Source organism: Bradyrhizobium sp. BR13661 (genome assembly GCF_029892425.1).
In the GTDB taxonomy this organism is placed as follows: Bacteria; Pseudomonadota; Alphaproteobacteria; order Rhizobiales; family Xanthobacteraceae; genus Bradyrhizobium.
Window position 1 is genome coordinate 1 of the sequence record NZ_JARXWB010000014.1, and the last position, 225,029, is coordinate 225,029.

Here is a 225,029-nt window from a genome sequence, read left to right on the forward strand (position 1 = left end):
GTCTTCATGACGCCTTCCTGCAGCTCGGCGGTGACGTTGGAGAGGCGCTGCAGCGGCACCTTGAACTCGGTGTCCTCGTTGCGGCGGGAGATCTCCAGCAGCTGGTTGCGGGTCAGCACCAGCTCGGAGACCATGGTCATCAGATGCTCCAGCGTATCCACGTTGACGCGGATCGACTGGTTGGCGATGCGGTCGCCCTCGCCGGCGGTCTCATCGGCTGCCAACTTCTTGGCCGCAGCCTTTTCCCGGGCGGACTTGGCTTCCTTCGCGGCCGGCGCAGGCGCTTCGGCAACAGGCGCGGGCTCGGCCACCGGCGCGGGCGCCGGGGCTTCGATCGCGGTCTCGCGGAAGGCGCGTTCGAGATCATCGAGCGAGACCTCGCCCGGACGCAAGGGACGTTCCAGGGTCTGGTCGATCAGTGTGCCCGTGGTCATCTCTTTTGCAGCGGCGGGAGCCGGCGCAGGCGCAGCGGCGACAGGCGCTTCCGGCACCAATGGCGGCGCTTCGGCAACGGGAGCAGCAGCACCGGCCGCCATGGCCGCCATGCCTTGCTCGACCATTGCCTCTAACTTGTCGATGAGATCGCGGTCCTCGCCTTCGGGCTCGGCTTCGGTGGCCTCCAGACCTGCGAGGATCTCCTTGATGCGGTCGATCGAGGACAGGATCAGCGTCACCGCCGGTCCCGTCACCGGCATGCCGTCGCGGAATTTGCCCATCAGCGTCTCGCCGGCATGCGCCAGCGCTTCGAGCCGCGGCAGGCCGAGGAAGCCGCACGTACCCTTGATGGTATGAACAAGGCGGAAGATGTTATCCAGGATCTTGGCGTTGTTCGGCTCCTGCTCGAACTTCACCAACTGATTGTCGACGGTGTCCAGGCTCTCGCTGGTCTCCGTCAGAAACTCCCGCAACAGATCATCCATGAAAACAGGCCTTCATACAGAGAGGGCGCGCACGAATTGTGATGCGCCAGATCGGAATGGGGCCAGCTTCACCGCAAAGCGTTTAATAATGGTTGAGTATGTGCAAAAGAACGGAACCAACAAAGACATAAGGCGCTCCGGACAAGCCGAAGCGCCTTGTAAAGGATCAATTAACCGCTGAGCGCTGTGCGCGCGTTTACGAAGCGGTAACGATGATGGCCTCGCCCTCGTGCTTGAGCGACACGGTGAGACCGCAGGCCTGCGCCAATAGGCGCGTATAATAAGGCTGGATCGCATGTGCATCTGCAGCCGGCCCGCGCTCGCCGCTGAGAAGCTCGGAGATGTTCTGCGGCAGACGCGCGTTGTGTCCGGTCGCGGTGATGCGGAAGCTCATCGTCTCGCCCTCGCCGATCGGATCGATCGTCAGCATGCCGCCGCGCGGGATCGTGTGCTGGGCAACGACCAGCATGTTGAGCAGCAGCTTGACGCGGTTCTTCGGCAGCAGCAGCCGCGGCAGATTCCACGTGATCGAGCACTTGCCGTCCTCGATGTGGCCCTTCGCCATGGTCTGGGCATCGCCGAGATCGATCTGCGCGCCGGAGGAACCGGCCGCGCCGAAGGCGAGGCGGCAGAACTGCAGGCGGGCGGAGGCGGTCTTGGCACTCTTGCGAATGAGGTCGAGCGCGAATTCGCGATCCTCGGGCTTGGGATTGTCATCGAGCACTTCGAGCCCATTGACGATGGCGCCGACCGGGCTGATGAGATCATGACAGACCCGCGAGCACAGCAGCGCCGCGAGTTCGAGCATATCGGGAGCGGAAGCGGTACCTGAAGACGGAGCGTCAGACATAAAGGGTTCCTGCAATTGCACGGCGTGGACGCGGCGAATCACGCATGGCTTAAACTGTCGCTGCGGGTTCTATCATTCGCCAGCCCGTGGCAGGAAGCTTGCGATAGGTTCGAAGCGGCCATAAAGCACCACAGGCGAATCAAGTGAGAGACACGAAACTTGCCAATGAATGAGGCATGCAGGTGAGGATCATCGACGGCGAGGCCGCCGGCCGGCTGATGGAGCCCCTGACCGCGCTGGTGCTGCAGGCCGGCGAGGCGATCCTGCGCGTCGACCGCGGGGCGATGCGGGTCGACGGCAAGCAGGACGGCTCGCCGGTGACCGAGGCCGACCTTGCCGCCGACCGCATCATTGCCGACGGTCTGGCTCAGCTTGCAGACGACGTGCCGACACTTTCGGAAGAGCGCACCCACCTCGCCTCGCCGCCGTTTCGCGGCAGCTTCTTCCTGATCGATCCGCTCGACGGCACCAAGGAGTTCGTCGCTGGGCGCGACGAATTCACCGTCAACCTGGCCATCGTGACGCAGGGCGTGCCGCTGCTCGGCATCGTCAGCGCGCCCGCGCTGGGGCTGCTCTGGCGCGGCATCGTCGGCCGCGGCGCCGAGCGGGTGCGATTTGACCGCGCAACCATCGGCGCTGCCGAGCCTATTCATAGCCGCAAGCTGCCCAGGCCTGGCGAGCCCTGGATCGCCGCGGTGAGCCGTTCGCATGGCGATGAGAAGAGTGAGGCGTTCATCGACCGCCGCCCCAACGCTGTCAGAAAGACCTGCGGGTCGGCCGTCAAATTCGGCCGGATCGCGGAGGGCAGCGCCGACATCTATCCCCGCTTCGGGCCGACCTGCGAATGGGACGTCGGGGCCGGCTGCGCGGTCGTGACGGCGGCTGGCGGCAAGGTGACCGACGGCAAGGGCGGCGAGCTCCGGTTCGGCGAGCGCGGCGATACCGGCTTCATCATCCCTGATTTCATCGCCTGGGGCGACGCCGGGGCGGTAACGAACTACTGACTGAGCTTGTCCTGAAGCGCCGGCCAGCGCTTGCCGACTTCATAGAGGAAGCGTTCGGGGTTGGCCGCGAAGGCGTCGCGATTGTCTTCCCGGCTGAACAGATAGAGCCGCTGCGCCGAGATCACGAAGAAGCGCGGATTGCCGGCGATGATCACGCCGCGGGCGATATCGGCGGGGTCATAGCCGCCGAACTGCGGTCCGTAGACTTCGGGATGGGCCAGGAATTCGGCCCGGTTGCCGTCGTTGCGGAAGCGCCAGACCGCGCCCCAGAGGTTGGCCTCGAACTGCGCCGTCCCCTGCACGGCCATGCCGTCGACGAAATAGGCCACAGGGTCGAAGCCCTCGATGGCGACGCCGGAGAAGCGATTGACGACGATCCGCTCGGTGGTGGCCGCGCGCGCCGGCAGCCCGGACAAGCCGAGCCATATGCCCGCCAGAAGGCCGATCAAGGCAATTCCTAGGCGTAAAGGGCTATCTTCCTGCCGTTGTGCCGTCATAGTTGCTGCGGATAACATCCGAGTCGAGGGGACATCCGGCGCAACCTAGGGCCGTGCCTGTTGGCATCAGGTTAAGGGAAGCGGACCGGGATCGATACCAGGGGTTCTTTTATGACTTTCGCATCACGCCTTGCCGCAGCGGCGCTCATCGCGCTGGCTGGCTGGACCGTGCCGGCCTCCGCCCAGACGGCCGCGCCGCCGCCGGACCTGCCGCCGCCGCAGCGCACCCCGACCCCGAACACCTACGGCCCGGACGAACTCGTCACCGCCGGCCACCGCTTCTTCGGCAATGTCTCGCGCGGCCTCGCCTCGATCATCGAGAAGGCGGTCAGCCAGTGGGGCCTGCCGAACGGCTATATCCTCGGCGAGGAAGGCTCCGGCGCCTTCGTCGCAGGCCTGCGCTACGGCGAAGGCACGCTCTACACCAAGAACGCCGGCGACCTGCGCGTCTACTGGCAGGGTCCCTCGCTCGGCTTCGACTGGGGCGGCGACGGCGCGCGCACCATGACGCTGGTCTATAACCTGCCCGCCACCAACGCGATCTACCAGCGCTTCGCCGGCATCGACGGCTCGGCCTATATCATCGGCGGCTTCGGCATGACGGCGCTGACCGCCAACAACATCGTGCTGGTGCCGATCCGCTCCGGCCTGGGCTTACGCCTCGGCGCCAATATCGGCTACTTGAAGTACACGCCGCGAGCGACCTGGAACCCGTTCTAGCGCTCCCCTCCCCGGTCAAGTCCCGGATTCACGTTAACAACAGGGCGGGGCTGGCTTTTTGCCGGCCCGCCATGCATTGTCCTTGGTAAATTCTTCCTTGTTTCTCGGAGTTTGACCCATGGTCGAACCGATCATGTACCTGGCGATCGGTTTCCTGCTGTCGATGCTGTGCGGGCTCGCCATCGTGCCGCTGGTGCATAACCGCGCGGTGCGCCTGACCACGCGCCGGCTCGAGGCGGCAACGCCGCTGTCGATGGCGGAGATCCAGGCCGACAAGGACCAGCTCCGCGCCGAGTTCGCCATGTCGGCGCGCCGGCTCGAGATGAGCGTCGACCAGCTCAAGAACAAGACCACGAGCCAGCTCGCCGAGCTCGGCAAGAAGAGCGACGCCATCAACCGCATGAAGATCGAGCTCGGCGAGAAGAACGCCACGATCTTCGCGCTCGAGGCGCGCGAGAAGGCGGTGAAGGAGCAGCTGCGCGCTACCGAGGAAGAGTTCAACGCCAAGACCGAATTGTTGCGCGAGGCCGAGATCGCGCTCAGCAACAAGCAGGCCGAGCTCGCCAAGATCAACTCCGAACTGTCCGACCGTTCGATGATGGCGGAGACCCGCCAGGTCGAGCTGGTCGCGGTTCGCGCGCAGATCGAGGAATTGAAGAACCGCGTCGGCGATGCCGAGAAGGAATTCACCGCGACCCAAGCGCGGCTGGCGCAGGAGCGTACGGAATCGGAAGCCGCCACGCGCGAGCTCGGCGATGCCCGCGGCCGCGTCGAGAATCTGAGCCAGCGCGTCACCGAGCTCGATCGCCAGCTGATCGTGCAGGTGAAGGAAGCCGAGATGCTGTCGAGCCGCGTCGCCGACCTCGAAGGCCGCCTCGCCACGCAAGGCAAGCTGCTGGCCGAGCGCGAGTACGAGAACAACCAGCTGCGCCAGACCAACGATGCATCCGAGCGCACCATCAAGGACCTGCGCGTCGAGATCGCCGCCTTGAGCGGCGGCAAATCGTCCGCCGCGATGGAGACGCTGCGCACCGAGAAGGCCGCGCTGGAAGAGCAGCTGCGCGCCGCGCGTGACGAGCGCGCGAAACTCCAGCGCGACATCAATGCGATCCAGCAGCAGGCGGAGAGTTCCTGGGCGACCGAGCGCATGGAGAACGCGCTGCTGCGCGAGCGCATCAACGACATCGCCGCCGAGGTGGCAAAGCTCGCGATGCAGCTCGAGGGCCCGAACTCGCCGATCGAGGCGCTGCTGGCGGCCGAGGCCGGCCAGCCGCCGAAGCCGGCCGCCCGCCCCGCCAATGGCACCGCGGCCACTCTCCCCGAGAGTGGCGGAACGCTCGCCGAGCGCATCCGCGCGCTGCAGGCCCACGCCTCCCGCGCCCGCCAGCAGGGCGCCTGAGCGGAAAAACTTGACACCTTGGGCCCGCACTTCTAAATCGCGGGCTCCGATGCGCCGGCCGGCCGACAAGGTCCGGCCGCCCGCATGATGGTCCCGGGCGCATAGCTCAGCGGGAGAGCGTTCCCTTCACACGGGAGAGGTCCAAGGTTCGATCCCTTGTGCGCCCACCACGCTTCGCCAAAAGGCTTCGCGTGGCGCAGCCAGGCCCAATGATCCAGCCCCAATGATGGCGAAGCGTGTCCGGCGCAGCTCGAAGAGCGTCAACGGACTGGGGCGTCTTGCTTCCGCTCCGTCAAACCCTCGAAAACAACCCCATGCACAGTAGCCGAATTCAGTCGGATCAACGGGTTACGAATTTTCCGAAAAATTCTTGCTCCGTCGGGCAAAACAGGAGCATGATGGCATGGTCGGACAAGCGGCTGACTGCGGCGGATGGGCGATCTCTCGTCGTCATTGCGAGCGCAGCGAAGCATCCAGAAATCCCTCCGCGGACACACTCTGGATTGCTTCGCTGCGCTCGCAATGACTGAGCAAACTTCAAGCGACCCGACTTGGCCTCCATGCCGCATACAGCCCGACGAGGGTCCCGATGACAACCAGCGCGGCGGCCAGCAGCACCTGCAACTCGCCGTCATCCGTGGCGCCGACGGACGACACCAGCCGGGTCACGATGACGAACAGGATGCCGACGGCGGCCGCTGCACCCACGCAGAGATAGGCGAGCTCTCGCGCCAGGTTGCGGCCGAGAAGTCCGAGCGCGGTGAAATACATCGCGCAAGCGTTGGGATGAACGAACAAGGCGATGCGTGCGTAGGGACCGTAGGCGTCGAAGAGCCACTCACAGCGGCCCAGCGCCGCTGACGACGCGACCCGCTGCAGGAACGGTCTGAAGAAGCGAGCCTGCCCGTAGCTCAGAACGGCGCCCACGATGATGGCGAGCCACGCCAGGACGAAAACGGAGGCATCTGCGGGCTTCGGATTGAGCGCCACGGACATCAGGATGAGCGCGGTGCCGGGAAAATAACCAAAATACGGAAAGACCGACTCGAGAAGCACGCAGACGAACATGAAGACCGGAAACCATGCGGAGCCGGTCGCATCCCGGACGATGCTGTTCAAGTCAAAGATGTCAGTCCTGTACAGGACGAGGTACATGCATATCGCCAGTCCCGCCAACGCGTAGAACGGCAACGCTCCCGACAAAAACCGTCTCATCCAACCATCGCGCTTTGTTTCGCGGACATAGCAGGGACCGTCTATATCAGCCCTGCGCGATCGGCAAATCTCGATCTGTTGCGCAGCCGAGCCCGCGACAAAAGCGTCACTCGGTCAAACCTCGCGCCGGACCCCTCAGGCTTTTCTGAGGAACGCATCAGGGGATCGGCGGTTGACCTTGCGACCGGTGCCAGGCGCCCGGTCAAGTCCTATCCTGCAAATTGCCGGGCGCGATGAAAAAACCGAAAACGCCGGCCGTCCTGCCGGCGCTGTCTGCTTCCGCCCGTCGCCATCGCTGTCGAGAGCCATCGTGGCGTGGATGGGTCGTCAGAACGGATTGAGTTGACGATCAGCTAGTCCCCGATACCGGAGGACCTGGGATCAAGAGGATCTGCTAATGAGACAGCAATTTCGATCGCCTGCCGCCAAGGCGGCAAACAATTACTTCAAGCAGGTCCCGGAGAAAGTCGTGACCGATTACGAGAAAGCGCAACAGGCTTTCCACGCGAACAGGGAACGGCTGAAGGCCGAACGCCTGGCGCGGGATGCCGGACGAGAAACCCCATCCAACAGGACACGGTAGGTGTCGCGATTCTACTTCGACATACGCGATCGTGAGCTGCTCGTCAGGACGAAGAAGGCCTGGATCAGTCAGCGTGCCGCGGAGATCGAAGCGGCGCTCTCTCTTGCCGATGTTGCCAGCCAGCTCACACCGTTCGCCAGCAGCGAAGATCTGGCCATCGAAGTTCGCGACGCGGCCGGGCCCGTTCTGAAAGCGACGTTCGTTCGCTTAAGAGGTCACCCGATCAATTGAAAATCCAATTGAACTTGGCAGACTCGTCGATCTCCCGATCAAAGCATCGACAGCACGACGATGGCGTCTTCGACCTCTCCCGAAGCAAGGCGCGTGCGCGCCATACGCTCGAACTGCGTCCGATGCTTCTGAAGATAGCTGAACGCCTGCTTCTGCGTGTTGAAGGTCGTCGCGAGCCGGCACATCTGCCTGCTGGCGCCGAAGGCGAGAAAGAAAGTGATGGCTCCGTCGTCCGGTTTGACTCTGCGCGCGTCCTGCACTCTCCGGAATCGATCCGGAAGGATTGCTGCCGGCGCCGCCGAAAAAGAAGCCCTTCGAGCGCAAGCCGCCTTTGCCGGAGATCAAGGGCTCCGGCTTGCTTGCGAATTTGACTAGGCTGGCCTGTCGGTTCGAGCCCGCCCCTCATCGGAAGATGCGCGCTCTTGCAATTACAATGCTCGACTTGGCCGCGTCCTAATCCTTCCGGCCCTCATCGAAAAAAGCCTGAACGGCCTCGAACAATTTGAGGCGGTTCTTTTCCATGATGATGGTGTGCGTTCCCTCGGCAAGCTCGACGTAACGCTTGCCGGGCGAGTTCACCAGCAGCGGAAACAGCGTTTGCGCCATGTAGGGCGGCGTGTCCTTGTCCCATTCGGCATGGACCAGCAAGGTCGGCACGGTGATCTTCGCTGGATCATAATAAGGCTTGCCCGCGCCGGAATATTGCTGGCCATCCTGAACGACGCCGTTCGGCGCACGCAGGACCGGAGGTGTCATCGCGGCGCCGACCGAATCGGTGGCGAACGTAGCGTCCGCCCATGCGTCGAACCACCCTGCTGGAATGAGGTCTGCCTTCTTGTCTTCGGCAACGCCCGTGTACCACCTCTCCTTAGCCTGATCTCTTGTCACGGTACGGTAGGCGCCGAGCTTGCCTGGGCCCGCCTGCACCAGGGATGCCGTCTGTCTTATCCACGCTGGCGCGTAGAGCACCAGGCGCTCGACCTTCGATGCGTTTTGAGTCGTGTAGGTCGCCATCAGCGTCGTGCCCCACGACCAACCGAGCAGATTGACACGCGAAATATTGCGACGCTGCAGGACATAATCCACCACCGATCCGATGTCCTTGACTGCGGTCTCTCCGGTCACGATCGGCGAATTGGCCTCGGGCTTGTCCGCCATCTCTGCAGGCCGCGTCGACCTGCCGTAGCCGCGGAGGTCCAGCAGCCAGACGTCATAGCCGCGCGATGCGATGTACTCCATCCAGGACAGACCATCGAGCTTGAGATCGAAGGCCGTCTCGGAAGGATAGGTGGCCCCATGGACATAGATGATCGTCTGCTCGGACCTGAAGGTCGTCATGTCGGCGGGCCGCTTGTTGCGGACGTAGATCTCGATGCCGGGATCGCTCGCCTTGACCATCGCCTCTTCGGTCACGAGCACATTCGATTGAGCGAGCGCAGAGCTGCCGAAGACAACGGCAGCGAGAATACCAAACAGCGGCGATGCCTGCATGTCCTGCCTCCCCTTCTTGTACCCGACCGGTACAGCGCGATCGTTGGCCGAAGCTTAACGTCGAACGGTCATGATTCAAGCGGGAATGGCCCCTACCCGATCGCCAACACCTCGATCTCCTGTGCGCCGGAGCCGACAACATCACCCACCGCCTTCCCCATCAGCGACCTCGCCACCGGGGACACGAACGAGATCGAGCCTTGCTTCGGATCGGCTTCGTCCTCGCCGACGATGCGGTAGGTCTGCACGCGGCCGTCAGCGCGGCTGAAGGTCACGGTGCTGCCGAAGGCGATCGTCTCCGATGACGCCGGGTTGGGAACAAGCTGCGCCGTGCGCAGGCGTTCGGTCAGATAGCGCACGTCGCGCAACGGCACCGCCGACTGCCGGCGCTTTTCGTTGACGTCCTCGATGGCTTGCGCGGCTTCATAGGCTTTGCGCGCGTCGTTGAGCTGCGCCTGCAACGCCTGCAGGCCAGTTTCCGTCACGAGGTTCGGGTGCGGCGAGATCGGACGATCCGGCAACAACGTCTCGGAGGCCGTCTCGGCGCTCTCTTCTTTGGTAAAGGCGACGCTCAATTCGAAAATCCTGTCGAACAGTTTCAGGCGACTGTAGCAGACCTGGAGCACGGAGTTAGGTTCGATCGGCTGCCAAGCGGGGCACCTCTCCCCAGCGGGGAGAGGTCGGATTGCTTTGGTGCGCAATTGCGCGCCAGAGCAGTCCGGGTGAGGGGCGGCGGCACACAGAGGGACCTTAAGCCCTCACCCGTATCGCATCTTCGATGCGATACGACCTCTCCCTCCGGGAGAGGTGTAAGAGTTCCCGGCTCGCATCGTCCACTATATCTCAAGTTCGACGAAACGTCGCAGCTTGAAGACGAGGTCGGGCAGCGCCTGGCGGAACCGGGTCGCGCTCTGGAAATTGGTCGAGAACGGCGCGAAGGTGAGCATCGCGTTCCAGTGCCTGTAACCGTACACGGTGACCGAGACGCCGGAGGCGGGAAAACCCTCGATCTTGCGCAGTTCGCCGAGCACGAGATCGGCAATCGCCGCCGCCGGCAACAACCTCTTGCCGTCAGGCGTCATGGCTTGACTGACAGGCTCGGCCGGCTTCGGCGTCGTCACCACGGTGTCGGATGTGTCTTCGGATCCGCCTTCGAATGCACCCTGGAGCTTCGGAGAAGCGGCCTCCGGAATCTCGACGACCGCTGATGGCGTCGGTGCTGCTGGAGCGGATGGAAGGAAGTCGGCAAGCGGCGGCGGGCCGGCGGCTTCCGCACGCTTGTTGCCTCCCAGGATGCTGCTGATCATGGCAACAAGGCCAGCATCCTTTGCATCGTCACTCATTACGGCTCCCCCGGCTTGGCGTAGTCTAACACCTGTAACGGTGACCACGACAAGGGCCGCAAGTCAGATCAAACCACCACTCCTGCATGGCTCGAGCTCAACCGCGGCGCAACGCGACCAGCGCGCCGCGCCGGTGAGACGATCGGTCACTGCTTCTCGAACGGAACGTATTGCTGATACTCCTTGGGCACGGACTTGCGATAGCGCTCGGGCACGGTCCCGGTATCCATCGAATGTTGCATCTCCTGCTGGTTCATCGCCTTCGGCATCGTCTTCTTCGCCGGCTTCTTCTCGGCGCTCTTCTTCGAAGCGGTCGACGGGCTCGTTGTGTCCGAGGCTGTGCCAGGCGGCGTCGTGGTCGTCGGCGTCGTGGCCGTCGGCGCGGCGGTTGCAGCCGGTGGAGTGGTCGTGGCAGGCGGCGTGGTCTGCGCCAGTGCGAGCGGTGTTTGCGCGATGAGCGCCAGCGTCGCAGCCGCAGCCAGCAAATATGATCTTTGCATCAGAACCTCCAAAATGACTGATCCCCAATCAGGGGAGCATCCTCCCATGGGATCGTCCGTGCAAGTCCGTCGAAGATAGGCGGGGCCACCGCTCCAAACTGTGGCCGGGATCACATTGCCGCGCCGGCTTGCGACGACGCGACGCCCGATGAGGCGGCATTCGTCGACAAATACAATTTTCACGCGAGCACGATGCTCGCTACGCCAATCGCTTCGCCGGATAGGTCGGCGAAGCTGACGTTGCTTCAACGTCGGCTGATGTCGATGACGAGAATGTTATTCGCCGTCGATGCAGGAAGAATTTGCAAAGCGCATCCGCAGGTTGCTCTCAGCGCTCGCCGCGGGAACCGCAACGACGCCGCGCAATGTGTGAAACAGCGCATTGCGAGGCAAAAATTCGCGATCTAGCCTCACCTGCATATTTCATGACGAACAACCTTAGCTTTAGTTGCTTTCCGTCGTAACTTTTCAAGGAGGTTATTTATGAGCAGTCGTCACGCCACTTCGCCCCGCGGTCTCAACGCCACCCGCTCGCCGCTGTCACAAGGCCGCTTTGGCCGCATGTTCCGCACGCTGACACCGGCAAATTTCGGCCCGAACGAGGCCGACAACATCGCCAACCTCTCGGTGCTCGCCGACAACATGGTCAGCAGTTTCGATGTGCCCAAGGACGGCCCCGATGCCGAGGAGAGCGGAATTCCCGCGCTTTATACCTATTTCGGCCAGTTCATCGATCACGACATCACCTTCGACCCGGTGAGTTCGCTGACCAAGCAGCAGGATCCGGACGGGCTGATCGACTTCCGCACGCCGTCGTTCGACCTGGACAATCTCTACGGCCGCGGTCCGAACGACCAGCCCTACATGTACGACAGCAACGGCAGATTCCTCCTCGGCGATCCCCTCACCGGCATCGGCGTGCCCAGCTCCTTCGACCTGCCGCGCTTCAGGGGCCGCGCACTGATCGGCGATCCCCGCAACGACGAGAACAGCATCGTCTCGCAGTTCCAGGGACTGATGCTGCGCTTCCACAACCGCATGGTCGACGACAATGACACGCTCTCCTTCCAGGACGTGCAACAGCGTGTCCGCTTCCACTACCAATATGTCGTGCTCAACGATTTCCTGCCGCGGATCGTCAATGCGACCGTGCTGAACGATCTCAAGACCGGCGGCCGCTACGACCACAGCAAGCTCGCCTATTATCACTGGAAGAGCTTCCCCTACATGCCGGTCGAGTTTTCCGTTGCGGCCTACCGGCTCGGGCATTCCATGATCCGGCCCGGCTATCGGCTGAACGACGCCGACAATATGCTGCTGCAGATCTTCCCCGACCCCAACAACCCCGACAACAACGCGCTGACCGGCTTCCGCTCCATGGGTCCGGGACGCGCCATCGACTGGGGACGCTTCATCGACATCGACAAGCGCGCCTATGGTGTCGAGGACGACAGCACCAATCCCGATAACAAGCGGCGTCTCCAGCTCGCCTATCGCATCGACACATCGCTGGTCGATCCGCTGCGCAAGCTGCCGCCGGAGATCGCCTCCAATCCGGCCTCGCTGGCGCTTCGCAACCTCGAACGCAGCTGGCGGCTTGGTCTGCCGTCGGGCCAGGCGGTCGCCAGGGCGATGCACCAGACGCCGCTGGCCGACGAGAAGATCATCGTCGGCCGGGCCGTAGACAATCCCGATCCCTCAGGTGATCCGCAGGTTCCGATCACATCGATCGCCAACGGCGCGTTCAAGGGCAATTGCCCGCTCTGGACTTACATCCTCGCGGAAGCGCGCCAGTTCGCGACAAAGGTCCCGGTCCCCGCCACCGGCGCGCCGGCGGCTGGAATCACGACGCCGCAGCTCGGCCCGGTCGGCGGCCGCATCGTCGCCGAAGTCTTCCTCGGCATGATGTTCGGCGACGCCTCCTCCGTGCTGTCACTCGATCCGAACTGGGCGCCGGTGACCGGTCCCGATTTCAAGCTGAAGGATCTCGTGACCTACGCGCTGGGTAACGGCGCTCCGCTGCATTGAGATTGTAACGGTTGACGAAGGGAGGCCGTCCGCGTCACGCGGGCGGCCTTTCCGCAGTGACTTCTTGGGTGTCTTAGGCTTGATCGCTCGGCCCGATTTGATCCAGGAGCGCCGCCGAGAGCTCTATCTGATGATGAGGAATGCCGCGATTTCGGGCGGCAGTTTCCAGTGCGGCCGTCGCTTCCATATAAATGCGGAAATGCGCGGCGCTTTGCGTGACGCCGCCACCGTCAGTATTCGGGCCGAATACGACTTCATGGCAGCGGGATACTGATCCGGACGTGAATGCCCGGCAGGACGGCGGACGGACCGGGTAAACGGAGCACCGATCGTCCTGCCCAAGCAACGGACATCGCTGCCGAAGCGCGGTGGCATCAGCGGCGTGTCGCGACGCGGCGGCCGCGTTTTCCAAGCGCACCCGCAGCGCCGCACGATCCTCGACCGAAAAGTTGGCGGTGATGTAATCCGATATGAGCGCGGCGACGCCGGGTGGTACCTTGACATGGAGATGGCAGCACGCTGCACAACTCGCGCTGCATGCAATGACCGGCTGATTTGGCATGTGCTCACGAAAACTCGTTGCCGCTGCATCAGCGATGGCTACGCCGGCGTGAGCTGCCGCCACCATACTATCCGCACGTCCGAGCTCAACCGCAAACGATGCGCGCAGATTTTCGAAGATGCGTTCGTATCTGCTCGACAGCGAACGCACGAGGGCACCAACTTCCGCGATATCATTTTTAACAAAGTCGATGGTGTCTTGAGCGCACATGCGGTAGCCAACCTCGAATCGATTGCTCATGTTGGCAGAAATGACCGACGTTACCAGTCGTATCGCGACACGCTACACTTGGCGCGCAGGCCCTAACGCGCGGCCCCAAGACCACTCTCGGCAATCCGCTCGGCGAACCAGCGCGACTGCGGCTGATCGAGCACGCCGCCTACTGCGACGACGCGAATGACCGGCCTGCAAGATGGTGGCGGCTCATTCGTCCTCTGCCACAGTGCGATCGATGTCGGCACCCGGCGAGCCACTCGCCGCATTCTCGTCGCGCCTGTCGATGTGCATTCCAGTCATACCCGTAAGCAGCGGCTTGGCCGGTTCAGGGCGGTCCTCGTCCTGCGGCAAACCTGCTTGTTCAGCCGGCGTCTTCTCATTGCTTGCTGCGGGTTTTTCTCCGCGATTCTCGTCCGGCATGTGCTCTCTCTCGGCTAAAGACCTGGCAACGGAACCGGGTCAACATAACAATCTTTCCTGCAACCGGTTTGACCGGAATCAATGCGGTCGATGAGCCATCGCAGGCCGCTCGATGCGCCCGCAAAATCGCGATGACACGGCAGCTCCGATCGCCCTCAGCCTCTGGTTCGTTCGTTGAGCCTGATCAACGCGCTCCGGACCGATCGGGTCTATTCAGAAAACATTGGTCGATAAACCGAGCCTGCTCATGGGAAGCTTAAGCGAAGCAACGATCGAGAGAATTCGTGCCGAAGGGACGGCAAGGTCCGCGGCGGCGATTGATCAATTGGCCAAAGTGATCCGCTCGATGCCCGACCAGCAGCCCCCCACGGAAAAGATCAGCGTCCGGCATCTCAATTTCTACTATCAGGACGGCAACCAAGCCCTCAAAGACATATCCATGCCGATCTATGCCAATCGCGTCACAGCGCTCGTTGGCCCCTCTGGATGCGGCAAGTCGACATTGTTGCGCGTGTTCAATCGGATGTACAGCCTGTACCCCGGCCAGCGGGTCGAGGGAGCGGTCCTGCTCGACGGGGAAGATATTCTCTCGAGAAACCTCGACGCCGTGGTCCTGAGAACGCGAATTGGCATGGTCTTCCAGAGGCCGACGCCATTTCCCATGTCAATTTATGATAATGTTGCTTTTGGAATTTCCCTCAATCGGCAACTCACCAAGGCAGAAACGGATACGGCGGTCGAAGCCGCATTGCGGCGCGCAGCGCTCTGGGACGAAGTGAAAGATGATCTTTTCAAGAGCGGATTGGCGTTGTCCGGGGGCCAACAACAGCGACTCAGCATTGCCCGCACCATTGCAATTCAGCCCGAGGTCATTCTCCTTGACGAACCCTGTTCGGCCATCGACCCGATCTCGTCGGCAAAAATCGAACAGACAATCGACGAATTGAAACAGGCCCACACGGTGATCATCGTCACCCACAATCTGCAGCAGGCCGCGCGGGTGTCGGACTATGCCGGCTTCATGTATCTCGGCGAGATGGCCGAGTTCGGCACCGTCCGCGACATCTTCGTGTCGCCCCGGGATTTGCGCACGCAACGGTTCATCACCGGCCGCTTCGGATAGAAGGGCAGCGCGACATCGTCGTTGATCCCAGTCAGCACCCGCGCGTTGCCGCGAAACCGCTCGCCGCAAGCCGGTCCGAGAACCACGGCGATTGCGCCTGATCGAGCGCGCCACCGACATAGACCTCCGACATCGTCACGCCGTTCTTGTCCAGCACCAGCAGCACCCCGATCCAGTAGGCGAACCAGATGTGCGGATCGGTCAGCGCCATCAGCTTGTGCTGGTCGTGCTCCAGCGGCGTGTGATTGCTCGCCTTGCGGATCTCGACGGTGAGCAGATTGTTCGGGATCTCGCGCTGGTGCACGACGACGTCGGGGTAGATCGACTTGCCGAGATGATCGTCGGTCGAGATGATGGTGCCGTGCGGCAGATGCAGCGTACGCTCGCCGAGGCGGTCGTAATTGCAGTCGACCGTCCAGCCCGAAAATTGCCGCTCGAGATGGACGGCGAAGCGATGCGTGATCGCGCGTTCGCCGAGATCCTTCTCGAACAGGAATTTTTCGTGGGCATAGAAGTCCCTGACGGCGGCGATCACCTTGTTCAGCTCGGTCTGCATCGTGCCTCCGGGCTTTTGGCGCTCCGTGTCGTGTGCGCCCTTACATCTGCACTTCGATCAGCCGCGGGCCCGGCTCGGCGACGGCTTCAGTCAGCGCCTTGTTGAATTCGTCGGCATTGGTGACGGCGCGGCCGGGGACGCCCATGCCCTTGGCCAGCGCGACGAAATCGAGCGTCGGGCGGTCGAGGCGGAGCATGTCGTTGGCGCGCTGGCCGGGCTCGCCGGCGCCGACATTGTCGAACTCGCCGCGCAGGATCTGGTAGATGCGGTTGGCGAACACGATGGTGACGATGTTCAGATTCTCGCGGGCCTGCGTCCACAGCGACTGGATCGTGTACATCGCGCTGCCGTCGCCGACCATGGTGATGACCTTGCGGTCCGGGCAGGCGATCGCGGCGCCGATCGACAGCGGCGTCGAGAAGCCGATCGAGCCGCCCATGTTCTGCAGCCAGTCGTGCGGCGCGGCGGCCGCCGTCGGCGGGAAGAAGCCACGGCCGGTCGTCAGGGACTCATCGACCATGATCGCGTTCTCGGGGATCGCACAGGCGATCGCCTGCGCGATCGAGGCGAAGGTGAGCGCGCCGGTCGGCTTGACCAGCTCGGCCAAGCCGTGCTGCTTGACGTCCCTGGCGCTGGCCTTCACGGCGCCTGCGAGCGCTTCGAGCGCAGCGACCGAATTCTCGCCCCAGGAGGTCATGCGATGGACCTCGCAGCCCTCTGGCTTGAGCATGCTCGGCTTGTTCGGATAGGCGAAGAACGCCACGGGATCGTCGGACTCGACCAGCACGATGTGACGGAATTTGGCCAGCATCGGCAGCGCGTTCTCGATCACATAGTGGATGCGGTCGATCGAGTAACGGCCGCGGCCGCGCGCCATCTTCGGGCGGAAGGTCGGGCCCATCACGGTGCAGCCGGTCTTGCCGGCGATGCGCTCGGCCAGCGCCAGCCCGTGCTCGCTCAGCGCGCTGCCGGTCATCAGCAGCAGGGTACCCTCGCCGTCGCCATGCAGGATTTTTGCGGCCTGCTCGACCGCCTGCGGCGAATAGCTGGCGCGTTGTTGTTCGGCCGGCACCTCGGCGACGCCGTCGGCCTCGTTCCAGGCGGTGTCGGCGGGCAGGATCAGGGTCGCGATCTGCGGCGGGGCGCTTTTGGCGGCGGCGATCGCCGCGGCGCCGTCAGCGGCGACCGATTTGGAATTCGGCGAGGTGCGGACCCAGGACGACATCGGCCGGGCCAGGCCCTCGATGTCGGAGGTCAGCGGCGCGTTGTAGTCGATGTGGTAGACGGCATGCTGGCCGACGATGTTGACGATGCCGGAATTGGCCTTCTTGGCGTTGTGCAGATTGGCCAAGCCGTTGGCGAGACCGGGGCCGAGATGCAGCAGGGTCGAGGCGGGTGTGCCCTTCATGCGGAAATAGCCGTCGGCCGCGCCCGTCACCACGCCTTCGAACAGGCCGAGCACGCAGCGCATGCCGGGCACGCGGTCGAGCGCCGCGACGAAATGCATCTCCGAGGTGCCGGGGTTGGTGAAGCAGACGTCCACCCCGCCCTTGACCATCGTCCGCACCAGGCTTTCCGCACCGTTCATTCTGTCCGCTCCCGCAACCGGCCGTTTCCAATGATCCACTTCAGTGGTCCTTGCGATCAATCATTGTTCGCGAGCCCGGTCAAAGCAATAGCTGGCATCGCGGCCCTGCCCCGCAGGGCAATCCGCCAGTTTGGCTAATGCTTTTTTTCGACAAATTGGCGCGGTTGCCGATTCGGTAACCCATCCGCCGGGGATGGGCAGCCTCACGTGCCCGTGGCTTGCGGAATGCGCGCAAATATGGCCTGTGGCTTTCGTTGAATCGATTTTTTCTTGGGGGGAATAATGACCCGGTTTTTTGCCGCGCAGATCACCGCAATCGCAGTTTTGCTGGCCGGCGCGGCCGACGCGTCCGCGGCGGGAATGATAGACTTCACAGGCACCAGCTCCACCTCCTTTCTCGGCAGCGGCGCGAGCCCGATCCCCCGCACCACCGTCATGTACAACGGCAATTATGCCCCCGGCACGGTCGTGGTGAACACCGCCGAGCGCCGGCTCTATCTGGTGCTCCAGAACGGCCAGGCGCTGCGCTACGGGATCGGCGTCGGCCGCGACGGCTTCCGCTGGGGCGGGGTGCACAAGATCACCGCCAAGAAGGAATGGCCGGATTGGACCCCGCCGGCGCAGATGCTGGCACGGCGGCACGATTTGCCGCGCCACATGAGGGGCGGTATCGAGAACCCGCTCGGCGCGCGCGCGATGTATCTGGGCTCGACGCTCTATCGCATCCACGGCTCCAACGAGCCGGAGACGATCGGCCAGGCGGTGTCCTCCGGCTGCTTCCGCATGACCAATGACGACGTCACCGACCTCTACGGCCGCGTCGGGGTCGGCACGACCGTGGTGGTGCTGAACAACTAGAGCCGCGGACGCGGTCGGAACCCTCCGGCCGCGTGCATCTGCGGACTTGTGCGTTGCCGGCGAATACGGCAGCGTTGCGTGACGATGAGCGCATTGGTCCCGCCTGCCCTCCGCTTCGCTCTGCTGACGCTCGCAGCACTCACATGTGTGCCTGACACCGCCCCCATCGCCACCGCCGGCGAATTGCCCGCGATCGTCTCACGCCAGCGTGTCGAGAAGAAGAGTTTTACCGACGCCGAGATCGTCGACGGCTTCTTCAAGACCGCGTTCGGCGCCGAATACCACCTCGCCGGCCGCGTCGATCGCATCCGCAAGTTCGGCACCCCGGTGCGCGTGTTCGCCGAGACCGACCGCGCCGACCGCAAGGCACAGCTGGCGAAGGTCATCGCCGACATCGACAAGCGCGTGCAGCATCTCGACATCGCCATGACCGATACCAGCGAGGCCGCAAATGTGCGGGTGAAGCTGGTGCGCGACCGCGACCTCTACCGCACCATCGCGAGCTTCTACGGCGCGGAGAAGGCGCGCGAGATCCGCACTTCGCTCGATCCGCAATGCCTGTCCGGCTTCCGCAAGAACGATCAATTCGAGATCGAGCATTCCGACGTCATCCTCACCGTCGACACCGGCGATTTCACCTTCCTCGACTGCGCCTATGAGGAGGTGTTACAGTCGCTCGGGCCCATCAACGACACATCGAGCGTGCCGTGGACGATGTTCAACGACAATGTGTCGATGGGCTATTTCGACGTCTACGACCAGTACATCCTCAATCTGCTCTACGACCCCCGCGTCAAGGCCGGCATGACGGTGCTGGAGGTGAGAGCGGTGCTGCCGGAGGTGCTCGCGGATGTGCGGGCTTGGGTGAAGCAGGTGAATGATCTGAAGGATTGAGCGACGCTTCTTACCCTCCCCTGGAGGGGGAGGGTCGGCTCACATGGAGCGAAGCGAATGTGAGACGGGGTGGGGTGAAGGTCCTTCAGCGACGAACAGTGCCCGTGTTGAGAGATCACCCCACCCCGCTGTCGCTGCGCGCGATCGACCCTCCCCCTCCAGGGGAGGGTAAGAACCACGCCCCGTCCTACCCCACCAAATCCGCCACCGTCGTCGCCGCCTTCAGCCCGGTGCCGGTAAGCACTACCACCGTGGTCTCGCTCGCCTTGATGGCGCCGGAGGCAGCGAGCTTCTCGAGCGCGGCGGCCGCGCTGGCGCTGGTGGGTTCAGTGAACAGGCCCTGCCGCGCCAGGCGACGCAGCGCGGCGACGATCTCGTCCTCTGTGAGCGCGACCGTGGCGCCGCCGCTTTCGCGCAACGCGCCGATGATCTCGCGCAGCCGCAGCGGGTGCTTGATCGCAGTGCCCTCGGCGATGGTCTTGTTGACCTCGCGCGCGACAGGCGTGTCGACGCCGGCCTTGAAGCTGGCGTCGATCGGCGAGCAGTTGAGCGGCTGCGCCGCGAACAGGCGCGGCAATTTTGCGATCTGACCTGCCTTCAGGAGCTCGCGGAAGCCGAAGGCGCACCCCAAGAGGCTGCTGCCGGCGCCGACGGGGACGATGACGTTGTCGGGCGCGCGAAAGCCGAGATCTTCCCAGATTTCATAGGCAAGCGATTTGGTGCCTTCGAGAAAGAACGGCTGCCAATTGTGGCTGGCATAGAAGGTCTGGCTGGACTGCCTGATGGCTTCCGCCTCCGACTCCTCGCGCGGCCCCTCGACCAGCTGCACCTCGGCACCGTAAGCACGCACCTGCGCGATTTTTGCGGGCGAGGTCGAGGCCGGCGCCAAAATCTTCACGCGCATGCCGCCGGCCGCACCGAGCCCTGCCATCGACGAACCGCCATTGCCGGAGGAATCCTCGAGGATGGCGTTGACGCCGATCTGCCGCAGGAAGGACAGCATGACCGCAGAGCCACGGTCCTTGAAGCTGCCGGTCGGGTTGAACCATTCGAGCTTGAAGAACGGCCGCAGTTCGCCCCAGCCCTGCTGGACCAGCGGCGTGCAGCCGGTGCCGAGCGAGATCGGATCCTTGATCTCCACCGGCAGCGCCGCCCGGTAGCGCCACAGCGAGCGCGTGCCGCTGTCGATGTCGGCGCGCGAAATCCCCGGCCCCGGCGTCACCAGCAGCGGCGTGCGCTCGTCCGAGCACCAGCGCGGCTCGTGAAGGGAATAGAGCTTTCCATTGCGGGGATCGATGTAGCTGGCGGTGGACATGGCGCACTCCGGGGCAATCCGCTCGATATGTCCGAATATGCGGGCTTTATCCAGCCGCCTGACGCGCCCCTTCAAAAAATTGAATAAATACATAGGTATAGGATGTGTTTTGGCACCCCTCGCCGATCCGGACCGGCGGCATGGCTGCCCGCATCGCACGATTAACTTGTCTGTCGTGGCTCGCCGCTACAATATGTTGGATTGCGTCGCCGGGCTCTGGTCCGGCGTCGCTGATAAGCCAGGCCCGTCCGAGCGGCGGGCCGTTGGCTTTTTGGGAGTTTGGCTATGAGCCGCGCGAACCGTACTGACCATATCCGCCTCACCTCGCACCCCGAGCCGGGCCGCAAGGCGGCGTTTCCGATTCACTGGGGCGCAGCCGATGCGCGCGCCCGCGGGCCCATCATCGGCACGGTATCGCGCGCCGGGGACCGTAATGTCATCGGCAGCCATGGCGGCTCCTACGCGATGTACCGCGCGCTCGCCGTCTCCGCCGGCGCGCTGGATCCGATTCGCAGACCCGACCTCACCAACACGTTTCCGGCCGCGACGATCGGGCCGTTCGAGCAATGGCGCGATCCCGCAAAAATCGTCGCGCTCGATCCCTGGGGCCATCTCGTCGCCGAGCATTTTGGCAAGGACCTCGCCGAGGGCGTCGACATCCGCCCGAGCATCGCGATCACGCGCGCACGGCTGGACCTGCCTGAGATCCGCGAGGCGCTGGCCGCCAAGCGACTGCGCGCCGACGGCGAGGTGGTGCACGCCAATGGCAGCGTCTCGGTGGTGAAGATCGCGATCGATCCGGTCTGGTACCTGCCGGGCCTTGCCGAGCGCTTCAAGACCAACGAGACCGAGCTGCGCCGCACGCTGTTCGAGCAGACCGCCGGCATGTTCCCCGAGCTCGTGACCCGGCCTGACCTGAAGGTGTTCCTGCCGCCGATCGGCGGCACGACGGTCTACCTGTTCGGCGATGTGACCAAGCTGCCGGACCATCGCACCAAGATCACCTGCCGCGTGCATGACGAGTGCAACGGCTCCGACGTGTTCGGCTCCGACATCTGCACCTGCCGGCCCTATCTGATCCACGGTATCGAGGAATCCGCGCGCGGCGCGCAGGAGGGCGGGCTCGGGCTCGTCATCTACAACCGCAAGGAAGGCCGCGCGCTTGGCGAGGTCACCAAATTCCTGGTCTACAACGCGCGCAAGCGTCAGGAGGACGGCGACGCGGCTGCCGCCTATTTCGAGCGCACCGAATGTGTCGCCGGCGTCCAGGACGCGCGCTTCCAGCAGCTGATGCCCGACACCATTCACTGGCTCGGCCTGAAGCGCATCGACCGCTTCCTGTCGATGAGCGACATGAAATACGACGCGCTGACCTCGCAGGGCATCGACATCGTCGAGCGCGTGCCGATTCCGCTGGAGCTGATTCCGGCGGACGCCCATGTCGAGATCGCCGCGAAGAAGGCCGCCGGCTACTACACGACCGACATCGCGCCGGAGAAGGACGTCAACGGCGTGGTCGGACGTTCGCTGGAAAAATACTGATCTGGCGATGGCGGACGTTTTGGAACAAGAGGCCCGCGCGCTGCTCACCGCAAAGGCGGTTCGCGCCCGTGCCGGGCAAATGCTCGACATTGGCCTGAACGACGGGCTGACGCATTTCACGATCGATCTCGATCGCATGGATGGCGTTGCGGAGGCGGTGCTGGCGGTGACGCGCGCGGCCTATCCGACGCTCGACATTCCCTTTCACGCGCGCTGGCGGCATTTCGTGTTCGGCGGTGTCGACCGCTGGGCGCAATTGGCCAATGCAACATCGTGGTCCGATCGCGCGGCAAGAGCGCGCGCGGAGTTCGACCTCGCCATCGTCAGCGTGCTGCTCGACGCCGGCGCGGGCGCGACCTGGCGCTATCGCGATGCGGTGACGGGACAAGGCATCGGCCGATCCGAGGGGCTCGCGCTTGCAAGCCTCGACATGTTTGCCGGCGGCGTCTTCTCGCACGATATCCGCACGCCATTCAGGGCCGATGCGCACGTGCTCGAGAACCTGCTTCTCTCCGTCCTCCCTTCCGCATTTCAGGCGAGCGATGACAATCCGTTGCTCGGGCTTGAGGGCCGCACCGATTTGTTGCGGCGCTTGGGTAAACTGGTGGGGGAACGTGGGGAGATCTTCTGCCTGCGAGACGACGTGCCACGGCCCGGCGGCCTGTTCGACTATATTGTCGCGCAGGCAAAGGGTGGCGCCATCCCCGCCCCCGCCATCCTGTCCGCGGTGCTGAACCAGCTCGGGCCGATCTGGCCATCGCGGCTCGAACTCGGCGGCGTCCCGCTCGGCGATTGCTGGCGCCATCCGGCCATCAAGGCCGATGATGCCACCACCGGTCTCGTGCCGCTGCACAAGCTGTCACAATGGCTGAGCTATTCGCTGATCGAGCCGCTGCAGCGCGCAGGCTTCGACGTCACCGACATCGACGGCCTGACCGGGCTTGCCGAATATCGCAATGGCGGCCTGTTCGTCGATCACGAGGTGTTGCGCCTGCGCGATGCTGCCGACGCCGATCGCGCGCATGCGGTGGACTCACCTCTCGTCGTGGAGTGGCGCGCACTGACGGTCGCGCTGCTGGACCGCGTTGCGGATCTCGTTCGCGCCAAGCTCGGCCGCACGCCACAGTCGCTGCCGCTTGCCAGCATCCTGGAAGGCGGCACCTGGGCCGCGGGCCGGGCCATCGCCTTTGCGCGCCGTCCCGACGGCTCACCGCCACTCAAGGTGATCAGCGACGGTACTGTTTTCTGACCCCCTCATCCGGCGCTTTGCGCCACCTTCTCCCGCAAGGGGAGAAGGGAAACAGCAAGAGCATCCGATCATGGAAGGCGTCACGATCGTCGATCATCCGCTGGTGCAGCACAAGCTGACCTTGGTGCGGGACAAATCGATCTCGACAAAATCGTTCCGCGAGCTGATCAAGGAGATCGGCATGCTGCTCTGCTACGAGGTGACGCGCGATTTGCCGCTCACTGACACGGTGATCGAGACGCCGCTGGCGACGATGCATTCGGCCAAGATCGCCGGCAAGAAGCTGGTATTCGTGCCGATGCTGCGCGCCGGCACCACCTTCGTCGACGGCATGATGGACCTGGTGCCGACCGCGCGTGTCGCCCATATCGGACTCTATCGTGAGCCACAAAGCTTTGCTGCGGTCGAGTATTTCTTCAAATCGCCGTCCGATCTCAGCGAACGCCTCGCGATCGTGGTGACGCCTGTCGTCGCGACCGCCAACACGGCTGTCGCTGCCGTCGACCGGCTGAAGGAGCGCGGCGCGAAAGACATTCGCCTTGCCTGCCTGATCGCAGCGCCGGAAGGACTCGAGCGGCTGCGGGGCCTGCATCCGGACGTGCACATCTGGACCGCCGCGGTGGACGAAGGCCTTGACGACAACGGTTTCATCCTGCCGGGCCTTGGCGATGCCGGCGATCGCGCGTACGGGACCCGGTAGGTCGTCATGCCCGGGCTTGTCCCGGGCATCCACGTTCTTGCACACCGCGGCCAAAGACGTGGATGGCCGGGTCAAGCCCGGCCATGACGCCGTTGGGTACTGTCGACGCCCCTTACCGCCTCAAATCTTCCCGCTGCCGCAGATGCCCTTCAGCGCCTGCCATTCCTTGTCCGTCAGCAGTGGCGGGCCACTGGCGGGACGGTCTTCCCGGGTCATGCGCGCGAGGCGATCCTCGGTCAGCGGATGGCTCGCCAGGATCGTGAAGCCTGATCCACCCTCCTTGCCGGTGATGCGGAACATCAACTCGGCCGCGGGCTTCGGCGAGCGGCCGAGCTTGTGCATGATCTCGATGGCGAAAGTGTCGGCATCGGTCTCGGCCTCGCGCGAATAGGAGGCTTCGACCAGGCTGCGCGAGGCGAAGATCACGGCCGACGAGCCGGTGACGTCGCCGAACAACAGGCCGATCAGGAACGAGGTGCCGCCGTTGTAGATCAGGCCGCGCATGTTGTCGTGATGCTTGAGATGGCCGAGCTCGTGGGCGAGGATGCCGGCGACCTCGTCGGGGCTTTCGGCCTTCTCCAGCAGCGCGTTGAGCATGAAGACTTTGCCGCCCGGCAGCGCGAACGCATTCGGCACCGAGCTCGGCAGCACGCCTGATGTCATGGAATCGTCGTCAAGCCCGGCGGCGTCGCGCAGGCGGTTGACCAGCTTGGAAAAAGCCGCCTGACCTGCCGGGTCGCTGCAGGATTCGCGGCCGAACAAGGTCCGCATCTGAACTTCGGACGCATCGCCGATCCGTCGCTCGATCGGTTTCGGCACCAGCGGCGCCAGACGGTCCGCAGCGAGCGGTACACCGAACAGCACGACGCAAACGATGGAGACGGCGGCCGCGACCGACCAGCCGACGATTTTTGCGACCCCGCGGCCCGTGGTCCGGTGTTCGTCCAGACGTGGACAGCGTGCCGCGATATCGGCCGCGAACGCAGCATCGCGGATCTCGAGCCGCGCCAGCGGTGGCGCGGCTGTCGAGGTCAGGCGCAAGATGCCGGGCGGACTGTCAGCACGGCGGATCTCGTCATAGGCCCAGCGTGTGACGAGTGAGCCCGCCTCGACCTCGCTGAGTTCGGCGATCTCGAGCGCGTCTGCGAGCGTCAGCATGACCTGCCGCCGGCGGCTCGATAGTCCGTCGAAGAAGATCGCCCTTTGTCCGGGCTTCGGCTCGGCGCCGGTCTCGGCCGTCACATCACTCACAGCCTAGAATCCTGCGACATCAAGGCCATCGGCAAAACCTTCGCCGAGGGCGCTGGCGAGTTCGCCGCTGGCGCGAACATCGGCCGCAACTCCGATATCGTGCACAACAAGCGTCTCCGAAGCTTTCAGCCACATATCGTGCTGGAGATACATGCGCATGACGACGTTCAAGGCGAGCGCCAGAGCAAGATAACCGATCACCAACATGGTCAAAAGTGGGATGTTCCGCGCGATCGCGTCGGGTCCAACGGGCGCCCCGCCGGCCGCCGCGACAATCCCCGCGGCGCCTGCGGCGTAGAACCCGAATAGAACGCTCAAGAGCATCCACCAGCCAATCACTTTCCAGTAAAGGCCGTAGAAGGCATTGTGCGGCAGATCCGAGGAGAGGCTGACGCCGCCGATGCGGATGCCGTTCAGCCACCAGCGCCATTCGCGCGCCTTGAACTCGGCATAGAGGAACGGCGCAGCCGGGAAAAACAGCAACGCGAGCGGCGTAAGCAGCCACAGCCACCAGCCGCGCTTGAAGAACTCCCAGCCGTCGCCTTCGAAGTCACCTTGCAGGTCACCGAAATAAGTGTGCTGCATCTTGTAGCGCTCCAGCGACGCCTCGCGCCATGGCAGCGCCAGGCCGAACGTCAGGAACACCAGAAGACCCCACAGCATCGCGCGAAACGAATAGGCCCAGCCGGATCCGTCCATCCAGAAGCGCACGCCGCGCCAGACCGTGCGTGTGAGCCGGTAACGTCGCGCGCGAAAAATCGCGAATTGACCAAACGCGTAAAAGGCGATGAACAGCGGCGTCGAGGCAAAACCCTTCCAGCGCTCGAACTCGATGCCGACAAGGAAATAACCGAGATAAATCGGCACCAGGATCGCGAGCGCGATCAGGAAGCCGATCAAGAGCTCCTTGGCCCGGCCGGTGTATTCGGCAGCGTCGCCGTCGATCGACGTATTCGACCACAGATGCCGGCGGATGTCGGTGACGAGCCAGAACCGGTAGAAGCCGAAGGTCACGAGCTCGAGCATGGCCCCCTTGGTGACCATCTTGCGGAACTCGGGGCGGTTGCCGGTGAAATCGACCCGCGTCGGCGGTAGCGGCGGCGGGACCGGTTCGGCGGGACCCAGGGGGGCCCATTGCATGTCATTCACGGCAGCAACCTCGGGATGCGGATCTGATCCGCTCAAACTATAGATCAGAGATTAGTCGATCCCCAAGACGGGCGGGTTCGATTTAGCTCGGTTTCAAGCGAATTATCTGCCGTTTCGCCAGAGTACTGCGTGCTGGAGGTCACGTTGCCACATCTGCGTGACGGTCCGTCAAACCTCTCGCAAAGGGTGGACGTAGCAAAAACTCTCCCTTGCTCCGAAGCACGTAACGCGTTGTAATTGTGCTTCAAATACCGCAGCGCAGAATTCACAAAAATCGCGCGGTCCAAGCGCGGTCGACGTCAGGGAGAACGGTCATGCATGGGACCATGGAAAGCACGGCAAAGCTCGACGCCTTGCGCGAGCGCGCGTCGTCACTGCCGCTGGAGCAGTTCGATCCAGGCGACCCTGAATTGTTCAGGACCGATACGTTCTGGCCGTATTTCGACCGGCTGCGCCGCGAAGATCCCGTGCACTATTGCAAGGACTCGATGTTCGGGCCGTATTGGTCGGTGACGCGCTACAACGACATCATGGAGATCGAGACCAACCATGCGGTGTTCTCCTCGGCCTCCGCGCTCGGCGGCATCACCATCCGCGACATCGATCCCGATCTTCGCCGCGAGAGTTTCATCTCGATGGATCCGCCGCGGCATGCCGCACAGCGCAAGACCGTGGCGCCGATGTTCACGCCGACGCATCTGGACAACCTCGCGCTCAACATCCGCAAGCGCTCGGCCGAGTGCCTTGACAATCTGCCTGTGGGCGAGGTGTTCGACTGGGTCGACCAGGTCTCGATCGAGCTGACCACGCAGATGCTCGCGGTGCTGTTCGACTTCCCCTGGGAAGACCGCCGCAAGCTGACGCGCTGGTCGGATATTGCCACCACGATCCCGGGTCCCGACGGGCTGGTCGCGACCGAGGACGAGCGACAGGTCGAGCTGACGGAATGTGCGCAATATTTCGCGCGGCTGTGGAAGGAGCGCATCGAGCAGCCGCCGAAGAGCGATCTGCTTTCAATGATGGCGCATGGCGCCGCGACGCGCGACATGGATGCGCGGAACTTCCTCGGCAATCTCATTCTTTTGATCGTCGGCGGCAACGACACCACGCGCAACACCATGTCGGGCTCGCTGCTCGCGCTGAGCCAGCATCCGGAGCAATATCGCAAGCTGCGCGAAAACCCTGAAATGCTCGACAGCTTCGTGCCCGAGGTGATCCGCTGGCAGACGCCGCTGGCGCATATGCGCCGCACCGCGCTCGCCGACTTCGAGTTCCGCGGCAAGCAGATCAAGAAAGGTGACAAGGTCGTGATGTGGTACGTCTCGGGCAACCGCGACGAAGAGGCGATCGAAAAGCCCTACGACTTCATCATCGACCGCGCCCGCCCGCGCACGCATCTGTCCTTCGGCTTCGGCATCCACCGCTGCGTTGGACTACGACTTGCCGAACTCCAGCTCAAGATTATTTGGGAGGAGATCTTGAAGCGGTTCGACCATATCGACGTGGTCGGCGCGCCGAAGCGGGTGTATTCGAGCTTCGTGAAAGGTTTGGAAACGCTGCCGGTCAAGATTGCAGCGTGAGTTCCGAATTATAGTGTATAACATTGGCACTTGCGACGACGTCCCTCACCACGACGGCGTGAACGAACACACTGGAGCGACTGCCCATGAACATTCAGACCCCGGTCAAGGCCGACAAGGCCGAACGCATGCGGCGCGCACGCGAGGAAGCCTATGCGACGCCGCTGAAGAACTTTCATCCGGGTGCGCCCAGGCTGTTCCAGGACGACACGCTGTGGCCGTGGTTCGAGCGGCTGCGCAAGGAAGAGCCGGTGCATTATTGTACCAACGCACCGATCGAGCCTTATTGGTCGGTGGTGAAATACAACGACATCATGCATGTCGACACCAATCACGGCATCTTCTCGTCGGACTCGACGCTCGGCGGCATCGCGATCCGCGACGTGCCGGAGGGTTACGACTGGCCGAGCTTCATCGCGATGGACCAGCCGAAGCACTCGTTGCAGCGCAAGACCGTGTCGCCGATGTTCACGCCGACGCACCTGGACGAACTGGCAAAGCTGATCCGTCAGCGCTCGCAGACCGTGCTGGACAACCTGCCGCGCAACGAGACCTTCAACTTCGTCGAGCGCGTCTCGATCGAGCTGACGACGCAGATGCTGGCGACCCTGTTCGACTTCCCCTGGGAAGAGCGCCGCAAGCTGACGCGCTGGTCCGACGTCTCGACCGCGCTGCCCAAGAGCGGCATCGTCTCCTCGGCCGAAGAGCGGCGCCGCGAGATGGACGAATGCTACGCCTACATGTCGAAGCTGTGGAACGAGCGCGTCAACTCGGCACCGCGCAACGATCTGTTGTCGCTGATGGCCCATAACGATGCAACGCGCTTCATGGATCCCGACAATCTGATGGGTAACATCATCCTGCTCATCGTCGGCGGCAACGACACCACGCGCAACACCATGACGGGCTCGGTGCTGGCGCTGAACGAGAACCCCGAACAATACGACAAGCTGCGCGCCAACCCTGAATTGATCGACACCATGGTGCCCGAGGTGATCCGCTGGCAGACGCCGCTGGCACATATGCGCCGCACCGCGCTGCAGGATACCGAGATCAACGGCAAGCACATCAAGAAGGGCGACCGCGTCGTGATGTGGTACGTCTCGGGCAACCGCGACGAAGAGATGATCGAGCGCCCCGAAGAGTTCATCATCGATCGCGCCCGTCCGCGCACCCATCTCTCCTTCGGCTTCGGCATCCACCGCTGCGTCGGCATGCGGCTTGCAGAATTGCAGCTGCGGATCGTCTGGGAGGAAATGCTGAAGCGCTTCGACCGGATCGAGGTGGTCGGCGAGCCGAAGCGGATCTATTCGAGCTTCATCAAGGGATACGAGACGCTGCCGGTGCGGATTCCGGGGTAAGCTCATCCTCATTGCGAGCGTAGCCCTTAGGGCAAGCCGCATCCCCAATCTCCGTTGTCATGCTCCGCGAAAGCGGGGCATCCAGTACGCCGCAGCTTCTCGGCTCTATCACTGCTGTCTCTGGAATACTGGATCGCCCGCTTTCGCGGGCGATGACAGCGGAGTACTGAGCGGCCAGCTATAAAATTTCGGCATGACAGGTCGCGCCAGATGCGAAGGCAAGATGGCGCCTTCCTGTTCTACGACACGACCGCATCTAACTCAATTTGATGTCCCACACGCCGTCCTTGCGGCAGGCGGCGACCTCGTCGCGCAGGAGCGCGGTGACGGCGAGTGACGCGGTCGAGGCCGGGCGGTCGATCGGAGAAGCGAAAATGAGCTCGCGTGTCATCGGCTTCGACACCATTGCCGTTTCTAGCCTGTTGTCCGCGACCTCGGCGTGGACCGACGAGGGCGGCAGCAACGCGAAGCCGAGGCCTTCCTCGACCAGGCTGGTCAGCACGCGGAACGAATCTGCTTCCAGCTGGACGTTGAGCTTGATCTTGCGTTGCGCGGCCGCATGCTCGATCAGCGCGCGGAGGCCGTGCGAATGACTGGGCAGCACCAGCCGCTGCCGCAGCAGCCAGCCGATGTCGACGCTCTTCTTGCGCGCGAGGCCGCAGCCGCGCGGGCCCACCGCGACGATGTTGTCGCGGCCGAGGCTCTGCACATTGAGATGCAGATCGGCGGAACGGCCGTAGAGGATGGCGAGGTCCATCTCGCCGCGATGCAGCCATTCGACGATATGGCCGCTATAGCTCTCGACGATGCGCAGCGAAATACCGGGATATTTTTCGACGCAGCGCCGCGCAAACCGCGCCGACAGCACGCAGCTCACGGTCGGGACAAGGCCGAGCACGACCTGACCGGACGGCGGCCCCTTGGCCGACTGGATATCGTCGCGGATCTGGTCGATCTGCCGCACGATGCCGGAGGTGCGCGCCAGCAGCAGGCGCCCGGCTTCGGTCAGCACCATGCCGCGGCCGTTGCGGGTGAACAATTCGGTGCGCAGCTCGTGCTCCAGCAGCTTGATCTGCCTGGAGAGCGCCGGCTGCGCCACGCGCAACGTGTCGGAGGCTTTGGAGAGGCTGCCGAGCTCCGCCACGTAACTGAAGGTCCTGAGCTGCCGGAAATCCATGCTTGCCAATCCTGGAAGGCTACTCCATACGCTATAGCAAATGAGCATAGGGGGCTGGCGATGTTTTCACAACGCCAGAGGGTTGGCCGGCGTTATCTTGACTGCCGCCAGATACGGAAACGCCATGACTGAAGAACACCACAGCGAAGATCACGCAGACATCCGCGAAGCCGTCGCAAAGCTCTGCGCGCAGTTTCCCGGCGAATACTGGCGCAAGCTCGATCGCGAGATGGCCTACCCCAAGGCCTTCGTCGATGCGCTGACGGAGGCCGGTTACCTCTCGGTGCTGATCCCCGAGGAATATGGCGGCGCCGGCTTGAAGCTGTCGGCGGCCGCCGCGATCCTCGAAGAGATCCAGCGCGCCGGCTGCAACGGCGGCGGCTGCCACGCCCAGATGTACACGATGGGCACCGTGCTGCGGCACGGCAATGCCGAGCAGAAGGCAAAATACCTGCCGAAGATCGCGAGCGGCGAGTTGCGGCTGCAGGCCTTCGGCGTCACCGAGCCGACCAGCGGCACCGACACGTCGTCGCTGAAGACCTTTGCGCGCAAGGAAGGCAACGACAGCTACATCGTCAACGGCCAGAAGATCTGGACCAGCCGCGCCGAACATTCCGACCTGATGGTGCTGCTGGCGCGCACCACGCCGAAGGAGCAGGCGAAGAAGCGCACCGATGGCCTCTCGGTGTTCATCGTCGACATGCGCGAGGCCAAGAACAATGGCCTCGAGATCCGCCCGATCCGCACCATGATGAACCACGCCACCACCGAAGTGTTCTTTACCGACATGAAGGTGCCGGCGGAGAATCTGATCGGCGAAGAGGGCAAGGGTTTTCGTTACATCCTCTCCGGCATGAATGCCGAGCGGATTTTGATCGCCGCCGAGTGCGTCGGCGATGCAAAGTGGTTCATTGCGAAAGCCACCAACTACGCCAAGGAGCGCAGCGTTTTCGGCCGTCCGATCGGCCAAAATCAAGGCATTCAGTTCCCGATCGCCAAGGCCTATGCCTCGATGCGCGCGGCCGAGCTGATGGTGAAGGAAGCGACGCGCAAATACGAGGCCGGGCTCGATTGCGGCGCGGAGGCCAACATGGCCAAGATGCTCGCGGCGGATGCGTCCTGGGAAGCGGCAAACGCCTGCATCCAGACCCATGGCGGCTTTGGCTTTGCCGAGGAATACGACGTCGAGCGCAAATTCCGCGAGACGCGGCTGTATCAGGTGGCGCCGATCTCGACCAACCTCGTGCTGTCCTTTGTCGCCGAGCATGTGCTCGGCATGCCGCGCTCGTACTGAGGTCGCACCATGGGAGCACTTGACGGGATCAGGGTGATTGCGGTCGAGCAGGCGGTGGCGGCGCCGTTCTGCTCATCGCGGCTGGCGGATGCCGGCGCCGAGGTGATCAAGATCGAGCGGCCCGAGGGCGATTTCGCCCGCGGCTACGACGCGGCGGCCAAGGGCCAGAGCAGCTATTTCGTCTGGCTCAACCGCGGCAAACAATCTGCCGTGGTCGACCTCGCCACCAAGGAAGGCCGCACTGAACTGGAGAAGCTGATCGCGAGCGCCGACGTACTGGTGCAGAATCTCAAGCCCGGCTCGATGGACAAGCTCGGCTTCTCGCGCGAGCGGCTGCTCAAGGACTATCCGAAGCTGATCTCGTGCACCATCACCGGCTATGGCGACGAGGGCCCCTACGCGCATCGCAAGGCCTATGATCTCCTGATCCAGGCCGAGAGCGGGCTTGCTTCCATCACCGGCAACCCCGACGGCGCCTCGCGCGTCGGCATGTCCATCGTCGACGTCGCGACCGGCGCCACCGCGCATGCCGCGATCCTGGAGGCGCTGATCGCGCGCGGGCGCACCGGCAAGGGCGCAGATATCCGCATCTCCATGTTCGACGTGATGGCGGACTGGTGCACCGTGCCGCTGCTCAACGCCGAGGCCGGCAATCCGCCGAAGCGCATGGGGCTGCGACATCCCTCGATCGCGCCCTATGGCGTGTTCACCTCGAAGGACGGCAAGGATATCCTGATCTCGATCCAGAGCGAACGCGAGTGGAAGACGCTCTGCGCCGAGGTGCTTGATAGGCCCGACCTGCCTGCCGATCCCCGTGTCGCCAACATGGTGGAGCGCGTGCGCAACCGCGATTTCACCGACACGACGGTCGCTGACATCTTCGCCAAGATGACGCGCGACGAGCTGCTGAAGCGGCTGTCCGACGCCGACATCGCGTTCGCCGAGGTCAACACCATGGCCGACCTCACCAACCATCCGCATCTGCGCCGCATCGAGGTGGATACACCGAATGGCCGCGTCAGCTATCCCGCGCCGGCGCCGATCATCGTCGGCGAGACCCGCACTTACGGCGCCGTGCCGGCGATCGGCGAAAATCCCAAGAAGTAAGAAGAGCGAGGCGTCATGACCGAGCAGCTCGACATCGATCACTTGCGGCAATGGATCGGCCGCAGCACCGAGGCCACCGACATCGTCACCGCGCAGCTCGTTAGGGGTCTGCGTGCGACGCTGTTCCAGGATGTCGGCGAGCCCAGGGCGGGTGACGCCGCGCCGTTCACGGTGCATTGGTGCCTGGCGCAGCCGGTGTTTCCGATGTCGATGCTCGGGCCCGACGGCCATCCCACCCGCGGCGGCTTCCTGCCGCCGGTGCCGCTGCCGCGCCGGATGTGGGCCGGCGGCGAGATCGAATTCCTGCAGCCCTTGCGCGTCGGCGATGAATCGACGCAGACCTCGCGCATTGCCGACGTGCAGGTGAAGACGGGATCGACCGGCACGCTGTGCTTCGTCTCGGTCGAGCACAGCATCTCTTCGCCGCGCGGTGTCGCCATCCGCGAGCGGCAGGACATCGTCTATCGCGAGATGACGAGTCATGCGCCTGCAAGCACGAAGGCCCCGCCTCCGCCGCCGAAAGCGCAGCATCGCGAAACCCATGTCAGCGATCCCGTGCTGCTGTTTCGCTACTCGGCCCTGACTTTCAACGGCCACCGCATCCATTACGATCGCGACTACGTCACCAAGGTCGAGGGATACCCGGGTCTGATCTTTCACGGCCCGCTGCAGGCTGCGCTCATCATCGAGATGGCGGCACGCTTGCGCAGCGGCAAGCCGCCGAAGAAGTTCACCTATCGCGGCGTGCAGCCGCTGTTCGAGGGGACCGAGTTCTCCATCAACGCCAATGAGACCGAGGCCGGCATCGAGCTGTGGACCGCGAATGCGGAGGGGCAGCCGACGATGAAGGGGACGGCGGTGTGGTAGCTTCGTCATTCCGGGGCGATGCGAAGCATCGAACCCGGAATCTCGAGATTCCGGGTTCGCTTCGCGCCCCGGAATGACGAACCTAAGCACGTAGGGGACGGAAACGATGACAAAAAACGGCAAGACCGGCAGCAAGTCCGTCACCGTCAAGCAGGCGACGCTCGACCTGCTGCGTTCCTTCGGCATCAACAAGGTCTTCGGCAATCCCGGTTCGACCGAGCTGCCATTCCTGAGCGACTGGCCCGATGACATCGATTATGTGCTGGCGCTGCAGGAAGCCTCCGCCGTCGGCATGGCCGACGGCTACGCGCAGGCGACGCGCAATGCCGGTTTCGTCAATCTGCATTCGGCGGCCGGCGTCGGCAATGCGCTCGGTAACATCTACACCGCGCATCGCAACCAGACGCCGCTGGTGATCACCGCGGGCCAGCAGGCGCGCTCGATCCTGCCGCTGCAGGCGTTTCTCTATGCCGAGCGCGCGTCGGAATTTCCGCGGCCCTATGTGAAATACAGCGTCGAGCCGGCGCGGCCCGAGGACGTGCCGGCCGCGATCGCGCGGGCCTATTACACCGCGATGCAGCCGCCTTGCGGGCCGACCTTCGTGTCGATCCCGATCGACGACTGGGCGCATGCCTGCGCGCCGGTCGAGGCGCGCACGGTCAGCCGCGAGATCGGACCCGAGCCTGACGCGATGAAGGCGCTGGTTGCCGCGCTCAGCTCCGCAAAGAACCCTGCCCTCGTCGTCGGTCCCGGCGTCGATCGCGCCGGCGCGGTGGACCTGATGGTGAAGGTGGCGGAGAAGGCAAAGGCTTCCGTTTGGGTCAGCCCTTTCTCGGCGCGCTGCTCGTTTCCGGAGCGGCATCCGCAATTCGCGGGCTTCCTGCATGCCTCGCCGGCGCAACTCTCCGACGCCTTGCGCGAGAACGACCTCGTCGTCGTCATCGGCGCGCCTGTTTTCACCTTCCATGTCGAGGGCCATGCCGCGATCTTCGATGGCGGCGCGACGATCTTCCAGATCACTGACGATGCGGACGCGGCCGCGGTGACGCCATCGGGCACCAGCATCATCGCGACCATGAAGCCGGCGCTGAGCCTGCTGCTCGACCTGCTGCCGGAGAGCAAACGCGCCACGCCAAAAGTCCGTACGCTGCCACCGGCACCGAAAGCCGCCGATCCGCTGCCGGTCGAATTCCTGCTGCATTCGCTATCGCAGGCAATGCCTGACGGAGCCTCGCTGGTCGAGGAAGTGCCTTCGCACCGGCCGGCGATGCAAAAGTTCCTGCCGATGCGCGGCCAGGATTCGTTCTACACCATGGCCAGCGGCGGCCTCGGCTATTCGCTCCCCGCCGCAGTCGGCATGGCGCTGGGCAAGCCGAACAGCCGCACGGTGTGCTTGATCGGCGACGGCTCGGCGATGTATTCGATCCAGGCGCTGTGGACCGCCGCGCAACGCAAGCTGCCGTTGACGATCGTCGTGATCAACAATTCCGGCTACGGCGCGATGCGCTCGTTCAGCCAGGTGATGCAGGTGCGCAACGTGCCCGGACTTGAGTTGCCGGGGATCGATTTCGTGCGGCTCGCCGAAGGCATGGGCTGCCACGCGGTGCGCGTGAGCAAGGCGGCGGAGGTTGGCGAGGCACTGAAGCGCGGGATGGTGCATGAGGGCGCCAGCCTCGTCGAGGTCGTCGTGGATTCGGCGGTGCCGGTGCTGTACGGGCAGAAGCATTAACGCGGCTAAGCCGCCAAGAATCCCCCATCCGCCGCCAGCACGTGGCCAACGACATAGGACGACGCATCCGACAATAGCCACACCACGGCTTCCGCCACCTCCTCCGGCGTGCCCATCCGCCGCAACGGCAGGCCGGCGCCAACGGTTGCGACATCGCCGACGCCGGCGCTCAGCATCATGTCGGTGATGACACGTCCGGGCGCGACGGCGTTGATGCGGATGCCGCGCGGGGCGTTCTCCATCGCGGCCGAGCGCGTCAGCGAGATCGCAGCGGCCTTCGAGGCTGAATAGAGCGAGAAGCCGGGATTGGGATTGCGTACGCCGCTGACGGAGGCGTTGACGACGATGCTGCCGCGGCCCTGCGCCAGCATGACAGGCAATTGATGCCGCAAGCACAGGAACAGCGCGCGGACGTTGGTGTCGAACACGCTGTCGTAGATATCGGTGCCCTGCTGCTCGAGTGGCGCGCGACGCTCCTGGAAGCCGGCATTGTTGAAGGCGACGTCGAGACGGCCAAAGCTTTCAAGGGTCGTGCGGATCATCCGTTCGACCTCGTCCTCTCGCGTGATGTCGGACCTGATCGCAATCGCCTCCGCACCGAGCTCGCGGCAGGCAGCCGCGGTAGCTTCGATTTCGGCCTCGCGCCGGCCTGCAGCAACCACCGCTTCGGCACCCTCGGCTGCCATCCGCAGCGCCGTGGCGCGGCCGATGCCGCTGCCGCCGCCCGTGACGAGGCAGACCTTGCCGCTCATCCGCTGACCGGTTGGCGAATTTCCGCTCATGGCTCACTCCGAAACGCTTGCGCGCGCCGTTGCGCGCATATAGTTGTATGATACAACTATATGCGCGGAGTCAAGACGTGGCTGAACTCACGCTGATCGACGATATCCGCGCCGCCTCGCGGTTGATGGTGCGCGAGCTCGGCTTCATGGATGCGACGGTGGCGGCCTCGGACTATCCGCCATCGGCGGTGCACACGATTCTGGAGATCGGCATTCGCGGGCCGCTGACCTCGGGCGAGCTCGGCGATTTCCTGCGATTGGAAAAGTCCAGCGTCAGCCGCCTGGTGCGCAAGCTGATCGACTGCGGCGAGCTCAGAGAGACGCCAGATGAGCTTGATGCCCGCAGCAAGATGTTATCGCTGACGGCGAAGGGACGGCGCACGCTGGAGGCGCTGCATGCGTTCGGCCGGCAGCAGGTGCGCGGCGCGTTGGCGACGCTGACGGACGCCGAGCAGCGCACGGTGCGCGAGGGCATGATGCTCTATGCGCGGGCGCTGCGGGCGAGCCGGGTGGAAGAGGTGTCGTAGCGCAGGTGATTCGCCCCATTGTCGTCCTGGCGAAAGCCAGGACCCATTACCCCAAGCGAGTGTTTGGCGAAGGCCAGTCGTCCGGTATGACGACCTTTCACAGCACAGAGATCACGCGGTATGGGTCCTGGCCTTCGCCAGGACAACACCGAGTTTGTGGCATCAACCCTGCCTACTTCCCGAACTCCTCCCGCATCTTCGCCTGGATCTTGGCCATGCCGCCGATCCAGCGGTCGTAATTCTCGGTCTTCTTGCGCATGTAGCCGAGCACCTGCGGGTGCGGCAGGATCAGGAAGGTTTCCTGCTCGAGGCCGGCGAGCACGTCTTTCGCCACCTGCTCCGGGGTGAGGTCGCCGTCGCCGGATTGCGGGCCCTTGGGGATCGAGCGCAGCATGTTGGTGTCGACGCCCTGCGGGCAGAGGATCGAGACCTTGATGTTGTCAGCCTTGTGCGAGATCGCGAGGTTTTCGGCAAAGCCGACCGCGGCGTGCTTCGTCGTCGAGTAAGCCGGGCTGCCGACCTGCGACAGCAGACCCGCGGCCGAGATGGTGTTGAGGAAATAGCCGCCGCCGCGCGCCTTCATGCGGGGGATGAGATGCCGCGCCGCATAAACATGCGCCATGACGTGGATCGCCCAGCTGCGCTGCCAGGGCTCGTCGGAGGCGCCGCCGGCATTGACGGACATCGGATCGAAGCCACCGCCGATGCCGGCGTTGGAGCAGAACAGCGCGATCGGGCCGAACTGTCGCTCGGTCTCCTCGATGACGTGCGAAATATCCTTTTCCTGCGCGACGTCGCATTTGAACGCCGCGCCGTCCACCTTGGCGGCAACGGCCCGCGCGTTGGCTGAGTCCATATCGGCAACCACGACCTTGGCAGCACCCGCCTTGTAAAAGGCCTCGCATAGCGCCTTGCCGATGCCGTTGGCGCCGCCCGTGACGACCACGACCTTGCCGGTCACCTGCATGCGACGTCTCCTCTTGTCTCTTATACCGCCCGCTCAGCTTATGCCGCTTTGCGAAACCTGCTCAGCTCAACACGAGGTCGAGCACCGCGGTATAATGGCATGCCGCGCCGGCCAAGACAAAACCGTGCCAGATCGCGTTCTGGAAGCGCAGTCGCCGCCAGGCGTGGAAGATCACGCCAAAGCTGTAGAGCAGACCGCCCGCCAGAATGAAGCCGAGCGCCAGGGCGGGCAGCGCCTTCACCACGGGCCCGTAGAGCATCACACCGCTCCAGCCCATCACGAGATAGATGCCGACCGAAACACGATCGAACCGGCCGGGCCAGAAAAGTTTCAGCACGATGCCTGATATCGCGACACACCAGACACCGGCGAGCAGCACCAGCGCGAACACATTGTCCCTCACCTCCAGGATGAACGGCGTGTAGGTCGCCGCGATCAACAGATAGATCGCGGAATGGTCGAAGCGGCGCAGCAGCCATTTGGCGGGCGAGATCGGCCAGAGATTGTAGGTCGCCGACAGCACCAGCATCGACATCAGTCCGGCAACGTAGACCGAGACGCCGACGACGTCGGTCGCATCGGCATAGACCGCCGCCAGCACCACCAGCACGGTCGCGGCGATGATGCCGGCGAGCACGCCGATCCCATGGATGATACCGTCGGCGATCAGCTCGGCGCGATCGTAGTTCCAGCGGATCGCGTCGGCCGCGGCATGCATGGAGGTGGAGGCGAGCTGTTTCAATCTGAAGACGGTCATGGCAATCCACGAAGCAAATACAAGGCCACTCTTTTATGGGTCTTTCGGGACCGGCGCGTCGTTCAAACGGCTGATCGCCGACAAAGGCGGTGGAAGTATGAAGCTTGATTTTCCTCACGCAATTGCCACTTTTGTGAACGGCATCACTGTTCCGCCCGCCCGAGATCACTCACGTTCATATGGCATTCAGTTTCCAGGATATGGTCGAAGAAGCCAGGCTTTCGGCCCGGGCGCTGATCGACTATGGCGAGCATTTCTTCAACCCGACGGTGCGGCTTGGTGTCACCGGCCTGTCGCGCGCCGGTAAGACCGTATTCATCACCGCGCTGATCCACGGGCTGACGCGGGGCGGCCGTTTTCCGGTGTTCGAGGCTTATTCATCGGGCCGGATCGCGCGGGCGAATCTGGCGCCCCAGCCCGACGATGCCGTGCCGCGCTTCTCCTACGAGAGCCATCTGCGCGCGCTGATCGAGGAGCGGCGCTGGCCGAGCTCGACGGTGGACATCAGCGAACTGCGTCTCGTCATCGACTATCAGCGCCCAAACGGCGCCGACCGCACCCTGACGCTCGACATCGTCGATTACCCCGGTGAGTGGCTGCTCGACCTGCCGCTGCTTCAGAAAAGCTACGAGCAATGGTCCGCCGAAAGCCTGGCGTTGTCGCGCGAAGCGCCGCGTGCGCATCTGGCCGCGGACTGGCACGCGCATCTCGCAACGCTCAAGCCCGAGGCGCGCGAGGACGAGCAGGCAACGCTCACGGCCGCAAAGCTCTTCACCCAATATTTGCGGGCCTGCCGCGACGAGCGGTTTGCGATGAGCCTGTTGCCGCCCGGCCGCTTCCTGATGCCCGGCGGTCTCGCCGATACGCCGGCGCTGACCTTCGCCCCGCTCGACGTACCCGTCGGCAGACAGGCGGCCGAGGGATCGCTGTGGGCGATGATGGTGCGCCGCTTTGAAGCCTACAAGGACGTCGTGGTCCGCCCGTTCTTCAGGGATCATTTTGCCCGGCTCGATCGCCAGATCGTGCTGGCCGATGCGCTCGCCGCATTCAATTCGGGACCTGAGGCGCTGCACGATCTCGAAGCCGCGCTATCAGGCATTCTCGATTGCTTCAATATCGGCCGCAGCACGTTTCTCTCCAGCATGTTCAGGCCGCGCATCGACCGCATCCTGTTCGCGGCAACGAAGGCGGATCATCTGCATCATTCCAGCCATGACCGGCTGGAGGCCGTGCTGCGCCGCGCGGTGACCCGCGCCGCGGCGCGCGCGGAAGATACCGGTGCCGAGATCGACGTGGTGGCGCTCGCCGCCGTGCGCGCCACCCGCGAGGCACAGGTTGCGCACGGCCGCGACAAATTGCCTTCGATCCTGGGCACGCCGGCCGCTGGCGAAAGCGCCAACGGCGAATTCTTCGACGGCAACACGGAGGTCGCGACCTTTCCGGGCGATCTGCCTGATGATCCCGAGCCGCTGTTCAACGGCAGCGGTGCGTTCCGCGGATTGTCGACGGAGGCCGCAGAGAAGAGCGATTTCCGTTTCCTGCGCTTTCGCCCGCCTGATCTCGAACGCGAGGGATCGGAAGAGCCCGCGCTGCCGCACATCCGCCTCGACCGTGCCTTGCAGTTCCTGATCGGAGACAAGCTCGCATGAACGACCGATCCCATCAGCGGCGGCCGGCGACGTTCCGGCTCGACGATCCCGATGTCGTCGTCACCGAGACCGACGAGACGAGCAGGCTCGGCCGCGCCACCATCCAGATCACGCCGGAGCATGATCCTCAGGCGCTGCCCGTGCCGATTGAAACAGCGCCTCCCGCCCGGCGCGGCTTTCCCTGGGGCGCGCTGTTCTGGTCCGGTCTCGCTGGTCTCACGCTGCTCGGCACGGGACTTGGCGTGACACGATTGATCGAGGATCTGTTCGCACGCAGCGAGAGCCTCGGCTTCGTCGGGCTTGCGCTCGCCTTCATCACCACGCTGGCGCTTGCGGTGGTGATCGGACGTGAGGCGTTTGGCCTCGCACGGCTTGTGACGATCGAGAAGCTGCATCGGCGCGCCGCAGAGGTGCTCGCCAGCGACGATCGCAGGGAGAGCCGCGCCATCGTGCAGGATCTGATCGCGATCGCGCATCAGAACCCGCAGCTCGCACGCGCCCGCGCCGCGCTCGAGAGCCACACCGGCGAGATCATCGACGGCGCCGACATGATCCGGCTCGCCGAGCGCGAGTTGATGTCGCCGCTGGATGCGGAGGCGCGACGGCTGGTGTCATCGGCGGCACAGCGGGTGTCGATCGTCACCGCAGTGTCGCCGCGCGCGCTGTTCGACGTGCTGTTCGTGTTCGTGGCCTCGCTGCGCCTGATCCGCCAGCTTGCCCGGCTCTATGGCGGCCGGCCCGGCGCACTCGGCATGATCCGCCTGCTCCGCCACGTCATCGCCCATCTCGCCATCACCGGCGGCCTCGCTGCAAGCGACAGCCTGGTGCAGCAGATGCTGGGGCACGGGATTGCAGCAAAGCTGTCGCAGCGGCTGGGTGAAGGGATGCTCAACGGCCTGCTGACGGCGCGGCTAGGTCTTGCCGCGATCGACGTCACCAGGCCGCTGCCGTTTGCGGCGTTGCCGCCGCCAAAACTAGCCGATCTCGCGACGGATTTGTTGCGGAGGAAAGAGGACGAGGAGGAGCGCTAGCCGAGCCGCACGCTCGCTGCACCCTCTCCCCTTGCGGGAGAGGGTGGCTCGTCGCGAAGCGGCGAGACGGGTGAGGGGTATCTATCCTCACGAACAGTGATGCGAATGGAGAGATACCCCTCATCCGGCGCTTCGCGCCACCTTCTCCCGCAAGGGGAGAAGGGAAGAAGAAGACCGCACTACGCAAGCGAGCGCTTCTCAAATTCCCCCGCCAGCACCCGCCACTGGAACAGCGGCGAGTCCTTCGGTGGCGAGAGCTCCGGGGTCCACCCGGTGAGCTTGTCGATCGTGTAGGTGTCGATCAGGACACCACGCCAGCGGCGTTCGGCTTGAGCGAGCTGCTCGCGTTTGGCGGGGATGCTCGCCCACGGCGGCAAATGATCATCGGGCTGACGACCGATATAGATTCCGGCATGCCCCTTGATCCTGTCCATGCCGGGATCGCGGAAATCCTGGAAGCGGCCGCGCTCGGTGATTTCGATCACGGGCACGCGGCCGCGGAACATCCAGCGCATCATGGCGTAGGTGCGGTAGTCCGTGGTCGCGATCCAGGTCGCGCCGGTCTCATCGAGCGCGGCCTGTGCGCGCGCGGCAACCTGCTCGTAGCCGGCCTCGGCGCCGATCGGATCCATCCTGCCGAGGAAATTCCAGGGCGCGGCGACATAATAGAGGAACACGATCACGACGAAGGCGATGCCCGACACCAGCGCCGTGTTCATCCAGAAGATGCCCGAGCGGATCGTCCGCGCCGACCAGCCTTCTTTCGGCAGCATCGCCAGGTTCACCGCGGTAGCCGCAAAGCCTGTCGGCCACATGAACATCGGCCAGGTATCGCCGACCCTGAGCGTCAGCGACTTGAAGAAGAAATAAGCGAACGGCACCAGCACGGCCGTCGACAGCAGGATCGCAACCGGCTCGCGCGTGCGATAGCCGCGCCACGCCGTCATGACGAGTCCTGACAGCACCACCGGCAACATGACAAAACCGACGAGGCCGAATTGCAGCCCGAGATAATCGCCGATGGTGCGCAGCGAGATGCCGTAATTGGCGGTGGCGCGCACGCCCTGAAAACGGAACGAGGCCCAGTCGTACTGCGCATTCCAGATCAGCACCGGCGAGAACATTGCGATCGCGATCAGCACCGCGAGATAAGGATAGGGGCTGCGCAGCCAGCGCAACCGCCAATCCGGCACCAGCAGAAATGCTGCGACTGCCGGCGCGAACATGATGGCGGTGAATTTTGAGAGGAGCGACACGCCGGCGAACAGGCCGGCCGCGAGCCACCAGCGGCCGTCGCCGCTTTGCGTCAGCCGCACCAGCGACCACATCATCGCCACCGCGAACGGGATCATGGCAACGTCGGGCGCGACCTTGGCCATCAGCAGGCCGTAATAGAGCGCGGCCTCCGGCATCAGCACCGCAACCACGATCGCGCGCACATCATGGGTGAGGCGGCGGACGATGTCGGCGAGCAACAGCTGCGTCACCAGCATCGCGACAATGCCACCGAAGCGGACGCCGAGCGCGGTGTCGCCGAAGATGAGGGTGCCGAGCCAGATGAGCCAGGCAATGCCGGGCGGATGATCGAGGAAGCTCAGCGCCGCCTCCTTCGACCAGGTCCAGTAATAGGCCTCGTCGGTGCGCAGCTCGATTCGCGAGGCATAGACGATGCGCAGCACCGTCATCGCGGCGATCACCAGCGCGGCCACGACGAGCGGCCGGCGCGAGGTGCCGTCGGGCTTCACGGCGATGTCGGGAACGATCGTCACGGCCGAGCTTTTCCCCGACTTGGGAGGGGGAGTCAATGTGGCCGCCGTCGTCCCGGGCAAGCGAACCGCGACCCGGGACCCGTAGGGCGCGCTTGTCCGGGACGACGACGGAGAGCCTACGAGACTTACCGTTACGTAACCTTGCCGCGCATGTGATCGGAGGGGCCGTTCACCGGCGGAATTTAACTCTCTACTGGCTGTTCTCCTCCGTGAACTGGTACAACCGAATCATGGCCACGACCGCCCTTTCACGATTGCCCGAACTCGTTCGCTCGACCAGCGCGCGACAGGTGCGGCTGGTCTGCGGCGTCATCCTGTTCGCTTACGTGGTCAGCCATTTCCTCAACCATGCGCTCGGCAACATCTCGGTCGATGCCATGCAGGTCGGGGTCACCTACCACATGGCGTTCTGGCAGTTCCTCCCTGTTGCGATCGTGTTCTATGGCGCGGCCTTCACCCATATGGGGCTCGGCGTCTATGCGCTGTACCAGCGCCGCCAGTTCCGCTGGCGGACGATCGAGCCGCTGCAGCTCGTGCTGGGCCTGAGCATCCCCGCGCTGATCATGGCGCATGTGATCGGCATCCGGCTGGGCCAAATCCTGTACGGCCACGAGAAGCTCTATCCGCAGGAGCTCTATCTGTTCTTCGTCGCGGCGCCTGGCCGGCTCTGGACGATGACGATCCTGCTGATCGTCGCCTGGGTGCACGGCTGCATCGGCATCTATTTCTGGCTGCGGCTGAAGCCATTCTTCACGCGCGCGGCCCCCTATTTGCTTGCGGCCGCCGTGCTGATCCCGACGCTGGCGCTGCTCGGCATCTACCAGGGTGGCCGCAGTGTCGCCGCCGACAGTGAGGACGGCGAGTGGCGCCGGCAAAATTACACGCAGCGCGAGGTCGGCTCGTTCGCACAGGCCGACACGCTCGACCGCATCACCGGCGGACTGACCATCAGCTACATCGGCCTGCTCGGACTGGTGATGCTCACACGCGGGGTACGCAGCTGGCGCGAGCGGCGCGGTGGCATGATCGCGCTGTCCTATGGCAACGGCAAGACCGTGCGCGTGCCCAAGGGTCTCTCCGTGCTGGAAGCAAGCCTGCGCCACAACGTGCCGCATGCCAGCGTCTGCGGCGGCCGCGCCCGCTGCTCGACCTGCCGTATCCGCATCATCGGCGATCATGCCGCCCTGCCCGAACCGTCGCAGCGCGAGGCCTTCGTGCTGGCCCGCGTCGGCACCGCCGACCCCTCGATCCGGCTGGCCTGCCAGCTGCGGCCGAACTCCGATCTCTCCTTCTTCCAGCTGTTCATGCCGCACATGCTCTCGGCCAATGCGCAGGCGACGTCGCCGGCGCGGATCGGCCAGGAACGCTATCTCGTCAGCCTGTTCGTCGACATGCGCGGCTCGACCCAGCTCGCCGAGAAACGCCTGCCGTTCGATACCGTTTTCATCGTCAACCGCTTCCTCGGCGCGGTGTCGCAGGCCGTGATCGAGAATGGCGGCCAGCCGAACCAGTTCGTCGGCGACGGCATGCTGGCGCTGTTCGGCCTCACCAGCGATCCGCACACCGCCTGCCGGCAGGCGCTGAAGGCGGTGGCTGCCATCGCGACCCATGTGGACGAGCTCAACGAGCTCCTGAGCCACGATCTGCGCCAGCCGATCCGCTTCGGCATCGGCGTCCATGGCGGCGAGGTCATCATCGGCGACATCGGCTATCGCGACCACATCGTCTTCACTGCGCTCGGCGATGCGGTGAATGTTGCGGCCCGGCTCCAGGACATGACCAAGACGCTTCAATGCGAGGCGATCGTCTCCGAAGAAGTGCGCCGCACCGCCGGCCTTCACGAGGACGCGCTGCCAAAGCAGGAGGTCGCGATCCGCGGCCGCGACGAACCGATGGTCGTGCGTGTCGTCACCGACACCAGGACATTGTCGGCCGTCATCGCCGGTGGCGAGCGGGTCGCGGCGTAACCCCACCCTGTTGCAGCGCAGCGGCATGGGCTTGCTGCGAAAGCACGAATTGACTTCGCCCGAGTCGTTGCGACAGATGGGCGCAGAATCGCGGTGATGACCGCTGATTCAACGAAAAGCTCCGGGAGGAGACGAGATGTTTGACCGACGCGACCTGCTCAAAGGAGCGGGCCTTGCCGCACTTGCGGCGACACTGAATTCCACCAAAGCACTGGCACTCGACACCATCACGCTCCCGTTCGCCAATGGCGAGCGGCCGCTGGTGAAATATCCGCAGAAGCGGCCGATGATCGGCGTGACCAGCCGGCCGCCGCAGCTCGAGACGCCATTCGCGGTGTTCAACGACGGCCCGATCACGCCGAACAATGCGTTCTTCGTACGCTATCACCTCGCCGGCCTGCCCTATGATCTCGACCCCGACAAGTTCACGCTCGAGATCAAGGGCAAGGTCGACAAGCCCCTGAAGCTGTCGCTGAAGGACATCCGCAAGATGAAGGCGACCGAGATCGTCGCCGTCAACCAATGCTCCGGCAACAGCCGCGGCTTCTCCGAGCCGCGCGTCGCCGGCGGCCAGCTCGCCAATGGCGCGATGGGCAATGCGCGCTGGCGCGGCGTGCCGCTGAAGACCGTGCTGGAGATGGCCGGCGTGCAGGCCGGCGCCAAGCAAGTGGTGTTTGCCGGCATGGACGGGCCTGTCAGCGATAAGACGCCTGATTTCGCCAAGGCGCTCGACCTCGATCACGCCACCGATGGCGAGGTGATGCTGGCCTATGGCATGAACGGCGACGATCTGCCGTTCCTCAACGGCTTCCCGCTGCGCCTGGTGGTGCCGGGCTATTACGGCACCTACTGGGTCAAGCACCTCAACGAGATCACCGTCATCGACGGCGTCTATGACGGGTTCTGGATGAAGGGCGCGTACCGGATTCCTGATACGCCCAACAATTCGGTCGAACCCGGCACGACGCCGAAGGCGACGATCCCGATCAACCGCTTCACCATCCGCTCCTTCATCACCAGCGTGACCGACGGCGCCAGGCTGAAGGCGGGAAGCACGACGCTGCGCGGCATCGCTTTCGACAGCGGCAAGGGCATCAAGGACGTCCAGGTCTCCACCGACGGCGGTAAGACCTGGACCTCAGCCAAGCTCGGCAAGGATCTCGGCAATTACTCGTTCCGCGAATGGAAGCTGCCGGTGAAACTTGCGGCGGGCGAGGTCGAGCTAAAGGTGCGCGCCACCAGCAATTCCGGTGAGACGCAGCCGGAGACGCCGCGCTGGAATCCGGCGGGTTATTTGCGCAACGTCGTCGAAACCGTCCGCGTCAGCGTCGCCTGAGGAGAATTATCATGCAGCGCACCGTTCTCCTCGCCATTACGCTTGCCGTTGTCGCCGTCATCGGTTCGGCCTTCGCAGCGTCAGTCGATTACAAGACGCCGGATGAGATTGCCGCCTTCAAACCCGGGCCCAATCTCGAGGTCGTGCAAGGCAATTGCGCCGCCTGCCACTCGTCCGATTACATCGCCACGCAACCGCCGATGAAGGACAAGAAGGCGTTCTGGCAGGCCGAGGTGACCAAGATGATCAAGGTCTATGGCGCGCCGATCGACGATGCCGATGTCGGCAAGATCGTGGATTACCTGGCCGCGACTTATTGACGGCCCAGGTTGACAGCCCAGGCTCAATTGACCGCGAAACGGGCAAATCAGGCAAAAACGCCGCGAAGTTGAGCGAATTTCCGCGAAATGCGGATGTGGTTTGATCTACCAAGCCCGCCACATTCCGCGTATCCTGTAGGACCGAACCGGCCGGTTGGCGGGGACTGGCGGTTCGTGATCTCGGAGGAAGACCCGCGGAGAAGTCGTGATGGCTAAAGGTACGGTCAAGTGGTTCAACCCGACCAAGGGTTATGGATTTATCCAGCCTGCGTCGGGCGGCAAAGATGTGTTCGTGCATATCTCGGCAGTGCAGAAAGCCGGTCTGTCGTCCCTGAACGAAGGACAGACGGTGGAATACGAAGAGATCGCAAACCGGGGCAAAACCTCCGCAGAGAACCTCAAAGTATAAGCCGCCAGCTTTTGCTGCCTCCCGGATTTGTCCGGGAGTGAGGCCAAGAAAATTTCAGAAGACGATCCGTGCATTCGACGACAGGCGTTGCGACTGCACACGAAAGGCTATTTGCCTGTCGAAATCGCCAATCAACGCCGCAGCAATGACAATCGCGACCGCATGTGGTCAGCCCACCGGCAACGGTGCGTCGCGCTTGATCTCCTCCATCACCGCATAGGTGCGCGTCTCGCGCACGCCCGGCATCAACAGCAAGGTCTCGCCGAGGAAGCGCCGATACGCGGTCATGTCCGCAAGCCGCGCCTTCACTAGATAGTCGAATCCGCCTGCAACCATGTGACACTCCAGCACTTCGGGCGCGAGTTTTACCGCACGCGCAAAGCGCTCGAAATTGTCAGGCGTGGTCTTGTCGAGCAGGACCTCGACGAACACCAGAAGACCCAGCCCAAGCCGGTGCGGATTGAGCCGCGCGCCATAGCCCTCGACAAAGCCTTCTCGCTGTAATCGCTTCAGCCGCTCGCCGATCGAGGTCGGGGACAGGCCGATGCGCTCGGCGAGCTCGACATTGGCTATGCGCCCATCTTCCTGCAAAATTGAGAGGATTTTCCGGTCGATTCGATCGAGTTCCATATTATATACGGCCATTTCGCCTCTAGACTTCATTTTCTAAGGTAATTTGGCTATCTTGTCTATCGAACTGCGGTCACGCGGGCTTTATCCTGAATTTGAGCCACAGGACATGCCATGCCGAACACCCCCCCGCCCTTCTCCGCTCCCTACGCGCCCGACGACGCCGACATCGCTGCGCGTCTGTTTCCGTCGACCCATCTCGCCCCGCCGCAGGAGGCGCGGATCGACCGTACCGCGACGCGGCTGATCGAGGCGATCCGCAAGCGCGACGACCGGTTCGGCGGCGTCGAGGACATGCTGCGCGAGTTCGCACTCTCGACCAAGGAAGGCCTCGCGCTGATGGTGCTGGCCGAGGCGCTGCTGCGCGTGCCAGATGCCCGCACCGCCGACCAGTTCATCGAGGACAAGCTCGGCGAGGGCGATTTCATCCATCACGAGACCAAGTCCACGGCGTTCCTGGTCAACGCCTCGGCCTGGGCGCTCGGCCTGTCGGCGCGGGTGATCCAGCCCGGCGAGACGCCCGACGGCACCATCGGCCGCCTCGTCAAGCGGCTCGGCGCACCGGCCGTGCGCACCGCGACGCGTCAGGCGATGCGGCTGATGGGCAATCATTTCGTGCTGGGCGAGACCATCGAGCAGGCGCTGGAACGCGGCAAGCCGCGCTCGGGCGAGAGGCCGCGCTACTCCTTCGACATGCTCGGCGAAGGCGCACGCACGGCAGCCGATGCCAAGCGCTATTTCGACGCCTATGCGAGTGCGATCGAAACCATCGGCAAGGCCGCAGGCAACCATCCGCTGCCCGACCGGCCCGGCATCTCGGTCAAGCTCTCGGCGCTACATCCGCGCTTCGAGGCAATCAGCCGCGATCGCGTGATGGGCGAGCTCGTGCCGCAATTGCTGGACCTCGCCCGGCGCGCCAAGGCCCACGACCTCAACTTCACCGTCGATGCCGAGGAGGCCGACCGGCTGGAGCTGTCGCTCGACGTGATCGCGGCAACGCTCGCCAATCCCTCGCTTGCTGGCTGGGACGGATTCGGGCTTGCAATCCAGGCCTATCAGAAGCGCGCCAGCGCAGTGATCGACTACATCCACGAACTGGCGCGGGCGCATGACCGCAAGCTGATGGTGCGGCTGGTCAAGGGCGCCTATTGGGACACCGAGATCAAGCGCGCGCAGGAGCGCGGGCTCGACGGCTACCCGGTGTTCACGCGCAAGGCGATGACGGATCTGAACTACATCGCCTGCGCCACGAAGCTCTTGAATCTGCGACCGCGCATCTTCCCGCAATTTGCGACCCACAACGCCCTCACCGTCGCGACCGTGCTGGAACTCGCCGGCGCCAGCTCCGGCTTCGAATTCCAGCGGCTGCATGGTATGGGCGAAGCGCTCTACGAGCAGCTCGCCAGAGATCATCCCGAGATTGCCTACCGCACCTACGCGCCGGTCGGCAGCCATCGCGATTTGCTTGCCTATCTCGTCCGGCGTCTCCTGGAGAATGGCGCCAACTCGTCCTTCGTGGCGCAGGCGGCCGACTATCGCGTCCCGGTGCCGGCGCTGTTGAAGCGTCCGGTCGGTCTCATCGTTCGTCCGGATCATGCGCATCATGCCAAGATTCCGCTGCCGGGTGATCTCTTTGCACCGGAGCGGCACAATTCAGCCGGCATCGAGTTCGGCGAGCGTGCAGCACTCGAGCGGTTGCTGGCCGAGGTCAAGGCCGCAACGCCCGACCTCAGGCCGGTCGCAGATGCGACGCCCGAGCAGGCGAACGCAGCGATCGCCGCGGCGCGCGCGGGCTTTGCTGGATGGAGCCGGACGCCGGCGGGGACGCGCGCGGCGGCGCTGGAACAGGCCGCGCATCTGCTGGAAAGCAGCAGTGCGCATTTCCTTGCGCTGCTGCAAGCCGAGGGCGGCAAGACGCTCGACGACGCGCTCTCCGAGTTGCGCGAAGCCGCCGATTTCTGCCGCTATTATGCCGCGCAGGGCCGAAAGCAATTTGGTCACGAGACCGCGATGCCGGGCCCGACCGGCGAGAGCAACGCGCTCGCCATGCGCGGCCGCGGCGTTTTCGTCGCGATCTCGCCGTGGAATTTTCCGCTGGCGATTTTCCTCGGCCAGGTCACCGCGGCCCTGATGGCCGGCAACAGCGTGGTCGCAAAGCCCGCCGAGCAGACGCCGCGCATCGCGCGCGACGCCGTCGCGCTGCTGCACGAGGCCGGGATTCCCGCAAGCGCGCTGCATCTCGTCACCGGCGACGGCCGCATCGGCGCGGCGCTGACCGCACACCCCGACATCGCCGGCGTCGTCTTCACCGGCTCAACCGAGGTCGCGCGTCACATCAACCGGACGCTCGCCGCCAAGGACGGGCCGATCGTGCCCCTGATCGCGGAGACCGGCGGCATCAACGCGATGATCGCGGACGCCACGGCGCTGCCCGAACAGGTCGCTGACGACGTCGTCATCTCCGCCTTCCGCTCCGCAGGCCAGCGCTGCTCGGCGCTGCGGCTGCTGTTCGTGCAGGAGGACGTCGCCGACCGCATGATCGAGATGATCGCAGGCGCAGCGCGCGAATTGAAGATCGGAGATCCCTCCGGAGTCGCGACGCATGTCGGCCCTGTCATCGACACCGATGCCAAGCAGCGCCTCGACGCGCACATTGCGCGGATGAAGAGAGAGGCGAAGCTGCACTTTGCGGGCATCGCGCCGGAGGGCTGCTTCATCGCGCCGCATATCTTCGAGCTGAGGGATGCCGGCCAGCTCACCGAGGAGATATTCGGCCCGATCCTGCACGTGGTGCGCTACCGGGCTGAAACGCTCGAACGCGTGCTGCAGGCGGTCGATCGCACCGGCTATGGCCTCACGCTCGGCGTGCACTCCCGCATCGACGACACGGTCGAGGCCATCATCGACCGCGTCCAGGTCGGCAACATCTACGTCAACCGCAACATGATCGGCGCGGTGGTCGGCGTGCAGCCGTTCGGCGGCAACGGCCTGTCCGGAACCGGCCCCAAGGCCGGCGGCCCGCATTATCTCGCGCGCTTCGCCACCGAGCAGACCGTGACCATCAACACCGCCGCAGCCGGCGGCAACGCAGCCCTGCTTGCAGGCGAGGAGTGAGGCCCTGCGCCTGGCGCCGTTGCATCCCGGCGAAACATCGGTCTAATGCTGCCATGACTTGGCCCGCGCCAATTCCAGCCGGCGGGAAACAACAAGAGCGAGGGAGCAACGCCAGCGATGGAAAAAGGCATTTTTGCAGGGCTCAAGGTTCTGGACTGCGCGAGCTTCATCGCGGCGCCCGCGGCCGCGACCGTGCTGTCCGATTTCGGCGCCGACGTCATCAAGATCGAGCCGCCCGGCGCCGGCGACCCCTACCGCAACCTGCCGAACCTGCCCGGCTATCCCACCGGCGAGCACAATTTCGCCTGGCTGCTCGAGGCCCGCAACAAGAAGAGCCTCGCGCTCGACCTCTCCAAATCAGAGGCGCAGGCCGTGCTCTACAGACTGGTCGAAGAGGCCGACGTCTTCATCACCAACATGCCGCCGCCGGTGCGCACCAAGCTCGGCATCACCTATGACCACCTCGCCCATCTCAACGACCGGCTGATCTACGCCTCCTTCACCGGCTATGGCGAGAAGGGCGAGGAAGCCAACAAGCCCGGCTTCGACAGCAACGCCTATTGGGCGCGCTCCGGCCTGATGGACCTCGTCCGCGCCGATATCGACACAACACCGGCGCGCTCGGTCGCCGGCATGGGCGACCATCCCTGCGCCATGGCGCTGTACAGCGCCATTGTCACCGCGCTCTACCAGCGCGAGAAGACCGGCAAGGGCTCGCATGTCGCCTCCAATCTGATGGCCAATGGCGTGTGGGCGGCGAGCGTGCTGGCACAGGCAAAGCTCTGCGGCGCCAAGTTCGGCGAGCGGCGCCCGCGCGAGCGCGCGCTCAATGCCGTTGCCAACCACTACCAGTGCAAGGACGGCCGCTGGCTGATCCTGTCGCTGCTCAGCGAGGAGAAGCAGTTTCCGACCTTGGCCAAGTGCCTCGGCCGCGAGGACCTGATCACCGATCCGCGCTTTGCCACAAAACCCGACCGTCACGCCCGCTCGATCGAGTTGATCAAGATCTTTGACGAGACCTTCGCCACCAAGGATCTCGCCGACTGGCGCAAGATCCTCGACGGCAACGGGCTGGTATTCGGTATCGTCGGAATCCTGGACGATATCCCGAACGACAAGCAGATGCTCGACAACGAAGTGCTGGTGCCGTTCGAGAACGACACCATGCTGACGATCAACTCGCCGATCTGGATCGACGGCACCAAGAAGGTGCAGCCGCGCAAGCCGCCCGGTGTCGGCGAGCACAGTGACGAGATTTTGCGTGGCGCGGGATACGACGAGCAAGCGATCAAGCAGCTGCGCGCAAAGGGGGCTGTGGGGTAAGGGGCCTTTGAGTTGCTTCCGGGACAACGGATGACGAACTACGCGAATTGAGGCCTATCTCAGCGCCAGCCAGCCGAGCGTGAACAGGATGCCGCCGAGGATGACGACGACAGCAACAGCGGAGGCGCTGATGCGGAAGCTGCCGGCGACTTGCTTGGCTTCCTCATTCTGCGCGATCTCGCGATTGCGCTGCTTGTCGGCTTCGCTGGTATCCGTCATGGGTCATCCAAATCGCTTGTTGGCTGACGCATGATCGTGGGGACCATGCGCTAACGCGTCTTGATGAAGCACATGCCAATGCGGCTTGAGGCGGCCGCAGCCTGACAGGTGAGACCTTTAGCACAGGTCCATGACGTAAAACTCTTGTCAGCCGTTCCCGATCCCTCATTTTGCAGGGAACAATGCGCGCCCCAGCCGTCCTGATATTCGGTGCCGGCGAGCTCCCGACTTCCGCGGGTCTGCGGCCGGCTGGCAAATCCGCGTGAAAAATCGGGGTGTTTGTCGGTAGCAAACGCGGTCAGGATGTCGCGGCGACGGAGCTGGTCGCCGACAAAATGCGGCGAGGCCGGAACGATGGTGGCGTTCGACGCGTTCTCCGTCAGCCAGTCCACACCCGGAAAATGGAAACCACCGATGCCCCGGGTCTGGTGACAACCCGAGCAGGTGACGTCATTCAGGCGGCGCTGGAAGCCTGCGACCGATCGGATGTTCTCCATGGCGATGCCGCGCGCGGCGGCTTGCTTGAGCGCGCCGACGACGTCGTCATCGGTGAAGACGGGATTACCCTTGCCCTCGCCCTTGCCTTCACCCTGCATCATCCCAAATTCCGGCTGCATCGTTGAAGCATCGAGGCCCGAAGGCGTCGGCGCCACCGCGGCCTTGGCGAGATATTGCTCCGGGATCAGCACTGTGCCGCGATCAAACTCGCGCAGATTCGCGGGCGCCAGCAGCCACGCCTTGAAGTCGCGTCGAAGCGTATCATCGGCAAGGATGCGGTCGCGGTCGATCTGGTTCTCGAGCGTCGATTCCACGAAAACCTTGCTGGCCGCGTCATATTTGAACACCTTGAGCAGATAGTCGGAGCGGAAATCATGCAGCGCCGATTTCGGCGAGATCGAGATCTGGATGTTGGTCTCGATACGGTCGATCATCGCATCGTAAGGCGCAGTGCGGCTGCCGATCAGCCCCTGCCAGTCGCCATTGCCCAGCCAGCGCCGCGCGACCTCGGCGCAGGTGATGGGCTTGCCGCCCGCATCCATCTGGCGTGCATCGCGCGCTTTCATCACGAGGTTGAAGGTCATCGGCAGGCGCGTCGCGGTGCTGCCGCCATCCGGTTTTCGCTCGAACCGCGCCAGGCGATAGATCAGCCTGACCTCGCCGCAGGATTCTTCCGACACATAGGCACGGTCCATGCGGTTGATGATGCCGGCCAGTACGAAACTCGTGTTGGCGGACTTCAGGTTGGCCCGATCGAACAGCTCGACATCGAACCCTTCACCAACGCCGGTGGTCTCGCTCGGTGAAGCCTGCTTGTGCTGCGCGATGTAGCGATCGAACTCCGCATCGATCGCCGGCGGAATCTCCTTGAGCTGCGGCAGCGATGCGAACAGCTGATCGCTCGTCAGCGGAACATTCGCGTTCCGCTCCGGCTGCAACAAGCGTGAAATCGACAGCGCATCGCTCTGGTCAAGCTTGCGCAGGAGATCGGGGTCGGTGATCGCGGTCCCGCGCGCGAGCGGCGCATTCTCTGCTGCCGAGAGCGACATGACGCTGCCGAACAATATGGCGGCAGCCAGGAAAATTCGCAGCGCGCGGCTCATGCCTCCACTAACACCGCACAGAGCCGCCTATTCAAGCAAAAAGGCGCTTCACGTGGTGGTGAAGCGCCTCTTCGAATGTCGGATATCGGACGCTAACGCGCGGTGATCAGGCCCTTGGCGGTGACGACCACCCAGTGGCCGTCCTGGCGACGGATCGCATCGACGCGGCCAACACCGGGGATAGGATCGCCGGCATAGACCTCGTACAGGCCATTCCGGCCCTCGATCAGCGCGCCACCATTGGCGACATCACGAAGCCTCCAGCCCTCGATCGTCGGCAAGCGGCCGACTTCGGTCTTGACTTCGGTCTTGGGCGTGGCCGGCACAGGAGCCGGCGCAGCGGCGGCCGTCGCAACTTGCGTCGGGGCCGGTGCTGCGATCGCGCCGGTGGTTTCCTTGGCAGGCGTAACGGCTGCGGCCTGCGCGGGAGCAGGGGCCGGCGGCGTGGCGCGGAGCCTGTCGACGGTCTCGGACAGCTTGGCGAGCTTGGCCATCGGCTCGGCCTGCGCCTTCTCGAGCTTGTCGAGGCGGTCGTTGGCCCGGTTGATCTGGCTGAGGCCATTCTTCGAAGTGTGCTCGACATTGGCCTTCAGCGCGACGATGTCGGAATCGATCCGGGCGACGGAGGCATCCAGCGCGCTGGTGTCGGCGACCTGGGCCGGCGCCGGGCTGGCCGCGAAATGCATCATGCCGGCGGTCGCGAGCGCGCCGCTGATGGCGCCGACGCAAGCCGCGATCGCAACGACCGCGGCCATCGCCGACAGGCGGCGCTTGCTGCCGGTGTCACGCACCTCGTCGGCCTTCACATGCGGCGCTTCGCGGTCCCAGGACCGCTGCGAGGGCGTCATGACGATGAGCTTGCCGGGTTTTGTCTCGGATTTCGGCTCCGGCTTGGTCTCGGCCTTGGCTTCAATCTTCGGAACCTCGATCCGGGGAGGTTCGACCTGCGGGGCGTCCGCCTTGATCGGCTCAGGCTTGGGCGGCGTCTCATGGTCAGGGGCGATCGAGGGGGCGTCGATGCCGGCGGCCGCCTCGACCTCCTGCGGCGCGGCACCTACGGCGGCATCGGCGGCGGTCCGGTCGTTAGTCTCTTGGCCGGCCAGGTCGGGCATGGGTTCGCTCACGGCTCAAATACTCCAGTCTGGGTTGACCTTTTGGTAACTTTCATTGCTTGCGAATTCCTTACCTCGGGACCCGCTTACCGAAATTTTAGGAACTCGTCCGAGGCCGAATTGGGTCGGGAAAGTGGAACCGGCGTGGCGGCGAGCAACAAATCGTCAGCCGATGACGCCCTGCAGCAGAGTGCCGGATTGAGCCGAAGGGCTGGACAGTCGGGCCGTCGCCCTTCGAGGGCCGCTGAAGAAGCGGCCATCTCAGGGTGACGGTGAGAGAGTCTCCGCCATCCTCACATCACCACCGGCGCATCCGGCAGTTCGTTCGGATACGCCCCGCCCGGCGGGAAGTGCTTGGCCAGCTCGCGTGACACCGCGGCGATGCCGTCGATCACACCGCGCTCGAACTGGCCGGACCTGAACTCGGCCTCCATCGCGCGGCAGATCGCTTCCCAGCCGGCAGCACCGACCTTCGCGTCGATGCCGCGGTCGGCAATGATCTCGACGTCGCGGTCGGCGAGCAGCAGATAAATCAGCACACCGTTGTTGTGCGCGGTATCCCAGATCCGCAAATGCGAGAACAGATCGAGCGCGCGCTCGCGGGCGTGCTGATGGCTGAACAACGGTCGGCCGTCGAGCGCGCCTTCGACGACGAAGCGGACCTGGCCGGAATGCGTCGTTTCGCTCTGCTTGATCGCCTGCTCGATGCGGTCGAGCACGCTTTGCGGAAACACCTGCCGCGCGCGCCAGTGGTGCTGGAGAAGATGCTTGGTGATACGCCCAATGCCCATGATTACCAGCTCCCCGAGGCGCCGCCGCCACCAAAGCTGCCGCCGCCCCCGCTGAAGCTGCCGCTGTCACTGGATGATGAACCGCTGCTCCAGCCGCCGGACGAGGAGCCGCTCGACCATGAGCCGCCGCGCGACGACCCGGTCGAAGCCGGAAACAGATCGGCGATGAAGGACAGCACAAAGCCGATGATCCCGGCGAGCAAGGCCAAGGCGCCCGATCCGATGATAAGCATCGCCAGGAGGCCGATCACGCTGCCGGTTGCGACCGAGCCCAGCAATCGTCCCAGCAGCGCGCGCAGGAAGCCGCCGACGACGAGCGATGCAAACAGCGCGACCGGGAGGAGCGGCCCGATGTCGTCCAGATTGGCAAAATTCACGCTGCGCGAAGGAGCCGGCAATGGCTCGCCATCGACGACGCGCATCATCCGCTCGGCGCCGGCCGAAATGCCGCCGGCGAAATCGCCCTCCCGGAATTTCGGCGTGATGACCTCGTCGATGATCCGCCGCGACGTGACGTCGGTAAGCACGCCTTCGAGGCCATAGCCGACCTCGATGCGCAGGTGCCGGTCGTTCTTGGCGACGACGAGGATCGCACCGTCGTCGACCTTGTTACGACCGATCTTCCAGGCCTCCGCGACGCGGATGGAGAATTGCTCGATCGTTTCCGGGTCCGTCGTCGGCACGATCAGGACGGCGATCTGGCTGCCCTTGCGCTTCTCGAAATCGCCAAGCTTCTGCGACAGCGCGACGATATCGCCGCTGGACAGCGTCCCGGTCCGGTCGACCACGCGGCCGGTGAGCTGCGGCACCGCAACATCGGCGAAGGCGGAGAACGTCCAGCCAAGCAGCAGTGCGAGGAAGATGGCCTTGATGGCGCGCATTGGAGCCGAACGCGCTTACTTTGACGGCGCGGGCGCTGTGTTGAAATCGACCCTCGGCGCGGTCGAGATCTCCTTCTCGTTCTCGACCGTGAAGTTCGCCTTCTCCTTGTAACCGAACATCATTGCGGTGAGGTTGCTCGGGAACGAGCGGATGGTGACATTGTATTCCTGGACCGACTTGATGTAGCGGTTGCGGGCGACAGTGATGCGGTTCTCGGTGCCCTCGAGCTGCGACATCAGATCCTTGAACAGCGCGTCGGACTTGAGCTGCGGATAATTCTCGGTCACGACAAGAAGCCGCGACAGCGCGCTGGAGAGTTCGCCCTGGGCGGCTTGGAATTTCTGGAGCGCAGCCGGATCATTCAGCACCTCGGGCGTCGCCTGGATGCTGCCGACCTTGGCGCGGGCATTGGTGACACCGAGCAGCACGTCTTTTTCCTGCTGCGCAAAGCCCTTCACCGAGTTGACCAGGTTGGGCACGAGATCGGCGCGGCGCTGATACTGGTTCACCACCTCAGACCAGTTGGCCTTGATCTGCTCATCCTGGCTCTGGATGGCATTGTATCCGCAATTGGTGAGGCTGAGCGAGGCCAGCGCCGCCAGCACGGTCAGGATCTTCCGCATCAAATTTCTCCCGGTGGAATCGGCGGCAAACTACCAGATTGAGCGCGTACGGCGCCAGATGTCCCGAGGGGGCGCGATAAGCAGCCGGCTGACGCAAGCCTCTTGCCTATCACGGGACGACATAGTCAACTCGCAGCAAACAAGACAAAAATTCAGGGGAGCGCGCCATGTCCTCGTTCGAGACCATCCTCGTGGAGCGGCCGGACCCGGCAATCGCCCGGGTCGTGATGAACCGGCCCGACGCGCGCAATGCGCAGAACCTGCAAATGACCTACGACCTCAACGCCGCCTTCGACGCGGCTGTGCAGGACGACGCGGTCAAGGTCATCATCCTCGCCGGCAACGGGCCGCATTTTTCCGCCGGCCATGATCTTCGTCCGGGGACCAAGAATGCCGTTGGCGTCGATTTTCCACCTGTTGGAAATTGGGGCGGCTTTGCCGAGGCGAATGCTCATGGCCGCTTCGCGCGCGAGCAGGAAATATATCTCCAGATCACGCGGCGCTGGCGCAACCTCGCCAAGCCCATGATTGCCGAGGTGCACGGCAAGTGCATCGCCGGTGGGTTGATGCTGGCCTGGGCCTGCGATCTCATCGTCGCCAGCGACGATGCGCAGTTTTGTGACCCCGTCGTGACGATGGGCGTCTGCGGTGTCGAGTGGTTCGTGCATCCCTGGGAGCTCGGCCCGCGCAAGGCCAAGGAATTCCTGTTTACGGCCGACAGCTGGAGCGCGCAAGAAGCGCATCAGCTCGGCATGGTAAACCAGGTGGTGCCGCGCGCGGAGCTGTCATCGCGCGTGCTGGAACTGGCGCGGCGGATCGCCGCAAAGCCGTCCTTTGCGCTGAAGCTGACCAAAGAGGCGGTGAATCGCTCGGTCGACGTGATGGGGCAGCCCGCCGCGATCGACCAGGCCTTTGCGCTGCACCAGCTTTGTCACGCCCACAATCTTCAGGAGTTCGGCATGGTGGTCGATCCATCCGGACTGCATCCCTCCGTGCGAAAGCCGGCGGCCGCGGAGTAGACGCCATGGATCTCAATCTCAGTGACGAGCAACGACTGCTGCGTGAAAGCGCGGAGCGCTTCGTAGCCGAGAGCTACGATGCCGACCACCGCCGCAAGACCGCCAACGATCCGCTCGGTTTCAGCCCTGATGTGTGGAAGCAATTCGCGGAGCTCGGCTGGCTGGCGCTGCCGATCCCGGAAGAGTTTGATGGGCTCGGTGGCGGGCCAGTCGAGATCGGCATCTTGATGGAAGCCTTCGGTCGCGGGCTGGTGTCGGAACCTTATGTCGCGACGGTTGTGTTGGGCGCCGCGTTGATCGAGCGCTGCGGCAGCACGGCGCAGAAGCAGGCGAGCCTGCCCAAGATCGCCGACGGCTCAATGAAGCTCGCTTTCGCGCATTCCGAGCGCGCGGCGCGGTTCGATCTGGCCAAGGTCGCGACATCAGCGACCAGGACGGCGCAGGGCTGGCGTCTTTCCGGCAGCAAGATCGCCGTGCTCGACGGCCATGCCGCCGACGAGATCATCGTCTCCGCGCATTTGCATGATCATCACGGGCCATCGGGACGGATCGGCCTGTTCCTGGTGCCGGCAACGGCATCCGAGCTTTCGATCTCCGACTATCCACGCCTCGGCGGCGGCCGCGCCTGTAATATCGAGCTTTCAGACGCGCAGCTGTCGGCAGATGCCCTGCTTGGCGACGGCAAGGACGCGCTGCCCGCGATCGAATGGGCCGTCGATCGCGCCATGGCCGCGCTCGGGGCCGAAGCGGTCGGCATCATGCAGACCCTGCTCGATACCACGCTCGAGTACACCAAGATCCGGAAACAATTCGGCCGGCCGCTCTCCGCCAACCAAGTGATCCGCCACCGCCTTGCCGATATGGCGATCCAGGTCGACGAAGCCCGCTCCGTGGCGCTGCGTGCCGCGCTGAAGGTCGACAATGCGCCGGTCGAGCGCGCCCGCGCGGCGTCGGGCGCCAAGGCGAAGATCGGCAAATGTGCGCGCTTCGTCGGCGAGCAGTCGATCCAGCTTCATGGCGGCATGGGCGTCACCGAGGAGCTCGAGGTCGGCGCCTATTTCAAGCGGCTGGTCGCCTTCGACACGCTGTTCGGCGGCAGCGCGCATCACTATGCCCGCCACGCCCAGCTTGGCCGCACCACCGTTTGAGCCTGAGAGGAGCGCATCATGGACCTGTCGTTCAATGCCGAAGAGCGCGCCTTCCAGAGCGAGGTGCGCAGCTTTATCGCCAAAAATCTCACCGAGGAGATGAAGCGCGCGACCGCACTGACGCCGTCGGTGTTTTCCGATCCTGACATCGGCATGGCCTGGCAGCGCGCGCTGCATCAACAGGGTTGGGGCGCGCCCGGCTGGCCGGTCGATCATGGCGGCCCGAACTGGACGCCCGCGCAGCGCTGGATCTTCGAGAGCGAATGCGCGCGCGCCGGCGTGCCCAATGTCAACGTGATGGGCGTGAAGATGGTCGGACCTGTCATCATCGGGTTCGGTAGCCCAGAGCAGAAGAATTTTTATCTGCCGCGGATTCTGTCCGGCGAGGACTATTGGTGCCAGGGCTATTCCGAGCCGGGCTCCGGGTCCGATCTCTCCTCGCTGAAAACACGCGCGGTGCGCGACGGCGACGACTACATCATCAACGGCACCAAGATCTGGACCACGCATGCGCACCACGCCAACCGCATGTTCGCGCTGGTGCGCACCAGCGACGGCCCGCGGCAGCAGGACGGCATCAGCTTCGTCCTGATCGACATGAAGACGCCAGGGATCACGACGCGGCCGATCCTCACGATCGGCGGCGACCACGAGGTCAACCAGGTGTTCTTCGACGACGTCCGCGTGCCCGTCGCCAACCGCGTCGGCGACGAAGGCAAGGGCTGGACCTATGGCAAATATCTGCTCGAGTTCGAACGTGGCTCCGGCATCGCGTCAGCAAAGCTGCGCGAAGGGCTGCGCGCCATCACCGAGCTTGCGGAGTCCGACCTGACCGGCCGGGCTATCGACAGCCCTGACATCGCAACGCGCATCTCGGAGGTCGAGGTCGACATCGACGCGCTTGAAATGACCGAGCTGCGCGTGCTCTCGGCGCTGCAGACCGGACAAAATCCCGGCGCGGTGTCGTCGATCCTGAAGCTGCGCAACAGCGAGATCCGGCAAGCCGTGACGCGACTAGGCGTCGACGTGATCGGCCATGACGCGCTCGCGGTCGAGCCGATGCGCCCGCTCTACAAGCTCAACCACGAGCCCGCGCTGCCGGAGGATATGCTGACGGTGGTGCCGGAATATCTCAACGGACGCGCGTACACGATCTTCGGCGGCACGTCGGAGATCCAGCGCGATATCATCGCGAAGATGATGCTGGGGATTTGAGGCCCGAGCGGGCGCGACACATTCCGCCGTCGTCCCGGACAAGCGTAAGCGCAGATCCGGGGCGACAGTTGAGTGCGTCGCGACAGCCAGCGTAGCAAACGGTCGGGGTTATCCCACCACCTTCGCACCCCTGATCGCCTTCCAGATCTTCTGCGGCGTCAGTGGCGTATTCAGCTGGGTGATGCCGAGCTCGGCGAGAGCATCCATCACGCCGTTGGTGACGCAGGGCGGACCGCCGATGGCGCCGGACTCGCCGCAGCCCTTGGCGCCGAGCGGATTGGTGCGGCAGGGCGCGGAATCGTCCAGCGTCACCACGATCGGCGGCACGTCATCGGCGCGCGGGATGCAATAGTCCTGATAGCTCGCGGTCAGCAGCTGGCCGTCGGCATCGTACGACACGCCCTCGTACAGCGCCTGGCCGATTCCTTGCGCAACGCCGCCATGGATCTGGCCGGTCACCAGCATCGGGTTCACGGCGACGCCGACGTCGTCAACGGTGGTGTAGCGCACGACCTTCGACACGCCTGTCTCCGGATCGATCTCGACCTCGCAGATATGCGTGCCGTTCGGCCAGCTCGGACCATCGACCTCACCCTCGGAATCAACGCTGAGCTTGGCGCCGGCTTCCTTCTCGGCGATATCGAACAGGCTGATGCGGCGGTCGGTGCCGACGACGGTGAGCATGCCGCCCTGATATTCGATGTCCTCGACCGAGGTCTCGAGCACATTCGCCGCCTTCTCGCGCGCCTTCTGGATCAGATCGTTGGAGGAGACCGCGACCGCGGTGCCGCCGACGAACAGCGAGCGGGAGCCGACGCTGCCAAAGCCCATGGCGAGATCGGTGTCGCCTTGCACGACGTCGATCTTGTCCATGGGAATGCCGAGGGTGTCGGAGATCATCTGGGTGTAGGTGGTCTGCAGCCCCTGCCCCATTGCCATGGTGCCTGAATGCAGCACGACGCGGCCCTGCGAGGTCGCGTGCAGGCTGACCTTCTCGGTGTGAGCGCGACCACCGGTCCATTCGATATAGGAGGTAAGGCCACGGCCGTAGAGCAGGCCCTTCTTCTTCGCAGCCTTCTTGCGCGCGGCAAAGCCGTCCCAGTCGGCGAGCTTCACCGCACGATCGAGCATGTGCGCGAAGGCGCCGGAGTCGTAAACCTGCCCGGCCGCATTGGTGTAGGGCAGCTGCGCCGGCTTGATGTAGTTGGCCTTGCGGATCGCGCGCGGATCCATGCCGATTTTTCGCGCGGCAGCGTCGAACAGGCGCTCGACGATAAACACCGCCTCGGGGCGACCCGCGCCACGATAGGCACCGACGGGCGCGGTGTGGGTCATCACCGACTTGATCTCGAAATGCACCAGCGGCAGGTCGTAGACGCCGGTCTGCACGAACGGTCCAAGCACCAGCGGAATGATATTGGCCGCGCCCGAGGAATAGGCGCCCGTGCAGCCGATCGAGGTGACGCGATAGGCCAGCACCTTGCCCTTCTCGTCCAGCGCGAAGGACGCGGTCGAGGTGAGATCGCGACCGTGGGTGCCACCGACGAACTCGTCGGTGCGGTCGCCGCGCCAGCGGATCTTCTTGTTCAGCTTGGTCGCGACATAGGCGACGATGCCGTCTTCCGGATAGAGGTTGGTCTTCTGGCCAAAGCCGCCGCCGATGTCGCCGACCAGCACCCGGACGCTATCCTTCGGACGCTTCAGCACGGCTTCCGCCAGCACGTCGCGGGTCGAGGCCGGGGTCTGCGACTGCACATGCAGGAGCAGTCGGCCGGTCTTCTTGTCGATCTCGGCGATGGTCGAACGCGGCTCCATGGCCGAGGGCACCAGACGCTGGCTGACGAGATCGAGCTCGACCGTATGCGCGGCCTTGGCGAAGGCTTCGTCCACCTTGGCGGCATCGCCATAGCTCATCGCACCGACGATGTTGTCGGGCGCCTCCGGCCACACCACGGGAGCACCGGGCTTCACGGCCTCCACCGGATCGACCACGGCGGGCTGCACGTCATACTCGACCACGATCGCTTCGGCTGCGCTCTGCGCCTCCGCGCGCGAGGACGCGACCACCGCCGCCACCGCCTCGCCGGTGTAGCGCACGACCTCATGAGCGAGCAGCCGGCGCGGCGGCACCGTCATCGGCTTGCCGTCGGGGCGCTTGAAGATGCTGAGCGTCGGGATGCTGCCGACGTCATCCTTGATCAGATCGGCGCCGGTGTAGATCGCGGTGACGCCGGGCATCGAGGCCGCAGTGCTGGTGTCGATCGAGACGATCTTCGCATGCGCATGCGGCGAGCGCAGCACGTGCAACCAGAGCGCGCCGTCCTCCGGCTTGTCGTCGATGAATTGCCCCTTCCCGGTGAGCAGCCGCTGGTCTTCCAAACGCTTGACGGGCTGGCCCGCTCCGAAACGCAAATTGCCGGGAAGAATGTTCATTCCGCTGGGTCCTCTAAGCCTCAAAGTGCGGGCGCCTTTTAGCGGATCGAGGCAAGCGAGACCAGCCGCGGTTTTGGGCTGGATATCCTCGATTTCGTCATGCCCGGGCTTGTCCCGGGCATCCACGTTCTTTGGACGGAGGGGTAAGGCGTGGATGGCCGGGTCAAGCCCGGCCATGACGACGGAGACAGCTACGCCAGCTCTTTGAGCGCCGCTTCCACGACCTTGCGTGCATCGGCTGTGAGCGGAGCCTGCGGGGGGATTGGATCGCCGACATCATAGCCCTGGATCGAAAGGCCAGCCTTGATGCAGGCGGCGAGATTGAAGCGGGCGAAGGCCTCGTTGATGCGCCACAGCCGGCGCTGGAGCGCCATGGCCTCGTCCCAGCGGCCTGCTTGGCAGAGGTCGTAGAGCTCAACGCTCTGGCGCGGGATGATGCAGGCTGGACCCGCCATCCAGCCGAGGCCGCCGATCAGCATCACCGCAGCCGGGATATGGGCTGAGGCCGAGAACACGCGCAAGGAATCGCCGCAGCGATTCATGATCGACAGCAACCGCCCGGTGTTGGTCGAGGCATCCTTGATGTAGCCGATGCGCGGATGCCCGGCGAGGCGCGCGATGATGTCGAGGGTCAGGTCCGAGCGCTGGAATTGCGGATTGGTGTAGAGTACGACCGGAATATCCACGGCATCCGCGATGCTGCGGAAATAGGATTCGATCTGGGCATCGGCGAGCGGGAAATACGCCTCGAGGATCGCCAGAATGCCGTCGGCGCCGAGCTTCTGATAGGCCTGAGCCTGCGCCACGGCATCGGCCGTCGAGGTCGACGCGACGCCGGCAACAACGGGCACGCGACCTTTCGCGGCTTCAATCGTGGTCTGCACGACCGCCATGCGTTGCGCGCCATTGAGATAGGCGAACTCGCCGGTCGAGCCGAGCGGTGTCAGCCCATGTACGCCCGCGCCGATCAGATCGTCGCAGAGCCTTGCGAGCACATCGGTTCGCACTGAGCCGTTTGCGCTGACCGGCGAGACGAGATAGGGGAAGACGCCACGAAATTCGGTCATGTCGGGAATAAATTCCGGGGGAAGCGAGTCCAGGCTGGCAGCTGCGCGATCCATCGCGTGCTAGCATGGGGTCTTATTGCCAGCAAGCGAACGAACTTCGAAGAGCGTATTTGTGGTTTTGCGAGACGTCCTGCAACGTTGGCGGGTTTTGTTGTGTTGCGTCGGCATGCTGGCCGCCGCGCTGTGCCCTGGCATGGCCAGGGCTGGTGAATGCCCGTCGCCGCAATCGGAGATCGCGACCGATCGACCTGATGTCACCAACTCCAGCTTGGTCGTGCCTGATGGCAGCATCCAGATCGAGAACGGCCTCAACACCTCAGGCCAAAGCACCGGCAAGGGATTTGACGGCAGCAACAGCCGTCTCCGCTTCGGCATCGCGCCCTGCCTCGAAGTGCTGGTCGACGTGCCGAGCTATGTCGGGCGGCTGACCGGCACGGTCGATACCGGTTTCACCAACGTCACCCCCGGCGTTAAATGGCAGGTCAGCGGGCTGCCTGAGCCCGCGAACCTTTCGGTGGTCGTAGGCATAGGCCTGCCGACCGGCACGCCCGCGATATCGGGCACGGGCCTTCAGCCTTATCTGCAATTCCCCTGGTCCTACGAGCTCGCCGGCGGCTGGGGCATCAGCGGCATGTTCACGAGCTTCTTCCGGCCATCGGACCTCGCCAACCACCAGACCACCGAAGCGACCTTCGTGATCGAACGGAAGCTCAGCGAGAAGCTAGCGCTGTTCGCCGAATATGTCAGCGACACTCCATCGCGCGGCGCGAGCACGGCGCTGCTCAATATCGGCGGCGGCTATCTGCTGAGTCGGACCGAACAGCTTGATTTCCACCTCGCCTTCGGCCTTAACCGGAACTCGCCCGATTACATTATAGGCGTCGGCTATTCCTACCGCTGGGACAACGTCCTCGGCACGGCAAAGCGGCCGATGCTTCGGCATTGACCAGTTCTTAAGGACGTTGCGCGCCGGCCATCATGCCGCGCCCCGCACCTACTCCTTGTTAGGGAGTGGCGGCGATGGTGCCGGCCATGCCGCACACTCTGTTGTCCAGGTTTCTGCATCCCGACCCGCGCATCCGGCGCGAGCTCGTCGACCTCCTGTACACGTCGCTGCCGCAGGTGTCCGCGATCGGCGGCACGTCGGTGACGGGCGCTGTGGCGCTGGCCATCATGAGCGGCGATATCGGCTACGCCGTGATCTCAGCCTTCATCTTCGTCACGGCCGCGGCCCGCATCTATTCCCTCTTCCTCTACAAGTCGCGTGCCGCCCACTTCTCCGACGCCGACGTGATCCGCTGGGAGCGGCTCTATGGCGCCGGCGCTTCGGCCTTCGGCCTTGCGCTCGGCATGCTGTCATATCGTGCGCTCCATATCGACGATGCGCCCGGCGCCTGGATCGCATTCGGGCTCGCGATGTCGTTCTGCGTCGGCATGGTCTCGCGCGCTGCGATCCGTCCCTGGATCATCCTGACGACTGCCGGGATCCTGCTCGCGCCCACCATCGCGGCCGGGCTGCTCCGGCCTGAACTGGCCTACAAGCTCGGCGCGGTGATGCTGGTGTTCTTCTGGCTGACCCTGCGCGAGGCTTCCAAGCACCTCAGCGCCGCCTTCGTCGAGCGCCTCGAGGCCAAGTACCGGCTGGCGCGGCAAGCCACCCACGATTTCCTCACGGGACTGCCGAACCGTGCCGCATTTCTCCAGGCGCTGGCGGAGGCAAGCGGCGACTTCATCATCATCGCCATCGATCTCGACGGCTTCAAGCCGGTCAACGACCGTCACGGCCATCACGCTGGCGACGATCTGCTCCGCCAGGTGGCGGCGCGGCTGTCATCCTGCACGGGTGATGCCGGCATCGCGGCGCGCTTCGGCGGCGACGAGTTCATGATGCTCAAGCCGGTTGCCCCCGGCGAAGACGGCCGCGAGGAAGCACTCGCGCTGGCGCGCCGTGCCATTATCGATCTCTCGATCCCATTCTTGCTGACCGACATTCCGGTCCGCATCGGCGCAAGCGCGGGAATTCTCGTCAGCGCCGGCGCTGCAACCGCCGGTACCACGGCGCAGCTTCTCGAGCGGGTCGATCGCGCGCTCTACGCCGCGAAGCGTGCTGGCGGCAGCCGCTGCGCATGGGCGGACGAGGACGTCGGACCCGAACGCGCAGCAGGCTGAAACTGCAGCGTTCGCTCACACCTTGAGCAGCCGCACGCGCGTGCCCCAGGGATCGACAGCCTCGAGGCCTCCAGGCAACTGCGCGACGCGGACGCCGCCCTTGCGCAGGCGTTCTTCCTGCGCGGCGAGGATGTCCTGCTTCTCCGTCACCAGCGAGAACCAGCCGAGCCCTGTCGTTGAATCGTCGCGCTGGCCCGCGCCCTGGCTCTGCCAGACGTTCATGCCGAGATGGTGGTGATAGCGCCCCGACGACAGGAACGCCGCGCCGTTACGGCTGCGGGTCGGGTCAAGGCCGACAGTGCCGTGGTAAAAATTCTGGGCCTGCGCAAGATCGCCGACGCGCAAATGCATGTGCCCGACGCGCAGACCATCCGGCGCCTTGGCGTAATCGCTGACGCGCGTGTTGGTCAGCGACAGCAGGTCGGGAATGTTGAGCTCGTCGGTTGCCATCTTCACGCTGCCCTCGCTCCATTGCCATTGCGAGGGATCGCGGTCCGCATAGACCTCGATGCCATTGCCTTCGGGGTCGTCGAGATAGACGGATTCGCTGACGAGGTGGTCGGCAAAACCCGACAGCGGCACGCGGTGCGAGGCGGCATAGACCAGCCAGCGCGCGAGATCCTTGCGCGTCGGCATCAGGAACGCGGTATGGTAGAGCCCGGCGGCACTACGCGGCTCGATTGCGGCGTCGGGACGGGCTTCCAGCACCAGCAGCGTGATACCGGCCGTGCCGAGCCTGGCAGCGGTTGCTGAGCGCTCCATCACGGTGAGCCCGATCACGTCGCGGTAGTAATCCGCCACCTTGTCGAGATTCTTCACCCGCAATGTCACCATGCCGACCCGCATCGGCGTGCGGCTCGCATAGGTCGGCCCGCCGCCTTGCGGACTCCCCTCGGCACGCGCGGCGGCCGCCGCGGCCATCGCGAGCGAACTGGCGCCGGCGAGTTGAAGCAGGGTACGTCGGGTGAGGTCGATGGTCATCGGTCAGGGCTCGCTGGAAATCGTTTGAGGCCATCAGGCGCAATGTGGGGATGACTACACGTTCCCGTGAGGGGCGCCCAATCACATGTTCGTCGGCCGTGGTCCACCGGACGACTGGCCACCCGGCCAGTTTCGCAATCGGCTGCAAGATCCCAGATTGGAGGCAGCTTACAGGAGCCTTCCATGACTGACCCCACTCCTCTCTCCTCATTATCGTCCGCGATCGCGGATGTCGTGGCGCGTATCGCGCCGTCCGTTGTATCCGTGCATTCGCATCGCTCCCGCTCGACCGGCTTCGTCTGGAAGCCCGGCCTGATCATCACGGCCGACGAGGCGCTGGCCGACGAGGGCGAGGTCCAGATCGGCCTTCCCGACGGCAGCTCTGTTGCAGCCACGATCGTCGGCCGCGACCACACCACCGACATCGCGCTGCTGCGCGCCGATACCACCATCGCCCCGATCAAGCTGGCAGCCACGGTCCCTGCCCTCGGCGCGCTGTCCGTCGTGGTCGCGACCAATCGCGATGCGCCGAGTGCGGCGCTCGGGATGGTGTCGGTCTCCGGCAAGGGCTGGCGCTCCTTGCGCGGCGGCGAGATCGACGCGCGGATCGAGCTCGATGTTCGCCTGCGTCCCAGCCAGGAGGGCGGCCTTGCCGTCGATGCTTCGGGCGAGGCCTTCGGCATGGCCGTGCTCGGACCGCGGCGGGTGCTGGTGATCCCGACGGCGACGATCGAGCGCGTCGCGGCGCAGCTCGAGACCCGCGGCCGCATCGCCCGCGGATATCTCGGGCTCGGGCTGCAGCCACTGCGGCTCGACGACGGCATCGGCGCGATGGTGATGAATGTCGACAAGGCCGGCCCGGCGGCCGCGGCGGGCATCCGCCAGGGCGACGTGATCGTCGCGGTCAATGACCAGAAGCTATCGGGCGTGCGCGCGCTTTTGCGAACGCTGGGACCTGCCAGCGTCGGCCGGGTGGTCGATGTCGCGGTCCGCCGTGGCGGCGAACCGGCGAGCTTCAGGGTCACGATCGGCGAGAGGCCCGAGGCGTGAGCGCGGACACCACGCCTGACATCGTGCTGTCGCTGGAGATCGACGATCCGGCGCTGGCCGACCGCCTCGCGACATTGCTCGGCAATGTCGCGGGGCTTCGTCTTGCCGCGCCCGGCGAGACCGCCAATGCAACGATCGTCGCCCGCGATCCGCGCGTCATCCCCGAGGACATTGCGCTGACGCAGCGCGAGCTCGACGTGCTGGCGCTGATGGCGGAGGGCGCCTCCAACAAGATGATCGCGCGGCAGCTCAATATCTCCGTGCACACCGTGAAATTCCACGTCGGCTCCCTGCTCGACAAGCTGGATGCGACCGGCCGCACCGATGCGGTGGCACACGCGGCACGCCGCGGCGTGATCGAGCTATAGCGCGACCGGGAAGCTGAGCTGAACGGTCAGGCCCGGCGCGTTGTCCTGTAGCGCGATCTCGGCGCCATGCAAGCGCGACACCGCCGCGACGAGGCTCAGACCCAGGCCGTTGCCCGGCGTGTAGCGGCTCTGCTCGAGCCGGTAGAAGCGCTTGAACACGTGATCATGCTGATCCGTGGCAATGCCCGGGCCATCATCAGCGATGGCGATCGTCGCGCCGCTGCCGGCGTTGCGGCAGGTTACGGCCACGTGCCCACCCGGGCGGCCGTGCTTGATCGCATTGTCGACGAGATTGGCGATGGCATCGAACAGCAGGTCGCGATCACCCGTGACGGCGACCTCGCGGTCGCCGTCGAGGCTCAGGCGCGTCGCGACCTGTTCGGCCGCGGCGTCGTAGAGCTCGACGACCTCGCCCGCGATCTCGGCAAGATTGAGCGGGCGAAACGCGCTGCGTCGGGCACGGGTCTCGATCTCCGAGATCCGCGTGATCGAGGCGAACATGCCGAGCACGGCATCGAGATCGGCGATGGTGTCGCCGATCAGGGCGGCATCGGCGTCGCTGTCGCGCTCGTGGTGATAGGCTTTTTCCAGCCGGCCCCGCATGCGCGTCAGCGGCGTGCGCAGATCATGGGCGACATTGTCGCTGACCTGCTTGACTTCGCCCATCAGCGTCTCGATCCGGTCGAGCATCTGGTTGAGGTTTTCGGCAACGCGGTCCCATTCGTCATGGCTACCGCGCAGGGGAATGCGGCGGTCGAGGCCCGACAGCATGATCGCACGGCTGGTAGCGTTGATCTCCTCGATCCGCCCGACCGTGCGCCGCGTCACCAGCACCGCGGCGACGCCCGACAGCACTACCAGCAGCACGGCAACCGCAATCATCGCGAGCTTAAGCATCGCGACGAAGCCACTGTGATCGCCGACATCTCCGACCCGGCTCCGCACATAGGCGAGCGTGCCGAAATAGACGTAGGCCATGATCGCCGCGACGATCAGGCCGAAGATCGCAATCGCGATCAGCGCCAGGCGGAAGGTCGAGGAGCGAAGCGTGTTAGCCAGGAGCACGGAGGCAATATCCGATGCCGCGGATGGTGTGGATCAATGGATAGGCCTGCGCATCGTCGACCTTGCGGCGGACGCGTCCGACATAGACGTCGATGATGTTGGTGGAGGGATCGAAATGCAAGTCCCAGACGTGCTGAAGCAGCATCGCGCGGGAGACGACGCGTCCCTCGTTGCGGACGAGATATTCGAGCAGCTGGAATTCGCGCGGCAACAGCGGAATCTTGCGACCGCGGCGGCTGGCGTTGCGGGCAATCAGGTCGACGGCGAGATCGCCGACGCGCAAGATGGTTTCCTTGGCGATGGTCTCGCTGCGGCGGCCGAGCGCCTCGAGGCGCGCGAGCAGCTCGACGAAGGAAAACGGCTTGACCAGGTAGTCGTCGCCGCCGGCGCGCAGGCCGCGCACGCGGTCGTCGACTTCGCCGAGCGCCGAGATGATCAGGAAGGGCGAGGCGACGCCGTCATCGCGCATCTGCCGCATCACGGTGATGCCGTCGATATCGGGCAGCATGCGGTCGATGGTGATCACGGCATAGTCGCGCGCGACGCCGTGGCTGAGGGCTTCGCGGCCGGTGGCGGCGAGATCGACCTCGTAGCCCGAAATCGTCAGCTCCTCGACGAGCTGGCCTGCGGTTTCCGGATCGTCCTCGACGACAAGGATGCGGCGATGGCCTCCGGTCATGACAAACTCCGCGCGACGATCGCCACCAGATTATCCCGTTCCGGGGCTGAGCGGAACCACCCGGTGGCGATCGCGACAATGGTGCGGTCCGGCGATGCTAGTACCAATTTTCCCCGCACACATTGACCCATTGCCAGCCATAGGCCGTCAAGCTCCTGCGCCAGCAGCCGTCGTCGTAATAGTTGGAATAATAGTAGGGCGCGCCGAAGACCGCGAAGCGGCGGAAGTGATGGTGATGGTGGAAGAAAAAGGCGTGACGGCCGATGAAGTGCCCGCCATGCCAGCCGGCGCCGGCGAAGCGCGGCCCGATCGCCGCATGCGCGAAGCGCGCGCCGCCGAAGCCAGGTCTGCCGAAACCAGGTCCGCCGAAGCCAGGTCCGCCGACATGGGCAAAATGTGCGCCGCCCATGCCGCCAACATGCATGCCGCCACCGAAGCCGCCGGCACGCATGCCGCCGCCGAAGTGACCACCGCCTCCCATGCCGCCACCGTGACCGCCGCCACCGCCACCACCTCGGGCGAGTACCGGTGAAGCAACCGCCATCACTGCGGCGATCGTCACCGCAGTGAGGCCTTTGAGAATCCTGTTGTCCATCGAAGCCATCCTCCGTGCTGCGCGGCGGTATTTCGGCCGCGCGAGGATGATCAGATGAGACGAACCGGCAGGCAGCTTCAACTTACAAGCGCGCCAGATTCTGACGCGGAAGTTAGATTGCCCAGCTCTCTTACTCCCTCGCCCCGTTCTTACGGGGAGAGGGTGGGGTGAGGGGCTGCTTCCACGAATGCGATTCCCGAGTTGGAGGACACAGCGCGCCGGAGTCGGATGGACAATTCATCCGGCTCACAGGTTGCCCGGCCCCTCACCCGGAATCCGCGCTGCGCGCGCATTCCGACCTCTCCCCGCAAAGAGCGGGGAGAGGTTAATATCTCACGCCCGCTTGCCGTTGTTCTTCTCTGCCGCCCGGCGCATCGCTTCAGCCAGCGCGCCGCCACCGCCGGAGGCTTCCGGCTTGCGCGGGGCCGACGAGGTCATGCGGGCGGGGTTGCGGGCGCTATTGTCGCGCTGCATGCCGGGGGCCTCCTTCTTGGTGCCGACTTCGTCGTCGAGGCGCAGCGTCAGCGAGATGCGCTTGCGGGCGACCTCGAAGTCCAGCACCTTCACCTTGACGATGTCGCCGGGCTTCACCACCTCGCGCGGATCCTTGATGAAGTTTTTCGACATCGCCGAGATGTGGACGAGGCCGTCCTGGTGAACACCGATGTCGACGAAGGCGCCGAAGGCTGCGACGTTGGTCACGGTGCCCTCGAGGATCATGCCCTTCTGGAGATGCTTGATCTCCTCGACGCCTTCCTTGAACACCGCCGCCTTGAACGCCGGACGCGGGTCGCGGCCGGGCTTTTCCAATTCCTTCAGGATATCGGTGACGGTCGGCAGACCGAAGGTCTCGTCGACGAAATCCTTCGGCTTCAGCGTACGCACGATCTCGCTCGCGCCGATCAGCGCCTTGATGTCGCTCTTGGTCGCCGCGAGGATGCGGCGCACGACCGGATAGGCTTCCGGATGCACGCCTGAGGCGTCGAGCGGATCCTCGCCGCCGAGGATGCGCAGGAAGCCGGCGCATTGCTCGAATGCCTTCGGACCGAGCCGCGGCACCTCCTTCAGCGCCTTGCGCGACTTGAACGGACCGTTGGCGTCACGGTGCGCGACGATGCTCTGCGCCAGGCCGGATCCGACGCCGGACACGCGCGCGAGCAGCGGTGCCGAGGCGGTGTTGACGTCGACGCCGACCGCGTTCACGCAGTCTTCGACCACGGCATCGAGTGATTTTGCCAGCTTGGCCTGGCCGAGATCGTGCTGGTACTGGCCGACGCCGATCGCCTTGGGCTCGATCTTGACGAGCTCGGCGAGCGGATCCTGCAGACGCCGCGCAATCGAGACCGCGCCGCGCAGGGTGACGTCGAGATCCGGCAACTCCTCCGACGCGAAGGCCGAGGCCGAATAGACCGACGCGCCGGCTTCCGACACCACGATCTTGCTCATCTTCAGCTCAGCCAGGCCCTTCACCAGATCGCCCGCGAGCTTATCGGTTTCGCGCGAGGCGGTGCCGTTGCCGATCGCGATCAGCTCGACGCGATGCTTGATGGCGAGTTTGCCGAGGATCGCGAGCGCCTCGTTCCACTGCCGCTGCGGCTCGTGCGGATAGATCACGGCGGTATCGACCACCTTGCCGGTCGCGTCGGTGACGGCGACCTTGACGCCGGTGCGGAAACCGGGGTCGAGACCCATGGTGGCGCGGGTGCCGGCGGGCGCGGCCAGCAGCAGGTCGCGCAAGTTCGAGGCGAAGACGCGTACCGCCTCGGTCTCGGCCGCGTTCCACAGCCGCATGCGCAAATCGATGTTGAGATGCACCTGGATCTTGGTGCGCCAGGCCCAGCGCACCGTGTCGATCAGCCAGCGGTCGCCGGCGCGCTTGAGGTCGGCGATGCCGAACCGCTTCATGATCTTCAGCTCATACGCCCCCGGCACGCCGGCGGGCGGCGCCTCCTCGGCCTGGATCTGGAGATCGAGGATCTCTTCCTTCTCGCCGCGGAACATCGCGAGAATTCTATGAGAGGGGAGTTTAGTTAGCGGCTCGGAGAAGTCGAAATAGTCGGCGAATTTTTCGCCCTCGGTCTTCTTGCCCTCGCGCACCTTGGACGCCATGCGCGCATTGGTCCACATGTCCTCGCGCAAGGCGCCGATCAGATCGGCGTCCTCGTCGAAGCGTTCGACCAGGATGGCGCGGGCGCCGTCGAGCGCAGCCGCGGCATCGGCAACGCCCTTCTCGGCGTTGATGAAGCCCTCGGCGACGACCTTCGGATCATTGCCCGGCTCAGCCATCAACTTGACGGCGAGCGGCTCGAGGCCGGCTTCCTTGGCGATCTCCGCCTTGGTGCGGCGCTTCGGCTTGAACGGCAGATAGATATCTTCGAGGCGCGCCTTGCTGTCGGCGGCAAGGATGGAGGCTTCAAGTGCGGCATCGAGCTTGCCCTGCTCGCGCACTGATTCGAGGATCGCCTTGCGGCGGTCTTCGAGCTCGCGCAGATAGACCAGGCGCTCCTCCAGGGTGCGCAATTGCGCGTCGTCGAGCGCACCGGTCGCTTCCTTGCGGTAGCGGGCGATGAAGGGAACCGTGGCGCCACCGTCCAGCAGCGTCACCGCCGCCTCGACCTGCTCCGCCCGTACCCCAAGCTCCTGCGCAATTTTCTGGTTGATATTTGCCACGCGAGAATCCCTTTATGTCCAAGCACGCGACGCAGACCGCAATCCGGCCGCGGGACGCCGCTTATGAACCAACCGAGGTTGATTCATCAAGATGCGGCGCGCAACCGTCGACAGAGGATTTTTTTTGCCAGACCGATGCGATCCCGCCACAATCGTGGGGATGGCGCGGGTATTGGCGCTCGTGTCCCGGACGCGCTGCAACGCTCTTGCGTTGCTGCGCAGAGCCGAAGGGGTGCGCCATAGCGCGTCAAAGACGCGCGTACACGCGCTGATGGCGTCCGGGGCACGAGGAGCGTTCAAATGATTCACGTGTTCGACCATCGTGAGTTGGGCACACCTTCGCGCTCTCGCGGCTGATTTCGCCCGAGTTTTGCTTTTCGCTTCACGCCCTTCAAACAAAGGGCGCAGGGAAGGCCGGGTGCTGACCTCGCACCCGCGGTCTGCTGCGCAAGATGTAGCGCAAAAAGACCGCACAGCAGCATACAGGTGTGGCCGAACACACGGCCTTCCCTGCGCGATGTTCGGACGGCTTATGCCGTGCTCTCCCGGGAGCCGAATTCCTTCTGGCCTCCCTCGCCTCACGAAATTCACCGGCACCGCGCCGGTTGGCGCCGATGCCGCATCCGCAAGACTTGGCCGTAGCGACGACGGCCGGGACCACACGGTTTTGCCGTACGCGAGCAGATCCTGCTTCGCCCCTAAGGGCTTCGCAGGGCTTTGGCGCCGTTCGTACAACGCGGCTTGCGAGGCGCTCACGGGGTTCGGCTCAATCCATCGCCCCACCCTGCGCTCACATCCGCGACGGCGCTGCCCGCGTCCACCGCGACCCGATCCGCGGCTCGTGACGACGTACGACCGCCCCTTTTCGCCGGATCAGGATGGGCGACATATACGACAAATCCGAATTTCGGTAAAGTGGAATATTTTCGACGAGAGGGATTGACAGGCCGCGACACAGGGGGGCGGGCGATCACTGACGCGCGCCACATTCTTAGTATCGTCCTGGCGAAAGCCAGGACCCATACCGCGTGATCTATCGGTCGGGCTTGGTAGAGGTACCGAACGACGAGTCTTCGCCAAACGCCTCGCTGGGGTATTGGGTCCTGGCCTTCGCCAGGACGACACCGGGGTTTGCAGCGGGGATTGACATCCACCCCGCTTCCGAGGCTGGGTGCCCGTGCCGGACCACCGGACTGCCCACGGGGACACTTCATGCGGACAACATCGGTCGGCGTCTTCAAGATCGCCACCAGGGGCCCCGGCGACGTTTCCGGCCTGATGCGGCTGATTGTTTCAGGCGCGATCGATCCGGCCTCCATCCTGGCGATCCTGGGCAAGACCGAGGGTAATGGCGGCGTCAACGACTTTACCCGGGAGTATGCCGTCGCCGCGCTGTGCGCGGCGCTGGCGCCAAAGCTCGATCTGACGCCCCATGAAGTCGAGCAGCGCATCGCCTTCGTGATGTCCGGCGGCACCGAAGGCGTGCTCAGCCCGCACATCACGGTGTTCACGCGCCAGCGGATCGCCACACCACCGGCAGGGATCTCCGGCAAGCGCCTGAGCATCGGCATGGCGCAGACGCGCGATTTCCTGCCCGAAGAACTTGGCCGCTCGGCGCAGATCGACGACACCGCCAAGGCGGTGAAGGCCGCGATGGAAGATGCCGGCATCACCGATCCGGCCGACGTCCATTTCGTCCAGATCAAATGCCCACTGCTGACCAGCGAGCGGGTCGAGGCGGCAGCCGCGCGCGGCCACAAGACGGCGACGATCAGCGCCTACAGCTCGATGGCCTATTCGCGCGGCGCCTCCGCGCTCGGGGTTGCGGTCGCGCTCGGTGAAATCACCGCCGACATCAGCGATAGCGACGTATTGCGGCGCTACGATCTGTTCTCGAAGGTCGCCTCGACCTCGTCAGGCATCGAGCTGATGCACAACGTCGTCATCGTGCTCGGTAATTCGGAAGGCTCGGCCAGCGACTTCGAGATCGCGCATGCCGTGATGAAAGACGCAATCGACGCTGCCGCGGTGACCGAGGCACTGACTGGCGTCGGACTTGGTGCGCAGGCGACGGCAGGCCGCGAGCTCGTCAACATCTTCGCCAAGGCCGAGGCCTCGCCTGACGGCACCGTGCGCGGCTTCCGCCACACTATGCTTGAAGATACCGACATCAGCTCGACACGCCACGCCCGTGCGGCGGTCGGCGGCCTGATCGCCGGTCTTGCCGCTACCGGCGCGATCTACGTCTCCGGCGGCGCTGAGCACCAGGGCCCCGCCGGCGGCGGTCCGGTTGCGGTGATCGCGCGCTTATACCAATGAGCGCAACTCTCCGCGCCCGGCGCAACCCTGCCCTTCGCGCCGGCTCAGTTGATTCACGCGGGCCCTTGCGAAGAAGGTGGCGCCGCATCTCAAGGGGATTTGGACTTCATGACTTTGCCGATGAGCTGGAACGAATGGGCGCAGCACGATGGCGTCGGCCTGGCGGCGCGCGTCCGCAAGGGTGAGCTGACGGCAAAGGAATTGGCACGACAGGCCGCCGCCGCCGTCGCCAAGGTCAATCCAACGCTGTCCGGCGTGGTCGAGCTGTTCGACGACGTGATCGCCGATCCCGCCAAGGACGGCGCCAATCTCGCGGGTCCGTTCGCCGGCCTGCCCTTCCTGATGAAGGATCTGGGTCCGACCATGAAGGGCCGGCCGCAGGAAATGGGCTCGCTGCTAATGCGCGGCAATCGCGCGGCGGCCGACACGTTCCTCACCGGTAAATTCCGCCAGGCAGGATTGAACCTGATCGGTCGTACGACCACGCCGGAATTCGGCGTGTGCTCTTCGGCCGACAACCCGGCCGTCTACGTCACCCGCAATCCCTGGAATACCGACTACACCACCTGCGGCTCGTCGGCGGGCAGCGCCGCGATGGTCGCGGCCGGCGTGGTGCCGATCGCACATGCCACCGACGGCGGCGGCTCGATTCGCATTCCCGCCGGCGTCAACGGCAATATCGGATTGAAAGTCTCGCGCGGCGTGTTCTCGCTGGCGCCGCACATGTCCGACCTCACCGGCCTCGTGTCAATCCAGGGCTGCCAATCGCGCACGGTGCGCGACACCGCGGCTTTCGTCGACCACACCCGTGGCCCTGCGCCCGGCGAGTTCATGCCGTTCTGGACCACCGCGCAGCCTTACAGCGAGATGATCAAGCGTGATCCCTCGAAGCTGCGCATCGCGCTGTCGCACAGCTGGGGCGACTATACCGCAACGCCCGAGATCGCCGCCGAGCTGGAGAAGACCGGCCGCTTCCTCGAGGGCCTCGGCCACCACGTCGACTACGCGCTGCCCGAGCTCGATTTCCGCGCGGCCTTTGCGGCGCAGACCACCTGCTACATCTCGAACTTCTCCGTGGTGATCTCCAACATGCTGGCCGCGCGCGGGCTGGAGCGCCCGCCGGAGGATCTGATCGAGCCGATGAACGTCCGGATCTGGGAAGCCGGACTTCACACCAGCTTCGCCGACCGGGCGAAGATGCAGGCCGTGTTCAACACGACCTCGCGCGGCTTCGGCAGCTTCTTCGAGCAGTGGGACGTGATCCTGACGCCGATCACGGCGCTGCCGACGCCGAAGGTCGGCACGAAGGAATATCTCACCATCTCCGACAATCCTGACGTGCTCGACTGGTTCGGCAATCTCTGGCGCTTCTTCGCCTTCACCCCGCTCGCCAATCTCTGCGGCATGCCGGCGATCTCCATGCCGATGGCCGGCCAGGACCACGGCCTGCCGCTCGGCATCCAGGCGATTGCGAAGCAGGCCAATGACGGCCTGCTGCTGCAACTCGCCGCCCAGATCGAGCGCGCGCTGGACGGCAAGTGGAACGGCGACAAGAGGCCGAAGGTGCATGTGAGCAACGCCTGAGCTGCCGCGTGTCCTCAGGCCTCCGATACGGAGCAGCCGGAGTGAAGCATATCAGGGATTGCCGACAATGAGCTTGCGCACAGGGCTGGGATTGATGAACGGACTTCCAAACTGGTAGAACTGCTCCCCGGGCGTCAAAAGCTGATAGAGCAGATAGACGTCGTTTCCCTGTTGCTTGCTGTTGGTGAGTGCGAAGATTGTCAGAGGGGACGAGGCGATCAGCCTCAACTGGTCGGCCGGATCGGCGATAACGTGGAAGCTCACCTTTTCGCCGAACTTCGCCACGTAACCGTCCGGCGGGTAGATCACCTTCGCCTGCCGCACGATACTCCGTACCTTCGGCAATTCTTGAGCAAGACTCTGCCTCTGGAACACGGATAGAAAAGCCGCGCTTTGGGGATCGGGGGCGGCCCACTGGTCCAGAAGGAGCAGAAATGCCGCCGATGCCCCTGAAGAGACGCTCCTGTTGCGAGATATGGTGCTGCATAATGCGAAATCCAACCATGGGTCCACCAATTGGACTCCCTGGGTTGAGAAATTCGTGCAGAGCGCCACCGAGGTGATGCCCCCGTTTCCGGGAAAGTCCACCTTCTCCTTAGCGCGCTCGCCGTCCCAAGTCCCCTCAATCGAGTAGGGCTGGTTTGAAACCCATGTCTTGCCGCCGAACTCGCATTGCCCCTTGAAGCGGTAGATGTGAGTGCCGCCCTTGAACTCGTGCCCCGTCAAGGATCCCGCGTGGCAAGTGACCCAGAGATTCCCGTGAGGATCGAAGGAAGCCGCTCGTGTTGACGTGCCGGCAAGTATCCACATCAGGGCCGCAGCAGCGATTGAGATACGCATGGGCGCTCTCCACGAAAGGATATCCTTTCAGATAGCGCTGGCCCGCCCCATCGTCTTTGATCTACCTCAACGTGCCGCTGCATCCTGACGTAAAGCAACCTCGCCGACGTCATCGACACCGGCCTCGACTGCGCCGCCTTAACGGCGCAGATAATCTGCTGCATGTGACGAACGCCTGAGCGGTCCCCCGCGAGTCTAGCCTTTATCCTTGCCAGCGCTTCGCGCGATGGCCTTGTCCACGCGGAAGCGTGATATGCCCTGGTCGGCAAGCAGGCGCGCCGCAGGGCTTCGCGTCTCCGGAAAGAGAGCGACAAGCGCATTGATGCCGGTCACTTCAGGGTTGCCGAACTCCTGAGCGATAAGTGCGGCTCGGCGATCGACGCGCCGGAATGCGGGGGTCGGAACCGCGGTGCCCGTCTCGATCACGGTGTGCGCGAGCTCCTTGTCGATATAGTCGGTGAGGTTCTGCCGGAGCAGGCCGAGATCGGCGTTGCTGGCCTGCAGGACGGGCGCGGCATCGCTGTCTTCGGTCAGAGCCAGCAGCAAGTGTTCGAGCGTCGCAAACTGATGGCGGCGCTGATCGGCCAGGAAGAGCGCCCGGCGGCGTGTGGCATCATAGGCCGGAGCCAACGGGCGAGCCTGCACGTCCAGTAGCCCGTCGATCTTTTCCAGCCGCTTCACGGGATCGAGGATTGCCAGCAATTCGTATTTGTCCTTGACCGGCAGCTTCATACGCATCGCCATGGTATCGGCAATACGGCCAATGTCGCCCGTCTGATCGAAGAACAACCAGATGTCGGGCATCAGCAAGCCATGTGCGGCTGCGTAATCGTCGAAACGCTGGATGGCCCGGCGCATCAGATCGGGCGCGTCAGCGGGCGGACTTTCCTGCAATTCGGAAGCCTCGGACCAATAGCCGTTCAGCAGCGCTGCGAAGCCGCGCATCGCGACGCGACGGAGTGCACGCGTAAGCACCCTGATCGAACCGTCCTGGAGCCGTTCGAGCTCGACCAATTGAACCAGCACGCCGACCTCGTAGACGTCGCCAAATCGCGGCTCGTCGACGCCGCTATCGCGCTGGATCGCGCAAACCATTTCACGTTCGTTCTCGAATGCATGGTTGAGGGCAAGAACGGTGTTCTCGCGCCCGACGAACAACGGAAAGGTCGCCCCCGGGAACGGCACGAAGTCGCGCAAGGGGACGGCGGGATAGACCGCTGTCGAACTCTTGAATTTTACGATCGGCGCGGCCGGTTCACGCCGCTCGGCGTGAAGCAGCGCGGACAGCGTGTTCCAGTCGGCAACGCCGAACATTTTCGACACCAGCTCCAGGCTCTCGCTGTGGCTGATGGTGACGGCCTTGGTGGTCAGGGAGTCGCGCAGGGTCTGCGCCATAGCCTTGGCATCGCGAAAATCGCGCATCGGTTCGTCCTCTGCATGAGCGATCCAGGTGTGTCAGGTGGTTGCGTTGCTGACCCGGTCGCTCGGGCAAAGGGGGGCCGATCAAGGCTCGATACATTCACCGTACCACGGAGGGTGCAACCGGCAGGTCGTATCAACCTGCACGAAAAGTGACGCAAAGCCTGATGGCTGTCAATCTCAGTTCTTGCTCACTCAGTTCTTCACCGTCGGGATCGCTTCGTCTGGCTGCTGCTGACCGAGTCTGAGCATCGCGAGCGCCTTGTCGAGCGCTTCGCGCAAGGCCATCGCTGCCGCCGGGCTGCAGCGCAGATGCGCGGTCTGGACCACGTCGACCCTGACGGCGGCACCGATCGGCATCAAGAGGTTGGCGGCGAGCTCGATCTGGATGGCGCCATTGTGATGGCCGAAGCAGGATGCGCCGTCGAAATAGATGATCGGTGCCCGCTCCGAGCTCGATACGGAAATGGTGACGGGCCCCTCTTTGGCGGCGGGTGTTTCGGGGTCAGCCATGGGATACTCCTCGCGGGCGATGGACGAACGCCCACCATCGTTGCTTCGGCCTGATCTGTCGAGGCCAAACGGCGCCGCGCGGGGTTGCATGCCGGGTTTTGCGCGGCGCTCGACACTGGTCTAGAACGTCGTCATGTCCAATTCACCGACCACAATTCCGTTCGAGGAACTTGCCGAGGCCATCAAGGGCCGCCGCTCCGATTACGGCCATATCAGCGGGCTTCAGCTCGACCGGTTCGCACCTGCTGAGGCCTGGTCGAGCCTACCTTATCGCCCCGTCTTCGTCGGCGACACCGAGACCGGCGTGCTGCATGGCGGTGTCGTCACCGCGATGCTGGACGAGAGCTGCGGCATGGCGGTGCAGCTTGCGCTCGACGGCACCAGCGCCATCGCAACGCTCGATCTGCGCATCGACTACCAGAAACCGGCGACGCCCGGCCTTGCCATCAAGGCGCATTCGGTGTGCTACCGCACCACCCGCTCGATCGCCTTCGTCCGCTCCACGGCCTATCAGGACTCCGAGGACGATCCGGTGGCGACCGCGACCGGCTGCTTCGTGATCGGCGCCAACCGCACCAACATGCTTGCGGACCGCCGGATGGATGTACGCAGTATCCCGACGCTGGAAGCGCCTGACGATCCGGACGGCCCGTTCGCCAACAGCCCGTTCGCACGCGCCCTCGGCATTCGCGTCAATGATGACGGCACGCTGACAATGCCGTTCTCGCCGCAGATCATCGGCAACCCGATCCTGCCGGCGATCCATGGCGGCATGACCGGCGCGTTCCTCGAGACCACGGCTATTCTCGGCGTGCGGCGTGAGCTCGGGATCGCCACGTTGCCGAAGCCGATCGGATTGACCGTCAATTACCTGCGCTCCGGCCGGGCGCTGGACACCATCGCCAATGTCTCGATCGTGAAACAGGGAAGGCGTATCGTCGCCTTCGAGGCGCGGGCCTGGCAGGACAATCCGGACAAGCCGATCGCCTCCGCTTTTGGCCATTTCATGTTGCGCCCGACGCCTGATAATGACGAGGAATAGGGGTATTTTACTTGACGGAATGGGCTTGACGTCAAAGGCTTGACGTCAAGGTTTTGGAACTCGACCATAGCGCATTTCCGCGAAAGGTATTCGGTTGCGGCATCCGATCGACATCGTCGCCATGTTTGCCGCCATCTGGCTGTTGGCCTCGATGGTGCTCGACGCGGTGACGCCGAAGGAACTGACGGCGGTCATGATCGCCATCGCGATCGGGCCCGCTGTGATCATCACCGCCGTGTTCTACTATCTGCGCTGCCCGCGGACGGATTTCGCGGTGATGTTCGCAGCGCTCTGGCTGATCTCGGACATCGCCATCGCCTTCATCTCGCCGAAGGAGCTGCCGCACTGGCTGTTCGTGCTCGGCTTCATGCCGGCGGTGCTGATCGGAATCGTGCTGCACTGGCAGCGCTTCCAGCGCCGCCATGAACGGTTGCCCTTGCCGTCGGCGAAACGCGGCTGATTAGCGCGACAGCAGATTCGTCTTCGCGAGATCGATCACCTCGTCGCCGCGGCCACTCATCACCGCGCGCAGCACCCACAGGCTGAAACCCCTGACCTGCTCGGCCGTGATGGTCGGCGGCATCGACAGCTCCTGCTTGGCGGTGACGACGTCGAGCAGCGCGGGTCCGTCGTGGGCCAGCATCTCCTTCATGGCGCCCGGGAGCTCACCGGGATCCTCGACGCGTTTGGCAAAGATGCCCATCGCGCGTGCCATCGCCGCGAAGTCAGGGTTTTCCAGATCGACATTGGTGTCGACGAAGCCCGCCGCCTTCATCTCCAGCGCGACGAAGCCGAGCACGCCGTTGTTGAAGACGACGACCTTCACCGGCAGCTTCATCTGCGTCAGCGTGATCAGATCGCCCATCAGCATGGTGAAGCCGCCATCGCCCGATAGCGAGATCACCTGGCGGCCGGGCTGCGCGGCCTGCGCACCGATCGCCTGCGGCATCGCATTGGCCATCGAGCCGTGCACGAACGAGCCGATCAGCCGGCGGCGGCCGTTCATGTTGAGATAGCGCGCGGCCCAAACCGTGGGGGTACCGACATCGGCGGTGAAGACGGCGTCGTCAGAGGCGTGGTCGCTGATGACCTTTGCCAGATATTGCGGATGAATCGGCCTGGCCCCCGGCGTGCCCTTGGCAAGCGAGTCGAGACCTTCGCGCGCCTTCCTGTAATGCGCGATCGCGTCGTCGAGATGCTTGCGCTGCGTGCTGGTCTTGAGCAGCGGCAGCAGCGCCTCGATGGTGAGCTTGACGTCGCCGACGAGGCCGAGATCGATCCTGCAGCGGCGGCCGAGATTTTCCGGTCGGATGTCGATCTGCGCGACCTTCGCATCATCGGGGAAGAACTGCTTGTAGGGGAAATCCGTCCCTAACATCACCAGCGCGTCGCAGGCGTGCATGGCCGCGTAACCCGACGAGAAGCCGATGAAGCCGGTCATGCCGACATCGTAGGGGTTGTCGTATTCGACATGCTCCTTGCCGCCGAGCGCGTGCACGATCGGGCTCTTGAGGCTTTCTGCCAGCTGCATCAGCGGCGCATGCGCGCCGGCGCAGCCGCGGCCGCAGAACAGCGTGATGCGCTCGGCGCCGTTGAGGAGATCTGCAAGTGCCTTCAGTTCGTCGATATCAGGCACGACCTTGGGCGCTGCGAGAGCAAGCCCGCGCGTCGTCGACAGCGCGCGCTTCGGCGGTGAGCGGAACGCGACATCGCCGGGCATGGCGACGACGGCGACGCCGCGCAGGCCCACCGCGGCGCGGATCGCGTTCTCCAGCACGAAAGGCAACTGGCTCGCGTCCGAGATCAGCTCGCAATAATGGCTGCATTCGCGAAACAGGTTCTGCGGATGGGTCTCCTGGAAATAGCCGCCGCCGATTTCGGCCGACGGGATTTGCGCCGCAATCGCCAGCACGGGCACGCGGCTGCGGTGCGCGTCGAACAGACCGTTGATCAGATGCAGATTGCCCGGACCGCAGGAGCCGGCGCATACCGCAAGGCTGCCGGTCATCTCGGCTTCGCCGGCGGCCGCGAACGCAGCGACCTCCTCGTGACGAACATGGATCCAATCGATGGTGCCGCGACGACGCAGCGCTTCGGTGAGACCGTTCAGGCTGTCGCCGACAATGCCATAAATGCGCCTGACGCCCGCCTGTTCGAGCGTTGCCACGAACAGATCGGCGATGTTGTTGATTGCCATGTCGGTCTCCTGGTCTTGCGAGTGGTGCAAGATAGGACAACGCGCGACCGCGACCGCATCACGGCTTGTTTATTGGCGTTTCAGTCTTTCGCAATCGCCCGATCATAGGCCTCGATCGTCGTCTTCGCGCGCGCGGCGACATCGGCGGCCGACATGCCAGGCTTGTACAGGCTGGAGCCGAGCCCGAACGCGGTGACGCCGCCCTTGATGTACTCGGCAAAATTCTGGTCGGAGACGCCGCCGACGGCGGCGATCATCACGCCGGCGGGGAGAATGGCGCGGATCGCGGCAATGCCGGAGGCGCCGAGCACGCTCGCCGGAAAGAACTTCAAGCCGGACGCACCGGAGCGGGCCGCGAGCAGCGCTTCGGTCGGCGAGAACACGCCGGGCAGCGTCGCCATGCCGTGCTGATGCGCCCGCGCCAGCACCTCGACATCGACATTCGGCGAGACCATCAGCTTGCCGCCGGCATCGTCGAGACGATCGACGTCCGCCGCTGACAGCACCGTACCGGCGCCGATCAGCACGCCTGCGGGCGCGAGCTTCGCGGCGATGCCGATGGAGCGGAACGGATCGGGCGAGTTCAAGGGAATTTCGATCGCGGTCATGCCGGCCTCGATCAGCACACTGAGGATGGCCTCGGTCTCCTCCGGCTTGACGCCGCGCAGGATCGCGACCAGGGGCCGCTTCATCGGCGGAAAGGGAACGCTCATCTCAAAGATCCTCTTACTTCGTCCAGATCGCGGCAGCCGCCATCGAGAGGCCGCGGCGCACCGCTTCATCGGCATCGATCGGGTTCACAGTCACCGACAATGCATCGAAAGCCTGCCGATACAGGGCCGCCAGCCGACCCGAGGCAATCAGCGTGATGCCGGCCTTTGGCACACTGCCCGAAAGGCCCGCCGCGAGCTCCGCGCCGATCAACGTACCCGACAGCGTCTCGCGCGCCGCAGCCGGCGTGCTGCCGAACAAGAGCTGCCGCGACCTTGCGGTGAACAGCAAATTGGCGGCGAAAGCCGGCGCCTCGAACGCGGCTTTCACGGCCGAATTGAAGCTCGCGACATCCTCGGCCTCATCAGCGCCGGCGACCGCGAGCGATAGGATCGTCTCGCGCGAGACGACGCTGAACAGCTCGCCGGTCATGAAGGTGGAGAAGCCTTCAACCGTGCCGTCCTTCACGCGCACCCATTTCGAGTGCGTGCCGGGCATGCAGACCAGCGCCTCACCAGCGGCATCAAGGCCGAGCGCGCCGAGCAGCTGCGTCTCCTCGCCACGCATCACGTCCGGCGCGGCTGCGTCGCGCTGCGCGATACCAGGCAGGATACGGATGTCGCGCGCCTCGCCCGGCACGCGCGCGGCCTGCCTCAGGATCGCGGACAGCGGCGCCGGCGTGTCGACATAACCGGCCTCGACCCAGCCAGTCTTGGCGCCGGCCATGCCGCAAACCAGGACCGGCAGATGATCGGGCGCTTGAACCGCGGCCAGATGCGCTTGCAGCACGCCGGGGAAGCCGGCCTTGGCCGCAGCCAGCATGCCCTCATCGCTGCGGCGCTCGGCCAGCACCCGCCCTGTGCGATCCACCAGCCAGAGCCGAAAGCTGCTGGTGCCCCAGTCCACTGCGACATAAGCGGGTTCGCGTGCATCCATTGATGGCCCTGAAAATTCTGTCGACGATCGCGCGCCTCATAGCACGTCGATCGGCGTCGGGGCCACCCTTTGGAGCGGAACTCGTCTATGTGGACCGCGGCCGTTCGCGCCGCAATCAGGTGTCGTGGTCGCGGATCAAGAGGATGGCGTGGGTGTCCTCGTTATCTGCGCTCGGAAAATCAGGTATATTCTTGGCCATGCTGTCGATTAGCGCAAGCACCCGTCGCCGGCTCTCGACATAGTCTATATTGTCCGTCGCCTTACTCAACGGGCCGCTCAAATTGAGGCAGCCCTCGCTCCACAGGAATCCCTGGGCCGGATGAATCAGGACGCCTTCCCGCACACCGGTATTCTCGACGCGTAGGCACGGGCGCCTGAGCGCACCGATTGCGGTCGATTGGGTAAAATTGTGCGTGCTGTATTTCTGACTGGCACCGGCATGCGTGAACAACGGATAGGGGCCGGCCTTGAGGCGCGCATGCTTGGCTTGGCCGATCGTCGTGTTGTCGCCGGGCCCCTGCCGCTCACACACCATGCCGGAGATCTCCGGAATTTTCTCGCCCTTGAAATAGGCCTGATAGATGCCGACGGTCCTGGGGTAGTTGATCCCCCTCCTCTCCTCGGTCCTGATCCGCTCGATGCAGAGGTAGTAGTGGTCCTTGTCGGGGGGCCCGTCGAAAGCGACACCGGGCAGCCCACCCTGTTGTGTTGGTTGTGTGGGCTGGGAAGGCTGCTCCGTGAGGTCCTTGGGGAAGCTGACGAAAACAGTGAAAAATCCGTCTGGCGTCTGTAGCTTCTTCGCCTGCGCTCCGGCGTCCTGGAAGTAGGCGATCTCCCCGTCCGCGTCCGCGCTCAACAGGCCCGTGATCTGGAAATTGTCTGGATCGCTTTCGTTGACGACATTTTGCGGATTGGACCTCGCCACTTGCGGATCGATCAATCCGCCGCTGCGCAGCTTTTTCAACAGGAAGCACGCATCTCCGAACCACACGGCGGACCGGTTGAGATGATCGCCGGCGGTGAACAGATTCCACGGGTTCGCACCACTCGCTTCGAGGTGGCCGTGGTTGTAGCAAGCTGCGACCAGGATCGGATCGAAGCCGGTATTGTGGCGCTTGTTGTTGAGCTTGATCTCACCGGTGCCGATGTCGATGTTGATCTCGCCATCGTACAATTTCAGATCGGTGGGAATCGGATTAGGCTTCACCGCAAATGCGGGCGCAACAGCATTCTTATTGTAATCGAGCTGGAGGGTCGCGATGACCTCTTCCGCCGTCGTCGCGAGGGTTTGCATAGGTCCGGCGCTATAGGTCTTGTGCGCGGCCTCCCAGCGAAAAGTCGGAACACCCGTAAAGTTGCTGTTGCGGCAGTCACCGGTCTCGGTCGCAATCGTCATCACAAGCAGTTCGGGCGGGATGCCATGCTTCACCGCGGCATCGAAGATCGCCTGTTCGTAAAAATCGAGAATCGCCGCGCAAGTCCTGGGCTCGCCGCCCGACCGGATCGGCTTGTCTGGATTGTTCTCGAGATAGACCCCGTCGTTGTCGAACCTCCACCTTTGTCCACCCTGGAAGGAATGAAAGCCCGCGGAGCCGACCTGAGGCGCCTTGCTCCAGTCAAGCTGGCCCACAACCGGCTGGTCGAACTTGATGAACTGGGCCTGGAGCCAACCGACACGGGTCTCGGCATCGAACTTGGTCGACACCAGCCACCACCGCACGTTGTTCTCGGTGTCGTCGACGATGGCGTCGAACACCGCCCCCTTTTGCAGGATCCCGAGCGAGACACCGTTCGGATCCGGCGTCTTGCGGAGCGTGAGGTTATCGGTCGTCACGATGCCGGTTGTCATGTCAGCTCGTCCATGCCTGATCGATGTAACCGCAGATGCCTGGCGTTGCTTGCTCGCGAGACCTTTTACTTCGCCGTGCCTTGGAGGATTGCATCCCTGGCGGCGGTAAACGCTGCAAGGCTCTGGTCGAACTTGCGGCCCGCTTCGGTGATGCCTGTACGCAACGCAATCAGTTGGTCGCGGGTCTGCGCGAGATCGGCCGCCGAAGAATCCGGCTTCACCGTCGCCGACAATTCCTTGGCGCGATCGGCCTTGTCGGTCAGATCCTTCTGGGCAAGCTTGAGGCTGTCGAAGCTCTGCTGGGCATCGACGAGGGTTGCGGACAACTTGGTCCGCACATCGGAGCCGGCGGCCTTCATGGCGGAGGCGAGCGGCGCCATCGGATCGGGACCCAGCCCGGTCATCTTCTTCCCGACATCGGTCGCGACGCCTGCGATCTCGCGTGCGATGCCCAACACCGCATCGGGCGTGGTCGGGCCGGCTCCGCCCTGGAGCCCGGCCAACGCGGATTTCAGGGCTTCCGACGACGAGTTGCTGCCGAAGTAGAAGCCGACCACCGTGACCAGCACCGTCGCCGAGATGGTCAGGATCTGCTTGGCCATGTCGAGCATGCCCTGATCCTGCTTCAGATAGACCTTCACGACGACCTCGGTCGGCGAGCCCGTCTGCACCGGAACGCTGGTTTCGCCGATGATATACTCCCTATCCGGGTAGTTCTTGCGGAAGGCCTCGACTTCGCTCTTCTGCATCTGCACCGAGCTGATCGCGCGGCCGGTGGGATCGAACAGTCCGCCGAGCACCCAAGAGGCAACCGAGACGAACACGATCGCGAGCCCGAGCGCCAACAGCGCCCTGATCGAACCCGGCGGTAGCCCGAGTGCCGAGGTCGGCTCGACGATGCCGACGGCGCGCGAGAGCACGATCAACGCGACGAGTCCGATCGCCAGAATGGCGGTGCCGGCAAGCGCCGCCGAGCCCAGCGAGTTCGTCGGCGTGTTCCAATTGACGAGCACGAAGCAGACCAAAGCGAGGCCGACCAGGCCCGCTCCGAACCAGCCGGCCGCACCGGGGCTGATGGCACTGAATTGAGTGTCCTTCTGGCGGCTGACGGTGGCCTTATCCTCATTCTGGGGCGGACTCGTCAGATTCTGTGCATCGCTCACGCTGCTTCTCCCGACTGCTCATCCAAGCACATGTTGCCGCATAGGCCGTGAAATCGTCGTGAAAGGACCGCTTAAGCGTCTCGGCCACTATTTTTTCTTCAACGTCGCAAGCTGGGCTTGTTGGTCTTTCAGCTTCTTCTCCAACACAGTGATCTTGGCTTCGAATATCGCTGTATTGGCCATCGCTTGGTCCTTCGCTGGCTGATCGGGAAGCAGATCGGCCGCTCTTTTGATATTCGCGATCTTCTGCTTGTTCTCACCGATCTCCTTCACCGTAGCCCTGATATCCTGCTGGGTCTGAGCGATCTGTTTCGCATTCGGGTCGACTGTCCCGTCGGGCTTGTCGCCTGTTTTCGTGCCCGCGCCACTGCTACCGCTGCCACTGCTACCGTCGCGCCGCGGCGGCGGCGGAGCCGGACCCAAGTCTGCAATCTGGGCGTCGGTGACCCCGGGGTTGACGATGCAACTGTCCAGGAAGGTTTTTGTGGTCGTGATCTGCTTGCAGGCGTAGGACATGAGCTGGAACAGCCGCGCCAGGTAGCGACGGTTTGGCGTCGGCTCCAATCCATTGGCGAGCAACTTCTCTATCTGCGCCTTCCACTCCGGGATATTGTCTCGCCCCGTGCCATAGATCGCCGCCAGCTCCGCGACGTCGCGCGAACTCACCATGCTGCCGGGCTCGTTGGGCGAGTTGATCCACACCTGGACTTCGAGCTCGAGCGAGTCGCGGTACAAGGCTGCAGAGACGGTGCCATAGCGAACCGCGTCGGCGCCGAGCTGGATCAAGGCGTGGAGGATATCGACTGCCCCGGCCGTCCCGACGACGCCGCCCGTGATATTGCTGATCAGCTTCTGAGCATCCTCAAGCGGCAAAGCCGAAACGGCAGCGGTATAGAGCGCGTTGACATAGTCGACCATGATGCTGTCGAAGTAGAAGCAGGGCTCTCCGACGGTGTCATAGGCGCACTTGACGAGCTGTTGGGCATAGGCGCCCGCGCTGCCAATCTGGTACGCGAGTTGATTTCGCTCGGGCGCACCCTTGGGGCTGATCATTGCGATGCGCGCGATCGCCGCGTGCAGCGCATAAGCGCGCAGCGCACGCATCTTCTTGGAATCAGCCTTCCACCAATACTTGTCGGCCAGATAATCGACGTACCCGCCGCGATTATCCAACTCCTGATGAACGACTGTACAACCGCCCACCCATAGAACGAGCGCGAGCGCAAACAATCTATACATGCGCCGCCCCCCAAGGCAGCATCTAACGACACAACAATTAACGCTACACAAGACCAGACGATTGCTACTTTGGCAAGACACGCCTTTTGAGTGCGCTGCGACAGTTCGCAACTGCGATCAATCTGCCACAACTCATCGCTGCAAATCCCGCTGCGATTTGGCTCGGCGATCCACCCGCTCGCCATTGCAGCAAGAGATTTGAGAAATCTCATCAGTGAGACCGAGTCTCGCGACACCGACACGCTCCTCTGGACGCAACCGCCCGTTCGCGGCGCGTAAACCGCACAATCTGGCAAATTTCCACCCGTTCGCCGCTGGCACACCGCTTGCTGAAGCTGTTCCTGTTCACGTCCCGGAACGCGCAACAAGACGCGTCAACATCAGATGAGGAAACCATGGAGATCGGCTATTTCACGATGCCTTCGCATCCGCCGGAGTGCGGGTTGAAGGAAGGACATGATTGGGACCTGCAGGTCCTGCGCTGGCTCGACGAGCTCGGCTACCAGGAAGCCTGGATCGGCGAGCACCACACCGCGCCCTGGGAACCCAATCCCACGCCGGACCTCCTGATCGCGCAGGCCTTGATGCAGACCAAGCGCTTGCGCATCGGACCCGGCGGCTTCCTGCTGCCCTATCACCATCCCGCGGAGCTCGCCAACCGCGTCGCGATGCTGGACCATCTCTCCGAGGGCCGGCTCAATTTCGGCGTCGCGGCATCAGGCCTGCCGAGCGACTGGGCGATGTTCAACGTCGACGGCATGAGCGGACAGAACCGCGACATGACCCGCGAGGCGCTGGAGATCATTTTGAAACTCTGGACGGAGCCGGCACCGTTCACCCACAAAGGAAAATTCTGGACGGTGACCAAGCCGGACACGATGTTCGACTTCCTGAAGCCGCACATCAAGCCGCTGCAGGCGCCGCATCCGCCGATCGGCGTTGCGGGTCTCTCCAAGAACTCGGACACGCTGAAGCTCGCGGGCGAGCGCGGCTTCATCCCGATGAGCCTCAACCTCAACCCGGCCTATGTCTCCAGCCATTGGGACTCGGTCGTAACAGGCGCCGCCAAGACCGGCCGCACACCGAACCGGCAGGACTGGCGGCTGGTGCGCGAGGTGTTCGTCGCCGACACCGACGAGGAGGCTTGGAAGCTCTCGACCGGCGACATGATGGGCCGGATGATGAGCGAGTACTTCCTGCCCCTGCTCGGCCATTTCGGCTTCAAGGACTATCTGAAGCACGCACCCGACGTGCCGGACAGCGACGTCACGGTCGAATATTGCGCCAAGCGGAACTGGATCATCGGCTCGCCTTCGACCGTCGCCGAAAAGATCGAGACCATCTACGACGAGGTCGGCGGTTTCGGCGTGCTCTGCGTGTTCGGCTTCGACTACAAGCACAAGCCGGAAGCCTGGCATCATTCGCTCGCGCTGCTGAAGAACGAGGTGATGCCGCGCCTGAAGCATCTCGGCTCCGCGCAGAAGGCGGCTTGACCGAATACGGGTGCGGCGCGAACGTGCCGCACCCGGTTTCATTTTGGAGATCTTTACGTGAGCGTCGATGCCAATCCTCTTGACGCGAAGCAGTTCAAGCAGGCGATGCGCCAATGCGCCGGCGCGGTTGCACTGGTCACGGTTGGTGCCGAGCACGGCAAGCGCACCGGGCTCACGGTGACCTCGGCCTGCTCGCTGTCGGACAATCCGCCCTCGCTGATCGTCTGTGTCAACCGCAACGCCAGCGCCCACGCGCGCATCCGCGAGGAAGGCGCTTTCGCGATCAACTTCCTGCACGAGGATCATGCGCTGCTGGCGCTGACCTTCAGCGGCCAGAAGGGCGTCAACGGCGACGATCGCTTTGCCTTCGGTCAGTGGACGCGCGGCGAGACCGGCGCGCCTGTGCTGACGGATGCGATGGCGGCATTCGATTGCGTGCTGGCGCAGGAGTTCGAGACCAGGACGCATTCGATCTTCGTCGGCGAAGTGCGTGGCGCGACGCATTCGGCCACGGCGGCGCCGCTTGTCTATCTGCGCAGCAGCTTCCACACACCGCACGAAATCCGCGAGACCGTTTCAGTCGGCGATCTCGATTCACGGCATTTGAGCTGGACGGATTTTTCGTAAGCGCGCGCTACAAGTTCGGTGCCTCTCCCTTCTCCCCTTGCGGGAGAAGGTGGCGCGAAGCGCCGGATGAGGGGTATCTCTCCGCGAATTCGATAAGCAAAGTGAAGGCGGAGAGATACCCCCTCACCCGTCTCGCCGCTACGCGGCGCGCCACCCTCTCCCGCAAGGGGAGAGGGAAAGAAAGGTCGTTACTGCGCCGTCTCGATCTTCAGCTGCTTGATCTTCCGATACAGTGTCGCGCGGCTGAGCTTCAGCGCGCGGGCCGCCTCCGTCACGCGGCCGCCGTGCTTGCGCAAGGCCTCGATGATCGTGGCGCGCTCGGCGGCTTCGAGATCCGTCTCCGCTGTCCTGCCACCAAACGGCGGCAGGTCGAGATCGGCATCCGTGATGACGCCGTCCTCCGCCGTGCAGCCGGCGAGCCGGAGCACGTGGCGGAGCTGGCGCATGTTGCCGGGATAGGGATAGGCCGCCAGCTGCGCCCAAGCCTCCGGCGAAAGGCGGCAGTTCGGCGCTTCCTCGCGCGCGATCTGGCGGATGATGTCATCCCGGTCCGCGCGCTCGCGCAAGGCCGGCAACCGCACCTCCATGCCGCGCAGACGGAAATAGAGGTCGGCACGGAAAGCGCCCTCCTCGGCCATGCGGCCGAGATCGCGATGGGTGGCGCTGATCAGACGTATATCCACCGGCACCGGCTTGAGCGCGCCGAGCGGCCAGACCTCGCGGTTTTCCAGCACGCGCAACAGCCGCGTCTGCAAGCCGATCGGCATGTCGCCGATCTCGTCCAGGAACAGCGTGCCGCCGTCGGCCTGCGCGATCAGGCCCTTCGAGCCATCGCGCCGCGCGCCGGTAAAAGCACCGGCCTCGTAGCCGAACAGCTCGGCATCGATCAGGCTCTCCGGCATCGCCGCGCAGTTCAGCGCGACGTAGTTGTTGCGGGCGCGGTTGCTCGCGGCGTGAATGGCCCGCGCGAACACGTCCTTGCCGACACCGGTTTCGCCATGCAGCAGCACCGGCAGATTGTGATCGCCGATGCTCCGAAGGCGCTGCACGCTCTTGACGAGACCGGGATCACGGCCGGCAAGCCGACGTAGCGCGTCGAAGCGATCGACAAGCGCACCTCGGTGTAACGTCGAGGACCTTGCACGCAGCGGCGGCACGATATGACTGTGGCCCAGCGGCTGGCCATCGGCGCGACGCAGCTCGACGAGTTCGTCGGCATGGCGAGCACGGTCGAGCTTGATGTAGCGCGACAGATCGATACCCGAGGCAATCAGGCCGTCGGTGAGGCCGAGGAGTGCGCGCGCCGAACGGCAGGCACCGACGATGCGGCGGTCATCATCATAGGCGAGCAGGCCGCTGCCGCCGTCGCCCGGCACCGTCGCGATCCAGGCGTTGCGGAAATGATCGCGGAAGATCGCACCCTCCATCCGCCGCGTCGCCTCCATCGTCACAGCCAGCGCGAGTTGATGTGCGGACCGATCGAGATCCTCGCGGCAGGAGGTGATGTTGACCGCACCGGCGAGACGCCCGGCCGGGTCAAACAACGGCGCCACCGCACAGGAGAACATGTGCCATTGCGCGCGAAAATGTTCGTCGCGATGCACCAGGATCGGCTTCTGCTCGGCGAGGCAGGTCCCGAGCCCGTTGGTGCCCTCGCACGTCTCGGCAAAGTTCGAGCCCGTGTAGATCTTCCAGTCCATGAACATCCGCGCGTCAGCCTCGCCAGGCAGACGGCTGAACAACATGGTCGCGTTCGTGTCAGCCAGATTGACGCAATAACCGGCGTCGCGCAGCACGCGGGCGAGATCGTCGAGCTCGGGCGTGAGCAGCCGGATGGTCTCTTCCATGGGCTCGGCGACGTGACGGACCTCGGCCTCGGTGAGCGTCTGCGGCGGACCCTGACGCGCGGGATCGAGCTTGTGGCTGATCAGGCAACGCCGCCAGGAGTTTTCGATCCGCGACGAGGCGTCGACGTCGGCCAAGCGGTCATTAACCTGATTGGCCACGGACAAGACACGGGCGACATGGTTCGAGGCCGAAAGGCTGGCCATCGCGGACGTCTCCACGCTGTATTATTGTGCAAAGTCTGGCAGCACGGACGGGGATGTCAATCGGGAAACGGTTTCGCTGTCATTCCGGGGCGCGCGTCAGCGCGAACCCGGAATCTCGAGATTCCGGGTTCGATGCTTCGCATCGCCCCGGGATGACGGCGCAGGACAATCAGATTTGCTGCACCGCCCTCACCACGTGTCGATGCACGGCCGCTTCTTCGTCGTCCTCGGCTCGGGCTTCGGCACCGAGCGCAGGCCGGCCGTGATCCAGCGCCGCGTCTCGGCGGGATCGATGACGTTGTCGATCTCGAACACCGAGGCGATCGAGACCGCCTTGCCGTTGGCGTAGAGCTCGGCGACCTTGTTGCGGTAATAAGTCTCGCGCTCTTCGGGATCGGCAATCGCCTCCATCTCCTTGCGGAAGCCGAGGCGGACGTAGCCTTCGAGACCCATGCCGCCGAACTCGCCGGTCGGCCAGGCAGCGGTGAAGAACGAGGCGTGGAAGCCGCCGCCGATCATCGACTGCGCGCCGAGGCCATAGCCCTTGCGCAGCACGATGCCGAACAGCGGCACCGTGAGGCTCGCTCCCGTGACGAACATGCGCGAGACGTGGCGCACGATTGCAGTCTTCTCGGCCTCGGGGCCAACCATGAAGCCGGGCGTGTCGCAAAGCGAGACGACAGGCAGATCGAAGGCGTCGCAGAGCTGAAGGAAGCGCGCGGCCTTGTCGCCGGCGTCGGCATCGATGGCGCCGCCGAGATGGCGCGGATTGTTGGCGATCAGACCGAACGGTTTTCCTTCGATGCGGATCAGCGCAGTGATCATGCCGACGCCGTACTCGCGGCGGAGCTCCAGCACAGAATCCTTGTCGGCGACGAGATCGATCACGCTGCGGATGTCGTAGACGCGCAGGCGGTTCTCGGGGATGGCGCGGCGGAGCAGGCGCTGGTCGGCCGCCTCCCAGTCCGTCACCGCACCCTGGAAATAGGACAGGTACTTTTGCGCGACTGATGTCGCCTCTTCCTCGTCCTCGACCAGGATGTCGATGACGCCGTTCGGCGACTGGAACGAGACCGGGCCGACTTCGGCCGGATGATAGACGCCGAGGCCGCCGCCTTCGATCATCGCGGGGCCGCCCATGCCGATCGAGGCATTCCTGGTGGCGATGATGACGTCGCAGCAACCGAGCATCGCAGCGTTGCCGGCGAAGCAATAGCCGGAGACGATTCCGATGACAGGCACGAGGCCGGAGAGCCTTGCGAACTGCACGAAGGACGGGCCGTCAAGGCCGGTCATCCCGAGCCGGTCGGTGTCGCCGGGCCGGCCGCCGCCGCCTTCGGCGTAAAACACCAGCGGCACGCGCCAATCTTCCGCGAGCGTCAGCATGCGGTCGATCTTCTTGTGGTTCATGTGGCCCTGCGTGCCCGCGAGCACGGTGTAGTCATAGGCCACGACGATGCAGCGCGCGGCGTCTCCGCCGAACTTTTCGGCGTTGACGGTGGCGACGCCCATGACGAGACCGTCGGCCGGCGTGTTCTTGATGAGATCGTCCAGCTTGCGACGGCGTCGCTGGGCAGCAATGGCGAGGCTGCCATATTCCATGAACGAGCCGGCGTCGACGAGCTGCGCGACGTTCTCGCGTGCGGTGCGCTGATTGGTGTTGCGGCGCCGCTCGACCGAGGCTGGGCGGTTCGCATCGAGCGTCTTGGCCTGGCGCGCAATCAGCTCGGCCAGATCCGGGCGGATATGATCGAGATCGATGTCGGCTTCCGCGGCCGTGCTGTCAGCCGCGACGTCCAACGGTTCGAGATAGAGGATCGGCTCACCGTGCAACAGCGTGACCCCGTCGCCGGCCGCGAGCTTCATGACGCGGCCGCCCTGCTCGGCCATGACGAGGTGCTCCATCTTCATGGACTCGATCACGGCGAGCTGCTGGCCCGGGCGCACGATCTCGCCTTCCTTGACCTGGATGGTGACGATGGTGCCTTGCAGGGGCGCTGCGACCATCACCGCGCCTTCGGGCACGGCTTGTGCGACGTGCGCCTCGGCGGCATGTGCGCCGCTGCGCTCGGCCGCGGCAAAATAGAGCGGCTTGGCCGCACCATCCGCCGCTTCAACGAGCTTTGCGATGTTGCGATCGATGAAGTCGGTCGCGATGCGGTTCGTTTTGAAATCGGGATGCGCCAGCACGGCCTGCAGGAAAGCGATGTTGGTGACGACGCCGTCGATCCGGAACTCGCGGAGAGCGCGCGAGGCCTTTGCCACGACGTCGTGCCAGGCCTCGCCCGGCGTGTGCACGATGACCTTGGCCAGCAGCGAGTCGAAGGCCGCGCTGGTCTTGTATCCTGAGTATCCAAAACTATCGACGCGGACGCCGGGGCCTGACGGCGGCTCGAACACGGCGAGCACACCGCCGGTCGGATGCGTTGCGCCGGTCTCGTCCAGCGTCTCCATGTTGACGCGGAGCTGCATGGCATAGCCGCGCGACTTGGGGATTGAATCTTGGGCCAAACCGAGCGAGGCCAATGAACTGCCTGCAGCAATCGCAAGCTGGGCGCGGACGAGATCGAGGCCAAGCACCTCCTCGGTTACTGTGTGCTCGACCTGGAGCCGCGGATTGGCCTCGATGAAGGCAAAGCTGTCTTCGGCGGTGCCATCGACCAGGAACTCGAACGTGCCGAGATTGTCGTAGGACGCCGACGTGGCGAGCTGCCTGGCCGCCTCGATGATGCGACCACGCAAGCTGTCGCTCAGCGACGGGCTCGGCGCCACCTCGATCAGCTTCTGGTGCCGGCGCTGGATGGTGCATTCGCGCTCCCCGAGATGCGAGATCGCACCGTGACGATCGCCGATGATCTGCACCTCGATGTGGCGCGCCTGCCGGATCAGCCGCTCGGCATAGACGCCATCAAAGCCAAATGCCGCCTTGGCCTCGGATTGGCAGCGGGCATAGGCTTCCGCCAGATCAGCAGCATTCTCAACGACGCGCATGCCACGCCCGCCGCCGCCCGCCATTGCCTTGATCACGATTGCCGCATTGCTGCCAAGCGAGGTGAAAAAGGCCGTGATCTCGTCCAGGCTCGACGGCCCGCTGGTGCCGGCAATGATGGGCACGCCACAGCGCTTTGCCAGTTGCCGTGCGGCGATCTTGTCGCCGAACAATTCGAGAGCGGCCGGCTTCGGCCCGACAAAGGCGATGCTTGCGGCGGCGCAGGCCTTGGCAAATGCCGCGTTCTCGCTGAGGAAGCCGTAGCCAGGATGCACGGCATCGCAGCCAGCGCTCTTGGCCGCCTTCACCATCGCTTCGATGTCGAGATAGGCGCGCGCACCACGGCCGGGGATTTCGACGGCCTCGTCGGCCACACGCACGTGCAGTGACAGCGCGTCATCAGCAGGATGGATCGCAACCGTCGCGATGCCGGCGTCGGCCGCGGCACGCGCGATGCGGATGGCGATCTCGCCGCGATTGGCGATCAGAAGCTTTTTGAACGACATGCAGCGATCTCCATGCCCGCAAACCAAACGCGCGGGTCGGCAGGTTCGATGATCCTGCTTCTTAACTTTAGCCGCAGCCGTCAAGGGCAAGGAAGCCCGTCGCGATGACCGGTCCCGCGGGCCGGAATATCAATTGCCGGCGCGGTCCGCGACCAGGCGAATAATCCGCCCGACGGCAGACGGGATCGGCGCGATGATCGGCACCGTAAACATCGGTTGCAACTCGCGCGCGGCTTCGCCCAGCGGCCCGCCGCCGATGATGACGGCCTCGGCGCCGTCCTGCGCGATGCAGACCTCGACCGCGGCGGCGAGCGCTTCGCGCAGCCGCGCCGGCTCGCGCATCAGCTCTTGCGGATCGCCTTCGGCGAAGCGGGACCCGGTGTAGCGGGACCGCAATCCCAACGCCTCCGGCAGCGCATCGATCTTCGTTTTGAGCAGCGGCGTCGTGGTCGCGACACCGAAGCGGCGGCCGGTCTCCGCAGCCGCCAGCATCGAGGCCTCGCCGAGGCCGACCGCGGGCAAGCTCATCGCCGCCTTGATCCCCGCAAGGCCAGGATTGCCGAATGCCGAGACGATGATGCCATCGCAGGAGTCTCGATGCGCGCGTGCGATCTGTTCGACCTCGGGCGCGGCGGCGCCGAGTGCGTCAGGTGTCACAATCATCGCAGGTGCGCGCGTTGCCGTCGCCCCGATGAAATCGAAACCATCACCGGCAGCGGACGCCGCGATAGCCACCATCATTGCGGTGGTGGCTTCAAGACTATTCGGATTGATCAGGAGGATGCGCGCGCGGCGATCGGATCTCGGGCCCATTCCCCTGCTATACTAGGCCACCCGCACGTCCGCAACGAAGGCTGAGATATCGTTCTCCAGCGATTGCAGCTTCCGGCTCGGCCGGCCGCTCGATTGCAGCACGAGGCCCGCGGCCTGGCCGGTCTCGTTGCCGACGCCTAGCGACCGCGCTTGCCGAGCACCAGATCGATGGTGTGGGCGGCGATCTTGCGCAATTGAGGCTCGTCATCGAAGGCCCGTTCGAGCACGGCAAGGCCGCGCGTCACCGTGATGATGTGCAGGGCTGCCGCCGCCGGGTTGCCGCTGAACTCTCCTCGCTCGGCGCCGGCCGACAATGCCTCCTGAACCAGCGTGGTGATGCGCGACACCAGGCTGGCAAAGGCCTTGCGCGCGTCCTCGTCGAGCCCCTCGCCCTCAGCTGCGCCGAGTTCCATCAGCCCCCGCGTGGTCGGACATCCGCGCGGCGGCGAGCCCGAACGGAAATTGCTGATGGTCAGGTCGAAGAATGCCGTGAGACGCTTGCGCAACGAGCCCGCGCCGAGTGCCTTTTGCAGGGCGAGCAAATAGTCGGCGGCGTAACGCTCATAAGCCTGGAGAAACAGCGCCTCCTTGCTGCCGAAGGCGTTGTAGAGGCTGCCGCGCTGGACGCCGGCATCGCGCGCGATGTCCGACAGCGAGGTGCCGCGCACGCCTTTACGCCAGAACTGGTCGAACGCGACCCGTAAGACGTCATCGTGATCGAATTCGCGCGGCCTCAATTGACACTCCCAGTATTTGACAGACCGTCAAGAACGTGATTTCTAGACATCGTGTCAAAAACTAAATGGGATTGATAGCCCGTTTCGTCAATGGGCCGAAAGGCGGGCGTGCGTCCGACCGGTCGATCTCGCATGCAGAGGAACCAGCTGATGCCTCTCCTTCACATCTCCATACGCGCCGGCAAGCCGGACGCCTACCGGCAAGCGATCCTCGACGGCCTCTACCGCGCCATGCGCGAGGCGCTGAACGTGCCTGAAGGCGACGAGTTCATGACCATCACCGAGCTGTCGCCCACAAACTTCCGCTGCGGCAACGCCTACGGCGTCAAGCGCAGCGACGACGCCGTGCTGATCCAGATCACCGTGTTCGCCTCACGCACGCCCGAGCAAAAGAAGGCGTTGTATCGGCGGATCGCGGAGGAACTCGGCGACAACCCCGGCATCCGCCCCGAAGACGTGTTCGTCAACGTGCTCGATGCCCCCGCGGAAAACTGGTCCGTCGGACACGGCGTCGCGCAATTCGCGTGAGCGCGCAGGACGTGCCGACACCCTCTTGAGAATTGCCGGCCCGAAGGGTCTGATAGGCTGCGGAGTGCCGATCCGCCGAGCCCATGTGGAAGAGGCGGCGGAGAAGCGAGCCGAGGAGCCGGACGGGGAATAACATGACGACATTCCGGGGAAGCTGCCTGTGCGGCGAGATCGCCTTCGAAGTCGAGGGTCCGTTCGATCGCTTCCTCAACTGCCATTGCTCGCGCTGCCGCAAGGCAACCGGCACCGCGCATTCGTGCGAGGTGATCGTCAAGGCCGGCGCGCTGCGCTGGCTACGCGGTGAGGCATCCGTCGCGCGGTTCGATCTGCCCAAGGCGCGCAGTTTTGCCACTGCCTTCTGCAAGACCTGCGGCAGCCCGATGCCGCACCTGACGCGCAGCGGGCGCGAGGCGATCATCCATGCCGGCGCGTTCGACGAACAGCTGGGTACGGCACCCGACCGGCATGTGCAGTGGGCCTCGCGCGCGGAATGGTATGCGCACGGGGATGGGTTGCCGGTGGAGGACTAAGCCTCAGCGGCCCGCATGTGCGCCATGGTGACGGTGATATGCGCTTCGCTCCGGCCAGGTCCAGTCCTTCAGTGTCGCCCGGTCGGGCTCGAAGATTTCGATCTTGAGCGGATGGCATGCTGCGGCATCGCTGGAGTGGGTTGCGCTGCAGTCGCCACCGGGACAGGCAGACAACGCTCCAATCAGGTCGATCTCCGCAAAAAGCTCGATGAAGTCGCCCGGGCGGACCGGACTTGCCTTCATGAAATACTGGTGCGTGTCCTGCGTGAAGCCGGTGCACATGAAGACGTTGAGCACGTCGTGGACGTGATGCTCCACCGCCGCGGGATCGAGCTTCAATTCGGCGGCAAGCGCGCGGGACAGATTGGAATGGCAGCAAAAATCGTAAGTCGTGCCGTTCAACAGGAGATTGGTGTAGGGATCGCAGCGGGTGCCGATGACATCGTGAATGCCGGCGCCGTCGTCGTCGAAACCGTACCAGCCAAGCGTATCGTGACTGATGGTCGCCATCGGTCGGAGATAAGGCATCGTGCTCCACAGCCGATCGCCGAGGCCGACATGCGTGCCATGGAGCGCCCGCGTCTTGCCGCTGAAGAAGCGCTCGGCAAGATCGTCCGCGTTCCAGAGATTGAGATCGCCGACCTGAGGGCCTTCGATGCTGACGACACGGACGAACTGGCCGCGCGCCACGCGAAAAGCCCGGGCGTCGCGAGGCGGCACGATGATTTCATGCGTTTTGACCATCGTCTGCCGCGCGGCTTCGAGCGCGGTCATGTCAGGTCCGGGCATGGTCCCGGCCGGATAGACGATGGCGGGCTTGGCAGCGCGGCGTAACGCTGCGTCGGCGGGGGCGGATAAGCTATTCAGGGGCATGTTTGGCCTCGGATCGACGCAGCAAGACGACAGACGGCTGACGATCGACACTATCGCCTCACGTCAAGCTGAAGCAACACAGCCGTCCATGAGCACGTCGAGCTCGGCCTTGGAGAGGACCCCGAGCTCGGCGATGAAGACGATCCGCGCACGAGGCACGCCAGGTGCGGGCGCATCGCCCGGTGCCAGCGTCGCACGACCGCCAGCGAACTGAAACACCATCTGACGGCCGGGCTGTTCGACCGTTTCGAACAGGCCCTTGGCGCGCGCCAGTTTCGGCGCCAGTTTGCCGATCGCCTGCTGCAGGCGTGGCAGCGAGAGCGGCTGATCCGAGGTCCAGCTGAGCGTCTCGAAGCGCTCTTCCGCTGGACGTTTCGGTCCCGGCTCGCGCGATACGGGCGCACGATCGCTGGCGGGAAACAGCAGCGCGGACGGAATCTCGCCGTGCCGGGCATCGACGACCACAGCAGGAACGCGCTGCGCGCGGATGGCCTCGCGCATCCGCATGCCCGCACCTTCCTCCGCCAGATCCAGCTTGCTCAACGCCACGATATCGGCGACGCGCAACTGCGCGCGCTGGAGCGCATCATCGAGGGCAGCCGGCGGTGTCGCGGCGTCCATCACGCAGAGCACCGTCTCCAGCGGCGCCTCGCGGAGGATGACCGGGTCCATGAGATTGCGGACGATATCCGAGGGATCGGCGACCCCGCTGGTCTCGATGACGATGTACTCCGGCTTCGGGTCGCGCCGCAGCAGCGTGGACAGCGTCCGCAACAAATCGCCTTCGAGCGAGCAGCAGATGCAGCCATTGGCGAGACTGACCACGCCATCGCTCGCACCCGCGATCAACTCCGCATCGATGTTGATCGCGCCGAAATCGTTGACGACGGCGGCGATCCGCCGCCCGCCCGCATTGGCCAGCAAATGATTGACGACCGTGGTCTTGCCCGCCCCCAGAAAGCCCGTGACCAGGAGAATGGGGACCGGCATGCGTCAGCTCGCGACGACGGGGCGACGCACGGGCTTTCCGGGCCGCGCCGCGACATCCAGCACGCCATCCGTGATGAGCGGCTGGCCGCTGACCACGAGATGCCGCACGCCTTCCGACGCGCGGTTCATCGCGGTGAAGGTCGCGCGATCCGACAGCTTCTCGTAGTCGAACACGACGATGTCGGCATCGGCGTCCTTCGCCAGGCGTCCCTTGGCACGCATCGCCGGCGTGCTCTGCGACAGGATCTCCGCGGGAATCAACGCGCATTTGCGCACACCCTCGAGCAGCGACACGGTCTTGCGTTCGCGCACCCACTCGCGGATGAATTTGGTGAAGCAGCCGGCCGAGCGCGGATGCGAAGTGGCGTCGTCCGGCAGCGGCCAGGCGTCGCCGGTGTACGTCTTGCCATCCGACGTCGTCCACGGCATCGCGTCGGAGGCGATCGCGCCACCGAGATAGAGCACCGACATGTCGAGCAGATCGCGATGATGCGCATTGTGCTCGGTGTCGAGGATGTGCCACAGCACCAGCGAGGAGGGCTCCTCGGCCTGCGCCTTCAACAGTTCCTCGCGGTCGTGGAAGCGATAGCCATCGGTCACGCGCTGCACGGAATCGTAGCCGGTGCCGTTGCGCTCGACGAACTCGGGATCGCTGAAGAAGGCGGCCGCCAGCACGGTCGAGCCTGTGCCGTAAGGGTAAGCTTCGACGGTGATCGGCAGGCCCTGCGCCTGCGCCTTCTCGATCAGCGCACGGCAGCGTTCGATGTCGGTCTTGCTCGACGAATTGAAATGGCAGATGTGCATATGCGCGCCGGTGGCGCCGGCATAGCCGATCAGGCGGATATAGGCTTCCGCCGCGCTTTCGGGGTCGATGCGCGACATGTAGGCGACGTGGGTGAAGGTCGGCACGTTCTGCTTCGCGGCGAGCTGGCACACCGCGGTCAGCTCCTGCACGCCGGCGCCCGGCGCGTAGGCGTTCAGGATACCGATGCCGATGCCGCCTTCGTTCAGGCCGCGGGTCAGGCGCTCGAGGATGCCGGCGACCTCGGCGTCGCTTGCAACATTGTCCATCCAGCGGCGGTCACGCATCGCATTGCCGAATGCTTCGAGCGAGCTTTCCGCATTGGAGCCCGTCATCGCACCGATGCGCGCAAAGGCCCAGTTGGTGGCGGCGCCGTAGTTCAGCACGCGTCCCTTGCGGGCCTGGCGCTCATACCAGGAGCCGACCGGCAGCACGCCGGCCTCGAGATCGAGCGTCGTCGTCACGCCGTCGAAGGCCTGCATGCGGTCCGCAGGGATCGACTGGCCATGGGCGTGCAGGTCGATGAAGCCCGGCGCGACCACGAGCCCGGTCGCATCGATGACCCGTTCGGCGCTGCCGAGCGAGGAGCCGACCGCGGCGATCTTGCCGTCAACCACGGCGACATCACCAACAGCGTCCATTCCGCTCGCCGGATCCACCACCCGGCCGCCAGAGATCACCAAACCGCTCATATCGTCACTCCGCCAAGCTATTTCCAAAGCCCCCAAAGGCCGGCAGCAGCTTCGGAGGCGAGTTCATGTCTATAGAGACAGATTTTCAAGGCAACGACCACCTCCACGGAAGCCGATGCATCATGTGCGGACGGAAGAGCCGGCGCAAATATCACTGCTCGAGCGCTTCCTGCCGGTAGCGTTCCAGCAGACCTTCCGCCTTCATCTCCTTCAGAACGGCAGCCAGGCGAGGCGCGAGGTCGGCATGGGTCTTGTACAGAAATGGATAGAGCACGACCCGATCGCCGATCGTCAGCAGCGGCCGAACCGAGGTGACGCCCCTGAATTCGGGCGAATAGAGCGCACTCTGGAGCGCGGCATCGATCTCGCAAAAATAGTCGACGCGGCCGCTCAGCAGCATGCGCACCCCGTCCTGCTCGGTCGCGATGCTGGACAGGCGCGTGGCCGGCACGACGGACGATAGCGAGCGCTGGCACAGCTCGACGCCGCGTCGATAAACACCGGTCCAGTTCGTCGCAGCCAGATCCTCCAGACGCGGCAAGGTCAGCGCCGGATTGCTGACCCAGAGCGCAAACCTCACCTCGTAGATCGACTCGTCGACCCGCACCTGGTCGGGGTGCGTCTCCGCGTAGGCGGGCACGCGCATGAACTGGCCGTCGACGGCGCCGGAATCGACCATCGCACTCACCCGCAGCGTCGGCATCAGCTCGACCTCGAGCGGAATACCGAGCCGCTTGAACGCCTCCTGGTAGGCAGCCCGCTGCCACTTACCTTCGTATGTGGTGTCCGGCTGGTCCGTTACCATCACGAAGGCGCGCATCGGCTCCGCGCGAAGATGATGAGGCAGCATCACCAGCAACAACAACGCACCGGCGAACAGGAAACACGATCCGCATTTTCGCAGGCGGCCGTCGGGGGCATGGGCGTGAGAGGATGACATGAAGCGCTCCCGCAGAAACAGCGGTTGGTCTCGCAGACACTCGCACATCCTGCACGCGAGATCTTGCGCATTATTTTGCCGCGAGGACCTCGCGGATCTTCTGCGCGAGATCGGCCCGTCGGTATGGCTTGCGCAGCAGGGCGACACTGGAATCGAGGCGTCCGTCGTGCACGAACTCGTCGGTGTAGCCCGACGTGAAGAGCACCTTCGTCCCCGGGCGACGCGCGAGCACCGCATCCGCCAGCTCGCGCCCGTTCATTCCGCCCGGCATGACCACATCCGTGAACAGAAGATCGAACTCGGCGCCCTGGTCGACCAACGCCAGCGCCGCTTCGGCGTCGCTGGCGATCAGGGTCCTGTATCCGAGACCGCCGAGCTGGGCGATCACATAGCCCTGCACCAGCGGATCGTCCTCGACCACCAGAATGGTTTCCTGTCCGCCGAGCGCGGCGACTGCCGGAGCGGTTGGCGACTTCGCCGAGGCCTGAATCTCCGAGCGTGGCAGATAAAGCCGGACCACGGTGCCCCGCCCCTGTTCGCTCTCGATCTTCACGGTACCACCGGTCTGCCTGGCAAACCCGTAGACCATCGCGAGCCCCAGCCCGGTGCCGCGTCCGACCCCCTTGGTCGTGAAGAAGGGCTCGAACACCCGACCGATGATATCGGCCGGAATACCCTGGCCGGTGTCGGCCACCGCGATCATCACGAATTCGCCGGCGCGCGCCTCGTCATCGAACGATGCGGCGTCATCGATGACCACATTGGCGGTTTCGATCGTCAGCTTGCCGCCACCGGGCATGGCATCCCTTGCATTGATCGCGAGATTGACGATCGCCGCCGAAAGCTGCGACGGATCGGTCAGCGCAGACCACGCATCGCTCGCGAGGTGCGTTTCGATCTCGACGTGCTCGCCGAGCATCGGCTTGAGCAGCTTGCAGACATCGAGCACCAGGTCGTTGATGTCGACCTCGCGCGGCTGCAGCGGCTGGCGCCGCGCAAAGGTCAGAAGCTGCGAGGTGATCTCGGCGCCCCGCATGGCCGCTTCGTCGATCAGATGGGCAATCGCCGCGAGCTCGGGCCGATCGGCGACGCCTTCCTGGATGATCTCGATCGTACCGGTGATCACCGTCAGCACGTTGTTGAAATCATGCGCGACACCGCCGGTGAGCTGCCCGATCGCGTCCATCTTCTGGGACTGGCGCAGCCTGTCCGCGGTCTCGTGCTGCTCGGTCAGGTCGGTGCCGGTGCCGCGATATCCGAGGAAACGGCCGTCGGCTGCGAAGACCGGCCGCCCGCTGACGCTGACATGGCGCAGCCGGCCGGCCCGATCGCGCCTTGTGTACTCGAAATTGCGGAACGGCTCGTGACGTTCGAGCACCGCCTCGTGCTCGCGCCATTTCTCCGGCTCGGCGCCGCTGTTGATCGCACTGTCGATGCGGCTCGTGCCGATCAACACGGTCCGGTCCATCCCGAAGGCTTCGAACCTTTCCGAAAGGTAGGTGAAATGATGATCCGGTCCGGTCTCCCAGAACCAGTCGGATGCGGTCTCGGCATAGTCGCGAAAGCGCTCCTCGCTCAACTGGGCATCCCGCTCGGCCTTCTGGCGCACAAGGAGGTCTTGCTGAAGCTGGGCGTTCACCTGCTGCAGATCGCCATAGGCGCGCTGCAGATTGGCGCACAGATCGTTGAAGGCATCCGCGACCTTGTCGAGCTCGTCGGGCTTGTGCCTGACACGCCGATTCAGCCGCAACGGCGGCGGTGGCCGCGCCAGATTGTAGCTCCCCGCAAAGGCGGCAATGGTGATGAGGTGGCGGGTGACGAGGACGTGAAAGATGTAGAGGATGAACAGCGAGACGAGAAACGTCTTGGCCGCCTGGCTCGCGAGGATGACGAGGGTCCGGTTCAGCAGATGGCGGTAGACCTCGGTGAGCGTCGCTTCGACATAAAGGACCCCGATCGGCCGCCTGGTGCCGCGAACCATGTAGTCGAGCGGATATTCGCGGGCGATGCTGGCGCGCGCGCTGCGGTTGCCGACGGAGATGTGAACTGGATCCTTGCGGTCGAGGACTTCGCGGATCTCGACCGCGTTGATTCCGGGCAGACGCAGAATGCCGTTGAGCTGGAGCTGAAGCTGGTTCTGGTCAAGCGCCCAGAGGCTCTCGCCCAGGCTCGCCAGATAGCTTTGGCCGATCTCGTCGAGACGCGTCTCGATGACACCGACCTCGTGATCGTAGTCGAGATAGAGTTGAAGCGCGGTCAGCGTCAGCGTGACGAGCGAGCTGAACAGCAGCACGGCCGCCAGCAGGCGGAAACCGATACCGCTGCGGAGCCTGTCGAAGATCTCTGCAGGGCGGAGGCCAGGCGAGGCAGATGCGATTGGCGATCCGATCGCATGCAAATCGCCCTCCGCGGCGACCGGCTCAATGACGTAGCGGCCATTGCGATCAGTCTCGCCCTTGTCCACCTACCATCCCCCCGAAACACGGACGGAAACCGCAAGCGCAATCTGCGCCTCGGGATTCGGCGTGGCAAGTCAACGACCGGAGGGATGTGAAATCAACCAGGTCTCATCGGAAACCGGCGCGCGCCCAGACGACATTTTGACTGTGCAATATGTTGCGAATGGCGCTCCCTAGGGGAATCGAACCCCTGTTTCAGCCTTGAGAGGGCCGCGTCCTAACCGCTAGACGAAGGGAGCGTGAGGGACACGACATAGCGGCGAATTCGGCCGGCGGCAAGGTGAGATTGACGGGTTTCTCCCAGTTGTCGTCCTGGCGAACGCCAGGACCCATTACCCCGAGTGGTCGTGGTTAAGGCACTTCGGAGTGCCGATCTCGTCCACGCAATCGGACTCGGTGGTTATGGGTCCTGGCGTTCGCCAGGACGACGGCTTACAGCTTCGGGGCAGGCCCTACGGCTCATTGGCAAATTTCAGCTTTCCGGCCGGCCTCAATGTATGGGCGTCGAAGGTGCGGATCTCGATGACGCCGCCGAGATCGAGGGTGACCACGACGCGGTCGCCGGCGACGCCGGTGGAGACGATTTTGGCGCCCTTCGGCAGAGTGGCGGTGATGTCGCCCACGGGTTCGGCCGCCCTTCCCTCCGACTTGAAAAGGCGGTAGCCCACCGCAATCAGGACGGCGCAGACGGCCAGCGCCGTGGTCAACCCCGCGATCAGCATCATCCGCCGCACCCGCGCGAACAGCGCGGCCTGCTCGGGGGTCGGTTCGGGAACAGCGGTATCAGACGTCGTCATGGAAAGCCTGGGGTCAGCGCAAAGGTTGGAAGTCGTGGTCGAAGGCGACGAGGGCTCGGCCCGGCTCGACCGCGTGCTGGCGGCGCGCCTGCCGGACCTGTCGCGGTCAAGGCTGAAAGCCCTGATTCTGGCGGGCGCCGTGAGCCTGAAGGCCACCGAGAGCCTGACGGCCACAGAGGTCCGCGACCCCGCTTATCACGTCACTTCGGGCGATACGATCATAATCGATGTCCCGGAGGCGGCGCCGCCGGAGCCGAAAGGTGAGGACATCGCCCTCGATATCGTGTTCGAGGACGACGATATCATCGTCATCAACAAGCCGAAGGGCCTGGTCGTACACCCCGCGGCCGGGCACGAGACCGGCACCCTGGTGAACGCGCTGATCGCCCATTGCGGCACCTCGCTGTCGGGCATCGGCGGGGTGCGCCGGCCCGGCATCGTGCACCGGCTGGACAAGGACACGACCGGGCTGATGGTGGTCGCCAAGAACGACCTCGCCCACGCCTCGCTCACTGCCCAATTCGCCGATCACGGCCGAACGGGTCCGATGCGGCGCGGCTATATGGCCTTCGCCTGGGGGCTGCCGGGCCGGCATCGCGGCACCATCGATGCGCCGATCGACCGCCACCCGCATGCTCGGGAGAAGATGGCGGTACGGCAGGGCGGCCGCGAGGCGGTGACGCATTGGGAGCTGCTGGAGAGTTTTACCGGCCGCGACGGCAAGCCGGTCGCGTCCCTGCTGGCCTGCGAGCTCGAGACCGGCCGCACCCACCAGATCCGTGTCCACCTCGCCCATATCGGCCATCCCCTGATGGGGGACGCGGTCTATGGTCCGCATTTCAAGACCAAGGCGAACCAGCTCGGCCCCGAGTCGCAGGCCGCTTTGACGGCCCTTGGACGGCAGGCCCTGCATGCTTATTTGCTGGTACTTGAGCACCCCAGGACCGGAGAACTTCTTCACTGGGAGGCGGCCTTGCCGGAGGATTTGCTTCTCCTTGAAAGTGCTCTGAAAGCGGCGCTATGACGCAGGGGCTTTGAGAAAACCCTTACCTTACAAAAAGTTATAGCTGCCACACGGGGACGTGACGTCAGCAATCCTTCCCTTTTTGCCCCCCGATGGGGTATATTGCGCCTGCGTTGGAAATGACCAACGGAACATCGCAGCCCGGCCGGCTTTGACAAAGCGGTCGTCTGCCTGGCCCGCCGCTATCGGGGGCCTGAACCTTTGGAGGGGCTTCACAATGGCCCGTACCGCTGCTCTGCCGGTCCTGAATGGAGAATCCGGCCTTTCTCGCTACCTCGCCGAGATTCGCAAGTTCCCGATGCTGGAACCCCAGCAGGAATACATGCTCGCCAAGCGTTGGCGCGAGCATGACGATCGCGACGCGGCACATCAACTCGTCACCAGCCATCTCCGGCTCGTTGCAAAGATCGCCATGGGCTATCGCGGCTACGGCTTGCCGATCTCCGAGGTCGTCTCGGAAGGCAACGTCGGCCTGATGCAGGCGGTGAAGCGTTTCGAACCCGAAAAGGGCTTCCGTCTCGCCACCTACGCAATGTGGTGGATCAAGGCGTCGATTCAAGAATACATCCTGCGTTCCTGGTCGCTCGTGAAGATGGGCACCACCGCGAACCAGAAGAAGCTGTTCTTCAACCTGCGCAAGGCGAAGAGCAAGATCAACGCACTGGACGAAGGCGATCTCCGCCCCGACCAGGTGAAGATCATTGCCAAGCGCCTCGGCGTCACCGATCAGGACGTGATCGACATGAACCGCCGCCTCGGTGGCGACGCGTCGCTCAACGCGCCGATCCGCGACGACGGCGAAGCCGGCGAATGGCAGGACTGGCTGGTCGACAATACGCCCAACCAGGAAGCCATGATGGCCGAGCACGAGGAGTATGATCATCGTCGTGACGCCCTGAACGGCGCCATGGGTGTGCTCAACCCGCGCGAACGCCGCATCTTCGAGGCCCGTCGCCTCGCCGATGAGCCGATGACGCTGGAAGACCTTGCCGCCGAGTTCGGCGTGTCGCGCGAGCGCGTCCGCCAGATCGAGGTCCGCGCCTTCGAGAAGGTGCAGTCCGCGGTCAAGGGCACGATCGCAAGGCAGGAACAAGCCGCGCTGGAAGCCGCGCACTAAGCGCAGGCTTCGGCGCCAGGATTTGGCGGATCGAGACAAGACGAAAAGCCGGCGGCAACGCCGGCTTTTTTGTTGTGTAAGCCGCAGTATGATTTGCGGCAGATGGCGGCCGTTCATCTTGAACGCCTGTGACCGGTCAACCGACCAAAGATGATCGAGCCATCAGAGAACGGACGCGCGCCGTGTCGATCATCCTGCAATCCACCGTCGGCGGCTTCTCGACCCAGTTCATGCGCAAGCTGCCGCTGGTCGAACAGGCCATGCGTGACCACGGCCTCGATCCCTCAGAGTTCGTGATCTCCAAGGACTATGCCTCGACCGCGACGATCCCGTTGATGCGCCCGTTCTTCTTCAACTACAGCGTCTATTTCGGCGAGGAGGAATTCACCGTCACCGAGCCGAACGATATGGTGTTCCTGGATTACTTCCTCAACCGCGTGCTGGCCGCCGGCGGGCCGCCAGAATTGCCGCAACGGCCAGGATTGATCCGGCGGCTGTTCGGCTGGATGGCGCAGCCGGTGTAGCGGTCATTTCCAGCGCGACGATCGCTCCAATCAATCACGCTTGTCGCAGGACATTTGCTGGTGTATGTGCTGCCGCCCCGGCGCGAGGTCGCGCCTTTCATTCAGCGCTTTTCGAGGGAGGCGACATGATTTTCAGATCGATACGTTATGACCGCCGCCCATCTCTGATCGGCCCCCGGTCATAGGCTGAACGCCGCGTCGCGGCGCTCCATTCATTCCATCTGGCTACGAGGGGCGTGACGCAACACGGCGTCGCGCCGTGTCGTCATGTATTTGCGGTTCGTTACACCGCTCATCCACCCGCACAGCCGCGTGGAGAGCGGCTTCTTTCGCGCGTCCTGGTACGTCCAGCGAAACGGCTGTCCGGATTGGATCCGGCACGAGCTCTCGGACCAGTTCAACTGGTTCGCGGAGCACTTGCCCCTGCCCGGTCGTATCGCGCGCCACTTCAAGCGGCGCGATTCGATCTGGGGCATTTGCTGGTTCGATCCGGGGGCAGGCGAGTGCATCAGTCGTGCACGCTACTGCGCCTGGCTGCTCGAAGAGGGTGGCTTGCCGGTACGCATGATCACGACCTCGCGCCAGCGCGAGGTGATCTGGCGCGATGCGCACCAGATCGTCACCAAGCCGTCCGCCGATCTTCCCAAGGCCTTTTCCTGAACAAGGCCTTTTGCGCGGCTACTCGCCCCAAATCCGCGCCAGCGTTGCGAGCCAGCAGCCTTCGCAATAGCGGGCGTCCTTGAAGTCGATCCAGTTGTGGGCATAGACGTGATCGAGCGGGATGCCGTAGCGCGCGCGCAGGACCTGGACCAGGATCTTCCAGGCCGCGACCTGCGCTTCGGTCGGACCGATCGTGACATCGGGATAGTTGCCGGCGAACTCGACGCCGATCGAATTGTCGCGCACGACCTGATGATAGGTCGTGCTGTTGTCGACGTATTTGTTGTCGTTGCGGTTGGCGCCATCGGTATGGGTCGGCACCAGATTGTCCGTGACCGACCAGTAGACCGTGCCGTCGGTCTCGACCCAGACCATCACGCCGCGGCGGGTGGGATTCTTCGATTGCTCCTGCGCCCCGCCGCGCGCCGAGCCCGTCGGCCCTTCGGTCTGGTGCACGACGATGTTGTGCCAGGCGTGGGCATCGGCGACGTCACCCCACGGCGCCAGCCAGACGATCTTCAGGCCTGGAATGTCCGGCGTGCCGGTGCTGCGCGCGAGCTTTGAGAGCTCGGCATCCATTGCGGCGGCGGGAGCGATCAGGAGTGCGGCGAGAACGGCCGCTACGAGGCGAGATATCATCACGGGGGTCCAGCAACGGACCCCTGCGTAGCATGATCTAGGCAAATTTGCGCGCGGCTTCGACCGGCTCCGGCGAGAGCGGCGGGGCCTGATCGTAGATCGCAAAATCGTTCTTGCCGTTCTTCTTGGCGGCATAGAGGGCATGGTCGGCGTGGGCGATCAGCCTGTCCGGGAATTGGCCAATGCCGCGGTCCCATTCGGCAACGCCGATCGAGATCGCGATCGGGATGTCGTTGCCGGAGCAGCCGGCGGCATCCTGCCGGCAGGCATCGAGAATGCGGCGGGCGATCAGCGCGCCCTCGCGCAACGTGGAGGACGGCAGCACGACGCAGAACTCGTCACCGCCGGTGCGGGCGAGCATGTCGCCCGGACGCAGGCGCGTTTGCGCCATGAGCGTGAAGTGCCGGAGGCAGGCGTCACCCGCCGCATGGCCATAGGTGTCGTTGACGATCTTGAAGCCGTCGAGATCGATCACCAGCAGCGAGAACGGCTCGCCGCTGCGCTCCGAACGGGCGCATTCCTCAGTCAACCGCTGCAACAAATGGCGACGGTTGGCGACGCCGGTGAGATCGTCGAGCAGCGCGAGGTCGGCGACCTCGTTGCGCAGGCGGTCCATCGCCATCAGCAGGAAGCCGAAATTGAGCGTCATGGAGAGGAAGAGCAGCCCCAGCACCATGACCCCATGGGCCTGCGTGCCGGCTATTGCCGAAAAGTCGCCGCCGAGCGAATTGCCGACCGCCCTCGCCACGAAGATCGCGATCATGAGGAGGATGACGACGCCGGACAGTCGCGCGCCGGGGGAGACACTGCCTTCCGGCGGCGACAGCAGAAGGCGTAGCGACAGCACCAGCGGCAGGCCCTGGCCGATGGTGTAGCTGAGCATACGCAGCTGCAGCTGGTCGAATCCGATCTTGAAGAGCACCACACCGGCGATACTCGCGACCCCCGTCCCTATCATGAGCCGCAGATCGATCGGACGGTCGTAGAAGCGCTGAATTCCCATCGCCGAGAGGCAGCTCGCCGCAATGATGCCAGCGCCCCCGAACAGAAGCGGAATTGGAGATGCGACAAACAGGTGGATCAGGGCCGTCACTGCGCCAACGGCACCGACGAAGGCCGATGCCATCCAATAGCGTGCGGCCTCGAATTTCGGATAGGAGCGGGTCACATAGGCCCAGACCAGACCGAGCGCCGAGAAGTTGACGACGAAGACCGTCCAGAGCGTCGGTAGGTTCAGCATGGCGCCCGCGATACGCGCAGCGTCCCGCCCCCTGTCTCCGGCAGAAGTTCGTCCATGACCCGTCCCCGTGTTCTTGTGGACGATCATGCGCGGGTTGCGCTTAACGGAACCTCACTGCGATCGTCGAAAGCGCGCCCTTGGTTTTGGATTCGTGAACACCACGCCGCGATTATCGGATTGTTAGGCACGTCGCCTCGTCGCCGCGCGGCGTCGCGGAGCGGATTCGCGAGCCAAAATCACCTGAAAATGCATCTGAGCTGTGGATAACGTAATGACACAGATGTGACAGCGCGGGGCATGGACGCGCGAATCTGCTGAGTTTGTCATCGAGGATGTTGCGAGGCTGGCCCTCCGCCGAGCGATCCTCGTGTCGCGTTTCACCATTAACCCTTAAGAGGATCCTATGGCTAAGAAAGCGAAGAAGGCGAAGAAGGCGACGAAGAAAAAGGCCAAGAAGGCCGCGAAGAAGAAGTAGCTCAGCAGTTTCTGTGCCCGGGTGGAGCACGCTCCGCCCGGGCTTCGGTAAGGCCAGGAGTACGTGAAGATGGCGGGGCGCGAGGCCCGCTTTTTTATTGCCTACCGCTCCGCGAACGCCAGCTTGGCTCCCAGCAGGGCGAAGCCCGTCGCAAAGGAGCGGCGCAGCCAGGCCATCACACCGGGGCGGGAGATGACGCGCTCGCGCACCGAGGCGGCGCAGAGGCCGTAGATGACGAACACCACAAAGGTCATCGCCATGAAGGCGCCGCTCAATTCCAGCATCCGCGCCAGCACATGGGCCTCGTCCACTGCGATGAACTGCGGCAGGAAGGCGAGGAAGAAGATCGAGAGTTTCGGGTTGAGGATGTTGATCAGAAAGCCTGTCACGATCACCCGGCCGCTCGAGCGCTCCTTGATCTCGCCGTCGACCGCGAGCGCCCCCGTCTCCCGCAGCGCCTGCCAGGACATGTAGAGCAGATAGGCGACGCCGCACCATTTCAGCGCGGCAAAGGCCAGCGCGCTGGTGTGCAGGACGGCGGCAAGGCCGAGCATCGCCGCGACCATGTGCGGGACGATCCCGAGCGTGCAGCCGAAGGCCGCCGCGACACTGGCGCGCGAGCCGCGCGTCAGTGCCGCGGCCAGGGTGTAGAGCACGCCGGTGCCGGGCGAGGCGACGACGATGAGCGAAGTCAGCAGGAAGGACCAGGACATGGTCAGTCCCTACCATCCCGGGCGCTTGCCGAGAAGTCACGACCCGGTCAGCCAAGCGCGGCGCCCAAGTGCTTGGCTTTGCCCAATGCTTGGCTTTGACCAAGTCACCCATGTTAAAACCGGAACCGGACCAGGGTGCGGTTTGTTTCGACGACTTGACGGGAGGCATGATGACGAGGATTCACGGCGCGGCCGCCATCACGGGCGCGGCGAGCGGCATCGGCCGCGCGCTCGCCATCGAGCTTGCGCAACGCGGCTGCGACCTTGCGCTGGCCGATCGCGACGAGGCCGGGCTGAAGAGCCTGGCGGCTGAGCTTGGCGCACAACGCAAGGTCAGCGTGCATCGCGTCGATGTCGGCGAACCCGACGACATCGCGCAATTCGCGCGCGAGGCGATCGCGGCGCATCCGGCGCTCAACATCGTCATCAACAATGCCGGCGTGGCGCTGATGGGGACGTTCGAGGAGATCGACCAGGCGCAGATGGACTGGCTGTTCGACATCAATTTCTGGGGCGTGGTGCACGGCACCCGCGCCTTCCTGCCGCATCTGAAGACGAGGCCGGAGGCGCACATCGTCAACGTCTCCTCGATCTTCGGCATCATCGCGCCGCCGGGACAATCGGCCTATGCGGCGGCCAAGTTCGCGGTGCGCGGCTTTTCCGAGAGCGTAAGGCACGAGCTTGCGGTCGCGGGCAACCCGGTCAAGCTGTCGGTGGTGCATCCCGGCGGCGTCGCGACCTCCATCGCGCGCTCGTCGCGCACCGGCGTCGGCGTCACCGACAATGCGCGGCGCGCGCAGATGATCGACCGGTTCGAGAGCGCAGCGCGGACGACGCCGAAGGACGCCGCGCTCCGCATCATCAGGGGCATCGAGAAGAACCAGCCGCGCATCCTGATCGGCAACGATGCGAGATTCATGGATATCCTGCAGCGCTTCCGCCCGGGGACGTACTGGGCGTCGTTGCAGCGGCGGCTGGAGAAGATGGGCAAGGGGAAGTGATAACTGCTCTTTCACCCTCCCCTGGAGGGGGAGGGTCGTTTCGCATGGAGCGAAGCGCAATGCGAAGCGAGGTGGGGTGAAGCCAGGACAGCGGTCTAACGTTGATCCGCCGCGCGCCACATTGACGTATTCGCCGCTGAGAGACCGTCACCCCACCCCGCTCGCGCTACGCGCGATCGACCCTCCCCCTTCAGGGGAGGGTGAAGTCACTGCCCCACCAGCCGGTCGGCAAAATAGCCGATCGTCTTGCGGTAGATCACCGCCCTGTTCCACTCGCGCATCGCGTCGAAATTGGCTGAGCCTTCGTCATAGGGCTGGCCCATCTTGAAGCCGTTCGAGTGCAGCAGGTTCGCGGTCGAGGCGAGCACGTCGGCGACGCTGTGGCGGAGGTCGACATGGCCGTCGCCGTCGAAATCGACGCCGTATTTGATGTAGGACGACGGCAGGAACTGGGTCTGGCCGATCTCGCCGGCATAGGCGCCGATCAGGTCGCGCAAGGGAAGATCGCCGCGCTGGACGATCTTGAGGGCTGCGAGCAGCTCGCCCTGGAACAGCTCGGTGCGGCGGCAATCATGCGCGAGCGTCGCAAGCGTGCGGATCACCGGCAGCTTGCCCATGTCGCCCTTGCCGAAATCGCTCTCCAGGCCCCAGATCGCGACCAGGATCTGCCTGGGCACGCCGAACTGCTGCTCGATGCGCGAGAGCAGCGCGGCATGGCGCTGCAGCAGCGCGCGGCCGCCATTGATGCGGCCGGGGCCGACGCGGGTCGAGACGTATTGCTCAAAGCTCTTGTTGAAGGTGTAGCGCTGGCGCCGGTCGAAGGCGAGCACCGCGCCGTCCTGGGTGACGCCGCTGAACGCCGCGCTGGTCACGGCCGCCGAGACCCCCGCTGCTTGCGCCTCCGCGCTCATGCTGGCGACGAAGCTGTTGAAGTCGCCGCCGCAACGCGCGGCCTCGGCCGGCCCGGCGGCCAGACAGGCGATGAAGGCGGTGGCGAGCAGCGGTCTCAACATACGAGAATTTCCTCATGCAATGGGCGGGCAACGCCGAGGGATCATGCCCGGGAACAGGATTCGGGTCAAAGCGGACACGGCACCGATCATCTCGGGTGGACGCAACCAAGAACGCCGAAACAAACACCGAAAAAACAACCCCATGCACAGTAGCTACACATCGATAATTGCTACGATTTTTCCGAATGCCCCTGACACTTTTCCGAATCGGCTTGATCCGTCGGGCAAAACAGGGGTATTGTATCAGCATTGCAGATTCCGGACGTTGGCGCCCGCCCGCGAAGCCCCCGTTGAAAGGGAACCGCGCCACAGCAGCAGGTTTGATCCGCATCAACGTGTCTCATGGCTTCGTTCATAGACTGGCGGCAAACAGCAGCGCCTCGCGCAGGAGACCAGCCCATGACCGGAATTACCCTGACTGCCGATCAGATCCGCAACGCACCCCTACCTGTGCGGCAATGGATCGAGCAGGAGGTGATCCATTCGCTCGGCCTTGAGCCTGGACTTGCGCCTGGCCTTGCGCCACGGACGCCCGTCGCCGCACCGGCTCAAACCGCCCATCTCGTTGCCTGCAGCGAGGACGATGTGGCCGGCGTGCTCGAGCACATCCGCGGCACGTTCCCGGCGGTCAACGTTCTGTTCGAATTCGGCCGGCCCGGTATCAACTACGGCCAGCCCGCGGTAATGACGTTCCGCCTGATGGATATCCTGCACCACACGCGGCTTCAGGAGATCGGACAGGTCATGACGTGCCTCGAGATGATCAACCAGGCGCTGACCGTGGTCAGGAAAGATCCATCCGCACGATTCTGCGGTTTCGACAATGAAGGCCACTGCCTGATCGCACCCCAGACACAGGCCAGCATCGCGGCGCTCTGGCAGGACATGATGGCGCGTCAGCAGATGCAGCAGACCAAGGCGGACGACCGGATCGCACCGGCCGCGTGAGCCGACGGCGCCGACCACAGCTACGCTCGCGGAGAACCATCGTGCCCGACTCCGGAAGACCAGAGAGGCTGTTCGACCTCCTGCGCGTCCCGCTGCTTCGCCTGCTGGCCATCAACCTCGCGATCGGCGCGTGCGCAGCCGTGCTCCTCGTCGGCGGATTGCTCTGGCTCGATCCCGGACATTTGCGCGAGCTGATCTTCGCCGATCGTGCGCCGGGCATCGGGCTCGCCTTGCTGCTCGCCGCGTTCGTCATCACCTTCGGCTCCGCCGCGATGGGCAGCGCGATCATGGCGCAGGGCCGCAAGAAGAAGGATGGCGACCGCAATGGCGGCCACACTGCGCGACTGGCCACGCAGAGAGTTCCCAGGCGCACGCCGCCAATGTGATGTGTGCAACGCACCGACAACAGTCTGCATGCGCGCGATGAGACCCGGTGCATGCAACGACAACAAAATGCCTGCTCAATCACCATCTCAGTGCATAGGCGCGCCCATTGCAGTGCGAGAACCGCGCAGGATGAACAAACTATTTCGACAATCCAAGCATCTGCTTTTCGAAACTGCGGGAAGCCGCGATGCCATCGCCTGCATATCTGATGCGCTTGCTGCGACATCGTCAGCACTACGATTTATCTTGCCAGCGCAGAGCGCAAGTTATAGAATTCTATCTCAGGTTGTCGCCCTGCCAGCCCCGGGCGACGCTGAAGGCCAACAATAGACGGCGGGCTATCGGCCCGCCGTTTATTGAGGTGACAGGCCGCTCGCAGGCACCGGCCGGCAACCGGCCGAAACAACCCCGATCCAACAGCTCCGCCGGTATTCCAATCGCGGTATTCCGATCGCGAAGGTGTCGACGACCGCGCGAAGTCATTTGACTGCGGCGCCCTGATCGACGACAAGCCGCCATGGCCAAAAAACCCGGAACCAACCCGAAGGGCGAATTCGCCTTTTTCAACGTCGTCTACGAAGACGGCTCCCAACGCTCCAACCGCCGCGTGCCCGCCGAGCTGCTCGGCGGCCTCGACGGCGACGAACCCGCGCGCAGCTTCATCAGGGAGCAGGACCGCGAGATCGCGGAAAAGAGCGGCAGGCCGCCGCTGGAGATCAAGGGGATCGAGCGGGTTGGGGCGAAGAAGAAGTAAGTAGACACGGCTCGACGAGATTGGGCTGAACTGGTGCGGCATCGGGAGTCACCTCTCCCTTGGGAGAGGTCGGATTGCTTTGGTGCGCAATTGCGCACCTGAGCAATCCGGGTGAGGGTTTACGGTCTCACGATGTGCTGCACCCCTCACCCGATTTGCACGCGACGATGCTTCGCATCGCGCGGTGCAAATCGACCTCTCCCCGCTGGGGAGAGGTGTCAGAGTCCGGGGCCGCGCTCACCAGCGCCCGCACCATTTATTCCAGGCAAACAGCAGATCGGCAAAACGGTCGTAGACAAACCGCGTGACCGGCAGCGCCACGCGATTGCCTGATAGCGCCGCAAGCCACCCCTCGCCCGGCGTCAGCCTCCACAGCGCAATCGCGACATCCGCACCGACGATGAGCCGGCCGGTCTCATCGGTCGCGTGCAGGCGCCGCCTGATGTCGTCGAGCGAAGCGCCGAAGTGCGCCAGCGCATCGGGCTGCTCGTTGATGTCCTTGAAATCGACAGCCCCGCTGCGCACCAGCGCCAGCAACTTGTTGCGCTGCCAGTCGATGCCGGCGTCGCAGACGGGGCAGCGGGTGTTGTAGTAGACGGTGAGGCTAGGACTCGACATGACCGGATGCGGCGAGAAAGAACTCTGGAATCTTGGACCGAGCAAACTCGCGTTGCGCGGAGGCTACGTTAACTCAAGGTAGTGCTGATTTTTGATACGTCTTTATAGGCTTGACTATGTTCTCTTTTTGTTCTAGGATGAGATATGGCTGCCTCGACCCAAATTGAGTGGACTGACGCCACGTGGAATCCGGTCACCGGATGCACAAAGATTACACGTGGTTGCGACCTCTGCTACGCGGAGCGCTTTTCGGAGCGGTTTAGAGGCGTGCCTGATCATCCATTCGAATCCGGCTTTGATCTCAAGCTGCGTCCAGAACGGCTAGAACAACCGCTCACTTGGCGCCAGCCGCGACGCATCTTCGTCAACTCCATGAGCGACCTCTTTCACAAAGAGATACCGAAGTCATTCATCGACTCCATCTTCAAGACGATGGAGACCGCCAATTGGCATACGTTTCAGGTACTGACGAAACGCAGTTCGCTCATGACACGATATCTCCAGAGTCGATATCGCGCGGAAAAGGCTCCTCCTCACATTTGGTTGGGCGTATCTATCGAGGACGCCCAGAACGCTGTTCGACTAAAGCATCTCCACGCCGCGAGGGCGTCGACCAAGTTCGTTTCGTTCGAGCCCCTGCTTGGTCCTGTCGGCAAGCTTGACCTCGAAGGGATCGATTGGGCGATTGTGGGTGGTGAAAGCGGCCCACGCGCACGGCCAATGGCGGAAGAGTGGGCAATCGAAATTCGCGATCAATGTCGAGCCGCGAAGGTTGCTTTCTTTTTCAAGCAATGGGGCGGCGCCCGACCGAAGTCTGGCGGGCGGCTCCTGCAGGGCCGTGAATGGAATCAATACCCTCGAATTGCTCGAACCAGACTATTAGAGGCAGCCGAATAGAGAGGTTAGTTGTGACCGATCCTTACTTCGGTCGCGAGCAGACCAAGGCCAAGCATTTCATCTTGAAGAGCTACCTTCAGGCGCTCGCGTTTAAGGTGCTAAATTTTTCTGATCTGACGTATGTCGACGGCTTTTCAGGCCCCTGGAAATCCCAGACCGAAGACTTTAGCGATTCGTCATTCATGATTGCGATCCACGTTTTGAAGGACGCTCAAAGCCAAGTGTTGGCGCGAACCGGAAAAAGACGGCGGATCAGATGCTTCTTTTCCGAGAAGGATGCAAAGGCGTATTCTCTACTGGAGAGCGCAGTTGTCGAATTTCATAAACCTGAGGACGGATTCGAAATTAAGACCCACGAAGGAAAGTTCGAGGATGCGGTTGACATTATTCGATCTTTCGTCGGCGCATCCTTCCCTCTGATTTTCATCGACCCCACCGGATGGAAAGGATATCCATTCGACAAAATCAGACCTTTGTTTGCGAGAGCCAAGTGCGAGGTGCTGATCAACTTCATGTACGACTTTATCAATCGATTTGCATATAGTCCGGACCCTGAAACCATTGAATCATTGGCTCCTATTCTGGGCGGACCTGATTGGCCCAATCGTCTCGATCGAAATATTCCCCGCGGCCTCGCTGTTGAAAAACTGTTCCGCGACACGCTTCAGAAAGCCGGAGATTTCGAATTTGTCGTTTCCACGAAAATCGATAAGGCGACAGCTGAGCGCCCTCATTTCTTCATCGCATACGGAACCAAGAGCGCTGAAGGACTGAAGACGTTTCGTGAAACTGAATACGACGCACTGCGAAGACACGCCAAAGATCGGGCACATGCAATAGAAGCGAGAAGAGAAGAGCGACTAAACGTTGCCGATATGTTTGCTGGTCATCGCGCCGAAATGAGTGAAGCGACAGTTGAGGAGATCGTCGCCGAACAAAAGCGATTGGCCGCCGACCGCATATTGGAACTGCTTGCCCAGCAAGGGCCGCTCAAATTTTCGCAAGTCGTCCCCGCTCTTCTACAACCTTTCATGTTGCGCAAGACAAACGTGAAGGACATTTGTGTCGATCTTGCCAAGGCCGGCAGGATCGAAAATGTATGGGGTAACGGCAATCGAAAGCCGCGCGAAGAAGACGTTATCCGGCTACGCCCGCAGCGATGATCCAAACAAGAAACGGCGGGCTCACGCCCGCCGTTCTGGATGCCGATAATGGCCTTCCTATCAATTATCCAAGAAGCTCCGCAGCTTCCTCGACCTTGACGGATGCTTCAGCTTCCGCAGTGCCTTCGCCTCGATCTGGCGGATACGCTCTCTCGTCACCGAGAACTGCTGCCCCACTTCTTCCAGCGTATGATCCGTGTTCATGCCGATGCCGAAGCGCATGCGGAGCACGCGTTCTTCGCGCGGGGTGAGCGAGGCGAGCACGCGCGTGGTGGTCTCGCGCAGGTTCGACTGGATCGCGGCGTCGATGGGGAGGATCGCGTTCTTGTCCTCGATGAAATCGCCGAGGTGCGAATCCTCCTCGTCACCGACGGGGGTTTCGAGCGACAAGGGCTCCTTGGCGATCTTGAGGACCTTGCGGACCTTCTCCAGGGGCATGCCGAGCTTCTCGGCGAGCTCTTCCGGGGTCGGCTCGCGGCCGATCTCGTTGAGCATCTGCCTGGAGGTGCGCACGATCTTGTTGATCGTCTCGATCATGTGCACGGGGATGCGGATGGTGCGGGCTTGGTCGGCGATCGAACGGGTGATCGCCTGGCGGATCCACCATGTGGCGTAGGTCGAGAACTTGTAGCCGCGGCGGTATTCGAACTTATCGACCGCCTTCATCAGGCCGATATTGCCTTCCTGGATCAGGTCGAGGAATTGCAGGCCGCGGTTGGTGTATTTCTTGGCGATCGAGATCACGAGACGGAGGTTGGCTTCCACCATCTCCTTCTTGGCCTGGCGGGCTTCGCGCTCGCCCTTCTGCACGGAGTGCACGATCTTGCGGAACTCGACGATCTCGAGGCCGGTCAGCGCCGCGAGCTGATGCACCTCGTGACGGAGGTCCTTGATCCGGTCCTTCTCGTGATGGACGAAGTTCTTCCAGCCCTTGGCCGAGAGCTTCGAGACACGGTTGAGCCAGCGCGGATCGAGCTCCGAGCCCTGATAGTTGCGCAGGAAATCCTCGCGCGCGACGCCGTGGCTGTCGGCGAGACGCATCAGGCGGCCCTCATGCGAGACGAGGCGCTTGTTGATGTCGTAGAGCTGCTCGACCAGTGAATCGATACGCGCCTGGTTGAGGCGCAGCGACTTCACCTCGACGATGATCTCGTCCTTGAGCTTGCGATACTTGCGCTCCTGGTGCGGCGACAGCGAGGGACCGTGCGAGGTGCTCTCGAGCTGGTTCTGGATGTCCTGCTCCTGAAGCTTGCGCAGCTTCTTGTAGCTCTCGGCGATCTTGTCGAAGATCTCGACGACCTTCGGCTTGAGCTCGGCCTCAATGGCCGCGAGCGACATCTGGTTCTCGAACTCGTCGTCCTCGTCCATGTCGGCTTCGGCGGCGGTCTCGCCCGGATCCTTTTCCTCGCCACCCGGGGCACCGCCGGGGGCGGGCTGCGCGGCACGGAACGGGGTCGGCGACGGCGGAGCTGCCGGCGGGGCGACATGCGCGGGCGCAGCGGCAGCGGCCTGGCCGCCTTCAGCGGGCGCTTCGCCGTTCTCGCCGGTGGGACCCGCGATCATCGCATTGTTCATGCCGGCCTTGGCGTCGGGACCGGCATAGGTCGCTTCGAGATCGATGATGTCGCGAAGGAAGATCTTTCCTTCGTTCAATTCGTCGCGCCAGATGATGATGGCCTGGAAGCTCAAGGGGCTTTCGCAGAGGCCCGCGATCATCGCCTCGCGGCCAGCCTCGATGCGCTTGGCGATCGCGATTTCGCCTTCGCGGGAGAGCAGCTCGACCGTGCCCATCTCGCGCAGATACATGCGGACGGGATCGTCGGTGCGTTCGCCCGGCTCGCTCTTCTTGACCTCGGTGACGGCCTTCTGGGTGACCTCGACGAGTTCGTTGTCGGTCTCGTCCTCGCCGCCCTCGTCCTTGTCCTCCTCGCCTTCAGAGTCGTCGGCTTCGGTGACGTTGATGCCCATGTCCGAGAGCATCGACATGATGTCCTCGATCTGCTCCGGGGAGGTCTGGTCGGACGGCAAGACTTCATTGAGCTGATCGAAGGTCACGAAGCCGCGCTTCTTGGCCTGCTTGATCATCTTCTTCACTGCCGCATCGGACAGATCGAGCAACGGCGACGGCGCGTCCTGGGAATCTTTCTCGGGAGCGTCCGCTGCCTTGTCGTCCTTTTCCTTGTCCTTCGCCTGCAGCGTCTTTGCCTTGGTGGCCATCCATTGCTCCTAAACGCGTTTCATGCGGGACGTTGCGCGCGCCCGCGTGAAATCACTTGAACCTGTTGCTCGACGCTCTCGCTTCGCCAGATCTCGACACGGAAAGGGCGGCGCGCACACATCTCGCCACCCCGACCTTTCTCTCGCCGGATTTGCCTAACGCTTCGTGAGCCTCTTTGTCGCGGCGGATGCAGGTGAAGTGCCAACAGTGATTGCGCGGATTCATTCCTGACGCGTCTGTTCTGCCTGCGGCCGCGGGGCCAAAGTGCTACAAGACCGTTAAGCCTCGATTAACCCTGTTTTTGCCGCCAAATCATGGATTTGGCGAGTCTTTTAGCGGTACCTGGCCCGGCCGTCCGCATGATTCTTTCATCACACGCTCTTCTGGAACCGGCCCGACAGCTCGCCAAAACCCTCGATCAGGGCCTCGGTACCGTCGACCTCCGCCAGCCGGGCCTTGACGTCACGCAGCCACGCCAAATTGGCCTCGCTGGGGTCCTCCCCCAAGGCCAGCTCGGCGTCCTTCAGCTCTCTAAGTAGTGAATGGTATTGCCGATGCAAGGCAACGAGCTGGTGCCAGGTGGCAAGAACGTCGTCCCGCGCCGCGCCCTCGCGGGCGCCCCACACCGCCGCGGTGGTGATGCCGCCCTCAACCCTTTGAAGAACTTGTAAAAATCCGCCCTTCTCGATGTCGGCGCGCATCTTCTCGGCCTGCTCCTCGGGATCGGGGGAATGGTGATGGTCGTTGGCAAAAGCGGCGATGATGGCGGCCCGGAGCTTGTGGACCTCGGGATGGGCCAGCTCCAGGGCGGCCACCTCCTCGAGGTGGTCATGGAGCAGCCAGGGGTGGTTGATCAGGCATTGCAGGATCAGGGCCTCCCGGCGGGAGATGGCGCTCCGCTGTCCGCGCATGATCGGGCTCGCCGCGAGCTGAGGGCTCGCCGCCTGGTAGGGGCCGGAGGGAATAAGGCTCGGGCCGGGCGGGCCGCCGCGGCGGCCTCCCCCAAAGCCTTGTCCACCGAATCGATTCGCCTGCCCGCCGCGGGGCTGAAACTGGCTGAAACCACCGCCTCCGCCGCCCCCTTGGCGGAAATTGCCCCTGCCGGCAAAGCCGCCGCGACCGCCCTCCGGCGCGAAGGTGCGCCGAAGCCGCTCGACGAATTCGTCGCGGTAGTAGCGCCTGACAACCTCGTCACGGATGCCGTTGGAGAGCTCCTTGATGCGCGCTTCCAGCGCCGCGCGGCGCTCGGGCGTGGCAAAATTGCCGCCTTCGAGCTCGCGCGACCAGAGCATGTCGGCGAGCGGACGCGCCGCCGCGATCACCTCCTCGATCGCAGCCCGGCCGCCGGAGCGTGCGAGATCGTCGGGGTCCTGCCCCTCGGGGAGCAGCGCGAAACGCAGGCTCTTGCCTGGCGCGAGAAACGGCAAGGCAAGGTCCGCAGCACGATAAGCCGCCTTCTGTCCGGCGCGGTCGCCGTCGAAGCAGAGGATCGGCTCGTCCGCCATCTTCCAGAGCAGCGCGAGCTGGTTTTCGGTCAACGCCGTTCCGAGCGGCGCGACGGCCCCGGGAAAGCCTGATGTGACCATGGCGATGACATCGACATAGCCCTCCACCACGATCAGCGCGCTGCCATCATGGGTGGCTTTCCGCGCCGTCGGATGATTGTAGAGATTGTCGCCCTTGTGAAAGAGCGGCGTCTCCGGCGAGTTCAGATATTTGGCCGGAACGTCCTTCTCCAGCGCGCGGCCGCCGAAGGCGATGACGCGGCCCCTGATATCCGTGATCGGAAACATCACGCGATCGCGGAAGCGATCATAGGGGACGGGAATGTCGTTGCCGGCCACCAGCAGCCCGGTCTCGATCATGTCCTCGACGGACACGCCGAGCTTGCCGAGATGCTCCTTTAGCGCAAAGCGATCGGGCGGCGGCGGCGCGTAGCCGAGCCGGAACTGCACTTGCGTCGCCGGCGAGATCGCGCGGTCGGCGAGATAGCCGCGCGCTTTCGCACCGACGCGCGAGGCGAGCGTCTCGGAGAAAAACTTGGCCGCGAGCTCCATGACATCATGCAAGGTGCGGCGGCGCTGCTCCTGCCGTGCCGCATCCGGCGTCACCGCCGGCAGCGGCAGGCCCGCCATGCTGGCGAGCCGCTCGACGGCCTCAGAGAACGGCAGGCCGTCGGTCTCCATCACGAAGCTGATGATGTCGCCGTGCTTGCCGGAAGAGAAGTCGTGGTAAAAACCCTTCTGGTCGTTGACGTAGAAGGACGGCGTCTTTTCCTGTTGAAACGGCGACAGGCCCTTCCACTCCCGCCCCGCCTTCTTCAGCTTGACGCGCTTGCCCACGACTTCGGAGACCGAAAGCCGGGCCCGAAGCTCGTCGAGGAATTGGGGCGTGAAGCGCATGGCCATGATGTAGCGCGAAACCGGGTGAGTCGGGCGAAGGGATCAGGGATATAGGTGCGGGGCGGCCAGAAGTCAGGTTTGGGCGGGTTATCCTGACTATTCGACCTATGCACAGGCTGTCATTCCGGGGCGCCCCAAAGGGGCGAGCTAAGGTGCGCAATTGCGCACCGGAGAATCCATCGAGCCGCCGGAATGCAGGGAGAAATGGATTCCGGGTTCGCGCCAAGTGGCGCGCCCCGGAATGACGGGGGGGGGCCTTGAACCCCACCCGGTTCCACGCTTCGATAGGCCATGTTCAGGACCTTTCGAGGTGGCCAGAGCGGGGGCTGGCGCGTGACCTCGGTATCGCCTGTGACGGGCGAACCCCTGCCCTTCATGCCGGCGCTGTCGGTGATCGACGGCGACGCCGTCGCGCTGCCGCTGGTGCCCTCGCGCCATGCATGGCGCCTGGTCGGCGTGCCCAGCCATTTGCGCTACACCGAGCGCGCCGAAAGGCAGCAGCTCGTGAGCGTGCAGGCCGGTCTCGGCCGGCTGGAGGCGACCTGCGCGGCGCTGATCCCGATCCGCAAATCGCAGGCCTGGTGGGATCTCACGCAGGAGGAGCGGCGCAAGATCTTCGAAGACAAGTCGCACCACATCGCCAGCAGCATGCGCTTCCTGCCTTCAGTTGCGCGCCAGCTCTATCACTGCCGCGACCTCGGCGAGCCCTTCGATTTCCTGACCTGGTTCGAATACGCACCGGCGCACGTCTCGCTGTTCGAGGAGCTGGTCGGGATGCTCAGGCGCACCGAGGAGTGGACCTATGTCGAGCGCGAGGTCGATGTGCGCGTGGTGAAGGAAGTGCTATCGGCCTAAAGCGCGACGAGATCGCGCTTTAGGTTATTGTTTGAGCATGATCTTTTCGGAAAACCGCTACACACTTTTCCGGATCATGCTCTAATGGTCGAGAAAGCGGCCGGACGCGATGTGCGGCAGATCGGTGACGGGCCAGTTGTAGACGTAGGTCCAGGCCGGCGCGGTCAAACCATCCGCCCCCGTCACGTCGACCAGCTGGCGCAGATATTCGGTCGGCTCCGGAAAGCCCTCGCCGCAGGCCTCGTACATGTCGAGCTCGCGCAGGAGTTCGTCGCCGGCGCGCAAGCGGAAGAGCTCGCCGTGCACCACATCCGATGACGCGTCGGACAGCAGCAAGCCCGGATAGTGCTTCACCAGCACGAGCCGGCCGCGGCAGCGCGCCTCACCCAGAAAATCCGCATGCTGCGCCAACAGCCGCGCCATCGGATGGTCGAAGCCGCGCATCAGCGTGCCGTAGACGAAGAGACGATCGGAGGTCATGTTGTTCGAACGTTGCGGCGTCGGTGTAATGGGGTTACTCCGTTTCAACAGATTATCGTTTGATAGGCAATCAGGATGGACCTGCACACAGCCGAGGCGACGGATCAACTGCTTGGCGATGCCGATATTCCGCCAGTGCATGAGGTGAATGCAGAGGGCACATCGCCCTTCCTGCTCACAGCGGACCATTACGGCCGCATCCTGCCGCGCTCGCTCGGCGATCTCGGCGTTTCCGAGAGCGAGCTGGTCAGGCACATCGCCTGGGACATCGGCATCGCCGGCGTGGCCGAGCGGATGGCGGAGATGCTTGACGCGCATCTGATCGCGCAGCGCTATTCGCGGCTGGTGATCGACTGCAACCGTCCTCCTGGTGTGGCGAGCTCGATCCCCGTCATATCCGAAGCGACGAGAGTTCCGCGCAACGAGGGCCTCTCGGATGGCGAGCGTGCGGCGCGGCGCCGCGAGATCTTCGAGCCCTACCATCATCGCATCAATGCTGCGATCGACCGCCGCATCCACGCGAAACGGCCGACCATATTGTTGTCGCTGCACAGCTTCACGCCCGTCTATGCCGGCGTCGCGCGACCCTGGCACATCGGCGCGCTCTACCATCGCGACAAGGTGCTGCCGCAGCTGCTGCTGAAGCATCTGCGCAGCGAAGGCGATCTCGTCGTCGGCGACAACGAGCCCTATGCCGCGAGCGACCTCACCGACTACACCATTCCCGTTCATGGCGAGGCGCGCGGCCTCGTCAACACCGGCATCGAGATCCGCCAGGATCTGATCGCGGATCAATCCGGCCAGCAGCAATGGGCCGAGCGGCTGGCAAGGATTTTTGCGGAGATCGAGGTGGAGCTGAAGCCGGCGTTGCTCGTCGGCTAGCCGCCCCGCGTCGCGACGAACAGCGCGAGCGCGGCGAAGATCGCGGCGATGCCCCACAGCACATAGGCGATCCGGCCGTCGCTGCGGGCATCGAGCGTGGCCTCGGCGGGATTATCGGGATTGACGTGGACGTCGACGGCCGCGCCGTCCTGATAGCGCGACATCAGCTTCTCCAGCATCTTGCTCGAGGCCTGCGGCGTTTCGGCCGCAACCCGCGCGCATTCATTGGTGTAGCGGACGTTCTGGTAGCTGTAGGTATAGGTCACGCGCTTGCCGAACATCTCGGCGCCGCGCGCCTCGCCCGGCTCGCTCGCCTGGTGATATTCCTCTACCCCCGACAGCTTGATGGTGCCCGGCACGACCGGCCAGCGCCGCGCCATCGAGGCCTGACGTTGCGCCGCCCACGCCATCAGCGCGATGACGAGGCCGAACGCGGCGAAGCCGACGACGAGGCCCGCAAGATCGGGCCGGCCGACATGATGGGCGAGGTACAAATAGCTCTGGTTGAGGCCAAACGCCGAGCCCAAGATGATGGCGACCACGATGGCCGAGCCGATGCCGAGGCAGCCCCACAGGCCCTTCGGCAGGTCGCGCTCCAGCACCGCTTTCTCAGGGTGCTTCGGATTGTAATAGACGGTGACGATGCTGCCGGCGGGATATTTCGCCAGCTTCTCGGCGACCTGGAAGTTGCCGAGGTCCTCGCCGATCGAGATGCGGTTGCAGCTCAGTTTCCGTCCGCCGACGGAATATTCGTAGGTGACGTTGGCGAAGTTGCGGCTCTCCATGCGGTAGCCGTCCTCGCGCTCGTCGTCGGACACCCTGACTTCGCGCAGCTCGGCAATCGACGTGACGACCTTGCCCGATACAAGCGGCCAGCTCCGCGCCTCGCGCGCCTGCCAGGTCTTCACGATGGCGGCAACCAGGATCAGCGCGAGCGGCGCAAGCAGCATCACGTAAACGAGCGGAGGCATATTCGGCACGGCAATATCCTTCGTCAGCGGCAATGCTTCCTTGGACGCACCGCCGCGGACGAAGGTTCAACGGGCAGGCCCGCTTAAATGATCCGGCTCATTTGGCCCGGATCAGCGCCAGCCAGATGCCGCCGCCGATCATGAAGCCGCCGGAGACGCGCGACACCAGGCGGGTGCGGCGTGCCGAGAAAAAGCCGCGGACCTGACCGGCAAGCAGCGCGTAGATTCCATCCGTCAGGCCGGCGAGCACCATGAAGGTGATCCCGAGCACCAGGACCTGCGACAAATGATCCTTGCTCATGTCCATGAATTGCGGAATGAACGCGCCGAAGAATACCAGCAGCTTCGGGTTCGACAACGCCACGACGAAGCCTTGCAGAAGAAAGCCTCCGCGCGGCGGCGGCGGCGGCGCGTCGGCGGAGACGCCTTGAGCCGGAGAGCGGATCAGCTTGATGCCGAGCCAGACCAGATAGGCTGCACCCGCAAAGCGCACCCAGTTGAACCAATAGCCCATCGTCGCCATCAGCGTGGTGAGGCCGACCGCGAGGATGCCGATCACGATCAGCAGCCCGATCTGCACGCCGAGAATGTTGGTCAGGGCCGCGCGCGTGCCGTGGCGCAGGCCGTTGGCGATGACGAGGGTGACGATCGGCCCCGGCAACAGCGCCAGCGCAATGCAGGCGGCAACGAAGGCGAAATAGGCTTGCATGGACATCATGGGAGGAACTCGGGCTGTGGGGGCTTGGTGGCATTAATGCATGGCACTCAGTATCCGTCCAGCGCCGCCGTCACCCACGTTTTCATCTCGCGCGTTTCGAGGAACGCGAGCGCCGCATGCTGCATCGCGTTGGCGTCGCCCTTCCCTTGCGCCGCCGCGACGAAGAGATCGCAACGCCGCGAGACGGCGACGCCGACTGCGGCATGGCCCGCATTGTCCGATCCCCCGAGATCATAGCGTCGGGTACGACCATGCATCTCGCCAACACGCACCGCGTCACCAGGTGCGCTCGCTGCAAAGCTCGGCGTGATCAGATCGATGTCGGCGACGCGATCGACCTCGTCGTCATCGGCGACGCCGCTGTCGCAATTGCAGAAGCCGCGCTTGGCGCGGACGTAGAGCTCGGCGCCGTCGCAGGCGCCGCCCTCGCAGCGAAACGCACGGCCCGCAGGCCAGCCGTCGCGCGGAAACGGCCAGGCGATCTCGCGCCAGTGCGCCGATGCCTGCGCAGGCGGCGCGAGCTGATACGCGGCGACGCCGGATGCGCCGAGCGCGGCAAGAGCGAGCGCGATCGTCACAGCGCGCCGCATCGTCAGTTCTTCGGCAGGCCGGCAGCGGCGCGCGCCGCGCCGGTCAGCTCGAGAATGTGCAGACCGGTGTTGGCGCGATCGACGATGTAGATGTAGCCGCGGTCATCGGTCTCGACATTGTTGGTCTGGATCGCGACCTTGCAGCGCTCGCCGCCTTCGATCGGAATGCAGCGCTTGTCCGTCGCGCTCGTGATCGACGGAATGAAATAGCCGACCTCCTTGGGATGATAGGGATCGCGGATGTCGAGCGCGCGAACGCCGGCGTTGAAGAAGGCGATGAAGGCCATCTTCTTGTAATAGACCGGCGCCATGCTCTCATTCGAGGAGTGCGAGCCGAACCGGCCGCCGCGCTGGCAGAACTGCCCGCTGGCCTCGGGTACCGTGTAGCCCGAGATCACCATCGGCCGCGTCTCGGTGGTGACGTCGGCGAACCACACCATCTGCCGCGCCTCGCCGCATTCGTTGAGGATCGCTTCATCCACGATCATGACGATGTCACGGGTCTTGCCATCCTTGTCCTCGGCGAATTCGGCGACGGGCATGTCGAGCATCGGAAACGTCGTGTGCGCGCCGTTGAATGCGGACATCGGCATCCGCGAAATCTCCGGAAAGCGCAGATTGTCGGGCGTCGGCTCCTTGGGCCCGTTCAGGAGCTTCTCACGATCGACGATCTGCAGGATGCCGCCCTTGTTGGTGCCATAGCCGAAATAGACGCGATTGCCCGAGGGCCCGGTCGAGATCGGGCCGTGCAGCTCGGTCGGCACCGCGCCGGTCGACCCGGGCTCCTGGCCGGGCAGACCGAAGTCGCGGATCTTCTGCGGGTGCGCGGGATCAGAGAGATCATAGATCTGCGTCATCCGCCGCGTGCGCCAGTCCGGCGCGCCCGAGACGAGATAGGCGATGCCGGTGTCGCATTCCCACCAGCTCTTGTGCGTGTCCTTCAAGCCACCGATGCGGGTGATCAGCGCCGGGTTGGCGGGGTCAGTGACGTTCCAGATTTCATGCGCCTCGCTGCCGAAGGTGCGCAGCATGTAGACCGCATTAGGGTCTCCCTTCGGCAAGGTCTTGCCGTCACACACGCGCACCATCTGCGCGCCGCCGGATTCATATTTCCCCTCCTGCCCCGGCAGGTGCCTCAGATATTTGGGATGCGCGGGATCGGTGACATCGACGATTGAAGTCCCGTTCGGCTCCGCCTTGCCCGTCAGCGGGTTGACGGGATTGAGGACATCGTCGGTGCCACCGTGATGGCCGATATAGGCGATCCAGCGGTCGCCCTGGTGATGGATGGTCGGCTGATAGGCGCTGCGGGCCTGGAGATCGTTGCTGCCGACCAGCTTCATGTTGGACGCCTCGGGCGGCGCACCGATGGTCTGCTTCTGGGCGTGAACAACAGTGCTGCCGACGAAAAGGACGAGGGCGGCAGCAGTCAGGACGCAACGGAACATCAAAGTCCTCCCGGAACCAATCTGCGTTGGCTGAGCTTCAAGGCTAGCACAGCCATTTGCAGGCGCCAAAGACACCATCTTGACATGCAACCATTTGGTTGCCTATTATCGCCGCCATGGATGAGGTGTTCAAAGCGCTCGCCGATGCGTCGCGACGGTCGCTGCTGGACCGGCTTCACGCCAGCAACGGCCAGACGCTGAACGAGCTTTGCGAGGGCCTCGCGATGACGCGCCAGGCGGTGACGAAGCACCTGGTCATCCTGGAAGAGGCCAACCTGGTCACGACCATCAGGCATGGCCGCGAGAAGCTGCACTATCTCAACCCGGTGCCGATCCATCAGATCGGCGAGCGCTGGATCAGGAAGTTCGAGCGCGACAAGCTCGTCGCGCTCAGCGAGTTGAAACGCCAGTTGGAGAAACGTGATGAGTAAGCCGCAATTCGTCTATGTCACCTACATCGAGACCACGCCGGACAAGCTGTGGAACGCGCTGACGTCGAGTGAATTCACCAGGCAATACTGGTTCGGCGCCGAAGTCCGTTCCGACTGGAAGGTGGGCTCGCCCTTCGCGCTGACGCTCGACGGCGAGGTGACTGATTCCGGCGAAATCCTCGAGGCTGACCCGCCGCGGCGCCTGTCCTACAGCTTCAAGCATCACAAATACGAGGAGCTGCGCGGCGAGCCGATCTCGCGCGTCGTCTTCACACTCGAACCATTCGGCTCGGTCGTGCGTTTGACCGTGCTGCATGATGGCTTCATCGAGGGTGGCAAATATCTTGGTGCCGTCTCCAACGGTTGGCCGGCGATCCTGTCGCAGCTCAAGAGCCTGCTCGAGACCGGCAAGCTGCTCGGCATCCCGCGCGCGGCGCTCAACAAGGGATTCGACGCGAAATGAATCTCGACCAGTTCAAGCCGCTGACGGTCTACAGCATCTACATCGCCTCGACGCCGGAGAAGGTGTGGGAGGCGCTGACCTCGGCCGAGTTCAGCAGGCAATATTTCTTCGGCAACGCCGTGGAGGTCGAGCCCCGGCTCGGCGGCGCTTTCGTCGTGCGCACACCCGACGGCGCGCTGCATATCAGCGGCGAGGTCCTCGCCTACGATCCGCCGCACAAGCTTGCGGTGACGTTCAACGTCAACTGGCCGGAGTTGATCGAAAAGCTGGGGCCGACCCTCGTCACCTACGACATCGAGCAGATGGGCGATGCTGTCCGGCTCACCATGAGCGAAGGCCACGACCGTCCGCTGAGCGATGACATTCTGTCCGGCGGGCGCTCTGGCTGGCCCGCGATCCTCTCTAGCCTCAAGAGCTTGCTCGAGACCGGCAAGCCACTGGTGGTGAAGATGGGCCCGCCGCAGCGGATGCTGGATGCACTGAGGGCGATGGGGATCAAGACACCGTAGCCCCGCTGCCGTCGTCCTGGACACGCGCAGCCTTGGCAACGCGTAGCGTTGTCCAAGGCGAAGCGCTGATCCAGGACCCATTACCACCGAACGTAATTTGGCGAAGGCTGGTCATGGCCAGCCTGCCCAAAACCCCTCCCTGGGGTAATGGGTCCTGGCTTTCGCCAGGACGACTACGGAAGGGGCGCCACCAGCCGCCGATAAAGATGCCATGTCGCGTGGCCCAGCACCGGCAGCGTTACCACCAGGCCGAGGAAATACGGCAGCGCCGACACGATCAGCAGCATCACGATGACAGCCGCCCAGCCGATCATCGGCAGCGGGCTCGTCACCACCGCGCGTACGCTCGTCACCATGGCGGTGACAAAATCGACCTCGCGATCGAGCAGCAGCGGGAACGACACCACCGTCAGCGAGAACAGGATCAGCGACAGCGCAGCGCCGACCGCATTGCCGATTGCAAGGAACAGCAGCCCCTCATTCGTCGTCAGCACCACCGTCATGAATTCCTGCAGGCTCGAGAATGAGGCGTGCAGTCCGAGCAGAAGCGCGATCAAGAGCCGCACCTGGTACATCCAGATCACGAACACGAACAGCGTGACGAACGCCATCCAGCCGATCTCGCTGCGCGAGCGGATCGCCGACCAGATCGCGCCGAAGGAGACCGGTTCGCCGCGCTCACGGCGGCGGCTGACCTCGTAAAGCCCGATCGCGACGAACGGTCCGATCAGCGCAAAGCCTGCAGCGAGCGGATAGACGAGGTAGATCACGCCAAAGGCGGTGAGACAAAGCATGATGGTAATGCCGCCAGCCGCATACAGCGCGCCGAAGGCGAGGCCATAAAGCGGGAGCGCCTGGAAATCGCGCAGGCCCTCCACCAGCGCCTCGGCAATATCGGTCGCCGCAACGGGACGCACCACCGGATCGACGTTGCCCGAGATCGACATCAGCTTCCTCCGTGCACCAGCGCGATCTTTTGTCGCTCAGGTTGGGATATTAGCCCCGCTGCGCACACGTGCAACTTGATCCCGGTCAAAAGCAATGATTGTGGCGACGCCGCAATGCACGCGTCTGAATTCTTGGCCATTGGTGCGTTTTTCGCGCCGACACCTATGGACTGGGCAGACGATCGTGCCGCAAATTGAAGCGCCGAATACACGCGCGAAGAGCGGACTTGCCGATCGATGAGCCTGCGTACCCGGTTACTGATCCTCGTCATCGCGGCCATGCTGGTGCCGGCGAGCCTCGTCGGCTTGCGGTTCGTGCAAAACCGCGCCAGCGAGATCAACGCGGCGCTCGCCAATCTCGCCGCATCGGCCGAAGACATCGCAGGCGATCTCGATGAGAAAATTCAGGGCACCGCGCAGCTTCACTATGGCCTCGCACGTGCCCGCGACGTCGACACGCGCGACAAGGCGGCGTGCTCGGCGTTTCTGTCCGATGTGCGCGAGGAATATCCGCAGTTCACGGGCATCCTGACCATCGATCCCGATGGCAGCCTGTTCTGCGACTCGCTCCGGACCAACCGCACGCTCGATCTGAATGATCGCGCCTATTTCAAGCAGGCGAAGGTCTCGCAGGGCACCGTCGCCGTGGAACCGGTGTTCGGCCGCCTGACCGGACTATCGGTGCTTCAGATCGCCTATCCCGTGCGCTCCGACGCGGGCGCGCTGAAATTCGTCCTGCTCGCCTCGTTCAACCTGAACAAGTTCGCGGAGTTTCACGACAAGCGCTTGCTCGCCGAAAAGGAGATCCTGTTCGTCGACAGCAAGGGAACGATTCTCGTCGCCCCCAAGACGGGTGGCTGGCGTGAGCCCGTCGGCGCGTCAATCGCCGGCTCCGATCTGTTCCGCTTTGCGGCATCACCCGATGGCCAGGCGTCTCATGAGGTGACCGATCGCGAGGGCCGCACGCAGGTGTGGGCCGTCGCCCGCTCGCCGTCGATCCGCAAGGCGGGTCTCTACATCATGGTCGGCCGGTCCAAGGACGGGCTGGTCGCAGCGGCGAACCGCCGGCTTTACGAGGACCTGGCGATCCTCGCGGTGGCCTCGCTGCTGCTGCTCGCCGGCGTCTGGATCCTCGCGACCATGAGCGTCGGACGCCAGGTCGGACGGCTTGCCATGATGGCGAAGAGGCTCGGGCTCGGCGATCTCAGCGCACGCATTCCGCCGCCGCATCCGCGCGGTGAGCTCGGCGGATTGATGATGCTGCTCAACGGCACCGCAGAGTCACTCGAACAGCAGCGCGCTGCGATTGCCGACCTCAGCCACAAGCTCAGCCAGTCCCAGAAGATGGAGGCGATGGGCCAGCTCACCGGCGGCGTCGCACACGATTTCAACAATTTGCTGACAGTCATTCTCGGCAATTCCGAGCATCTGGCCGACAGTCTTGCGGGCAACAAGGAATTGCACCGGATCGCGAGCGATATCGCCACCGCCGCCGAGCGTGGTTCCGACCTGACGCGGAGCCTGCTCGCCTTCGCGCGCAAGCAGCCGCTCAGGCCGCGCGAGATCGACATCGCCGAGAAGGTCGTCGGCATGGAGCAGCTGTTGCGCAGGTCGCTCGGCGAGCACATCGAGTGCAGCTTCGCGTTCGGACCGGATTTGTGGCTGACCAGCGTCGATCCCGGCCAGCTGGCGACTGCCTTGCTCAACCTCGTGCTCAACGCGCGCGACGCGATGCCTGACGGCGGCAGGCTGACGGTCGAGGTCCGCAATATTTCGCTCGGTCGCTCCGATCTCGATGTCAACGGCGAGCCGCGGCCCGGGGATTACGTCATGGTGGCGGTGACCGATACCGGCTGCGGCATGAACACAGAGGTCGCGAGCCGCGCGTTCGAGCCGTTCTTCACCACCAAGGAAGTCGGCAAGGGGACAGGCCTCGGCCTGAGCATGGTCTACGGATTCGCGCAACAGTCCGGCGGTCTCGTGCAGCTGCAATCCAACCCAGGGGACGGCAGCGTCGTCAGGCTGTTCTTTCCCCGTATCGCCGCCACGCTGAAGGAGGATTCCACACCGGCGGAACCGGTGATCGCTCCTGACGGGAATGAGACCATTCTCGTCGTCGAGGACGACGATATGGTGCGCGCATACGTCGAGAGCGAGTTGAGGACGCTCGGCTATCGCGTCATAGCGACGTCGAATGGGCCCGCGGCGTTGGAAGTGCTGCGCCAGACCGGCGACGTCCAGTTGCTATTCACCGACGTCGTGATGCCCGGAGGCTTGTTCGGGCCGGAGCTTGCAAGGCAGGCCATTACATTGCGGCCTGGCCTCAAGGTGTTGTTCACGACCGGCTACAGCCAAAACCCCGTCAAGACACCCGACGGCGTCGACGCCCGCGTCCTGACAAAGCCGTTCAAGCGGCAGGATCTGGCCGCGATGCTGCGATCTGCCCTGTCGGGGACGCCACGCTAAAGCGCGATGAGATTGGGTTGAATCGTCATCGCGCTTTAGCTCTTTGTTTGAGCATGATCTCCGCGCAAACGCGTTCCGCGTTTGTCGCGTGGGAAAACCGCTTCACACTTTTCCGGATCATGCTCTAACCTCTTGCCCGCAATTCGCGCCGCAGCACCTTGCCTGTCGCCGTCATCGGCAAGGTCTCGGCGAACTCCACGACGCGCGGATATTCGTGCGCTGCAAGCTGCACCTTCACGAACTCCTGGATCTCGCGCGCGAGCGCATCGCCCGGCGCAAATCCCGGACGCAGCACGATCCAGGCCTTGATCGATTCCGTGCGGATCGGATCGGGAATGCCGACCACGGCCGCCATTGCCACCGACGGATGCTTCATCAGCGTGTGCTCGATCTCGGACGGGCCGACACGATAGCCTGCGGTGGTGATGACGTCGTCCTCGCGGCTGACGTACCAGAAATAGCCGTCCTCATCCTGCACACCGAGATCGCCTGTGAGCAGAAACTCGCCCGCGTATTTCTTCGCAGTCGCCTCCGGATTGCGCCAGTACTCGATCATGGTGACCGGGCACGGCTGCCGCACGCCGATGATGCCGCGCTGGCCGCGGGGTTGCTCCTCGCCCTTGTCGTTGACGATGCGGACGTCAAAACCCGGCGTCGCCTTGCCCATCGCACCCGGACGGATCGGAAACAGGTTCGCGTTGCTGCCGATCACGAGATTGCATTCGGTCTGGCCGAACACTTCGTGCGCATCGACACCAAAGGTCTCGCGCACCCAGCCGAGCAGCTCGCCGCCGAGGGACTCACCGCCGGTAAAGATGCTGCGCAGCTTGACGCCCGCGTGCTTCACCCCGGCCTGCCGCATCAGCTTGAGCGCGGTCGGCGGCAGGAAGACGTTGCGGACGCCGAGGTCGGCCATCATCTGCATCGCCGCCTGCGGCTCGAACTTTCGCGCACGATGACCGACCAGCGGAATGCCGTGATACCAGAACGAGAGCAGGCCGTTGATGAGGCCGCCGATCCATGCCCAGTCCGCCGGCGTCCACATGAGATCGCCGGGACGCGGCAGGAAGTTGTGGCACATCTCGACATTGGGGAGGTGACCGAGCACGACGCGATGCGCGTGCAGCGCGCCCTTCGGATTGCCCGTGGTGCCTGAGGTGTAGATGATCAGCGCGGGATCATCCGCAGACGTGTCGACCCGCGTGAAGTCGGGCGATGCGCTCTTCACCGCATCCCAGAACGATTTCGTGCCTGATGGCGCACGCTCGCCGACGATGTAAACGTGCTTCAGATCCGGCAGCCGATCGCGAATCTTCGCGAGCTTCTCCCAGCCGCCCTCGTCGGTGATGACCGCCTTGGCCTCCGAGTTCGCCAGGCGATACTCGAGCGCGTCCTCGCCGAACAGCGCAAACAGCGGGATCGAGATCATGCCGGAGCGAAACGCCGCCATATGCGCGACCGGCAATTCCAGCGACTGCGACAGGAACACCGCGACGCGGTCGCCGCGGGACAGCCCATCCGCTTTCAGCACATTGGCAAAGCGGCGCGACGCATCAGCGACCTCGTCGAAGGAAGTCCGCGTCGTGGCACCAATCTCGTCGACATAGACAAGCGCCAGCCGGCCGGTGCCATCGGCATGGCGGTCGCAGCACGCCTCCGCCATGTTGAAGCGGGCCGGAATGTCCCAGCGGAAGTTGCGGTAGAGCTCGTCGTAGGTCCTGGCTTCGGTCAACATCGGCTCAGCGCACCGTCGCAAAGAATTTCCTGACATCGCGCACGAACAGCGCCGGCTGCTCGAAGGCCGCGAAGTGGCCGCCTCTCTCCATCTCGCTCCAATGGGTGATGTTGGGGAAGTTCGGCTCCATCCAGCGCCGCACCGGCGTGATGATCTCTTTTGGGAACACGGCCACACCCGTTGGCACCTTCACGGCCGGCGTCGTCCGGCGCTTGCCAAAGCTTTCCCAATAGAGCCGCGCGGACGAGGTCGCCGTCTCCGTCGTCCAATAGAGCATGACGTTGTCGAGCAGCTCGTCCTTGTCGAAGATGTTCTCGGGGTGGCCATTGCAATCGGTCCAGGCCCAGAACTTTTCCAGGATCCAGGCCGCCTGCCCACTCGGCGAATCCGTCAGGCCATAGCCGAGCGTCTGAGGCCGGGTCGACTGCTGCTTGGAATAGCCGGAATCGAGATCGACATAGTGCTTGAGGCCGGCGAGTGCACGCTTCTCTTCCGGCGTCGGCTCGCCCTCAACCTTCGGCGCCGCGTTGAAGGCGAGCGTGATGTGGATGCCGGCGCAATGTTCAGTGTCCTGCGCGCCGAGCGAGGTCGTCACCGCCGAGCCCCAGTCGCCACCTTGCGCGCCGTAACGCGCATAGCCCAGCCGGTCCATCAGTTTCGCCCAGGTCGCGGCGATGCGGTCGACGCCCCAACCGGTGGTCTTCGGCTTGGCTGAGAAGCCAAAACCCGGCAACGAGGGGCAGATCACGTGAAAAGCGTCCGCGGGATTGCCGCCATGTCCGGCGGGATCGACCAGCGGCGCAATCACCTTCTGGAATTCGACGATCGAACCGGGCCAGCCATGGGTGATGATCAGCGGCAGCGCGTTGGGCTCTCTCGAACGCACATGCAGGAAATGGATGTCCTGCCCGTCGATCTCGGTGGTGAACTGATCGAAGCGATTGAGTTTTGCTTCTCGCGCGCGCCAATCGTAGCCGTTGGCCCAATAGGCGCAGATCTCCAGGATCCATTTCAGCGGTGCGCCCTGGCTCCAGTCATCAACCAGCTCCGCCTCCGGCCAGCGCGTGCGGGCGAGGCGCGATTTGAGGTCGGACAGGATGTCGTCGCTGATGGCGATGCGGAACGGTTTGATGGCGGTCATCGGCGGCCTCCCCTTGTTCTTGTCATTCCGGGGCGCGCCTCTTGGCGCGAACCCGGAATCCATTTCTCAACAGAGCCGGAGGCACGATGGATTCCGGGCTCGACGCTTCGCGTCGCCCCGGAATGACGGCTAGCCCGACAGCGCGGCCTTCACCAGGCCAGACGCCTTCCCGAAATCCATCTGTCCGGCGTACTTCGCGCGCAGCACCGCAATCACCTTGCCCATGTCCTTCATGCCGGCGGCGCCGGTCTCGGCGATGGCGCCTGCGATCGCCTTCTTCACCTCGTCGTCCGACATCTGCTTCGGCAGATAGGCCGAGATCACCGCGATCTCCTCGCGCTCCTGGGCGGCAAGCTCGGCGCGGCCGCCCTTGTCGTAGAGCTCGACCGACTCCTGGCGCTGCTTGATCATCTTCTGGAAGACGCCGAGCAGGTCGGCATCCGACAGCGGCGGCTTGCCCTGGCCGCGGGCATCGATGTCGGCGTTCTTGATGGTCGAATTGACCATGCGCAGCGTGGAGAGCTTGCGCTCGTCCTTGGCCTTCATGGCCTCCTTGACCGCATTGTTGATATCGTCGCGCAGCATGATCGTGATCCCTTCGAATATCCGACGCCTGATCTAGGCCGTTCGCCGGAAAGAGGCCATACCGGACCTTGCATGAAAGGTTCATTGTTTCCCGGCTGGCGGGCAAAATTGCCCAAAATTTCGCGGTCCAGCTTAAGTGCCTGAAGGGACCTGTCAAATATGCAAAAACGCATGTGAATCCGCCGTTTCCCGCTTTGACGGGCGCGCGTGGGAGGCTTATGAAACGGGCTCATGACACAACATGACAACGATCCCGCCTGGCCGGACCATAAACCGACCGCGCTCCTCGTGCTTGCCGATGGCACGGTGCTCGAAGGCTTTGGTCTCGGCGCCGAGGGCCACGCCGTCGGCGAAGTCTGCTTCAACACCGCGATGACCGGCTATGAGGAGATCCTCACCGATCCCTCCTATGCCGGCCAGCTCATCACCTTCACCTTCCCGCATATCGGCAATGTCGGTACCAACGAGGAAGACATCGAGACGGTGAACATGGCCGCGACTCCAGGCGCGCGCGGCGTGATCCTGCGTACCGCCATCACCAATCCCTCGAATTACCGCGCCACCAAGCATCTCGATGCCTGGCTGAAGGCGCGCGGCATCATCGGCCTCTCCGGCATCGACACCCGCGCGCTGACCGCGCTGATCCGCTCCAAGGGCATGCCCAACGCCGTGATCGCGCATGCCAGGAACGGCGAGTTCGACCTGCACGGGCTGAAAGAAGAAGCGCGCGAATGGCCCGGCCTCGAGGGCATGGACCTCGTGCCGATGGTCACATCAGGCCAGCGCTTCACCTGGGACGAGACGCCCTGGCTGTGGGACAAGGGCTTTGGCAAACAGGACAAGCCCGAGTTCAACGTCGTCGCCATCGATTACGGCATCAAGCGCAACATTCTGCGCCTGCTCGCCGGCGTCGGCTGCAAGGTGACGGTGGTGCCGGCAACGACATCGTCCGAAGACATTCTGGCGATGAAGCCGGACGGCGTGTTCCTGTCGAACGGTCCGGGCGATCCGGCGGCGACAGGCAAATACGCGGTGCCTGTGATCCAGGACGTCATCAAGTCGGGCACGCCGACCTTCGGCATTTGTCTGGGCCACCAGATGCTGGGCCTCGCCGTCGGCGCGAAGACGAAGAAGATGCATCAGGGGCATCACGGCGCCAATCATCCCGTCAAGGACGAGACCACCGGCAAGGTCGAGATCACCTCGATGAACCACGGTTTCGCCGTGGACGAGAAGACCCTGCCGAAGGGAGCGACGCAGACCCACATTTCCTTGTTTGATGGGTCCAACTGCGGCATCCAGCTCGACGGCAAGCCGGTGTTCTCGGTGCAGTACCATCCCGAGGCCTCACCGGGCCCGCGCGACTCGCACTATCTGTTCCAGCGCTTTGCCGATCTGATGCGGCAGAAGAAGAGCGCGTAAGATCCAAATCGCCGGCGGGCCCACCCGCCGGCACCATCACGGACGCATGAACATGAAGTCCGTATCGGGATCGCAATTCTCGGCGATGAAGCGAAGCTCCGCCTGGATGTCGGCAACGGACCTCGTCTCCAGATACTTCGTGATCACGAGATTGAGCAAGGCGCGGCAGACGGCCTCGTGACCGAAACCTGAGGTCTCGGCCTCATCGATCGCCGCTGAAAAATGGCGCTGCGCAACATCGGATGCGTACATGGCGTCCCATCCCTTTTCTCTTGGGGTTGCGTGCCCCGGAATGGCCGCCTTCGCCTTGATCTCCGTCAAGCCGGCGTGCGGGGCTCAGGAACAAGGACGCTCGCGCCGTCTTGATTCCGTGAATAGATTGCTGCTGGAGCCCAGTCATGTCCGTCGTCCGCGACAATGCCGAGCCGCTCGCCATCGTGTTCGAGGATGACGGGCTCGTGCCGAACAACATCCTCCCCTTCCTGGTCTACCAGGGTGCGGTGAAGCTCGATCCGAAGCGCCCCGAAGAGACCATCGAGAACCTGTTCGAAACCAACGGATGGGGCGGCGCGTGGCGCAACGGCGTCTATGACTATCTGCACTACCACGCGACCGTGCATGAGGTGCTCGGCGTCGCGCGCGGCCATGCCCGCGTTCGCTTCGGCGGCGATCACGGCCAGGAGCTGGAGATCAAGGCCGGCGATGTCGCGATCCTTCCAGCGGGCACAGGGCATCAGTGCATCAACGCGAGCGACGACTTCTGCGTGATCGGCGCCTATCCGCCGGGCGCGAAGATGGAGATCACGCGGCCGACGCCTGAGAACCACGCCAAGGCGTTGAAGACGATTCCGAAGGTGGCGCTGCCGCCGGCCGATCCGGTGACGGGGAAACACGGGGCGTTGATGCGGTTGTGGCGGAGTTAGGCACCGCTCGCGCGACAGACACCGCCGTCGTCCCGGCGCAGGCCGGGACCCATACTCCTCAGACGAAGTTATGGCGCGAGATGGTCATGACCAATCTTCGCCAAATCGCGCTCGGTGGCTATGGGTCCCGGCCTTCGCCGGGACGACATTGTGGAGACATTGGACGAAGACCTACGCCTCGTTGGCGCCTTCCTGCCGCGTGGCCTCGAACAAGAACCAGGTCCTGCGCTCGGTCTCGTCGATGAAGTTTTCCAAAATGCTGGCGCTGGCGACGTCGCCGGCGTCGTCGCAGACCTCGTGCGCCTTACGCATTGCGCTCGCGACATGCTTGTTGTCCTGCATCAGCTCGCGCAACATCTCGCGCGGCGGGACGTAGTCCTCGTTGTTGTCCTTGATGGTCTGGAGCTTAGCGACCTGGCCGATCGACTTCAGCGTGGTGCCGCCGATCTTGCGGACGCGCTCGGCCAGCTGGTCCGTGGTGGCGAAGATCTGGTCTGACTGCTCGTCGAGCAGCAGATGATAGTCGCGGAAATGCCGGCCGCTGATGTGCCAGTGGAAATTCTTGGTCTTGAGGTACAGCGCGAAGGCGTCGGCCAGAAGCACGTTGAGTGCCTCGGAAACCTTGTTGACGGCCTGGGACGGCAGATCGGTGGGGGTGTCGAGATCGGGCGAGACCTTGCTGGGGGCTTTGCTCACGGGAAACCTTCCTGTTAGGACGCGGACATTGACGGCGCGCCGTCGCACCCCTAACGCAAGGCGGGCAGCGCGGTTCCCGTGCAGGGAACCGCTGGGCGGGATACCATGGACGATTGGATCGATTATTACGACTCGACGCACACGATCTATGTCAGCAAGTTGCATCGCGATTTGCACTTCCAGATCATTGCGCGGGACATCGTCGGCTACATCACCTCGCCTGAGGCGACCGTGCTGGACTATGCCTGCGGCGAGGCGCTGTCGGCGGGCCAGGTTGCGGCGGCCTGTGGCAAGCTGATCCTGGCCGAGCCGGCGCCGGGCGTGCGCGGCCGGCTGATTGCGCGCTTTGCGCCGAATACGAAAATCCGCGTCCGCTCGCTCGACGACGTCCGCAAGATGCAGGAGCAGTCGATCGACCTCGTCGTGATGAACTCTGTCGCGCAATACATGACGGCGGAGGAACTCGATGCCGCGCTGCTCAACGTCAGGCGAATCCTGAAACCTTCAGGCAAGCTCGTGCTCGGCGATATCCTTCAGCCTCATGTCGGCATGGGGCGAGACGTGGCCGCGCTGCTCTCCTTCGGCCTGCGTCACGGCTTCCTAAAGGATGCGCTGATCGGGCTCATCAGCACCGCGCTGTCAGATTACCGTCATCTGCGCTCGCGCATCGGATTGCAGCGTTACAGCGAGGACGAGATCACGGCCAAGCTGAAGGCAGCAGGCTTCGCAAGCCAGCGCGCCAACACCAATATCGGCCACAATCGCTGGCGCATGACCTTCATCGCCCGGCCACCTCTGGCGCGTTAAGCATAACCACCAGCTGAGGTGGCTTGTCGCACCTCGATCAGACATGATCGCCGCGGCCCGGTGGCGGAAGCGTCTACGCGAGAGCAGTGCATTGCTCTTCATCCTGGTTCAAATCCAGGCCGGGTCTCCAGCCTTCGCTGGCTCCGCCAGCTTCGGCTCGGCAAGCCCTGTCGTGGCGAAGGCTGCCGCGGCGAAGCCCGAAGGGCGAAGCCGGGCGTGGCGCGGACAGATTAATCCGTCTCGACCACATCGCACTCCGCAACAAGCTGAAGCCTCTCCGCGTCCTTGGCCGCGGACTTGAGCACGGCATCGAGCAAGCCCGGAAAGCGTGCCTCCAAATCCTCGCGGCGCAGCCGCATGAAGCGGTTCGTGCCCGCAACGCGCGTCTGCATCAGCCCGCAATCGCGCAGCTTTGCGAAGTGATAGGTGAGGTTCGACTTGCCGGCGAGCCCGTTGAAGTCACCGCAGCACAGCTCGCTGCTGACACGTTCCTGCTGGGCGAGCTGATAGACGATCGCGAGCCGGGTCGGATCGCTCAGACAATCCAGAACCAGGGGCAGCTCGATCTGTTCGCGGGTCGGGTGAGGAAGCGTGCGGCTCATGATGCGGGAATCATAGCGATGCGGCCGCAATGTTCAATAGTTCTTGAGCCAATTGACTCACAACTCCTCTTCTTCGATAGTTAAATAAACATTGAACATAAGGACGACTTGCAATGAGCGTGTTCTGGCTGGCCCTGGGGGCCTTTGCGATTGGTACCGAAGGCTTCGTTATTGCAGGGCTTTTGCCAGCGATCGCCGGCGACCTCTCGATTTCGGTCTCGGCCGCCGGCCAATTGGTCACCGCCTACGCCCTCACCTATGCCGTGGGCTCGCCGATCCTGGCGGTGGCGCTGAACAACATCGATCGTCGCACCGTAATGGCCCTGGCGCTGACCACTTTCATCGCCGGCAATCTCGCGGCGATGGTGGCGTCCAACTATGCCCTGCTGCTGGCCTCGCGCATGCTGATGGCGCTCGGCTCCGGCCTTTGCATGCCGACCGCTCTTGCCGTCTCGGTTGCCGTCGCCTCACCGGAACGGCGCGGTCGTGCGGTGGCGCTCGTCACCTCGGGCCTCACGGTCGCGACCGTCGTCGGGGTTCCCCTCGGCAATCTCGTCGGCAGCCTGTTCGGCTGGCGTGCGACCTTCGCCATGGTTGCCATCATCGGCGCGGTCGCGCTCGCGGGTCTCCTGCTCGGCCTGCCACGCGGTCTGCCGCGCAATACGGCCTCGCTCAGCGAACGGCTGGCGGTGGCGCGCCACGGCAATGTGGTGGTCGCGCTCGTCATCACGATCTTATGGGCGCTCGGCGGCTTCACCGTATTTACTTATTTCGCGGTTCCGCTGCGCGGTCTCGGCTTTGATGCCTCGCACATCAGCCTTGCCCTGCTGGTGTTTGGCGGCGCGGCCGCGATCGGAAACATGCTCGGCGGTGTCTTGGCTGATCGGCTTGGAACGATGGCCACCGCAGCCCTCGGCCTCGCCGGCATGGCGAGCGCGCTGATCATGCATTCGCTGGTGCTGAAACTGATGCCGGGACAGGCCCAGTACGCCGTACTGGGCGCGATCTTCCTCTGGGGCCTCTCGGGCTGGGCATTCTATCCGGCCCAGATCGCCAGCATCATCCGGATCGAGCCGCAAGCCTCGATGATCGCGCTCTCGCTCAATGCCTCAGCGATGTATCTCGGCTTCGCCATCGGGGGTGCCTTAGGGGGAGCCGTGCTGGCCACCCTTGCGCCAAACGACCTCGGCTGGATCGGCGGAGGAAGCGTTGCCGCCTCGCTTCTGGTGCACCTCGCCCGTGGCTGGCAGGCACGGCCGAAACCCGTCAAAATTGCCGGTTGATGGGCGTTTTTCGGGGTTTCGCCGCCCCGAAAACTGGTCTAAGACCCACCCGCGCGCGAGGGAGACCAACGCGCTCTCGGCCAAAGGGACGCGCAGCAAGCGCGCCCTTTTTTTGTGCCCAAATTCCACTTCGGCGAGAGTTGATGCCCAAACGTACAGACATCACCACCATCCTGATCATCGGCGCCGGCCCCATCGTGATCGGCCAGGCCTGCGAGTTCGACTATTCGGGCACGCAGGCGGTGAAGACGCTGAAGGAGGAGGGCTATCGCATCGTCCTCGTCAATTCCAATCCGGCCACGATCATGACCGATCCGGAACTGGCCGATGCGACCTATATCGAGCCGATCACGCCCGAAATTGTTGCGAAGATCATAGAAAAGGAACGTCACGTCGTTCCTGGCGGCTTCGCGCTGCTGCCGACCATGGGCGGCCAGACCGCGCTGAACTGCGCGCTGTCGCTGCGCCGGCAGGGCACGCTGGACAAGTTCGACGTCGAGATGATCGGCGCGACCGCCGACGCGATCGACAAGGCCGAGGATCGCCAGCTGTTCCGCGAGGCCATGACCAAGATCGGGCTCGAGACGCCGAGATCGCGTCTCGCCAACGCCTCCGAGCTGAAGAAGTCGTTCCGCGACAAATATCATGCCGAGCGCGAGAAGCTGTCGGGCGCTGCGCTCGAAGAGCTTGACCGGCAATGGACGCTCGGCGAGAGCGACCGCCGCAAGCGCTATCAGGAATACGCGTTCGGCCAGGCCATGATGGCTCTGTCCGAGATCGGCCTGCCCGCGATCATCCGCCCCTCCTTCACCATGGGCGGCACCGGCGGCGGCATCGCCTACAACAAGGAAGAGTTTCTCGACATCATCGAGCGCGGTCTTGATGCGTCCCCCACCAACGAGGTCCTGATCGAGGAATCCGTCCTCGGCTGGAAAGAGTTCGAGATGGAGGTGGTGCGCGACAAGAAGGACAATTGCATCATCGTCTGCTCGATCGAAAATTTCGATCCGATGGGCGTGCATACCGGCGACTCCATCACGGTCGCGCCGGCGCTGACGCTGACGGACAAGGAATACCAGATCATGCGCGACGCCTCGCTGGCGGTGCTGCGCGAGATCGGCGTCGAGACCGGCGGCTCCAACGTGCAGTTCGGCGTCAATCCCGAGGACGGCCGCATGGTCGTGATCGAGATGAATCCGCGCGTCTCGCGCTCGTCGGCGCTGGCCTCGAAGGCCACCGGCTTCCCGATCGCCAAGGTCGCCGCAAAACTCGCGATCGGCTACACGCTGGACGAGATCGCCAACGACATCACCGGTGGCGCGACGCCGGCCTCGTTCGAGCCGACGATCGATTACGTGGTGACCAAGATCCCGCGTTTCGCCTTCGAGAAATTCCCCGGCGCCTCCTCCACACTGACGACCTCGATGAAATCGGTCGGCGAGGTCATGGCGATCGGCCGCACCTTCCAGGAAAGCCTTCAGAAGGCGTTGCGTGGGCTCGAGACTGGCCTCACCGGCCTCGACGAGATCGAGATCGAGGGCCTGGGGCGCGACGACGACAAGAACGCGATCCGCGCCGCGCTCGGCACGCCGACGCCGAACCGCATTCTTCAGGTCGCGCAAGCCATGCGGCTCGGATGGTCGAACGAGGACATCTTCAACTCGTGCAAGATCGATCCGTGGTTTCTCGGCGAGATGCGCGGAATCGTCGACATGGAGGAGAAGGTCAGGAAGCACGGCCTGCCCGGCAATGCCTTCGGCATGCGCACGCTCAAGGCCATGGGTTTCTCGGACGCGCGGCTTGCGGTGCTCGCCCAGACGACCGAGGCCGAGATTACCGCCAAGCGCCACGCGCTCGACGTCCGTCCGGTCTACAAGCGCATCGATACATGCGCGGCCGAATTCGCCTCACCCACCGCCTACATGTACTCGACCTACGAGTCGCCGTTTGCAGGCAGCACCGCCGACGAGAGCACGCCCTCGGACAAGAAGAAGGTCATCATCCTCGGTGGCGGCCCGAACCGGATCGGCCAGGGCATCGAGTTCGACTATTGCTGCTGTCACGCCTGCTTCGCGCTGCATGACGCCGGCTACGAGTCCATCATGGTCAACTGCAACCCGGAAACGGTGTCGACCGACTACGACACCGCCGACCGGCTCTATTTCGAGCCGCTCACCGCCGAGGACGTGCTGGAGATCATCGCCAAGGAGCGCAGCAACGGCACGCTGCATGGCGTGATCGTGCAGTTCGGCGGCCAGACTCCGCTGAAGCTCGCGCGTGCGCTGGAAGCTGCCGAAGTGCCGATCCTCGGCACCTCGCCCGACGCCATCGACCTCGCCGAAGACCGCGACCGCTTCAAGCGCGTGCTCGACAAGCTTCGCTTGAAGCAGCCGAAGAACGGGATCGCCTATTCGGTCGAACAGGCCCGCCTCGTCTCCGCCGATCTCGGCCTGCCCCTGGTGGTGCGCCCGTCCTACGTGCTCGGCGGCCGCGCAATGCAGATCATCCGCGAGGAGAACCAGCTCAACGACTACCTGCTCGGCACGCTGCCGGAGCTGGTGCCGGCCGACGTCAAGGCGCGCTACCCGAACGACAAGACCGGGCAGATCAACACCGTGCTCGGCAAGAACCCGCTGCTGTTCGACCGCTATTTGTCCGACGCCACCGAGATCGACGTCGACTGCCTCAGCGACGGCAAGGACACCTTCATCGTCGGTATCATGGAGCATATCGAGGAAGCCGGCATCCATTCCGGCGACTCCGCCTGCTCGCTGCCGCCGCATTCGCTCGACGCCAGAATGATCGCCGAGCTGGAGCGGCAGACACGCGAGCTCGCGCTCGGCCTCGACGTCGTCGGCCTGATGAACGTGCAATACGCGATCAAGAACGGCGAGATTTACGTTCTTGAAGTCAATCCGCGCGCATCGCGCACGGTGCCGTTCGTCGCCAAGGTGGTCGGCACGCCGGTCGCAAAGATCGCCGCCCGCATCATGGCCGGCGAGAAGCTCGCCGACTTCAAGTTGAAGAAGGCGGACTTCAAGCATGTCGGCGTGAAGGAATCGGTGTTTCCGTTCGCGCGCTTCCCCGGTGTCGACACGGTGCTCGGGCCCGAGATGCGCTCGACTGGCGAGGTCATGGGCATCGATCGCTCCTTTGCGGTGGCCTTCGCCAAGAGCCAGCTCGGCGGCGGCACGCGCGTGCCGCGCAAGGGCACCGTGTTCGTCTCTGTGCGCGAGAGCGACAAGACGCGTATTGCGGAAGCCGTGCGCGAATTGCATTCGCTCGGCTTCAAGGTGCTGGCGACATCGGGGACGGCGCGTTTCCTGACCGACGAGGGCATCCCGACCGAGAAGGTGAACAAGGTGCTGGAGGGCCGGCCGCATATCGTCGACGCCATCACCAATGGCGACGTCCAGCTGGTCTTCAACACCACCGAAGGCCCGCAGGCGCTTGCCGACAGCCGATCGCTGCGGCGCGCGGCCCTCTTGCATAAAGTGCCGTATTACACCACTCTTTCCGGGGCCGTGGCGGCCGCGCAGGGCATCCGCGCCTATCTGGGCGGGGACCTTGAGGTTCGGACCCTGCAGAGCTACTTTTCGGAAACCTGATCGCGAGCGGATGGCCCAGCCTTCTGCTAAGTGATTGGCAATGAAGCCACAATGGCCGGAGGAACTGTCCGGGCATTGTGGTTGTTCTGTTCCGGCGCCAGACCCACATAACGCTCCGGCGGCGGCGTGTTCAGCCCCCGGACATACTGACGAATCAAGATTGCCGCGCGCTCTGTTTCCGTGGGGCGCGCGACCGAAAGACGAGAGAAGAGATGGAAAAGGTTCCGATGACAGCAGGCGGCTTTGCCGCGCTTGGGGAAGAATTGAAGAAGCGCCAGTCTGAGGACCGTCCGCGCATCATCGAGCATATCGCGGAGGCGCGCTCGCATGGCGACCTCTCCGAGAACGCGGAATACCATGCCGCGAAGGAAGAGCAGTCTCATAATGAAGGCCGCATTGCCGAGCTCGAGGACAAGCTCGCGCGCGCCGACATCATCGACATTTCCAAGCTCTCCGGCGACACCATCAAGTTCGGCGCCACGGTGACGCTGGTCGACGAAGACACCGAGAAGAAAGCGGTATGGCAGATCGTCGGCGAGGTCGAGGCGGACGCCAAGAAGGGCCGTATCTCCATCACCTCGCCGCTCGCGCGCGCGTTGATCGGCAAGAAGAAGGGTTCGACCGTCGAGGTCAACGCTCCCGGCGGCGCCAAGGCCTATGAGATCACCAAGGTGGAGTGGCGGTAGTCCACTCCGGAGAGAATTCCTCGAAAGCCGCGCCCTCTGCGCGGCTTTTTTGTTTCGCAATGTTTCCAGTGCGCGATTGTGAACCGCACTGTCCTCCGTCATGCTCGGCGCCGCTGTCAGAGCATGGGAGGATACGATGGACATCGATCGCTTCGCCGCGCAGGGCCAGCCTTATCTGCTCAGCCTCTTCCGCTTCGTCACCGGGCTAATGTTCTTTCACTACGGCGTGGCCAAGCTGTTCAAGTTTCCGCCGGTGGAGATGTTTTCCGACGTCACACCGTTGTCGCTGTGGGGTGTCGCCGGCATGCTCGAACTCATGCTCGGCGGCCTGTTGATGATCGGCCTCTTCACGCGTTTGGCGGCCTTCATCCTGTCCGGTGAGATGGCCTTCGCCTATTTCATCGAACACCTGCCGCACAGCTTCTTTCCCGTCGTCAACGACGGCGCGCTTGCGATCGTGCTGTGCTTTGCGTGCCTCTTCCTCGCGGCCGCCGGCGGTGGCCCTGTCAGCGTGGATGCGATGCGGCGGTGACTCGTCGTTTCTACCGCCGTCCCTTCACATCCAGCGGCACGGCGGCCTCGTACTTCGAATTGTGCAGCACCAATGACGTGCGCACGTTGCGCACGTGCGGTGCTGCGGTCAGGTGCGTCACAAAGTCCTGAAAGGTCGCCATGTCGGGGGCGACGCATTTGAGAATGAAATCCACTTCGCCGGACAGCATCCAGCACTCCCGGACCAGCGGTTCGGCACGGACGAACTCCTCGAAGGCACGCAGATCCGCTTCAGCCTGGCTGGAGAGGTGCACGGCGGCGAAGACCGTGACGTCGAAACCGAGCTTTCGCGCATCCAGCAGCCCACGGTAGCCATGGATGTAGCCCTCCTCCTCAAGCGCACGGACGCGGCGCAGGCAGGGCGGGGGCGAAATTCCGACCCGTTTGGCGAGCTCGACATTGGTGATTCGACCGTCGGCCTGGATTTCGGACAGAATCTTGAGGTCGATTTCGTCTAGGTTCCGCGACACGTGATTGGAACTCCTGGCCTTATCGGCGGTATCGGGTGGGTCTGTCGCAATCCTCATAGCCCAGTCCGTGCCAGATGAGTAATTTTATTGCGCGTGCAGCGCAATCGACTTTTGTTCCTTGTTGGAAAAATCCGCCGACAGGGAATGCAATTCTTGCATAGCTCACCAGAAGGCTTAGATTAGCTCTGATATTTCAGCGCCTCCGCGAGGCCTCCCGGCACTTTCCGCGCCCGCGCTGCAAATCCCCCGTGAAAGGCGTCCATCGAAATGTCCGCTCCTGTTCATGCAAAGGTCGTCATTATTGGCTCCGGGCCCGCAGGCTACACCGCGGCGATCTACGCCGCGCGCGCGATGCTCGAGCCGATCCTGATCCAGGGCATGCAGGCCGGCGGCCAGCTGACCATCACCACCGACGTCGAGAACTATCCGGGCTTCGCCGACGTGATCCAGGGCCCCTGGCTGATGGAACAGATGGAGAAGCAGGCAGTCCATGTCGGCACCAGGATCGTCTCCGACCTGGTGATCAAGCTCGACACCTCGCAGCGGCCGTTCCGCCTCACCTGCGATTCGGGCGACGTCTATCTCGCCGAAACCGTGATCCTCGCCACAGGCGCACAGGCGCGCTGGCTCGGGCTGCCGTCCGAGGTGAAATTCCAGGGCGGCGGCGTCTCGGCCTGCGCCACCTGCGACGGCTTCTTCTACCGCAACAAGGAGGTCGTGGTGGTCGGCGGCGGCAATACCGCGGTCGAGGAAGCGCTGTACCTTACGAACCACGCCTCGCAGGTCACCATCGTACATCGCCGCGACCACTTCCGCGCCGAGCGCATCCTGCAGGAGCGCCTGTTCAAGCACCCCAAGATCAAGGTGGTCTGGGATTCGGCCGTCGACGAGATCTGCGGCACCGAGAACCCGAACAAGGTCACCCATGTGCACCTGAGGAACGTCAAGACCGGCGCGCTGACGGATGTGAAGACCGACGGCGTCTTCGTCGCCATCGGCCACGCGCCGGCGACTGAGCTCGTGAAAGACGCGGTGAAGCTGAAACCGTCGGGCTATGTCGAGGTCGCCCCGAACTCGACCGCGACCTCCGTGCCCGGCCTGTTCGCCGCCGGCGACGTCGCTGACGAAACCTACCGCCAGGCCGTGACGGCCGCAGGCCTCGGCTGCATGGCAGCGCTCGAGGCCGAACGTTTCTTGGCCCTGCGCGCCAGCGAGCGCGCGGCAGCGGAATAACGATCATGCCTCGAACACGCGACGGATTTACGGATATGGACTGGGACAAGCTGAAGGTGTTTCACGCGGCGGCGGAAGCGGGCAGCTTCACGCATGCCGGCGAGCAGCTCGGCCTGTCGCAATCGGCGGTGTCACGCCAGGTCTCGGCGCTGGAGCAGGAGCTCTCGGTCTCGCTGTTCCACCGCCATGCCCGCGGCCTGATCCTCACCGAGCAGGGCGACCTCTTGTTCCGCACCGCGCATGACGTGTTCATGCAGTTGCAGGCGGCACGCGCGAAACTGACCGACAGCCGCGAACGGCCGAGCGGCGATCTCAAGATCACCACCACCCCCGGCGTCGGTATCAACTGGCTGATCCCGCGGCTCGGCGAATTCACCGCGCTCTATCCGGAGATCCGGATCTCGCTGATCGTCACCGACGAGGAACTGGACCTGTCGATGCGCGAGGCCGATGTTGCGATCCGCACCCGCAAGCCGACGCAGCCGGATCTCATCCAGCGCAAGCTTTTCGCGATGGGCTTCCACGCCTATTGCTCGCCGGAATACATCAAGCGCTTCGGCACGCCGCGCACGCTGGAGGAGCTCGATGCCCACCGCATCATCTCGCTCTCCGACGGCAACTTCGCGCCGCATTTGCAGAACCGCAACTGGCTGGTCGAAGCAGGTCGCAACGGCTCGGGTCCGCGCGAGGCGTATTTCAGAGTGAACAACATTCTCGGTCTCGTGCGCGCCTGTCAGCAGGGCCTCGGCATCGCAGCGCTGCCGGATTATCTCGTCGAAGAGAACAGCCGCCTCGTACAATTGTTCGGCGAGTCGGACTCGATCCAGCTCGACACGTATTTTGTCTATCCCGAAGAGCTGAAGACGGTCGCGCGCGTGCAGGTGTTCCGTGACTTCGTTGTGAGCAAGGCACAGCGCTGGCCGTCCTGATTTCCGCATGACTGACATGCGACCTCGACGGTTGCTGCATGACGCGGGTCAAGCCCATAATGTTTTCACGCTGAGCCTTCGCGTTGCGCATTTGTCCCCCTCCTCCAGTGGCGCGGGAGTTCAGTAATCCCTCTTGGAAGGTGATTGTGTCGGCCTCACGTGGCCAATACCTAAGCCGGGCCTTCGGGTCCGGCTTTTTTTCTGCCCAAAATGGCTTTCGCCCTCCGCGTGTATTGACAGTTTTGGGCATACCCCGCATCATTTGCAAATGATCACGAAGTCGTGCGCAATCATCTCGAAAAACGGCCCCCATCCGGGGACCTCGGATTTTTGCGCGCGCTAGACTGACTTCGTCATCGCTGCCAAATCCCGAAAACCCCGCCGCCTGGACGGGGTTTTTTCATGTGCCCTCCGTCTCAGGTTCATCTTGAGAAGGAGCAGGAACATGACTGATTTGCGAACCCACATGCATGGGCTGTGGCTGCCGCTGGTGACGCCGTTTCGCGACGGTCGTCTCGACGAAATGTCGCTGCGGCGGCTGACGCGGCACTACGCCGCGCAAAGCATCGACGGCTTCATTCTGGGAGCAACCTCCGGCGAAGGCATGACGCTGCGCGAGAGCGAGCTCGAACGCCTCGTCGCCATCGTGCGCGATGAAATGGCAGCCGGCCGCCGCACCATTCCGATCGGGCTCGGGCTGTCAGGCGCGGACACCTCACGGATGAAGGAGCGGCTGGACGAGACCGCGGACTGGCCGATCGACTTCTATCTGATCGCGAGCCCCTATTACGTCCGGCCGTCGCAGCGGGGGATATCAGCGCATTTCGAGGCGCTGGCCGATCACGCCGCCTGGCCTCTCGCGCTCTACAACATTCCCTATCGCTGCGCCGTCGGCATCACCAACCAGACCATGCTGCGGCTCGCAGAGCATCCCAATATCATCGGCCTGAAGGATTGCGGGGCAAGCCGCGAGCAGTCGACCGCGCTCTTGCGCGATCGGCCGAAGGGCTTCCGCGTGCTCACCGGCGAGGACGCGAATTATTTCGAGGCGCTCAGCGACGGCGCCGATGGCGGCATTTTGCTGTCAGCGCATCTCGAGACTGCGGCCTTCGCTGCCGTGTACAGCGAGCTGAAGCAAGGCAACCACGATGCGGCAGAGGCACGCTGGCAGGAGGTCTCGGAGCTGACGCGGCTGTTGTTCGCAGAGCCAAGCCCGGCGCCGGCGAAGTACTGGCTGTGGCGCACGGGCCTGATCGACAGCCCCGAAGTCCGCCTGCCGATGGTGGAGGTGAGCAGCGAGCTCGCAGCCGCGCTGGATCGCGAGATCGCGCGGCGGGTGAAAGTCGCTGCGTAGCGTCTTCCGTCGAGGGCCGTCTGTGGCGTTCGTCACAGCGGCTGGTCGACGCGGCGAAGATAATCCCCGCCATGAGAGAGAGCACCGCCTTGGTTAACCGGGCACGAACGGCCTTCGCAGCTGCCGCATGGCGCATCCACGCCTCGTTTACGCAATGGCGCCTATCGTTCGCTCGCGAATTTATCAAACAGGGGGAATGACCATGGGGCAACGCGTTCGCCCGACTGCGGCGGAAATGTTCGCGCCTGCCGATCTTTTGCAGGGAATCCTGGTGGTGTCGTCGTTCGGCTTCTGGGCCGTGATGCTCGGCCTGATGCCGGTGCTGCTGTTTCGGGTCTGGCTCGCGGGCTGACGAAGCCTGCGTGCATGGTTAATCGCGGGCTCGCGATTGCGTTTAAATGCGAGCGGGCCTGCGAGCCGGAATATTAAAACATCTCGCGTATCGTCTCCCCCATAAGCGAAGAAATCGCGGGGGCGATCTTGAACAATCAGAACGATATTGTGCCGTTTTACGGCGCCACGCAGGGCTTTGAAAACGCCGGACAGCAGGGCTTTTCCACCGAGGACATTCTCTGGGCCGTCGGCATCTGGTCGGTGATCCTGACGCTGTCGCCGGTGATCGTGTTCTACATGCTGATGGTGGCGTAACGTCCATCTCGTCATTCCGGAGCGACCGAAGGGCGAATCCGGAATCTCGAGATTCCGGGTTGCGCTGCGCGCCCCCGGAATGACAGCTGAGGGCATAAACGTAAAACGCGCGGGACACCGCGCGTTTGTCGTCAGGGGAATGATTGATGAAATTATGCCGCCTGCTTGTGCATTGCGCCTGTAGCCGACGCCGTGCCGCGAATGGCTTTCACTGAACGCTCGATCGCTGCCCACAGCCTTGCAATTTCCTGGGCCGCACGGCTCTCGGCCTGATACTCGCGCGCGCCTTCGCCGTGGCTGAGTGCCATCAACAAATCCGAACGATTGGTGATCTGACCGCCCCACACCGGAGCGCGGAACTTGGCCAGCGCCTCGCGGGCGATGGTGACGATCGGGCTTTCGGATTCGTCGCGACGCGCCGGTGCGCCGTTGAGCACGACCGCGTAGGGCTTGCGCGCCGCGCGGCACATCTGGATGGTTTCCTGCACCGCGTTGACGTCGAACACGCCGGGCCGTGCCGGGATGACCACCATCGTCGCGTTCTTGATGGCGTCGTCGACCACGGCCGACAGATTCGGCGGCGTGTCGATCAGCACCCACTCGTAGCCGTCGCGCTTGGCAGCAGAGACGATGCCGCTGACGGAATTCACGGCCGACTTGATCGGCGGTTCGTTGGTACCACGCAGCTTGTGCCACAACGTGAGCGAGCCTTGCGGATCCGCATCGACGAGCAGAATAGGCTTGGTCGCCTTGATCTGCGCGGCGAGATGTGCGGCCAGGGTACTCTTGCCCGAGCCGCCTTTACGCGATGCAAAAACAATAACGTTCATACCTCTGGCCTCCAGATTGACCCCAGGTAACGAAAATGAATCACCGCGCTGATTCGTGAAAGAAAAATTTATCGACAGTTGTGTTGTCGCCACGAAATAACAAGAGGTGTTGGCTTTTGAGTCACACTCCTTGCGCGACTGATGACATGAACTGTCATGAATCACTGTTCACGCGGGCAATCGGTCGTCTTTTCAAGCACTCACGCGGAAAAATTCGCGGCACAACTTCGCCGCGCAAATCCTTGTGGCGCTCTTTTCATCAGTCACATCGGCAATTGCTGCAACAAGGCGCGCAAGAGGCGCGAACAAAACGAGTCCGGTGGCTGTCGCGTGGCTGGTGGCCCCCTCGAGCCGAATGGACGCAAGGGACATGACAGGTATCAGAACGGGAACGCGGGAGGGCGAGCGAACCTAGCCGTCGTCGGTCTTCTTCTTCGGCTTTGTCTTCTTGGCCGTCGTCTTGGGCGTGGTCTTGGCTTTGGGCGCGATGCTGGTCGGTGCGCCGGCGCTGCGCTCCGGTCCGCGGCGGAAGAACACCGCGCATGGTGGCGACAGCTGCGCCTTCTTCTGGATCATGCAGGCGGTGATGGCATCGACGTTCGGAACGAACTCGCTGCACAGCCGCATCGCATCCGGCGTGCAGGCTTGCTGCTGATCGGGCGTGTAGGCCAATCCTATGCCCGGCTGGGCCAGAACGGCGAGCGCCAGCCCGAAGGTCGCGGCAGCCATGGATGTCCTGAAGCGCGATTCCGGCATCGATCCCCCCAAATGTCGAGTCGGCGGCGAGTGTGGGTGAACCGGCGTTGGTTGGCAACGAGGCTGGGGGCGAAAGGTCGGACGTGTGCGGTCTCGGCAACAGGGAGGACAGCCGCGGGGGATGACCGCGGAGGGTGGGATAACCCCTTTCCCAAGCCGCCAAAACAACCCCATGCACAGTAGCCAGGTCTTTGGCCCGCCTCGCGAATTTCCGGCGCCTTACGGATTTTACGAAATTCCCTTTGACTCGTCGGGCAAAACAGCGGCATGATGGCAGGATCGAGACGCGCGTGGGGTGGTCGGCCGAAATCCCCGTGAAGGGGGGAGGACCGCATGGCCACCGTGTTGATCGTCGCGCCGGTGTTTGCGTTGATCGCGGCCGGCTATGCGGCGGTGATGTTTCGCTTCGTCTCCGAGGGCGCACACAAGGGCATCTCCGAATTCGCCTTCAGCATCGCGATCCCCGCGCTGTTGTTTCGCACCATCGTCGTCTCGGAATTCCCCGACGTCAGCCCTTACAGGATGTGGGGCGCCTATTACGGCGCGCTGGCCATCACCTGGATCGCGGCGCTTCTGATCTCGGCGCTGATCCGCGAGCGGCGCGAGGACCGCGAGGACGGCGTCGTGTTCGCGATCGGCTCGGTCTACGGCAACATCGTCATGCTCGGGATTCCGCTGGTGATCTCCGCGCTCGGCGTCGAGGCGGCCGGCCCGATGTCGCTGATCCTGTCGGTGAACACGCCGCTGCTCTGGCTCTGCGGCATCCTGCAGATGGAGCTGGTCAGCCGCAAGCGCACGGGCTCGGTGCTGTCGGTGATCCGGCCGATCCTGACAGATCTGGCGAAGAATCCGCTGATGCTGGGCATCGGCTTCGGCGTGATCTGGCGCTTCACCGGCCTCGGCCTCAACCCCGTCGTCGACAAGACCATCGAACTGCTGGCGCAGGCGGGTTCGCCGGCGGCCCTGATCGCGCTCGGTATCACGCTGTTCCGGTTCGAGGTGAAGGGCGAGATGGGAAGCGTCGCCGCGATGAGCGCATTGAAACTGCTGGCGATGCCGGCCGTGGCCTTCGCGATGGCAAAGCTGCTGGGCCTGCCGCCCGTCGTGACCGGCGTCGTCGTGCTGTTCGCGGCGATGCCGACCGGCGCCAATGCCTACATCTTTGCGGTTCAATATCAGCGGATGGTGAACCCGGTCTCGGGCGCGGTGGCGCTGTGCACGCTGCTGGCGGCGGCGACGTTGCCGGTGGTGGTGATGGTGGTGGCGGGGGTGAGGTAACTCGGGCTACCGTGCAGCGATGTCCTGATGGCATGAGGTTGTATACGTCGCAGCACACCGCGCGCCACGCGATCGCCATTTTGATCTGGCTCAACTTAGCCTGGTCGAACTGGTGAGCTTGAGTGATCACCCCCGGTAAATACTCCGCTTGGTTCAGGACGCCCGTCGGCGAAGGCGCTGGCGTGGTTGAATTCAGCCCTGACGGGACACTCGCCGGCGGCGACGATACGTTTGCCTATGCGGGACACTGGACGCAGGAGGGCGAGCACTTCAAAGCCAGCCTTTCCGCCCGACGCGTGACGCCAGGGCCGCCCGGCGTCTTCGGACTGGATGAGATCGACATCGTCGTGTCAGGCCGCTCGATCGACGGCTCATCCACGTCCTGCACGGGCTTCGCAAAACAGGCGCCCGGCCTGAAGCTCGAAGTGGAGCTGGTGCGGATTGTTGGCGATGCCTGACTATGGCTTGCGGGGCGGAAGGTTAGTGCACGGTGACCGTGATCTCGTGCTTCCTGCGGAAGCGGTTCCGCCCCCATTTTGGGAAGGCCATCCTTCTTTTCGATTTGCCAGCTTTGTGGTCTTCTCACGCCCGAGCGGCGCTGACAGACCTTTGCACACAGTGTTCGCTTGATTGCCTCGTTCATCCTGATCAATTGGAGAACAGTCATGAAATATATGATCGATTATCGGATACGTCATGGAAATGGTCATGAGCAGAATTTTGCAACGGCGGACGGACTTCTCAGCGCGTTCGGCAAGTGGAAGCCGGAAGACGGACTAACGGTGCACGCATTTCTATCGAACCTGGTGGGCGACAAAGGCTACGTGCTTGTCGAGGCGAATGATCCAAAGGTGGTCCTGTCGTTCGTTTCGAAGTTCACCTTCTGGAACGATGTGGACGTTCATCCTGTGGTCGATGTCGGCGACGTGATCCCGGTGACTTCAGCCTCGCTTGCCTGGGCTCGAAGCGCATCAAGAGCCTGAAGACCGGACTCGATAGCGCCGTGGCCAGGGCCGACGTGACGGATCCATCTCGGGAGCAAAACGCGTCGGCCCCGATACGCGCCATTGCGCCGACGCAAAAGACATCAGACTTCCGCATCTGGCGCTGCTCTCGGCGGTGACGCCGCCGGTCCTGGCGCGCTGAGCCCATGTTTTGATTTTGCCTGTGCACGCAAAAGTAGCTATCTTGCGTTAACACACATCACGGGAGGCAGCCATGAATCGCGAGGACATGCTCGACGTCATCAAACGCGCTTACGCCGCGCGCGCTGCCGGTGACCTGGACGGCCTGGTGGCGACGTTTCATCCCGAGGGCACGTTCAACCTGATCGGCGACAGAAGCGCGCTGCATCTGACGGGAAGCTTTAAGGGGCACGCGCTGTTGCTGGAGGCTTTCGGTCAATTCACGGCCCATTTCGCCTTCGAGCAACGCGAGATCCTGACCGAGGTGGTCGAGGGCGATTATGCTGCGATCCGGTCCCGTCTTGTCATCCGGTACCGTCCGAACAAGAAAGTCTTCACCACCGAACTCCTGGACCTCTTCAAGTTTCAGGATGGCAAGATCATCGAGCTGATCGAGTACGCGGACACCGCGCTCATCAAGGCTGTCGTCGCCTGACGCATGTGAGAGCGGTCCCCTGCGGCTCATCCTTCGAGACGCCCGCCTCTGGCGGGCCCTCAGGATGACGTCGGAGTGTGTGGTAGCGGTTCTTGCCTCCCGGCTTTCGCCCATGAGAAAGTCCAGGCGCGATTCCTCCAGGGCATCACGATGGCGTCCGCTCCAAAAATGCTCCGCGTCGTCTTCGTGCAGTGCCGCGGCACGCCTTACGAGGTTGGCCGCGCGCAGGCCGATGCCTTTGCGGCGACGCTGAAGGGCAAGGCGTTTCTCCGTCGCAAAAATGTGCGGCTGCCGTGGTGGTTCGATATCAGGACCGAGGAGCGCGCGTTCAGGACCTATGCCCCTGACCTCTGGGAGGAGATCGGCGGGATCGCCGAAGGGCTGAACATCCCCATGGAGCGCGCGGTCGCGCATTTCGGCAATGACGGCTTGCGGATGCCGACGGGCGGCTGCTCGGCCGTGATGAGTGGCGGCGTCTATGGCCGCAACTATGATTTCTGGCCGCGCGGCTACGAGGCGCGCTTCGCGCTGATCCAGGTGCAGGGCAGCTACGCCAGCATCGGCGGCAGCCACCAAATGACGGGACGCCTGGACGGCATGAACGAGCATGGCCTCTCCATCGGCCTGCATCTGGTGCGGGCGCGGCCGCGATCGCCGGGCCTCACCAGCACATTGCTGATCAGGCGGGTGCTCGACAGCTGCGCGACGACTGCGGAGGCCATCGCCTTCCTGCGTCGCACGCCCCACGCCATGAGTTACAATTATTCGCTGCTCGATGCCGGCGGCGTCGCGGCGGTGGTCGAAGCCGGGGCCGGCGCGGTGGCGGTTCGCCTTGGCGACTGGCTCGCCTGCACCAATCATTTCCAGTCAACGCAACTGCGAGCCCTGAACCGCCGCGTCGCGCACTCGATCGACCGCCTGCCACCGCTCGAAGGCTGGGCCGCGCGCGCGCTCAGCGCCGAACAAACATTCAGCGCGCTGAATCTCTCGGCCTCGCCCGCCTTCCACAATTACGGCAACTGCCAGACGCTGCACACCATCGTCGCCGAGCCGGTCAAGCGACGGCTCTTGATCGGCATCGGCGGCGATGCCGCCGCGCTCGAGGAGGACATGCTGGATGTGGATTTCGGGCGGTGGGTGAGCGGGGAGGATTTGGCGATCGGGCAGCTTAGGGGACAGCTTGGTTTGGGGCGGCGGATGGCGCGGCGGACGAGGAGAAGGGTGAGCTAGCGGCGCGAGTTATACTCGTTTCGCGAAGTGAGTATAACTCGCTGCTTGTGTGGTCGACATCCGTCCTGCTTGATCCGAGTTTCGTGCACTATCACTATAAGATGGCCTTGATAGCCGATCCAAAAAGTGGATCAATGGCCTCGTGACCCTTGGGTCTCCGACGTTCCAGTATTAGCGCGCGCCAAATTATGCAGTTGATTTTCAACTCCAAGCGAGCGGCATCATGGATAAATTGCTAGAGCAAGTTCTTAAGTACGTACCGGCAGACATCGTGCCGATGATCCTTGCAATCGTGGTGGCATTCTTTGGAACTTACTATTTCAAAGGCCTCCGCAGTTACACGGATGCAATGCATGATCGCGCGTTCTTGTCCCTGGCGATTGTTGTAGTGGGAGCGTTCCTTCTGCTGCAGATACAGAATTCGGATAAGCCAGAAATTCAGCCAAATTCTCATCCGTTGCTTCTTGTGCCACGTTTTGAGAACGACACTGGCCGTGAGTTAGAGTCGCTCTTCGTGACGCAACTTCGAGCAGAAGTCGAGAGATACGGGAAAGACGCGTCCATCGAGCAAATTAATGGGTATCTAAGGGACCCTGAGACGGCGCGTTTGAGCGCTCAAGACTACAAGGCGGTGGCAGTGTTGGTGGAACCCAAAATAATAAGAGAGGGCGTACCAAAGCCGGTTCTTTGTTTGCGTTTGTTTTTCCTGAATTCCGGTCGAACAGCAACACTCGCCGCAATTCAGACTGACGGGATGAGCCTAGGTGAGATATCAAAGGCACTCCTTGCAGCAGCACCTCAAACTGCGCCAATGCCTGGCGACCCCGTCATCGCCAGGTTGGAGGCGCTTGAACGGAGAGTAGCAGAGTTATCGAACGCAGTACTGAAGGCCACCGCAACGAACAGTTCCACGGTCGCCGAACGGGCAAAGGCGACGAAGCGCGCTATCGTCATTGGTGTGGACTTTACTCAAGACGGCAAGCTTCCAAGACTACGCTTTGCCGCTTCTGATGCTCGAGCAATGGCCGACAGCCTGAAATATTATGGCTTCGAAGTATCGATGTTACTGAATGAGGAAGCAACCCGCCCCCGAATCGAACAAGCGATTCGTGATGCTATCGAGAAGTCGAATAGCAAGGATGAATTGGTGCTGTACTATTCGGGTGCAAGCGCAAGATCGTCCGACGCCGGCACGTCGCCGACCGCAAGCCTGCTACTCCCCACTTATGATTTTAAATGGGACGATCGATCCGCAAGTCTCAACTTGAATGCTGTGGTGAAGCAGCTTGGTTCAGCTTCGAAATTAAACCGCCTGATCATGCTCGACGGCTGTCACGGTACCTATGGATTAGAAGGGTTGCCAGCGGATAACGATGGAAGCTTTCAAGTCATGGCTGCATCGCAAGACGACCAACTGGCTTACGAGAAACCCGATGTAGGTGGTGGAGTGTTTACTCAAGCATTGGTGCGGGAGCTGCAATCCTCGGCAAAAACTAGCACTTCCATTTCCACTGAGGAGCTATTTAGCCGCGTGGCCGCAGAATTGGCGCGCTCGAAAGAGTTCGCACAGTTTCCAAAATTTGTATCGTCGAGCCAAAAAGGGATCGTGTTTGACGTTCGACAACAGAAGATTCCTTGAAAGCTAAGACCGGCCCGGAACGAGACTTTAGCTCGTAGCAACCATTAAACGGTTGCTACGAGCTGTAATTCGATCAGTCAGAAATTGAGCGCGGAAAACGCTGATCGGAAAGAGATGGGTTTCGCAAGGGCTCAACCCATCCTACAAGCTGACCTGAAGGAGACCGATCTTGCGCCTGCCGTGGCCGCTTCTGTTCGGATATGCCGTCGTCAGCAATTGGTTCGTGACCATACCGCTGGCGCTCGCGTTGGCATTGGCCGCCTGGAATGGCGCGTCTTGGATGGGCGGACTGCGCTGGGTCTTGATTGCCTGCGCCGCGTTTCTGACTTTGCCATTTCCAGCGGCTGGCGCCCTCTATCTTTATCAGAGCTACGACGCGACCAAATACTGGCGCACGCTCGAGACCGCCGAAACCATTGCTGATTTGCCGTTACCGGCCGGCAGCAAAATCCAGTTCACCGACAAGGCGCATTCCATCGTCGAGATGATCGAGTTGCCGCACGTGACCGAGATCCTCGGCATGCGGCTCACGGGAACGCTCAAGCCGTGGAAGAGACAGGGCAATGACGTCACGCATTGGGGTGGCGATCTCCACGGCTATCAAATCATCGACGGATTGCCATGCAAAGGCGGACCCTACGCGAACGACCTGTTCGGCGGCGTTCTGTTCGATAAGGCCGGTACACTCCACCGCTTCACGCTCGGTGCGCCGCACGAACTGCTCGGGCTGAGGCTGCCAGCCCACACGACGATCCGGCGCGGCAACGACATGGAGCCCTGGAGCATTCTTCTCTCGGCGAGCGAAGCCTACATCCCGATGCTGGACACGATGGCCCCAGTCGGAGTCACGCTGGACGTTGCCGGTGACGGCCGGCTGGTGCGGATCAGCTCGGGACACGGCCAGACGATCGTCCTTCGCGGTGTGCCGCTGAACAGCGGGAGCTTCGAGGTGCAGGGCGGCACCGTCGTCTCACAGCTCGCCGAACCATTCGCCGTCGCTGGAGACATGCGACCGGCCGGCACCCCGGTGCGGATCGGTTTGGATATAGGAGAGGTGTCGGTTATCAGCGAGTGATGAGATCCCGCTCGCTGGTACAGTTGGGTGGGCTCGAACCACCGACCTCCTGTTCCACAGACACAGCAAGGGCTCCGCCGGGGCTACGCTATCCCCGCCTCTCGTACGAAAACTGTAGTATTATCAGCAAATAAGCCTGCCGTGCCTTGCCTTACCTGCGCTGCAATTTGCGCTACGGTGGTAGCTACGTGGTAGCTACAGAGGCGATCGATGGCCGTTTCGAGTATAACGATCCGCGCAGTGCAAGCGCTCAAGCCGGGCGAAACTCTTTGGGATGCAGACCACCGCGAAGCGGTGCGGGGCTTTGGCGTTCGGCGTCAGCGCGACCAAGCGACCTACGTCCTCAAGTACCGAGTGTTCGGTCGGCAGCGCTTCGTCACGATAGGTCCTCACGGCGCCCCTTGGACGCCAGAGCTTGCACGCAAGGAAGCCAAACGGCTTTTGGGCCTGGTTGCCAATGGCAAAGACCCGGCGGACGAGAAGGCCAAGACGCGCCTGCAGGCAGCCGACACACTCCGGATAATCACGGATCAATATCTCCGGAACGCCAAACAAAGGCTGAAGCCCCGGAGCTATTCGGAAGTCGAGCGCTACTTGTTGGTCAGTTGGAAACCCCTGCATCCGGTCTCGGTTTTCCAGATCACCCGCCGTCATGTGTCGGCTCGTATCGCTGACATCGCATCAGCTCATGGAGCGGTCTCGGCAGCCCGCGCCCGTACAGCGCTGTCCTCAATGTTCAACTGGGCAATACGGGAGGGCCTCGACATTCCCGCGAACCCGGTTCTCGGCACTAATCGACCGGCGCAGCCGGGAAGCCGCGAACGGGTCCTCACGGAGGCGGAGTTATCAGCCATTTGGCGGGCTAGCGGCGATGACGATTACGGACGCATTGTGCGTCTGTTACTGCTCACAGCCCAACGCCGTGATGAGGTGGGCAGCATCCAATGGGCCGAACTTGACACCGTTTCGGGGCTTTGGACGCTGCCAAGCGGCCGGACCAAGAACCGTCGCGAGCACTCGCTACCATTGGTTCCCGCAGCCTTAGCCCTACTCCCGCACCGCCGAAACGGCCGAGACTTTCTTTTTGGTGACGGACCTCGACGCAGCGGTGACTCGCATCGTGGTTTCTCAGGCTGGTCCAAATCGAAGACGGCGCTTGACGCACGGATCGCGGAAGCCTTGGGCGAACCTCTTCCCCATTGGACAGTTCACGATCTTCGGAGATCGGCGTCCACCATGATGGCCGACCGGCTTGGCGTATTGCCACACATCGTGGAAGCGATCTTAAACCACGTCAGCGGCCACCGGGCTGGCGTTGCCGGTGTATATAACCGCGCGCGGTACGCAGCCGAGATGCGCGAGGCTCTCGAACGCTGGGCACTGCACGTTGAGGCCCTGCCAGCCCAAAAGCCAGGAAAGGTTGCAGCGTGATGGCGGGCTCCGGCCTTTCTCCTATTGGTGTCCTCACTGGTTGTCGGGGTCCACTCCTAGTTCATGGAGCTAGCCTGCAAGCGGCGGGGGTTAGAGTCAGGAGACCGCTACAGCCCGAAACCCACTTTTGAGAATAGTAGGGGACACATGGTAGGCGGGGGGTCCGCTACGTCGCCAGACGCGAGGTCCTAATTTCTTATCGAAGTGCGACCTAGCTAGCTCGCGGAGTGAGCCCGTCGTAGTTCGGCAAGGGGGCCGTTCATGCGCATTTTCTCGCGGGTGGTAAATGGCAGCGCAAGGGAGGTCAAATCCTGGAGGCCACCCGATTGCTGCGATTGATCGAACAGGAGAGCCCGAAGCTTGCTACGCACGAGAGGCGCAACCACATAGCTGATTAAGAGTCAGCCCCGGATAGAGAACAATCAACGACCTAATGATCGCACTAAAGGGCTTATCCGACCCAAAATGGGCATTCGTCTCACGGTCATAGTGGTGCACTGCTTGATCCGATCACGCGCTAGTTGGGCTTAACGGATTCGGCTGCGACTTTGTGCATCTGGCGCCTGCATCGATATCGCGCGGTGAGCGGATCAGCCCTTGTTCTACAATCGAGCGCGACAGGCAAAATCGCGCAATCGGTGGAACTCAAGATCGTTCGTCCCATTGAAAGGACACAACACGGCGGAGCGCGAAGGTTGCTTATCGATCGACCCCAAATTCCTGACGATGAAGAGAGTAGGATTCGCTCCGCCCTCATTCTGCTATCTGCTATCGCCTGTATTTCAGTTGCGCTCGTCCTTGTCAGCGCCATCTTCCTTTTTGCGGAAAGACTTGAAGCTCGGAAACGCGTTTATGCGTTAGGCCAGGTTGGGATTTGCGCAACCCCCATTTCGAGGAAACAACGGTTTTAGGTTCCGACCTTCTCCTGAACTGCACTCCGAGCAGCACGCCCTCCATATGGATGAACCGCCCCTGGCCTGAGTTCGAACAGAGATATCTCCGCGGCTGAGAGTGAGCGATTTGCGAAGCGCTGATCGGAACGCTCGATGCCTGGATAGATAAGTACCGCTTCAATTGCCTGCTTGGCAGAAAGCGCCTGCACGGCGAAGAACCTGCTTTCGGAACTCCTGCATGATATCGTCATAACGACCTCGACGACCCAACCGGAAAGCGGGGCATGCTGCTTGCCTTCACCCTTATCGTCGCTCGACAACCCCTCAACAAGTGTATCCTGTTTAACATCGGTTACGTTCATCGAGAGAGCGCCGGATCAAAAAGGAAAATCGAGGATGTGGGGCGTAGATCACTCGCCCAAGCGGTCACGTACAGCCACCAAGCATGGCCCTACAATCCAAAGCAGAATACCGTCCCGAAGTCACATCTTCATCCCGGCGTGACCGTCCATTTTCATCTTCCCGCCCATGTTGCCCTCACCTCCTGGCCCCTTGGCGCCGACTCCTTGAACGTCGAGTGTGGCCTGGACTTTTCCGGCCTTCTCGAAGTCGAGCATCACGGAAATCTTGTCCCCTTGCTTCAGCGGGTTCTTCAGATCCTCAAGCATGAGATGGTAACCCTCCGGCGCAAGCTTAACCGTCTTGCCGGCAGCGATTTGCAGTCCGTTGTCGAGTGGCCGCATCTTCATCACGCCGCCGCTCATAGACATCTCGTGAATCTCGGTTTTGCCGGCAACATCTGCTGACGCTCCGGTCAATCGGTCCGCGTTCGTGCCTTTGTTCTGAATCGTCAAGTAGCCGGCAGCCGTTTTTGCGCCGTTCGGCGTTGCCCGGCTCCATGCCTGGGTGATCACGAGATCACCTGCCTTCACTTGCTGCGCTTTGACTGGCGCGACGGCGCCCAGGACAATCAACGAAACTGCCAGTACTGGCGTGCCGAAACCTCTCATGTCGTCCTCCTTGGAATCCAATGAGGCTACCACGGAGCACAGTTTTGTCACTGCTCCCTCAGGCGAGGCTGCCCGCCGCTAGGATCAATATTACTCCGTTATCTCTTCACGAGGCCTACGGCGTTGCTATATGCCATGCCCCGTTGAGCTTGCCATCGCCATCAGCATCGCCAGGAGCCTTGTCATTCTTCCACGCGTACAGTGGCCGGCCCTTGTAGGCCCACATCTTCTTACCATCGTCCCTCGAGACGATCGTCCAGTCGCCCGAGTTCTTGTCGCTGTCTGATGCCAGCAGAGGCGGCCAGTTCTCGGCGCACGGACCACTGCAGGCAGATTTGCCGCCAGCGTCCTTGTCAAAAACGTAGAGCGTCATGCCCTTATCATTTACCAGCGCCTTGCCCTTTGGTGTATCGCCAGGCTTTGCGGGCGCCATTTGCGCCTGTGCGGCTCCCGCGGCCAATAAAAAAGCTGCGGCGATGATTGCAGTTCGTTTCATGTCGTCGCTCCCTGTTCCTTTCAAAGGTTCAACACGCTCGGTCTCTCCTTATTCCCACTCGCTCGCAATAATCCCGCCAAGACAGCACAGGTAGTCCGGTTGTTGCGCCGCAAAGGCGTTGAATGCCATGCTCTAGTCAGCTTGCGTGACTGAAGTCGACTTTTCTTTGTCTTAGTTTGGTCATCATCGATCCCAGCGCTGCTGCGACCACCACTGAGAATCCAAAGAGCGGCAACAGGACTGCCATGAGAACGAGCGGTACGAGGATCGCAGGGGACCACGGCACGTTGCGGCGTGGCGGCACGCCGCTTTGACCCTTGGGACGTCGGATCCACCACGAGACGATGCCTGTGATGCTGAGCCAGATCAGCGAGCAAGCAAGCAGCGTGTTCAACCAAACATTCACCGGGCCAAAATCACCCTGGTGAACGTGAATCCCGACAGCCACGAGCCGAGGGATTGCCGGCAAATCCTGGTTCTGAAAATCACCGATCAGTTTTCCGCTCGCGCTATCGGCCGTCACGATGCGGTCATCCCAGATGGATGACGTTCGGTTGGCGACAAACAGTGGGGCATCCTTCCATGGTGAGAGCTGGACCGTGATCGTGCCCTTGACACCGCGCTCACGAGCAGTGCGAACAGCCGCGTCCATGGATGACCCTGCCGAATCCATCTGATCTGTCGAAGCCCCCCCGATCGAGAAGCCCGCTGGACTTTCCTGCCCGAGAAGCTTTTGCGCCCGCGACAGTACCTCGCCTCCCCAGAAAGATGTCCAGGGCAACGCGCTGATCAGGAAGAATATGAAGACCGCGGAGATGATCACCGCGACGATGGCATGAAGGTCGCGCACATAGACCCGCGCGCCAGCATCCCGCCGTGGTCGTAACGCCTGCCTAAGGCTGCGTCCTCGCGGCCACCAAAGATAGATGCCGGTGACGATCATGACGATCGCCCAGCAATTGCCAAGCTCGAGCAGCCAGTTCCCAGGGGCGCCAAGCGGCCAGCCTGCGTGCAAGGAACGGCTGATGCCGGGTAACCATTGACCGGACGTTAGTGCGCCAATCGCCTGCCCGGTGTGCGGATTGACGAACACCGGATAAGGCAATCCATCGCTACCCTGAAAGATTACTTCCGTACTGCGGCGAGGATCGTCGTGCAATACGATCTGCTGGACCGGACGCCCCGCGCTCGTCTGCGATTGCGCCCCGGCTTGGTGAGCACCATGGTTGTGCTCCGTGGCAACGGGGAGCGTCTGGCGCGCACCTGTCGATGCAAACGCAGCCGACATCTGAGCGCTTGGCGGCACCTTCGTATCCGAAACCGGCACGAAGCGGACCTGGGGATAGCGCAGGTCCATCCACCATTCCGACCATAGATAGAGCGTTCCCGTCACGCTCTGCCAAAGCACGAACGGGATGACGATCAGCGCTGCCAGAAAATGCCAGCGCCAGAAGATCGGGTACAGGCGGACCTGCCGCGCACTTTGCGGGTCGCCCGAGGTCGGGACAGCTACCGTCATCTCTTACGTTACAATTCTGCCCGAATGGAGCCGAGGAAAGTCCGCGGTGCGCCGGGGAAAATGATCAGGCGGTTCGAGGAACTTTCATAGTAGTTGGTTCCAAATACGTTTTTGACGTTCAGCTGCAGGGTCATGGTCTTGATCTGCGTCTCGACCGGCGGCTTGAACCGATATTGAAGCATCGTGTCGACGCGGGCGTAGGCCGGCAACTGGAAACTATTTTGATTGTCACCCTGCCGTTCACCCACGGCGACTACGCCCGCCGCAGCGCTCAAGCCTTCCCAAGGTCCATGAGCGTCGTATTTCCCCCAGACTGCTCCTGAATTGTAGGGAACGTTGAGCAGCCGGTTACCGTTTTCGCTGACGGACGGGAAAACGGGTGTGAAATAAACGCTGCCAAGACCGCCGACTACATCCTGGATGTCAGGACCCTGTCCATTGACGATGCGGGCATCGGTGTAGCTGTAGCTCGCAATCACGCTCCAGTTGCTGTCGATCCGTCCGTTGAGATCGAACTCGAAGCCGCGGCTTCGCACCTCGCCGATCGGAATGGAGAAGCCGGCGCCGCCGAGGGCCTGGGTGATATTGGTCTTGACGATGTCGAACACGGCCGCCGAGGCCGTCAGGCGCTTGTCGAGAAGCTCGGCCTTGATCCCGGCCTCGTACTGCCGCGACGTCTCCGGCGGAATGGCAGGCGAGCCTGGAACCGGCAGCGCGTCCTGCACTCCCAGTCCTTTGGTGTAATTCGCATACAACGAAAGCCACGGCGTGGGCTGCACCACAAGCCCCGCACGGGGGCTGAACGCTTGAGCCTTTGCGCTCAAAAATCCTGCTCCCGTATTGGGATCGTAAGGTCCCTCGGCTTGTTCCTGGGAGTCGAAGCCATAGCCGCTGCCGTAATTCGCCCAGTCGTACCGTCCGCCGAGCAACACATGGAAGCGATTGTCGAGGAACGAGATCGTGTCTTGACCGTACACACCGCTCCAGCTTTCCCGCAACGGATAGAAAGTGTTAGGCGCCGCGCCGCCGTAAGCGGACTGACCATAGACCGGATTGTAGATATTGATCGATCCAATGGTCGGGTCGAACTGAGTTGGATTGAAGTAGGTCTGGATATTTTTGGTGAGATTGAAGTAGTCGACGCCGACCAGCAAGGCATGCTCGACCGGTCCGGTCCAGAGCTTGCCTTTGAGATCGAGATTTGTTGCGAAAGTGCGCGCCTGGATATTGGCGTCCCAGATCCAACGGTCGACGACGCCGGTGGCCTCCGTGAAGGAAGCCGTACCGTACTGATGCTGCCCGTAACGCTGGTCGTTGAAGGCAAAACGGTTTGTCAGGCTCCAATCCTTGTTGAAGTCGTAGGTCCAGTCGAACCCGACGAGATGACGATCCTGAGTGTTGGGATTGGCCTGCGTATAAGCAGGCTCCTGGAGATATCGGCTGATAGGCACCGGCGCGGGGCGATTGCCAACGGCAGGAATGCCCATCGATTTGTCGACGAACTCCGAGTGTTGATATTCATAGTCGATGTTGAAGCGGAACTGATCGTTCGGCCGGAAAGTCAGTGTCGGCGCGATGAAAACATTTTTGCTGTTGACGAAGTCGATGAAGGAATCTGCGCGGTCGTACGCGAGATTGACACGATAGAGCCAGGTCTTGTCTGCCGTCACGGGACCGGTGGTGTCGATTGTCGTACGGCTGAGGCCCCATGATCCGAATTGCTGCTGGATTGAGGTATAGCTGTAGTCAAGCGGACGCTTCGGTATCAAGTCGACGATGCCGCCCGGCTCGAGCCGGCCGTAAAGCATGGCCGCCGGCCCCTTCAGAATCTCAATCGACTGCAGGTTCGAGGTCTGGATGCCAGTGAGCTCCCAGACCCGCAGGTTGTTGCGATAAATATTGACGTTATCAAAGCCACGGATGTTGAACCCGTCGTAGAAATTATTGCTGCTTGGCGTGTTGCTCGGTGGCTGAACGCTGCTGACATACCCGACGATTGCATCGCGTACGCTAATATCCTGGCGGTCGTCCATCGCCTGGCGCGTCACGACCTGGACGTTTGCCGGAGTTTGCAGGATCGGCGTATTGTCCTTACCGGCCATGGCAGGGGCGTCATAGTCCACCGTGTAACCCGTGAAGCGGCCGCCGGGTCCGGCGCCATATTGGCTGCTGCCGACTTCGGTGGCTGGCTTGCTCTCCGGTGATGGAGTCCGCACCGCTTGAGTGCGTCTCGTGGTGCGCGCAGGACGTTGAGCCGAGCGGGCAGCCTTGGGCTTTCGTGGTGTTGGCGCGCTGACAACGACAGGCGGCAGCGGCGACTGCCCACTACCGGTTGCATTCGATGCCGCCGCTACGACGGTACGCGCGGGATCCGCCGCTGGTGGGCCCGAGACAGTTTGCGCGAAGGAACTGATGGGAACAGCGGCAACTGAAGCGGCAGCGCATAGTGCGGGTAGAAAACGAGACATGAGAGAACTCCATGAACGACGGCGAGACGAGATTCGCTAGATCGCCGATGGAGGTCCTTGGGACAGGCGCGGATCATGCCGGGAAGTTGGAAGAGCTAACGATGGCTCTTCGGTACGAAGTACCGTTGTGATAGGTGTCCAAAAATTCGCATCCACCGTCACTGCTGGCGGCATCGTGGCGCTGGAGACAAGGATGCAAATGCGACAGAGGCCGTGTTGATCGCTGTTCACTGGTGCAGAGCTTTGATCCGCCGAATCCGTATCCGCGAGCGCGTGGCAGATGGACTGAAGATCTTGCGGCGCGAGCATCATCGCGGTCGATTGAGCGGTCGCGGCAACCAATTGAAACGCGAAAAAGTAAGCGATCAAGGCACAGACCGCCCGCCTCAACCACATTTTTCGGAATATACCCAATCCAGCCTCCCCGGCAGATGTCTAGCATCTTGTAGCCCGAAGCGGGAGTCCCTCCATGGCACGGCTGCTACGCCGTGGGTACCGATCTGACGAACCCGGCGAGAATTCGATCATGGCTCGTCACTCGACTGTAGCCTCGGTCCAGCCCGCCGGGAATAAATTTTCGAGGGCACGATCTAATCTCCTGCGCCTCGGCAGCAGGACAGGAGAACACCCTTGCACAAAACGTCGTATTTCGCCCGGACATTGGGCATGGCTCTGGCCGCCCTGGCCTCGCTCTGGAGCCCCGCCACCCTGGCCGCTAATCTCTCCGCCGGAGATCCCGCGCGTGGGGAGGAGCTTTACCAGGGCTGCATGGATTGCCATTCCATCGAGAAAAACGACGTTGGACCGATGCACCAGGGTGTCGTCGGCCGCAAGGCCGGCAGCGTGCTCGGCTACAACTACTCCCCGGCTCTGCGAAACGCGAACGTCGTTTGGACTGAGGACAATCTCGACAAATGGCTTACGAGTCCACAAAGCTTCATTCCGGGAACGAAGATGTTCTATCAAGTCCAGAAGCCGCAGGATCGATTAGATATCATCGCCTATCTGAAGGAGCATGCGAAGTGATGGAATCCTGCCCGCTCCCCCGACGGATGTCACTTGTCGCTGCGGCCCGGAAAAGACTTCCGCGCTGGTCCCGATAATGCTTAAACCATTACGGGTTGCTGGATCGCATTCTGAAGATTGGTGTGAATTCGGAGGCGCGCCATTTTGCAGCCAAACAGGATTGCATCAGCGAAACTGTGACCATCTGCGCTGCCGTGACTTTTGACCACGGTGCCGTTCAATCCCAAAAGAATGGCGCCGTTTGGCGGACGCAGCTTTTTCCGAAGCGCCGCAAAACTTGCGCGTGCCATTAGATAGCCGGCCCGAGCGCTCCAAGATGACCGAAATGCCTCTTCCACAGAGTTTTTGAGAAGGCGGGCTGTCCCCTCTGCTGTCTTTAGCGCGACATTCCCGGCAAACGCCTCGGTGACTACGACATCAACATCACCTGATCCAATGTCCGCCCCCTCGACGAAGCCCAGATATTGCTGACACTGAAGGTGGGCCTGCCGAAGTAATTCATCCGCGCTGTATACTTGCTGCCGTCGGTCAAAAGGGCTGAGATAGGAGCCCAATAGCCCTACCGTCGGTCTTTCGATCCCAAGCGCAGCACGTGCCAAGGCACCGCCCATCATCGCGAGATTAAATAGATGTTCGGCGTCAGCACCGATAGAAGCTCCGAGATCAAGAACGACAGTCTCCCCCTTCAGAGAGGGCCATAATCCCGCGAGGGCCGGCCGCTTGATATTGCCAACGGTTCGAAGCTTGATTTTCGCTAACGCCAACAGGGCGCCCGAATTTCCCGCCGATATAGCAAAATCAGCCTCACCTTTCTTCACGGCGTCGATTGCGAGGGCCATTGAAGATCTAGATCGACCAACTCGGAGTGCTTCGGCGGGTTTTTGATCCATTCGGATTTCGATCTCCGAATGGACAATGCGCGTTCGCTGTCGGAGTTTCGATCTTCTCACAACTAGTGCATCAAGGATTGCCCTGTCACCAAATGCAGTGAATTCCAGGTTCGGTGCACGCTTCAATGACAGCTCGGCGCCAGCTAGAACTACTGACGCTCCGAAATCTCCACCCATGCAATCCAGCGCTACGCGGACTCTTTCGGCCAACGGAAGGTCCTCCCAACGCGCCAGACCTGACTATCTATAGCGCAAATGCGGTTCGTTGTATCCGCTATCCAGCGGAAATCGGAAGCGAAGCATCTCTATGCGCAGAGATGTCAAGGCAGCAGTGTGAGGCCAAGGATTGCTCGGCGGGGCCACGCGACTAGTCCGCGCCAGACTTGAATAGCCCCAAAAACACACCAAACACAACCAGTGAAGTATGATGTTTTTATTGAAACATCATACTTCAACCGCTAGGCTGGTTCCGGGAAAGCAAAGGCGCTTGGGAATGTTGTGGCGGTGTGGGGTAAGCCTGCTGATCATTGTCGCTGTCCAGCTGGCAGCAGCGGCGAGAGCGCAAACTCCGCCTATGAATGGCAGCACACCTCAAGCGGCACCGGCGACGTTGCCGCCCGTCGAGGTGGATGCACCTAAACAGCGCAATTTACAGAAGCGCCGACAGCAGCGGGACGCGCGTCGGGCTCGTAACCTACAACGACAAATCGCGAGTCTACCAAGCGCTGCCCCCCAGATCGTTGGTGGATCGGGCTCCGCCAACGTCGCATCAGGCGGCACACCGAGCCAGAACATGGCGAGCCAAACATCGGTGACTGGAGAAACGCTTAATGCACGTCCCGTGACCCGCCCTGGGGAACTGCTTGAGGCCGTCCCCGGGCTGATCGTCACGCAGCATTCCGGCGAGGGAAAGGCCAACCAGTATTTTCTGCGCGGTTACAATCTTGATCACGGCACCGACATGGCGATCTGGGTCGATGACGTGCCGGTCAACATGCGGACCCATGCCCATGGTCAAGGCTATGCCGACCTCAACTGGCTAATGCCGGAAACTGTGAACCGGTTGGATATCCGCAAAGGTCCATGCTATGCCGACGAAGGTGATTTCGGGTCGGCGGGTAATCTGCATATCGGGTTGATCGATAGCGCGCCCAAAGCGATGGCTCAGGTTACCGCGGGGAGCTTTGGCTATTTCCGCTTCTTCGGCATGGACTCCAAGAAAGTCGGCGATGGCAATCTGCTGATTGCCGCCGAACGAGGGACCTATGACGGTCCATGGGTCACGCCCGACGATATGCAGAAGATCAATGGTCTACTGCGCTACACCCAGGGGACTGCGACCGACGGTTTGTCCATCACCGGGATGGCCTATTCCAACCAATGGACCTCAACCGATCAGGTTCCGTTACGCGCAATCACGGCTGGCCAGATCGACCGGTTTGGCTCAGAAGATCCCACCGACGGTGGCAGAACCAATCGTTTCGCGCTATCGGCCCGGATCGCTGGCACAGATGACGCAGGTTCTTGGAAGGCCAACGCGTATCTGGTCAAGAGCCAGCTCGACCTGTTCAACGACTTCACATACTTCCTAGCTAATCCGGTGCTTGGCGATCAATTTCACCAACACGATGACCGGTTGATGCTTGGTGCCAATGCCTCTCGCACACTCGTCGGTTCTCTCGCCGGACTTCCGATGGAAACCACGTTCGGCGCGCAAACGCGATACGATAACATCGCGCTTGCGTTGACCGACACCTACCAGCGCAGTTTTCTCTCCAATGTCCGCAGCGACAAGGTGGGCGAGTCCTCAATCGGCGTCTATGCGCAGAACACGGTGCGGTGGACCGATTGGCTGCGCACGACCGTCGGCCTGCGCGGCGATTTCTACCAGGCCAATGTGTTCTCGATCTATGACAACAACAATTCCGGCAATGTCAGCGCGGGAATTGCCAGCCCGAAATTTACGATGACACTCGGCCCCTTCTACAAAACCGAGTTCTTCGTCGGCGCGGGTTACGGAATGCATAGCAACGACGCTCGGGGTGCCACGACAACCGAAGACCCGAGTGATCCGTCCACTAAACTTGCCGCCTCGCCGCTGCTAGTTCGAACTAAGGGGGTGGAAACCGGCATCCGGACCCGGATCATTCCAGGTCTCGACTCGTCGCTAAGTGTGTTCCTACTCAACCAGGACTCCGAAATTATCTTCAGCGGCGATGCCGGTGATACCGAAGCGAGCCGGCCAAGCCGACGCTACGGTTTCGAACTGACCAATCACTATCGCCCAGTGTCTTGGATCGATGTCGATGCGGACCTTGCAATGACGCACGCCCGCTTTCTTGGCTACGACAGCGATCAAGCCGACGCCTACGCCTCGCTCGCCGGTTATCCGCAGGCGCAGATTGGCAACGCGTCAGGAAATTATGTCCAAAACGCTCCAGCGATGATCGCCTCGGCGGGTATCACGCTTGGCGAGAAGACAGGCTGGTTCGGCACGCTGCGCTGGCGCTACCTTGGATCGACTCCGCTGACCGAAGACAATGCTTTCCGTTCAATGGCAACCAGCATCTTCAATGGCCGAATTGGCTTCGGAACCGCTGACGGTTGGCGTATTCAGCTCGACGTGCTGAATCTGTTCAACACTCAAGCCAATCAGATCTCTTATGCTTACGGCTCTTTGATCAAGACCGATAGTCTCTACAACCTCTGCTATCCTGTGCAGACGGCGCCCGCAGCCGTTTGCCAGACGGGTGTTATGGACACCATTTTGCATCCCGTGGAACCGCTGACCTTCCGGGTGACTGTAGCTGGGACGTTTTAGTTCGCCTTCGACTGCCGGGCAAAACAGACACACTTTGCGAGCGATCGTCGAACCGGCTGCCGGACATACTCTATTGATATTGACGGCCTACCGCGCAGATGCCACTTTGGTGATTGGTAGTGTCCGTAAGGACTATCCAAGGGAATGCGGTGCGTCCACTCAGTGGACAATTCCGCGGCTGCCCCCGCAACTGTAGGCGGATAGCCGACGACCAGCAAAACCACTGGAGCCTCTTGGTCTCTGGGAAGGTGGTCGAAGGCGATAACCCGCGAGCCAGGAAACCTGCTGCCAGCCATGAGTCACGCGCGAACGCATTGGGCGGGGTGCCCTGATGTCGGACAAGTAGCCGGTGCATCTGCCGCCTGGGGCGAAGGTAGATGACTAAGGCAACCGCGGTGGCAGTTTGTTTGCGTCGCCGCAGAGCGTTGTTGTGCAACATCTTCATTTTCGTACTGGCGTTACGCCAGGGTTTTCGCGTGCTTTCCTGATCTCTCTGCTCTCTTCGGTGTCGCTGTCATCAGCGGCGCTCGCGCAGAGCGCGGTGCCGAACAAGCCGCCCGTGGAGATCGGCCCTGTGACCGTCTCCCCGCCCACGCCGAAACCGGCTCGCGCCGTGAGCCCCGGCAGTCAGAAACCTCGCGCAGCACGTCGGGCCACAGGGCCGAAACCGACGACTCCGGTCGCGGTAAGGCCGACCAATCAGCCCACGAGCGACACGACACCGCTGAACACCGCAATCATCACCGGCATCTCTTCGCGCCTTGGCATCTCGGCACGCGAGACGCCTGCGACCGTCGAGGTCATCAGCCAGCAGACCATGCAGGATCGGGGTATCCGGACGACAACCGATGTGGCCAAGGCTGCGGTCGGCGTGACCGGCGGCGACGCACCCGGAGCGCCTGCGATCTTCTCGATGCGCGGCTTTAGCGGCGATCAACTCACCACGCTCTACAACGGCATCCCGATCGGTCCGTCGACCATGACCGGCCGCCCCATGGATGTGGCCGGCCTCCAGCAGGTCGAGATCATCAAGGGACCGGACTCGCTCGTGGCCGGCCTCGGCGCGACCGGCGGCGCCGTCAACTATGTGACCAAGGCGCCGCATACGGGGGCGATCGTCAACGAGGCATTCACCTCCTACGACTCCTTCAACGGCTATCGCGCCGGCTACGGCTCCGGTGGCAGCACGCTGATTGACGGCCTCGACTACCGCTTCGACATCAGCCATTTCAACGACAAGAGCTTTATCGACGACAGCTATTCGAAGCTCAGCAACGTCTCCGGACAGCTGAACTATCGCGTCACCGACAGCCTGAAGGTCTGGGGCGCGGCCGAGTACAAGCAAGACAGCGATCGCTTCTACTGGGGCACGCCGATCGTGCCGGCAAACGGGGCCGGTATCGTGCCGACCACGGGCATCGTGTCGGGCACCTGGAGCAATTATTACCTGGGTGGCGGCACGCCAGTTCCGGCAACGATCGACGCGCGCACGCTGACGACGAATTACAACGTGCTCGACAATCACAGCGGCGCCAGCGAGCTCTGGCTGCGCAGCGGCTTTCAATGGGACATCGCCAACAACGTCTCGCTGAAGAGCCAGATCTACGGCTATGACGCCCACCGGCACTGGTTCAACAACGAGATCTCGTCGTTCGACCAGACCGTCGGCGGTGTCGCCGGCGCGGGGAGCATCTATCGCGAACGGCTGGCGCTCGACCACGCACAGCGGCTCTACGGCAACATCACCGACCTCACCGTCAATTCCAATATCGGCGACCTCGACAACCGCTTCGTCGCAACGGTGGCTGCGAGCAACAACCAGTTCAACGTCTCGCAGGACACGCTGTTCTTCAACGATTACGCCGATCTTCTCAATCCCACCCCCGGGCTCTATGGCCCGCGCAGCGATGAGAAGATCTATACTCGCGTCAATACCGCCTCGCTGTCGTTCGAGGATCGGATCAAATTGACCTCGAATTTCGCGCTGATCGGCGGCATCCGCTTCGAGGATATCAAGCTGGACCGCACCCGGTTCGATCCCGATGGCGTGCTGGAGGCAGCGAAGGGCTATCCGTTCTCGACGACGTTCAACCCGATCACAGGCCGCGTCGGCTACACCTGGGACATCACCCCCGGCGTCATGCTGTACAGCCAGTATGCGACCGCGGCCGACCCGACGGTCGCCAACATCTTCATTCTTGCACCGTCGGTGCCTTTGCTGCTGACGACGTCGCGGACCTATGAGACCGGCGTGAAGCTGCAATCGGCCGACAAGCGCGCAGAGGCAACATTCTCGGCCTTCGACATCGAGCGCAAGAACGTCTACGTCCCCGAGAGCGGCATCGTCTTCAACGTCGCCGGCAAGATCGAGTCGAAGGGCATCGAGATCGCGGCGGCGATCAATCCGGTTGCCGGCCTGAAGCTGTGGGGTAATGCCGCGTTCGTGCAGTCGCACTTCGTCGATTTCACCTATGTCGACGGCAACGGCGTATTCCAGTCCTATTCGGGCAACACGCCGCCCAACGTACCGAACTTCGTCGCCAATGCCGGCGCGTCGTACCGATTCGAAACGACGCTTCCGGTCGAGATTGGCGCCTCGATGCGTCACGTCGGCGACCGCTTCAACTACCAGGACAATATGGTCGTCATGAATGCCTATACGACCTTCGATGCGTTCGCATTCGTCGACATCCCGAAGACCTATTTCACTGGTGTCGAGAACACGCGGCTCTCGTTCCGCGTGCGCAACCTGACGAACAAGCTATACGCCGCCTGGGGCGATCCGGGCTATACCGATCAAATCATCCTGGGTGCGCCGCGCAGCTACGAGGTGGCGGCCTCGTTCAAATGGTGAGGTGAATGTTAACATGAGAAGACGATCCCGTCGTCCGACTTGGCGAGGCCGGGACCTATGAACAAAACCTTGATGCTTCAGGGACGCTGGATCCAGTCATGAAAGAGGATCAGATTATTTACAGTCGAGGAAGTACCATAGTGACTCAGCCCACGGCCGTCCGCGTGAGATCATTCGACCTACGAAAACGTTGCGATCCCGAGTCACTCGGTTTCCGTGTTCGGATTGTCAGCATATACAGCCTTCTTATTTTCGCCAATGTGTCTACTTGGGTATGGGCTCTTGTTGAGTTTGCACATCAGCCCGTGCTCATCGGAACCGCTGTGTTGGCCTATAGCCTCGGGCTACGTCACGCCATCGATGCAGACCACATTGCAGCCATCGACAATGTAACGCGCAAGCTGATGCAAGAGGGAAAGCGACCAGTCGCCGTCGGATTTTTCTTTGCATTAGGGCATTCGACGGTCGTTGTGCTTGCGTCGATTGCTGTTGCGCTAACCGCAAATGCGTTGAGCGATAAGCTTGCTTCATATCGAGAGATTGGCGGCATCATCGGCACATCGACATCAGCGCTATTTCTTTTCCTGATAGCGGTTGCAAATATCATTGTACTGCGGGGCGTATACCGCGCCTTTCGGTTGGTCGAGCGAGGCGACCGGGTACCGGAAGAGGACATCGACGCATTGTTACAGCAGCGCGGATGGTTGGCGCGTATGTTCAGGCCGCTTTTCAGATTTGTTTCACGAAGTTGGCATCTTTACCCAATAGGCCTGTTGTTCGCGCTCGGTTTCGAGACCGCGAGCGAGATCAGCCTATTCGGCCTCTCAGCCCAAGCGTCCAATTCAATCTCTAACTGGTCGCTTCTAATTTTCCCGGCACTGTTCGCCGCCGGAATGACGCTCGTCGATACTACTGATGGTGTCCTAATGCTCGGGGCTTACGGGTGGGCGTATCGAAATCCCATGCGCAAGCTCTTTTACAATCTGACCATCACGTCAGTGTCTGTGATTGTGGCATTGGTGGTCGGCGGCATCGAAACGCTCGGCCTCATATCAAATCAATTCCATCTACAAGGTGCTTTTTGGAGAGTGATCTCGGACATAAATGAAAACTTCGGCGTACTCGGCTATGGCATTGTGGTGCTGTTCGTCTTGAGTTGGGGCGTGTCATTCGTCGTCTATCGCTTCAAGGGATATGACCGCTGTGTCAAAAAGGGCTGACACTCCGAGGCTTCCAATGTCGGCCCATCTGCGACCTCACACAACAACCGCTATTGTGCCTCTCTCGGCCGACCTGCGACATCGGATGGGCGTACCATTCCGATTTTATGTTCGCTGCTCAACCATTCGCGGCTGACACCAGCTTCGATTACAGAGATGCGACACTTTGGGTCCTTCCAGGGCCCTCCCCATGTGGGTGGAAGTGCGACCTCGCCATTTCCGTAGATGCAAAAGATCTGTTTTCGGTTGTTATTCTCGCTCTGTGAAATATGCGAGGTTTCGGGCAATGGCATGGGCTAACTTGAGGCACGTTTAGTACCCCTCGGGTGAAAATCTCCTGCATCTTCATTGCCGCACCGAGGTTTCACAAATGAACGCAACTAAGCCTTATCGCCTCATCCCGAGGGCCTCTCAACGCAACAGCCTACGCGCCTCCTGCCCCGGCGTCGGGGCGCTGATCGAGCGCCAGCTTCGCGTTGATCGGCATCATGTGGTAGAGTGTCTAGGCCGTGGGTGCGCTGTTAAGCGAACATTGCGAACAGGTTTGTCAAATATTCCAAGCAGGTCGATCCAGCTCGGCGCCGTGCCGTTGGTTGAAAGTCCTTTGGAATTGCAGCGGAAGCCGTTTATCGGCAGACCTTAACGTAGACACAGATCTTCTTGAAATTTTCCCAGCGACATTGTTGTTCCATCCGGCATGTCTTTCCCTTGGGGTCCGCCTGAGCGGTCTGGCCTGCCATGGCCGCAGTGCTTGCCCCTATAAAGACGGCCACGATCAAAACCCGGCTGACAAATCTCATGATTTTCTCCTGCTAATTTTTGGATGTTGCCTCGTCAGTGACAGGTGGAGGACGACACGCCGAAAGCCATCTTACGCTTTCCGTCGGTCAGGCAACCGTCCTTCCACACGCCTTGGAATACGCCTTCGAGCGTGGTCGCAGTGCCCACTCCGTTCGGCTTTCCGTTGCGAAAATCTCCTTCGTAGCGCGCACGAAGCAGATTCATGACGCCGTGCCCGCTGGGCTCACCGTTTAACAGCTCACCGTCATAGGAACCGGATCCCCAAGCCTGTCGGCCGCGACCGGACTGACGCCCCTGATTCCAATCTCCCTCGTCGGTCTCGATCACGGTCGTGCTTCGCAGCCATCGAAGGTTGCCGTGCCCTTGCGCCCGACCGTTGACGCATTCGCCGGTCCAACTCACGGACTCGCCGGGAGTTGGATGTGGATTAAAGACCTGGCAGCCGCTAACGGGATCAGCGACGAAGGCGCCGGGGGTCATCAACGGCTCTTTGGTCTGGGCATTCCCCGCCGTCGAGCAACCCAACGCCATGAGGAGCAACGCTGATCTACCGATGATCTGTTTGATGGCTTCGTTCACTGGGAGCCCTTGCTTTCGAGTAGCGGCAGAACAACTTCACGCAAAAGCGGTTCGCGGACATCAATAAACTTGTCACGGACAATTCCATCCCGATCGATTACGTAGGTGAGCGGGAAGCCTTCGGGCGGCCCAAATCCATCGTGTGTGATCTTGTCGAGAGTGGAGGTCGGGTAAGACAGGCCTCGGCTGACCGTGCGCATTTTCGCAAAGTCGCGAGGACGATCCGCGCTGATGCCGATTAACTCCAGTCCCTGTTCGTGATAGCGCTGATAGAAAGCATTGAGGGCCGGCATCTCCTTCTTGCACGGCGCGCACCAGGTTGCCCAGTAGTTCACCAGGACGACCTTGCCGCGAAGCCTGCCAAGATCGAAGCTGTCGCCATCGAGCCGTGCAGCGACGAGCGGTGGCGCCGGCTTGTCCAACTCTGGTGCAGCGAAGGCAGGATCAATCAACGCCGTCATTACAAACAAGGCTGTGGCGACTCTGATCGACCTGTCCTTTAGCCAAAAAAGGAGCGTTAAGCTCCTTTTCGCTGTTACGGGTGCTTGTGGTCGCATGCTGAGGTCGACCTCCCGCTAAAAATTGTAGCTCGCCACGGTCTTCACCATGTAGGGCGCAATCAACTGTCCCTGACTGCCGCTATCGTTGATCGCCGCGTTGGTGCGATAGTAGATGGGTACCTCGACGTCGACATAGAACTTGAAAACCCGCTTGTTCACCTCATCCAGCACCTTGGTGAACTCAACGCCCGGCGAGAACATCAGGCGGTCGAAGCCGGTGTTCAGCGGGTCGGACGCCGGGCCGCTGTCGTGCTGCCGGTGCGAGGCGATGATCTGCACCAGCGGAGCTATCTTGTCGAAGCCCAGCACGTTGTAGAAATTGTTGTAGATGATGCCGGCGGCGGCATCGACCTGGAAGCCCGGCTTGTACATCTGCATCATTCCGCTGTCGGCATCGAAGGCCGCCTGGTACAGGAACGGCTGCTGCCACCTGATCTGAGAAAAATACTGCCAGGCATTATCACCGGTGATCATGCCGCGATGAAACGCTCCGAGAATGAGATCGGTGCTGCCGGAGCCGATCTGCGTGTCGCGGTCCAGGCCCGTTGCCGTGAACGTGCCGGTCGGCAGCTTCAATCCGAAAATGATTCCGGTGGACATATCCGCGGCGAATCCCGTGTACATGCCCATCACCTCAACGTCGCCGAACGAACGCGAGTTGAAGGTCTGAACCATCGGCGGATCGTTGGGGAAGTTCGTGTCGGTACTGAAGGCGCGGGTCACATAGGGTACGCGCATCATGACGCCCCAATCCCGGTTGAACATGTATTGCAGGCCGACCGTGTACCAGTTGGTCACCACTTGCTTGTCCGAATTGGCAGACGCCGGTCCTTTCGAACTGCCGATCCAATTGGCGTTCTGGTTAGAGTGCCACCATTCGGTGAAGATCCTGCCGCCGTGGTCGTCTTCCTGCGGCAACAGGCCGCCGCCGACGTCGAACACGCTACAGCCGCAGGCGCAGGCAAGAGCGGGGCTGGAGCCGACGGTCGACATGATGCAGAACGCGCCGACGAGGGATGCGAGGAGGAGGATGCCGCGGCGAACATGGCGTGAGCCGCGCTGCCAGAGATTAGTGAACATGCATGCTCCGTTGGCATGTGTGCAAGAGGAGGTACCGCGTACGGCCACGCGCTTTCGTGCCTCGGTTCGAGCAGAGGGCTGGCCGACATTAGCGACGGTTGCCGCCGGTTGATGGCTGTGTGTCATGTCAGAACCTGTAGTTCACGCCGAGGCGCACGGTCTGGATGGTCAAATTGGCTGACCCATGCAGCGTGTTGGCGCCAGCAGCATTGTCGGCGATGACGCCGAGCGCATTCAGCGTTGGGAATTTCGCAAACAGATATTCGGTCTTGACGCTGACATGGTCGGTCCAGGCCCATTCCCAGCCTGCTCCTGCGGTCCAGCCGACCAGGTTGGATGATGCGGTTGCAGTGCCTGCCGCCGCGTTGAGGGTATCGACATAGGTCTGCGTGTACTTGACGTGTGCGAAAGCCACGCCGCCGGTGGCGTAGATCAGCGAGCGGTCCGAGGCGATGCCAATACGCGGACGGATGGTCGCCAGGCTGTCGGTTTGCAGAGATTGTGTGATCGTCATCGTGTCTGCTGTCGTCAGCACGCCGTTGGGGTTGCTGAAGGCGGGCTTGCTGCGGAACCAGTCCCAGTCGCCCTCGATGCCGGCGACGAAGATCCCGGCCTGGTAGTTGCAGCCTCCCTGAACACCGCCGATAAAGCCGGGGTCGTTGCCTGAGCCGGTGCCGGTCGCAGCCGCGGTGGCGAGATCGGCGGGGTCGACGAGATGCGTGCCGGGGTCGACACTGGACTTGAAGTCAGTCCCGCTCGCGGCGCCACCCGCGTTGAGGCCTAGGTAGCAGCCGGTCCAGCTAAAGGCTGGCGTGTGAGTTGGGACCGCTTTCACCGAAAGGTCGGCAGCCGACACAGGAGTTGCTAGAAGCAGAAGCAGGGGTGCTGCGACCGCGATAGACGAGCGAAAGCGATCCTCCGATGGACCGGGGCTGAGATAACTGCGCATGGCGCAAGCTCCATGAGTGACGCCAAGTCATGGCGACTTGACGCGTGACGAAGTGATCAATGCGTGAACGTTGCGGATCAGATCGCCGGCGGCGGAGCGCGAGCCTGGGAATTGGAGCCAGTGCGGGGAGCAATGACAAACGCTGGCTTCTGCTGCCAAATTACGTTTGAAAAATTCTCAACCGGTGCCAGAACAGTGGAGTTCTGCGGCAAGTGTAGCGAGGCATCCGCAAGAACCGCGCAGCAGAGAGTGCAGGAGCCGTCGGCGCCGCGATCATCGGACGGCGCCGACCCATTCCTGGAACCGCTATGGCAGATTTCGATGGATGCAAGAGGATCACCGGCCGCGACCGCGGTCGCCCAGCATGCAGAGATCGGTGCCATGATCTGCGCCATCAGCGCAATCAAGACGATCGGCAAGAATTTCCGCAGGCGCCGCGCCATAGTCCCCCTCCCTCGAAAGACAAAATAGCTGCAAGCCCGAAGCATCGCAACCACGGCATCTCGTGCCGCATCGACGGCCTGCTGAGCGTTGCCCGCCGGTCACGCCACTCAAGTGCTGTAGCCAGCGCCCACGGTACCAGACGGCAAACGCAATCTGCGTCGCCGCGCAGCATCCTCTCAGATCAGATATTCAATTCGAGCCACGCATTGAACCAGCGACCCTGGGCCCTCGACTAGGCCGACCCTGCCGACCGTCGAGCAGTAGTTCTGATTGAACTATTTGTCGATGCGGATATCTAGCCGGATATGTTAGCTATCTAGATACCCAACCGCTGCCTGGCTGCGTCCGCCTCTTTTCGTGCCTGTGCGATAAGCGGCGAACGGCGCTGGAGTATCTCCTGCGTCAGCGTCGGGCCCGCGCCCTCCGGGCTACCAGCGGTGAATGGCGGCTTCGGATCGTATTCGATCAAAAGCTGAATCCGTCTGGCGGTATCATCGTCGGAGAGTCGGGCCGCGAGTGTTAGTCCGAAGTCGATCCCGGAAGTGACGCCTCCGGCTGTGAAGCGATTGCGGTCCTCGACGACTCGCTCTGCCCTGAGGGTCGCCCCCATCAATGGCAGCAAGTCGCGTACATACCAATGCGACGTGGCCTGGTACCCCTTCAGCAAGCCTGCGGCGGCAAGAACCAATGACCCCGTGCAGACGCTCGTCACGTAGCGTGCGCGGGCTCCCCGCGACGCCAGGAAGCCGATTACGTCCGCATCCTTCATGCAGGCGACCGATCCCCCGAGGCCGCCAGGGACGAACAGGACGTCCAGATCCGCGGGACAGGTGTCAAATGTGTCGGTCGCGAGAAGTGCGATGCCGACGTCAGTCATGACAGGGTTCTTGTCTTTCCAAACCAGCTTCACGTTCGCCTGAAGTATCGAAAAGACGGTTTGGGGCCCGACCAGATCCTGCAGGATCATGCCGGGATAGATCAGCATGCCAATGGTCGGCTTCGTCGCTTCCGCCGGTTCGGCTGCGGATGCTGTCCGAAGAACTTGCGACAGAAGCGGTAGCGCACCAAGCGCGATTCCAAAATCACGACGATTCATGATGCATCCTGCTATTTGCTTCCATGCGCCGCTTTGTGTTGATCCACGTCACCATTCATCATGACCACGCCCTCGAAGCGTGAGAACGTCGCGGTCTTTTCCGGTGGCAGCCTGGCTTCGGCCCTCGCCAGATCCTTTTCGAGGCTCTCGGCATCCGCGACAGGAACGCCAGCTTTCACCAATGCGTCCCTGGTCTTGATGCCGTCTCCGGCGCAGAGAATAATGGTCCATGTCCCATGATCATTGCGCAACAGGGCGCGACCGCCCATCTCGCCCTGGGCCCAATCGGCAATCGCGTGTTTGCCTGACACCATGATCGGCTCGACAGAAAGCGGCTCCTGCGGCTTATCGAATATGCCATGAAGAAGCTGAATGATGGATGCCTCGTCAGAGCCTGCCGGCGCAGCAATGCAGGCGATCGAGTGCATCATCAGGGCAACCAGCGTAGCCAAAGCTCTTTTGAACATCTCCAACTCCTTGGTCTCACACGAGCGTAAACAGATCCGTTCGGCGTTTAGCCATCGCGATATCTGGGATAGACTTCTCGCCCTATCTTTTCGGCGTCCTTGTTGAAGTCAACGAACATGTCGCGCATCATTTTTGTGACCTCGCTTGGGGCCTTCGCCGGCGTTCCGGCGTCGTATGGCGGCTCCGGCGCGTACTGCGCCATCAACTGAACGCATTCCGCATATTGCCGGTCCCGTAACTGCCCGACGAGCGAGAGGCCGAAATCGATTCCAGAGGTCACGCCGCCAGCCGTAATTCTGTTGCGGTCACGGACGATTCTGTCTTCGCTCGGCGTCGCGCCGAACAGCGGTAACAGCGAAACCGCGGCCCAGTGCGACGTCGCCTTGTAGCCGGTGAGAAGTCCGGCTGCGCCCAGCAGCAATGAACCCGTGCAGACCGAGGTGACGAATTTGGCGCGCGATCCGCGGTCTCTCAGAAAGCGAAGCGTGCTGTCGTCCTGCATCGCGGCGAGCGTGCCGGTCGCGCCACCGGGGACGCAGATGATGTCGAGGTCAGCCGGGCATTCGTCGAAGCTCGCGCTGGGTTGAAACGCGAGCCCTGTGTCGCTCTTCACGATGTCTTTGCTCTTGCCGACAATGTGTGTCGTCGCGCCGAGAAGGCCGGTCAGCATGGCGTGCGGCCCGACCATGTCGAGTGCCGTGAACTCCGGATAGATGAGGAACGCAATCTGCTCTTTCCCCATCCAGCTCGCAGGCACCTGCGACATGTCATGACCGGTCGTCGTCCCGGCCGAGACCTCAGCGGCCGGTGCGGACCGCAGTCCCGCGGTGGCGAATCCCACGGCGGACGCGAGAAGCAGATCTCGTTTCGATATCATTCGTTCACTCCCAATACGTCGAGATGATGCGACACCCGTTCTGACTTCGGCGACAAGTCATCAAGGACATCAATATCGATAGGCAAGCGTACCGTAGAATGCGCGACCGTCGCCGGGCGCCACCTGACCGCCGAACCAGAGGAAGGGCACGAAGTATTTCTCGCCCGTCAGGTTCTTGACGTTGAACGACGCCCTCCAGTGCTCGGTCTCATAGGCAATCTTAGCGTCAACGGTGAAGTACCCTGGCGTCTTGTAGAGATTTAGGTTGTCGACATATTGCGACGACGCGACGTAGACACCGGCACCGGCGCTCCAGCCTCTGAGATAGGGCCAGTCGAAGGCGTAATTTATCCAAAACCGGCCTGAATCTTCGGGAACACCGGGGACCCGGTTTCCTTGTGGCGTTCCCGCATTCGAGTCGGAATACCTGACATCCGTATGGCCGTAGCTTGCCAACACCTTCCAGTTCTTGCTGGGCTGCCAGATCAAGTCGGCCTCATAGCCCTTCGATTCCTGGGCGGATTCGGCCCCGATACCGACGCCAATTGTCACGGGCACGTTCTGGCGCTGGATGTCGAACACCGCGACGGTGCCGGTCAATTGGTCATTGATGTTGAATTTGAAGCCGCCCTCGATCTGCTTCGACGTTTCGGGTGCGATATTGGTGTTCAATGCCTGCGTGAATGGTTGCGTTTGCATCCCCTCGCTATAGCTCCCGTAGACCGACAGTCCGGGAATGAGATCGAGGACAGCTCCGAACCGGGGCAGAGCCTTGGTCGTGTCGGTGCCGAATTGAGTCGGCGCAAAAACTCCCGTACTGAACGGGTAGTTTTCGAGGTAGTCGATATTGATGCTCGCGAGCCTCACGCCGGCAAGGATATGAAGACGATCGTAAATCGTGGACTGCAGTTGCGTGTATGCGCCCTTGGTGGTGTAGGCACTGTTGAAGTCGAAAAACGGGAAGAAAAAGGCTGCGGATGCCGCGGTGGGATCCGTGTACGGCGTCGGAAAGACAGGATTGTTCACCAGGTCGACCGGTGCAATGCCGAGGTCGGTGTTCATGTGACCGCGATCGGTCACGCGGCTGTAGTCGGCGCCCGTGAGCCAGACGTTGTTGGTTGGGCCCAACCTGAAACGCGCCTCCAGATTGGGGTTCACGGAGAACTCCTGCTGCTTCTGCAGAAGATCGACATTCAACAGGCTCCAGGTCGTTGGACCGACATCCGGCGCGGCGGTTTGCGTTGTCTGGCTCCTCTGATCGAAACTTTGGTCCGCGAAACGAGCCTTGATGTTGAAGGACCAGATGGAATCGATCTTGCGATCGAACGTCGCCGTCACGCTCTTGACTTCGCTATAGCTCTTCGGAATGTTTGAGGGGCCAATATACAGATCGGGATTGAGGCGGAAGCTACCCGCCACGGTGCCAACCGCCGGAAGTCCCTCATAGGCCTGTTGCTCGAGGCGCGAGATGCGCCCCTGGATCGTCAGCGTCGTGTCTTCCTTGTTCGTCAGTGTCAGTGTCGGATTGAATGAATAGCGGTCCTGGTGCACGACATCGACGAAGGTATCGTTCGACGTATAGGCGCCCGTGAACCGGAACAACACGGTCTTGTCGGCTGAAAGCGGCTGGTTGAAATCAAAATACGGCTGCACATAGTTGTTCGTCCCGAACGTCACACCCGTTTCCAGGCTTGCCTTGTCGGTCGGCAGCTTCGAGACGACATTGATGGCGCCGCCGAGCGGGCTGCCCGCCCCGCCGCCATACAGGATCGCATTCGGCCCCTTCAAGACTTCGATACGTTCCACGTTCACCAGCGAGTCGCGGTCGCCCGCGTTGTACATGACGTTCATGCCGTCGAGATATTGCTGGGCCGCGAAACCGCGAACAGTTGTCAGGCCGTTCGGGCCCGTGGTGCCGATCGCGATGGTATTCGTCCCCTGCACATTCGAGACGTTCTGGATGGCCTCGGTGACTGTGACGTTGTTCTGGTCTGTGATGACGCTTCTTGGAATCACCTGGATCGACTGAGGAACCTGCTCGATCGGCGTTGCCGTCTTGGTCGCCGAGAATGATGACAACGCCCGATAGCCATCGACCGGCCCGGCGGTCGTCACGGTGGTGCCCGGCGGGAGCTTGAGATCCGGCAAGTTGAGAGCGGGATTATAGGTTCCGAGAGCGTTTGCGAGCGGCTTGACCACCGCGGTCGGCTCTGCTGGAGACGGCTTCGCGCTTGCGCGTTTGACACGCTTGGAGCCGGACCTTCCAGGAGCCGTCGCGCCGGCATCGCGTGCCTGATCTGGCGCCCGAACGGTTACGCCGGGCAGTTGAGTGGATTGGCCAAGGGCAATTTCGGGGACAGCGAGAAGCGCAACGACGCTCACGCCTCCCAGGGCACGAAAACGAAACATCGGAAACTCTCCAACTCGGGCGCAATCGCCCGCCAACAGTCGACAACGTCATCGATTGCAGCCAGGCGGCCGCACCGATCTTGCGATTCTGGAAAAGTTAGGAGTTTGAAGGAGGAGCGCGGGCTCTTGCGTGTTTGGCGCTCCGAGATTCCCGCAGATCTCGGGCCGCGCTGTGCCACACCACAGCTGTCGAAGTACGATAGAGCGCGGCGACAGCAATCTTGGGTGTCTGCGGAGATGCGCCGGCATGAGCCACCAGGCAACATAGCGCGCAGGCACCATCATGGGCTTGGTGTGGGCTCTGGTCGGACTGGCTGTCGGCTTCCCCGCCTCCCGTGTGGCAAATCGTGGCGCCGCCGAAGGCTGCCAACGGGTCAGAGAGAGCGGAGGCCGTCGCCCATGACGCACCGATTGGCGCGATGATCTGCATCATCAGCGCCAATAGGAAAGCCGGGAGATAGATTTGCAGCCGACGCCGCACTGGTCACCGCCCAATTTGGAACGTTCGAACTAATCACGGGGAACGTCGAGAGTCGACGCCAGTTCGCTTTGCGCAATGGATACGAAGCAGTGCAGGAAAATAATCTTCGCCAACTGTATCCCAAATATCACGCGGATCAGACTGGAGCACAGTGAGATTTCGGGCCTCGGTCCAGGCTGACGACAAAAGACCGCGCTTTACCGTCCGGAAGATCGGCCAATATATGTGATCCGTAATGCCGCAGGCACTAACATCCCTTTGCACGACTGGCATGAACGAGAGCAACGTTGAGTAGCCGCGCTCTGTTTCGCACGGCCGACAGCGTCCGTCCCAGTTCCTTGGCTATGGTGCGACTGCCCATATTGGCCTGTACCAACTGACGCAACATATGATCGTCCTCGATCGACCACCGTCGAGCTTCGATTCTGTCGCGCCGAAACTTCCAAAGATTGTTGTTCATAGCGAACCACAGCCGCCGCTTTGGTTTGGAATTTATTTTCCTTGATCGAGACGCCCGTTCTCTGAGCGCAATTGCTTGCGCCTGCCGCATGCCAGCGTGATTGTCATGCGAGCGGGCACCCGGATCTCGACGGGATCGATGTCGTCAGGCTGCCGAAGGTGGCCCTTGTGAGCAGCGCGGGCTGCGCCAGTCTGCTCCTGCGCCGTGGAATGGGCTCTCGACCGGACGAGAGGCCTCTATGCTCCGCTGATCAACAGGAAACGTGACTGCCACGGGAGTGATCGGTGCATGTGCGACGAAAAGGCAGACGTCACAAATATGATGCGCCCGTGCAGGATACTGTGTTCCATCGTCGATCCGACCTGTTGTGCTCGGGCTGCCGCAGATCGACTGCTCCTGGCTGCCGAGCGCGAGCATAGAAGCCGACAGAAAGTCCGCAGCGACCAGTTGAAGCGCAAACAAGTAGGCGATCACCAAACAGGTGGCCTGCCGAAGCCGTCCTTTCGCGAATTTGCGCGATCCCGCCCGCCTCTCCATCGGGGAATATTAGCACCCATTTGCACGATGGGGAGCCTGTGTCTTGTCCGGAACGGGCAATTATCCCTTTACAGGATCGGAGAGCAATTTTCGTAACTTGGCGCGGGAGAGCTCTTCGGGCTCCTGGTAACTCATGAGGCCGACGAATTGCCCCTTGCGGTTCATCATGTAGATCGCCGCAGTGTGGTCCATCGTGTAATCGCCGTCCTTCAAAGGAATCTTGCGGGCATATACGTGGTATTTGGCCATGACCGCGGCGACGTCGCTCTCCGTGCCAGATAGGCCCGTAATGTGCGGGTCGAACGACGACAGATAGAGCGCCAACTGTTGCGGCGTATCTCGTTGGGGATCCACGGTGATAAAGAGGACATTCAGCTCACTAGCCTCCTTGCCGAGCTCTTTCAGCAGTCCGGTCATTTCCGTCAGGGTTGTCGGGCAGACATCCGGACAGTTGGTGAATCCGAAGAACACCAGCGCGGGCTTGCCAAGGAGGTCGCGGTCCGTGACCCGATTTCCGCGCTGGTCGATCAGCGAAAATGCGCCGCCGACGCCCGAGCTTGACGGTAAGCTGCTCCTGCCTTGCAAGCGGCTCCAGGTCACGGCTATCGCCGCGCTCAACACCGCAAGCACAACGATTGCGGTCACGGTGAAGTATGCGCGCTGTATGTTGCGTGCCTTCGGCGATCCACCCTTTGTCGAACTCATGGTCCGCCGATCCTTGTCTTGGGCGGCTTCTTTCGATCGTCAAGCCATAACCGGCGCGATGCAATGACTTAATTGGACATTTTGTCCAATGGCCGACGCGTCAGCGCGCGGCCATCGAAGACATTCAGTGGAATGCGAAAGGGCTGGACCCGAGAGTTTGCGTGATGATTGCCCGTTGCGGAGATTTCACATGACAAATGAAGCACTGAAGTCGTTCGCCAGCCATATCCTCATCCCCTTCATGATGGGCGCGGTCATTGGCCTGTTGTTCATGTCCGCACTCTACTTCCTCGACGTTGGCGGCTTTCGCTCGCTGTTGGCCAGGACCGGGGAAAGCCCGTTTGATGTCGGCCTGATCCCGGTGGCCTTCGCGTTCGGATCGCTGGCAATCGGGACCCGTGAGTTGCTCATCGACAATTGACGGCAGGCAGTGGGATTTTGACGTGGCATGCCCTTCATTTGACCCAGATCAAATGGGTACGGCTGAAGTATATCTAAGGCTAGCAGGCCTCCAACCGCTTCATTGGCGAGCGACGGTGAGAACGTACGACACATCCCTCGACAGAATGCGGCGCAGCTTCCGCCGTAGGGTCGCGGCTGCGTTCTGCACGGTCGCGCTCTTGTTCAACGTCGTTTGCGGCGTCGTTCTGTCGGCCGGCCCATCTCAAGCAGACATCGCGGCGCGCGCTCTGGAGAATGGCTGGACCATCATATGCTCCGCGAATGGGGCGCTTGTCATCGACGCGGATGGAAATCGCGTTCCAGACGATCCGGTCGGACATCCGGGTGCGACCGGTCCGCACTGTCTCTTCTGCCTTCCGCTGATGCACGGGAATGTCTCCATCGCGACGGCGGCGACAATTGCGGCCATTTCGCCGCAGGTGCTCCGGCATTCCTTGCCGCCTGCGGACGTAACCATCGCACGCATTGCGTCCATCCAGGCGTGGCCACGCGCACCACCGTCGTCGTTGATCGGTTAGAATCTCGCCTCTCGCCGCGACGTACGGCGTGAACGTGCCGGCTACCGGCCTCTCGATCACGGACTACTCATGCCTACTCTTCCAACGCGTGCCTCGGCGCGTGTTGCGCCGCGCGCCGATGGCCACATCGGCGCAACCGGCGCGCACGTCGCCGCCACGACATCGGGCGTGCGGGCTGTCTCGGCCGCGCTTGGCGATTTCGTCCGGGCTGGATTCCGTCCGCGCACGCCGCTGCAAAGGGGAATTGCCGCGGCGCTTGTCATCAAGCTCGTCGTGGTCATCGCACTCAGGGTCTTCGTCTTCGCGGACGAAACTCGCGTCATCCCGACCGATCACACCGTCGCACGTGCGATGGGGGTGGAGCGGCGGTAAACCCAAAGAACGGAAAATCTCATGCTGGACCTCGATCCGCTGAGCCTAGGCCGACTTCAATTCGCGCTTACGGCTCTGTATCACTTCCTCTTCGTACCACTCACACTCGGCCTGTCCTTCATCCTCGTGATCATGGAGACGAGCTACGTCATGACCGGTCGAGAAATCTGGCGGGACATGACCAAGTTCTGGGGCAAGCTGTTCGGAATCAATTTCGCCATGGGTGTTGCCACCGGCATCACCATGGAATTCCAGTTCGGCATGAACTGGGCGTACTATTCGCACTATGTTGGCGACATCTTTGGCGCTCCGCTCGCCATCGAAGGCCTGATGGCGTTCTTTCTCGAATCGACCTTCGTCGGACTATTCTTCTTCGGCTGGGATCGCCTCTCGAAGATCGGGCATCTTGTTGTGACCTGGCTCGTTGCAATCGGCTCCAACTTGTCGGCGCTGTGGATTCTGATCGCCAACGGCTGGATGCAGAATCCGGTCGGCGCCGTATTCAATCCAGACACGATGCGGATGGAGCTGACTTCGTTCTACGAACTGATGTTCAATCCCGTTGCGCAATCGAAATTCGTCCATACCGTCAGTGCCGGCTATGTTTGCGGCTCTCTTTTCGTGCTTGCGATTTCCTCGTGGTACTTGCTGCGCGGCCGGCACGTCGCCTTTGCGAAGCGGTCGTTTATCGTCTCCGCGGCATTCGGGCTGGCATCGGCTCTGTCGGTGGTCGTGCTGGGCGACGAGAGCGGCTACACGGTGAGCGAAAACCAGCGCATGAAGCTCGCTGCAATTGAGGGGATGTGGCATACCGAGCCGGCTCCTGCGTCATTTACGGCGTTCGCCATTCCCGATCAGGCCGCCCGGGAGAACCGCTACGAGGTCAAGATACCCTGGGCGCTCGGCCTCATTACCACCCGCTCCTTCAATCAACAGGTGCCTGGAATCAACGATCTGGTGAACGAAGCCGAAAAGAGGATCCGCGACGGTCTGGTTGCCTACGATGCGCTCGAGGCATTCAGCGCCGACCGGTCGAACGCCGACGCGCGAAGCACAATCGACCGACATGCGAAGGACCTGGGCTACGCCCTGCTCCTGAAGCGCTACGTCACCGACCCGCGCACTGCGGACGACGCCACGATCAAGAAGGCGGCACTCAGCACCGTACCGAACGTCTTTCCGATGTTTTGGTCGTTCCGCCTGATGGTGGCTCTCGGCTTCTATTTCATCGCCCTGTTTGTGGCGGCGTTCTGGTTCGCCAGCCGACGTGTCTTCGACCGGCGCTGGTTGCTCAGGCTCGCCGTCTGGTCCTGGCCGTTGCCGTGGGTAGCGGCCGAACTCGGCTGGATCGTCGCCGAATATGGTCGGCAACCGTGGGCCATCGACGGTGTCCTGCCGACGGCGCTGGCGTCTTCCACGCTGTCGTTGTCACAGGTGCTGTTCACACTGTGCGGCTTCGTGCTGTTCTATTCAACCCTTCTGGTCATCGACGTGACGCTCATGCGCAGATACATCGTGATGGGGCCGGTCAAGGCACTCGCACCTCACGCGGCTTCTCCAGCATCGGGTCGCCCGTCCACCGCGGCAGCCCTGACGTCCGCTGAGTGAGGTCTCCATGTCCATTCCTCTCGACTATGAAATTCTTCGCCTGGTCTGGTGGTTCTTTCTCGGCGTCCTGCTGATCGGCTTCGCCATCATGGACGGCTTCGATCTCGGAACCGCGGCATTGCTTCCGTTCGTCGCCAAAACGGACGTCGAGCGACGTGTCGCGATCAATGCGATCGGCCCCGTGTGGGACGGAAATCAGGTCTGGCTGATCCTCGGCGGCGGCGCAATCTTTGCCGCATGGCCGGCGATCTACGCGACCGCCTTCTCCGGATTCTACATCGCGATGTTCCTCGTGCTCGCGACGTTGATCCTGCGGCCGGTCGGCTTCGAGTTCCGCAACAAGCTGCCGGACCCGCGGTGGCGGTCCCTGTGGGACTACGCGTTGTTCGCCGGCGGCGTGGTGCCGAGTCTCGTCTTCGGCGTGGCCGTCGGCAATCTGCTCCAGGGCGTGCCGTTCCGAATGGACCAGGATTTGCGTATAGTCTACGAGGGCTCCGGGCTGTTTGAATTGCTAAATCCGTTCGGGCTGCTCTGCGGGCTGGTGTCTCTGGCGATGCTGGTGTCGCACGGTGCAGCCTATCTGTCGTTGAAGACGAGCGGCGGCGTCGCGGAGCGGTCCAGGATGATCGCGGCAAGGCTGCCGGTCTTGACGATCGTCATGTTCGCGCTTGCCGGCGTTTGGATCGCCTTCGGCATCTCCGGGTTCAAGATCACGAGCGCATCCGTCATCGACGGACCCTCGAACCCGCTGCTCAAGACCGTGGCGACCGCCCGCGGTCACTGGCTCGCCAATTACGCGATCTACCCTTGGCTAGTTGCGGCGCCGGTGCTCGGGATCGTGGGCGCGATCGGTCTGGTCTTGGCCAGCCGGGCGAAGCGCGCGGCGCTCGGCTTCTTTGCCAGCGGCGTCTCGATCTTTGGCATCGTCAGCACGGCGGGCGTCAGCATGTTTCCGTTCCTGATGCCTTCGAGCCTGCAACCTGCTGCGGGCCTGACGGTATGGGACGCATCGTCCAGCCGCCTGACCCTGTTCGTGATGCTGCTTGCTACGCTGGTCTTCCTGCCTGCCGTGATCGCCTATACGAGCCTCGTTTTCCGCGTGTTGCGCGGGCCGGTGACGGCCCAACAGATCGAAGCCGACGGCCACAAGCTGTACTGACAGAGAAGGACATGACGATGTGGTACTTCACCTGGATCCTCGGAGTTTGGCTTGCGGCCGGCTTCGGAGTGCTCAACGCGCTCTGGCATGAATTGCACATGCCCGACGAACCTACTGCGGAATGATCTCCATTCTCCGGGGGCATGCGTGCATCCGGAGAACGAGCTGCGCCCTCGAACCGGAGAAGCGGCATGGGTGTCCCGAATTGTCCGACTTTGGCGCCGCCGGAATCGGCAGACGCGCCGCTTCACTGCGCTCCTCCAGAGATGCGCGCGGCTGGCGGGAAACGTGGCAACGCGGTGCGGAGTAGAGCCGTGGTCGCTTTTCCGGAACATGCGATCATCCGTCCAGCCGGCGCCGTATCAGGCGGCGCTCTCCGGATCGTGACCGGGTATGTCAGGCTCTCCGTTCCAACCAGCGATGGTGATCATCGCATCGTCGCCATCCTCGGCGCAGGAGACTGGATCGGTATCTCGCCCGAAGGCCTTCATCTGTGCGAGGCGCGGACTTTGACGCCGGTGTCGGCCCGCGAAGCAGGGAATCTGACAGACCTGTCACGTCAGGATCTGATCGAAATGACTCTCGGGGTCCAGTCGCAACTCGAATCCGTGTTGCAACATTGCATGACATTGGTGCATCTGCCTCCGCTCGAACGCGCGGCCTGCTTCCTTGTCTCGTGGTCCCGACGGCCGCATCCGCCGTCGAACGGTCGAAACGTCGGCGGCGGCCGGGACGTCGAGCTGGATATTCCGCTTCGAATGAAGGATGTCGCAAACCATCTTGGCGTAACCAGCGAGACAATTTCGCGTGTTTTTGCAAAGCTCAAGCATAGGCGGCTGATCGACACGGTGGGCGGACGCTCCACGATCCGGGTCATCGATGTTGCAGCACTCGAGGCATTGTATCAGCAAACGCTGCGGGTCACGAACGCAAGGCCGTCTCGACCGCTTCACTCTGGAGATGAGATTTGACCACGGCCCTCAAGATATTCTACCACGTGCCCATCCTGGGCTGGATGCTGAGGGATGCGATCCGGGGCGCGCCTGATGCAAGTTACTATTTTGCATTCAACGTCGTCACGCTCTTTGCCTATCTGGTTTATGCCTTCGGCTATCCGTTCGTGATCTCAGTCGCCCTTGCAGGCGCGGCTTCCGCCTTGGCAGGCCTCGTTGCCATCACGGCATCGGATGCATTCGCCAAGGACCGTCCCCACGATGTCTATGATCGACACGCGACGCGGCGGCCGCGGAGCGCGGGAAAGTCGCGCGGCAAGGTGCGGTAACGGCTTTAGAAGGCTTGGAAGCAGCCCTTGGAGCCGTTGGTCGAACGATTGACCGCACGCAGCGCGAACTTGACGCAGCGCAATGTCTTCAGAGACGAATTCTGATGAATTGCTTTTGTAATGTTCGATTTCGACCAGCCGCTATTCGTCGCCGGACTCCTGCTCGGCTTTTCCTCGAGCCTGCACTGTTTCGGCATGTGCTCGGGTATTGCCTCATCGCTGCATCTTGCGGCCATTCTCGGTCCTGATCGCGCGCGGCAGGGGCTGCTGGCCGCCACTGTTCTGATCAATACCGGACGCATCTCGGCCTATATGCTGGCCGGCGCCATCGTCGGCGCCGCTGGCTCAACCGTGTTCGGATCGTTCGATCACACCCTGGCGCACGCGATCTTGCGCTGGGCTGCGGCCGCAGCTCTCGCCTGGATCGGGCTTTCAATGCTCGACGTGTTGTCGCTGCCAACGTGGCTGTCGCGGCTGGCCTCGGCCATTGGTAGCAGGATCGGCGCGACCGCGGATGCGACACATCTGCCGCCAGCGCTGGGGTTGCTTTTCAGCGGTGCAGTCTGGGGCTTTCTGCCCTGTGCCATGGTCTATGCGGCGTTGTTCTATGCCACGCTGTCCGGCTCAGCGCTCGGGGGCGCACTTGCGATGAGCGGCTTCGGTCTGGGTACGCTGCCGGTCCTGGTTGGCGCAGGGCTCGGCCTTCCGCTGTTACGTCGGCGCGCCACGGCGGGATGGCTGCGAAACATGGTCGCCCTATCCATCATCGCGGTCGGGATCGTCAGCGCCGGCGTTTCGCCATCGACGCTGGCGGTCTGGTGCCGATCCTGACGGACTTGCCCTCAACGCAGGCGGCGATCTTCCTGCACTCGGTCGCGCAGGCGTCCGCGCGCCTGCAGGTTTCGTGCCTGTCCGCACGCTTCTTGTACTCCGCCTCGCAATCCTGGCAGGCGGGAGCGCGACCTTGGCCATGGCCGGCAAATAGGTGGACAATACGCCGGCAAACTTAGCCGGGGCGCCACAAATGCTTAGCATCTGGCCGGTCAGGCGCGCGCGCAACCGGCGAGCGAGACGTCGCCGGCGGCGAAAGCGGCAAGGCAGTGTTTGGCCAAACCTGACCGCTCTTCAGGCAGTCGCTCGCCGCGTCAAAAGGAGATCTGCAGAAATGCTCCCGTCTCGGCAATTCATGTCGGCGGTCCCTCGAATTGGGTTGGTGACGACGAAAAACTAAGTGCCGGGCGAACGCGCTTGATCATTGACCGGGATCAATTAAACAAGGCCTTATTTCAGGCAATTTAGGTCATCGATGAACCCCCGTCTGCCCGGATGATTCTGCCAACGTCCACCCCAGAGCGTTCCGCCAAGATCCCGGCTGCGGTCGAGACTCGCGGTTCGCTGTCCCGCTCCGGCGGGCGCAGGGCCGTCATCGCGATCTTGGCCGCCTACGCGCTGCTGTTTCAGGCATTTATTGGCTGCGTGACCAGTGAGGAATGGCTTTCGCCGATCAATCTCGCGCTGTCTGCATCGCTCTGCGACGGCGCCCAGGACGGTTCACCGCAACCCCACGGTCCCCAGCAGCACGATCGCGCCGATTGCTGTGTTCTCTGCCTGACGCCAGGGCTGGCTGGTGCCGACGCCGTCGCGTCGGCAGTGGCGCCGACACGCGCCGGCATCACTGTGCGTGCCGCGCCAATGGACGTGTTGGCGGGATCGCCGCCCCTGCCAGGCTATCCGTGCCAGCCCCGCGCGCCACCGGCTTTCGCCTGAGACACCAGAACGCCTAAACGGTCCCGAGCGGCTTCGGGCACGCTCCGCATGACGGAGCGGGCGGCAGCCATGCGCCATCGCGCGGAGCGACCGCCGTAGGAGCCCCCGGGTCCCATCCAATCCCGATCTGTCAATCCGCGCATGCGTGCCATCGCAGGTCCACACTGTGCCGAAAGCCTCGAATGTCCAACGTCCGCAATCTTCTATCGGTCGAGCCACACCGACGCGTCACGTCGTCCGAAGTGCCCGACACCAACCACGACGGCAGCCCGTTCAACTTTCACATCGCGCCCAATATCGCCATGGGGCCGGCCTCAACGAGCACGATCCTCGCGGCCTTCGCCGTGCCGGTCACCGGCCTAGCCATCATGGCCGCGATGCTCGGCTACTGGCCCGTCAGCCTGTTCGGCGGCTTCTGGTTTGCCGTGCTCGTAATGGCCGTGTTCCGCTCGCAACAGTCGCTGAAGCGATACGAGCAGATTTTCCTCGAGGACAACGCCATCGTCGTCGAGCAGACGGCGCACGACGGACGAACCAGAAGATCTTGCGTACCGCTCCATGGTTTGCGGCTCGAGAGTTTCATCGATCCCGACTACGGCCTGCTGCGGTTGACATTGCTGCATCGTTCGTCTCGCGTCGACATCGCGAGTGACCTGTCGCCGCACGAGCGGTCGAGCTTTCGGACGGCGTTCGTCTCCGCACTCGACGCGGCCGGGCATTCCATGCAGTTCGTCACGCTTTATGCCTCTCCGCTCGTTGCAGCGGAGTCGTCGAATTGACCCAGTCCCTGCGACCCGTCCGATCGGCCGACGGGCCGGAGCAGCATCCGCTGCTCTATCCCGGCAACTCCTTCAATCCGCCGCGGCCGCTTGTTGCGGCCCTGCTTCGCGGTCTTGCGTGCCGCTGTCCCGCCTGCGGCACAGGACGCCTCTATCGTCGTTTCCTGACGATCACGCCGTCCTGCGCGGATTGCGGCGAGGCGCTGCACCACGCTCGCCCCGACGATGCGCCGGCCTATTTCGTCATGCTAGTCGTGGGCCATGTCGTCGTGTCCCTCGCGATGTCGCTGGAGTTCGGCTTTTCTCCGCCGATCTGGATCACGCTGGCGTTTTCAGTGACGACGGCATGCGCGCTGACGCTCGCGCTGCTGCCGCCCGCCAAAGGTTTGGTCATCGCGCTGCAGTGGTCATTCTGGATGCACGGTTTCGATCCCCACGAACAGGACCATTCAACAACCATTGTCCAGAACCAAACGATCTCGGGAGATCAACCATGGGCCGCCTGACGACTTTTCTGACGATTGTCCTTCTTATGGTGCTTCCGGGGACGGCACTTGCTGCCGAGCGCGTCGATGCGACCTCGCCAGGTGGAGATCCGGACATCTCCATCCATCTTATCAGCAAGAAAGCCCCGAACGAGGGAAGGAATCCAATCTTGATGCTGCATGCCTTCGGCTCGCCATGCGCCGAGGCATTCGATCTGGCGCCAGGATTGTCCTGGATGGACGATCTGAACCAGGTCGGCTTCACCGCTTATGCAATCGACTTTCGCGGCTTCGGTCATTCGAGTCGCCCGAACGGCGACACGCCGATCGGCCGCGCGCCGGACGCGGTCCGCGACGTCATCGCGGTGATCGAGGCCATCCGCAAGGAGACCGGCGCGGCGAAAGTGTCGATGGTCGGCTGGAGTTGGGGAGCCGTCGTCGCGCCGATGGTTGCGATCGCGCGCCCGGATCTGATTGACCGGATGGTGTTGGTCGGCGCGATGCACGCTTTCAAGCTGCCCATGATGACCGAGCCGTTCGCAGCCAAGGATAACCCGACCCGGTTTGGCCCAGCACATATCCCGTATCAGAAGCTCGACGCCAGCATGGTGCTCGGGCACTGGCAGATGATGCTGAAGGGGACGTCGGGCCTCGTTGACACCGAAACCGTGGCCAAGGTCCAGGCGCTCGCTGAGCGCTGTGGCCATATCGATCCAGTAGCGTCACCGAAGATCGTGGTCCGCCCGATGGGACCGCTCGCCGATCTCTTCGACATCTGGAGCGATCGTCCGATCTACGACGCGGCCAAGGTCAATATTCCCACGCTGATCATGCGCGGCGATCGGGATTTTTTTGCCGACGAACGGCTGGCTGCGAAGATTCGAGGCGCTCGCGAGATCGTTGTCCCAGATGCGACGCACTGGGGGCCTTATGAACGCAACCGCGACAAATTTCTTACCGCCGCAAGCGCGTTTCTGGCTGGCAAAGATACGGCCAAAGAGAACCGCTAGTTCGCGCTGGTCTTGAGGAGCGGACATTCGCTCTCGTTCAACGGCATGTAAGCGCCATCAGCGGGGATCGTCTCGACGACGTTGTAGTAGTCCCAGGGGGTTTTCACGTCCGACGGCTTCTTGACTTCGACAAGATAGAAATCGTGCACGAGCTTGTTGTCGGCACGCAACCGTGCGCCGCGGGCATAGAAGTCGTCGACGGGCATGGCGCGCAGCTTCTCCAGAACGGCGTTGGTTTCGTCCGTCCCTGCCGCTGCCACCGCCTTGAGATATTGCAGCACGGCCGAGTAAACGGCGGCCTGAGGTGCGGTCGGCATGGCGTTGTGCAGCTTGTAGAAGCGTTGGCCGAACGCTCGCGTTTCGTCGTTGAGGCCCCAGTACCATGCGGTCACGGTGGTCAGCCCCTTGGCTGTTTCCACGCCCATTGCATGCACGTCGGTCAGAAACATGAGCTCGGCCACCGCCTTTTGCGACGTCGCGTTCATTCCAAATTCGTTCCATTGCTTCATCGCATTGACGAGCTGATCGCCGGCGTTAGCGAACGCGACCACCTTGGCCTTGGAAGCCTGAGCCTGGAGCAGAAAGGAGCCGTAGTCGGCATTTCCGAGCGGATGAAATACTGCGCCGAGAGATTTGGCGCCGCCGGCAGCGAGCGTGCGTTGGGACACCTCCACCATGTTGCGGCCGAATGCGTAGTCGGCTGCGACGAAGAACCAACTGTCGTAGCCTTGCGACATCAGTCTGCGGATGGACCCGGTCACCAGATTGTAGTTGTCGTGCAGCCACATGAGGCCGGTGCGCGAGCACTGCTTGCCGCCGACCTCGGTCGTCCCGACGGCCGAGTAGATGACGATCTTGTTCTTGTCGCGCGCGATTGACTGGATGGCCAGCGCCACGGCGGAGTTGCCGACGTCGGCGACCATGTCGACGCCGTCGACGTCGAACCATCTGCGCACGATCTGGGCGCCGATGTCGGGCTTGTTCTGATGATCGGCCACGACGATCTCGACCTTCAGCTCGGGCGACAGCTTGCGAAAATCTTCAAGGGCCAGCTTTGCCGCAATCACGGAGCCGGGGCCGGAATTATCCGATAGCGGGCCGGTTTGATCGTTGATGATTCCGATCCTGACGGCGCCGCCCGATAGCTCGCCGGCGAAGCCCCGATCGGGGACCCCGGCGAATGACAGGGTCAAGCCGATGCCGAGCACAAGCCCGGGGAGCCGGATCTGCCGCGACCGGAATTCGTCGATAGGGCGATGCCTCATAGTCCACCTTTTTTCGCGAGGGAGCTTGTGACCATCTTCCCGGCATCGGAAGGTCGCATCACGCAGCAGGGTCGCGGGTGACCGTTCGCTAGGTGATTGCGGCCTTTCTGACGTTCGTCATGCGGTTGGCGTGTGCGGGTGCGACCCGCTCCTTCATGGCCGCGACGATCGTCGCGGGGGCGGTGTCTGGCGACCCGGCATCGAAAGGCGGCGCCGGGTTGTACTCCAGGCGGAGCTGAATCATCTCGGCGGCGGCGCGGTCCTTCAATAGCGAGACCAGCGTCAACGCGAAGTCGATGCCGGCGGTGACGCCACCGCCCGTCACCCTGTTGCGGTCGATGCACACCCGCTCGCGGGAGACGGTCGCACCGAAATAGGGCAATGCCTCCGCGGCAGTCCAATGGGTTGCGGCGCGATAGCCCTTCAACAGTCCTGCTGCGCCGAGCACGAGCGAGCCGGTGCACACAGAGGTGATGAACCTGGCCTGCCGTTCCTGCTTGCGCAGGAATTCCAGCACTTCCGCGTCGAGAAGCAGGTCGTCGGCACCGTAACCGCCGGGGACGCAGATGACGTCGAGTTGCGGGCAATCGGCGAAAGTGACGGTCGGTGTGAGCGTGATGACTGAATCGCTCTGAACAGGCTCGATCCGTTTCCAAACTAGGTGCAGCTTCGCGTCAGGCAAGCTCGAGAACACCTGGACCGGCCCCGTGAGATCGAGTTGCGTCACGCGAGGGAATACCAGGAGACCGATCTGCAGTGGATTCGACATCTCTTGCCTCCCAACGTCACCCTTGACCGCTACACCCTGCCATGCTGCCGTTGTGACGGAAACGGCGTATTTCCCTCAAATCTGGACGTGCCATGATCGGCCTGCTGATTTTCCGAGATTTTCAGTTGATGGATGCGTCCGGTCCGATCTCGGTCTTCGAGATCGCCAGGCGACAAAAGCAGAGTATACCTCGAACTAGGATATTCGCGGTCAAGGCAGGCTTGGTCCGCAGCTCGTCGGGAGCAGAGATGTATGCGCATAACTTGCGTTCTGCGCGTTCGCTGTCGACACTCATCGTCGCTGGCGGCGAAGGCGTCGAAGCGGCGGCGGAGTGCCGGACAACGATTGGCTTCATCCAGAGACTGGCGAAACGCGGCGTGCGCATCGCGAGCGTCTGCACTGGGGCATACCTTCTGGCCGAGGCCGGATTATTAAACGGCCGGTACGCGACAACGCATTGGTCTCGCACGCGCGACTTCATCGGGCGATATCCAAGAGTGAAACTTCAGGCTGATCGAATTTTCGCAAAAGATGGTGGTGTCTGGACGTCTGCCGGCGTGACGGCCGGTATCGATTTAGCGCTGGCAATGGTTGTGGAAGACCACGGCGACGAAATTTCGCGAGCGACCGCGCGGCAATTGGTGCTCTATCATCGCCGGAGCGGCGGGCAATCGCAGTTCTCGACTCTGCTAGAACTCAAAACGCCGAATGGTCGTTTTGCCGGCCTTTTGTCTTGGATGCGCGAAAATCTCGACGCGCACCTCACCGTGGAAGCGCTTGCCGAGCGAAGCGGCCTGAGCGCACGCCATTTCGTGCGTTCGTTCGTCGCCGAAACCGGGTCCACCCCAACCCGTGCCGTTGAGCGATTACGCGTCGAGGTCGCACGCGAGCGCGTGCAATCTTCCGGGGAGACCATTGAGCGCGTCGCGCAAGCGACAGGCTTCCGCGATCCCGAACGGATGCGCAGAGCGTTCATTCGCGCGTTTGGTCAGCCGCCGCAGTCCCTGCGGCGGTCGGCAAGAAACGCAGAGACAGCGTTGCCAGGTATCAGCTAGCCGCGTGGCAATGGCATCGCGACAGTGCGGAGAGCTTCAGAGATTCTTGAACATTTCGCCCCTTAGGGCGCTCGCTGACTGGGCATCATTCAAGATTAAAACGACCACAACCGTCATAGCTAAACTATAAGCGTCTGATAAATGCCTGAAGTTTCGGCTTTTCAATATCGCTCTGAGCATGAAGTATGAGCTTCATGAAGTTTTTTCATATTCTCGTGGCTGCTGTTTACTCGCCTCAATTGCCTCCTCGGAAAAGCGCGAGAAATGGATCTCTTTAAGCGCAAGAATACACGGAGCGTTCATCCCGATCGGTATTCGCATTGGACTTGATGCGCAGAGCAAGCTCCATGTCGAACCTCGCGGGCTGGCGGTGATTTACTACAGCGGCGCAAAAGCGCCATGTCCATGCATCGCGGATGGTATCATGATTGCAACGCAGGCGAGCCCCGATCAGGGCACACTCCTGATCGCACAGAAGAAGGCTCCGGAAGGCGTACTGGCCCATCATTGTGATCAAGAATCGGAAGACAGGTGAGATCTTGCGCTATTGAATCTCCGACGAGAGGTTACCGAAGATTCTCACGTGGCTCAAAGCAGACCCCTTCTCGCGCTATGACGCCGCGATGAACGCAGAGGGGCTCTTTCAGGTCAACGACACGAAATAGACGGCCAAAGGATAGGCTAGGGCAAGTGCGGCAAATCGTTGAGTACAGAACGACTTTATGTGCCAAATCTCGGTAGCCAGAACTCCGTGTTCATTGGAATTCAGCCGCTGGGATAGGACGTTCGCGAGGGCAAACGATCAACTCGCCGGAGTTTAAGCGGCTCGGTCCAGGCGGTGGCAATGGAAATCGCCACTGCCTGAACTAGTTGCCGCGATCACCCTCAGCATTAATTCATCGCTTTCGATAATTTTATCATGATGGGCGATTCCAAGCGGACCTCATTGTCGTCCGAAATCGAAATGCCGAGGCCAAGCATTCATTTCACCGCCGATAGCGAAAGACCTCCGCCTGCCAGCCATCCTCGGCAAAAACGAGATGCCGCTATTGTCAGCAGACTTCGGCCGCTTTCAGCATCCGAGGGCGTTATCGAAGCGCCTTTTGCCCGAAGTGGCGTCTCGTTCACGGTCTCAAGCTGGATCACGATATCGACTGAGCCAGAACGGCCGGCGTCACCGTGACGTCGGCCATTGCCTTTCAGTGTAGAGATGTGTGAAGAAGCTGTCATCCTCCGGCGCGGCAAGTGCCGCGTCCGTCAACAGAGAGATCACGGCAGCCGAGGCCCCGAGGAGGAGTTTTGAAACTCGACCGGGAGAGCAAAATAGACCTATCATGAACTTACATTTTCATCTTTGAGTGGTCCATTCTGTCCATCTTCATGCCATCGGAACCGGGCGCAGCTGCAGGACCTTGCGCCCCAACACCCTCGACATCTAGCGTGACCGCGACCTTTCCGGCCTTTTCGAACTGCAACGTGACCGGTACCTTTTCGCCCTGCTTCAACGGTTCTCTCAGGTCCATCAGCATCAGATGGTAACCGCCCGGCGCGAGCTTCACCGTCTTGCCGGGATCGATGGCGAGTCCACTTTCGAGGGGGCGCATCGTCATCACACCGTTATTCATCGCCATTTCGTGCACCTCGACTTTACCCGCCACATCTGCGGTTGCGCTCACGAGCTTGTCCGGCGCGCTGCCTTTGTTCTCGATCGTCAGATAGCCGCCGCCGATTTTAGCGCCGCCCGGCGTGGCGCGTGTCCAAGGCTTGCTGATGACAAGATCGCCCGCCTTAACATCCTCAGCGTGCGCGGATCGGCCGAGCATGCCGACAACGAGAACTCCGTATACCAGTGCTGTTGCTATTGTTTTCATAAGCGTCTCCTCTGAGGGTTTCAGTCGTACCTACCAGAAACGGGATCTCTGTGACCAAACAGAGTTTCTTTCCGACTGGATTAAAAACGAAGGTGTTATTCCCTGACGATATTTCGATTCCAAAACGCTCGATATCAGGCAATTGCTGACGCGGGCCCATGGTCCGGAAGTGGATAAAGAACGCGAACAGCGCGAATCTGCAGTACCGATTGGCCTGCTCTCGTCAGGAAATTGAAGGCGGCGCGCGTGCTTGGACGTCAGAATGATAATGGGCACTCCGCATGGCCGACAGTTGATCGAGCCAGCAGATCTTCGCAGGTTCGCGATAAGTTGCTGAAAAGACGATAACTCTGGATGAGTTAGCCGCACCGCCCGCGGTCACCAAACAACAAATTGAACAAACATTGCATCGATCGTGCTGTTGGCCGCCGGCATCACCTTGCTGCTTCTTTGCCGCGGGCGACCCGCCGCGGCAAATTTCGGCAAAGTCTGTCGGGTCCGACGCAGTAATCGCTATCGTCAAACACGCGGTGATTGGGGCAAAGACCTGCACCATCAATGCAATCAGAAAGATTGGCAGATAGCCCTGCAAACGTTGCCACATCGAGGGAGGCTCCAGTACAAAAACAGCTAATCACGATGTCAGCAGCGAGTCGAGATGAACCACAGTCTCGGGACGAACGCATACAGAACCTGCCTCCATGTAGGAAGTGAAGTCCATACCCCGCAGTCCCCATATTCGATGATTGATATCGATCAATGCAGACAGGTCCCGCTGTATAAATTATCTTAATGTGCGGATATCCTCTGAACTGGGTCGAACGGTGGGAATGCGCATGTGTTGCTCACTTGCTTCCGCATTGGCAGTGCTGTCCGGCTCAAGAGCCAGGACCAAAAGGGTGAAAGCAGAGGAGGAGATTGCTCCCCCTTTGCTTCGTGCTGCCAACCTTTACATGATAAAAGTCGCCTTGATTTTAGCTGCCCTGCTCGCGGCATTAGCGACCTGCATAACTTTCTACTATCGAACCATCGCGTCTTGGCTATTCTTTTGATCCTTTCCGTTACGCCGAAATTGAAGATTCTGCTGCCGAAGAGCGTTGCAACTGAATGCGATGCGCAATTATGGGTAGCGGAAACCACTGGGCAATCACGAGGTCGCCCGTCTCATCGGTATTAATCAGGATCCGGCGCCAACGACTGCGAATGCAGAGTAGGCCTAGCTCAACTTTCCTCGCTGCGCCCTCGCCTGACAATTCTCCCCGATCTAGCCCGGAACCGTGCGCAATCAGGTTTTTGGTCAAATCGCGTATCGCCAGGCAGCGGCACAGCATGGCCGTTGAAATCGATGCGATAGCCGTAAGCCGGATGAATAAACTCGCCTTGATTGACGGCGAATGCCGTCACCCTGACTCCGTTGCGATCGAATACCACGCCGTCGCCTGCAAATTCATGCGCCGCGAATTCGGTGCCCGTCGGCGCGACCTTTTCGTCTACGGTGCGGATCTTGACGTCATCAAGGTAGTTCTCGCACATAGCGTCGGTGATCCGCTTGATTCCGGTCGGTCCCCAAAGGTCCAGCGGCTTCGTACAGCGGACATTGGGGCGTCCGATGTAGCCGAGCGTCCAGAGGTCGGGCAGGCCGTTAAGATGGTCGGAATGGAAGTGGGTGATGAAAGTCGCGTCGATCTGTCCCGGCAAGATGCCGAGTTGATTGAGCCGAACGGCCGAGCCGCGTCCGGCGAGCTGGCGCCTTCGGTGGCGGGACCGAGCACCAGATGCACTTTCCTGCCCCATTTCTAGCGACGACAGGATCGTCCGCGACCGCAACAGGATCACGGCGGGCGGCGTGACCTCTGGAATCGATTTTGGTCTCTCGCTCGTCGGGCAGTTGCGCGACCGGCAATACGCAGAGTGCGTTCAACTAATGGCTCAGTATGCGCCGGAGCCGCCATACGATGCCGGAACGCCCGCGAAAGCTCCCGCTGAAGTCACGAAAATCATGCGCGACATGTTCGTGGAGTTCAACAAGGACGCCGAAAAGATAGGGCGAGAGGCCTATTCTCGGTATCGCGACGGCTAGATCGTGTCGAGATTGGGGCTTGCGAGCCCGGGATATCGGCTCCCTGAAGGATGGTGAGAAGGACCATCGTCGGAGACATTCGTTGGGCGGCCCATGTCCGATCTTCCGAGATCGGTTGGTTCCGAACAACGGTGGGTGAATGGTGCTGTTCGTGCGGATCGAAGCCGCGCATCCAGAAGGTTCACTGCAAGGCGACGATCGCTCCTTGATGAGGCGCTTAAGCCGCAATCCATGGGATTATTGAGATGGAGCAGATCACAGATTCCCACCCCTGAAGTTGGTACTGAAGCAGTCTCGGCCATCTGCAGTTACCTTGTCGGCTTGGACTTTGTTGATATTCAGAATGTTCTGAGGCGGGCATGAACCGACTTTGCGACTCAGTTCAAGTTAGAGAATTTCCAGCGATCCGCGAGCGCGCCTGGCTCCGTTACTCCCAATGTGCCTTGTGTAAGAGTCCCAGAGAAGCTGAGCAACGCCACTTTTTTGCCTTCACGCTAAAATAGCTCAGTGTAATCATACAACCACAAAGCTCTGTTTCGCAGTGGGATAGGATTGAGATGGGCTACGATCTTCGTGAAGCATTCTGGGTAAGCCGACCGAGACTTGGCTACCGCCTTGATCGCTTTCCTCTTGTCGCCGCAGGTTTAGATTTGAGGAATCGAACGTTTCGTAGCTCGCTTGGGGACCGCTCGCCGCACTGGAATGTTGATAGTAGTGGCGCAACCACAGGGCTCACTCCTGAAGATTGCAGATCTGTCCGCACCTCTCTGGAAGTCAATCTAGCTTCTCTTTCGCGATGAAGGCAGCACTTGGAACCTGCGGTCGCGGGCATTTACCGGCACTCTCCTCATGGAAGCACGTAGGTCGCTTCACAGCGACAACCAACCGGCGCTGAAGCGCCCAAGAACGTAATGACCAACTCACATAGAGATCCGGTCACCGGAAATCCCACGTAGAGCTTCGACAGTGCCAGTAAATTTCCAAAATCTACGATGGGCGATTGTGGCGTCACAACACCCCAGCCTCCGCCAAGCGGCTGAGACGCTCAGAATCAAACAGTCAACGCTCAGTCGTCGCCTGCAAAGCCTCGAACACGCATTGGGCAGCAGGCTATTCGATCGGACAAACGGCGGCACGCGGCCGACCATCGAGGGACGGGAATTCCTCGATGCGGCCCGACGCTTCGTGGGTGAGACGGAAGCAATCACGATCCGTGTCGGGAAGCGCTCGCGCGGTGAAAGCGGTCGATTGACCATTGGAATCCATGCCTCATTCTCAGCCGGCAACCTCCGAGCGACCCTCGTCGACCATAGGTATCGATTTCCCGATGTCGATAGGAAACTGGTCGACGGATCGAGAGACCATCTGATGTCGGACCTCACCAGTTCGGCGATTGACGTCGCCTTCGTGGCCGAACCAATTCCAGAGTGGGGCGACAAGTCATTATTGCTTTGGAGCGAACGCGTCGTCGTTGCTCTTCCCCAGAGCCACCCGTTGACAGCACGTGATGTGATCCGGTGGGGTGAACTGAAGGAAGAAACATTTCTGTTGTCACAGCACGGGCCGGCACCGGAACTGCTTAAGCTCCTCGTCAGCAAGATGGGAGGTTCCGATCCGTGTCGACTGATTCACCATGATGTAGTGCTGGACCGACTTCTCACCTTGGTCGGTGCGGATTGGGGCATCCTGCTGGCATTGGAAGGGGCGACCGGTGCGACCTATCAGGGCGTCACTTTTCGTGAGGTGCATGATGAGGAGGGGCCGATGCGGCTGAGCTTCCGGGCGTACTGGCGGCAGGCCAACGACAATCCATCATTGCGACCGTTTCTTGACCTGCTTCGCGAGCGCTATCCTGATCTTTCCACCACCCCCGAGTCCTGAGCAACATTTCGTCGTGCCTTCGTAAAGGCTCGATCGGTTGCCATGAAGCGCTCGATCATCGGAGCGATCAGTTTGCCAGGCTCGGTCGACGACGTCGTGCCTCCACTACGCGCCAGAATCTCAGCATAGCTTTTGAGATCCCTGAAGACCGCCGCCGGGAGCTCGACGGTCAGCTTAACTGGTTTGTCGTCTTCGAGCGGGCCGAGCTTGAGCTTCGTCACTGTGTTCCTCCCTTGCGGTACGGCGCCAGCACCAAATCGCGCGTGACGATCACGCGGACCGGGAAACCTGGACGGATGGTCAGCGTTGGCTGAATGTTGAGTTGGCGCTGCACGATCTGCTGGCCGGTCTGGCTGATGCTATTGGAGGCGCCGCTGCGGATCGCTTGAACGAGGTTGTTCTCGTTTTGGCTGGTGCCCGCCTCGGCTCCGACGCTGAGCATGGTCGAGAGGACGGCGGCCTTGAACAGCATGCCCCAATGGTTGTCGACCTCCTCCTCGAGCCCGGCATAACCGCCGGTGTCGGCGCCGGGTTGGCGCTCCAGCACGATGGAGGTACCGTCCGGCATGATGATGCGGGTCCAGACCAGGAGGATCCGGCTCTGGCCGAACGCAACGGAGCTGTCATACTGACCGATCAGCTTGGCGCCCTGGGGCACCAAAAGATATTTGCCGGATGGACTATCATACACTGCCTCGGTCACCTGGGCGGTGATTTGGCCTGGCAGATCAGACCTGATGCCCGTGATGAGCGCCGCCGGAATCACGGTGCCGGCCTGCACGACATAAGGAGAGACTTTGGCCTCGAGCCGGTCGGGACTGACCGTGCGCTTGTCCGTCGAAGCGTTGAGAAAGGCCGTCTTGCGATCCTGCATGTTCTGAGCTGATCCCGCATCGACGGGTGGTGTCGTGGCCGTGGCTGTCGCAGTTGTGGCCGAGGTATTTGGGATGACTTGGCCGGCGTTCTGGGGTTGCTGAACAGTCTGGGCGAAAAGGCGGCTGACGCGGGCCGCCTCGATCTCCTGGGATCTGTGCTGCGCCTCCGGATCGGGCGCCGTTCCTGGGACAACGGTGTTGGGCGCCGCGCCAGCGTTGAGGATCGGCTTGCCGAGATCGCCGGGCAGCGGCGGCCCGAGCGGCGGCGCCTGACGCGGCAGGCCGGTATAATCCTTCGGCAAGGCGGCAAGGCCCTCGGCCGAAGGGCGGTTCTGGGTGCTGAGGAGCTCCTGGCCGGCTTGCTGCTTGTTGCGGGTCTGGAGCGCGTAGCCGAGCGCGCCTGCGACCGCCAGCGCAGACACCGCACCGAGGCCGATCAGCATCTTACGCGAGAGACGCGTGACAGGTGGCCGCTCGCCGCGGAGCCGAAGATCCGGCGGCGCAACGGGTGGGATGTCGCTTTGACGTTCGTCTTCGTTGCCTATCGCCATGCGCGCGGCCTTCCGTCGGTGCGGACAATGCGCACGCGCCGCTCGCTGTCCTTGTCGCCAAGGCGCAATTCGGCGGCGGCAAACAGCCGGTCGACGATGTAGTAGTTGCGGTTCGCCCGGTAGTTGACCAGTTCCGACCCGCCGGCCGGACCGATGACGAACAGCGGCGGCATTTCGCCCTGCACGATCCCACTTGGGAATTCGATGTAGACCTTGTTGCCGTCGTCGAAGGCGCGCAGCGGACGCCAGGCCGGATCATCACCCTCGATCGCGTAGCGGAAGTTGATCGAGCCGAGATCGACACCGGCTGCAATTGGCGCTGCCGCCTCAACCGTCGCGTTCTGCTGCCGAAGTGCGATCAGCTGGTCCTCGGGATATTGCCAGGAGACCGAGGCCATATAGGTCTTTTCCGTCGAACGCAGCTCGAGCAGATACGTCCGCCGATCCGTGTTGATGACGAGATTGGTGATCAACTCCGGCCGTGTCGGCTTGACCAGGATATGAATCTTCCTGGTCGGCCCCGCGCCGCTCTCGGTGTCCCCGATGATCCAGCGCACGGTATCGCCTGCAGCAACCGGACCGGCGCCGACCAGTTGCTCGCCCTCCTGGAGGGCGACATCGGTGATCTGGCCGGGCGACGTATACACCTGGTAAAGGGCTCCGCCTGAGAACGGATAGACTTGGACCGCGTTGATGAAGCCGTTACGGACCGGCTGCACGCGTGCCGCGGCATTGGCCTGTTTGACGCGAGCTTTTGGGTCGGCGGCTTCCGGGACACGTTTGCCGGCGGCGAGCGGTTTCAACTGGCCGGGAAGCGGCAGGGGTTTTGGCAATTCCACGATCTTGATGGGCGACGGCGGATCGGTGGTCAGAGTCGCGGGCTCAGCACTGTCGTAGTTGATGTCGGGCGGGATGAAATTGTGCGCGCAGCCGCCAAGCACCGAGACGGACATCAGCAAAGCCGCCAAGGCGGATTTACGGAAACGCGTATCGCTGGCTTTCCGGTTTTGATGAATGATGTAGAGACGTGAAGCCGGACCTCCGGCATTTGGAGAAAACGGCGGGGTCATTGTCCCAACTCCTTCGACCAATTGATAGCGTTGACGTAGACGCCGAGTGGATTCTTGCGAAGCCGATCGGCGTCGGTGGGCGGCTGAACCGCGATGGTGAGAATGGCGGTCCAACGTGTGGTGCCGGCCAGCGCCCCGTCCTGATAGCGGTGCTCGACCCAGGCCACGCGAAAACTGTCGGGCGAAGCGCGGATCACGCTGGAGACATCGATCGCGACCTGCTGCTTGCCGAGACTGGCGAAGGGGTCATTGGCGCGGGCATAATCATTCAGTGCCATCGCGCCCGCCGTGGTCGTGAAATCATACGCCTTGAGCCAGTTCTCCCGCACAATGATCGGATCGGCCGGAAGCGAGCGCACCATCGCGATGAAGTGGGCGAGGTACCAGGCAATTTGCGGATCGCTCGGCCGGTAGTCAGTCACAGCGGGCGCCACGGCTTGTGCTTCGCCGAGCTTGTCGACCTGCACAACCCAGGGAACGACGGTGCCGTGCGTGGACTGCCAGACGAGCCCGCCGGCAAGGCCGCAAGAAAGGATCAGCGAACCGAAAGCCATCAGCCGCCAGTTCTTTGCCTGCACGCGCGCCGAGCCGATGCGGTCGTCCCACGCTTGCGCGGCGCGCTGATACGGGGTTTCCGGTTCGGGCGTGCGGTCGTAGTGGACCGACGATCGCCTGAAGACTGACATTGATTATTCTCCTCCCTTGAGGTCGACGGAGTGGCCGCCGCCATGGCTGTCGCCGGATTTGAGGGCTTGCGCGGCCGTCTGCGCGCCGTGAACAATCGTCTGATTGCGCTTGACGCGCTGGGCCCAGGCGGGCGGACCGCTCTCGCTCGCCGCTTGAGGCGCGACTCCATCGTTTGCGGCCGCGCCACGCTCAATGGTCCCCATGGTCGAAGAACCACCCGTGTTTGCGACACCGGCGCGGGCGCCAGAGGTGAAACTCTCCGTCATTGCCCCCGCTGCTTGCGCAGCGGCGCGTTTTGCGGGAGCCGTCGCCGCGCTGGCCGCAGCACGCCCTGCGCCGCCGAGACCGGAAGCGACACCGCCAGCGCCAGATTGACCGGCTGATGCGAGGCTGTAGGCGGATGACATACCGCCCGCCATCGACGCACCACCGCGTGCGGCGGCCGCAGCACCGGAGGTCGCTGCCATCGCTCCCCTCCCAGCCAGACCAAGCCCCGCGCCCGCCGCCATCGCCGTGCCGGCAACGGCAAGGCCGGTGCCGACGGCAGCACCCGCGCCAAGCTGCGGTGCCCCGGACACAAGACCGGTTGCGATACCGGGACCGAAGATGCCAAGACCCAGCATGGCTAGCGAGGCGAGCACGACAGAAAGCGCCTGCTCGATGGTCGGCTGGCCGCCGGCATAGGCTGACGTGAACTGGGAGAACAGCCCCGTGCCGATGCCGACAATGACGGCGAGCACCATCACCTTGACCCCGGAGGCGACCACGTTGCCGAGCACCTTCTCGGCCAAGAAGGCAGTCTTGTTGAACAGCGCGAACGGAATGAGGATGAAGCCGGCGAGCGTCGTCAGCTTGAACTCGATCAGGGTGACGAACAGCTGTACCGCCAGAATGAAGAAGGCGATCAGCACAACCAACCAGGACACCATCAACACGGCGATCTGCACGAAATTGGCGAAGAAGCTGGTGAAGCCCATCATCTGGCTTGCGGCGTCGAGCAGCGGCTGTCCGGCATCTAAGCCGACCTGCGCAAGCCGGCCCGGCCGCAGAAAGTCTGCGATCGATATCGACGAGCCGCCGGCCTTCAGGCCTAGGCCGGCGAAGCTGTTGAAGATGACGCCGGAGAGATTGTTGAAGTTGGTGATAATGAAGGCGAAGAAACCGATATAGAGCGTCTTCTTCACCAGACGCTGAAGAATGTCTTCGTCCGCGCCCCAGGCCCAGAACACGCCGGCCAGGGTGATGTCGATGACGATCAGCGTCGAGGCGAGATAGGTGACCTCGCCTTTGATCAGGCCGAAGCCAGAGTCGATATAGGTGGTGTAGGTATTGAGGAAGGTGTCGATGACGCCGACGTTATTCATCGCTCACCTCTTTCCTTGGCATTCGCCGTCCGCGGAGCGGCCGGCGCGGCCTGTGGCAGCAGCGGCCGCGCCGGCCTGCCGAAGAAGCGCGCGCGGTTCTCCTCCCAGACCGCTCGGCAGTGCGGATCTTCGGCATCCTCCGGCCCAAGCGCGCGGCAGCGGCGCAGCTCGGCCGAGAGATCGTTGGGTGCGGGGACCACGGGTGTCTCGGACATCGGCTGCGGCGCCGGACGCCGGTGGATGAAGGACAGCGTCGCCATGAAGACGGCCATCAGGGCGACCATCGCGACTGCGCGCCAGAAATCCGAGCGATCCATCTTCCGCGCCTTCAGTTGCCGCTGAACATCGTGACGTTGCCCGGCTGGTAGCCTCCGCGCGTCGAGAAGATCTTGTATTGCTGGGCGCCTTGCGACTCCGTCGCCGTCACACGCGCCTGCTCCAGTGCGTCCGCCCGCCCCTTCGCGGCGAGAACCGCGACCAGGTCTGAGAGCTGCTGGGATTGCAGGGAAAGGAGCTGGTTGCCGGCTTGAGCTGCCTGTAGCGCGCCACTGGCGGACTGGCTGGCCGTAACCAGCGACGTCATTGCGCTGGAGTTGGTCGGGATATTGCCGACGACGCCGGCCTGCACTTTCAGCGAGTCCTCGAAGGCGCCTACCGAGTTCTGCCAACGGGTTTGGGCGGCGGCGAGCAGCGTCGCGTTGGATCCCGTGGTCGGCGCCGCGCCGTAGCTGCCGGAATATGTAGTTTGAATCTGCTGGACGTTGAAAGAAATATTCTGCGCCTGGCTCAGCAGCGATTGCGTCCGCGCGATCGTCGACTGGAGCTGCGCCAGCGTCGACATCGGCAGGCTGGCGAGGTTCTTCGCTTGATTGACCAGGCTCTGGGACTGGTTGGTCAGCATCTGGATCTGATTATTGATCTGCTGCAGCTCGCGCGCCGCCGTCAGAACGTTCTGGCTGAAGTTCGTGGGATCGTAGACGATCCACTGCGCGTCAGCCGGCGTCATCACAAGCGGCGAGAGCGACAGGGCGAGCGAGAGCTTGGTCGCGGCCATCAGGCTCGCGCGTGGCGTCTTGCGGGTGGTCATGATTACACCTCCAGGTTTTTTAGGTCGGGGATGAGGTCAGCGGCCCACAGGAGCTCGTGATCCGCGAGCCAGGCCGCCGTAAAATTCTCGCGGCCGTGCTCGGCGAGTAGCCGTTCGATGGCAGCATGGTCAGCCTTGGAGGAGGCAGCGCAAAGGGCAAGAGCAATCGGCCCGAAACCCAGCTCAAACAGCCGATTACCGCGTCGCGATTGGCAGTAGTAATCCCGCTTGGGCGTCGCCCGCGCGATGATCTCGATCTGGCGATCATTGAGGCCGAAGCGCCGATAGATCGACGTGAGCTGCGGCTCGATGGCGCGCTCGTTCGGCAGGAAGATCCGCGTCGGGCAGCTCTCGACGATCGCGGGCGCAATGTTGCTGCCGTCAATGTCTGACAGCGATTGGGTGGCGAAGACGACAGACGCATTCTTCTTCCGGAGCGTCTTCAGCCATTCGCGCAGCTGCTGGGCGAAGGCGGGATCGTCAAGGACGAGCCATCCCTCGTCGATGATGAGGAGCGTCGGGCGGCCATCCAGCCGTCCCTCGATGCGATGGAAGAGATAGGTGAGGACGGCGGGCGCAGCACCGGCGCCGATCAAGCCCTCGGTCTCGAACGCCTGGACTGACGCCAAGCCGAGCTGCTCAACCTCGGCATCAAGCAGCCGGCCGGACGGACCGCCGACGCAATAAGGCTGCAGCGCCTGCTTGAGCGCGGTCGACTGCAACAGGACGGTCAGTCCGGTGATCGTCCGCTCCTCGACGGGTGAGGATGCCAGTGAGGTCAACGCCGACCAGACATGCTCCTTCGCGGTCGGATCGATGGTGACGCCTTCCTTGGCAAGGATCGCGGTCACCCATTCAGCAGCCCACGCGCGCTCCGCCGCATCGCCAATGCGCGCGAGCGGCTGAAGCGAGACGGAATCCTCGGCACTATCAGACAGGCTGCCGCCGAGGTCGAGCCAGTCGCCGCCCATGGCCAGCGCCGCGGTGCGGAACGAGCCGCCGAAATCAAAGGCGAAGATCTGGCTGTTGCGGTAGCGACGGAACTGGATCGCCATCAGCGCCAACAACACGGACTTGCCGGCGCCGGTGGGGCCAACGATCAGGGTGTGACCGACGTCGCCGACATGCAGGGAGAAGCGGAACGGAGTCGAGCCTTCGGTCTTGCCAAACAACAGCGGCGGCGCCTTGAAATGCTCGTCACGCACCGGCCCCGCCCAGACGGCCGAAAGCGGAATCATATGGGCCAGGTTCAATGTCGAGAGCGGCGGCTGGCGGACGTTGGCGTAGGCATGTCCCGGCAATGAGCCGAGCCAGGCCTCTAACGCATTCACCCCTTCCACCATGCAGGTGAAGTCGCGCCCCTGGATCACCTTCTCGACGAGCCGAAGTTTTTTGGTGGCGCGGCCGGGGTCCTCATCCCAGACAGTGACGGTCGCGGTGACGTAGGCCTGGCCGACGTCGTCGGTGCCGAGTTCCTGCAAGGCGAGATCGGCGTCAGCGGCCTTGTTGGCAGCGTCGCTATCGACCAGTGTCGAGGCCTCGTTCGTCATCACCTCCTTGACGATGGCGGCAATCGACTTCCGCTTGGCGAACCATTGGCGGCGGATTCTGGTCAAGAGCTTGACCGCCTCGGTCTTGTCGAGGAGGATCGCACGCGTCGACCAGCGGTACGGAAAAGCAAGCCGGTTCAGCTCATCGAGAATTCCGGGATGTGTCGCGGTCGGAAAACCGACCACCGTGAGCGTGCGAAGATGATGGCTGCCAAGACGCGGCTCGAGGCCGCCGGCGAGTGGCTCGTCCGCGAGCAGCGCGTCGAGGTGCATCGGCGTCTCCGGGACGCGCACGCGTTGCTGCCGGGTCGAGATGGTCGAATGCAGATAAGTCAGCGTGTCGCCATCATCCAGCCACGCCACCTCGGGCATGAAGCCTTCGACCAATTGCAGGACACGGCTGGTCCGATCCGCAAATCCACGCAGCAGCTCGTAAGGGTCGACGCCGCTCTGCGACCTGCCCTCATAGAGCCAGCCCTCGATGCGCGATGCATCCTCGGCCGGCGGGAGCCAGACAAAGGTCAGAAAATACCGGCTCTCGAAATGCGCGCCGGCCTCCTCGAACGCATCCCGCCGCTCGAGATCAACCAGCGCGGATGCCGCATCGGGAAAGGCGCCATACGGATAGGTCTGCGCGGCGATGCGCTGGGCCTCGACGAAGATCGCCCAGCCTGAGCCGAGACGGCGGAGCGCATTGTTGAGGCGGGCCGTCACACCGACCAGCTCTGCAGACGTCGCGCTGTCGAGATCCGGGCCACGGAAGCGCGCCGTTCGCTGGAACGATCCATCCTTGTTGAGGACCACGCCGCGGTCGACCAGAGCGGCCCAGGGCAGAAAGTCGGAAAGGCTAGCAGGCCGGTTGCGATACTCAGTGAGGTTCAGCATGGCAGACTCATGTGGCGAGGTATGGCGGATAGCGGAGGTGGCGCCTGACGACGTCCACGAACTGCGGGTCGCGCTTGGCCGCCCAGACCGCCGCGGCGTGGCCCACGGCCCAGAGCAGCGCGCCGGGAATCCAGAGGCGCAGGCCGAGCGCAATGGCGGCCGCAAGCGTGCCGTTGGCGATCGCGACGCTGCGCGGCGCGCCGCCCATCAGGATTGGGTCCGTCAGCGCCCGATGGACCGGCGCGAAGAAGCCCGGCACCTCTGGATCGACGATTCCCACCATCAGATCAGTGCCCCACCCGAGAAGGAGAAGAAGGTCAGGAAGAAGCTCGACGCAGCGAAGGCGATCGACAGGCCGAAGACGATCTGGATCAGTCGGCGGAAGCCGCCGGCGGTGTCGCCGAACGCAAGCGTCAGGCCTGTCACAGTGATGATGATGACCGAGATGATCTTCGCGACTGGACCCTGCACCGACTCCAAGATCTGATTGAGCGGCGTCTCCCAGGGCATCGAGGAGCCGGAAGCGTAGGCCGCTGGCGCGAAAGCGACGGAGATAAAGGCGATCGCTGCGAGTTCGGCGAAGCGGCAGCGAACGCGACGGATCGCGGGAGGAAACTGGATCATGAAGGGTCTCCGGGGAGCGAGGGGTCGCCGCCCGCCCCGGCGGATTGGACACGGTAATCGCCGGTGGCGGGATCGAGCCCGGCGACGAGGGCAAGTTCAGCGAGGCGGCGTTCGCTGCCGCGGCCGCGCAGCACCGCGACGAGATCGATCGTCTCGGCGATCAGTGCCTTCGGAACGGTGAGGACGGCTTCCTGGATGAGCTGTTCGAGGCGGCGAAGCGCGCCCAGCGCCGTGCCTGCGTGAATCGTTCCGATCCCACCGGGATGACCAGTGCCCCAGGCTTTGAGGAGCTCCAAAGCTTCGCTGCCCCGCACCTCCCCGATCGGAATGCGGTCGGGGCGCAAACGCAGCGAAGACCGGACCAGATCGGACAGCGACGCGACGCCGTCCTTGGTGCGCAGCGCGACCAGATTGGGCGCCCTGCACTGTAGCTCACGCGTGTCCTCGATCAGCACCACGCGATCGGTGGTGCCGGCGATCTCGGCGAGCAGTGCGTTGGTGAGGGTGGTCTTGCCGGTCGAGGTGCCGCCAGCGACCAGGATGTTCTTGCGCGAAGCGACCGCAGCACGCAGCGCCGCCGCCTGACCGGCGGTCATGGTGCCGGCGGCGACGTAGTCATCCAGCGTGAACACCGCTACCGCAGGCTTGCGGATCGCAAAGGCCGGCGCCGAAACGACAGGCGGAAGAAGTCCCTCGAACCTCTCTCCGGTCTCGGGAAGCTCGGCCGAAACGCGGGGTTTGTTGGCATGGACCTCAGCGCCGACATGGTGCGCGACCAGGCGCACGATCCGTTCACCGTCGGCCGCGGGCATCGTCTGTCCGCTGTCCTCCAGTCCGCCTGATAGCCGATCGATCCAGAGCCGACCGTCGGGATTGAGCATCACCTCGACGATCGAAGGGTCTTCGAGGAACGTCGCGATCGCCGGGCCAAGCGCGGTGCGCAGCATGCGCGCGCCACGCGAGAAGGCTTCTGAATGGATTGAAGTGACCGCCACGACCGCCCCCGTCGAACGTCAATCGCAAAATGCGATCGACGACGGGGATGAGTAGAGAAGGCAGGAAACGGGTCAGTTCAACAAGTATTCAGCCGTCGTAGGGAGCGGGCGTAGAGCAGAGAAAAAATACTTGCTGTACAGAGGGCGGAGTCATCGGGCGCTGCTCGCGCGGTATCTGAATTTCGCTGTGTCGCCTGAGTGCGTGGGGATTCTAGCTCTCGCGCCCCGTCAGGTCTTCAGAGCCGCAGCGGACTTTGGAGTGCGAGCGGCGAAAAAGATGAAGCGCGGCTTGGTCCTGAGCGTTTCGTACGCTTCCGGGAAGAGATCACGTGCCTGCGGAAGGGGCTGTGGCTCGCTGATCGCCTCAATGGCGAAACCTGCCTCCGTCAGGGCGTCGACCATGGCATGAAGGGGCCGATGCCAATATCTCGTTCGGATCGTGCGGCCGCCCTTCTTCCATTGGTCGGCGAACTCGTAGGTTTCAAAGTAGTTCGAACCCTGGGCCAGCACGTGATCCATGAATGGGTGGTGCGTCGACATCACCACGCGCCCTCCTGGGACAAGCACCCTACGGAACTCGGTCAAGGCCGGGTACCAGTCCTGGAGATAGTGCATGACGAGCGAGGCGATAACTAGCTCGAATGAGCCATCCTCAAACGCGAGCCTAGCGTTCAGATCGGCTTGCTCGAGTCGTACGTGTGGCCCAAGCCGGTTCTTGGCTATGGCCACCAATGCCGGACTCTTGTCGATCCCAGTGACCTGCGCGCCTTTCGCGATGAGAGCAGCTGCATGGGCACCTGCGCCACACCCTGCATCGAGCACACGCAGACCTGCGACGTTACCGGCCAAGGCAAGGGAAGCAGGCCGCTCATAAAGCGCGTTCCACGCGTTGCTTTCATTGTCCTCGCTGTAAGCCGCAGCAAATTCGTCGTAGTCATTTTCGCTCTCCACTCCCGATCTCCCACGTGTAGACAGGCCAACTGTCTGTCTACGAAATCCAGGCGTACAGGGGTAGAGCGGACCATAGGTTTTCGTCCACGCGGTGAGGCGATCATCGGACGAACGGGCGCCTACTCTCCCGTCTGCTCGCGCTCCTGAATATCCCCCGGAATTTCCTGTCGCAGTTTTGGCCCTTGACCGAGCCGTCGCCCGAGCGCCGCGACGAAATTGTCCCACCGCGCGCCCCCTTGCGCCCTCGCCGCCTTTGCGGCCGGCTCGGGGAGCGGCGGTGTCGTTGTGAGCCAGAATCGAACAAACAACGCCAGCGTCTCGACCGAGATCCCTACGTCGCGTTCGAGCCGCGCGATGCGGCGATCGACCTGATCGAGTCGCTTGGCAATCGCCGCCTCCCGCCGCTCGTCGGCGTCCGGTGACAGGAAGGATGCGATGGCGGCCTCTGCGATGAACGACAGCGATTGCTCACGGCGAGCTGCGTAGGCCGACAGGGCCTTCATGACATCAGGATCGAGATACACCGACATCTGAGCTTTCTTCTTTGGGGCGGTCATGTCTGTCTCACAATCCGAGATCGTCGCCCGGATCGAGCGAGGCCTGGCGTGCGACGCCCTGCATCATGTCGTTGAGGCGCCCGATCCGCGGGGCATCTTCCTCGAGTTCGTCGGCAAATTCCGAGGCGAACTCGTTGTCGAGGGGTTCTCTCCTCTCCACGGGGTCACGAGCCAGTTCTGGCTGCTTCCGGCGGTCGGCCGTCTTCGGGTCCTCTGTGTCGGATTCATCGTCCGCCGAGGCCGGTGCCGCTTTCGGGCGCGGCGGCAGTGGCCGTGAACTCCAGTCGTCCGGTCGCCTCCCGTTCGGCTTGCTCAGCGCCGGCGGCGCCAGAATGCGTTCCTGGAAACGTCCGTCCTCATAGTAGCGCGCCTTCTTGGCGCGGATCGGATGGAGCCCCGACATCATGACGATCTCATCTGACGGCGGCAGCTGCATCATCTCGCCGGGGGTGAGCAGCGGGCGGGCGGTCTCCGACCGCGACACCATGAGGTGACCGAGCCAAGGCGCCAGTCGACTGCCGGCATAATTCTTCATCGCCTTCATCTCGGTCGCCATCCCCAGTGCGTCGGACACCCGCTTCGCCGTCCTTTCGTCGTTGGTCGCAAAGCTGACCCGGACGTGACAATTGTCGAGGATCGAGTTGTTCGGCCCGTAGGCCTTCTCGATCTGGTTGAGCGACTGGGCGATCAGAAAGCTCTTGATGCCGTAGCCGGCCATGAAGGCCAGCGCTGACTCGAAGAAGTCGAGCCGGCCGAGCGCGGGGAATTCGTCGAGCATCAGGAGGAGCCGGCGTCGACCGGCCTTGGCCTGAAGATCCTCGGTCAGGCGGCGGCCGATCTGGTTGAGGATCAGCCGGATCAGCGGCTTGGTGCGATTGATATCAGAAGGCGGAACGACGAGGTATAGCGTGGTCGCCCGCTCTCCGCCGACGATGTCGGTGATCCGCCAGTCGCAGCGGCGCGTCACCTCCGCCACGACAGGGTCGCGGTAGAGGCCCAGGAACGACATCGCCGTGCTGAGAACACCGGAGCGCTCGTTGCCGGACTTGTTCAAGAGCTCGCGCGCGGCCGAGGCGGCGACGGGATGGACGCCGGCCTCGCCGAGATGTGCGGTGCGCATCATCGCGGCAAGCGTCGATTCGATCGGCCGCTTGGGATCGGACAGGAAGGCCGCGACGCCGGCAAGCGTCTTGTCCTCCTCTGCATAGAGGACGTGGAGGATGGCGCCAACCAAGAGCGCGTGACTGGTCTTCTCCCAATGGTTCCGCTTCTCGAGGCTGCCCTCGGGGTCGACAAGAATGTCGGCGATATTCTGGACATCGCGCACCTCCCACTCGCCGTGCCGGACTTCCAGCAACGGGTTGTAGGCTGACGATTTCGCATTGGTCGGATCGAACAGGAGAACCCGGCCATGCCGGGCACGGAAGCCGGCGGTGAGCTGCCAATTTTCGCCCTTGATGTCGTGGACGATCGCAGATCCGGGCCAGGTCAGCAGCGACGGGACGACGAGGCCGACGCCCTTGCCGCTCCGGGTCGGCGCGAAGCACAGGACATGCTCCGGTCCATCGTGGCGGAGATAGGTGCGCTCGAACCGGCCGAGAACCACGCCGTCCGGCCCGAGCAGACCAGCCTGCCCGATCTCCTTCGCCTCAGCCCATCGTGCGGAGCCATAGGTTTCGGCATTCTTGGCTTCGCGGGCGCGCCAGACCGACATGCCGATCGCGACGGCCGCCGCGATGATGCCGCCGGATGCTGCGATACAGGCGCCCTCAATGAAGATATGCGGCGCATAGGCATCGTAGGCATACCACCACCATAAGAAGGCTGGCGGAAGGTAGAATGGAAAGTGGAACAGCTCGAACCAGGGCTGTCCCAGTTGGGCTTGAAAGCCGAGCCGCCAGGCCGTCCATTCCGTCGCGGTCCAGAACGTCAGCAGGACGATCACTAAGACCGTGACGACCTGCCCCCAGAGTATTTTGGTCGCGGACATGGCGGCCGCCTTCTCTCTTAAATTTGGTGATCGGAGGGATGGCTCACAGGCCGATCCCCCGGTTGCGTCCAAACCCCCAATCGACGCCGCTGTCATCGCGGGTGACACCAGAGACATGTCGGCCGAGTTGCTTTTCGAGTGAGGGCGTCCACGGCACGAGCTGGAAGCCAAGACCATCGTCGATCATTGCGAAGCGGCCAGAGGCGAGCGCGAAGCGCTGCCGATAGGTCCCAGCGACATATTCACCGGCAGCCGATGGATTGAACGGCTGGCCGGTCTCGGCAGCGAGCCGCGCACCGAGAGCTTCCAACTCCCCCCGGCGCAGCGTACCGATAATGTTCTTGGCGAACACCAGCCCACGCACCTGGCGCTCGGCCAGCCCTTGATCGATGAGCCGCTCCGCGCGCCGTTCCAAAGCTTCGCGAACCTCGGCACCGAAACCGGTTTGACCCAGTGCCACCGGATCGCGCGCGACCGCTTGCCGGTCGAGCCATGTCGCGCCGCTTGCCGTCACCTGCGCTTCGATCGACAGATCGGAGCGTACGGCCAATGCCACGCGACGCTGGCCTCGTGCGTCGTCGAACTTGCGGAGTTCGACGATCGACCCCGGTGCGCTGTCGCCGGCGGCGTCGAGATCAGGAAGCTTGATGTGGTGGGCGCGGCCGTCGACGCCGTCGACCACGGCATAGGCGGTCGCCTTAAGTTCGTCATCGAGACCGCGATCGACGAGGCGGCCGATTATGGGAACATCGAGGCTTTCGCCTGCTAGCACATAGCTCGCGGTCCCGCGCCCGATGCCGCGTTCGGTCAGGCTGCGGTGGATGCGTTTGATGATGTCGCCGCGCTCGCCAAGCTCGCGCAAAGTCGACTCGGCAGCCTCGTCCATGATCCATTGGCCGGGCCCGAGTTGATGCGCAAGACCAAGGCTCTCCAGACGTCGCAGCCGGCCGACCTTCAACGCATGGAATTGATCAGGCTGCTGCGCTGGATTGGGCGCAAGGTCGATCACGCCGTGGCGACCTGCGTCGCGAACAAGCTGGCGATCGAGCTGTGTCCAGCGCTCGGCTTCGACCTGGCTCTCGAGCGACCGGTGAATGTCGAGATCGGAGCGCAGTCCGAGCTCCTGTGTGACCAGGTCCTGCGCGCGAGCGCGCATTCCTTCCTTGATGTAATCGCGGGAGATGACGAGGTCCCCGCCGTCCTCGGCAACGCCGCGCACGAGGATGTGGATGTGCGGATGTTGGGTATTCCAGTGATCCACGGCGACCCAATCGAGCCTGGTCCCGAGATCCCTCTCCATCTGGCCGACCAGTTCGCGCGCGAAGCCTTTGAGGTCCGCCATGTCAGGCGCGTCCTCCGGCGAGACGATGAACCGGAAATGGTGCCGGTCGCCCTGGCAGCGCTCACCGAACTCCTTGGGATCGGCATCGTCGGTGCCGGGGCCAAACAGACGGGCCTTCTCCCCGTCTCGGGTGACGCCCTCGCGCCGGAGATAACTGAGATGTGCGGCGAGTGGCGCGGAACGCGCCTTATGACGGACGACGCGGGTCTTGATCGTGACGAGGCGCGAGCGGCCCGTGAGCAGACGGTTCGCCCGCTCGCTGGCGACCCGGCCGCGACCGAAGGTGGAGCGCCTATCACTGGTGATCTTGCCCGCGCGCGAAACGCCACCGCCGGCGCGCTGCGCCGCGGCAAGCACCTGTGCGATGAAGGGCTTGGCCCGCTGGCTCCTTGAGGAGCGGATGCGGCCAAGCCGAGGCTGAAATTCCTTCTCCTCAGCCATGGCTAGGCTCGGCAATGTGCGAAATTGAGAATCCGTGCAATGAGTTGACGGTGGGGCGCACATTGCTTGCCGATGCCACACATTGTCGGATCAGAAAAAAACCAAAGCAACAACAACCGACCGACCGAGCCGCACATTGCGGCCTTTTATCTCGCCCTCTTAATCGGTCGTTGCTTGGGCTTGATCTCACCCATTCTCGCTTCCTTTCTCGCTTGCGACAAGGCCCTCTGCGCCACGCCTGGACGCGATGCGCCACGACAGCCGCGAGTCCCGGTGCGCCGTGCACTCTTCCGCGCTCATCGATGGCGTAACGTCGCTGCAGCAGGGCAGCGGGGATGCCGTCGCGGCGCAATTTTCCATCGGCATGACGGAGCCACATCACAGGCAGTCCGGCGTGGTCCAGCTTGCACGTCACGTGCGTGGCCACAGGCAAGATAGCGTGCGTTCCGTCGTCGTTGATCTGCACCAGGTCTCTTCCGCTGTCGCGGAGCTCCGTGTTCAAACTGTTGCGGTCATCGTGTCTTTGGATCCCGTCACATTTGTGTTCTGGTCATGCATGGGCGCCGAGCAGCTTGCGCTCCTTGACGGCGGCACGTGCGCTGACGTCTGCCTGCGAGGCCGCCGGATCGCCGCAGTAAAACGTGCCATCGACCCACATCGCATGCATGATCACCGCGAGCTTGCGCGCCACCGCCACGGTCGCCTTGCGGTGGCTGGTGCGCTTGGCGATCGCCAGCCCCCA

209 protein-coding genes, 3 tRNA genes, 3 pseudogenes and 1 riboswitch are annotated in these 225,029 nt (G+C 63.0%); of the genes and pseudogenes, 99 read left to right on the forward strand and 116 right to left on the reverse strand.

The features are described from left to right. Together M2427_RS22345 and M2427_RS22350 are read right to left on the reverse strand one after the other, a co-directional pair. A partial coding sequence (locus tag M2427_RS22345) for an Hpt domain-containing protein (RefSeq protein ID WP_280708847.1) occupies positions 1 to 920 on the reverse strand: 920 nt, incomplete at its 3' end. A gap of 196 nt (positions 921 to 1,116) precedes the next feature. Continuing rightward, entirely contained in the window at positions 1,117 to 1,770 is a 654-nt protein-coding gene (locus tag M2427_RS22350; protein WP_280708848.1) for a histidine phosphotransferase family protein, read from the reverse strand. Between the two features lie 176 nt (positions 1,771 to 1,946). Here M2427_RS22350 and M2427_RS22355 point away from each other — a divergent pair, with 176 nt between their 5' ends. After that, on the forward strand, positions 1,947 to 2,774 hold the full coding sequence (locus M2427_RS22355; RefSeq protein WP_280708849.1) for a 3'(2'),5'-bisphosphate nucleotidase CysQ: 828 nt from the start codon (positions 1,947 to 1,949) through the stop codon (positions 2,772 to 2,774). Here M2427_RS22355 and M2427_RS22360 read toward each other — a convergent pair. Continuing rightward, positions 2,768 to 3,289: a YHS domain-containing (seleno)protein gene (locus tag M2427_RS22360; RefSeq protein ID WP_280708850.1), complete on the reverse strand. Its 522-nt coding sequence runs from the start codon at positions 3,287 to 3,289 to the stop codon at positions 2,768 to 2,770. The two genes, M2427_RS22355 and M2427_RS22360, sit on opposite strands and share 7 nt — an antisense overlap. A 93-nt stretch (positions 3,290 to 3,382) precedes the next feature. Between M2427_RS22360 and M2427_RS22365 the strand changes: the two genes are divergently transcribed. The 3 genes from M2427_RS22365 (at position 3,383) to M2427_RS22375 (ending at position 5,560) form a co-directional block, all read left to right on the forward strand. Further along, the gene (locus M2427_RS22365) at positions 3,383 to 3,991 is read left to right on the forward strand and encodes a DUF1134 domain-containing protein (RefSeq protein WP_057748565.1); all 609 of its coding nucleotides are present in this window, start codon (positions 3,383 to 3,385) and stop codon (positions 3,989 to 3,991) included. Positions 3,992 to 4,109: 118 nt separating this feature from the next. Further along, positions 4,110 to 5,390, forward strand: coding sequence for a hypothetical protein (locus M2427_RS22370; protein WP_280708851.1), 1,281 nt, complete (start codon positions 4,110 to 4,112; stop codon positions 5,388 to 5,390). A gap of 95 nt (positions 5,391 to 5,485) precedes the next feature. After that, a tRNA-Val gene (locus M2427_RS22375) sits at positions 5,486 to 5,560 on the forward strand. Between the two features lie 367 nt (positions 5,561 to 5,927). Here M2427_RS22375 and M2427_RS22380 read toward each other — a convergent pair. Next, positions 5,928 to 6,605 (reverse strand): hypothetical protein, encoded by a 678-nt coding sequence (locus tag M2427_RS22380; RefSeq protein ID WP_280708853.1) that lies wholly within the window; start codon positions 6,603 to 6,605, stop codon positions 5,928 to 5,930. Between the two features lie 583 nt (positions 6,606 to 7,188). On the opposite strand from M2427_RS22380, the gene M2427_RS22390 reads away from it, so the two are divergent. Further along, positions 7,189 to 7,419: a hypothetical protein gene (locus M2427_RS22390; protein WP_280708855.1), complete on the forward strand. Its 231-nt coding sequence runs from the start codon at positions 7,189 to 7,191 to the stop codon at positions 7,417 to 7,419. 38 nt (positions 7,420 to 7,457) lie between these two features. On the opposite strand, the gene M2427_RS22395 is transcribed toward M2427_RS22390, so the two are convergent. The 5 genes from M2427_RS22395 to M2427_RS22415 form a co-directional block, all read right to left on the reverse strand. Then, a complete protein-coding gene (locus tag M2427_RS22395; protein ID WP_280708857.1) occupies positions 7,458 to 7,679 on the reverse strand; it encodes a hypothetical protein in 222 nt (73 codons plus the stop codon). A 193-nt stretch (positions 7,680 to 7,872) separates the two neighbouring features. Then, the gene (locus tag M2427_RS22400) at positions 7,873 to 8,910 is read right to left on the reverse strand and encodes an alpha/beta fold hydrolase (RefSeq protein WP_280708858.1); all 1,038 of its coding nucleotides are present in this window, start codon (positions 8,908 to 8,910) and stop codon (positions 7,873 to 7,875) included. Positions 8,911 to 9,002: 92 nt separating this feature from the next. Continuing rightward, positions 9,003 to 9,485, reverse strand: a complete 483-nt coding sequence (greA, locus tag M2427_RS22405; RefSeq protein ID WP_280708859.1) for a transcription elongation factor GreA — start codon at positions 9,483 to 9,485, stop codon at positions 9,003 to 9,005. 261 nt (positions 9,486 to 9,746) lie between these two features. After that, a complete protein-coding gene (locus tag M2427_RS22410) occupies positions 9,747 to 10,253 on the reverse strand; it encodes a hypothetical protein (protein ID WP_280708860.1) in 507 nt (168 codons plus the stop codon). 146 nt (positions 10,254 to 10,399) lie between these two features. Next, complete coding sequence (locus tag M2427_RS22415) at positions 10,400 to 10,753, reverse strand: hypothetical protein (protein ID WP_280708861.1); 354 nt, start codon at positions 10,751 to 10,753, stop codon at positions 10,400 to 10,402. Positions 10,754 to 11,236: 483 nt separating this feature from the next. Here M2427_RS22415 and M2427_RS22420 point away from each other — a divergent pair, with 483 nt between their 5' ends. Continuing rightward, positions 11,237 to 12,781, forward strand: coding sequence for a heme peroxidase family protein (locus M2427_RS22420; protein WP_280708862.1), 1,545 nt, complete (start codon positions 11,237 to 11,239; stop codon positions 12,779 to 12,781). A 73-nt stretch (positions 12,782 to 12,854) separates the two neighbouring features. Here the strand turns inward: M2427_RS22420 and M2427_RS22425 are convergent, their stop codons facing one another. Both M2427_RS22425 and M2427_RS22430 read right to left on the reverse strand, forming a co-directional pair. Further along, the gene (locus M2427_RS22425; protein WP_280708863.1) at positions 12,855 to 13,583 is read right to left on the reverse strand and encodes a YkgJ family cysteine cluster protein; all 729 of its coding nucleotides are present in this window, start codon (positions 13,581 to 13,583) and stop codon (positions 12,855 to 12,857) included. A 183-nt stretch (positions 13,584 to 13,766) separates the two neighbouring features. Further along, positions 13,767 to 13,979 (reverse strand): hypothetical protein, encoded by a 213-nt coding sequence (locus M2427_RS22430; RefSeq protein ID WP_141678773.1) that lies wholly within the window; start codon positions 13,977 to 13,979, stop codon positions 13,767 to 13,769. A gap of 346 nt (positions 13,980 to 14,325) precedes the next feature. Here M2427_RS22430 and pstB point away from each other — a divergent pair, with 346 nt between their 5' ends. Further along, positions 14,326 to 15,102 carry a phosphate ABC transporter ATP-binding protein PstB gene (pstB, locus tag M2427_RS22435; protein ID WP_280709066.1) on the forward strand — a complete coding sequence of 259 codons (777 nt, stop codon included), beginning with the start codon at positions 14,326 to 14,328 and terminating at the stop codon, positions 15,100 to 15,102. Between the two features lie 31 nt (positions 15,103 to 15,133). Here pstB and M2427_RS22440 read toward each other — a convergent pair whose 3' ends face one another. Then, entirely contained in the window at positions 15,134 to 15,658 is a 525-nt protein-coding gene (locus tag M2427_RS22440) for a hypothetical protein (RefSeq protein WP_280708865.1), read from the reverse strand. 40 nt (positions 15,659 to 15,698) lie between these two features. Continuing rightward, complete coding sequence (locus M2427_RS22445; protein WP_280708866.1) at positions 15,699 to 17,246, reverse strand: acetolactate synthase large subunit; 1,548 nt, start codon at positions 17,244 to 17,246, stop codon at positions 15,699 to 15,701. 282 nt (positions 17,247 to 17,528) lie between these two features. Between M2427_RS22445 and M2427_RS22450 the strand changes: the two genes are divergently transcribed. Both M2427_RS22450 and M2427_RS22455 read left to right on the forward strand, forming a co-directional pair. Continuing rightward, positions 17,529 to 18,104, forward strand: a complete 576-nt coding sequence (locus tag M2427_RS22450) for a L,D-transpeptidase (RefSeq protein ID WP_280708868.1) — start codon at positions 17,529 to 17,531, stop codon at positions 18,102 to 18,104. Positions 18,105 to 18,188: 84 nt separating this feature from the next. Next, positions 18,189 to 18,998, forward strand: coding sequence for a DUF2927 domain-containing protein (locus M2427_RS22455; protein ID WP_280708869.1), 810 nt, complete (start codon positions 18,189 to 18,191; stop codon positions 18,996 to 18,998). Between the two features lie 187 nt (positions 18,999 to 19,185). Here the strand turns inward: M2427_RS22455 and M2427_RS22460 are convergent, their stop codons facing one another. Continuing rightward, entirely contained in the window at positions 19,186 to 20,313 is a 1,128-nt protein-coding gene (locus M2427_RS22460) for a threonine synthase (protein WP_280708870.1), read from the reverse strand. 285 nt (positions 20,314 to 20,598) lie between these two features. Between M2427_RS22460 and M2427_RS22465 the strand changes: the two genes are divergently transcribed. From M2427_RS22465 to upp, 3 genes are all read left to right on the forward strand, one after another. Continuing rightward, positions 20,599 to 21,855: a GTP cyclohydrolase II gene (locus M2427_RS22465; RefSeq protein ID WP_280708871.1), complete on the forward strand. Its 1,257-nt coding sequence runs from the start codon at positions 20,599 to 20,601 to the stop codon at positions 21,853 to 21,855. 7 nt (positions 21,856 to 21,862) lie between these two features. Further along, positions 21,863 to 23,104: a URC4/urg3 family protein gene (locus M2427_RS22470; protein ID WP_280708872.1), complete on the forward strand. Its 1,242-nt coding sequence runs from the start codon at positions 21,863 to 21,865 to the stop codon at positions 23,102 to 23,104. 70 nt (positions 23,105 to 23,174) lie between these two features. Next, positions 23,175 to 23,804, forward strand: a complete 630-nt coding sequence (upp, locus tag M2427_RS22475) for a uracil phosphoribosyltransferase (RefSeq protein ID WP_280708873.1) — start codon at positions 23,175 to 23,177, stop codon at positions 23,802 to 23,804. 120 nt (positions 23,805 to 23,924) lie between these two features. Here the strand turns inward: upp and M2427_RS22480 are convergent, their stop codons facing one another. Both M2427_RS22480 and M2427_RS22485 read right to left on the reverse strand, forming a co-directional pair. Then, positions 23,925 to 25,055, reverse strand: a complete 1,131-nt coding sequence (locus tag M2427_RS22480; RefSeq protein ID WP_280708874.1) for a M48 family metallopeptidase — start codon at positions 25,053 to 25,055, stop codon at positions 23,925 to 23,927. Positions 25,056 to 25,058: 3 nt separating this feature from the next. Next, positions 25,059 to 26,195: a YjgN family protein gene (locus tag M2427_RS22485; protein ID WP_280708875.1), complete on the reverse strand. Its 1,137-nt coding sequence runs from the start codon at positions 26,193 to 26,195 to the stop codon at positions 25,059 to 25,061. Between the two features lie 323 nt (positions 26,196 to 26,518). Here M2427_RS22485 and M2427_RS22490 point away from each other — a divergent pair, with 323 nt between their 5' ends. Continuing rightward, the gene (locus M2427_RS22490) at positions 26,519 to 27,784 is read left to right on the forward strand and encodes a cytochrome P450 (RefSeq protein WP_280708877.1); all 1,266 of its coding nucleotides are present in this window, start codon (positions 26,519 to 26,521) and stop codon (positions 27,782 to 27,784) included. 86 nt (positions 27,785 to 27,870) lie between these two features. Next, entirely contained in the window at positions 27,871 to 29,145 is a 1,275-nt protein-coding gene (locus M2427_RS22495; RefSeq protein ID WP_280708878.1) for a cytochrome P450, read from the forward strand. A gap of 256 nt (positions 29,146 to 29,401) precedes the next feature. On the opposite strand, the gene M2427_RS22500 is transcribed toward M2427_RS22495, so the two are convergent. After that, entirely contained in the window at positions 29,402 to 30,322 is a 921-nt protein-coding gene (locus M2427_RS22500) for a LysR substrate-binding domain-containing protein (RefSeq protein ID WP_280708879.1), read from the reverse strand. Between the two features lie 124 nt (positions 30,323 to 30,446). On the opposite strand from M2427_RS22500, the gene M2427_RS22505 reads away from it, so the two are divergent. The 4 genes from M2427_RS22505 (at position 30,447) to mdlC (ending at position 35,319) form a co-directional block, all read left to right on the forward strand. Next, entirely contained in the window at positions 30,447 to 31,616 is a 1,170-nt protein-coding gene (locus M2427_RS22505) for an acyl-CoA dehydrogenase family protein (RefSeq protein ID WP_280708880.1), read from the forward strand. A 9-nt stretch (positions 31,617 to 31,625) separates the two neighbouring features. Further along, complete coding sequence (locus M2427_RS22510) at positions 31,626 to 32,723, forward strand: CaiB/BaiF CoA-transferase family protein (protein WP_280708882.1); 1,098 nt, start codon at positions 31,626 to 31,628, stop codon at positions 32,721 to 32,723. Positions 32,724 to 32,738: 15 nt separating this feature from the next. Further along, on the forward strand, positions 32,739 to 33,590 hold the full coding sequence (locus M2427_RS22515) for a MaoC family dehydratase N-terminal domain-containing protein (protein ID WP_280708883.1): 852 nt from the start codon (positions 32,739 to 32,741) through the stop codon (positions 33,588 to 33,590). Positions 33,591 to 33,696: 106 nt separating this feature from the next. Continuing rightward, positions 33,697 to 35,319, forward strand: a complete 1,623-nt coding sequence (gene mdlC / locus M2427_RS22520; protein WP_280708884.1) for a benzoylformate decarboxylase — start codon at positions 33,697 to 33,699, stop codon at positions 35,317 to 35,319. Between the two features lie 5 nt (positions 35,320 to 35,324). On the opposite strand, the gene M2427_RS22525 is transcribed toward mdlC, so the two are convergent. Next, entirely contained in the window at positions 35,325 to 36,101 is a 777-nt protein-coding gene (locus M2427_RS22525) for a glucose 1-dehydrogenase (RefSeq protein WP_280708885.1), read from the reverse strand. A gap of 77 nt (positions 36,102 to 36,178) precedes the next feature. Here M2427_RS22525 and M2427_RS22530 point away from each other — a divergent pair, with 77 nt between their 5' ends. Further along, a complete protein-coding gene (locus tag M2427_RS22530) occupies positions 36,179 to 36,628 on the forward strand; it encodes a MarR family transcriptional regulator (protein ID WP_280708886.1) in 450 nt (149 codons plus the stop codon). Between the two features lie 172 nt (positions 36,629 to 36,800). Here the strand turns inward: M2427_RS22530 and M2427_RS22535 are convergent, their stop codons facing one another. Both M2427_RS22535 and M2427_RS22540 read right to left on the reverse strand, forming a co-directional pair. Further along, positions 36,801 to 37,595 carry an SDR family oxidoreductase gene (locus tag M2427_RS22535; protein WP_280708887.1) on the reverse strand — a complete coding sequence of 265 codons (795 nt, stop codon included), beginning with the start codon at positions 37,593 to 37,595 and terminating at the stop codon, positions 36,801 to 36,803. Between the two features lie 61 nt (positions 37,596 to 37,656). Beyond that, complete coding sequence (locus M2427_RS22540) at positions 37,657 to 38,352, reverse strand: hemolysin III family protein (RefSeq protein WP_280708888.1); 696 nt, start codon at positions 38,350 to 38,352, stop codon at positions 37,657 to 37,659. A gap of 179 nt (positions 38,353 to 38,531) precedes the next feature. On the opposite strand from M2427_RS22540, the gene M2427_RS22545 reads away from it, so the two are divergent. Both M2427_RS22545 and M2427_RS22550 read left to right on the forward strand, forming a co-directional pair. Then, positions 38,532 to 40,001 carry a YcjX family protein gene (locus tag M2427_RS22545; protein ID WP_280708889.1) on the forward strand — a complete coding sequence of 490 codons (1,470 nt, stop codon included), beginning with the start codon at positions 38,532 to 38,534 and terminating at the stop codon, positions 39,999 to 40,001. Then, positions 39,998 to 41,032, forward strand: a complete 1,035-nt coding sequence (locus tag M2427_RS22550) for a TIGR01620 family protein (protein ID WP_280708890.1) — start codon at positions 39,998 to 40,000, stop codon at positions 41,030 to 41,032. Before M2427_RS22545 ends, M2427_RS22550 begins: the two co-directional genes overlap by 4 nt. 179 nt (positions 41,033 to 41,211) lie before the next feature. Here M2427_RS22550 and M2427_RS22555 read toward each other — a convergent pair whose 3' ends face one another. Continuing rightward, a complete protein-coding gene (locus M2427_RS22555; RefSeq protein ID WP_280709067.1) occupies positions 41,212 to 42,717 on the reverse strand; it encodes a glycosyltransferase family 39 protein in 1,506 nt (501 codons plus the stop codon). A gap of 314 nt (positions 42,718 to 43,031) precedes the next feature. Here M2427_RS22555 and M2427_RS22560 point away from each other — a divergent pair, with 314 nt between their 5' ends. From M2427_RS22560 to M2427_RS22575, 4 genes are all read left to right on the forward strand, one after another. Then, entirely contained in the window at positions 43,032 to 44,768 is a 1,737-nt protein-coding gene (locus M2427_RS22560; RefSeq protein ID WP_280708892.1) for an adenylate/guanylate cyclase domain-containing protein, read from the forward strand. A 136-nt stretch (positions 44,769 to 44,904) separates the two neighbouring features. Continuing rightward, positions 44,905 to 46,104 carry a molybdopterin-dependent oxidoreductase gene (locus tag M2427_RS22565; protein WP_280708893.1) on the forward strand — a complete coding sequence of 400 codons (1,200 nt, stop codon included), beginning with the start codon at positions 44,905 to 44,907 and terminating at the stop codon, positions 46,102 to 46,104. A gap of 11 nt (positions 46,105 to 46,115) precedes the next feature. Then, complete coding sequence (locus M2427_RS22570) at positions 46,116 to 46,424, forward strand: cytochrome c (protein WP_280708895.1); 309 nt, start codon at positions 46,116 to 46,118, stop codon at positions 46,422 to 46,424. Between the two features lie 208 nt (positions 46,425 to 46,632). After that, positions 46,633 to 46,833, forward strand: coding sequence for a cold-shock protein (locus M2427_RS22575; RefSeq protein ID WP_008134691.1), 201 nt, complete (start codon positions 46,633 to 46,635; stop codon positions 46,831 to 46,833). Positions 46,834 to 47,001: 168 nt separating this feature from the next. Here the strand turns inward: M2427_RS22575 and M2427_RS22580 are convergent, their stop codons facing one another. Beyond that, the gene (locus tag M2427_RS22580) at positions 47,002 to 47,463 is read right to left on the reverse strand and encodes an Lrp/AsnC ligand binding domain-containing protein (protein WP_280709068.1); all 462 of its coding nucleotides are present in this window, start codon (positions 47,461 to 47,463) and stop codon (positions 47,002 to 47,004) included. 114 nt (positions 47,464 to 47,577) lie between these two features. Here M2427_RS22580 and putA point away from each other — a divergent pair, with 114 nt between their 5' ends. Together putA and M2427_RS22590 are read left to right on the forward strand one after the other, a co-directional pair. Continuing rightward, complete coding sequence (gene putA / locus M2427_RS22585; protein ID WP_280708896.1) at positions 47,578 to 50,577, forward strand: bifunctional proline dehydrogenase/L-glutamate gamma-semialdehyde dehydrogenase PutA; 3,000 nt, start codon at positions 47,578 to 47,580, stop codon at positions 50,575 to 50,577. Between the two features lie 117 nt (positions 50,578 to 50,694). Next, on the forward strand, positions 50,695 to 51,900 hold the full coding sequence (locus M2427_RS22590; protein WP_280708897.1) for a CoA transferase: 1,206 nt from the start codon (positions 50,695 to 50,697) through the stop codon (positions 51,898 to 51,900). 54 nt (positions 51,901 to 51,954) lie between these two features. Here the strand turns inward: M2427_RS22590 and M2427_RS22595 are convergent, their stop codons facing one another. From M2427_RS22595 to M2427_RS22620, 6 genes are all read right to left on the reverse strand, one after another. Continuing rightward, positions 51,955 to 52,119, reverse strand: coding sequence for a hypothetical protein (locus M2427_RS22595; RefSeq protein WP_280708898.1), 165 nt, complete (start codon positions 52,117 to 52,119; stop codon positions 51,955 to 51,957). A 50-nt stretch (positions 52,120 to 52,169) separates the two neighbouring features. After that, positions 52,170 to 53,720 carry a hypothetical protein gene (locus tag M2427_RS22600; RefSeq protein ID WP_280708899.1) on the reverse strand — a complete coding sequence of 517 codons (1,551 nt, stop codon included), beginning with the start codon at positions 53,718 to 53,720 and terminating at the stop codon, positions 52,170 to 52,172. A gap of 92 nt (positions 53,721 to 53,812) precedes the next feature. Continuing rightward, positions 53,813 to 54,832 carry a hypothetical protein gene (locus M2427_RS22605; RefSeq protein ID WP_280709070.1) on the reverse strand — a complete coding sequence of 340 codons (1,020 nt, stop codon included), beginning with the start codon at positions 54,830 to 54,832 and terminating at the stop codon, positions 53,813 to 53,815. Between the two features lie 293 nt (positions 54,833 to 55,125). Further along, on the reverse strand, positions 55,126 to 55,623 hold the full coding sequence (locus M2427_RS22610; RefSeq protein ID WP_280708900.1) for a TPM domain-containing protein: 498 nt from the start codon (positions 55,621 to 55,623) through the stop codon (positions 55,126 to 55,128). 2 nt (positions 55,624 to 55,625) lie between these two features. Further along, entirely contained in the window at positions 55,626 to 56,504 is an 879-nt protein-coding gene (locus M2427_RS22615) for a YgcG family protein (RefSeq protein ID WP_280708901.1), read from the reverse strand. Positions 56,505 to 56,519: 15 nt separating this feature from the next. Continuing rightward, a complete protein-coding gene (locus tag M2427_RS22620) occupies positions 56,520 to 57,128 on the reverse strand; it encodes a LemA family protein (RefSeq protein WP_280708903.1) in 609 nt (202 codons plus the stop codon). Between the two features lie 167 nt (positions 57,129 to 57,295). Between M2427_RS22620 and M2427_RS22625 the strand changes: the two genes are divergently transcribed. From M2427_RS22625 to M2427_RS22635, 3 genes are read left to right on the forward strand one after another with little or no spacing between them, the layout of a single operon-like run. After that, complete coding sequence (locus M2427_RS22625) at positions 57,296 to 58,147, forward strand: enoyl-CoA hydratase (RefSeq protein WP_280708904.1); 852 nt, start codon at positions 57,296 to 57,298, stop codon at positions 58,145 to 58,147. 5 nt (positions 58,148 to 58,152) lie between these two features. Next, the gene (locus M2427_RS22630; protein WP_280708905.1) at positions 58,153 to 59,295 is read left to right on the forward strand and encodes an acyl-CoA dehydrogenase; all 1,143 of its coding nucleotides are present in this window, start codon (positions 58,153 to 58,155) and stop codon (positions 59,293 to 59,295) included. Between the two features lie 18 nt (positions 59,296 to 59,313). Then, positions 59,314 to 60,510: an acyl-CoA dehydrogenase family protein gene (locus tag M2427_RS22635; RefSeq protein WP_280708908.1), complete on the forward strand. Its 1,197-nt coding sequence runs from the start codon at positions 59,314 to 59,316 to the stop codon at positions 60,508 to 60,510. A gap of 108 nt (positions 60,511 to 60,618) precedes the next feature. On the opposite strand, the gene M2427_RS22640 is transcribed toward M2427_RS22635, so the two are convergent. Together M2427_RS22640 and M2427_RS22645 are read right to left on the reverse strand one after the other, a co-directional pair. Further along, on the reverse strand, positions 60,619 to 62,943 hold the full coding sequence (locus tag M2427_RS22640) for a xanthine dehydrogenase family protein molybdopterin-binding subunit (protein ID WP_280708909.1): 2,325 nt from the start codon (positions 62,941 to 62,943) through the stop codon (positions 60,619 to 60,621). 191 nt (positions 62,944 to 63,134) lie between these two features. Beyond that, positions 63,135 to 64,010, reverse strand: coding sequence for a dihydrodipicolinate synthase family protein (locus tag M2427_RS22645; RefSeq protein WP_280708910.1), 876 nt, complete (start codon positions 64,008 to 64,010; stop codon positions 63,135 to 63,137). Between the two features lie 193 nt (positions 64,011 to 64,203). Here M2427_RS22645 and M2427_RS22650 point away from each other — a divergent pair, with 193 nt between their 5' ends. Together M2427_RS22650 and M2427_RS22655 are read left to right on the forward strand one after the other, a co-directional pair. Next, positions 64,204 to 64,956, forward strand: coding sequence for a transporter (locus tag M2427_RS22650; protein ID WP_280708911.1), 753 nt, complete (start codon positions 64,204 to 64,206; stop codon positions 64,954 to 64,956). An 86-nt stretch (positions 64,957 to 65,042) separates the two neighbouring features. Then, entirely contained in the window at positions 65,043 to 66,179 is a 1,137-nt protein-coding gene (locus M2427_RS22655) for a diguanylate cyclase (RefSeq protein ID WP_280708912.1), read from the forward strand. Between the two features lie 15 nt (positions 66,180 to 66,194). Here the strand turns inward: M2427_RS22655 and M2427_RS22660 are convergent, their stop codons facing one another. After that, positions 66,195 to 67,160, reverse strand: coding sequence for a VOC family protein (locus M2427_RS22660; protein WP_280708913.1), 966 nt, complete (start codon positions 67,158 to 67,160; stop codon positions 66,195 to 66,197). Positions 67,161 to 67,343: 183 nt separating this feature from the next. Between M2427_RS22660 and M2427_RS22665 the strand changes: the two genes are divergently transcribed. Both M2427_RS22665 and M2427_RS22670 read left to right on the forward strand, forming a co-directional pair. Beyond that, positions 67,344 to 68,210 carry a S1C family serine protease gene (locus M2427_RS22665; RefSeq protein ID WP_280708914.1) on the forward strand — a complete coding sequence of 289 codons (867 nt, stop codon included), beginning with the start codon at positions 67,344 to 67,346 and terminating at the stop codon, positions 68,208 to 68,210. Continuing rightward, positions 68,207 to 68,578 (forward strand): helix-turn-helix transcriptional regulator, encoded by a 372-nt coding sequence (locus M2427_RS22670; RefSeq protein ID WP_280708915.1) that lies wholly within the window; start codon positions 68,207 to 68,209, stop codon positions 68,576 to 68,578. Before M2427_RS22665 ends, M2427_RS22670 begins: the two co-directional genes overlap by 4 nt. On the opposite strand, the gene M2427_RS22675 is transcribed toward M2427_RS22670, so the two are convergent. The 4 genes from M2427_RS22675 to M2427_RS22690 all read right to left on the reverse strand — a co-directional run bounded on the left by M2427_RS22675 (position 68,573) and on the right by M2427_RS22690 (position 73,587). Then, positions 68,573 to 69,643 carry a HAMP domain-containing sensor histidine kinase gene (locus tag M2427_RS22675; RefSeq protein WP_280708916.1) on the reverse strand — a complete coding sequence of 357 codons (1,071 nt, stop codon included), beginning with the start codon at positions 69,641 to 69,643 and terminating at the stop codon, positions 68,573 to 68,575. The two genes, M2427_RS22670 and M2427_RS22675, sit on opposite strands and share 6 nt — an antisense overlap. Continuing rightward, complete coding sequence (locus tag M2427_RS22680) at positions 69,630 to 70,322, reverse strand: response regulator transcription factor (protein WP_280708917.1); 693 nt, start codon at positions 70,320 to 70,322, stop codon at positions 69,630 to 69,632. Before M2427_RS22680 ends, M2427_RS22675 begins: the two co-directional genes overlap by 14 nt. Before the next feature lie 97 nt (positions 70,323 to 70,419). After that, complete coding sequence (locus tag M2427_RS22685; protein WP_280708918.1) at positions 70,420 to 70,917, reverse strand: hypothetical protein; 498 nt, start codon at positions 70,915 to 70,917, stop codon at positions 70,420 to 70,422. Between the two features lie 333 nt (positions 70,918 to 71,250). Beyond that, the gene (locus M2427_RS22690) at positions 71,251 to 73,587 is read right to left on the reverse strand and encodes a Tex family protein (protein WP_280708919.1); all 2,337 of its coding nucleotides are present in this window, start codon (positions 73,585 to 73,587) and stop codon (positions 71,251 to 71,253) included. 1,212 nt (positions 73,588 to 74,799) lie between these two features. On the opposite strand from M2427_RS22690, the gene M2427_RS22695 reads away from it, so the two are divergent. Continuing rightward, on the forward strand, positions 74,800 to 75,906 hold the full coding sequence (locus M2427_RS22695) for a ring-opening amidohydrolase (RefSeq protein ID WP_280708920.1): 1,107 nt from the start codon (positions 74,800 to 74,802) through the stop codon (positions 75,904 to 75,906). Positions 75,907 to 76,014: 108 nt separating this feature from the next. Continuing rightward, a complete protein-coding gene (locus M2427_RS22700; RefSeq protein ID WP_280708921.1) occupies positions 76,015 to 77,490 on the forward strand; it encodes an amidase in 1,476 nt (491 codons plus the stop codon). Positions 77,491 to 77,541: 51 nt separating this feature from the next. Here the strand turns inward: M2427_RS22700 and M2427_RS22705 are convergent, their stop codons facing one another. The 3 genes from M2427_RS22705 to M2427_RS22715 all read right to left on the reverse strand — a co-directional run bounded on the left by M2427_RS22705 (position 77,542) and on the right by M2427_RS22715 (position 80,262). After that, complete coding sequence (locus M2427_RS22705) at positions 77,542 to 78,330, reverse strand: hypothetical protein (RefSeq protein WP_280708922.1); 789 nt, start codon at positions 78,328 to 78,330, stop codon at positions 77,542 to 77,544. Positions 78,331 to 78,525: 195 nt separating this feature from the next. Then, a complete protein-coding gene (locus tag M2427_RS22710) occupies positions 78,526 to 79,752 on the reverse strand; it encodes an LON peptidase substrate-binding domain-containing protein (protein ID WP_280708923.1) in 1,227 nt (408 codons plus the stop codon). A 192-nt stretch (positions 79,753 to 79,944) separates the two neighbouring features. After that, positions 79,945 to 80,262: a hypothetical protein gene (locus M2427_RS22715; protein ID WP_280708924.1), complete on the reverse strand. Its 318-nt coding sequence runs from the start codon at positions 80,260 to 80,262 to the stop codon at positions 79,945 to 79,947. Between the two features lie 133 nt (positions 80,263 to 80,395). Here M2427_RS22715 and M2427_RS22720 point away from each other — a divergent pair, with 133 nt between their 5' ends. Continuing rightward, positions 80,396 to 81,304, forward strand: a complete 909-nt coding sequence (locus M2427_RS22720; protein ID WP_280708925.1) for a hotdog domain-containing protein — start codon at positions 80,396 to 80,398, stop codon at positions 81,302 to 81,304. Between the two features lie 94 nt (positions 81,305 to 81,398). Continuing rightward, entirely contained in the window at positions 81,399 to 81,764 is a 366-nt protein-coding gene (locus tag M2427_RS22725) for a hypothetical protein (RefSeq protein ID WP_280708926.1), read from the forward strand. On the opposite strand, the gene poxB is transcribed toward M2427_RS22725, so the two are convergent. From poxB to M2427_RS22755, 6 genes are all read right to left on the reverse strand, one after another. After that, positions 81,765 to 83,501: a ubiquinone-dependent pyruvate dehydrogenase gene (gene poxB / locus M2427_RS22730; RefSeq protein WP_280708927.1), complete on the reverse strand. Its 1,737-nt coding sequence runs from the start codon at positions 83,499 to 83,501 to the stop codon at positions 81,765 to 81,767. It abuts the gene before it with no gap. 80 nt (positions 83,502 to 83,581) lie between these two features. Continuing rightward, positions 83,582 to 84,214 carry a 2-dehydro-3-deoxy-6-phosphogalactonate aldolase gene (locus tag M2427_RS22735; RefSeq protein WP_280708928.1) on the reverse strand — a complete coding sequence of 211 codons (633 nt, stop codon included), beginning with the start codon at positions 84,212 to 84,214 and terminating at the stop codon, positions 83,582 to 83,584. 13 nt (positions 84,215 to 84,227) lie between these two features. After that, entirely contained in the window at positions 84,228 to 85,148 is a 921-nt protein-coding gene (locus M2427_RS22740; RefSeq protein WP_280708929.1) for a 2-dehydro-3-deoxygalactonokinase, read from the reverse strand. Between the two features lie 115 nt (positions 85,149 to 85,263). After that, positions 85,264 to 86,997 carry a hypothetical protein gene (locus M2427_RS22745; RefSeq protein WP_280708930.1) on the reverse strand — a complete coding sequence of 578 codons (1,734 nt, stop codon included), beginning with the start codon at positions 86,995 to 86,997 and terminating at the stop codon, positions 85,264 to 85,266. 65 nt (positions 86,998 to 87,062) lie between these two features. Further along, entirely contained in the window at positions 87,063 to 88,160 is a 1,098-nt protein-coding gene (locus M2427_RS22750) for a hypothetical protein (RefSeq protein WP_280708931.1), read from the reverse strand. 87 nt (positions 88,161 to 88,247) lie between these two features. Beyond that, complete coding sequence (locus M2427_RS22755) at positions 88,248 to 89,399, reverse strand: hypothetical protein (RefSeq protein WP_280708932.1); 1,152 nt, start codon at positions 89,397 to 89,399, stop codon at positions 88,248 to 88,250. 395 nt (positions 89,400 to 89,794) lie between these two features. On the opposite strand from M2427_RS22755, the gene M2427_RS22760 reads away from it, so the two are divergent. Together M2427_RS22760 and M2427_RS22765 are read left to right on the forward strand one after the other, a co-directional pair. Further along, positions 89,795 to 90,892, forward strand: a complete 1,098-nt coding sequence (locus M2427_RS22760) for an LLM class flavin-dependent oxidoreductase (protein ID WP_280708933.1) — start codon at positions 89,795 to 89,797, stop codon at positions 90,890 to 90,892. Positions 90,893 to 90,949: 57 nt separating this feature from the next. Continuing rightward, positions 90,950 to 91,519, forward strand: a complete 570-nt coding sequence (locus tag M2427_RS22765) for a flavin reductase family protein (RefSeq protein ID WP_280708934.1) — start codon at positions 90,950 to 90,952, stop codon at positions 91,517 to 91,519. Positions 91,520 to 91,707: 188 nt separating this feature from the next. On the opposite strand, the gene M2427_RS22770 is transcribed toward M2427_RS22765, so the two are convergent. From M2427_RS22770 to M2427_RS22785, 4 genes are all read right to left on the reverse strand, one after another. Continuing rightward, positions 91,708 to 93,570 (reverse strand): sigma-54-dependent Fis family transcriptional regulator, encoded by a 1,863-nt coding sequence (locus M2427_RS22770; protein WP_280708935.1) that lies wholly within the window; start codon positions 93,568 to 93,570, stop codon positions 91,708 to 91,710. A gap of 189 nt (positions 93,571 to 93,759) precedes the next feature. Then, positions 93,760 to 97,065, reverse strand: a complete 3,306-nt coding sequence (locus tag M2427_RS22775) for a carboxyl transferase domain-containing protein (RefSeq protein WP_280708936.1) — start codon at positions 97,063 to 97,065, stop codon at positions 93,760 to 93,762. Between the two features lie 129 nt (positions 97,066 to 97,194). Next, positions 97,195 to 97,878, reverse strand: a complete 684-nt coding sequence (locus M2427_RS22780; RefSeq protein ID WP_280708937.1) for an aspartate/glutamate racemase family protein — start codon at positions 97,876 to 97,878, stop codon at positions 97,195 to 97,197. 137 nt (positions 97,879 to 98,015) lie between these two features. Then, the gene (locus M2427_RS22785; protein WP_280708938.1) at positions 98,016 to 98,615 is read right to left on the reverse strand and encodes a TetR/AcrR family transcriptional regulator; all 600 of its coding nucleotides are present in this window, start codon (positions 98,613 to 98,615) and stop codon (positions 98,016 to 98,018) included. A gap of 150 nt (positions 98,616 to 98,765) precedes the next feature. Here M2427_RS22785 and M2427_RS22790 point away from each other — a divergent pair, with 150 nt between their 5' ends. Continuing rightward, a complete protein-coding gene (locus M2427_RS22790) occupies positions 98,766 to 99,143 on the forward strand; it encodes a tautomerase family protein (protein WP_280708939.1) in 378 nt (125 codons plus the stop codon). A 134-nt stretch (positions 99,144 to 99,277) separates the two neighbouring features. Beyond that, positions 99,278 to 99,673 carry a GFA family protein gene (locus tag M2427_RS22795; RefSeq protein WP_280708940.1) on the forward strand — a complete coding sequence of 132 codons (396 nt, stop codon included), beginning with the start codon at positions 99,278 to 99,280 and terminating at the stop codon, positions 99,671 to 99,673. Positions 99,674 to 99,676: 3 nt separating this feature from the next. Here the strand turns inward: M2427_RS22795 and M2427_RS22800 are convergent, their stop codons facing one another. From M2427_RS22800 to M2427_RS22830, 7 genes are all read right to left on the reverse strand, one after another. After that, positions 99,677 to 100,546 (reverse strand): DUF1989 domain-containing protein, encoded by an 870-nt coding sequence (locus M2427_RS22800; RefSeq protein WP_280708941.1) that lies wholly within the window; start codon positions 100,544 to 100,546, stop codon positions 99,677 to 99,679. A 63-nt stretch (positions 100,547 to 100,609) separates the two neighbouring features. Then, complete coding sequence (locus M2427_RS22805) at positions 100,610 to 101,536, reverse strand: GTP-binding protein (protein ID WP_280708942.1); 927 nt, start codon at positions 101,534 to 101,536, stop codon at positions 100,610 to 100,612. A 3-nt stretch (positions 101,537 to 101,539) separates the two neighbouring features. Next, the gene (locus M2427_RS22810) at positions 101,540 to 103,030 is read right to left on the reverse strand and encodes an amidohydrolase family protein (RefSeq protein WP_280708943.1); all 1,491 of its coding nucleotides are present in this window, start codon (positions 103,028 to 103,030) and stop codon (positions 101,540 to 101,542) included. Positions 103,031 to 103,181: 151 nt separating this feature from the next. Continuing rightward, complete coding sequence (locus M2427_RS22815; RefSeq protein ID WP_280708944.1) at positions 103,182 to 103,970, reverse strand: hypothetical protein; 789 nt, start codon at positions 103,968 to 103,970, stop codon at positions 103,182 to 103,184. Positions 103,971 to 104,040: 70 nt separating this feature from the next. Further along, on the reverse strand, positions 104,041 to 106,434 hold the full coding sequence (locus tag M2427_RS22820; RefSeq protein WP_280708945.1) for an ATP-binding protein: 2,394 nt from the start codon (positions 106,432 to 106,434) through the stop codon (positions 104,041 to 104,043). A 159-nt stretch (positions 106,435 to 106,593) separates the two neighbouring features. Beyond that, positions 106,594 to 106,668 (reverse strand) — tRNA-Glu (locus M2427_RS22825). Positions 106,669 to 106,881: 213 nt separating this feature from the next. Beyond that, positions 106,882 to 107,226, reverse strand: coding sequence for a hypothetical protein (locus tag M2427_RS22830; RefSeq protein ID WP_280708946.1), 345 nt, complete (start codon positions 107,224 to 107,226; stop codon positions 106,882 to 106,884). Here M2427_RS22830 and M2427_RS22835 point away from each other — a divergent pair. From M2427_RS22835 to M2427_RS22850, 4 genes are all read left to right on the forward strand, one after another. Further along, positions 107,225 to 108,250 (forward strand): RluA family pseudouridine synthase, encoded by a 1,026-nt coding sequence (locus tag M2427_RS22835; RefSeq protein WP_280708947.1) that lies wholly within the window; start codon positions 107,225 to 107,227, stop codon positions 108,248 to 108,250. The genes M2427_RS22830 and M2427_RS22835 overlap by 2 nt on opposite strands. 217 nt (positions 108,251 to 108,467) lie before the next feature. After that, positions 108,468 to 109,367, forward strand: a complete 900-nt coding sequence (rpoH, locus tag M2427_RS22840; protein ID WP_128968255.1) for an RNA polymerase sigma factor RpoH — start codon at positions 108,468 to 108,470, stop codon at positions 109,365 to 109,367. A gap of 182 nt (positions 109,368 to 109,549) precedes the next feature. Further along, positions 109,550 to 109,891, forward strand: coding sequence for a hypothetical protein (locus tag M2427_RS22845; RefSeq protein ID WP_280708948.1), 342 nt, complete (start codon positions 109,550 to 109,552; stop codon positions 109,889 to 109,891). 267 nt (positions 109,892 to 110,158) lie between these two features. After that, positions 110,159 to 110,551: a hypothetical protein gene (locus M2427_RS22850; protein WP_280708949.1), complete on the forward strand. Its 393-nt coding sequence runs from the start codon at positions 110,159 to 110,161 to the stop codon at positions 110,549 to 110,551. 18 nt (positions 110,552 to 110,569) lie between these two features. Here M2427_RS22850 and M2427_RS22855 read toward each other — a convergent pair whose 3' ends face one another. The 3 genes from M2427_RS22855 to M2427_RS22865 all read right to left on the reverse strand — a co-directional run bounded on the left by M2427_RS22855 (position 110,570) and on the right by M2427_RS22865 (position 113,618). Next, positions 110,570 to 111,190 carry a peptidoglycan recognition family protein gene (locus tag M2427_RS22855; RefSeq protein WP_280708950.1) on the reverse strand — a complete coding sequence of 207 codons (621 nt, stop codon included), beginning with the start codon at positions 111,188 to 111,190 and terminating at the stop codon, positions 110,570 to 110,572. 37 nt (positions 111,191 to 111,227) lie between these two features. Then, positions 111,228 to 112,430, reverse strand: coding sequence for a GGDEF domain-containing protein (locus M2427_RS22860; protein ID WP_280708951.1), 1,203 nt, complete (start codon positions 112,428 to 112,430; stop codon positions 111,228 to 111,230). Between the two features lie 576 nt (positions 112,431 to 113,006). After that, positions 113,007 to 113,618: a LysE family translocator gene (locus tag M2427_RS22865; protein ID WP_280708952.1), complete on the reverse strand. Its 612-nt coding sequence runs from the start codon at positions 113,616 to 113,618 to the stop codon at positions 113,007 to 113,009. 170 nt (positions 113,619 to 113,788) lie between these two features. On the opposite strand from M2427_RS22865, the gene M2427_RS22870 reads away from it, so the two are divergent. Next, positions 113,789 to 114,619: an SDR family oxidoreductase gene (locus M2427_RS22870; protein ID WP_280708953.1), complete on the forward strand. Its 831-nt coding sequence runs from the start codon at positions 113,789 to 113,791 to the stop codon at positions 114,617 to 114,619. A gap of 206 nt (positions 114,620 to 114,825) precedes the next feature. On the opposite strand, the gene M2427_RS22875 is transcribed toward M2427_RS22870, so the two are convergent. Beyond that, on the reverse strand, positions 114,826 to 115,632 hold the full coding sequence (locus M2427_RS22875) for a lytic murein transglycosylase (protein ID WP_280708954.1): 807 nt from the start codon (positions 115,630 to 115,632) through the stop codon (positions 114,826 to 114,828). 399 nt (positions 115,633 to 116,031) lie between these two features. Here M2427_RS22875 and M2427_RS22880 point away from each other — a divergent pair, with 399 nt between their 5' ends. From M2427_RS22880 to M2427_RS22890, 3 genes are all read left to right on the forward strand, one after another. After that, a complete protein-coding gene (locus tag M2427_RS22880) occupies positions 116,032 to 116,580 on the forward strand; it encodes a hypothetical protein (RefSeq protein ID WP_280708955.1) in 549 nt (182 codons plus the stop codon). Between the two features lie 41 nt (positions 116,581 to 116,621). Further along, on the forward strand, positions 116,622 to 116,966 hold the full coding sequence (locus M2427_RS22885) for a hypothetical protein (RefSeq protein ID WP_280708956.1): 345 nt from the start codon (positions 116,622 to 116,624) through the stop codon (positions 116,964 to 116,966). 518 nt (positions 116,967 to 117,484) lie between these two features. Continuing rightward, complete coding sequence (locus M2427_RS22890; RefSeq protein ID WP_280708957.1) at positions 117,485 to 117,721, forward strand: hypothetical protein; 237 nt, start codon at positions 117,485 to 117,487, stop codon at positions 117,719 to 117,721. A gap of 237 nt (positions 117,722 to 117,958) precedes the next feature. On the opposite strand, the gene M2427_RS22895 is transcribed toward M2427_RS22890, so the two are convergent. Beyond that, complete coding sequence (locus M2427_RS22895) at positions 117,959 to 118,339, reverse strand: DCC1-like thiol-disulfide oxidoreductase family protein (RefSeq protein WP_280708958.1); 381 nt, start codon at positions 118,337 to 118,339, stop codon at positions 117,959 to 117,961. Between the two features lie 144 nt (positions 118,340 to 118,483). On the opposite strand from M2427_RS22895, the gene M2427_RS22900 reads away from it, so the two are divergent. Both M2427_RS22900 and tcmP read left to right on the forward strand, forming a co-directional pair. Beyond that, on the forward strand, positions 118,484 to 119,236 hold the full coding sequence (locus M2427_RS22900; RefSeq protein ID WP_280708959.1) for a phage Gp37/Gp68 family protein: 753 nt from the start codon (positions 118,484 to 118,486) through the stop codon (positions 119,234 to 119,236). 11 nt (positions 119,237 to 119,247) lie between these two features. Further along, entirely contained in the window at positions 119,248 to 120,399 is a 1,152-nt protein-coding gene (tcmP, locus tag M2427_RS22905; RefSeq protein ID WP_280708960.1) for a three-Cys-motif partner protein TcmP, read from the forward strand. A 60-nt stretch (positions 120,400 to 120,459) separates the two neighbouring features. Here the strand turns inward: tcmP and rpoD are convergent, their stop codons facing one another. Both rpoD and dnaG read right to left on the reverse strand, forming a co-directional pair. Further along, positions 120,460 to 122,616 carry an RNA polymerase sigma factor RpoD gene (rpoD, locus tag M2427_RS22910; protein ID WP_280708961.1) on the reverse strand — a complete coding sequence of 719 codons (2,157 nt, stop codon included), beginning with the start codon at positions 122,614 to 122,616 and terminating at the stop codon, positions 120,460 to 120,462. A 372-nt stretch (positions 122,617 to 122,988) separates the two neighbouring features. Beyond that, on the reverse strand, positions 122,989 to 125,019 hold the full coding sequence (gene dnaG / locus M2427_RS22915) for a DNA primase (protein WP_280709072.1): 2,031 nt from the start codon (positions 125,017 to 125,019) through the stop codon (positions 122,989 to 122,991). A gap of 291 nt (positions 125,020 to 125,310) precedes the next feature. Here dnaG and M2427_RS22920 point away from each other — a divergent pair, with 291 nt between their 5' ends. After that, positions 125,311 to 125,874 (forward strand): chlorite dismutase family protein, encoded by a 564-nt coding sequence (locus tag M2427_RS22920; RefSeq protein ID WP_280708962.1) that lies wholly within the window; start codon positions 125,311 to 125,313, stop codon positions 125,872 to 125,874. 81 nt (positions 125,875 to 125,955) lie between these two features. Here M2427_RS22920 and M2427_RS22925 read toward each other — a convergent pair whose 3' ends face one another. Further along, entirely contained in the window at positions 125,956 to 126,354 is a 399-nt protein-coding gene (locus M2427_RS22925) for a gamma-glutamylcyclotransferase (RefSeq protein ID WP_280709073.1), read from the reverse strand. A 75-nt stretch (positions 126,355 to 126,429) separates the two neighbouring features. On the opposite strand from M2427_RS22925, the gene M2427_RS22930 reads away from it, so the two are divergent. Next, positions 126,430 to 127,236 (forward strand): N-formylglutamate amidohydrolase, encoded by an 807-nt coding sequence (locus M2427_RS22930; RefSeq protein WP_280708963.1) that lies wholly within the window; start codon positions 126,430 to 126,432, stop codon positions 127,234 to 127,236. On the opposite strand, the gene M2427_RS22935 is transcribed toward M2427_RS22930, so the two are convergent. The 4 genes from M2427_RS22935 to M2427_RS22950 all read right to left on the reverse strand — a co-directional run bounded on the left by M2427_RS22935 (position 127,233) and on the right by M2427_RS22950 (position 130,963). Beyond that, positions 127,233 to 128,207: a DUF3592 domain-containing protein gene (locus M2427_RS22935; protein WP_280709074.1), complete on the reverse strand. Its 975-nt coding sequence runs from the start codon at positions 128,205 to 128,207 to the stop codon at positions 127,233 to 127,235. The two genes, M2427_RS22930 and M2427_RS22935, sit on opposite strands and share 4 nt — an antisense overlap. A 97-nt stretch (positions 128,208 to 128,304) precedes the next feature. Beyond that, positions 128,305 to 128,922, reverse strand: a complete 618-nt coding sequence (locus M2427_RS22940; protein WP_280709075.1) for a LysE family translocator — start codon at positions 128,920 to 128,922, stop codon at positions 128,305 to 128,307. A gap of 50 nt (positions 128,923 to 128,972) precedes the next feature. After that, positions 128,973 to 129,515: a hypothetical protein gene (locus tag M2427_RS22945; RefSeq protein ID WP_280708964.1), complete on the reverse strand. Its 543-nt coding sequence runs from the start codon at positions 129,513 to 129,515 to the stop codon at positions 128,973 to 128,975. Between the two features lie 2 nt (positions 129,516 to 129,517). Continuing rightward, the gene (locus M2427_RS22950) at positions 129,518 to 130,963 is read right to left on the reverse strand and encodes a hypothetical protein (RefSeq protein WP_280708965.1); all 1,446 of its coding nucleotides are present in this window, start codon (positions 130,961 to 130,963) and stop codon (positions 129,518 to 129,520) included. A gap of 116 nt (positions 130,964 to 131,079) precedes the next feature. On the opposite strand from M2427_RS22950, the gene M2427_RS22955 reads away from it, so the two are divergent. The 3 genes from M2427_RS22955 to M2427_RS22965 are packed head-to-tail and all read left to right on the forward strand — an operon-like array spanning position 131,080 to position 132,366. Continuing rightward, complete coding sequence (locus M2427_RS22955) at positions 131,080 to 131,394, forward strand: helix-turn-helix domain-containing protein (RefSeq protein WP_280709076.1); 315 nt, start codon at positions 131,080 to 131,082, stop codon at positions 131,392 to 131,394. Continuing rightward, positions 131,387 to 131,857, forward strand: a complete 471-nt coding sequence (locus tag M2427_RS22960) for an SRPBCC family protein (RefSeq protein WP_280708966.1) — start codon at positions 131,387 to 131,389, stop codon at positions 131,855 to 131,857. The genes M2427_RS22955 and M2427_RS22960 overlap by 8 nt, the downstream gene beginning before the upstream one ends. After that, the gene (locus M2427_RS22965) at positions 131,854 to 132,366 is read left to right on the forward strand and encodes an SRPBCC family protein (RefSeq protein ID WP_280708967.1); all 513 of its coding nucleotides are present in this window, start codon (positions 131,854 to 131,856) and stop codon (positions 132,364 to 132,366) included. The genes M2427_RS22960 and M2427_RS22965 overlap by 4 nt, the downstream gene beginning before the upstream one ends. Positions 132,367 to 132,539: 173 nt before the next feature. Here the strand turns inward: M2427_RS22965 and M2427_RS22970 are convergent, their stop codons facing one another. Further along, positions 132,540 to 133,313: a DUF2189 domain-containing protein gene (locus M2427_RS22970; protein WP_280708968.1), complete on the reverse strand. Its 774-nt coding sequence runs from the start codon at positions 133,311 to 133,313 to the stop codon at positions 132,540 to 132,542. Positions 133,314 to 133,550: 237 nt separating this feature from the next. On the opposite strand from M2427_RS22970, the gene M2427_RS22975 reads away from it, so the two are divergent. Continuing rightward, positions 133,551 to 135,779, forward strand: a complete 2,229-nt coding sequence (locus M2427_RS22975) for an ATP-binding protein (protein ID WP_280708969.1) — start codon at positions 133,551 to 133,553, stop codon at positions 135,777 to 135,779. Between the two features lie 124 nt (positions 135,780 to 135,903). On the opposite strand, the gene M2427_RS22980 is transcribed toward M2427_RS22975, so the two are convergent. The 3 genes from M2427_RS22980 to M2427_RS22990 all read right to left on the reverse strand — a co-directional run bounded on the left by M2427_RS22980 (position 135,904) and on the right by M2427_RS22990 (position 139,240). Next, positions 135,904 to 137,514: an acyl-CoA synthetase gene (locus tag M2427_RS22980; protein WP_280708970.1), complete on the reverse strand. Its 1,611-nt coding sequence runs from the start codon at positions 137,512 to 137,514 to the stop codon at positions 135,904 to 135,906. Positions 137,515 to 137,518: 4 nt separating this feature from the next. Then, positions 137,519 to 138,655: an epoxide hydrolase gene (locus M2427_RS22985; protein ID WP_280708971.1), complete on the reverse strand. Its 1,137-nt coding sequence runs from the start codon at positions 138,653 to 138,655 to the stop codon at positions 137,519 to 137,521. A 129-nt stretch (positions 138,656 to 138,784) separates the two neighbouring features. Continuing rightward, the gene (locus M2427_RS22990; protein ID WP_280708972.1) at positions 138,785 to 139,240 is read right to left on the reverse strand and encodes a GatB/YqeY domain-containing protein; all 456 of its coding nucleotides are present in this window, start codon (positions 139,238 to 139,240) and stop codon (positions 138,785 to 138,787) included. Between the two features lie 231 nt (positions 139,241 to 139,471). On the opposite strand from M2427_RS22990, the gene carA reads away from it, so the two are divergent. After that, the gene (gene carA, locus M2427_RS22995) at positions 139,472 to 140,662 is read left to right on the forward strand and encodes a glutamine-hydrolyzing carbamoyl-phosphate synthase small subunit (protein ID WP_280708974.1); all 1,191 of its coding nucleotides are present in this window, start codon (positions 139,472 to 139,474) and stop codon (positions 140,660 to 140,662) included. Positions 140,663 to 140,698: 36 nt separating this feature from the next. Here the strand turns inward: carA and M2427_RS23000 are convergent, their stop codons facing one another. Further along, the gene (locus tag M2427_RS23000) at positions 140,699 to 140,914 is read right to left on the reverse strand and encodes a hypothetical protein (RefSeq protein WP_280708975.1); all 216 of its coding nucleotides are present in this window, start codon (positions 140,912 to 140,914) and stop codon (positions 140,699 to 140,701) included. Positions 140,915 to 141,060: 146 nt separating this feature from the next. Here M2427_RS23000 and M2427_RS23005 point away from each other — a divergent pair, with 146 nt between their 5' ends. Further along, entirely contained in the window at positions 141,061 to 141,585 is a 525-nt protein-coding gene (locus M2427_RS23005) for a cupin domain-containing protein (RefSeq protein WP_280708976.1), read from the forward strand. Between the two features lie 171 nt (positions 141,586 to 141,756). Here M2427_RS23005 and M2427_RS23010 read toward each other — a convergent pair whose 3' ends face one another. After that, positions 141,757 to 142,281 carry a DNA starvation/stationary phase protection protein gene (locus M2427_RS23010; protein WP_280708977.1) on the reverse strand — a complete coding sequence of 175 codons (525 nt, stop codon included), beginning with the start codon at positions 142,279 to 142,281 and terminating at the stop codon, positions 141,757 to 141,759. Between the two features lie 105 nt (positions 142,282 to 142,386). Between M2427_RS23010 and M2427_RS23015 the strand changes: the two genes are divergently transcribed. Both M2427_RS23015 and M2427_RS23020 read left to right on the forward strand, forming a co-directional pair. Beyond that, positions 142,387 to 143,088, forward strand: a complete 702-nt coding sequence (locus tag M2427_RS23015) for a class I SAM-dependent methyltransferase (protein WP_280708978.1) — start codon at positions 142,387 to 142,389, stop codon at positions 143,086 to 143,088. Positions 143,089 to 143,142: 54 nt separating this feature from the next. Next, positions 143,143 to 143,218 (forward strand) — tRNA-Ala (locus M2427_RS23020). A 100-nt stretch (positions 143,219 to 143,318) separates the two neighbouring features. Here the strand turns inward: M2427_RS23020 and M2427_RS23025 are convergent. Further along, positions 143,319 to 143,690 carry a helix-turn-helix transcriptional regulator gene (locus tag M2427_RS23025; RefSeq protein WP_280708979.1) on the reverse strand — a complete coding sequence of 124 codons (372 nt, stop codon included), beginning with the start codon at positions 143,688 to 143,690 and terminating at the stop codon, positions 143,319 to 143,321. 113 nt (positions 143,691 to 143,803) lie between these two features. Between M2427_RS23025 and M2427_RS23030 the strand changes: the two genes are divergently transcribed. The 4 genes from M2427_RS23030 (at position 143,804) to M2427_RS23045 (ending at position 149,799) form a co-directional block, all read left to right on the forward strand. Beyond that, positions 143,804 to 144,973: an MFS transporter gene (locus M2427_RS23030; RefSeq protein ID WP_280708981.1), complete on the forward strand. Its 1,170-nt coding sequence runs from the start codon at positions 143,804 to 143,806 to the stop codon at positions 144,971 to 144,973. Positions 144,974 to 145,116: 143 nt separating this feature from the next. Continuing rightward, positions 145,117 to 148,581: a carbamoyl-phosphate synthase large subunit gene (carB, locus tag M2427_RS23035; protein WP_280708982.1), complete on the forward strand. Its 3,465-nt coding sequence runs from the start codon at positions 145,117 to 145,119 to the stop codon at positions 148,579 to 148,581. Positions 148,582 to 148,793: 212 nt separating this feature from the next. Then, positions 148,794 to 149,267, forward strand: a complete 474-nt coding sequence (gene greA / locus M2427_RS23040) for a transcription elongation factor GreA (protein WP_027534300.1) — start codon at positions 148,794 to 148,796, stop codon at positions 149,265 to 149,267. A gap of 142 nt (positions 149,268 to 149,409) precedes the next feature. Then, the gene (locus M2427_RS23045) at positions 149,410 to 149,799 is read left to right on the forward strand and encodes a DoxX family protein (protein ID WP_280709077.1); all 390 of its coding nucleotides are present in this window, start codon (positions 149,410 to 149,412) and stop codon (positions 149,797 to 149,799) included. Between the two features lie 10 nt (positions 149,800 to 149,809). Here the strand turns inward: M2427_RS23045 and M2427_RS23050 are convergent, their stop codons facing one another. After that, positions 149,810 to 150,289, reverse strand: coding sequence for an Lrp/AsnC family transcriptional regulator (locus tag M2427_RS23050; RefSeq protein ID WP_057741909.1), 480 nt, complete (start codon positions 150,287 to 150,289; stop codon positions 149,810 to 149,812). A 267-nt stretch (positions 150,290 to 150,556) separates the two neighbouring features. Between M2427_RS23050 and trxB the strand changes: the two genes are divergently transcribed. The 5 genes from trxB to M2427_RS23075 all read left to right on the forward strand — a co-directional run bounded on the left by trxB (position 150,557) and on the right by M2427_RS23075 (position 154,453). After that, positions 150,557 to 151,522 carry a thioredoxin-disulfide reductase gene (gene trxB, locus M2427_RS23055; protein ID WP_280708985.1) on the forward strand — a complete coding sequence of 322 codons (966 nt, stop codon included), beginning with the start codon at positions 150,557 to 150,559 and terminating at the stop codon, positions 151,520 to 151,522. Between the two features lie 5 nt (positions 151,523 to 151,527). After that, complete coding sequence (locus tag M2427_RS23060; protein WP_280708986.1) at positions 151,528 to 152,451, forward strand: LysR family transcriptional regulator; 924 nt, start codon at positions 151,528 to 151,530, stop codon at positions 152,449 to 152,451. A 445-nt stretch (positions 152,452 to 152,896) separates the two neighbouring features. After that, on the forward strand, positions 152,897 to 153,805 hold the full coding sequence (locus tag M2427_RS23065; RefSeq protein ID WP_280708988.1) for a 4-hydroxy-tetrahydrodipicolinate synthase: 909 nt from the start codon (positions 152,897 to 152,899) through the stop codon (positions 153,803 to 153,805). A 202-nt stretch (positions 153,806 to 154,007) separates the two neighbouring features. Beyond that, on the forward strand, positions 154,008 to 154,157 hold the full coding sequence (locus M2427_RS23070) for a hypothetical protein (RefSeq protein ID WP_280708990.1): 150 nt from the start codon (positions 154,008 to 154,010) through the stop codon (positions 154,155 to 154,157). Positions 154,158 to 154,285: 128 nt separating this feature from the next. Next, positions 154,286 to 154,453: a hypothetical protein gene (locus tag M2427_RS23075; protein WP_280708991.1), complete on the forward strand. Its 168-nt coding sequence runs from the start codon at positions 154,286 to 154,288 to the stop codon at positions 154,451 to 154,453. Between the two features lie 152 nt (positions 154,454 to 154,605). Here M2427_RS23075 and M2427_RS23080 read toward each other — a convergent pair whose 3' ends face one another. Together M2427_RS23080 and M2427_RS23085 are read right to left on the reverse strand one after the other, a co-directional pair. Further along, positions 154,606 to 155,283 carry a ParA family protein gene (locus tag M2427_RS23080; protein ID WP_280709078.1) on the reverse strand — a complete coding sequence of 226 codons (678 nt, stop codon included), beginning with the start codon at positions 155,281 to 155,283 and terminating at the stop codon, positions 154,606 to 154,608. Positions 155,284 to 155,694: 411 nt separating this feature from the next. After that, positions 155,695 to 156,039, reverse strand: coding sequence for a hypothetical protein (locus tag M2427_RS23085; RefSeq protein ID WP_280708993.1), 345 nt, complete (start codon positions 156,037 to 156,039; stop codon positions 155,695 to 155,697). Between the two features lie 333 nt (positions 156,040 to 156,372). Between M2427_RS23085 and M2427_RS23090 the strand changes: the two genes are divergently transcribed. The 8 genes from M2427_RS23090 to M2427_RS23125 all read left to right on the forward strand — a co-directional run bounded on the left by M2427_RS23090 (position 156,373) and on the right by M2427_RS23125 (position 164,312). Then, positions 156,373 to 157,317: an AEC family transporter gene (locus M2427_RS23090; protein WP_280708994.1), complete on the forward strand. Its 945-nt coding sequence runs from the start codon at positions 156,373 to 156,375 to the stop codon at positions 157,315 to 157,317. A 182-nt stretch (positions 157,318 to 157,499) separates the two neighbouring features. Further along, positions 157,500 to 157,775: a hypothetical protein gene (locus M2427_RS23095; protein WP_280708996.1), complete on the forward strand. Its 276-nt coding sequence runs from the start codon at positions 157,500 to 157,502 to the stop codon at positions 157,773 to 157,775. A 207-nt stretch (positions 157,776 to 157,982) separates the two neighbouring features. Then, complete coding sequence (locus tag M2427_RS23100; RefSeq protein ID WP_280708997.1) at positions 157,983 to 158,300, forward strand: DUF3303 family protein; 318 nt, start codon at positions 157,983 to 157,985, stop codon at positions 158,298 to 158,300. A gap of 250 nt (positions 158,301 to 158,550) precedes the next feature. Further along, positions 158,551 to 158,937 carry a nuclear transport factor 2 family protein gene (locus tag M2427_RS23105; RefSeq protein WP_280708998.1) on the forward strand — a complete coding sequence of 129 codons (387 nt, stop codon included), beginning with the start codon at positions 158,551 to 158,553 and terminating at the stop codon, positions 158,935 to 158,937. A 150-nt stretch (positions 158,938 to 159,087) separates the two neighbouring features. After that, on the forward strand, positions 159,088 to 160,167 hold the full coding sequence (locus tag M2427_RS23110) for a C45 family autoproteolytic acyltransferase/hydolase (RefSeq protein WP_280709000.1): 1,080 nt from the start codon (positions 159,088 to 159,090) through the stop codon (positions 160,165 to 160,167). Between the two features lie 223 nt (positions 160,168 to 160,390). Beyond that, the gene (locus tag M2427_RS23115) at positions 160,391 to 161,806 is read left to right on the forward strand and encodes a caspase family protein (protein WP_280709001.1); all 1,416 of its coding nucleotides are present in this window, start codon (positions 160,391 to 160,393) and stop codon (positions 161,804 to 161,806) included. A gap of 169 nt (positions 161,807 to 161,975) precedes the next feature. Further along, complete coding sequence (locus tag M2427_RS23120; protein WP_280709002.1) at positions 161,976 to 162,881, forward strand: hypothetical protein; 906 nt, start codon at positions 161,976 to 161,978, stop codon at positions 162,879 to 162,881. A gap of 210 nt (positions 162,882 to 163,091) precedes the next feature. Beyond that, positions 163,092 to 164,312, forward strand: coding sequence for a site-specific integrase (locus M2427_RS23125; protein WP_280709004.1), 1,221 nt, complete (start codon positions 163,092 to 163,094; stop codon positions 164,310 to 164,312). Positions 164,313 to 165,219: 907 nt separating this feature from the next. On the opposite strand, the gene M2427_RS23130 is transcribed toward M2427_RS23125, so the two are convergent. The 5 genes from M2427_RS23130 to M2427_RS23150 form a co-directional block, all read right to left on the reverse strand. Beyond that, positions 165,220 to 165,567 (reverse strand): hypothetical protein, encoded by a 348-nt coding sequence (locus tag M2427_RS23130; RefSeq protein WP_280709005.1) that lies wholly within the window; start codon positions 165,565 to 165,567, stop codon positions 165,220 to 165,222. Between the two features lie 120 nt (positions 165,568 to 165,687). Then, a complete protein-coding gene (locus M2427_RS23135; protein ID WP_280709006.1) occupies positions 165,688 to 166,215 on the reverse strand; it encodes a copper chaperone PCu(A)C in 528 nt (175 codons plus the stop codon). A gap of 115 nt (positions 166,216 to 166,330) precedes the next feature. After that, entirely contained in the window at positions 166,331 to 166,711 is a 381-nt protein-coding gene (locus M2427_RS23140; RefSeq protein WP_280709007.1) for a hypothetical protein, read from the reverse strand. Between the two features lie 136 nt (positions 166,712 to 166,847). Next, entirely contained in the window at positions 166,848 to 168,230 is a 1,383-nt protein-coding gene (locus M2427_RS23145) for a PepSY domain-containing protein (RefSeq protein ID WP_280709008.1), read from the reverse strand. Between the two features lie 8 nt (positions 168,231 to 168,238). Continuing rightward, on the reverse strand, positions 168,239 to 170,698 hold the full coding sequence (locus M2427_RS23150) for a TonB-dependent siderophore receptor (RefSeq protein WP_280709009.1): 2,460 nt from the start codon (positions 170,696 to 170,698) through the stop codon (positions 168,239 to 168,241). Positions 170,699 to 171,328: 630 nt separating this feature from the next. Between M2427_RS23150 and M2427_RS23155 the strand changes: the two genes are divergently transcribed. Continuing rightward, complete coding sequence (locus M2427_RS23155) at positions 171,329 to 171,724, forward strand: cytochrome c family protein (RefSeq protein WP_280709010.1); 396 nt, start codon at positions 171,329 to 171,331, stop codon at positions 171,722 to 171,724. Between the two features lie 80 nt (positions 171,725 to 171,804). Here the strand turns inward: M2427_RS23155 and M2427_RS23160 are convergent, their stop codons facing one another. Then, positions 171,805 to 172,824: a phosphate acyltransferase gene (locus tag M2427_RS23160; protein WP_280709011.1), complete on the reverse strand. Its 1,020-nt coding sequence runs from the start codon at positions 172,822 to 172,824 to the stop codon at positions 171,805 to 171,807. Between the two features lie 583 nt (positions 172,825 to 173,407). Here M2427_RS23160 and M2427_RS23165 point away from each other — a divergent pair. From M2427_RS23165 to M2427_RS23175, 3 genes are all read left to right on the forward strand, one after another. Continuing rightward, positions 173,408 to 175,435, forward strand: a complete 2,028-nt coding sequence (locus M2427_RS23165; protein WP_280709012.1) for a TonB-dependent receptor — start codon at positions 173,408 to 173,410, stop codon at positions 175,433 to 175,435. A gap of 100 nt (positions 175,436 to 175,535) precedes the next feature. Beyond that, positions 175,536 to 175,740, forward strand: a riboswitch (cobalamin riboswitch). Positions 175,741 to 175,940: 200 nt separating this feature from the next. Beyond that, entirely contained in the window at positions 175,941 to 178,289 is a 2,349-nt protein-coding gene (locus M2427_RS23170; protein ID WP_348521943.1) for a TonB-dependent receptor, read from the forward strand. A 98-nt stretch (positions 178,290 to 178,387) separates the two neighbouring features. Further along, entirely contained in the window at positions 178,388 to 179,509 is a 1,122-nt protein-coding gene (locus M2427_RS23175) for a HoxN/HupN/NixA family nickel/cobalt transporter (RefSeq protein WP_280709015.1), read from the forward strand. A gap of 834 nt (positions 179,510 to 180,343) precedes the next feature. Here M2427_RS23175 and M2427_RS23180 read toward each other — a convergent pair. The 11 genes and pseudogenes from M2427_RS23180 to M2427_RS23230 form a co-directional block, all read right to left on the reverse strand. Then, positions 180,344 to 180,889, reverse strand: a complete 546-nt coding sequence (locus M2427_RS23180) for a hypothetical protein (RefSeq protein ID WP_280709016.1) — start codon at positions 180,887 to 180,889, stop codon at positions 180,344 to 180,346. Beyond that, positions 180,886 to 181,329: pseudogene (locus tag M2427_RS23185) on the reverse strand (TlpA disulfide reductase family protein); the annotation flags it as partial. The pseudogene M2427_RS23185 and the gene M2427_RS23180, both read right to left, overlap by 4 nt. Before the next feature lie 135 nt (positions 181,330 to 181,464). Continuing rightward, positions 181,465 to 182,529 (reverse strand): hypothetical protein, encoded by a 1,065-nt coding sequence (locus M2427_RS23190; RefSeq protein WP_280709018.1) that lies wholly within the window; start codon positions 182,527 to 182,529, stop codon positions 181,465 to 181,467. 127 nt (positions 182,530 to 182,656) lie between these two features. Further along, a complete protein-coding gene (locus M2427_RS23195) occupies positions 182,657 to 183,478 on the reverse strand; it encodes an outer membrane beta-barrel protein (RefSeq protein WP_280709020.1) in 822 nt (273 codons plus the stop codon). A 77-nt stretch (positions 183,479 to 183,555) separates the two neighbouring features. Further along, on the reverse strand, positions 183,556 to 183,921 hold the full coding sequence (locus M2427_RS23200) for a DUF2946 family protein (RefSeq protein WP_280709021.1): 366 nt from the start codon (positions 183,919 to 183,921) through the stop codon (positions 183,556 to 183,558). A 317-nt stretch (positions 183,922 to 184,238) separates the two neighbouring features. Beyond that, entirely contained in the window at positions 184,239 to 185,018 is a 780-nt protein-coding gene (locus M2427_RS23205; protein WP_280709022.1) for a DJ-1/PfpI family protein, read from the reverse strand. A gap of 11 nt (positions 185,019 to 185,029) precedes the next feature. Next, a complete protein-coding gene (locus M2427_RS23210) occupies positions 185,030 to 185,485 on the reverse strand; it encodes a copper uptake system-associated protein (RefSeq protein ID WP_280709024.1) in 456 nt (151 codons plus the stop codon). A 47-nt stretch (positions 185,486 to 185,532) separates the two neighbouring features. Beyond that, the gene (locus tag M2427_RS23215; protein ID WP_280709026.1) at positions 185,533 to 186,363 is read right to left on the reverse strand and encodes a DJ-1/PfpI family protein; all 831 of its coding nucleotides are present in this window, start codon (positions 186,361 to 186,363) and stop codon (positions 185,533 to 185,535) included. Positions 186,364 to 186,432: 69 nt separating this feature from the next. Beyond that, positions 186,433 to 188,772: a TonB-dependent siderophore receptor gene (locus M2427_RS23220; RefSeq protein ID WP_280709028.1), complete on the reverse strand. Its 2,340-nt coding sequence runs from the start codon at positions 188,770 to 188,772 to the stop codon at positions 186,433 to 186,435. Between the two features lie 97 nt (positions 188,773 to 188,869). Continuing rightward, positions 188,870 to 189,253, reverse strand: a complete 384-nt coding sequence (locus tag M2427_RS23225; RefSeq protein WP_280709030.1) for a DUF2946 domain-containing protein — start codon at positions 189,251 to 189,253, stop codon at positions 188,870 to 188,872. 1,057 nt (positions 189,254 to 190,310) lie between these two features. Next, the gene (locus M2427_RS23230) at positions 190,311 to 190,955 is read right to left on the reverse strand and encodes an SCO family protein (protein ID WP_280709031.1); all 645 of its coding nucleotides are present in this window, start codon (positions 190,953 to 190,955) and stop codon (positions 190,311 to 190,313) included. A 190-nt stretch (positions 190,956 to 191,145) separates the two neighbouring features. Between M2427_RS23230 and M2427_RS23235 the strand changes: the two genes are divergently transcribed. The 11 genes from M2427_RS23235 to M2427_RS23285 all read left to right on the forward strand — a co-directional run bounded on the left by M2427_RS23235 (position 191,146) and on the right by M2427_RS23285 (position 199,408). After that, complete coding sequence (locus M2427_RS23235; RefSeq protein ID WP_280709032.1) at positions 191,146 to 191,376, forward strand: hypothetical protein; 231 nt, start codon at positions 191,146 to 191,148, stop codon at positions 191,374 to 191,376. A 628-nt stretch (positions 191,377 to 192,004) separates the two neighbouring features. Then, positions 192,005 to 192,307: a hypothetical protein gene (locus M2427_RS23240; RefSeq protein ID WP_280709033.1), complete on the forward strand. Its 303-nt coding sequence runs from the start codon at positions 192,005 to 192,007 to the stop codon at positions 192,305 to 192,307. A 24-nt stretch (positions 192,308 to 192,331) separates the two neighbouring features. Continuing rightward, complete coding sequence (locus tag M2427_RS23245) at positions 192,332 to 193,915, forward strand: cytochrome ubiquinol oxidase subunit I (RefSeq protein ID WP_280709079.1); 1,584 nt, start codon at positions 192,332 to 192,334, stop codon at positions 193,913 to 193,915. A 7-nt stretch (positions 193,916 to 193,922) separates the two neighbouring features. Further along, positions 193,923 to 195,074 carry a cytochrome d ubiquinol oxidase subunit II gene (cydB, locus tag M2427_RS23250; RefSeq protein ID WP_280709034.1) on the forward strand — a complete coding sequence of 384 codons (1,152 nt, stop codon included), beginning with the start codon at positions 193,923 to 193,925 and terminating at the stop codon, positions 195,072 to 195,074. 17 nt (positions 195,075 to 195,091) lie between these two features. Beyond that, complete coding sequence (gene cydX / locus M2427_RS23255) at positions 195,092 to 195,199, forward strand: cytochrome bd-I oxidase subunit CydX (RefSeq protein ID WP_280709035.1); 108 nt, start codon at positions 195,092 to 195,094, stop codon at positions 195,197 to 195,199. A gap of 189 nt (positions 195,200 to 195,388) precedes the next feature. After that, positions 195,389 to 196,045, forward strand: a complete 657-nt coding sequence (locus tag M2427_RS23260) for a Crp/Fnr family transcriptional regulator (RefSeq protein WP_280709036.1) — start codon at positions 195,389 to 195,391, stop codon at positions 196,043 to 196,045. Then, a complete protein-coding gene (locus tag M2427_RS23265; RefSeq protein WP_280709038.1) occupies positions 196,042 to 196,356 on the forward strand; it encodes a hypothetical protein in 315 nt (104 codons plus the stop codon). Before M2427_RS23260 ends, M2427_RS23265 begins: the two co-directional genes overlap by 4 nt. A 120-nt stretch (positions 196,357 to 196,476) precedes the next feature. Continuing rightward, positions 196,477 to 197,187 carry a sulfite exporter TauE/SafE family protein gene (locus M2427_RS23270; protein WP_280709039.1) on the forward strand — a complete coding sequence of 237 codons (711 nt, stop codon included), beginning with the start codon at positions 196,477 to 196,479 and terminating at the stop codon, positions 197,185 to 197,187. A gap of 495 nt (positions 197,188 to 197,682) precedes the next feature. Next, complete coding sequence (locus M2427_RS23275; protein ID WP_280709040.1) at positions 197,683 to 198,123, forward strand: hypothetical protein; 441 nt, start codon at positions 197,683 to 197,685, stop codon at positions 198,121 to 198,123. A 182-nt stretch (positions 198,124 to 198,305) separates the two neighbouring features. After that, the gene (locus M2427_RS23280) at positions 198,306 to 198,902 is read left to right on the forward strand and encodes a DUF2244 domain-containing protein (protein WP_280709041.1); all 597 of its coding nucleotides are present in this window, start codon (positions 198,306 to 198,308) and stop codon (positions 198,900 to 198,902) included. Further along, the gene (locus tag M2427_RS23285) at positions 198,899 to 199,408 is read left to right on the forward strand and encodes a DUF983 domain-containing protein (protein ID WP_280709042.1); all 510 of its coding nucleotides are present in this window, start codon (positions 198,899 to 198,901) and stop codon (positions 199,406 to 199,408) included. Before M2427_RS23280 ends, M2427_RS23285 begins: the two co-directional genes overlap by 4 nt. Here M2427_RS23285 and M2427_RS23290 read toward each other — a convergent pair. Beyond that, a complete protein-coding gene (locus tag M2427_RS23290) occupies positions 199,390 to 199,686 on the reverse strand; it encodes a hypothetical protein (RefSeq protein ID WP_280709081.1) in 297 nt (98 codons plus the stop codon). The two genes, M2427_RS23285 and M2427_RS23290, sit on opposite strands and share 19 nt — an antisense overlap. On the opposite strand from M2427_RS23290, the gene M2427_RS23295 reads away from it, so the two are divergent. Further along, positions 199,603 to 200,397 carry an alpha/beta fold hydrolase gene (locus tag M2427_RS23295; protein WP_280709080.1) on the forward strand — a complete coding sequence of 265 codons (795 nt, stop codon included), beginning with the start codon at positions 199,603 to 199,605 and terminating at the stop codon, positions 200,395 to 200,397. The genes M2427_RS23290 and M2427_RS23295 overlap by 84 nt on opposite strands. Here the strand turns inward: M2427_RS23295 and M2427_RS23300 are convergent. Beyond that, the gene (locus M2427_RS23300) at positions 200,394 to 201,662 is read right to left on the reverse strand and encodes an ABC transporter substrate-binding protein (protein ID WP_280709043.1); all 1,269 of its coding nucleotides are present in this window, start codon (positions 201,660 to 201,662) and stop codon (positions 200,394 to 200,396) included. The genes M2427_RS23295 and M2427_RS23300 overlap by 4 nt on opposite strands. Before the next feature lie 88 nt (positions 201,663 to 201,750). Next, positions 201,751 to 202,431: a DJ-1/PfpI family protein gene (locus M2427_RS23305; RefSeq protein ID WP_280709044.1), complete on the reverse strand. Its 681-nt coding sequence runs from the start codon at positions 202,429 to 202,431 to the stop codon at positions 201,751 to 201,753. A gap of 92 nt (positions 202,432 to 202,523) precedes the next feature. Here M2427_RS23305 and M2427_RS23310 point away from each other — a divergent pair, with 92 nt between their 5' ends. Together M2427_RS23310 and M2427_RS23315 are read left to right on the forward strand one after the other, a co-directional pair. Continuing rightward, positions 202,524 to 203,486, forward strand: a complete 963-nt coding sequence (locus M2427_RS23310; RefSeq protein WP_280709045.1) for a GlxA family transcriptional regulator — start codon at positions 202,524 to 202,526, stop codon at positions 203,484 to 203,486. 178 nt (positions 203,487 to 203,664) lie between these two features. Then, a complete protein-coding gene (locus M2427_RS23315) occupies positions 203,665 to 204,021 on the forward strand; it encodes an FmdE family protein (protein ID WP_280709046.1) in 357 nt (118 codons plus the stop codon). 805 nt (positions 204,022 to 204,826) lie between these two features. On the opposite strand, the gene M2427_RS23320 is transcribed toward M2427_RS23315, so the two are convergent. From M2427_RS23320 to M2427_RS23330, 3 genes are all read right to left on the reverse strand, one after another. Continuing rightward, the gene (locus tag M2427_RS23320) at positions 204,827 to 205,357 is read right to left on the reverse strand and encodes a copper chaperone PCu(A)C (protein WP_280709047.1); all 531 of its coding nucleotides are present in this window, start codon (positions 205,355 to 205,357) and stop codon (positions 204,827 to 204,829) included. A 223-nt stretch (positions 205,358 to 205,580) separates the two neighbouring features. Beyond that, positions 205,581 to 205,961, reverse strand: a complete 381-nt coding sequence (locus M2427_RS23325) for a DUF2946 family protein (protein WP_280709048.1) — start codon at positions 205,959 to 205,961, stop codon at positions 205,581 to 205,583. Between the two features lie 617 nt (positions 205,962 to 206,578). Further along, positions 206,579 to 207,151, reverse strand: coding sequence for an MBL fold metallo-hydrolase (locus M2427_RS23330; RefSeq protein ID WP_280709049.1), 573 nt, complete (start codon positions 207,149 to 207,151; stop codon positions 206,579 to 206,581). Between the two features lie 4 nt (positions 207,152 to 207,155). Here M2427_RS23330 and M2427_RS23335 point away from each other — a divergent pair. Next, positions 207,156 to 207,437: pseudogene (locus M2427_RS23335) on the forward strand (DJ-1/PfpI family protein); the annotation flags it as partial. A 966-nt stretch (positions 207,438 to 208,403) separates the two neighbouring features. Beyond that, positions 208,404 to 209,318: a LysR family transcriptional regulator gene (locus M2427_RS23340; protein WP_280709050.1), complete on the forward strand. Its 915-nt coding sequence runs from the start codon at positions 208,404 to 208,406 to the stop codon at positions 209,316 to 209,318. Here M2427_RS23340 and M2427_RS23345 read toward each other — a convergent pair. The 16 genes and pseudogenes from M2427_RS23345 to M2427_RS23420 all read right to left on the reverse strand — a co-directional run. Further along, positions 209,285 to 209,539: a DUF2274 domain-containing protein gene (locus M2427_RS23345; RefSeq protein ID WP_280709051.1), complete on the reverse strand. Its 255-nt coding sequence runs from the start codon at positions 209,537 to 209,539 to the stop codon at positions 209,285 to 209,287. The two genes, M2427_RS23340 and M2427_RS23345, sit on opposite strands and share 34 nt — an antisense overlap. Further along, positions 209,536 to 210,744 carry a TrbI/VirB10 family protein gene (locus tag M2427_RS23350; protein WP_280709052.1) on the reverse strand — a complete coding sequence of 403 codons (1,209 nt, stop codon included), beginning with the start codon at positions 210,742 to 210,744 and terminating at the stop codon, positions 209,536 to 209,538. The genes M2427_RS23345 and M2427_RS23350 overlap by 4 nt, the downstream gene beginning before the upstream one ends. Next, positions 210,735 to 211,814, reverse strand: a complete 1,080-nt coding sequence (trbG, locus tag M2427_RS23355; protein ID WP_280709053.1) for a P-type conjugative transfer protein TrbG — start codon at positions 211,812 to 211,814, stop codon at positions 210,735 to 210,737. The genes M2427_RS23350 and trbG overlap by 10 nt, the downstream gene beginning before the upstream one ends. Further along, the gene (trbF, locus tag M2427_RS23360; RefSeq protein ID WP_280709054.1) at positions 211,811 to 212,500 is read right to left on the reverse strand and encodes a conjugal transfer protein TrbF; all 690 of its coding nucleotides are present in this window, start codon (positions 212,498 to 212,500) and stop codon (positions 211,811 to 211,813) included. The genes trbG and trbF overlap by 4 nt, the downstream gene beginning before the upstream one ends. A gap of 3 nt (positions 212,501 to 212,503) precedes the next feature. After that, a complete protein-coding gene (gene trbL, locus M2427_RS23365; protein WP_280709055.1) occupies positions 212,504 to 213,865 on the reverse strand; it encodes a P-type conjugative transfer protein TrbL in 1,362 nt (453 codons plus the stop codon). Beyond that, positions 213,862 to 214,182 carry a putative entry exclusion protein TrbK-alt gene (gene trbK-alt, locus M2427_RS23370; RefSeq protein WP_280709056.1) on the reverse strand — a complete coding sequence of 107 codons (321 nt, stop codon included), beginning with the start codon at positions 214,180 to 214,182 and terminating at the stop codon, positions 213,862 to 213,864. The genes trbL and trbK-alt overlap by 4 nt, the downstream gene beginning before the upstream one ends. 11 nt (positions 214,183 to 214,193) lie before the next feature. After that, positions 214,194 to 214,952 carry a P-type conjugative transfer protein TrbJ gene (gene trbJ, locus M2427_RS23375; RefSeq protein WP_280709057.1) on the reverse strand — a complete coding sequence of 253 codons (759 nt, stop codon included), beginning with the start codon at positions 214,950 to 214,952 and terminating at the stop codon, positions 214,194 to 214,196. 2 nt (positions 214,953 to 214,954) lie between these two features. Then, positions 214,955 to 217,387: a conjugal transfer protein TrbE gene (gene trbE / locus M2427_RS23380; RefSeq protein ID WP_280709058.1), complete on the reverse strand. Its 2,433-nt coding sequence runs from the start codon at positions 217,385 to 217,387 to the stop codon at positions 214,955 to 214,957. A 7-nt stretch (positions 217,388 to 217,394) separates the two neighbouring features. Next, positions 217,395 to 217,670: a VirB3 family type IV secretion system protein gene (locus M2427_RS23385; protein ID WP_254099659.1), complete on the reverse strand. Its 276-nt coding sequence runs from the start codon at positions 217,668 to 217,670 to the stop codon at positions 217,395 to 217,397. Next, positions 217,670 to 218,011, reverse strand: coding sequence for a TrbC/VirB2 family protein (locus M2427_RS23390; protein WP_280709059.1), 342 nt, complete (start codon positions 218,009 to 218,011; stop codon positions 217,670 to 217,672). Before M2427_RS23390 ends, M2427_RS23385 begins: the two co-directional genes overlap by 1 nt. Beyond that, entirely contained in the window at positions 218,008 to 219,006 is a 999-nt protein-coding gene (trbB, locus tag M2427_RS23395) for a P-type conjugative transfer ATPase TrbB (RefSeq protein ID WP_280709060.1), read from the reverse strand. The genes M2427_RS23390 and trbB overlap by 4 nt, the downstream gene beginning before the upstream one ends. A 228-nt stretch (positions 219,007 to 219,234) precedes the next feature. Next, positions 219,235 to 219,957, reverse strand: coding sequence for a class I SAM-dependent methyltransferase (locus M2427_RS23400; protein WP_280709062.1), 723 nt, complete (start codon positions 219,955 to 219,957; stop codon positions 219,235 to 219,237). A gap of 119 nt (positions 219,958 to 220,076) precedes the next feature. Further along, positions 220,077 to 220,514 (reverse strand): CopG family transcriptional regulator, encoded by a 438-nt coding sequence (locus M2427_RS23405; protein ID WP_280709063.1) that lies wholly within the window; start codon positions 220,512 to 220,514, stop codon positions 220,077 to 220,079. Positions 220,515 to 220,521: 7 nt separating this feature from the next. Beyond that, the gene (locus tag M2427_RS23410; protein ID WP_280709064.1) at positions 220,522 to 222,504 is read right to left on the reverse strand and encodes a conjugal transfer protein TraG; all 1,983 of its coding nucleotides are present in this window, start codon (positions 222,502 to 222,504) and stop codon (positions 220,522 to 220,524) included. Positions 222,505 to 222,547: 43 nt separating this feature from the next. Next, positions 222,548 to 224,287 (reverse strand): VirD2 family relaxase/mobilization nuclease, encoded by a 1,740-nt coding sequence (locus M2427_RS23415; RefSeq protein WP_280709065.1) that lies wholly within the window; start codon positions 224,285 to 224,287, stop codon positions 222,548 to 222,550. A 550-nt stretch (positions 224,288 to 224,837) separates the two neighbouring features. Further along, positions 224,838 to 225,029 (reverse strand): annotated as a pseudogene (locus M2427_RS23420) (IS110 family transposase); the annotation flags it as partial.

Coding starts and splice junctions, on each gene's coding strand:
- M2427_RS22805 (WP_280708942.1), bottom strand. CDS start 101,536: ATGCCGGTCCCCATTCTCCTGGTCACGGGCTTTCTGGGGGCGGGCAAG.
- M2427_RS22550 (WP_280708890.1), top strand. CDS start 39,998: ATGAACGACCGATCCCATCAGCGGCGGCCGGCGACGTTCCGGCTCGAC.
- M2427_RS22635 (WP_280708908.1), top strand. CDS start 59,314: ATGGACCTGTCGTTCAATGCCGAAGAGCGCGCCTTCCAGAGCGAGGTG.
- M2427_RS22860 (WP_280708951.1), bottom strand. CDS start 112,430: ATGCTGAACCTACCGACGCTCTGGACGGTCTTCGTCGTCAACTTCTCG.
- M2427_RS22685 (WP_280708918.1), bottom strand. CDS start 70,917: ATGGACAACAGGATTCTCAAAGGCCTCACTGCGGTGACGATCGCCGCA.
- M2427_RS22610 (WP_280708900.1), bottom strand. CDS start 55,623: ATGGGCATTGGGCGTATCACCAAGCATCTTCTCCAGCACCACTGGCGC.
- M2427_RS22720 (WP_280708925.1), top strand. CDS start 80,396: ATGTCCAATTCACCGACCACAATTCCGTTCGAGGAACTTGCCGAGGCC.
- M2427_RS22755 (WP_280708932.1), bottom strand. CDS start 89,399: ATGTATAGATTGTTTGCGCTCGCGCTCGTTCTATGGGTGGGCGGTTGT.
- M2427_RS22705 (WP_280708922.1), bottom strand. CDS start 78,330: ATGCGTATCTCAATCGCTGCTGCGGCCCTGATGTGGATACTTGCCGGC.
- M2427_RS22525 (WP_280708885.1), bottom strand. CDS start 36,101: ATGAGCGGAAATTCGCCAACCGGTCAGCGGATGAGCGGCAAGGTCTGC.
- M2427_RS22745 (WP_280708930.1), bottom strand. CDS start 86,997: ATGACAACCGGCATCGTGACGACCGATAACCTCACGCTCCGCAAGACG.
- M2427_RS23275 (WP_280709040.1), top strand. CDS start 197,683: ATGATTCTGCCAACGTCCACCCCAGAGCGTTCCGCCAAGATCCCGGCT.
- M2427_RS23410 (WP_280709064.1), bottom strand. CDS start 222,504: ATGTCCGCGACCAAAATACTCTGGGGGCAGGTCGTCACGGTCTTAGTG.
- M2427_RS22740 (WP_280708929.1), bottom strand. CDS start 85,148: ATGGATGCACGCGAACCCGCTTATGTCGCAGTGGACTGGGGCACCAGC.
- M2427_RS22450 (WP_280708868.1), top strand. CDS start 17,529: ATGACCCGGTTTTTTGCCGCGCAGATCACCGCAATCGCAGTTTTGCTG.
- M2427_RS22865 (WP_280708952.1), bottom strand. CDS start 113,618: ATGTCCTGGTCCTTCCTGCTGACTTCGCTCATCGTCGTCGCCTCGCCC.
- M2427_RS22400 (WP_280708858.1), bottom strand. CDS start 8,910: ATGCAGGCATCGCCGCTGTTTGGTATTCTCGCTGCCGTTGTCTTCGGC.
- trbG (WP_280709053.1), bottom strand. CDS start 211,814: ATGACCCCGCCGTTTTCTCCAAATGCCGGAGGTCCGGCTTCACGTCTC.
- M2427_RS22945 (WP_280708964.1), bottom strand. CDS start 129,515: ATGCGGCGCGCTGTGACGATCGCGCTCGCTCTTGCCGCGCTCGGCGCA.
- M2427_RS23390 (WP_280709059.1), bottom strand. CDS start 218,011: ATGATCCAGTTTCCTCCCGCGATCCGTCGCGTTCGCTGCCGCTTCGCC.
- M2427_RS22615 (WP_280708901.1), bottom strand. CDS start 56,504: ATGCGCGCCATCAAGGCCATCTTCCTCGCACTGCTGCTTGGCTGGACG.
- M2427_RS22930 (WP_280708963.1), top strand. CDS start 126,430: ATGGACCTGCACACAGCCGAGGCGACGGATCAACTGCTTGGCGATGCC.
- M2427_RS23125 (WP_280709004.1), top strand. CDS start 163,092: ATGGCCGTTTCGAGTATAACGATCCGCGCAGTGCAAGCGCTCAAGCCG.
- M2427_RS23280 (WP_280709041.1), top strand. CDS start 198,306: ATGTCCAACGTCCGCAATCTTCTATCGGTCGAGCCACACCGACGCGTC.
- M2427_RS23320 (WP_280709047.1), bottom strand. CDS start 205,357: ATGAAAACAATAGCAACAGCACTGGTATACGGAGTTCTCGTTGTCGGC.
- M2427_RS22850 (WP_280708949.1), top strand. CDS start 110,159: ATGTATTTGCGGTTCGTTACACCGCTCATCCACCCGCACAGCCGCGTG.
- M2427_RS22545 (WP_280708889.1), top strand. CDS start 38,532: ATGGCATTCAGTTTCCAGGATATGGTCGAAGAAGCCAGGCTTTCGGCC.
- M2427_RS23350 (WP_280709052.1), bottom strand. CDS start 210,744: ATGGCGATAGGCAACGAAGACGAACGTCAAAGCGACATCCCACCCGTT.
- M2427_RS23135 (WP_280709006.1), bottom strand. CDS start 166,215: ATGAGAGGTTTCGGCACGCCAGTACTGGCAGTTTCGTTGATTGTCCTG.
- pstB (WP_280709066.1), top strand. CDS start 14,326: ATGCCCGACCAGCAGCCCCCCACGGAAAAGATCAGCGTCCGGCATCTC.
- M2427_RS22880 (WP_280708955.1), top strand. CDS start 116,032: ATGACCGGAATTACCCTGACTGCCGATCAGATCCGCAACGCACCCCTA.
- M2427_RS22895 (WP_280708958.1), bottom strand. CDS start 118,339: ATGTCGAGTCCTAGCCTCACCGTCTACTACAACACCCGCTGCCCCGTC.
- M2427_RS22815 (WP_280708944.1), bottom strand. CDS start 103,970: ATGTCATCCTCTCACGCCCATGCCCCCGACGGCCGCCTGCGAAAATGC.
- M2427_RS23310 (WP_280709045.1), top strand. CDS start 202,524: ATGATCGGCCTGCTGATTTTCCGAGATTTTCAGTTGATGGATGCGTCC.
- M2427_RS23220 (WP_280709028.1), bottom strand. CDS start 188,772: ATGTTTCGTTTTCGTGCCCTGGGAGGCGTGAGCGTCGTTGCGCTTCTC.
- M2427_RS22365 (WP_057748565.1), top strand. CDS start 3,383: ATGACTTTCGCATCACGCCTTGCCGCAGCGGCGCTCATCGCGCTGGCT.
- M2427_RS23070 (WP_280708990.1), top strand. CDS start 154,008: ATGGGGCAACGCGTTCGCCCGACTGCGGCGGAAATGTTCGCGCCTGCC.
- trbF (WP_280709054.1), bottom strand. CDS start 212,500: ATGTCAGTCTTCAGGCGATCGTCGGTCCACTACGACCGCACGCCCGAA.
- M2427_RS22985 (WP_280708971.1), bottom strand. CDS start 138,655: ATGACCGCCATCAAACCGTTCCGCATCGCCATCAGCGACGACATCCTG.
- M2427_RS22870 (WP_280708953.1), top strand. CDS start 113,789: ATGACGAGGATTCACGGCGCGGCCGCCATCACGGGCGCGGCGAGCGGC.
- M2427_RS22875 (WP_280708954.1), bottom strand. CDS start 115,632: ATGTTGAGACCGCTGCTCGCCACCGCCTTCATCGCCTGTCTGGCCGCC.
- M2427_RS22800 (WP_280708941.1), bottom strand. CDS start 100,546: ATGCCCCTGAATAGCTTATCCGCCCCCGCCGACGCAGCGTTACGCCGC.
- M2427_RS22500 (WP_280708879.1), bottom strand. CDS start 30,322: ATGGATTTCCGGCAGCTCAGGACCTTCAGTTACGTGGCGGAGCTCGGC.
- M2427_RS23000 (WP_280708975.1), bottom strand. CDS start 140,914: ATGTACGCATCCGATGTTGCGCAGCGCCATTTTTCAGCGGCGATCGAT.
- M2427_RS22420 (WP_280708862.1), top strand. CDS start 11,237: ATGAGCAGTCGTCACGCCACTTCGCCCCGCGGTCTCAACGCCACCCGC.
- greA (WP_027534300.1), top strand. CDS start 148,794: ATGGAAAAGGTTCCGATGACAGCAGGCGGCTTTGCCGCGCTTGGGGAA.
- M2427_RS23290 (WP_280709081.1), bottom strand. CDS start 199,686: ATGACCGAAGCCGCGAAAGTCGATTGCATAAGCGGTGAAGCCGACCTG.
- M2427_RS22795 (WP_280708940.1), top strand. CDS start 99,278: ATGACGACATTCCGGGGAAGCTGCCTGTGCGGCGAGATCGCCTTCGAA.
- M2427_RS22950 (WP_280708965.1), bottom strand. CDS start 130,963: ATGTTCCGTTGCGTCCTGACTGCTGCCGCCCTCGTCCTTTTCGTCGGC.
- M2427_RS23300 (WP_280709043.1), bottom strand. CDS start 201,662: ATGAGGCATCGCCCTATCGACGAATTCCGGTCGCGGCAGATCCGGCTC.
- M2427_RS22485 (WP_280708875.1), bottom strand. CDS start 26,195: ATGCAATGGGCCCCCCTGGGTCCCGCCGAACCGGTCCCGCCGCCGCTA.
- M2427_RS22925 (WP_280709073.1), bottom strand. CDS start 126,354: ATGACCTCCGATCGTCTCTTCGTCTACGGCACGCTGATGCGCGGCTTC.
- M2427_RS22495 (WP_280708878.1), top strand. CDS start 27,871: ATGAACATTCAGACCCCGGTCAAGGCCGACAAGGCCGAACGCATGCGG.
- M2427_RS22415 (WP_280708861.1), bottom strand. CDS start 10,753: ATGCAAAGATCATATTTGCTGGCTGCGGCTGCGACGCTGGCGCTCATC.
- M2427_RS23105 (WP_280708998.1), top strand. CDS start 158,551: ATGCTCGACGTCATCAAACGCGCTTACGCCGCGCGCGCTGCCGGTGAC.
- M2427_RS22430 (WP_141678773.1), bottom strand. CDS start 13,979: ATGCCGGACGAGAATCGCGGAGAAAAACCCGCAGCAAGCAATGAGAAG.
- M2427_RS22790 (WP_280708939.1), top strand. CDS start 98,766: ATGCCTCTCCTTCACATCTCCATACGCGCCGGCAAGCCGGACGCCTAC.
- M2427_RS23240 (WP_280709033.1), top strand. CDS start 192,005: ATGCCTACTCTTCCAACGCGTGCCTCGGCGCGTGTTGCGCCGCGCGCC.
- M2427_RS22350 (WP_280708848.1), bottom strand. CDS start 1,770: ATGTCTGACGCTCCGTCTTCAGGTACCGCTTCCGCTCCCGATATGCTC.
- M2427_RS22955 (WP_280709076.1), top strand. CDS start 131,080: ATGGATGAGGTGTTCAAAGCGCTCGCCGATGCGTCGCGACGGTCGCTG.
- M2427_RS22715 (WP_280708924.1), bottom strand. CDS start 80,262: ATGGCTGACCCCGAAACACCCGCCGCCAAAGAGGGGCCCGTCACCATT.
- M2427_RS23405 (WP_280709063.1), bottom strand. CDS start 220,514: ATGACCGCCCCAAAGAAGAAAGCTCAGATGTCGGTGTATCTCGATCCT.
- M2427_RS22565 (WP_280708893.1), top strand. CDS start 44,905: ATGTTTGACCGACGCGACCTGCTCAAAGGAGCGGGCCTTGCCGCACTT.
- M2427_RS22695 (WP_280708920.1), top strand. CDS start 74,800: ATGCGGACAACATCGGTCGGCGTCTTCAAGATCGCCACCAGGGGCCCC.
- M2427_RS22410 (WP_280708860.1), bottom strand. CDS start 10,253: ATGAGTGACGATGCAAAGGATGCTGGCCTTGTTGCCATGATCAGCAGC.
- M2427_RS22380 (WP_280708853.1), bottom strand. CDS start 6,605: ATGAGACGGTTTTTGTCGGGAGCGTTGCCGTTCTACGCGTTGGCGGGA.
- M2427_RS22540 (WP_280708888.1), bottom strand. CDS start 38,352: ATGACCGTCTTCAGATTGAAACAGCTCGCCTCCACCTCCATGCATGCC.
- carA (WP_280708974.1), top strand. CDS start 139,472: ATGACACAACATGACAACGATCCCGCCTGGCCGGACCATAAACCGACC.
- M2427_RS23330 (WP_280709049.1), bottom strand. CDS start 207,151: ATGGGGCAGGAAAGTGCATCTGGTGCTCGGTCCCGCCACCGAAGGCGC.
- M2427_RS22600 (WP_280708899.1), bottom strand. CDS start 53,720: ATGAGCCGCGCGCTGCGAATTTTCCTGGCTGCCGCCATATTGTTCGGC.
- M2427_RS23200 (WP_280709021.1), bottom strand. CDS start 183,921: ATGGCGCGGCGCCTGCGGAAATTCTTGCCGATCGTCTTGATTGCGCTG.
- M2427_RS22580 (WP_280709068.1), bottom strand. CDS start 47,463: ATGGAACTCGATCGAATCGACCGGAAAATCCTCTCAATTTTGCAGGAA.
- cydB (WP_280709034.1), top strand. CDS start 193,923: ATGTCCATTCCTCTCGACTATGAAATTCTTCGCCTGGTCTGGTGGTTC.
- M2427_RS23150 (WP_280709009.1), bottom strand. CDS start 170,698: ATGTCTCGTTTTCTACCCGCACTATGCGCTGCCGCTTCAGTTGCCGCT.
- M2427_RS22370 (WP_280708851.1), top strand. CDS start 4,110: ATGGTCGAACCGATCATGTACCTGGCGATCGGTTTCCTGCTGTCGATG.
- M2427_RS22700 (WP_280708921.1), top strand. CDS start 76,015: ATGACTTTGCCGATGAGCTGGAACGAATGGGCGCAGCACGATGGCGTC.
- M2427_RS22970 (WP_280708968.1), bottom strand. CDS start 133,313: ATGTCGATCTCGGGCAACGTCGATCCGGTGGTGCGTCCCGTTGCGGCG.
- M2427_RS23140 (WP_280709007.1), bottom strand. CDS start 166,711: ATGAAACGAACTGCAATCATCGCCGCAGCTTTTTTATTGGCCGCGGGA.
- M2427_RS22900 (WP_280708959.1), top strand. CDS start 118,484: ATGGCTGCCTCGACCCAAATTGAGTGGACTGACGCCACGTGGAATCCG.
- M2427_RS22655 (WP_280708912.1), top strand. CDS start 65,043: ATGCCGCACACTCTGTTGTCCAGGTTTCTGCATCCCGACCCGCGCATC.
- M2427_RS23235 (WP_280709032.1), top strand. CDS start 191,146: ATGACAAATGAAGCACTGAAGTCGTTCGCCAGCCATATCCTCATCCCC.
- M2427_RS22810 (WP_280708943.1), bottom strand. CDS start 103,030: ATGAGCGGTTTGGTGATCTCTGGCGGCCGGGTGGTGGATCCGGCGAGC.
- M2427_RS22535 (WP_280708887.1), bottom strand. CDS start 37,595: ATGCAGGTGACCGGCAAGGTCGTGGTCGTCACGGGCGGCGCCAACGGC.
- M2427_RS22680 (WP_280708917.1), bottom strand. CDS start 70,322: ATGACCGGAGGCCATCGCCGCATCCTTGTCGTCGAGGACGATCCGGAA.
- M2427_RS22510 (WP_280708882.1), top strand. CDS start 31,626: ATGGGAGCACTTGACGGGATCAGGGTGATTGCGGTCGAGCAGGCGGTG.
- M2427_RS23015 (WP_280708978.1), top strand. CDS start 142,387: ATGGACGATTGGATCGATTATTACGACTCGACGCACACGATCTATGTC.
- M2427_RS23100 (WP_280708997.1), top strand. CDS start 157,983: ATGAAATATATGATCGATTATCGGATACGTCATGGAAATGGTCATGAG.
- M2427_RS22990 (WP_280708972.1), bottom strand. CDS start 139,240: ATGCTGCGCGACGATATCAACAATGCGGTCAAGGAGGCCATGAAGGCC.
- M2427_RS22835 (WP_280708947.1), top strand. CDS start 107,225: ATGGAAAGCCTGGGGTCAGCGCAAAGGTTGGAAGTCGTGGTCGAAGGC.
- M2427_RS23080 (WP_280709078.1), bottom strand. CDS start 155,283: ATGAACGTTATTGTTTTTGCATCGCGTAAAGGCGGCTCGGGCAAGAGT.
- M2427_RS22935 (WP_280709074.1), bottom strand. CDS start 128,207: ATGCCTCCGCTCGTTTACGTGATGCTGCTTGCGCCGCTCGCGCTGATC.
- M2427_RS23165 (WP_280709012.1), top strand. CDS start 173,408: ATGGCGAGCCAAACATCGGTGACTGGAGAAACGCTTAATGCACGTCCC.
- M2427_RS23110 (WP_280709000.1), top strand. CDS start 159,088: ATGGCGTCCGCTCCAAAAATGCTCCGCGTCGTCTTCGTGCAGTGCCGC.
- trbK-alt (WP_280709056.1), bottom strand. CDS start 214,182: ATGGATCGCTCGGATTTCTGGCGCGCAGTCGCGATGGTCGCCCTGATG.
- M2427_RS22965 (WP_280708967.1), top strand. CDS start 131,854: ATGAATCTCGACCAGTTCAAGCCGCTGACGGTCTACAGCATCTACATC.
- M2427_RS22710 (WP_280708923.1), bottom strand. CDS start 79,752: ATGCGCGATTTTCGCGATGCCAAGGCTATGGCGCAGACCCTGCGCGAC.
- M2427_RS22660 (WP_280708913.1), bottom strand. CDS start 67,160: ATGACCATCGACCTCACCCGACGTACCCTGCTTCAACTCGCCGGCGCC.
- M2427_RS22465 (WP_280708871.1), top strand. CDS start 20,599: ATGAGCCGCGCGAACCGTACTGACCATATCCGCCTCACCTCGCACCCC.
- M2427_RS23305 (WP_280709044.1), bottom strand. CDS start 202,431: ATGTCGAATCCACTGCAGATCGGTCTCCTGGTATTCCCTCGCGTGACG.
- M2427_RS22440 (WP_280708865.1), bottom strand. CDS start 15,658: ATGCAGACCGAGCTGAACAAGGTGATCGCCGCCGTCAGGGACTTCTAT.
- M2427_RS23025 (WP_280708979.1), bottom strand. CDS start 143,690: ATGAGCCGCACGCTTCCTCACCCGACCCGCGAACAGATCGAGCTGCCC.
- M2427_RS23210 (WP_280709024.1), bottom strand. CDS start 185,485: ATGTTCAAAAGAGCTTTGGCTACGCTGGTTGCCCTGATGATGCACTCG.
- M2427_RS22560 (WP_280708892.1), top strand. CDS start 43,032: ATGGCCACGACCGCCCTTTCACGATTGCCCGAACTCGTTCGCTCGACC.
- M2427_RS22775 (WP_280708936.1), bottom strand. CDS start 97,065: ATGTCGTTCAAAAAGCTTCTGATCGCCAATCGCGGCGAGATCGCCATC.
- cydX (WP_280709035.1), top strand. CDS start 195,092: ATGTGGTACTTCACCTGGATCCTCGGAGTTTGGCTTGCGGCCGGCTTC.
- M2427_RS22605 (WP_280709070.1), bottom strand. CDS start 54,832: ATGCCCGACCTGGCCGGCCAAGAGACTAACGACCGGACCGCCGCCGAT.
- M2427_RS22960 (WP_280708966.1), top strand. CDS start 131,387: ATGAGTAAGCCGCAATTCGTCTATGTCACCTACATCGAGACCACGCCG.
- trbL (WP_280709055.1), bottom strand. CDS start 213,865: ATGAATAACGTCGGCGTCATCGACACCTTCCTCAATACCTACACCACC.
- M2427_RS22570 (WP_280708895.1), top strand. CDS start 46,116: ATGCAGCGCACCGTTCTCCTCGCCATTACGCTTGCCGTTGTCGCCGTC.
- M2427_RS22455 (WP_280708869.1), top strand. CDS start 18,189: ATGAGCGCATTGGTCCCGCCTGCCCTCCGCTTCGCTCTGCTGACGCTC.
- M2427_RS23030 (WP_280708981.1), top strand. CDS start 143,804: ATGAGCGTGTTCTGGCTGGCCCTGGGGGCCTTTGCGATTGGTACCGAA.
- M2427_RS22920 (WP_280708962.1), top strand. CDS start 125,311: ATGTTCAGGACCTTTCGAGGTGGCCAGAGCGGGGGCTGGCGCGTGACC.
- M2427_RS23215 (WP_280709026.1), bottom strand. CDS start 186,363: ATGATATCGAAACGAGATCTGCTTCTCGCGTCCGCCGTGGGATTCGCC.
- M2427_RS22780 (WP_280708937.1), bottom strand. CDS start 97,878: ATGGGCCCGAGATCCGATCGCCGCGCGCGCATCCTCCTGATCAATCCG.
- M2427_RS23315 (WP_280709046.1), top strand. CDS start 203,665: ATGAAGTATGAGCTTCATGAAGTTTTTTCATATTCTCGTGGCTGCTGT.
- M2427_RS22830 (WP_280708946.1), bottom strand. CDS start 107,226: ATGACGACGTCTGATACCGCTGTTCCCGAACCGACCCCCGAGCAGGCC.
- M2427_RS22470 (WP_280708872.1), top strand. CDS start 21,863: ATGGCGGACGTTTTGGAACAAGAGGCCCGCGCGCTGCTCACCGCAAAG.
- M2427_RS22650 (WP_280708911.1), top strand. CDS start 64,204: ATGGCCAGGGCTGGTGAATGCCCGTCGCCGCAATCGGAGATCGCGACC.
- M2427_RS23230 (WP_280709031.1), bottom strand. CDS start 190,955: ATGAGTTCGACAAAGGGTGGATCGCCGAAGGCACGCAACATACAGCGC.
- putA (WP_280708896.1), top strand. CDS start 47,578: ATGCCGAACACCCCCCCGCCCTTCTCCGCTCCCTACGCGCCCGACGAC.
- M2427_RS22770 (WP_280708935.1), bottom strand. CDS start 93,570: ATGGCCAGCCTTTCGGCCTCGAACCATGTCGCCCGTGTCTTGTCCGTG.
- M2427_RS23130 (WP_280709005.1), bottom strand. CDS start 165,567: ATGAACGTAACCGATGTTAAACAGGATACACTTGTTGAGGGGTTGTCG.
- M2427_RS22595 (WP_280708898.1), bottom strand. CDS start 52,119: ATGACGGATACCAGCGAAGCCGACAAGCAGCGCAATCGCGAGATCGCG.
- M2427_RS22940 (WP_280709075.1), bottom strand. CDS start 128,922: ATGTCCATGCAAGCCTATTTCGCCTTCGTTGCCGCCTGCATTGCGCTG.
- M2427_RS22630 (WP_280708905.1), top strand. CDS start 58,153: ATGGATCTCAATCTCAGTGACGAGCAACGACTGCTGCGTGAAAGCGCG.
- M2427_RS23085 (WP_280708993.1), bottom strand. CDS start 156,039: ATGCCGGAATCGCGCTTCAGGACATCCATGGCTGCCGCGACCTTCGGG.
- M2427_RS22625 (WP_280708904.1), top strand. CDS start 57,296: ATGTCCTCGTTCGAGACCATCCTCGTGGAGCGGCCGGACCCGGCAATC.
- M2427_RS23190 (WP_280709018.1), bottom strand. CDS start 182,529: ATGTTCACTAATCTCTGGCAGCGCGGCTCACGCCATGTTCGCCGCGGC.
- M2427_RS22575 (WP_008134691.1), top strand. CDS start 46,633: ATGGCTAAAGGTACGGTCAAGTGGTTCAACCCGACCAAGGGTTATGGA.
- rpoH (WP_128968255.1), top strand. CDS start 108,468: ATGGCCCGTACCGCTGCTCTGCCGGTCCTGAATGGAGAATCCGGCCTT.
- mdlC (WP_280708884.1), top strand. CDS start 33,697: ATGACAAAAAACGGCAAGACCGGCAGCAAGTCCGTCACCGTCAAGCAG.
- trbJ (WP_280709057.1), bottom strand. CDS start 214,952: ATGACCACCCGCAAGACGCCACGCGCGAGCCTGATGGCCGCGACCAAG.
- M2427_RS22890 (WP_280708957.1), top strand. CDS start 117,485: ATGGCCAAAAAACCCGGAACCAACCCGAAGGGCGAATTCGCCTTTTTC.
- M2427_RS23115 (WP_280709001.1), top strand. CDS start 160,391: ATGGATAAATTGCTAGAGCAAGTTCTTAAGTACGTACCGGCAGACATC.
- M2427_RS23415 (WP_280709065.1), bottom strand. CDS start 224,287: ATGGCTGAGGAGAAGGAATTTCAGCCTCGGCTTGGCCGCATCCGCTCC.
- M2427_RS22640 (WP_280708909.1), bottom strand. CDS start 62,943: ATGAACATTCTTCCCGGCAATTTGCGTTTCGGAGCGGGCCAGCCCGTC.
- M2427_RS23175 (WP_280709015.1), top strand. CDS start 178,388: ATGAAAGAGGATCAGATTATTTACAGTCGAGGAAGTACCATAGTGACT.
- M2427_RS23205 (WP_280709022.1), bottom strand. CDS start 185,018: ATGAATCGTCGTGATTTTGGAATCGCGCTTGGTGCGCTACCGCTTCTG.
- poxB (WP_280708927.1), bottom strand. CDS start 83,501: ATGGCAATCAACAACATCGCCGATCTGTTCGTGGCAACGCTCGAACAG.
- trxB (WP_280708985.1), top strand. CDS start 150,557: ATGTCCGCTCCTGTTCATGCAAAGGTCGTCATTATTGGCTCCGGGCCC.
- M2427_RS22760 (WP_280708933.1), top strand. CDS start 89,795: ATGGAGATCGGCTATTTCACGATGCCTTCGCATCCGCCGGAGTGCGGG.
- rpoD (WP_280708961.1), bottom strand. CDS start 122,616: ATGGCCACCAAGGCAAAGACGCTGCAGGCGAAGGACAAGGAAAAGGAC.
- M2427_RS22490 (WP_280708877.1), top strand. CDS start 26,519: ATGCATGGGACCATGGAAAGCACGGCAAAGCTCGACGCCTTGCGCGAG.
- M2427_RS22425 (WP_280708863.1), bottom strand. CDS start 13,583: ATGAGCAATCGATTCGAGGTTGGCTACCGCATGTGCGCTCAAGACACC.
- M2427_RS22980 (WP_280708970.1), bottom strand. CDS start 137,514: ATGTTGACCGAAGCCAGGACCTACGACGAGCTCTACCGCAACTTCCGC.
- M2427_RS23325 (WP_280709048.1), bottom strand. CDS start 205,961: ATGTGGCAACGTTTGCAGGGCTATCTGCCAATCTTTCTGATTGCATTG.
- M2427_RS22355 (WP_280708849.1), top strand. CDS start 1,947: ATGCAGGTGAGGATCATCGACGGCGAGGCCGCCGGCCGGCTGATGGAG.
- M2427_RS23195 (WP_280709020.1), bottom strand. CDS start 183,478: ATGCGCAGTTATCTCAGCCCCGGTCCATCGGAGGATCGCTTTCGCTCG.
- M2427_RS23090 (WP_280708994.1), top strand. CDS start 156,373: ATGGCCACCGTGTTGATCGTCGCGCCGGTGTTTGCGTTGATCGCGGCC.
- M2427_RS23270 (WP_280709039.1), top strand. CDS start 196,477: ATGTTCGATTTCGACCAGCCGCTATTCGTCGCCGGACTCCTGCTCGGC.
- dnaG (WP_280709072.1), bottom strand. CDS start 125,019: ATGCGCTTCACGCCCCAATTCCTCGACGAGCTTCGGGCCCGGCTTTCG.
- M2427_RS22620 (WP_280708903.1), bottom strand. CDS start 57,128: ATGCGGAAGATCCTGACCGTGCTGGCGGCGCTGGCCTCGCTCAGCCTC.
- M2427_RS22665 (WP_280708914.1), top strand. CDS start 67,344: ATGACTGACCCCACTCCTCTCTCCTCATTATCGTCCGCGATCGCGGAT.
- M2427_RS22505 (WP_280708880.1), top strand. CDS start 30,447: ATGACTGAAGAACACCACAGCGAAGATCACGCAGACATCCGCGAAGCC.
- M2427_RS22555 (WP_280709067.1), bottom strand. CDS start 42,717: ATGACGGTGCTGCGCATCGTCTATGCCTCGCGAATCGAGCTGCGCACC.
- M2427_RS22590 (WP_280708897.1), top strand. CDS start 50,695: ATGGAAAAAGGCATTTTTGCAGGGCTCAAGGTTCTGGACTGCGCGAGC.
- M2427_RS22460 (WP_280708870.1), bottom strand. CDS start 20,313: ATGTCCACCGCCAGCTACATCGATCCCCGCAATGGAAAGCTCTATTCC.
- M2427_RS23385 (WP_254099659.1), bottom strand. CDS start 217,670: ATGGTGGGAATCGTCGATCCAGAGGTGCCGGGCTTCTTCGCGCCGGTC.
- M2427_RS23005 (WP_280708976.1), top strand. CDS start 141,061: ATGTCCGTCGTCCGCGACAATGCCGAGCCGCTCGCCATCGTGTTCGAG.
- carB (WP_280708982.1), top strand. CDS start 145,117: ATGCCCAAACGTACAGACATCACCACCATCCTGATCATCGGCGCCGGC.
- M2427_RS22735 (WP_280708928.1), bottom strand. CDS start 84,214: ATGAGCGTTCCCTTTCCGCCGATGAAGCGGCCCCTGGTCGCGATCCTG.
- M2427_RS22855 (WP_280708950.1), bottom strand. CDS start 111,190: ATGATATCTCGCCTCGTAGCGGCCGTTCTCGCCGCACTCCTGATCGCT.
- M2427_RS22645 (WP_280708910.1), bottom strand. CDS start 64,010: ATGACCGAATTTCGTGGCGTCTTCCCCTATCTCGTCTCGCCGGTCAGC.
- M2427_RS22445 (WP_280708866.1), bottom strand. CDS start 17,246: ATGAACGGTGCGGAAAGCCTGGTGCGGACGATGGTCAAGGGCGGGGTG.
- M2427_RS22975 (WP_280708969.1), top strand. CDS start 133,551: ATGAGCCTGCGTACCCGGTTACTGATCCTCGTCATCGCGGCCATGCTG.
- M2427_RS22515 (WP_280708883.1), top strand. CDS start 32,739: ATGACCGAGCAGCTCGACATCGATCACTTGCGGCAATGGATCGGCCGC.
- M2427_RS22360 (WP_280708850.1), bottom strand. CDS start 3,289: ATGTTATCCGCAGCAACTATGACGGCACAACGGCAGGAAGATAGCCCT.
- M2427_RS23145 (WP_280709008.1), bottom strand. CDS start 168,230: ATGACGGTAGCTGTCCCGACCTCGGGCGACCCGCAAAGTGCGCGGCAG.
- trbE (WP_280709058.1), bottom strand. CDS start 217,387: ATGCTGAACCTCACTGAGTATCGCAACCGGCCTGCTAGCCTTTCCGAC.
- M2427_RS23060 (WP_280708986.1), top strand. CDS start 151,528: ATGCCTCGAACACGCGACGGATTTACGGATATGGACTGGGACAAGCTG.
- M2427_RS23065 (WP_280708988.1), top strand. CDS start 152,897: ATGACTGATTTGCGAACCCACATGCATGGGCTGTGGCTGCCGCTGGTG.
- upp (WP_280708873.1), top strand. CDS start 23,175: ATGGAAGGCGTCACGATCGTCGATCATCCGCTGGTGCAGCACAAGCTG.